Annotated in this window: 191 protein-coding genes, 1 rRNA gene, 2 pseudogenes and 2 riboswitches (1 of these 196 cut by a window edge); of the genes and pseudogenes, 152 read left to right on the top strand and 42 right to left on the bottom strand. The window is 47.8% G+C overall.

The features are described from left to right. Together FHS16_RS03675 and mqnE are read right to left on the bottom strand one after the other, a co-directional pair. Positions 1-554: the 5' portion of an NAD(P)/FAD-dependent oxidoreductase gene (locus FHS16_RS03675; protein ID WP_183558996.1), read on the bottom strand. Its footprint begins 514 nt before the window's first position; only the first 554 of its 1068 coding nucleotides appear in the window; its start codon is at positions 552-554; its stop codon lies beyond the left edge, outside the window. A gap of 62 nt (positions 555-616) precedes the next feature. After that, on the bottom strand, positions 617-1720 hold the full coding sequence (gene mqnE / locus FHS16_RS03670; protein ID WP_183558994.1) for an aminofutalosine synthase MqnE: 1104 nt from the start codon (positions 1718-1720) through the stop codon (positions 617-619). 333 nt (positions 1721-2053) lie between these two features. Here mqnE and FHS16_RS03665 point away from each other — a divergent pair, with 333 nt between their 5' ends. From FHS16_RS03665 to FHS16_RS03615, 11 genes are all read left to right on the top strand, one after another. After that, positions 2054-2770: a hypothetical protein gene (locus FHS16_RS03665; protein WP_183558991.1), complete on the top strand. Its 717-nt coding sequence runs from the start codon at positions 2054-2056 to the stop codon at positions 2768-2770. A gap of 45 nt (positions 2771-2815) precedes the next feature. Continuing rightward, on the top strand, positions 2816-4153 hold the full coding sequence (locus FHS16_RS03660) for a polysaccharide deacetylase family protein (RefSeq protein WP_183558989.1): 1338 nt from the start codon (positions 2816-2818) through the stop codon (positions 4151-4153). A gap of 145 nt (positions 4154-4298) precedes the next feature. Then, a complete protein-coding gene (locus FHS16_RS03655; protein ID WP_183558987.1) occupies positions 4299-4661 on the top strand; it encodes a HesB/IscA family protein in 363 nt (120 codons plus the stop codon). 125 nt (positions 4662-4786) lie between these two features. Beyond that, entirely contained in the window at positions 4787-5092 is a 306-nt protein-coding gene (locus FHS16_RS03650) for a hypothetical protein (RefSeq protein ID WP_183558985.1), read from the top strand. A 435-nt stretch (positions 5093-5527) separates the two neighbouring features. Next, positions 5528-5959, top strand: a complete 432-nt coding sequence (locus tag FHS16_RS03645; RefSeq protein WP_183558983.1) for a GAF domain-containing protein — start codon at positions 5528-5530, stop codon at positions 5957-5959. Between the two features lie 102 nt (positions 5960-6061). Beyond that, the gene (locus FHS16_RS03640; RefSeq protein ID WP_183558981.1) at positions 6062-6718 is read left to right on the top strand and encodes a response regulator transcription factor; all 657 of its coding nucleotides are present in this window, start codon (positions 6062-6064) and stop codon (positions 6716-6718) included. Then, a complete protein-coding gene (locus FHS16_RS03635; RefSeq protein WP_183558979.1) occupies positions 6711-7850 on the top strand; it encodes a PAS domain-containing sensor histidine kinase in 1140 nt (379 codons plus the stop codon). The genes FHS16_RS03640 and FHS16_RS03635 overlap by 8 nt, the downstream gene beginning before the upstream one ends. Positions 7851-7861: 11 nt before the next feature. Further along, on the top strand, positions 7862-8593 hold the full coding sequence (locus tag FHS16_RS03630) for a response regulator transcription factor (protein ID WP_183558977.1): 732 nt from the start codon (positions 7862-7864) through the stop codon (positions 8591-8593). Further along, positions 8590-9666, top strand: a complete 1077-nt coding sequence (locus tag FHS16_RS03625; protein ID WP_183558975.1) for a sensor histidine kinase — start codon at positions 8590-8592, stop codon at positions 9664-9666. The genes FHS16_RS03630 and FHS16_RS03625 overlap by 4 nt, the downstream gene beginning before the upstream one ends. A 145-nt stretch (positions 9667-9811) precedes the next feature. Continuing rightward, positions 9812-10588, top strand: coding sequence for an ABC transporter ATP-binding protein (locus FHS16_RS03620; RefSeq protein WP_183558973.1), 777 nt, complete (start codon positions 9812-9814; stop codon positions 10586-10588). After that, entirely contained in the window at positions 10563-12503 is a 1941-nt protein-coding gene (locus FHS16_RS03615; protein ID WP_183558971.1) for an ABC transporter permease, read from the top strand. Before FHS16_RS03620 ends, FHS16_RS03615 begins: the two co-directional genes overlap by 26 nt. Positions 12504-13542: 1039 nt before the next feature. On the opposite strand, the gene FHS16_RS03610 is transcribed toward FHS16_RS03615, so the two are convergent. Next, entirely contained in the window at positions 13543-13971 is a 429-nt protein-coding gene (locus tag FHS16_RS03610) for a collagen-like protein (RefSeq protein ID WP_183558969.1), read from the bottom strand. Between the two features lie 231 nt (positions 13972-14202). Here FHS16_RS03610 and FHS16_RS03605 point away from each other — a divergent pair, with 231 nt between their 5' ends. Genes FHS16_RS03605 through FHS16_RS03595 form a run of 3 tightly spaced genes read left to right on the top strand, consistent with a single transcriptional unit; the run spans position 14203 to position 17872 of the window. Then, complete coding sequence (locus FHS16_RS03605; RefSeq protein ID WP_183558967.1) at positions 14203-15660, top strand: spore germination protein; 1458 nt, start codon at positions 14203-14205, stop codon at positions 15658-15660. 17 nt (positions 15661-15677) lie between these two features. Beyond that, positions 15678-16754: a GerAB/ArcD/ProY family transporter gene (locus tag FHS16_RS03600; protein WP_183558965.1), complete on the top strand. Its 1077-nt coding sequence runs from the start codon at positions 15678-15680 to the stop codon at positions 16752-16754. A gap of 5 nt (positions 16755-16759) precedes the next feature. Continuing rightward, positions 16760-17872, top strand: a complete 1113-nt coding sequence (locus FHS16_RS03595) for a Ger(x)C family spore germination protein (RefSeq protein WP_246431606.1) — start codon at positions 16760-16762, stop codon at positions 17870-17872. 50 nt (positions 17873-17922) lie between these two features. Here FHS16_RS03595 and FHS16_RS03590 read toward each other — a convergent pair whose 3' ends face one another. The 4 genes from FHS16_RS03590 to FHS16_RS03575 are packed head-to-tail and all read right to left on the bottom strand — an operon-like array spanning position 17923 to position 22640. Continuing rightward, positions 17923-18600, bottom strand: coding sequence for a metallophosphoesterase (locus tag FHS16_RS03590; protein WP_183558961.1), 678 nt, complete (start codon positions 18598-18600; stop codon positions 17923-17925). Between the two features lie 3 nt (positions 18601-18603). Continuing rightward, positions 18604-19848: an ABC transporter ATP-binding protein gene (locus FHS16_RS03585; RefSeq protein WP_183558959.1), complete on the bottom strand. Its 1245-nt coding sequence runs from the start codon at positions 19846-19848 to the stop codon at positions 18604-18606. Further along, on the bottom strand, positions 19845-21527 hold the full coding sequence (locus FHS16_RS03580) for an ABC transporter permease (protein ID WP_246431577.1): 1683 nt from the start codon (positions 21525-21527) through the stop codon (positions 19845-19847). The genes FHS16_RS03585 and FHS16_RS03580 overlap by 4 nt, the downstream gene beginning before the upstream one ends. Positions 21528-21530: 3 nt before the next feature. Further along, on the bottom strand, positions 21531-22640 hold the full coding sequence (locus FHS16_RS03575; protein ID WP_183558957.1) for an extracellular solute-binding protein: 1110 nt from the start codon (positions 22638-22640) through the stop codon (positions 21531-21533). Positions 22641-22808: 168 nt separating this feature from the next. Here FHS16_RS03575 and FHS16_RS03570 point away from each other — a divergent pair, with 168 nt between their 5' ends. The 9 genes from FHS16_RS03570 to FHS16_RS03530 all read left to right on the top strand — a co-directional run bounded on the left by FHS16_RS03570 (position 22809) and on the right by FHS16_RS03530 (position 34195). Continuing rightward, positions 22809-23711 (top strand): LysR family transcriptional regulator, encoded by a 903-nt coding sequence (locus tag FHS16_RS03570; RefSeq protein WP_183558955.1) that lies wholly within the window; start codon positions 22809-22811, stop codon positions 23709-23711. A gap of 34 nt (positions 23712-23745) precedes the next feature. Next, the gene (locus tag FHS16_RS03565; RefSeq protein ID WP_183559658.1) at positions 23746-24588 is read left to right on the top strand and encodes an SDR family oxidoreductase; all 843 of its coding nucleotides are present in this window, start codon (positions 23746-23748) and stop codon (positions 24586-24588) included. Positions 24589-24652: 64 nt separating this feature from the next. Then, complete coding sequence (locus FHS16_RS03560) at positions 24653-25240, top strand: NAD(P)H-dependent oxidoreductase (RefSeq protein WP_183558953.1); 588 nt, start codon at positions 24653-24655, stop codon at positions 25238-25240. A 147-nt stretch (positions 25241-25387) separates the two neighbouring features. Beyond that, positions 25388-27169 (top strand): cache domain-containing sensor histidine kinase, encoded by a 1782-nt coding sequence (locus FHS16_RS03555; RefSeq protein WP_183558951.1) that lies wholly within the window; start codon positions 25388-25390, stop codon positions 27167-27169. Next, positions 27162-28790 carry a response regulator transcription factor gene (locus FHS16_RS03550; RefSeq protein ID WP_183558949.1) on the top strand — a complete coding sequence of 543 codons (1629 nt, stop codon included), beginning with the start codon at positions 27162-27164 and terminating at the stop codon, positions 28788-28790. Before FHS16_RS03555 ends, FHS16_RS03550 begins: the two co-directional genes overlap by 8 nt. Positions 28791-28912: 122 nt before the next feature. Beyond that, positions 28913-30262 carry an ABC transporter substrate-binding protein gene (locus tag FHS16_RS03545; protein WP_183558947.1) on the top strand — a complete coding sequence of 450 codons (1350 nt, stop codon included), beginning with the start codon at positions 28913-28915 and terminating at the stop codon, positions 30260-30262. Between the two features lie 110 nt (positions 30263-30372). Beyond that, positions 30373-31263 carry a carbohydrate ABC transporter permease gene (locus tag FHS16_RS03540; protein ID WP_183558945.1) on the top strand — a complete coding sequence of 297 codons (891 nt, stop codon included), beginning with the start codon at positions 30373-30375 and terminating at the stop codon, positions 31261-31263. Positions 31264-31281: 18 nt separating this feature from the next. Then, positions 31282-32088, top strand: coding sequence for a carbohydrate ABC transporter permease (locus tag FHS16_RS03535; RefSeq protein ID WP_183558943.1), 807 nt, complete (start codon positions 31282-31284; stop codon positions 32086-32088). Between the two features lie 25 nt (positions 32089-32113). Further along, a complete protein-coding gene (locus tag FHS16_RS03530) occupies positions 32114-34195 on the top strand; it encodes a glycoside hydrolase family 43 protein (RefSeq protein ID WP_183558940.1) in 2082 nt (693 codons plus the stop codon). 95 nt (positions 34196-34290) lie between these two features. Here the strand turns inward: FHS16_RS03530 and FHS16_RS03525 are convergent, their stop codons facing one another. Further along, a complete protein-coding gene (locus FHS16_RS03525) occupies positions 34291-34641 on the bottom strand; it encodes a hypothetical protein (RefSeq protein WP_183558938.1) in 351 nt (116 codons plus the stop codon). Between the two features lie 140 nt (positions 34642-34781). Here FHS16_RS03525 and FHS16_RS03520 point away from each other — a divergent pair, with 140 nt between their 5' ends. From FHS16_RS03520 to FHS16_RS03505, 4 genes are all read left to right on the top strand, one after another. Beyond that, on the top strand, positions 34782-35045 hold the full coding sequence (locus tag FHS16_RS03520) for a DUF7667 family protein (RefSeq protein WP_183558936.1): 264 nt from the start codon (positions 34782-34784) through the stop codon (positions 35043-35045). Positions 35046-35212: 167 nt separating this feature from the next. Next, a complete protein-coding gene (locus FHS16_RS03515) occupies positions 35213-35632 on the top strand; it encodes a VOC family protein (protein ID WP_183558934.1) in 420 nt (139 codons plus the stop codon). Between the two features lie 314 nt (positions 35633-35946). Beyond that, the gene (locus FHS16_RS03510) at positions 35947-37038 is read left to right on the top strand and encodes a hypothetical protein (RefSeq protein ID WP_183558932.1); all 1092 of its coding nucleotides are present in this window, start codon (positions 35947-35949) and stop codon (positions 37036-37038) included. Positions 37039-37173: 135 nt separating this feature from the next. Beyond that, positions 37174-37464 carry a low molecular weight protein tyrosine phosphatase family protein gene (locus FHS16_RS03505; RefSeq protein ID WP_246431576.1) on the top strand — a complete coding sequence of 97 codons (291 nt, stop codon included), beginning with the start codon at positions 37174-37176 and terminating at the stop codon, positions 37462-37464. Positions 37465-37606: 142 nt separating this feature from the next. Here FHS16_RS03505 and FHS16_RS03500 read toward each other — a convergent pair whose 3' ends face one another. Both FHS16_RS03500 and FHS16_RS03495 read right to left on the bottom strand, forming a co-directional pair. Continuing rightward, the gene (locus FHS16_RS03500; protein WP_183558930.1) at positions 37607-38644 is read right to left on the bottom strand and encodes a sensor histidine kinase; all 1038 of its coding nucleotides are present in this window, start codon (positions 38642-38644) and stop codon (positions 37607-37609) included. Beyond that, positions 38641-39312, bottom strand: coding sequence for a response regulator transcription factor (locus FHS16_RS03495; protein ID WP_183558928.1), 672 nt, complete (start codon positions 39310-39312; stop codon positions 38641-38643). Before FHS16_RS03495 ends, FHS16_RS03500 begins: the two co-directional genes overlap by 4 nt. Before the next feature lie 197 nt (positions 39313-39509). Between FHS16_RS03495 and FHS16_RS03490 the strand changes: the two genes are divergently transcribed. Further along, positions 39510-40277 (top strand): ABC transporter ATP-binding protein, encoded by a 768-nt coding sequence (locus tag FHS16_RS03490; RefSeq protein WP_183558926.1) that lies wholly within the window; start codon positions 39510-39512, stop codon positions 40275-40277. Beyond that, positions 40264-42201 carry an ABC transporter permease gene (locus tag FHS16_RS03485; protein WP_183558924.1) on the top strand — a complete coding sequence of 646 codons (1938 nt, stop codon included), beginning with the start codon at positions 40264-40266 and terminating at the stop codon, positions 42199-42201. The genes FHS16_RS03490 and FHS16_RS03485 overlap by 14 nt, the downstream gene beginning before the upstream one ends. An 11-nt stretch (positions 42202-42212) precedes the next feature. On the opposite strand, the gene FHS16_RS03480 is transcribed toward FHS16_RS03485, so the two are convergent. Then, a complete protein-coding gene (locus FHS16_RS03480) occupies positions 42213-43688 on the bottom strand; it encodes a helix-turn-helix domain-containing protein (RefSeq protein ID WP_183558922.1) in 1476 nt (491 codons plus the stop codon). Positions 43689-44067: 379 nt separating this feature from the next. Between FHS16_RS03480 and FHS16_RS03475 the strand changes: the two genes are divergently transcribed. From FHS16_RS03475 to FHS16_RS03455, 5 genes are all read left to right on the top strand, one after another. After that, positions 44068-44604: a hypothetical protein gene (locus tag FHS16_RS03475; protein WP_183558920.1), complete on the top strand. Its 537-nt coding sequence runs from the start codon at positions 44068-44070 to the stop codon at positions 44602-44604. A 23-nt stretch (positions 44605-44627) separates the two neighbouring features. Next, the gene (locus tag FHS16_RS03470) at positions 44628-45914 is read left to right on the top strand and encodes a stalk domain-containing protein (RefSeq protein ID WP_183558918.1); all 1287 of its coding nucleotides are present in this window, start codon (positions 44628-44630) and stop codon (positions 45912-45914) included. 197 nt (positions 45915-46111) lie between these two features. After that, positions 46112-47125 (top strand): FecCD family ABC transporter permease, encoded by a 1014-nt coding sequence (locus FHS16_RS03465; protein ID WP_183558916.1) that lies wholly within the window; start codon positions 46112-46114, stop codon positions 47123-47125. Beyond that, positions 47122-48156, top strand: coding sequence for a FecCD family ABC transporter permease (locus FHS16_RS03460; RefSeq protein WP_183558914.1), 1035 nt, complete (start codon positions 47122-47124; stop codon positions 48154-48156). Before FHS16_RS03465 ends, FHS16_RS03460 begins: the two co-directional genes overlap by 4 nt. Before the next feature lie 42 nt (positions 48157-48198). Next, entirely contained in the window at positions 48199-49059 is an 861-nt protein-coding gene (locus FHS16_RS03455; RefSeq protein ID WP_183558912.1) for a YhfM domain-containing protein, read from the top strand. 64 nt (positions 49060-49123) lie between these two features. Here FHS16_RS03455 and FHS16_RS03450 read toward each other — a convergent pair whose 3' ends face one another. Beyond that, positions 49124-50272 carry a metallophosphoesterase gene (locus FHS16_RS03450; protein WP_183558910.1) on the bottom strand — a complete coding sequence of 383 codons (1149 nt, stop codon included), beginning with the start codon at positions 50270-50272 and terminating at the stop codon, positions 49124-49126. A 234-nt stretch (positions 50273-50506) separates the two neighbouring features. On the opposite strand from FHS16_RS03450, the gene FHS16_RS03445 reads away from it, so the two are divergent. Both FHS16_RS03445 and FHS16_RS03440 read left to right on the top strand, forming a co-directional pair. Further along, on the top strand, positions 50507-52675 hold the full coding sequence (locus FHS16_RS03445) for a DNA topoisomerase III (RefSeq protein ID WP_183558908.1): 2169 nt from the start codon (positions 50507-50509) through the stop codon (positions 52673-52675). Positions 52676-52896: 221 nt separating this feature from the next. Then, positions 52897-53568, top strand: coding sequence for a YheC/YheD family protein (locus FHS16_RS03440; protein WP_183558906.1), 672 nt, complete (start codon positions 52897-52899; stop codon positions 53566-53568). Positions 53569-53805: 237 nt separating this feature from the next. On the opposite strand, the gene FHS16_RS03435 is transcribed toward FHS16_RS03440, so the two are convergent. Continuing rightward, a complete protein-coding gene (locus FHS16_RS03435) occupies positions 53806-54384 on the bottom strand; it encodes a GbsR/MarR family transcriptional regulator (protein WP_183558904.1) in 579 nt (192 codons plus the stop codon). 199 nt (positions 54385-54583) lie between these two features. Here FHS16_RS03435 and FHS16_RS03430 point away from each other — a divergent pair, with 199 nt between their 5' ends. From FHS16_RS03430 to FHS16_RS03400, 7 genes are all read left to right on the top strand, one after another. Continuing rightward, positions 54584-55453 carry a carbohydrate ABC transporter permease gene (locus FHS16_RS03430; RefSeq protein ID WP_221226262.1) on the top strand — a complete coding sequence of 290 codons (870 nt, stop codon included), beginning with the start codon at positions 54584-54586 and terminating at the stop codon, positions 55451-55453. A gap of 59 nt (positions 55454-55512) precedes the next feature. Next, positions 55513-56328, top strand: coding sequence for a carbohydrate ABC transporter permease (locus FHS16_RS03425; RefSeq protein ID WP_183559652.1), 816 nt, complete (start codon positions 55513-55515; stop codon positions 56326-56328). Between the two features lie 63 nt (positions 56329-56391). After that, the gene (locus tag FHS16_RS03420; RefSeq protein WP_183558902.1) at positions 56392-57738 is read left to right on the top strand and encodes an extracellular solute-binding protein; all 1347 of its coding nucleotides are present in this window, start codon (positions 56392-56394) and stop codon (positions 57736-57738) included. A gap of 14 nt (positions 57739-57752) precedes the next feature. After that, on the top strand, positions 57753-58547 hold the full coding sequence (locus FHS16_RS03415; protein ID WP_183558900.1) for an HAD family hydrolase: 795 nt from the start codon (positions 57753-57755) through the stop codon (positions 58545-58547). Next, on the top strand, positions 58537-58878 hold the full coding sequence (locus tag FHS16_RS03410; RefSeq protein WP_183558898.1) for a DMT family transporter: 342 nt from the start codon (positions 58537-58539) through the stop codon (positions 58876-58878). The genes FHS16_RS03415 and FHS16_RS03410 overlap by 11 nt, the downstream gene beginning before the upstream one ends. A 28-nt stretch (positions 58879-58906) precedes the next feature. Further along, positions 58907-59809, top strand: a complete 903-nt coding sequence (locus tag FHS16_RS03405; RefSeq protein WP_183558896.1) for a metallophosphoesterase family protein — start codon at positions 58907-58909, stop codon at positions 59807-59809. 302 nt (positions 59810-60111) lie between these two features. Continuing rightward, positions 60112-60255 (top strand): sporulation histidine kinase inhibitor Sda, encoded by a 144-nt coding sequence (locus tag FHS16_RS03400; RefSeq protein ID WP_183558894.1) that lies wholly within the window; start codon positions 60112-60114, stop codon positions 60253-60255. Between the two features lie 57 nt (positions 60256-60312). Here the strand turns inward: FHS16_RS03400 and FHS16_RS03395 are convergent, their stop codons facing one another. Further along, positions 60313-60552, bottom strand: coding sequence for a hypothetical protein (locus FHS16_RS03395; RefSeq protein WP_183558892.1), 240 nt, complete (start codon positions 60550-60552; stop codon positions 60313-60315). 119 nt (positions 60553-60671) lie between these two features. Further along, entirely contained in the window at positions 60672-61673 is a 1002-nt protein-coding gene (locus tag FHS16_RS03390) for an NAD(P)/FAD-dependent oxidoreductase (protein WP_246431575.1), read from the bottom strand. A 331-nt stretch (positions 61674-62004) separates the two neighbouring features. Here FHS16_RS03390 and FHS16_RS03385 point away from each other — a divergent pair, with 331 nt between their 5' ends. Together FHS16_RS03385 and FHS16_RS03380 are read left to right on the top strand one after the other, a co-directional pair. After that, positions 62005-63198, top strand: a complete 1194-nt coding sequence (locus FHS16_RS03385) for an NAD(P)/FAD-dependent oxidoreductase (RefSeq protein WP_183558888.1) — start codon at positions 62005-62007, stop codon at positions 63196-63198. After that, positions 63198-63464: a hypothetical protein gene (locus FHS16_RS03380; protein WP_183558886.1), complete on the top strand. Its 267-nt coding sequence runs from the start codon at positions 63198-63200 to the stop codon at positions 63462-63464. The genes FHS16_RS03385 and FHS16_RS03380 overlap by 1 nt, the downstream gene beginning before the upstream one ends. A 269-nt stretch (positions 63465-63733) precedes the next feature. Here the strand turns inward: FHS16_RS03380 and hemQ are convergent, their stop codons facing one another. After that, entirely contained in the window at positions 63734-64480 is a 747-nt protein-coding gene (gene hemQ, locus FHS16_RS03375) for a hydrogen peroxide-dependent heme synthase (protein ID WP_183558884.1), read from the bottom strand. Between the two features lie 163 nt (positions 64481-64643). Between hemQ and FHS16_RS03370 the strand changes: the two genes are divergently transcribed. The 8 genes from FHS16_RS03370 to FHS16_RS03335 all read left to right on the top strand — a co-directional run bounded on the left by FHS16_RS03370 (position 64644) and on the right by FHS16_RS03335 (position 73561). Further along, on the top strand, positions 64644-64934 hold the full coding sequence (locus tag FHS16_RS03370; protein WP_183558882.1) for a YuiB family protein: 291 nt from the start codon (positions 64644-64646) through the stop codon (positions 64932-64934). A gap of 105 nt (positions 64935-65039) precedes the next feature. Further along, complete coding sequence (locus tag FHS16_RS03365) at positions 65040-66572, top strand: replication initiation and membrane attachment family protein (protein ID WP_183558880.1); 1533 nt, start codon at positions 65040-65042, stop codon at positions 66570-66572. Positions 66573-66590: 18 nt separating this feature from the next. Next, positions 66591-67547, top strand: a complete 957-nt coding sequence (gene dnaI, locus FHS16_RS03360) for a primosomal protein DnaI (protein ID WP_183559650.1) — start codon at positions 66591-66593, stop codon at positions 67545-67547. Positions 67548-68206: 659 nt separating this feature from the next. Beyond that, positions 68207-69322 carry a sulfate ABC transporter substrate-binding protein gene (locus FHS16_RS03355; RefSeq protein ID WP_246431574.1) on the top strand — a complete coding sequence of 372 codons (1116 nt, stop codon included), beginning with the start codon at positions 68207-68209 and terminating at the stop codon, positions 69320-69322. 34 nt (positions 69323-69356) lie between these two features. Next, on the top strand, positions 69357-70190 hold the full coding sequence (gene cysT, locus FHS16_RS03350) for a sulfate ABC transporter permease subunit CysT (RefSeq protein ID WP_183558878.1): 834 nt from the start codon (positions 69357-69359) through the stop codon (positions 70188-70190). A 15-nt stretch (positions 70191-70205) separates the two neighbouring features. Next, positions 70206-71090: a sulfate ABC transporter permease subunit CysW gene (gene cysW, locus FHS16_RS03345; protein ID WP_183558876.1), complete on the top strand. Its 885-nt coding sequence runs from the start codon at positions 70206-70208 to the stop codon at positions 71088-71090. 124 nt (positions 71091-71214) lie between these two features. After that, positions 71215-71457, top strand: a complete 243-nt coding sequence (locus tag FHS16_RS03340) for a YezD family protein (RefSeq protein ID WP_183558875.1) — start codon at positions 71215-71217, stop codon at positions 71455-71457. A gap of 154 nt (positions 71458-71611) precedes the next feature. Then, positions 71612-73561: a dihydroorotate dehydrogenase gene (locus tag FHS16_RS03335; RefSeq protein WP_183558872.1), complete on the top strand. Its 1950-nt coding sequence runs from the start codon at positions 71612-71614 to the stop codon at positions 73559-73561. A gap of 38 nt (positions 73562-73599) precedes the next feature. Here the strand turns inward: FHS16_RS03335 and FHS16_RS03330 are convergent, their stop codons facing one another. Next, on the bottom strand, positions 73600-73746 hold the full coding sequence (locus FHS16_RS03330) for a YqzM family protein (RefSeq protein ID WP_183558871.1): 147 nt from the start codon (positions 73744-73746) through the stop codon (positions 73600-73602). A gap of 207 nt (positions 73747-73953) precedes the next feature. On the opposite strand from FHS16_RS03330, the gene uvrC reads away from it, so the two are divergent. Beyond that, positions 73954-75840, top strand: a complete 1887-nt coding sequence (uvrC, locus tag FHS16_RS03325) for an excinuclease ABC subunit UvrC (RefSeq protein ID WP_183558869.1) — start codon at positions 73954-73956, stop codon at positions 75838-75840. Here uvrC and FHS16_RS03320 read toward each other — a convergent pair. Further along, a complete protein-coding gene (locus FHS16_RS03320; RefSeq protein ID WP_183558867.1) occupies positions 75809-77437 on the bottom strand; it encodes a CPBP family intramembrane glutamic endopeptidase in 1629 nt (542 codons plus the stop codon). The genes uvrC and FHS16_RS03320 overlap by 32 nt on opposite strands. 245 nt (positions 77438-77682) lie before the next feature. After that, positions 77683-77887, top strand: a riboswitch (cyclic di-AMP (ydaO/yuaA leader). Between the two features lie 92 nt (positions 77888-77979). On the opposite strand from FHS16_RS03320, the gene FHS16_RS03315 reads away from it, so the two are divergent. Together FHS16_RS03315 and FHS16_RS03310 are read left to right on the top strand one after the other, a co-directional pair. After that, on the top strand, positions 77980-79320 hold the full coding sequence (locus FHS16_RS03315; protein WP_183558865.1) for a TrkH family potassium uptake protein: 1341 nt from the start codon (positions 77980-77982) through the stop codon (positions 79318-79320). 19 nt (positions 79321-79339) lie between these two features. After that, positions 79340-80002 carry a potassium channel family protein gene (locus FHS16_RS03310; protein WP_183559646.1) on the top strand — a complete coding sequence of 221 codons (663 nt, stop codon included), beginning with the start codon at positions 79340-79342 and terminating at the stop codon, positions 80000-80002. Positions 80003-80074: 72 nt separating this feature from the next. Here the strand turns inward: FHS16_RS03310 and FHS16_RS03305 are convergent, their stop codons facing one another. Continuing rightward, complete coding sequence (locus FHS16_RS03305; protein WP_183558864.1) at positions 80075-80983, bottom strand: LysR family transcriptional regulator; 909 nt, start codon at positions 80981-80983, stop codon at positions 80075-80077. 303 nt (positions 80984-81286) lie between these two features. Here FHS16_RS03305 and FHS16_RS03300 point away from each other — a divergent pair, with 303 nt between their 5' ends. The 3 genes from FHS16_RS03300 to sdhB are packed head-to-tail and all read left to right on the top strand — an operon-like array spanning position 81287 to position 84507. After that, the gene (locus FHS16_RS03300; protein WP_183558862.1) at positions 81287-81958 is read left to right on the top strand and encodes a succinate dehydrogenase cytochrome b558 subunit; all 672 of its coding nucleotides are present in this window, start codon (positions 81287-81289) and stop codon (positions 81956-81958) included. A 24-nt stretch (positions 81959-81982) separates the two neighbouring features. Continuing rightward, entirely contained in the window at positions 81983-83740 is a 1758-nt protein-coding gene (gene sdhA / locus FHS16_RS03295) for a succinate dehydrogenase flavoprotein subunit (protein ID WP_183558860.1), read from the top strand. Between the two features lie 2 nt (positions 83741-83742). Beyond that, a complete protein-coding gene (sdhB, locus tag FHS16_RS03290) occupies positions 83743-84507 on the top strand; it encodes a succinate dehydrogenase iron-sulfur subunit (protein ID WP_183558858.1) in 765 nt (254 codons plus the stop codon). 356 nt (positions 84508-84863) lie between these two features. On the opposite strand, the gene FHS16_RS03285 is transcribed toward sdhB, so the two are convergent. The 5 genes from FHS16_RS03285 to corA form a co-directional block, all read right to left on the bottom strand. Continuing rightward, a complete protein-coding gene (locus FHS16_RS03285) occupies positions 84864-85172 on the bottom strand; it encodes a winged helix-turn-helix transcriptional regulator (RefSeq protein ID WP_053371996.1) in 309 nt (102 codons plus the stop codon). A 139-nt stretch (positions 85173-85311) separates the two neighbouring features. Beyond that, a complete protein-coding gene (locus tag FHS16_RS03280; protein ID WP_183558856.1) occupies positions 85312-86157 on the bottom strand; it encodes an EamA family transporter in 846 nt (281 codons plus the stop codon). Positions 86158-86306: 149 nt separating this feature from the next. Continuing rightward, on the bottom strand, positions 86307-87119 hold the full coding sequence (locus FHS16_RS03275; protein WP_183558854.1) for a histidinol-phosphatase: 813 nt from the start codon (positions 87117-87119) through the stop codon (positions 86307-86309). A 46-nt stretch (positions 87120-87165) separates the two neighbouring features. Continuing rightward, entirely contained in the window at positions 87166-88068 is a 903-nt protein-coding gene (locus FHS16_RS03270; protein ID WP_183558852.1) for a LysR family transcriptional regulator, read from the bottom strand. 150 nt (positions 88069-88218) lie between these two features. Beyond that, positions 88219-89154, bottom strand: coding sequence for a magnesium/cobalt transporter CorA (corA, locus tag FHS16_RS03265; RefSeq protein ID WP_183558850.1), 936 nt, complete (start codon positions 89152-89154; stop codon positions 88219-88221). 407 nt (positions 89155-89561) lie between these two features. Further along, a riboswitch (SAM riboswitch) is annotated at positions 89562-89670 on the top strand. Positions 89671-89770: 100 nt separating this feature from the next. Between corA and metA the strand changes: the two genes are divergently transcribed. The 10 genes from metA to FHS16_RS03220 all read left to right on the top strand — a co-directional run bounded on the left by metA (position 89771) and on the right by FHS16_RS03220 (position 100666). Next, positions 89771-90688: a homoserine O-acetyltransferase MetA gene (gene metA, locus FHS16_RS03260; protein ID WP_183558848.1), complete on the top strand. Its 918-nt coding sequence runs from the start codon at positions 89771-89773 to the stop codon at positions 90686-90688. 29 nt (positions 90689-90717) lie between these two features. After that, positions 90718-91881 (top strand): aminotransferase class I/II-fold pyridoxal phosphate-dependent enzyme, encoded by a 1164-nt coding sequence (locus FHS16_RS03255; protein WP_183558846.1) that lies wholly within the window; start codon positions 90718-90720, stop codon positions 91879-91881. A 3-nt stretch (positions 91882-91884) separates the two neighbouring features. Beyond that, positions 91885-93057, top strand: coding sequence for a trans-sulfuration enzyme family protein (locus FHS16_RS03250; RefSeq protein WP_183558844.1), 1173 nt, complete (start codon positions 91885-91887; stop codon positions 93055-93057). A 166-nt stretch (positions 93058-93223) separates the two neighbouring features. After that, entirely contained in the window at positions 93224-94360 is a 1137-nt protein-coding gene (gene mqnC / locus FHS16_RS03245) for a cyclic dehypoxanthinyl futalosine synthase (RefSeq protein ID WP_183558842.1), read from the top strand. Positions 94361-94537: 177 nt separating this feature from the next. After that, positions 94538-95470: a putative sporulation protein YtxC gene (locus FHS16_RS03240; RefSeq protein WP_183558840.1), complete on the top strand. Its 933-nt coding sequence runs from the start codon at positions 94538-94540 to the stop codon at positions 95468-95470. A gap of 414 nt (positions 95471-95884) precedes the next feature. Then, positions 95885-97822 carry a threonine--tRNA ligase gene (gene thrS / locus FHS16_RS03235; RefSeq protein ID WP_183558838.1) on the top strand — a complete coding sequence of 646 codons (1938 nt, stop codon included), beginning with the start codon at positions 95885-95887 and terminating at the stop codon, positions 97820-97822. A 61-nt stretch (positions 97823-97883) separates the two neighbouring features. Further along, a complete protein-coding gene (locus FHS16_RS03230; protein WP_281378982.1) occupies positions 97884-98486 on the top strand; it encodes a 3D domain-containing protein in 603 nt (200 codons plus the stop codon). 61 nt (positions 98487-98547) lie between these two features. After that, complete coding sequence (locus FHS16_RS32205) at positions 98548-98676, top strand: hypothetical protein (RefSeq protein WP_269433050.1); 129 nt, start codon at positions 98548-98550, stop codon at positions 98674-98676. Positions 98677-98804: 128 nt separating this feature from the next. After that, positions 98805-100202: a methyl-accepting chemotaxis protein gene (locus FHS16_RS03225; protein WP_221226248.1), complete on the top strand. Its 1398-nt coding sequence runs from the start codon at positions 98805-98807 to the stop codon at positions 100200-100202. Positions 100203-100282: 80 nt separating this feature from the next. After that, positions 100283-100666 (top strand): hypothetical protein, encoded by a 384-nt coding sequence (locus FHS16_RS03220; RefSeq protein WP_183558835.1) that lies wholly within the window; start codon positions 100283-100285, stop codon positions 100664-100666. Positions 100667-100867: 201 nt separating this feature from the next. Here FHS16_RS03220 and FHS16_RS03215 read toward each other — a convergent pair whose 3' ends face one another. Continuing rightward, on the bottom strand, positions 100868-102163 hold the full coding sequence (locus FHS16_RS03215; RefSeq protein WP_183558833.1) for an ammonium transporter: 1296 nt from the start codon (positions 102161-102163) through the stop codon (positions 100868-100870). A 262-nt stretch (positions 102164-102425) separates the two neighbouring features. Here FHS16_RS03215 and liaF point away from each other — a divergent pair, with 262 nt between their 5' ends. The 11 genes from liaF to serC all read left to right on the top strand — a co-directional run bounded on the left by liaF (position 102426) and on the right by serC (position 115251). After that, complete coding sequence (gene liaF / locus FHS16_RS03210; protein WP_183558831.1) at positions 102426-103469, top strand: cell wall-active antibiotics response protein LiaF; 1044 nt, start codon at positions 102426-102428, stop codon at positions 103467-103469. 6 nt (positions 103470-103475) lie between these two features. Further along, positions 103476-104510 carry a sensor histidine kinase gene (locus FHS16_RS03205; protein WP_183558829.1) on the top strand — a complete coding sequence of 345 codons (1035 nt, stop codon included), beginning with the start codon at positions 103476-103478 and terminating at the stop codon, positions 104508-104510. A gap of 23 nt (positions 104511-104533) precedes the next feature. After that, complete coding sequence (locus FHS16_RS03200) at positions 104534-105172, top strand: response regulator (protein ID WP_183559641.1); 639 nt, start codon at positions 104534-104536, stop codon at positions 105170-105172. 74 nt (positions 105173-105246) lie between these two features. Continuing rightward, on the top strand, positions 105247-105660 hold the full coding sequence (locus tag FHS16_RS03195) for a YugN family protein (RefSeq protein ID WP_183558827.1): 414 nt from the start codon (positions 105247-105249) through the stop codon (positions 105658-105660). 188 nt (positions 105661-105848) lie between these two features. Further along, on the top strand, positions 105849-107513 hold the full coding sequence (locus FHS16_RS03190; RefSeq protein WP_183558825.1) for a S1C family serine protease: 1665 nt from the start codon (positions 105849-105851) through the stop codon (positions 107511-107513). An 82-nt stretch (positions 107514-107595) separates the two neighbouring features. After that, positions 107596-108288 carry a response regulator transcription factor gene (locus tag FHS16_RS03185; RefSeq protein WP_183558822.1) on the top strand — a complete coding sequence of 231 codons (693 nt, stop codon included), beginning with the start codon at positions 107596-107598 and terminating at the stop codon, positions 108286-108288. Between the two features lie 4 nt (positions 108289-108292). Then, on the top strand, positions 108293-109810 hold the full coding sequence (locus FHS16_RS03180) for a sensor histidine kinase (protein ID WP_183558820.1): 1518 nt from the start codon (positions 108293-108295) through the stop codon (positions 109808-109810). 40 nt (positions 109811-109850) lie between these two features. Then, positions 109851-110837: a 4-hydroxy-3-methylbut-2-enyl diphosphate reductase gene (locus FHS16_RS03175; protein WP_183558818.1), complete on the top strand. Its 987-nt coding sequence runs from the start codon at positions 109851-109853 to the stop codon at positions 110835-110837. A 290-nt stretch (positions 110838-111127) separates the two neighbouring features. Then, the gene (gene aroF / locus FHS16_RS03170) at positions 111128-112189 is read left to right on the top strand and encodes a 3-deoxy-7-phosphoheptulonate synthase (RefSeq protein ID WP_183558816.1); all 1062 of its coding nucleotides are present in this window, start codon (positions 111128-111130) and stop codon (positions 112187-112189) included. Between the two features lie 335 nt (positions 112190-112524). Further along, positions 112525-113949: a type I glutamate--ammonia ligase gene (gene glnA / locus FHS16_RS03165; protein ID WP_183558814.1), complete on the top strand. Its 1425-nt coding sequence runs from the start codon at positions 112525-112527 to the stop codon at positions 113947-113949. Between the two features lie 216 nt (positions 113950-114165). After that, positions 114166-115251 carry a 3-phosphoserine/phosphohydroxythreonine transaminase gene (serC, locus tag FHS16_RS03160; RefSeq protein WP_183558812.1) on the top strand — a complete coding sequence of 362 codons (1086 nt, stop codon included), beginning with the start codon at positions 114166-114168 and terminating at the stop codon, positions 115249-115251. Positions 115252-115351: 100 nt separating this feature from the next. Here the strand turns inward: serC and FHS16_RS03155 are convergent, their stop codons facing one another. Then, the gene (locus FHS16_RS03155) at positions 115352-116074 is read right to left on the bottom strand and encodes a response regulator (protein ID WP_183558810.1); all 723 of its coding nucleotides are present in this window, start codon (positions 116072-116074) and stop codon (positions 115352-115354) included. Between the two features lie 150 nt (positions 116075-116224). On the opposite strand from FHS16_RS03155, the gene trmL reads away from it, so the two are divergent. The 3 genes from trmL to FHS16_RS03140 all read left to right on the top strand — a co-directional run bounded on the left by trmL (position 116225) and on the right by FHS16_RS03140 (position 118704). Next, the gene (gene trmL / locus FHS16_RS03150; protein WP_183558808.1) at positions 116225-116689 is read left to right on the top strand and encodes a tRNA (uridine(34)/cytosine(34)/5-carboxymethylaminomethyluridine(34)-2'-O)-methyltransferase TrmL; all 465 of its coding nucleotides are present in this window, start codon (positions 116225-116227) and stop codon (positions 116687-116689) included. Between the two features lie 176 nt (positions 116690-116865). Continuing rightward, positions 116866-117114 (top strand): AbrB/MazE/SpoVT family DNA-binding domain-containing protein, encoded by a 249-nt coding sequence (locus FHS16_RS03145; protein WP_183558806.1) that lies wholly within the window; start codon positions 116866-116868, stop codon positions 117112-117114. A gap of 393 nt (positions 117115-117507) precedes the next feature. Beyond that, entirely contained in the window at positions 117508-118704 is a 1197-nt protein-coding gene (locus FHS16_RS03140) for an aminotransferase-like domain-containing protein (protein ID WP_183558804.1), read from the top strand. On the opposite strand, the gene FHS16_RS03135 is transcribed toward FHS16_RS03140, so the two are convergent. Beyond that, positions 118688-119413 carry a DUF2161 family putative PD-(D/E)XK-type phosphodiesterase gene (locus FHS16_RS03135; protein ID WP_183558800.1) on the bottom strand — a complete coding sequence of 242 codons (726 nt, stop codon included), beginning with the start codon at positions 119411-119413 and terminating at the stop codon, positions 118688-118690. The two genes, FHS16_RS03140 and FHS16_RS03135, sit on opposite strands and share 17 nt — an antisense overlap. Positions 119414-119654: 241 nt before the next feature. Here FHS16_RS03135 and FHS16_RS03130 point away from each other — a divergent pair, with 241 nt between their 5' ends. From FHS16_RS03130 to FHS16_RS02920, 43 genes are all read left to right on the top strand, one after another. Then, a complete protein-coding gene (locus tag FHS16_RS03130) occupies positions 119655-121550 on the top strand; it encodes an ATP-dependent protease PrkA (protein WP_183558797.1) in 1896 nt (631 codons plus the stop codon). 297 nt (positions 121551-121847) lie between these two features. Further along, complete coding sequence (locus tag FHS16_RS03125; protein ID WP_183558794.1) at positions 121848-122852, top strand: LacI family DNA-binding transcriptional regulator; 1005 nt, start codon at positions 121848-121850, stop codon at positions 122850-122852. An 18-nt stretch (positions 122853-122870) separates the two neighbouring features. Next, positions 122871-123743: a carbohydrate ABC transporter permease gene (locus tag FHS16_RS03120; RefSeq protein WP_183558791.1), complete on the top strand. Its 873-nt coding sequence runs from the start codon at positions 122871-122873 to the stop codon at positions 123741-123743. A gap of 15 nt (positions 123744-123758) precedes the next feature. Further along, positions 123759-124583 carry a carbohydrate ABC transporter permease gene (locus FHS16_RS03115; protein WP_183558788.1) on the top strand — a complete coding sequence of 275 codons (825 nt, stop codon included), beginning with the start codon at positions 123759-123761 and terminating at the stop codon, positions 124581-124583. Between the two features lie 125 nt (positions 124584-124708). Continuing rightward, on the top strand, positions 124709-126046 hold the full coding sequence (locus FHS16_RS03110) for an ABC transporter substrate-binding protein (protein WP_183558785.1): 1338 nt from the start codon (positions 124709-124711) through the stop codon (positions 126044-126046). Positions 126047-126116: 70 nt separating this feature from the next. Next, positions 126117-127403: an amidohydrolase family protein gene (locus FHS16_RS03105; protein ID WP_183558781.1), complete on the top strand. Its 1287-nt coding sequence runs from the start codon at positions 126117-126119 to the stop codon at positions 127401-127403. 134 nt (positions 127404-127537) lie between these two features. After that, a complete protein-coding gene (locus FHS16_RS03100; protein ID WP_183558778.1) occupies positions 127538-128938 on the top strand; it encodes a sedoheptulokinase in 1401 nt (466 codons plus the stop codon). Next, entirely contained in the window at positions 128931-129593 is a 663-nt protein-coding gene (locus FHS16_RS03095) for an aspartate/glutamate racemase family protein (RefSeq protein ID WP_183558775.1), read from the top strand. The genes FHS16_RS03100 and FHS16_RS03095 overlap by 8 nt, the downstream gene beginning before the upstream one ends. Before the next feature lie 54 nt (positions 129594-129647). Next, positions 129648-130568 carry a class II fructose-bisphosphate aldolase gene (locus FHS16_RS03090; protein WP_183558772.1) on the top strand — a complete coding sequence of 307 codons (921 nt, stop codon included), beginning with the start codon at positions 129648-129650 and terminating at the stop codon, positions 130566-130568. Between the two features lie 45 nt (positions 130569-130613). Then, positions 130614-133049 carry an alpha-mannosidase gene (locus tag FHS16_RS03085; protein WP_183558770.1) on the top strand — a complete coding sequence of 812 codons (2436 nt, stop codon included), beginning with the start codon at positions 130614-130616 and terminating at the stop codon, positions 133047-133049. A 1-nt stretch (position 133050) separates the two neighbouring features. Further along, positions 133051-133710, top strand: coding sequence for a class II aldolase/adducin family protein (locus tag FHS16_RS03080; RefSeq protein ID WP_183558767.1), 660 nt, complete (start codon positions 133051-133053; stop codon positions 133708-133710). Continuing rightward, the gene (locus tag FHS16_RS03075; protein ID WP_183558764.1) at positions 133707-135011 is read left to right on the top strand and encodes a four-carbon acid sugar kinase family protein; all 1305 of its coding nucleotides are present in this window, start codon (positions 133707-133709) and stop codon (positions 135009-135011) included. Before FHS16_RS03080 ends, FHS16_RS03075 begins: the two co-directional genes overlap by 4 nt. 19 nt (positions 135012-135030) lie before the next feature. Beyond that, a complete protein-coding gene (locus tag FHS16_RS03070) occupies positions 135031-137178 on the top strand; it encodes a Sip1-related alpha-galactosidase (protein WP_183558760.1) in 2148 nt (715 codons plus the stop codon). 102 nt (positions 137179-137280) lie between these two features. After that, complete coding sequence (locus FHS16_RS03065; RefSeq protein WP_183558756.1) at positions 137281-138810, top strand: FGGY-family carbohydrate kinase; 1530 nt, start codon at positions 137281-137283, stop codon at positions 138808-138810. A gap of 43 nt (positions 138811-138853) precedes the next feature. Next, positions 138854-139495 (top strand): D-sedoheptulose-7-phosphate isomerase, encoded by a 642-nt coding sequence (locus FHS16_RS03060; RefSeq protein ID WP_221226246.1) that lies wholly within the window; start codon positions 138854-138856, stop codon positions 139493-139495. Continuing rightward, positions 139492-140457 carry an ROK family protein gene (locus FHS16_RS03055; RefSeq protein WP_183558753.1) on the top strand — a complete coding sequence of 322 codons (966 nt, stop codon included), beginning with the start codon at positions 139492-139494 and terminating at the stop codon, positions 140455-140457. Before FHS16_RS03060 ends, FHS16_RS03055 begins: the two co-directional genes overlap by 4 nt. Positions 140458-140619: 162 nt before the next feature. Further along, a complete protein-coding gene (locus FHS16_RS03050; RefSeq protein WP_183558750.1) occupies positions 140620-141624 on the top strand; it encodes a globin-coupled sensor protein in 1005 nt (334 codons plus the stop codon). A 227-nt stretch (positions 141625-141851) separates the two neighbouring features. Beyond that, on the top strand, positions 141852-143309 hold the full coding sequence (locus FHS16_RS03045; protein ID WP_183558747.1) for a circularly permuted type 2 ATP-grasp protein: 1458 nt from the start codon (positions 141852-141854) through the stop codon (positions 143307-143309). Positions 143310-143328: 19 nt separating this feature from the next. Next, entirely contained in the window at positions 143329-144324 is a 996-nt protein-coding gene (locus tag FHS16_RS03040; RefSeq protein ID WP_183558744.1) for an alpha-E domain-containing protein, read from the top strand. Continuing rightward, the gene (locus FHS16_RS03035) at positions 144321-145211 is read left to right on the top strand and encodes a transglutaminase family protein (protein WP_183558741.1); all 891 of its coding nucleotides are present in this window, start codon (positions 144321-144323) and stop codon (positions 145209-145211) included. Before FHS16_RS03040 ends, FHS16_RS03035 begins: the two co-directional genes overlap by 4 nt. 129 nt (positions 145212-145340) lie before the next feature. Next, complete coding sequence (locus tag FHS16_RS03030) at positions 145341-145922, top strand: YhcN/YlaJ family sporulation lipoprotein (protein ID WP_183558738.1); 582 nt, start codon at positions 145341-145343, stop codon at positions 145920-145922. Positions 145923-146112: 190 nt separating this feature from the next. After that, a complete protein-coding gene (locus FHS16_RS03025; protein ID WP_183559638.1) occupies positions 146113-146811 on the top strand; it encodes a polysaccharide deacetylase family protein in 699 nt (232 codons plus the stop codon). Positions 146812-147032: 221 nt separating this feature from the next. After that, the gene (locus FHS16_RS32390) at positions 147033-148826 is read left to right on the top strand and encodes a sensor histidine kinase (RefSeq protein ID WP_183558735.1); all 1794 of its coding nucleotides are present in this window, start codon (positions 147033-147035) and stop codon (positions 148824-148826) included. Then, positions 148816-150240, top strand: a complete 1425-nt coding sequence (locus FHS16_RS03015) for a response regulator transcription factor (protein ID WP_183558732.1) — start codon at positions 148816-148818, stop codon at positions 150238-150240. The genes FHS16_RS32390 and FHS16_RS03015 overlap by 11 nt, the downstream gene beginning before the upstream one ends. Positions 150241-150430: 190 nt before the next feature. Beyond that, complete coding sequence (locus FHS16_RS03010; RefSeq protein ID WP_183558728.1) at positions 150431-151336, top strand: ABC transporter permease; 906 nt, start codon at positions 150431-150433, stop codon at positions 151334-151336. After that, positions 151336-152232, top strand: a complete 897-nt coding sequence (locus tag FHS16_RS03005; protein ID WP_183558725.1) for a carbohydrate ABC transporter permease — start codon at positions 151336-151338, stop codon at positions 152230-152232. Before FHS16_RS03010 ends, FHS16_RS03005 begins: the two co-directional genes overlap by 1 nt. A gap of 48 nt (positions 152233-152280) precedes the next feature. Then, positions 152281-153924, top strand: a complete 1644-nt coding sequence (locus FHS16_RS03000) for a type 2 periplasmic-binding domain-containing protein (protein ID WP_183558722.1) — start codon at positions 152281-152283, stop codon at positions 153922-153924. Positions 153925-154003: 79 nt separating this feature from the next. Then, positions 154004-155716, top strand: coding sequence for a right-handed parallel beta-helix repeat-containing protein (locus FHS16_RS02995; protein ID WP_183558719.1), 1713 nt, complete (start codon positions 154004-154006; stop codon positions 155714-155716). 123 nt (positions 155717-155839) lie between these two features. After that, positions 155840-158218: a glycoside hydrolase family 95 protein gene (locus FHS16_RS02990; RefSeq protein WP_183558716.1), complete on the top strand. Its 2379-nt coding sequence runs from the start codon at positions 155840-155842 to the stop codon at positions 158216-158218. Between the two features lie 539 nt (positions 158219-158757). Further along, positions 158758-159441, top strand: coding sequence for a biuret amidohydrolase (gene biuH, locus FHS16_RS02985; RefSeq protein ID WP_183558713.1), 684 nt, complete (start codon positions 158758-158760; stop codon positions 159439-159441). A 71-nt stretch (positions 159442-159512) separates the two neighbouring features. Continuing rightward, a complete protein-coding gene (locus tag FHS16_RS02980; protein WP_183558710.1) occupies positions 159513-160520 on the top strand; it encodes an ABC transporter substrate-binding protein in 1008 nt (335 codons plus the stop codon). An 11-nt stretch (positions 160521-160531) separates the two neighbouring features. Further along, the gene (locus tag FHS16_RS02975; protein WP_183558707.1) at positions 160532-161356 is read left to right on the top strand and encodes an ABC transporter ATP-binding protein; all 825 of its coding nucleotides are present in this window, start codon (positions 160532-160534) and stop codon (positions 161354-161356) included. Beyond that, a complete protein-coding gene (locus FHS16_RS02970; RefSeq protein WP_183558704.1) occupies positions 161353-162105 on the top strand; it encodes an ABC transporter permease in 753 nt (250 codons plus the stop codon). The genes FHS16_RS02975 and FHS16_RS02970 overlap by 4 nt, the downstream gene beginning before the upstream one ends. After that, positions 162102-163175, top strand: coding sequence for a cyanuric acid amidohydrolase (gene atzD / locus FHS16_RS02965; RefSeq protein WP_183558701.1), 1074 nt, complete (start codon positions 162102-162104; stop codon positions 163173-163175). Before FHS16_RS02970 ends, atzD begins: the two co-directional genes overlap by 4 nt. A 44-nt stretch (positions 163176-163219) precedes the next feature. Beyond that, the gene (locus tag FHS16_RS02960; protein WP_183558697.1) at positions 163220-163654 is read left to right on the top strand and encodes a cupin domain-containing protein; all 435 of its coding nucleotides are present in this window, start codon (positions 163220-163222) and stop codon (positions 163652-163654) included. Between the two features lie 15 nt (positions 163655-163669). Then, a complete protein-coding gene (locus FHS16_RS02955) occupies positions 163670-165277 on the top strand; it encodes a PucR family transcriptional regulator (protein ID WP_183558694.1) in 1608 nt (535 codons plus the stop codon). Positions 165278-165307: 30 nt separating this feature from the next. Further along, positions 165308-167056 carry an allophanate hydrolase gene (gene atzF / locus FHS16_RS02950; RefSeq protein ID WP_183558691.1) on the top strand — a complete coding sequence of 583 codons (1749 nt, stop codon included), beginning with the start codon at positions 165308-165310 and terminating at the stop codon, positions 167054-167056. 300 nt (positions 167057-167356) lie between these two features. Further along, positions 167357-167740 carry an SH3 domain-containing protein gene (locus FHS16_RS02945; protein WP_183558688.1) on the top strand — a complete coding sequence of 128 codons (384 nt, stop codon included), beginning with the start codon at positions 167357-167359 and terminating at the stop codon, positions 167738-167740. Between the two features lie 21 nt (positions 167741-167761). Further along, entirely contained in the window at positions 167762-168586 is an 825-nt protein-coding gene (gene spoIIP, locus FHS16_RS02940; protein WP_183558685.1) for a stage II sporulation protein P, read from the top strand. A gap of 274 nt (positions 168587-168860) precedes the next feature. After that, entirely contained in the window at positions 168861-169841 is a 981-nt protein-coding gene (locus FHS16_RS02935) for a hypothetical protein (protein WP_183558682.1), read from the top strand. A 312-nt stretch (positions 169842-170153) separates the two neighbouring features. Continuing rightward, positions 170154-170636 (top strand): DUF2975 domain-containing protein, encoded by a 483-nt coding sequence (locus FHS16_RS02930; protein WP_183558679.1) that lies wholly within the window; start codon positions 170154-170156, stop codon positions 170634-170636. A 10-nt stretch (positions 170637-170646) separates the two neighbouring features. Then, positions 170647-170871 carry a helix-turn-helix domain-containing protein gene (locus FHS16_RS02925; protein WP_183558676.1) on the top strand — a complete coding sequence of 75 codons (225 nt, stop codon included), beginning with the start codon at positions 170647-170649 and terminating at the stop codon, positions 170869-170871. 66 nt (positions 170872-170937) lie between these two features. Next, the gene (locus FHS16_RS02920; RefSeq protein WP_183558673.1) at positions 170938-172185 is read left to right on the top strand and encodes a DUF4153 domain-containing protein; all 1248 of its coding nucleotides are present in this window, start codon (positions 170938-170940) and stop codon (positions 172183-172185) included. 243 nt (positions 172186-172428) lie between these two features. On the opposite strand, the gene FHS16_RS02915 is transcribed toward FHS16_RS02920, so the two are convergent. Continuing rightward, positions 172429-177282, bottom strand: a complete 4854-nt coding sequence (locus FHS16_RS02915; RefSeq protein ID WP_183558670.1) for an S-layer homology domain-containing protein — start codon at positions 177280-177282, stop codon at positions 172429-172431. Between the two features lie 306 nt (positions 177283-177588). Between FHS16_RS02915 and FHS16_RS02910 the strand changes: the two genes are divergently transcribed. The 3 genes from FHS16_RS02910 (at position 177589) to FHS16_RS02900 (ending at position 186523) form a co-directional block, all read left to right on the top strand. Then, entirely contained in the window at positions 177589-178119 is a 531-nt protein-coding gene (locus FHS16_RS02910) for an acyltransferase (RefSeq protein ID WP_183558666.1), read from the top strand. 206 nt (positions 178120-178325) lie between these two features. After that, positions 178326-185615, top strand: a complete 7290-nt coding sequence (locus FHS16_RS02905) for an S-layer homology domain-containing protein (protein ID WP_183558663.1) — start codon at positions 178326-178328, stop codon at positions 185613-185615. Positions 185616-185926: 311 nt separating this feature from the next. After that, positions 185927-186523: a Uma2 family endonuclease gene (locus tag FHS16_RS02900; protein ID WP_183558661.1), complete on the top strand. Its 597-nt coding sequence runs from the start codon at positions 185927-185929 to the stop codon at positions 186521-186523. Between the two features lie 245 nt (positions 186524-186768). On the opposite strand, the gene FHS16_RS32200 is transcribed toward FHS16_RS02900, so the two are convergent. Both FHS16_RS32200 and FHS16_RS32195 read right to left on the bottom strand, forming a co-directional pair. Continuing rightward, positions 186769-186954 carry a hypothetical protein gene (locus FHS16_RS32200; RefSeq protein ID WP_281378980.1) on the bottom strand — a complete coding sequence of 62 codons (186 nt, stop codon included), beginning with the start codon at positions 186952-186954 and terminating at the stop codon, positions 186769-186771. A 121-nt stretch (positions 186955-187075) separates the two neighbouring features. Continuing rightward, positions 187076-187456, bottom strand: a pseudogene (locus FHS16_RS32195) (DUF4386 domain-containing protein); the annotation flags it as partial. A 39-nt stretch (positions 187457-187495) separates the two neighbouring features. Between FHS16_RS32195 and FHS16_RS32190 the strand changes: the two are divergent. Together FHS16_RS32190 and FHS16_RS31590 are read left to right on the top strand one after the other, a co-directional pair. Beyond that, positions 187496-187795: pseudogene (locus FHS16_RS32190) on the top strand (helix-turn-helix transcriptional regulator); the annotation flags it as partial. A 21-nt stretch (positions 187796-187816) separates the two neighbouring features. Further along, complete coding sequence (locus FHS16_RS31590) at positions 187817-188362, top strand: GyrI-like domain-containing protein (RefSeq protein WP_246431621.1); 546 nt, start codon at positions 187817-187819, stop codon at positions 188360-188362. A 405-nt stretch (positions 188363-188767) separates the two neighbouring features. On the opposite strand, the gene FHS16_RS02885 is transcribed toward FHS16_RS31590, so the two are convergent. Continuing rightward, positions 188768-189688 (bottom strand): AraC family transcriptional regulator, encoded by a 921-nt coding sequence (locus FHS16_RS02885; protein WP_183558656.1) that lies wholly within the window; start codon positions 189686-189688, stop codon positions 188768-188770. 167 nt (positions 189689-189855) lie between these two features. On the opposite strand from FHS16_RS02885, the gene FHS16_RS02880 reads away from it, so the two are divergent. The 4 genes from FHS16_RS02880 to FHS16_RS02865 all read left to right on the top strand — a co-directional run bounded on the left by FHS16_RS02880 (position 189856) and on the right by FHS16_RS02865 (position 194653). Continuing rightward, positions 189856-190713: a sugar phosphate isomerase/epimerase family protein gene (locus FHS16_RS02880; protein ID WP_183558653.1), complete on the top strand. Its 858-nt coding sequence runs from the start codon at positions 189856-189858 to the stop codon at positions 190711-190713. Further along, positions 190710-191714, top strand: coding sequence for a hydroxyacid dehydrogenase (locus tag FHS16_RS02875; RefSeq protein ID WP_183558650.1), 1005 nt, complete (start codon positions 190710-190712; stop codon positions 191712-191714). The genes FHS16_RS02880 and FHS16_RS02875 overlap by 4 nt, the downstream gene beginning before the upstream one ends. A 33-nt stretch (positions 191715-191747) precedes the next feature. Further along, positions 191748-193418 carry a DUF4091 domain-containing protein gene (locus tag FHS16_RS02870; RefSeq protein WP_183558648.1) on the top strand — a complete coding sequence of 557 codons (1671 nt, stop codon included), beginning with the start codon at positions 191748-191750 and terminating at the stop codon, positions 193416-193418. 221 nt (positions 193419-193639) lie between these two features. Beyond that, positions 193640-194653 carry a M14 family zinc carboxypeptidase gene (locus tag FHS16_RS02865; protein ID WP_183558646.1) on the top strand — a complete coding sequence of 338 codons (1014 nt, stop codon included), beginning with the start codon at positions 193640-193642 and terminating at the stop codon, positions 194651-194653. A 113-nt stretch (positions 194654-194766) separates the two neighbouring features. Here the strand turns inward: FHS16_RS02865 and FHS16_RS02860 are convergent, their stop codons facing one another. After that, positions 194767-197421: a family 78 glycoside hydrolase catalytic domain gene (locus FHS16_RS02860; RefSeq protein WP_183558644.1), complete on the bottom strand. Its 2655-nt coding sequence runs from the start codon at positions 197419-197421 to the stop codon at positions 194767-194769. A 151-nt stretch (positions 197422-197572) separates the two neighbouring features. Here FHS16_RS02860 and FHS16_RS02855 point away from each other — a divergent pair, with 151 nt between their 5' ends. From FHS16_RS02855 to FHS16_RS02845, 3 genes are all read left to right on the top strand, one after another. Next, the gene (locus FHS16_RS02855; protein WP_183558641.1) at positions 197573-198442 is read left to right on the top strand and encodes an AraC family transcriptional regulator; all 870 of its coding nucleotides are present in this window, start codon (positions 197573-197575) and stop codon (positions 198440-198442) included. Between the two features lie 342 nt (positions 198443-198784). Then, on the top strand, positions 198785-200998 hold the full coding sequence (locus tag FHS16_RS02850; protein ID WP_183558638.1) for a helix-turn-helix domain-containing protein: 2214 nt from the start codon (positions 198785-198787) through the stop codon (positions 200996-200998). Between the two features lie 195 nt (positions 200999-201193). Next, the gene (locus tag FHS16_RS02845) at positions 201194-202729 is read left to right on the top strand and encodes an extracellular solute-binding protein (RefSeq protein ID WP_183558635.1); all 1536 of its coding nucleotides are present in this window, start codon (positions 201194-201196) and stop codon (positions 202727-202729) included. 440 nt (positions 202730-203169) lie between these two features. Here FHS16_RS02845 and FHS16_RS02840 read toward each other — a convergent pair whose 3' ends face one another. The 4 genes from FHS16_RS02840 to FHS16_RS02825 all read right to left on the bottom strand — a co-directional run bounded on the left by FHS16_RS02840 (position 203170) and on the right by FHS16_RS02825 (position 207196). After that, positions 203170-203967 carry a DUF2935 domain-containing protein gene (locus FHS16_RS02840; RefSeq protein ID WP_183558632.1) on the bottom strand — a complete coding sequence of 266 codons (798 nt, stop codon included), beginning with the start codon at positions 203965-203967 and terminating at the stop codon, positions 203170-203172. A 222-nt stretch (positions 203968-204189) separates the two neighbouring features. After that, complete coding sequence (locus FHS16_RS02835; protein ID WP_183558628.1) at positions 204190-205869, bottom strand: ribonuclease J; 1680 nt, start codon at positions 205867-205869, stop codon at positions 204190-204192. Between the two features lie 105 nt (positions 205870-205974). Beyond that, positions 205975-206829 carry a manganese catalase family protein gene (locus tag FHS16_RS02830; protein ID WP_183558625.1) on the bottom strand — a complete coding sequence of 285 codons (855 nt, stop codon included), beginning with the start codon at positions 206827-206829 and terminating at the stop codon, positions 205975-205977. Between the two features lie 22 nt (positions 206830-206851). Next, a complete protein-coding gene (locus FHS16_RS02825; RefSeq protein ID WP_183558622.1) occupies positions 206852-207196 on the bottom strand; it encodes an AMP-dependent synthetase and ligase in 345 nt (114 codons plus the stop codon). 288 nt (positions 207197-207484) lie between these two features. Between FHS16_RS02825 and FHS16_RS02820 the strand changes: the two genes are divergently transcribed. Continuing rightward, a complete protein-coding gene (locus FHS16_RS02820) occupies positions 207485-208108 on the top strand; it encodes a LysE family translocator (RefSeq protein ID WP_183558619.1) in 624 nt (207 codons plus the stop codon). Here the strand turns inward: FHS16_RS02820 and FHS16_RS02815 are convergent. Further along, positions 208105-209442, bottom strand: coding sequence for an amino acid permease (locus FHS16_RS02815; RefSeq protein WP_183558616.1), 1338 nt, complete (start codon positions 209440-209442; stop codon positions 208105-208107). The genes FHS16_RS02820 and FHS16_RS02815 overlap by 4 nt on opposite strands. A 389-nt stretch (positions 209443-209831) precedes the next feature. On the opposite strand from FHS16_RS02815, the gene FHS16_RS02810 reads away from it, so the two are divergent. Next, positions 209832-209993: a hypothetical protein gene (locus FHS16_RS02810; protein ID WP_183558613.1), complete on the top strand. Its 162-nt coding sequence runs from the start codon at positions 209832-209834 to the stop codon at positions 209991-209993. A 112-nt stretch (positions 209994-210105) separates the two neighbouring features. Here the strand turns inward: FHS16_RS02810 and FHS16_RS02805 are convergent, their stop codons facing one another. Continuing rightward, complete coding sequence (locus tag FHS16_RS02805; protein ID WP_246431572.1) at positions 210106-210348, bottom strand: WGxxGxxG family protein; 243 nt, start codon at positions 210346-210348, stop codon at positions 210106-210108. Between the two features lie 164 nt (positions 210349-210512). Between FHS16_RS02805 and FHS16_RS02800 the strand changes: the two genes are divergently transcribed. From FHS16_RS02800 to ilvB, 4 genes are all read left to right on the top strand, one after another. Then, positions 210513-211652: a zinc-dependent alcohol dehydrogenase gene (locus tag FHS16_RS02800; RefSeq protein ID WP_183558611.1), complete on the top strand. Its 1140-nt coding sequence runs from the start codon at positions 210513-210515 to the stop codon at positions 211650-211652. A gap of 168 nt (positions 211653-211820) precedes the next feature. Further along, positions 211821-212432 (top strand): TetR/AcrR family transcriptional regulator, encoded by a 612-nt coding sequence (locus FHS16_RS02795; protein ID WP_183558608.1) that lies wholly within the window; start codon positions 211821-211823, stop codon positions 212430-212432. Between the two features lie 7 nt (positions 212433-212439). Then, complete coding sequence (locus FHS16_RS02790; RefSeq protein WP_183558605.1) at positions 212440-213042, top strand: GNAT family N-acetyltransferase; 603 nt, start codon at positions 212440-212442, stop codon at positions 213040-213042. Positions 213043-214166: 1124 nt separating this feature from the next. Next, entirely contained in the window at positions 214167-215903 is a 1737-nt protein-coding gene (ilvB, locus tag FHS16_RS02785) for a biosynthetic-type acetolactate synthase large subunit (protein WP_183558602.1), read from the top strand. Positions 215904-216086: 183 nt separating this feature from the next. Here ilvB and FHS16_RS02780 read toward each other — a convergent pair whose 3' ends face one another. Next, positions 216087-217484, bottom strand: coding sequence for an MFS transporter (locus FHS16_RS02780; protein WP_221226244.1), 1398 nt, complete (start codon positions 217482-217484; stop codon positions 216087-216089). 153 nt (positions 217485-217637) lie between these two features. Between FHS16_RS02780 and FHS16_RS02775 the strand changes: the two genes are divergently transcribed. After that, positions 217638-218306, top strand: coding sequence for a TetR/AcrR family transcriptional regulator (locus FHS16_RS02775; RefSeq protein ID WP_246431571.1), 669 nt, complete (start codon positions 217638-217640; stop codon positions 218304-218306). A 207-nt stretch (positions 218307-218513) separates the two neighbouring features. Here FHS16_RS02775 and FHS16_RS02770 read toward each other — a convergent pair whose 3' ends face one another. Then, on the bottom strand, positions 218514-219965 hold the full coding sequence (locus FHS16_RS02770) for a SpoVR family protein (protein ID WP_183558599.1): 1452 nt from the start codon (positions 219963-219965) through the stop codon (positions 218514-218516). A 223-nt stretch (positions 219966-220188) separates the two neighbouring features. Between FHS16_RS02770 and FHS16_RS02765 the strand changes: the two genes are divergently transcribed. Next, positions 220189-220923: a YceI family protein gene (locus FHS16_RS02765; RefSeq protein WP_183558596.1), complete on the top strand. Its 735-nt coding sequence runs from the start codon at positions 220189-220191 to the stop codon at positions 220921-220923. 58 nt (positions 220924-220981) lie between these two features. Here the strand turns inward: FHS16_RS02765 and FHS16_RS02760 are convergent, their stop codons facing one another. After that, positions 220982-221887: a sensor domain-containing diguanylate cyclase gene (locus FHS16_RS02760; protein ID WP_183558593.1), complete on the bottom strand. Its 906-nt coding sequence runs from the start codon at positions 221885-221887 to the stop codon at positions 220982-220984. A 319-nt stretch (positions 221888-222206) separates the two neighbouring features. Between FHS16_RS02760 and arfA the strand changes: the two genes are divergently transcribed. The 5 genes from arfA to FHS16_RS02735 all read left to right on the top strand — a co-directional run bounded on the left by arfA (position 222207) and on the right by FHS16_RS02735 (position 229070). Beyond that, complete coding sequence (gene arfA, locus FHS16_RS02755) at positions 222207-223718, top strand: arabinosylfuranosidase ArfA (protein ID WP_183558590.1); 1512 nt, start codon at positions 222207-222209, stop codon at positions 223716-223718. A gap of 86 nt (positions 223719-223804) precedes the next feature. After that, positions 223805-224725 carry an ArsR/SmtB family transcription factor gene (locus tag FHS16_RS02750; RefSeq protein ID WP_183558586.1) on the top strand — a complete coding sequence of 307 codons (921 nt, stop codon included), beginning with the start codon at positions 223805-223807 and terminating at the stop codon, positions 224723-224725. Positions 224726-224823: 98 nt separating this feature from the next. Next, complete coding sequence (locus FHS16_RS02745) at positions 224824-226554, top strand: ABC transporter ATP-binding protein (RefSeq protein WP_183558584.1); 1731 nt, start codon at positions 224824-224826, stop codon at positions 226552-226554. After that, positions 226547-228409 (top strand): ABC transporter ATP-binding protein, encoded by a 1863-nt coding sequence (locus FHS16_RS02740; RefSeq protein WP_376769647.1) that lies wholly within the window; start codon positions 226547-226549, stop codon positions 228407-228409. Before FHS16_RS02745 ends, FHS16_RS02740 begins: the two co-directional genes overlap by 8 nt. A 97-nt stretch (positions 228410-228506) precedes the next feature. Beyond that, positions 228507-229070, top strand: a complete 564-nt coding sequence (locus tag FHS16_RS02735; RefSeq protein WP_246431570.1) for a YkvA family protein — start codon at positions 228507-228509, stop codon at positions 229068-229070. Positions 229071-229146: 76 nt separating this feature from the next. On the opposite strand, the gene glsA is transcribed toward FHS16_RS02735, so the two are convergent. Further along, positions 229147-230088: a glutaminase A gene (glsA, locus tag FHS16_RS02730; protein ID WP_183558575.1), complete on the bottom strand. Its 942-nt coding sequence runs from the start codon at positions 230086-230088 to the stop codon at positions 229147-229149. Between the two features lie 413 nt (positions 230089-230501). On the opposite strand from glsA, the gene FHS16_RS02725 reads away from it, so the two are divergent. Next, positions 230502-230686 (top strand): 16S ribosomal RNA (locus FHS16_RS02725); the annotation flags it as partial.

Genomic DNA, 230686 nt, shown 5'->3' with positions numbered 1-230686 from the left:
TTGCTTGGGAAGGCAGACAGCACGCTCGGTCCCCGGTCCAAAATCCGTATATTAAGATCAGGCCGGCTTTCACGCAGCTCAGCTGCCACTTCAACACCGCTGAGTCCCCCGCCTACTATAGAGACTTGCCCATAAGGCTTCACATCATTCAGCTGCGCGTAGGTTTGTCTTGCAGCCGAGAACGTCTGAATGCTTGTCGAGAACAGCTCAGCCCCCTCAATCCCATGATACTTATCGGTGCAGCCGAGACCGATGACAAGCCAATCAAATACGAGTGATTCCTGGCCCTCGATGTGGACGAGCTTTTGCTCCATATCCACATCGGTCACCTCGCCGTATGCCAGCGAAATTCTTGGATCAACAGGAAATTTCACGCGCAGCTCGAGATCCGATACGGTTCCTGCAGCGAGCGCGTAATATTCGGTTTTCAAGCCTTGAAACGGCATCCGATCAATGAGTACGATAGAAACGTCCAAGGGAAGCTGTTTCTCCAGCAGCTCGTTAGCTATTGCTAGACCACCGTAGCCGCCTCCCAAAATAATAAGTTTTCTCATATAATTTCCAACTCCACGCCTCTTGATGATAATCTATTTTGTGCTTTCGCGTTGCCGATTACTCATTCGTAAATTTTAATTTCGTTGTAGAACGTGTCGCGTTCGACCGGGATACGGCCAGCGCCTTTAATGAGCCAAATCAGATCCTCGCGCGTAATGCCTTCCGGAGTCAGTGCGCCAGCTGCGTGGCTGATTTTCTCCTTGACGATTGTTCCATGTGCATCCGATGCGCCCATTGTTAGGGCAACTTGGGTCAGCTGTACGCCAATATTGATGAAATACGCTTTAATATGCTGGAAGTTATCAAGCATCAAACGGCTGATCGCAATCGTTTTTAAATCCTCGAATGCAGAGTTGCGGCGGCGAATGCCGGCACGCGGATTAATCGGCTGCATGGAGAGAGGAATGAAGACAAGGAAGCCATTCGTTTCGTCTTGAAGCTCGCGGATATGCATCAAATGACGAATCCGGTCTTCTTTGGTTTCAATGGAGCCGTAGAGCATCGTCGTGTGTGTGCGCAAGCCGAGCTGATGGGCAGTGCGATGTACTTCCAAGTACTGGGTAACGTCCGCTTTATCGACGCGCATTTTTTTACGGTAATGATCGGATAAAATCTCAGCACCGCCGCCGGTAAGGGATTGAAGGCCGGCTTTCATAAGCTCCTCCAGCACTTCTTTGTACGAAAGGCCGCTGATGCGTGAGAAAAAGTCGATCTCCGCTGCGGTGTATGCTTTTAACGTTACTTCTGGGAAACGCTCCTTCAATGCTTTAAGAGAATCCACATAATATTGGAACGGCACGTTCGTATTGTGTCCGCCTACGATATGGAATTCACGGACACCAGGGTGGAAATGCTTTTCGACGTATTCAATCATCTCCGGGCCGCTCAGCGTATACGCGCCCTCGTCGCCTTCATCTTTGCGGAAGTTGCAGAATGCGCAGTGCGCCTCACATACATTCGTAAAGTAAAGACTCATATTTTCAATAAAATAAACCTTTTTGCCGTTTTTTCGAATCGCAACTTCATTGGCAAGCTGCCCTATTGTGAGCAAATCATCGGATTCATATAAGTAAACGCCATCCTCTAATGATAAACGCTGTCCATGACGCACTTTTTCAATGATGTGCTGCATTTTTGAATCTTCTGTAGGTATAACGACGTTCATGGTGTAGCCACCTCAATTTCTTAAGATTGTGAAAAAAAGAACTTTCTATTCCGATTAAAGAAGCTGTAACTATTATAAACCTCCTACGTAGCAGGGGCAATATCCACGAAGTACAAATTTAAAGGTAATCCATCAAATGAATTGAAATTTAACCATTCCTCAATAATTTATGGATAAATGGTACTATTTTCTTTGGTTTTATTCCGAAAATAGGACTTATGATTTACTAGAAAATATAGATACAAAGTCTCGATTATGAAAATGGCAATTATTCTATAATAGATTTAACAGTGTTCGACAAAATTTGACATATATATGGAAGAGGTGTTGGAATTGGCTACTCCATTTTTTAAGAAGAAAGACCCAGCAGAAAAACACCGGGAGCAAGGTTCCGGGTTAGCTGTAGAAGTTAAGGCTCTAGACATGGACCTGGAGCAAGCGGTTGATAAAGAAGAGTTCGCTTCCATTATGAGTCCGGCAAGCAAAGCAAATATGGACAAGAAATCGCTTGATCTCGTATTTGCGGTGGAACAGATTATTCAATCGAGGCAACATACCGAGCTGAACATCAATGAGCTTCAAGATCGGCTTAATCACTCCAATAGTCACGTAGATCGTCTTAACCGGGATACGAGAAATTTAAACAAAGTAATCGAAGAGCGCGAAAAAAATATTCTTGAGCTTGAGAACAAGCTTGTGGAGAAAAATTTGAAGGTCGATCAAGTGATGGAGGACTTTCGGGAGCTCCAGACCGAGATGTCCAGTGAAACAGATGAACTCAAAAACGTTATTGAACTGGAACGGCAGAAATACAGTAGTTTACTGCAAAAACATAATGAAGCTAATGCAGATAAAAATTTGAAAATCAATGATTTGGAAGAAAAAATTGGCAGACTGGAAGTGGAAAACACGCATCTAAAGCAAAAATACGAAACGATGCGCCAAGAAAAAGCATATTTGGCAAACATGATCAGCGATTTTACCAGCCGAATGTCATTGCCTCTAGGTCAGAATCAATCAAAGCGGATAGACGGTTCGGATGAGCATTGAGCTGCTGTTCCGCCTGCTGCCGCTAAAGGAGATTTGAAGACAACTATGGAAAGCGACCCAGTCCAAATGATCGAGCTACTATCGCTTCAACAAAGTGCAAACGGCTATCAGATGGCGGTACGTATATCTCGAGAATCTGCCTGTACGGATTGCGTTGTTGAATTAGACGAGTATACATATAATCAAGTTCTTTCTATATTGCCGCAGAGTAGAGGCAGGTCTAGGCTGTCGCTATATACGAAGTGGGACCCTTACCGTAGGCTCCATTACAGCCACATTTCCTATAAAGAAGGCGACTTGCGCTCAACCTTGTATTTTGCTTGCAGCACAGCATATATCGCGAAGCTTCAGTTGTTGAAGGAAGGCATCGTCCCAGTCGACGAAGCTGAAAGGTTATCCCCGGTACACGAAGCATCGCAACTGAAGCCAATGCGTATAACCAAGCTCGGAACAAGCCAGCCTAAAAGACAGGTATTCTTTCGTTTGGCCGCATTTAGTCTGTTCATCATGATTGCGGTAATCAGTACGAGCGACAGACTATTCAATGAAGAGGATGATTCGCTTACACTGAGCGTGAATGCAGCAAGCTCGCTTTATGAGCAGCCTGCCCAGACTGATAATCGTGACAGGCTTCATGTAAATACGGCTGTATATTCGGTGAGCCAAAACGAGAAACCACGACCTGTTTCGTTCTCAACTGCACAAGAAGAGCTTAAAGAAGAAGAGCTTAAAGAAGAAGAGCTAAAAGAAGAACAGCTAAAAGAAGAACAGCTTAAAGATGAAGATAAGTTATATGAAAGCTATGTCCTTGAAGGCGACAAAGCCATATATGCCTTGCCAAAGGGATATGTAGCCCTAACGTTCGATGACGGACCATCGGCTTATACGGAAGAGATCGTTGACATACTTAAAGAGCAGAAGGTGGCTGCAACATTTTTGTTCATTGGGAAAAACACCCGAAAATATCCTGATGCTGTCGCTTATGCAAGCGATCAGAAGATGTCGGTCGGCAACCACTCCTGGGATCACGCCGATTTGGAGCATCTGAAGCGGGACGAGAAATTGGAAAATGTGGGTATGGCTGCTAAGGCAATTGAAAAGCTTACGAAACAAACGAATACCGTTTTCCGACCTCCTTACGGTTCGATATCAGATACGCTCATTGAAGATTTGCATAAAAATAAAATGAAGGTATTAATGTGGAACCGCGATCCCGAGGATTGGAAAGCAGACAGCTCTGACGCAATTATGAGCTATTTTCACAAAGTAGATCCTTCCGGCGGCATATACGTGCTGCATGAAAAAGAAAAGACCGTTAAGGCTTTGCCAGCCATTATAAAATATCTTAAAAATAAAAAATTAAAGTTCGTTATATTTGAATAACATCCTCATAATGGTTCCATTCTCAAGAAAAATGAGCGCTGCTTGGCAACTTGCCGATTGATACCGCATAAACATTCCGTTATACTGTAAATAAGTAAGTGAGTAGCATAAGAGATGAACTAGATGGATAACGGAGGGATGTAGCATGATCACGATCAGTGACACAGCATCTGACAAAATAAAAGAAATGCTCGCGGAAGAAGGCGGACCTGAGCTTTTCCTGCGTATCGGCGTCAAGGAAGGCGGCTGCAGCGGCTTTTCCTACGGCATGGGCTTTGATGACGAGGAGCAAGCAGGCGACAAAGCGCTTGACATGGAAGGGCTGAAGGTTGTCGTTGACGAGGACAGCATCAAATATTTGAACGGCCTTGTGATCGATTTCAAGGAATCGGCAATGGGTGGGGGCTTCACCATCGAGAATCCGAATGCCAGCGCAACATGCGGCTGCGGCTCCTCGTTCCGTACGGCCAGCGACGCAGGCAAGCCGGCTGCTGCTGGGGAATGCTAATCGGTCAGCCATTATGAATTGCATCTTCCGGAAAGCCTATCGAATCGATGGGCTTCCCGGAAGATTTTTTTGTTCGTTTCTTAGCATTACGTCTATCAATCAATCATCTTGGGGGATATCAGCGTATGAAATTTATTCATGATTATAGACATTTTATCGAAGTCGGGTGCTCGTCGTGCGGCAGAAAGCATACGATTCCGAAAGGAAGCTATAACCTAACGATGCAAGGCTATACCTTCCATTCTCCCTTAAGCTGCTCCTGCGGTCACACGGCAAGCACAGCTGGCAAGGAGAAACGAACATGGACAAGCAAGGCCGAGAATAGTGCAATACCTAAGCGAAATAAAGCAACGACAGTCAAAATGCTGTTAGTCATCGGGTTCGTTATCGTATTTTTCGCAACGGAAATGACCTATATGTTTCATTCGTAAGCCAATTGAAAAAAAATATATGGCATTTGAATAAAGGAAACAAAAAACGGACAAGATAGTGTTGACGGTGTGAAGAGAGGTGTGGTTCCGTTGGACCTTTTGGTGCTAGGACTGCAGGAGGAACTTATTTAATCACTAAGCTTTTTTGAAAGCGAGGGGATTGTGTCGCAGAGACAATCTGAACACACACGCCATAAGCAATCCCTTAAAACAGGATTGTGAAAAAGCGGTGCCCAAGTATTCTTAATATTGTGAAGTGTTAGATGCGAAGAGACTCATACGATCAAACACCGTCGGAGAAGGAGCCTATCAAAGGGCTCCTTTTTTCTATGCTTCCCTTGCAATAATTCAGGGAATTCCCTGACATACAAAGCATCGTTACCGATTTATAATGAAGCGATAGGATAGTCCGACATTCCTTAAGGAGGCGTGCCAATGAATACGGTTGAATCGGCTATCGCTGCCTGCATCGATCAGCTTCAAATAGATACAAACAGTGATTTCGCTATACTTGGCATGATGGATTCGAGCGGTCGCAGGCTGCGTTGGTCACGTTCGGCGGGCCGGACAAGCGAACGAACGAACCTCGTTGAGCAGAAGGCCACAGCAGGGCTGTCAGGCAAAGCAATCCGCTCAGGCAGACAGGCAGCGGCGAATACGGCAATGTCGGATCGAGAGCGATTCAAGCTTGGCGAGCCGATTTTATTGACGGAGCAGCTTAGAATTGCCGTCAGCGTTCCAATTGCGATTAATAATAAGATAAGCGGCGTTGTGCTGATAGGCAGGCGCTCAGATAGCAGCTACCTTGCAGATGAGCTCAATCAGGCTACTCATGCCGCTATAGAACTGGCGTCCTTGCTGGAATAAGGACGCCTTTTGTTTGTTATAGGCGCTTCATATGGCAATGTAAGGTATAATAGCGATAAAAGAACAGGCATGGAATAAGCTATTGGGCGAGGAGAATACATAATGATTAAGCTGCTGATTTGTGATGATCATGCGATGGTTAGATCCGGCTTGGCAATGCTGCTGCACGGCAAGCACGGCATTGAAGTTGTAGGGGAAGCATCGGAAGGCGATGAAGCAATAGTACTTGCAAAGCAATTGCTGCCGGATGTGGTGTTGATGGATCTTAGCATGCCGCACGGCAAGGATGGCATGGCAGCCACTACGGAATTGAAGCAGCTGCTGCCGGAAACGGCGGTTCTTATTCTAACGATGCATGACGATGATGAATATCTGTTCAGAGCGATTCATATCGGGGCCTCTGGGTATATTTTGAAAAACGCGCCGCATGATGAGCTGCTGTCCGCGATTCAATCGGTAGCCCAAGGGAACGCCTACCTGTACCCAACCGCTACGAAACGGCTAATGAGCGAATATTTGGTTAAGCTGCGCCAAGGCGGCGCGGATCAAGGGCCCTATGACACGTTATCGGAACGGGAGAAAGAGGTTCTCGGATGGATAGCCAAGGGCTACTCGAACAAAGAAATAGCGGAGAGCTTGATTATTAGCGTCAAAACGGTGGAAACGCATAAAAGCCATGTCATGGATAAGCTTGGGCTTAGAACGCGGCCGGAGCTGATCAAATTCGCGCTCAAGAAAGGACTGCTGAATTATGATTAAGCATAGCGGCAAGCACTACGCCCAAATTATCGGTTCGGATGTCGATTATTTGCTATCTGTCCTTGAGAACGAAATCGACGATAAATCGATGCTTGCGCAAGTGAATCAGTCACTTAAACAGTTGGCCGACGTAAAGTTTGCCCTGGATGAATCCTCCATTGTCGCGGTTACGGACCACAAGGGCAAGATTGAATACGTCAACGATAAATTTTGCGAAATATCCAAATATAATCGTGACGAGCTGCTAGGAAAGGATCACCGCATCATTAATTCCGGGCATCATGGGCGCGAATTTTTTCGAGAGCTGTGGGAAGTGATTACCGCAGGCGAGGTTTGGCGTGGGGAAGTCAAAAATCGCGCGAAGGACGGCAGTTTTTATTGGGTGAACACGACCATCGTGCCATTCCTTGATGAGGCAGGGAAGCCTTATCAGTATTTAGCGATCCGCAGCGAGGTGACGCAAAGAAAGCGGGCCGAGCAGGAGCTGAAGGAAATGATGGTTAAGGTCATCGAGATACAAGAGGATGAGCGCAAACGAATATCAAGGGAGCTGCATGACGGAATCGGGCAGGGCTTATTTTCGCTGCTCATAAGGCTGGACCGTTTAATAAGCGATCATAACGGGCTAACCGAGCTGACGGCGCTGCGCAGCGATGTATCCGGGATGATGGAGGATATTCGCGGCTTGGCGTGGGAGCTTCGTCCATCCGTCCTCGATGATCTGGGAGTGGTACCCGCTATTAGAACGTATACGGATAATTATTCACAGCATTTCGGCATTCGCGTCCAGCTGCATTGCAATCTTAAGAGCCGGCTGGGCATTATGAAGGAAACGGCGATTTACCGCGTTATACAAGAGGCGCTTACGAATATTGCCAAATATGCGGATGTCGCGGAGGCAGAGGTCATGATTGAGGAGCTGCCTAGGAAGGTGGTCATTCGCATTGTGGATGGCGGGCATGGGTTTATTGCTTCGGAAGCGCAGCGAGGCGTGGGCTTATTCAGCATGGAGGAACGCGCCAGGAGTATTGGCGGCCAGCTGGATATAACGTCTCAGCTTGGCAAGGGAACCGCGGTGCAGCTTGTTGTTCCTAAAGAAGCGAGCAAGTATCAGTCGAGTGACGCTACATAAGGAGGATTGACATGTACCGTATCCTGATTGTGGAGGACGATGAGAAAATTGCGTCCATCCTCAAAAATAATATGGTCAAGTATGAGTTTGAGGCTTCGGTCATTACGCAGTTTCGCGATATTATGCCTGCATTTATAGCCTATGATCCGCAGCTAGTGCTGCTCGATATTAATTTGCCATACTTTGACGGCTACTATTGGTGCAGGCAAATTCGGATGCGTTCAAGCATCCCCATTATTTTCATATCCGCAAGGGCGGGAGAAATGGATCAGGTCATGGCCATAGAGAACGGAGGCGATGACTATATTACGAAGCCGATTCACCTGGATTTGTTAATGGCGAAGGTGAAAAGCGTGTTAAGGCGCTCTTACGGGGAATATGCGGCGCCAAGCTCGTCGGCTTCGAGCGGAGTAGAGGGACAGTCTCTTGCGGAGCTAGCAGCAGGAGGCCTTCGTCTTTATTTGGCACGAAATGAGCTTGCGTGGAAAGGGCAGCGCGTTGAGCTTACGAAAAATGAGCAGCTGCTGGCTGAATGCTTCATGAAGCAGCCAGGCATCGTCGTATCACGCGAGCAATTGCTTGAGGCGTTATGGGATGACGTGCAATTCGTTGATGACAATACGTTAACGGTCAATGTGACTAGGCTCCGCAAGAAGCTGGAGGAGCTTGGTCTCCCTAAAGCGATAGAAACGGTGCGAGGACAAGGCTACAAATTGAATATGGCAGAGGAAACGCCGCGATGAGAGGGTTGTCGCTGGCGTTGTTTTTGCGTGATCGTCTGCTGTTTATATTTATGGCATTATTGCTGCTACTGTTGTCTGTCAGCATGCTGCTGCTTGAACGGGAGCGCTATCCGGGTCTCGTTGAGCTTGGAGCCGTGTATTATTTCATTGTGCTGGGCTTATTCTTTCTTGGCACTTGGCTGGCAGTCGACTATGCTCGCCAGCGTGCTTATTTTAAGCAACTCATTGAAGCTATTTCCCGTTCGGAGGAGCTTCAGGCTACGAGGATCATCAAATCAACCGTGACACAGGAGCAGAAGCTTGTCTCCAAAATGCTTCAGGAGCAGAACCGGGCTTACTTGAATGAGCTGGGCAAGTATCGCCGGCAGCAGGAGCTTCACAACCACTTTGTGCTCCAATGGGTCCATCATATGAAGACGCCTGTTTCTGTCGTTGATTTGCTGGCGCAGGAAGCGCTGCAAAAAACTGCGTCTACACAGGAGGAGCAGCGCTCGCTCGCCCTTAGCCTGCAGGAGGAGACCGACCGGATGTCGCGCGGCCTGGAGATGATGCTTTATACGGCGCGGCTCGAAAAGTTCGAAATCGATCTGCATGTGGAGCGCACTCCTCTGCACGAGCTGGCAAGGCAGGTCGTTAACGCGCATAAGAAGCTGTGCATACGTCATTCTATCTTTCCGCGTATAGAAGGCGTGGCATGGGTGGAGACCGATGAGAAGTGGATGGCGTTTGTCTTGAACCAGTTCGTTAGCAATGCTATTAAATACAGCAAAAGCAAGCCTGGCGCCAAGAAGCTCGTTTTCACTTTGGAGGATTTCAGCAATGGAGGCGGAAGGATGAAGGTGACGGACGATGGAATCGGTATCGCCCCTCATGAGCTGCCGCGTATTTTCGATCCGTTTTTCACGGGCGAGAACGGACGAACGACGGGAGAATCAACAGGGATGGGGCTTTATCTGGCCAAGCAGGTATGCACGCGGCTGGGCCATGAGATGAGTGCATCCTCGGTAATTGGCGAGAGTACGACGATGACGGTGACATTCCAGCCGCGAGGCATCCATATCCTGCAAGGCTAAGTGACGGCAAGCTGGATAAGTGACAACTTTGTAAGGTATCCAGCGCATAATTGAAAGGGAAATCGATGGGTTCAAAGCATCCCTCGCGTCTATACTAAGGGTATTGAAGGAAATGACTTGGATAGATTCGGGGAGGAAGAATGCAATGAGTGTACTTAAAGCACAAGGGTTAGGCAAAATATACAGCAGCAAAGGCAATGTAGCGTATAAAGCTCTTGAGGATATTGAGATGCAGGTGGAAGCAGGGGAATTCGTAGGGGTAATGGGTCCGTCAGGGAGCGGGAAGACGACGCTGCTTAACTTGCTGTCTACGATCGACCGTCCAACCTCAGGCGCGCTTGAGATTAACGGTATTAATCCAAGCAAATTGAGTGACCAGAAGCTTGCCTTGTTCCGCCGTCGCGAGCTGGGCTTCGTATTTCAGGACTTCAATCTCTTGGATACGCTATCGATCAAAGAAAATATTATATTGCCGCTCGTACTTGATGGGATAGCGCCAAAGCAAATTGAACTCAAACTGAATTCACTCGCCGAGCTGCTGCAAATAAAACCGATTTTGGACAAACGAACCTATGAAGTGTCGGGGGGCCAGAAGCAGCGAGCAGCGATTGCGCGCGCTATCATCCATCAGCCTTCGCTTGTGCTTGCGGATGAGCTTACGGGAAATTTGGATTCCAAGTCCGCCAAGGATGTCATGGATTCGCTTAAGGACTTGAATGAGCGTTTTAAGGCTACGGTGCTTATGGTTACGCATGACCCATTCTCTGCGAGCTATTGCCAGCGGATCGTGTTTATTAAGGATGGCAAATTTTTCTCGGAAATTCGCCGCGGCTCGAACCGACAGGCCTTTTTTCAACAAATTTTAGATGCGCTCAGCGTGCTGGGGGGTAATTTCGATGACGTTCCGTTCGCTCGCGCTTAGCAATATCCGGGGGAACTGGCGGTCATACAGCGCATTTTTTCTGAGCAGCGTGTTCTCCGTTATGATTTTCTATATTTATGCGGCGTTTCTCTATCATCCCGGCGTTGAAAGCGGCCATATTATGGCGGCCTCGAAGATTCGTATGGGGATGGTATTCTGTGAATACATTATCGTTATCTTTTCATTCCTATTCGTGCTGTATTCGAATTCGGCTTTTCTGAAAACGAGGCAGCAGGAGTTCGGCTTATTTTCCTTATTCGGCATGACAAAGACTCAATTGCGCAAGCTTGTTATTTATGAGAATGCTGCGATTGCAATCATGGCGATCGTCGTTGGAATTGGGCTTGGCATGCTGTTCAGCAAGCTGTTTTTTATGGCCTTGACGGTACTCCTGAATGTAGAAGAATCCATACCGTTCGCAGCGCCATTAAAAGCCATCGGACTGACGGCAGGCGGGTTTTTCGTCCTATTTATGGTTATCTCCGTAGGGACGGCATTGCGTATCGGCCGCACAGAAATCGTAGATCTGCTGAAAGCCGCGCGAAAGCCGAAAGGCCAGCTCGTGTTTTCGCGCTGGTTGGTTGCCGTCGCCGTTTTTTGTCTTCTAGCGGCTTACGGAATGGCATTCATCATGAATAGCGAGACGTTTCTCGTATTGACATTGCCTATATTGATTACAGTCATCATCGGAACGTATTTCCTGTTTACCCAGCTCAGCATTTTATTGCTGCGGTTCATCCAGAAGCGCTCCGCTCTATACTATAAGCGCACCAATATGATCGTTTTCGCGCAGCTAGGCTATAAAATCAGAGACAATGCGCGTATTTTGTTTATTGTTTCGATTCTGAGTGCGGTCATTATGACGGCGCTGGGAACGGTTTATATTTTGCAGGTTGGTTCGAAACAGAACTTGCTTTACGGATCTCCATATACCCTTGCATACAGTGAAAAGGGGCTGGGTACTCATGATGTGATTGACCCGGCTGAGCTGAAGCGCATTGTGGCCGAGGACGGTTTTACGATTGCGCATGAATCGATAACAGCAGGCGTACTTATTCATAATTATGCGATACAGTGGGGGAAAGAAGAGTCTTGGCAGTCAAAATCTGATGCATTAATTATTTCCGCCACGGACTACAATCGTCTTGCTGCATTCAACGACCAGCCAAGTCTTCATCCCGAGAATGGGAAGGTGACGCTCGTTACGCAGTTTATCGGAAAAGAGAAAAAGTCAGGTGTAGTGAGCGGAACTGTTAACGGCAAACAAACGGAGATTCAGGTTGGCGGCTTGTTGGAAGCGAATGTCATGAACTGGCTTGACAGCAATTCTTATACGCTCGTGATGGATGATTTTTCTTACATGGAGCTGCGCGCAAGCGTGCCGGAAGACCAATTGTTTACGATGTACGGCTACGAGCTGCGCAATTGGGAGGACTCGTCCGAAACGGCAGCAAAGCTAAGCAAGCTGGTTCCCGAAGAGCTTCAAGGTCAGACGGATTTTAGGCGCAGTGATCGATTGAAGGACATCAATGAGATGGTATCTTTGACGCTGTTCATCGGTATGTTCATTAGCTTGCTGTTCTTTATCGCTTCCGGCAGCATGATTTATTTCAAGCTGTTTACAGAGCTGCAGGATGATCAAGCCCAGTTTAGGGCGTTGACTCGAATTGGAATGACGAGGGGCGAGATTCGAAGAATCGTCGTCACGCAGGTTGGTATCGTGTTTTTTGTTCCCGTAGTGGTAGGCATAGCCCACGCGTTGTTCGCGATGAAGGCGCTCGATAATATGATGCAATCCTCCAATTGGATATATTCCTTTATCGTAATTGGCATTTATATTGCGATGCAGACCATCTATTTCCTCGTTGCATGCAGCAGCTATATGAAGAGCATGCTTCGCGGTGCAAGTGCATAACGATTTTTATTTGTAAAAGGGGCTATCCCATAAGTCAGCAATTTGATGATGGAATAACCCCTTTGTTATTAAGGCTAAACGGCAAACTGGACAGTTATTAAGGCTAAACGGCAAACTGCACATTTAAATATTCTTCCGATCGCCATTGCTCAGGGATTCCTTTGAATCAACGAGGAAAGGTCGGAATCCCCTCACAAAAACGACCGCTGACGCTTCTCCAGAATCATTTAAATGCTCCGTTTTAACGATGGAATATGCCTGTTGTTATTTAGGCTAAACGGCAAACTGAACAGTTATTAAGGCTAAACGGCAAACTGCACATTTAAATATTCTTCCGATCGCCATTGCTCAGGGATTCCTTTGAATCAACGAGGAAAGGTCGGAATCCCCTCACAAAAACGACCGCTGACGCTTCTCCAGAATCATTTAAATGCTCCGTTTTAACGATGGAATATGCCTGTTGTTATTTAGGCTAAACGGCAAACTGAACAGTTATTAAGGCTAAACAGCAAACTGCACATTTAAATATTTTTACGATCGCCATTGCTCGGGGTTTCCTTTGAATCAACGAGGAAAGGTCGGAATCCCTTCACAAAAGCGACCGCTAACGCTTCTCCAGAATCATTTAAATGCTCCGTTTTAACGATGGAATATGCCTGTTGTTATTAAGGCTAAACGGCAAACTGCGCAGTTATTAAGGCTAAACGGCAAACTGGACAGTTATTAAGGCTAAACAGAAAACTGTACATTTAAATATTCTTCCGATCGCCATTACTCGGGGATTCCTTTGAATCAACGAGGAAAGGTTGGAATCCCTTCACAAAAACGACCGCTAACGCTTCTCCAGAATCATTTAAATGCTCCGTTTACCATTATTTGCTGAAGAAAGGGGCAAGAGACCAATCAAAAAAGCGGTGCAGGGTTAGTCCTCTGCACCGCTTTTTCATGGGATATCCTTCTTATTTTTGATTGTGCGAGCTGTTTCTTCAGCGAGCGAACTCCTTTTGAGCCAGCCCCGCTATTCATAGCTGAGCCATTCTTACCTGCAAGTGAAAGTGGTTATCTGTCTCAAATCTATTCCCATATACATCCACGATCTTCCGAACCAGCGAAAGCCTGCCACAGAGTTACGACCAATGAATACAGGGAAAAACCAAAAGCCTTGGCCATTCCTTAGCCAAACATAGGTATTACGAAACAAGCATCCGGATATAGCGCCGGGATCAACAGCGAACAGCGTAGCGGAAGGCTGCTGGGGCGTAAATGAAGGGGGCGGGGAAGTCGGCATCATGCCCGGTTGTCCCTGCGGTCCCTGAGGTCCTTGCGATCCAGGTCCTTGCGATCCAGGTCCCTGCGATCCAGGTCCTTGTGGTCCCTGTGGTCCTTGCGGACCTTGCGGACCGAAAGGTCCAAACTGGCCAAACGGTCCAAGCGGACCCGGAGGGCCGGGAGGAGGCAAAAATGACATGCTTTATCACTCCTAATTAGTTGGGCTAGAGCATATTATGCAGCAGCAACGAACAAGGTTTGGGCGATAACCGCCTCTTCCACGATAATGGCTCGACCCTCTTCCGAACCTTCACTTTATTCAAGCAGCCAATCTTCCTTTGTTCATGCCGAAGTTTCACGATGGAGTATAAAACCGTTAATTATGACCACATTGTTTAGTAAAGATGTCGAAGAATAAGCGAGGCGCAGCATGACTAATACGGAGAAAAACATACCAAAAGAGGATGGGCCAGCGAAGAAAAAGGTAGCTCCATCACTTGCTCTTACGTTAAAAGAGTTTAAGGATTGCGCGGATCTCATCTACCGAAGCTTACCTGATCTTGCACTGGAAATGGTGTTTTTTGACCATTTAACAGGCAGCGAGGAATTTACGCGCGAAATTGCTATTCCATTCGGATCGGCAGAAGAGCAGGATGTCCCCCAATTGCTCGAGCGATCCCAATTTACCGAAATAACAGACTCTGACGCCCTTATCAAAAAAATCTTAAATGGCTCTGTCGCTCTCTTCTTCCATGAAAAATGTTATGCAATCCATGTGTATAAACCAGAATCCCGCACCATTCAAGAATCGGAATCAGAAGTCGTCATAACAGGTCCGCATGACTCGTTTGTTGAGACTGCTACTTTAAATTTGTCATTGATCAGGCGTCGCGTCAAAAGCTCGAGGTTGAAGGTTATCAAGTGCGAGGTCGGCGAGATAACGAAAACGGATGTATACATCCTATATATAGACGGGCTCGCCAATATGGAATATGTGCAGGAATTTATTAAGCGGGTTGAGCTGATTGAATTAGATGCGATCCATGACGCGAATATGTTGGTTCAGTGCATCGATGATGACCCCAATTCTATATTCCCGCAATTTCCGACAACGGAAAGAACGGATGCCGCTGTATCAAAGCTCGTTGCGGGCCGGATCGTCGCCATAGTGGATGGAAGCCCTTCGGTCATATCGGCTCCTGCTTCCTTCTTTGAATTTTTCTCGTCGCCGGACGACTATTATCAAAGATGGGCATTAGGTACGGCTACAAGACTGCTGAGGTTTGCTGCATTTATCGTTACGATTACGTTTACGGCTTTGTACGTCTCCGTTACTACGTTTCATTATGAAATGGTTCCGGAGGATTTATTGCTGACCTTAACGGAGTCTCGAAGCAGAGTGCCCTTTCCGCCTATATATGAGGCGCTGCTGCTTGAAGTTACAATCGAGCTGCTGAGAGAAGCGGGGGCAAGGCTGCCTACTAAAATCGGGCAAACGATCGGTATCGTTGGCGGTATCGTCATTGGTCAAGCAGCCGTGCAGGCGGGCTTGACCAGCAACATATTAATCATAGCGGTAGCATCGTCGGCGATTGCCTCCTTCGTTATACCAAGCTACATGATGAGCGCATCCATACGGCTTGCCAGATTTGGCCTGATTATTTTGGCAGGCTTATTAGGGAATTTCGGGTTGATGCTGGGTCTTGCGCTAATGGTTATCCATTTGTCGGGCTTGACGAGCCTCAAGAGCTCATATTTAACGCCAATTGCTCCAATTCATTTAAAAGATTGGAGGGATACGTTTATCAGAGCGCCATTCTGGATGCTTAAAGAGCGGCCCAGCCAGTCAAAAACGTCTAACAAAGTGAAAAATAAAATGAGGCAATAAAGGGAAGTGTCCAATCATTGAATGAGAAATTGCATCCGTTTCATATCATGATATTAATCTATATGAATCAAACCGGGGTAGTCATCATGAGTCTTCCCCACCTGCTCGCAGAGAATTTCGGTTATAACGGTTGGCTAGGCGTTATTCTCATCTCACTGGTTGTGAACTTGAATATCTTCATCATCTCGATCGTCTATCGACTAGGGAAGGGGAAATCTATCTTTCAGATTATGGAAAGTTCTCTTCCTCGTGTGATTACTTTTCCTATTTATATGATTCTCATTGGCGTATGGTCAATGACGGGTTGCATGGTGATTAAAAACTATGTGTATATATACCAAATTATGTCCTATAACACGACGCATGCAATGCTTCTGAAATTGCTGATTGATATTATTGCTTATCTGCTCATCATTAAGGGCATCTACACGATTTCAAAAGCAGCAACGAGTTTTTTTTGGATAACAAGCTGGATGCTTTTACTTCAGCTTTTTTTCATCAAAGATTTTGAATGGGCGAGGCTGACTCCTTTTTTATTTAAAGGGGATACCCATTTCTTGACTGGCGGTTTTATCGTTTTTACTGCTTTTCTTGGCTATGAGCTTTGCTTCATGCTGTTTCCCTATGCGGACAACCCAAAAAAATTTATTAAATCCGTATATAAAGGCAATTTGATTACAACGCTTACCTATTTGATTTTTTGTTTGATTTGCTTTGGTTTTTATAGCTTTGAGCAGATAAGGAACATGATGTACCCGTTGCTGGATTTATTGTCTTACATTCGCTTGCCTTTTATTGAACGTATTGAAAACTTATTGTTTGGGTTCTTCTTGTTTACTACGATTGTATCCGTCGTGCTGTATTCATGGTCAGCCCAAGAAACATTCGCTAGAATCGTTCCCAAAGCCAACAAGAAGGTGTTGGCTTTCATTATTTTAACATTTGGATACATCGTGGCATGGTTTCCGGACACGCTCTCGGAAGTCGGACAGTGGCTGCAATATTTGGGCTATGCAGAGCTAGGAGTAGCTTTCGGCTTGCCGCTTCTGCTGATTCTTATCCTTGTGATTCATAAAGGAGCGAAACCATCTTGAGGACAATGCCCAAAGCAGCAGCATTGCTGCTTGTAATCGTTATAATTGCAGGCTGTGGTGACCAGCGCATACTGGAAAAACAAGGGTTTATTCAATCGACGGGCTATGATTTAAATGGAACCAAGAACGATGAAAAGGATAATCGCTTGATGATCACCGTTGATATTCCCAAATCGGATCCGGAGCAGCGCATGCAAAGGGAAACATTGACAGCCATCGCTCATTCGAGCAAGGAAGCAAAAATATTATTTGCGGGCCAAACCGAGCTCTCATTGGTCAGCGGACAGCTTAGGAGCACTTTGTTCGGTGTGAGCCTGGCCAAAACGGGGATTTGGAAGCACATCGATACACTCGTTCGGGACCCGTCGATCTCACAACGTGTGAAAATAGTCGTCGTGAATGGGAGGGCGCATGATTTACTCGTTCGAGACTATCCACAGCATCCAAGGGCAGGCCAATATATTGACAGGATGCTGGAGAAGGAATCGGCCTTGATGAGCTTCCCTTTGGTAACGATCTATGATTTCTCTAGAGATTATTTCGATGACGGCATTGAACCGATTGCCCCGATTATTAGAGAAAATAAGAAAAACATTTCGTTCGACGGTATCGCTCTATTCAAAAAGGATCGATATATTACGAAAATCGAATCTAAACAATCACTTATTTTTTCCATGATGAAACAAAACTTTAAAAAAGGAGAAATCAGCATGAAGCTTGGCGACGGAAGCAAGAAGCAAGAATATCTTCTTTTCAGCTCCGTCATCAGTAACCGCAATGTCAAAGTTAAGCGCAGTACGAAGGGGAACTTCAATATTCAAATCAATATCGTTGTTAAAGGGTCCGTGCTGGAATATTCGGGTTCTCATGAACTTAGCAAAGATTATGATCGCAAAAAGATAGAAAAACGAATGGCTGAATATATTGAAAACGAAGCAGCAGCGCTCATGGCGACCATGCAGAAGCACAATGTCGATAGCCTTGGAATCGGGAGGAATGTCAGAAACAGCTTGAGTTACGAGGAATGGAACAAGTTGGACTGGAATAAAGAGTATCCGGATGCGGACATCCGCATTTCTGCTAGGATCGTCATTAAAGACTTTGGCAAATTCAAATAACAAGGGATCGCAGACGTTGTGCGATCCCTTGTTCACAATATATATCGCTTTTATTTGTCTAAAGATAGACGTTCCGCGCGCAGATCACTGCATCTTGCTCCAGGCGCGGTAGAACAGGAATAGCTCGCTTGGCTGCTAAGATCGAGAAGCGTGAGACGATAGCCGTGCTTGGCACCAGTATCGATTCCTATTTTGCTGTGTCCATGCCAGATGCGGCCTGGCATGGCTTTCAGCTTGAACGTAGGCGTATGTCCGAAAATAATGGTGTAAGGCTTGCAATCGTCATCCTCCGCCAGATTATTATGGATAAACGCATCACGGATTTCGGTTAGATCCTGCCTGCTCTGTCCAAGAAGAGGAACGCCGGGGCGTATCCCCGCATGGACAAATAAATAAGGAGCCTCCAGATGATAGAAAGGAAGCTCTTGCAGCCAATTCTTGATACTAGGCTCAAGCAGACGAGCATTCGAATCGGAGGCTAGCAGCCGCAGCTCTTGGTTGCCGGTCAATGCATGAGCCCCGCGCGCAACAAGCTGCCGGATTACGAGCAATGTGCTCCATGTCTCTCGGTCATCGGCATTGATATAATCGCCAAGCAAGATCAGCCTGTCTTTCGCAGGGTTGTAGGCTGCTTCCTTAAGCAAGAGCAGAAGCTCCTCCTGACAGCCGTGAATATCGGAAATGGCTAGAAGTCGATTGTCTGTGTGGGCTGGTGTATTCAATAGCATCGACTACCTTTCTTCTTCAATAGGGTATAAAAAAGCGGATTGCACGGGCAGCTTCACGCTTAGCATCTCGCCGGGCTCAAGCGGGGTTGCGTGAACGAGATAAAGCTTCTGATCGCAAGCTGTATGTGCGACTGCACGCCACCTGTTGCCTTCAAACGTACAATGGCTAACACGGAGAAGAATGATGCTGCTAGTAAGGTCTGATGCGGCTGTTGCAGCTGGTGTGGCATCGGAGCCTGTCTCAGCAGCTGCTGAATGCCGCTCGATAATGACGGCTTCCTCGGGACGAAACATGACAATAGCCTTCTCGTTATGGCCCAATTGAGGCTTGTCAGGAGGCTGCAAGCCATATATACGGGATGGACCAATCTGGACAGCGCAGCCGTTCTCATCTTGTATGATGGAACCGCGAAGGCCGTTGATAGCGCCCAGCAACGAGGCCGCCCATCGGCTTGCGGGCCTAGTAAAGCATTGCTGCGGCGTACCGATCTGGTCGATCTGCCCGTCGCGCAGAATGAGCAGCCGATCCGCCATCGCGAAGGCTTCCTCAGGATCATGCGTGACATGGAATACGCTCATGCCCAGCTGCCGGAACAAATAGGCCATTTCCGTACGCATTTCAACGCGCAGGCGCATGTCAAGGTTGGAGAGCGGCTCATCAAGCAGCATGAGACGAGGCCTTGTCGCAATAGCTCTGGCGATGGCCACGCGCTGCTGCTGTCCGCCCGAAAGCTGGGGCGGAAGTCTGCGCTCCAGACCTTCGAGGTGAAGCATGGCGAGCAGTTCCTGCACGCGCTGCTGAATGTCTGTTTTGGTCAGCTTGCTTCTCTTCAGTCCGTATGCAATGTTGTCGTGGACATTCATGTGCGGCCATAGCGCATAATCCTGAAAAACCATATTAACGCCGCGCTTCTCTGGCTGCATCATGACAGAGGATGATGCGATTACATTCCCGGATAAGAGCAGCTGTCCGCTGTCAGGCTGCGACAAGCCTGCGACCAGCTGGAGAAGGGTGGATTTGCCGCAGCCTGAAGGACCTAGCACGCTTATGATTTCTCCTTCTTTCATATCGAAGGAAATGCCTTTGAGCGCCTGAAAGGAACCGTAGCTTTTCGTTAATTCCCTTGCGGCGAGCAGCGCTGGAGCATATGGAGCAGCTGGAGCAGCTTCCTTCTCGTACGCAGGTGAATGCGAGTATGCTGGTAGCTCCAAAGGCTTCTGGTTGGGTTGCTGAACGGCGGATGTCATAGCTTTGTCTCCTTGCGGCGGAGCAGAAGCTCAATCGCCAATATGATGAGAATGACAACGGCAGATCCAAGCACGGTTGCCGCTGACGCATAGCCGAAATTCAAATCCTCGAATGCTTTATTAATGGAAACGGGCAGTGTAAGGAAATTAGGCGGGAACAGAATCGAGTTGACCGCGAGATCAAACACGCTGGAGCCGAACGCGGCAAGGCCCGCGGACAGCAAGGCGCCGCGCACTAACGGAATGAGAATAAGACGAATCCGGCTTATGAATGTATCGCCTTGCAGTTGAGCAGCGGTCAGCAGGCTATTCGGCACTTTGGCCATGGCGCCGACCATCAGCCTGGTGATGACGGGAATAGCGCCCGCGATAGCTGCGAGCACCAGAATCCAAGGGGTTCCATATAGAAGGAGCCCTATTTTGTCCAGCCATTTCTGATTCCAAACGAATATATAGCCGATGCCAAGCACAACACCTGGCACAGCCAGCGTGACAATCGAGAAAACCTCGATGGTACGCTTGAATTTAAACTGCGAGTATGTGAGCACGTAAGCTGCGCATAGGCCAAGCAGCAAGCCAAGAAGGGCGGCGCTTCCCGCAATCATCAAGGAATGGGAGAGGCCTTTCAGCAGCAGGCTCGAGCTGTGGAACAGCTCCCGGTAATGGTCCAAAGTCAGATTGTTTATCGCAATGCCGCCTGATTGCGTCTTGAAGACTGACATGAGCAGGTTTGCGCCAAGCGGTATGCCGATGACGACTGCTAGAAACAACAGATTTAATCCGGTAAGCAGCATGCCGTATTTACCGGCAGGCTTAGGTGTTGACCGTTCAGCGCGCGCCGACAGGAAATCGAAACGCGAGCGGCGCATCGCATAGAATTGAACGGACATGGCGATTCCGATGAGCAGGACGAGATAGAAGGAAAGAACGCCTGCCATATCAAAGCGGATTGGCGATGTGTAGATGGCCGAATAAATGGAATAGGGCAGCGTAGGGAAACGGTAGACAGCGGCAATCGATGCCGGCAATCCGAAATCGCCGATTGTATCCATGAATACGAGCGCGGCTCCTGCCCATACGGCTGGCAAAATGAGCGGCGCTTGAATCGTTCTCCATACGGTGAAAGCCGTTGCGCCCGACAGCCTTGCCGCATGGGAGAGCTGATCAACCTTCCACTCCAATGCGGCATATACGCTCAAATAAGCGAAAGGAAATTTGCTGAGCGTCATAATGAAGATGAGGCCGGCAGGCTGGAATACAGCGCCGGTTACCCAATCCCAGCCGAAGGCGCTTACTGCAATCCCTCCTCCGGCCGCAAATAAAACCCAGCCCTGCGCCAAAATGAAAGAAGGCGTGATGATGAGAAGCCACACTGCGCCATCAAGCAGCTTGGCTGTTCTAAACGACCAGTTGGCACGCACGGTAGCAAGCACCATGCCTAGCAAAGTTGCAAGCAAGGTCGTGCCTAGGCCGAGTACGATAGAATTCTCTAATGACTTCTGCCATAGCGGACGGCGGAAGATTTCAAGCAGCAGCGATAGGTTGCCAAGTTGCCAGTTGCCGAAGAAAACCCCGGGCAGCAGCACCTGAACGATGACGGCTGCCAAGGGATATAAGACAAGGATGAAAAGGAGGATACTGACGAACCAGCCCAATCGATCCTTCATGAGCATATGCATGGCTTACTTCACAGACTGGTCGGCGAACCATTGCTTAATGGCTGCTTCGTTCTCGGATGCCCACGAAGCGTCGGCTGCAACGAGCTTCGCATCGGCTGCGCGGTCGGCTTTTGCATTCACGCCGTTCACGGAAGGCTGGAAGTAGCTTTCATCGCCTTGGTCAATAAGCGCTTGCTGCGTTTTGGGATCAAGCAAAAATTCCACAAACGCTTTTGCCGCATTCGGATTCCCGGTATCCTTCTGAATCGCTGCTACCCTTATCGAAGCCGGAGCGCCCTCGGCTGGCCAGATGATCTCGATGGGCTCATTGGCATTTTTCATCGCATAAGCATTGCTTTCCTGAAGGGCGGCAATTGAGATTTCACCGGCTGCTAGCGCCTTGACCACGTTAGGGTTTTTAGGATAGACGCGCATGCCGTTGTCCATAAGCGAGCTGAAGAAGGCTTGGCCGCCGTCCATTGCTTTTTCCTTGAAAAACCAGGAAACGAACGGATAAGCAGGTGCCGCGATGGCGGGGTCGGCCATGCCGATCATATCCTTGTACTTCTCATTAGCGAAATCTGCCCAGCTCTGAGGAGCATCCGTTGCTTTCACCAAGTTTTTGTTGTATACAATCACGCCGGCTGCATGAGCGCCGGTTGGTACATACCATTGTTTCTCGGGCAAGAAGCCCTTTGCGAAATCGGTCAAGTTCGCGGCATTGCTAGGCGTCCAGTCTTCAAGCAGCTGTCCGCTTGCGCCAAGGCCGTGAATGGAAGGCATCGCATCTAGCCACAGCACATCCCAGTGCGGATTGCCTTTCTCTGCTTCTACGCGTGACATTATTTCTGCGCCGTTTCCGACGACGACTTCCATTTTATAACCAGTTGCTTCCTCGAACAAAGGAGCGATGATGCTGTCAAAATCATTCAAATAAACGGTTAGCGTTCCTTTATCCGCTGGCGGTGTTGTTGCTGCTGCGTCCGATTCAGGCGAAGGAGCGGTTGTTTGTACATTTTCCGCATTCCCTGCTGCGTCGTTAGCTGCGTTTCCCGTATTGCCGCATGCGGCAGTCAGCGCGGCCAATCCGGCAACCAATACCGTCCCTAACCAGCGTTTCCCATTTGTTTTCATTCTTTTTATTCCCTCCACTATCTGTTTTGCTTTCTATTTCACTCTACCAACCGTTTGTCAGATGATTGTTAACGCGATGTCTAGAAATTGTTAAATGTATTCGATATATATTGATCTATTTATAGATTTAATCTATATTATTTGAAAAATGCCGGAGAAGGTGCATACATGAATGTGCAGCAGCTGCATGTGTTTATGGAGGTCTGCTCAGGAAGAACGTTAGCTGATGCGGCAGTCAAGCTTGGCTTGAAGCAGCCGACGGTCAGCTTCCATCTGAGGAAGCTTGAGGAGGAGCTTGGGGTTACTTTATTCCGCAAGCAGTCTAGAAGTTTGCAGCCGACGGAGGCTGCTGCGGATTTATTGCCGTACGCGAGGAAAATCGTGTTCCTAGTGGAAGAAGCAAAGCTAACGATGCAGGAACGAAGGGAGCAGGGGGAAGGCCGCCTGCGTCTAGGGGCGAGCTATACGCCTGCTACGTATGTGCTGCCGCCGCATCTCGCCGCTTATCGACAGCTATACCCAGGCGTCAACCAGCAGCTTACCGTGAAGCAGGCTGGGTCGGTGCTGTTCATGCTGCGCAGCTATGAGATCGACGTAGGCATCGTCTCCCTTAGCGATTCGCCGCAAGAGGGGCTTGTCGTGCAGCCGCTTGTTGCCGATGAGCTTAAGCTGTTGCTCGCTCCGCAGCATGCGCTAGCTAATCAACGGCATGTCAGCTTAGACGAGATGAGGAAAGAAACGTTCCTGCTCCATGAGACGGGATCAACCTCAAGGACCTTGTCCGATGAGTGGGCAAACGCAGTTGGGCTGAAATGGGAGAGCGTCATGGAGCTCGGCGCGATCGAGACGATTAAGGAAACATTGAAGTGCAATATGGGAATCGGCATTTTGCCCCATCGCAGCGTGAGGCGCGAGATTGAAGCGGGTGAGCTGGTTATGCGCGATTTGCCGCAGTATGTCAATCGCAGACATATTTGTCTCGCGTACCGGGAGGGAGAGCAGCTATCGCCGCATGTACGCTCTTTTATCGCATTTATGAGGCGTACTTTCGTATCCAATGGTAAGCTATAGTTAACGATGGCAGGGAGGCGACGATATGGGAAAGATGACGGGTAAAACGGCAGCTGTTACAGGAGCGAATTCAGGCATGGGCTTGGTGACAGTCGTGGAATTGGCGAAGCTGGGAGCGCATGTCGTCATGATATGCAGAAGCAGGGAAAGGGGGGAGCAAGCACTAGAGCAAGCAAAGAAGCAGAGCGGAAGCTCGCGGATTGAGCTAATGCTTTGCGATTTGGGCTCCTTTGCAAGCATTAAGGCGTTTGCTGCCGCGTTCAAGCAGAAGCATGCTCGCTTGGATGTGCTTGTTAACAATGCGGGAGTCGTGTCGCTGAAGCGGCAATTGACGGCAGACGGCCATGAATCGCAGCTTGGCGTGAATCACTTGGGGCATTTTTTGCTGACGCATGAGCTGCTGGAGCCGATCAAGCAGGCACCGCAAGGCCGCATCGTCAACTTATCCTCAGGTGCCCACAAAGCGGGGAAAATCCATTTTGACGATCCCACCTTGTCTAAAGGCTATAACGTCGTAAAGGGGTATGCGCAATCGAAGCTTGCCAATATCTTGTTTACTAAGGAGCTGGCGAGGCGCCTCGCCGATACGCACATTTCCGTTAATTGCGTGCATCCCGGCGCCGTGGCGACCAATATCGGCGTAGATAGAAATACAGGCTTCGGAAAGGCGGTGCACCGGCTTCTCAAGCCGTTTTTCCGAACCCCGCTTGAAGGCGCGGCAACTGCCATTTATTTGGCAGCGAGCGACGAAGCCGCTGGTCTGACCGGACACTATTTGATCGACAACAAGATCGTCGCCACTTCCAGCAAAACAACAAATCCTGAGCTGGCGCATCGGTTTTGGACATGGAGCGAGAAGCAGGTCGGGCTTACATAATGCAAGGGAAAGTGGCAACACTAAGGCAGACCGGATCTCATATCTGCGGAGGTGTCGCTTTTTTATGAAGCATTTGATTATTTATTGCCATCCTAATCCAGACAGCTTTAACAATGCGATCGTCGATGCGTTTATCGGTTCGCTGAAGACGGAAGGCCATGAGGTCGTCGTAAGGGATTTGTATGCGATGCGCTTCGATCCCGTGCTGAAGGCGAGTGACTTCGAAGCATTGCGCGAGGGCAATACGCCAACGGACATCAAGACCGAGCAGGAGCATGTGAAATGGGCGGACGCATTCACGATGGTGTATCCGATATGGTGGACAGGACTTCCAGCGCTGATTAAGGGATATATCGATCGCGTTTTTTCTTACGGTTTCGCTTATGCCTACGGGGAGAACGGAGACATAAACAAGCTGCTTTCAGGCAAAAAGGGACTTATTATCAATACGCACGGCACGCCGTCTGAGATTTACAGCCGAACGGGCATGTATGACGGTCTCAAAATGACTTCGGATACCGGCATTTATGAGTTTTGCGGCATTAAGCCCGTAGGGCATATCTTTTTTGGCAGCGTTCCCCGAATCGATGACGATGCCCGCAAGCAAATGCTTGAGGAAGTTAAGGGCAAGGCGATTAGCTTATTTGAATAAAAAGATTGTGAAGAGCCGTTCGCGAAGCCGCGAGCGGCTCTTGCTGCACTTCATCCTCTCGTAAATTGCATGTGAAGCTTGTCCTGCCCGCGCAACAGGAGTATGATAAATGGCAAAAACGAGCAGAAAAAGAATGGGAGATTCAGCATGAGAACCGGCATACGCACCAAATTGTTCGCAAGCTTCTCGGTTGTGATCATCGCTTCCCTGTCGATCGTAAGCGTACTCTGGTACAACAAATATTACGACAGCCAGCGGGAATCGGCGGAGAGCTTTATGTCGCGCACGATACTGGACGCGAACAAGAGCTTCGAGCTCACACTGAAGGACATCGATTACATCAGCACGATTATTTCTCTGAATAAGCCTAATGTCATCGACATGCTGCTGCCCGATGCGACGGAAACGTTGATCGAACGGCTCGAAAAGGACCGAAAGATCGATAATTTCATTTCGAGCCTATACGGCTACAAATATTACATATCGAGCATCCTCGTCGCAAGCATCGGCGGGCGCAGCTATGCGCAGGGGTCCACGGTGCCTGCCGATGAATTCATGCGCTCCATTTGGTACGAGCAGCTTCTTAAGCAGCGCGGCAATAAAATATTTATTACGACGCATGCCAATACGAAGCTGAACAAGGTGTCCGCCTATTTGAACCAAAACGTCGTATCCATCTCGCGGGCGATCATGAACGGCAGCGAAGCAGTCGGATATGTAAATGTCGATTTTAACTACGAGGTGGTCGAGCGCATATTCAATACGCCGCTGCCGAATAAGAGCCAGCTCTTTCTGCTGGACGATAAAGGCGGCTTTGTGTATTCTCCCCGCGCGGAGGATATTAATAAGCCGATTGCCGGAACGGATTATGCGAGCGTGCTACCGCTGCTCACGGCCAGCTCAGGAAAGCTTAGCATGCGCATAAACGGCGAGGAGCATCTCGTTGTCTACCATACGTCGGATTATACGAACTGGACGACGGTCGGGCTTATTCCGCTGAGCGAGCTGCTTGCCGAGAGCCGGAAAGCAGCGAACAACATCATGCTGATTCCGGTGCTGACGCTCATCGCGGCATTGATCGTTGCAACGATTATCTCGAATCAAATTACGAAAAATATCGGACGCTTGCGGCATGCGATGAAAAAGGTAAGCGCCGGCAACCTGTCCGATCCGATCACGATTTCGTCCGGTGACGAGGTAGAGGAGCTGAGCCGTGGCTTTAATGCGATGGTTACTAATTTACGGGTATTGCTCGATGACGTGAAGAAGACAGAGGAGCAGAAGCGCGTGCTTGAATTCAAGGCGCTTCAAGCGCAGATCAATCCGCATTTCCTGTTTAATACGTTGAACCAAATCAAATGGCTTGCCGATGTCCAAAAGGCTGACAATATCAAGCAGCTGGTTACATCGCTCGTTACGCTGCTGCACAGCAGCATGGGCAAGGGCGGCGAATTCATTTCGGTGCGGGAGGAGCAGCAGTATTTGGAGCATTATTTGAATATCCAGCAGTTTCGCTATTATGATAAATTCGATGCGGTTTTCGATATTGAAGAAGGTATTTTAGAAGCGCGCATGCTGAAGTTTTTGCTGCAGCCGATCGTGGAGAACGCGCTGATCCATGGACTGGAGCCATTAAAGGGAAGAGGCCAGCTTATGGTGAAAGGGTATGGCGATGAAGGCCACATCGTGCTGCAGGTATCTGATAATGGCGTCGGGATCGAGCCGGAGCGGCTCGCGACCATATTCGATCAGGTGGCGGAGAAAAATCAGTCGCGGTTCAGCGGAATCGGGCTCGGCAATGTCCAGGAGCGGATCAGGCTTCATTACGGTGCCGGCTACGGGCTCCAGATTGAAAGCGTGCCGGGACTGTTTACAACGGTGACGATGAGGATTCCGATCGAAGCGGAAGGGGAGAACGAGGATGCTTAACGTGCTGCTGGTGGACGATGACTTGCCCATGCTGAGTAAGTTGAAAAACATGATGAACTGGGAAGCGCATGGTTTCCTCCTATGCGGCGAAGCAAACGGAGGGCAGGCAGCAGTCAAGCTCCTGCATGAACGCAATCCCGAAATTGTCATTACGGACATGAGCATGCCCGGCATGGACGGGCTCGCGCTTATTAATTATATCGCAGAGCAATTTCCCCATACGCAAGTAATTGCGATCAGCAGCTATAGCGATGTGCATTACGTAAAAAACAGTATGCGCAAGGGTGCCGTGGACTATATTCTGAAGCATGAGCTGGATGCGCGCATCCTGCAGGCAGCGCTGGCTGGCGCGAAGGAGCTGCTTGCCAAAGAGCAGGAGGCGCAGGAGAAGACGATACATATGCAGAAGCAGCTGCAGCAGAATCAGACGACGCTGCTTCGGGAATTCATAAGGGATCTTGTTCAGCACAGCTACGGCAGCGAAGAGGAGCTTCTGCTGAAGGCGGATAAGCTGGATGTCACGCTCAACCTGCGAATGCTTACAGTAGTCGTTGCGGAATGGGATAGCCGAAGGAAGCTCGAGGACCGATTCGATGCGAAGGAGCTTGCATTCATGAACGGCTCCTTTATGGATATTACGGATAACATTTTGGCGGATACGGGAAATGCATATATGACGCCCGTTGAAAACGGGAAATTCGCTTTCGTTTTTTCTTTTGATACGAACAGCAGGTTTATATGGCACACCATCATATCGGAGGCGCTGTCGCGCATTAGAGTGAGCGCGAAGCGCCAGCTGAATTTAGTCATAAGCTGCAGCGTAAGCGACATGTGCAGCAAGGTGGAAACGCTGCCGAGCTACTACAAAGACGCGGACAAGGCGCTGCAGGAGCGCTTCTATGAAGGCGGAGACGTTGTGATCTGGCCGGGGCTTCAGCGGAAGGAAGCCTCCAGCGTCAATTTCTCCGTAGATGTAAAGCTGGAGAAGCAGCTGCTGTCACTGCTTGCGACGCTCAATGAGGAGGAGCTTATTTTTCAAATCGAGGAGCTCTTTGCCCGGATGGGGAAGGCGCGAGCTCCGCACAAGACGACGCAAATGGTCGCGGTCGAGCTTATTCATCTCGTGAACCGCAAGTCGAAGGAAGCGGGCATAGCGGAGCAGGATTTATTCGAGAACGATCATAACCCTTATCAAGCGATTGGCAAGTTCGATACGCTGGCTGAGCTGAAGGAGTGGATCGTGGAGATTTACCGCAGGCTTGTTCAAGCGCTGCGCCCGTTCGTGCATGATACGCTGTACTCCGATAACACGAGGCGGACGATGGAATGGATACGCAGGCATTTCACAGAGCCCATAACCTTGCAGGAAGCTGCGGAGGTCATTGGGGTCAATGCCTCCTATTTGAGCCGAATGTTCAAGGAAGAGTGCGGGCAGGGGTTTGCCGATTATGTGAACCATGTGCGGGTGGAGCAGGCTAAGCTGCTCATCCGGACCGGTGACACAGACCTCAAGGATGTGGTAAAGCAGGTTGGATTTAACCACTACAATTATTTTTTTACCGTATTCAAAAAAATAACCGGAACGACTCCGCTTGAGTACGAAAAGCAGCAGAAGCGGTAGTTCTAGTATAAAAAGTAAAAAAGATAGAGTAAAAGTAAAAATAATGGAGTCCGCGAGCGGGCTCTTCTTTTTTATGATTAAGGAGCAAGAAGAGAAGCACACATCTAAGGGGAGATGGGAAAATGAAAAAAGGATCATTCAAATTTGCGCTTGTGCTGGCATTGTCGGTTTGCTTGCTGCTGACAGCCGCGGCATGCGGTAATAAGAACGCGGAATCAAACACAGGAAATAACGGAGGCGCCGCTTCAGGCGAGCAGGAAACGGTCACCTTCTGGTCATGGGTACCAACTGACGTACAAGCAGAGAAGGCCATCGCTGCTTTCGAGGCAGCTAACCCGAACATCAAAGTTGATTACTGGCGCGGCGAGCAAACGGATTTCCAAAAGAAGCTTCAGGTTGCGATGGCTGCCAATGAAGGTCCGGATCTGCTAGGCATGCAAGTCGGCGGGATGCTGAATCAATACGCGAATACGCTCGAGCCGATTGAAGCGCTTGCGGACAAGAACTGGGGAGCAGGCTGGCAGGACAATTTCGTGAAAGCGTCGATTGACCAAGTCAAAGCGACGGATGGCACGATGGTAGCTTTGCCGCTTAATCTTACGGGACAAGAGTTCGTACTCTATAACAAAACGATTTTTGATAAGCTTGGCATTACTAAGGTACCTGCAACCTATGAGGAATGGCTTAGCGTCAATGCTACCATTCGCGAAAAAGGCGACGGCATCGTACCGGTGGCATTCGGAGCAAAGGATATCTGGCATGATGTCGATATGTTCGTATCGCTCAGCAACCAATTCGCGCCAGGTAAAATTTACGAGGCCGAGCAAGGCAAGCTGGCATGGACAGATCAGGCTTTCGTAGACACGATGACGGCTTGGAGCAAGCTGTTCACAGACAAAGTGATGCAGGACGGAGCACTCGGCTTGTCGACTTATCCGGATGCGCGTGACCAATATTTCTATTCCGGCAAAGCAGCTATGTTCCTAACGGGCTCATGGCATGCAGGCTTCAGCCTGCCGGGCGGTGAGAAAGACGGCACCGCAATCGAAAATGACGAAACAGGCATTTTCCTGCTTCCGCAAATCGGACCGAATGAAGCAAGAGCGGTAGCGAGCGTAGATACGGCGCTGTCCATCAACAAAAGCTCGAAGCACAAGGAAGCGGCATGGAAGCTGCTTGAATTCATGACGCAAGGCGAAGGCCAGCAAATTATGGCGGACTTCATTCAAGGGTCTCCAGCTAAGGTTGGCGTACAAATCCAATCGCTTGATCAATTCAAATTCGAAGCTGAGCGCGAAGGCATCAAAACCGTAAATGACGCCATTGCCAATGCGATCGGCAAACGTCTGCTCGATTATCCTGAGCTTACGAATGCTATCGGCGTAGCGATGCAGGATGTCGCGGCAGGCAAAAGCATTGAAACAGCACTTAAGGATATTCAGAAGGTTTCGGACGGCATTGACCGCAATTAATCGGTAAATAAAACAAAGAGCATGGATATGCGAGTTGGTATTCATGCTCTTTTCTTGTTAGTAGAGAGACTTGCTAGACAGAGAATTGGCAATTGGAGGAGTGATGCACCATGACTGGCAACCGTTCAGTGCTTTCCGGCTGGAGAGCTTATCTTTATGTGCTACCGATACTTGTATTGTCGGGATTGTTTCTGTATTACTGCATTGGATTTACCGTATACACGAGCTTTCATTCCTGGAACGGCATCGACACGGACATGAAATATATCGGCTTTGATAACTATATCAAGCTGTTTGACGATAAGTCTTACCATATTGCTTTGCGCAACAATTTAATCTTCTTCGTTTGTACGGTCGGCGTGCAGGCAGCGCTTGGCTTAATGCTCGCGGTGCTGCTGCGCGCGAAGCTGAAAGGGCATGCGATTTTCCGTTCGGTTTATTTCATTCCGACGATTATGGCGCCGATTATAATCGCGGCGATCTTCCGGATAATTATGGATACGAATTTCGGCAGTTTGAACGAAGGGCTTCGCGCAATGGGGCTTGATTTTCTGGCCGTTTCCTGGCTAGGAGATCCCAAGTACGCGCTGATGTCAATTATTATCGTTAATATTTTTGAGTGGATGGGCTTTAGCATGACGCTTTATTACTCGGCGCTGCTGGCTATTCCCGATGAAATCTATGAATCGGCCAAAATCGACGGCTCCGGCTTCTGGCGCACGCTGTTCAAGATTACGGTTCCGCTCGTTGGAGGCACAACGTCTACGCTCGTCATTCTTGGCATCGTCGGATCGCTCAAAACATTCGATATCGTCTCGCTGCTGACCGGCGGCGGGCCTGGGCGCTCTACGGAGTTTCTGACAACCTACGTGTATAAAAAAGCGATTGAGGAATTTAACGGAGGCATGTCCGCGGCAGCAGGCGTTACGATTCTGATTATCGCGCTTGTGCTTGCGGTGCTGCAAATCCAATATACGAACCGCCAGCAGCGTGATCTATAACAGGAAGAGGTGAGTCCTATGTTTATTAATTTACGAAAAATAGATAAGTGGGCGATTCAGGCCGTGTTGGCTGTATTCGCGCTCATTTGGCTGTACCCGCTCGTGCAATCGGTCATTAAATCGCTTGGCATCAATGGCTTCGGCAATTATTTGGCGGTCATCCAGCATCCGAAGGTCAACTATTTCCTAGTTGTATTCAATAGCTTCTTCATCGCCGTGTGCACGACGATCGTTGTCGGGCTGCTCGCTACGCTTGCTGCCTATGCCTTCTCCAAAATGCAGTTCAAGCTTAAAGATGTTCTGTTCTATTCGCTCGTAGCCTGCTTGGCAATACCGGCAACTGCGGTCATGTCCCCGCTGTTCTTCACGGCGAAGACGCTGGGCATCATGAACAGCTACACAGGCGTTATTTTGCCGCTGGTAGCCTTCAATGCCCCATTCATGCTGCTTATTCTCAAAAACTATTTCGATTCCATTCCGAACGCGATCTTGGAGGCGGGCATGATTGACGGCGCCTCGTCGCTGCGCATGTACAGAACGATCATGATTCCGCTGGGCATTCCGGCCATTATCAACATCGCGGTGCTGACCTTTATTTACTCGTGGAACGATTATATTATCCCGCTGCTGCTTATTCGCGACGAGAAGATGTACACGGTAACGTTGGCTACACAGTTTTTCACGGGTACAACGAATCAAACGCCGGAAATGGTCGCCCAGCTGTATGCAGCGCTCATTCTTATGACCATTCCTTCTGTCATCGTCTATATGTTCGGCCAGAATGCGATGAAATCCGGATTGACTGCCGGGGCGGTAAAAAGCTAAATTAGAAAAAATGGAGGATGATCATATGGATAAAAGAACGCAAGCAGATGGAATGCCGCTGAATAGCGCCGATTCGTATCGCAATCCGCTTCCGATTAAGGCGGGAGAAGGCCAGGCAGAGCCGTTGACGCTCGTGCATCCCGATCCGTATGTGCTGAAGCATAATGGATGCTATTACACTTACGCGACAAGTGAAGCGGGAGTAATCGTACTGCGCTCGGATGATCTCCTGAGCTGGGAGCATCTTGGCATTGGCTTTCAAATGGGAGGACGCAAAAACTATTGGGCGCCTGCTGCCGTTTACGAGAACGGCCGATTCTATCTGTATGTTTCCTCTATGCCCGAGCATGCGGAGGACGTGCATGAGGAGCGCTTGATGGTTGCCGTATCCGAGACGCCGGAAGGACCGTTCGAGTATGTACGGACATTTTATGATACGTTCTCGCTGGATGCGCATGTCGTAAAAGATGAGCATGGCGATTATTATATGTTTTATTCCAACAACGAGTACTCCGGCGTAGATCGTGACCGCGCAGGCACGGTCATTCTGGTTGATCGGCTCCTCGATATGGTGACGCCGGCCGGAGAGCCGCGGATTGTCGTTGTGCCTACGATTGACGAGGAAATTTATGAGGAAAACCGTTTCGGCGACGGCCGTGACTGGCATACGATCGAGGGTGCTTTCTACTTGAAGCGCGGCTTGAAGCACTATATGATGTACAGCGGAAATGCTTATGTTCGGCCGAACTATTTCTTAGGCTACTCGGTGGCGGATGCCAGCAAGGATCAGTCGCTTCTTGAGCTGGATTGGCTCAAATATCCTTCCGATGATCAATATGAACCGCTGCTTCGCAAAAATGAGGGCGTAGAGGGAGTCGGACACAACTCTGTCATCCGCGGACCGAACAACATAGATCAATGGGTGTTCTACCACGGGCGCAATGCGGACGATGTGCTCGATATGAACCGCGAGCAGCGCACGATGCGTGCCGACCCGCTGCTTTGGAACGGAGACCGGCTATATATCGCTGGTCCTTCATACAAGGCGCAGCCGGCGCCTGCACGGCCAGCTTTGCGTGATTTGTTCGATGGCAGCGGCGAGAGTTTAGGCGGACACTGGCTGACGAATGCAGGCGATTGGTCGCAAGCAAATAGAGAGGCCTTTCAGGCGAACCGAGCTGTTGTCGCCGGGGCTGTAACCCGCGAACCCTATACGCACTATGTGCTTGAGGCAAGCATGAAGTGGCATCACGACCATACGGGAGGCTTGTACGGAATTTATGCTGCATATTTGGACGAGAGCAGCTACGTATCGGTATTGTTTGACGTAGGCCGGAGAGTATTGCGGGCACAGGCTGTCTACAAAGGCGTTCAGCATGAAGCGATCGAGCATGCGCTGCCGGAAACTTTTCATTATGGAGCATTTCATTTGCTGCGCGTGGAGAAAACGGGGAGGCACTATGTGATCAAGCTCGACGGCGTTGCGGTCATTCAGGCAAACTTCCCGATTGTTAGCGGCAGCGTAGGCATGCACACGCGTTACACATCGGCAGCTTTCGCTGGCTTCGAAGTCACGCGGCATGCTGCTATGTCTGCTGAGAATGGAAGTGCCTTTGCAGAGCTTCTTGAGCGTGTGGACGGCGATGGCATTTGCCGAGTGATCGGCGGCGAGCTGCACTGCCGCAGCCATCAGAATCGCCGCACCTCATGGAAAATGCAGCCATCCGGCACCGTTGAGGCAAGCAATGGCTTCCGCTTCGAAACGGATATTCTGATCAAGCGCGGGGCTGCGTTCGGCATGCTTGCATCGTACTCCGATGAACGCAACGGGGTAGAGGTCATCTTGAACCGGGCTGCTGAATCGATTACGGTCACGCAGTACTCGGAAGGTGCACCGAACGTCATTTTGACTGCATCGCTAGCTGCCGATTCCTTTGATTGGACTGGCTGGCATACGATATCCAGCACAGTGGCTGGCGGCAGCCTCACTATCCGCGTAGACGAGCATATATGGTTTGCTGATGCGATAGATGGGCTAGGCGGCGCACCGGGCTTTATCGGAACAGGAGAGGCGTCTTTCCGTGAAACCAGCTTTACGGCTTTGTAGGCGAGAAGTCTACCCTTCAACATAAGACAGGCACAGCAAAAGCTGCCCCATGAGGTCTTAACGACACTTGTGGGGCAGCTTTCGTTTGCTTTGTTTTATCGCTCATAGCCCGGATAGTTGTAGTCGGTATCCTGCAGCTTGGTCAAAATGTTCATTTGGCGGATATGGGCTCTAGTCTCGTCTGTGCCTAGCTCATATACCGTGTGATAGACCTTGATCAGATCTTCATTGAATTTATCGGTCGCTTGATCGTGATCTGCGGATTTATAAGGAATCGGTGCCCGGAATTGCGTAATTTCATCATCACGCTGGATTTGGTCAAGCTGCTGCTGGAGCTCGCTGATCTGTTCGGATGTGCCTACTACCGTCAGCTGATCGTTGATGGAAGGCTCGGGCTCGATCCGCTTTCCCGAGATGGATACGTAGTAAAATTTTTTCTGCGTCATAACCGTCACTCCCCTTTGTATGCGTTACTAAGTAATAAAACAAATGCAAGCGGAATGAAACAAGGGGCAGGAGGGCTAAATTTTCGTGAAAAAGGAGAGAATGGGAAAGAAGGACATTTCGACGGATAGGAATGATCGATATGATGAATATTCACTGGCGGCTTGCCGAGCTGTGGCTGCTCCAGCAAAGCCGGACACTTAATGAGCAGGAGCAGTCGGAAATGAACTCTTGTTTGAAGCTGAACGCCAAATACGCGCAGCGGCTTGCCGAGCAATACAATTTCGGATATATGGCGAATATGACCGGGGATGAGGCTTGGCTGCTGGACATATCGGGTGAGATCGACAAGATGGAACGTTTCTATGAAAGCAAGCGGCCTGCGTTTTTTGAGAGGCAGCAATAGCCATGCGCGAAATAGCTGTTTGTTTTTTTGACATGGCAATAAATCTCAAAAAATAGCAATCCATAAGAAATAATAGGCTGTAAAAAATGGTAGAATAACGATATAATCATATCGATTCGCTCTGAATCAAACCAATGCTAACTATTCTAATGATGAGGTGATGGGTAATGGCTTTTAAGTCCAGCAACATATTTGTCAATTTACCGGTTAAAGATTTGAATAAATCAGTTGAATTTTTCACGAAGATCGGCTTTGAATTCAACCCTCAATTTACCGATGAGAATGCAACCTGTATGATTATTGGCGACAATATTTTCGTGATGCTGCTCGTTGAAGACTTTTTCAAATCCTTTATTGATAAAGATATTGCCGATGCTGCAAAAACGACTGAAGTCATTGTCGCCATATCTGCAGAAAGCAGAGCGGAAGTGGATGAGATCGTCAAGCGGGCTTTGGCAGCGGACGCGAAGCCTTACCGTGACCCGGTTGACCACGGCTTTATGTACAGCTGGAGCTTCCAGGATCTTGATAATCATTTGTGGGAGCTTGCGTTTATGGAGCCGAGTGCAATCGAGCAGGGCGAATAAGTGGAATAAGAAGAGGCTGGAGCATATCAATATGCGCCAGCCTCTTTTTTTGCGGCAAAAGCTTGAAGGGGAGTATTTGCCTGAGTCGCGGCAGCAACCGATGCGTTAGCGCCTTATGATAATGACGCATGCTATTTCGAAAGCTTTGAATCAGCTGTGCTTGGCGACCAATTCCCATAATAGCTCTCGTCTGCTGTTCACGCCGTTTTTAGCTGGTCTCGCATCCAAAGCTAGCCACCTCCTCCGTCCATTTGGTATAATTAGGATTCGTTTTCCAGAGCTTGAAGATGAAATGGACAGGGAGGGAATGAAGCATGGATAGACCTGCTATAATAGCTTTCATCATGGAGGAATTGTCATATACGAACTTAGATAAACGCGAGCTTAACGCAAGCATGGAGCGGATATTCGGCAGCAAGGGAGAACTTACGGAGGAGAGCTTGCTGGGCTGGGCGGATGGAGAACTCGCCACGCTGTACAAGATTGCCTCCGGAATGAGGCTGACGCGTTTGCATGTGCCGAATGTAATAGAAGCGTACGCGAGCATGGATACAAGCAAACTTTCCTCGCGGGTTTTGTTCGGGCAAATCGACCCTGAGGAAACGGCTCATGAACAGCCTCGCATCCATCAACAATACGGAGACTACGCCGTTCCTCTTACGGTTAGTCGATTGTACGAGCTAGAGACTGAGTTCGGCGGTGCAATGGAAGCAGAGCTAGGACTCCTTATGCAGAAACATGACTTCCGTTATCCTTCTACCCCGCCTGACTTTATTCCGTTTGCGAGCTCGGGCGGAGATGGCATTCATTATTGCTTTGTCACCGATTTCGGCATGGCTGCGGATCTGGAGCAAGCTTTTATTGCGGCAGTATCACCGATGGATTCGGATTCCGGCATTTGGCTGGTCGCTAGAAACATTAATGATTTTTTGCGAATGATTTATACGGACCAATTTTTGCTGCACAATAATCCTGCAATGCTGGAAGCCCATCTGGCGAAAAAACCGCAGCTTGCTGACGAGGAAAGAACGCCAGCGATGGCGCGATTAGGCGAAATGTTTGGACTGCATACAATAACGGATTTATCCCATTACGCACAAACGCTGCGCGAACAAAGAAACAGGGCGATATGCATGGAAACAACGGATACGGTTGGTATCGTTCCGCTGTCTGCGGCAGCAGCTCGAATAGACGCAAAGCCGCTTTCGATCAACTGGGAGGATGGCAGAGCGCTTATTGCCATGCTTCGCGAAGCCGAGCCGGAAACAAAGCTTGCAATCATTCGCGATGCGCAGCATTTGAACCGGATACCGGCCGACAGGAGGCTGCTTACGCACTGCAAGCTGGCGCTGAAACAGCTCGGGCTTTACCATGAGGCATACAACTTAATGGAGCTGGATCGTTAAACGCAAACCAAATCAAGAGCTGCCCTAGAACGCTTTTCATGACGGACTGGGCAGCACTACGCAATATTGATCCTATTCGAAGGGGGGAAAGTTATCCATCTTTTGTTCGTCTGCAGCAGAAACAAGTGGCGAAGCTTGACGGCGGAGACGGTGTTCCAAGGCGTTAGCGGTCATGAGGTTAGATCCGCGGGGACAGAGGACAATGCCCGAATCAAGGTAAACGCAGGCCATATTGGCTGGGCTGATCTAATATTCGCGATGGAGAAGAAGCATCTACGGCGACTGCAAAGCAAGTTCAGCCATGAGCTTGCAGGCAAACAAGTAGTCTGCCTGCACATTCCGGATGAATTTGAATACATGAACGAGGATTTGATCGGATTGCTTCAGTCGTCCGTGTCCCCGTATGTAGAGCTGGACATCGAATGACGCGCTAAATGGCTATTCTGCAACGAGCTCGGCGGATTCTCAAGCGTTCTGCGGAAAGCGGCACGCCCATTCCTCGGGAACTTCCTGCGGCAGCGAGTTAACGGCCTGCTGGACGGCCTCCGTGGATAGCTTGAGCAGCCTATCATTTGGAACTGTACCATTCGCCGTAATTTCTTATTTTCGGGAAATGGATGATCATTCGCGTGAAACGCTCCTCTTCCGATTGCACGGACAAATCGTGACCGAGCTTAAGCGCCAATTGCTTTGCTAAGTAAAGCCCCATTCCGGTAGATTTGGTCTGAGCTCTGCCATTGGCCCCGGTAAAGCCTTTCTCAAAAACGCGCCCGATATCCTCGGCGGAGATTCCGATTCCGGTATCTACAATGAGCATTCGCTTCTCTTTGCTGTCCTCCTCGAAAGAAACGGCAATCTTCCCGCCTTCCTTCGTATATTTCAAGCTATTCGACGTCACTTGGTCGATGATAAAGGCCAGCCATTTGCCGTCGCTTTGCACCTCGAAGCCAGTCTGCTCCATTTCAAAACGGATATGCTTATTTATAAACAGCTTCGCATGTTTTTTTACGCAGTCCTTCATCATTTGGGCAAGATGAACCTCGGTGATGAAGTAATCCCGCGAGAAGGAGTCGATACGCGAATAATAAAGCGCCTGCTCGACGCAGCCATCGATTTTGCCAAGCTCGTCCTCGAACTTGTCTACAATATATTCAACGCTTTTGTCCCCGCTGTTGCTAATGAGAAGCCGGCTCGCCGCGATAGGCAGCTTGACTTCATGAATCCATGACATAATAAAGTCCTGATGATCGCGTTTTTCGTTCACCAGCTGCTGCATTTGCTCCGCATGCTCGCGCTGGAGCTTGCCAATGAGCTGGAGATACTGTGCTTGCTCTGCATTTTGCGGTAAAGGCAGAGCAGCGGCAATCGAATCGCCGCCTTGCTCGATGACGGCGGTGAGCTCCTTCAGAAACCATTTTCGGTAGTAGAAACCGATGACGATATACAATGCAGCGATCACGAAGCAGACGGCATTGACATAGACCACGTTGCTCAGCGCGGACCGTGAAGGAATGCTTATGGCTAGGATGACGGATACGAATAGCATAAGCGCTGCGTAAAGCATGACGAAGTAACGTTTATCCTTCAAATAATTGGGGAAGCTCATTGGACCATGTACCCTTGTCCTTTCTTCGTTGTAATGAAGCTGTCCTTGCCGAGCTCGGCGAGCTTTTTGCGCAGCCGCGTAATGTTGACGGTCAGCGTATTGTCGTCGACGAAGCTTTCGTCCTCCCATAAGCTGCGCATTATTTTTTGACGGGTAACGATCGCGCCCTTATGCTTCATGAGCATATGCAGAATAATAAATTCCGTCTTGGTGAGCTCAGCCTTCAGCTCACCGGATCTCACGTCGCCGTCCTTCAGGCTGAGTACGATGCCGTCATGCTCGATACTGCTGGCGCTGACCTCAACATAGGAATAGGTGCGCCGCAGCAAGGCGTTGATTTTGGCGAGCAGCACATCCATGAAAAAGGGTTTCTGAATGAAATCGTCGCCGCCCATATGCATGGCCATGATCATATCCAGCGGCGTATCCCGTGAGGATAGAAACAGAATGGGCACATTGGACACTTCTCTTATTTTGCGGCACCAATGAAAGCCATCGAAGGAAGGCAAATTAATGTCCATGAGCACAAGATGGGGATGCTCTTTTATAAAAAGCGGAAGGATATGGTCGAAATCATCGGCGATCACGGCTTCAAAGCCCCACTTGGCCAGTGATTCTCCGAGCATTTCGGCGATGACGAGGTCATCCTCCACTAGCAATATTTTCATAGTTAGCTCCTCCGGTTGTCAGCTGTTAACGGCTTCGTCTCTATACTACGGAAGCTTGACGAAGACGTAAACCTATTTCCGCGATCCTAACAAAATTGTAAGGTTGGCGCTATTGTTGTAAGCCACAGCACAGGATAGCTGAGCTACAATAGAGGCAGGCGAAAGCTACAAAACTTGAAAGTACGGAGGAAACATAGATGAGAACGATCGTTGAAGCACGGCAAGTGAAAAAATTATTCGGCTCAAAGGGAAGCGTATCGACCGCGCTGCAGGAGATTGACCTGACGGTGCTTGAAGGTGAGTTTGTAGGCATTATGGGGCCGTCGGGTTCGGGCAAATCGACGCTGCTGCATTTGATTGCGGCTATCGATGAGCCGACGGCTGGCTCCATCCATATCGATGGCAGCAATCTCCATACGATGAACGAGGAGCAAATATCGAAGTTCCGCCGCGACAAGCTGGGCTTCTTGTTTCAGGATTACAATTTGCTTGATACGTTGACGGTAAAGGAAAATATATTGCTGCCGCTTGCGCTCGCTAAGGTTCCTGTTGCGGAGCTGGAGCTGCGCGTTGAAGAAATCACCGACAAATTCGGAATAAAGCCGCTGCTTGCCAAATATCCATACCAGCTCTCGGGCGGTCAGAAGCAGCGAACAGCCGCTTCGCGCGCCATTATTGCAAGGCCCAGCCTCATTCTCGCCGACGAGCCGACCGGAGCGCTCGATTCCAAGTCGGCTACCGATCTGCTGGAAAGCTTGAAGGAATTGAACGAGCAGGATCAGGCTACGCTGCTGATGGTGACGCATGATGCCTTCGCCGCAAGCTATTGCAGCCGCGTGCTGTTTATTAAGGATGGAACTATTTTCACCGAATTAGTGAAAGGGCAAACACCGCGCAAAGCTTTTTTTCGGAAAATATTAGATGTGCTTTCGGTGCTTGGAGGTGGAGCAGGTGACGTTATTTAGCACGGCAGTCAAAAACATGAAGGGCAACTTTCGCAATTATCTGATCTATTTCGTGTCAATGATGTTCAGCGTCGTTATCTATCATACATTCGTATCGCTGCAGTACAGCACGGACGTTCAAGCGAGCATAGCGCTCTCCAAAAACGTAGAGGTTACCTTTAAGACCGCTTCGTTCGTCCTGATCTTGTTTGTCTTCATCTTCATCTGGTACTCGAACTCGTTTTTTACACGGAAACGGAAGAAGGAAGTGGCGCTTTACTCCCTGCTTGGCGTAAGGAAACGTTCGATCGGCAAAATGCTCTTCTACGAAAATCTGATCATCAGCACCATCGTGCTTGCTGCTGGCATTCTGATTGGCACGCTGCTCTCCAAAATGTTCGGAATGCTATTGCTCAAGCTGCTCGGAACAACGGCGGAGATCGGATTTCACGTATCGGGCAGCGCAATCTTGAATACGACACTGGTGTTCGCCGTCATTATTCTGATCACGTCTATTCAAGGCTACAGGCTTATTTACCGCTTCAAGCTCATCGATCTTTTTCAAGCGGACAAACAAGCCGAGTCTGTTCCGAAGGCATCTCCTTTACTGGCTCTGCTGGCCGCCATTCTGCTGGCAACCGGGTATGTATTTATTTCCTTATCCTTTGATTCCGAGTCCGATTTAATGCGCAATTATGGCGTGGCTTTCGTCGGGATTACTTTGGGCACGTATTTGCTGTTTCGCTGCTTAACCGTATTTCTGCTGCGTCTCGCGCAAAAGAATAAAGCTAGGTACTACCGGGGGCTTAACGTAGTTGGAACATCACAGCTGCTGTTTCGGATGCGCGGCAACGTTGGAACGCTGACGATTATTGCATTGCTCAGCGCGTTCACGCTGCTTGCAACCGATATCGCGTTCAGCCAATATTACACGAACACGAAGCATGCGGAGCAAACCTCGCCGTTCAGTTACATGCATCTATCGCAAGGGCAAGCGTTCGACGAGCAGGTCAATCGGATCATTGCAGCTGACAGCAAGCATGCGGTAACGGCAGCTATTGACATCCCGGTCATTAAATCAAGCGGCCGCACATCAAGCTCAGTCGTGTTTCCGGAGCGCTATTCCGAAGAGGAGGATAAGCCGGTCAAAATCATTTCAACAACTACTTATGGCGTAATAGCCAAGGCGCTTCATCTTGAACGAGCGGTCAATCCGGCAGCAGGCGAAGCCGTAGCCGTGAAGACGATGTACACCGACTACAGCCTGTCTGATTACAAGAAGGAGAAGCTGACGCTTGAGCTGCCTACGCGTAGCTGGGAGCTGTCATTCAGCGACCTGCTGGAGGATCGGATTTTAAGCTGGTCGTTCCCTGACTTCGTAATCGTCATATGCGACGATCTTTACGGTGACCTAAAAGATCTAAGTTCCGAGGTTCTCTACAAGGCATACAAGGTAGAGGGAGAGTCATCGACAGCTGAGACAGCCACGGAGCTGATGCTGCTGGATGGAGCGGAGAAAGCAGGTCTAACCTCCTATTACCATGAGTATAAAACGGGCTTGGAAGACACGGGAATCGGCACGTTCGTCGCCGTGTTCCTGGGCTTAGTCTTTTTGGCCGCAACCGGCAGCATTCTGTATTTCAAGCAGCTTACCGAAGCGCATTCAGATAAGGAGAGGTATACGATTCTGCGTAAAATAGGGGTGACAAGGAAAGAGATTCGCGCATCCATATTGAAGCAGTCCCTGTTCATATTCGGGCTTCCGCTGCTGCTCGGCATCACGCATAGCATTGTCGTCGTGAACGCCATGTCTAAGCTGTTCTCCAATTTGGTTGATGTGAACTTTACGGTACCCGTACTCTTCTCCACTGCCTTATACGTGATGATTTATTTGTTCTATTACATTCTGACAGTGACCTCTTTCAACAAAATCGTGAACGACTAAATCGTGAACGGCTAAACCATCGAGCGGCTCCTGTGCCATTCTGGCTGATCCATAACGCTGCTTGTCAATCCCGTCTTTGCAAAATAACGCGTCATCGCACGGATCATATATTCGCGACCAATGGGACCCCAAGGGTCCCATTCGCGCGAATCGGGATAATAGACGCGATTTTCCTTGACCGCACGAAGATTCTGCCATCGCTCGTTGCTCGCCAGCTCGTTCACTTCGGTCTCTTCGCTCCAAATGATCAAAATGTTCTCAGGGTCCAAGTCAAACAGCTGCTCAAGCGCATTGTCGATGTAGACCGAATGCGTAATTCGTTCATCATTTTTGAACTGCAGCCGCCGGTAGAACAGCTCTGTGAACGTGTGATCTTTAATTCCGTATAATCGGCAATTGTCCGGAAGCAGCCGAATAATAACCCATTTGCCGTGTTTGGTGGCGGAAGAGAGCTTTTTTCTTGTTTCCTGCTCGAGCAAGGTCATCTGCCGTATGATGCGCTCTGCTTCCCGTTCCTTCTGGACGCGTACCGCGATGCTTCGCAGATAATGCTCCCAGGTTGTGGAAGGATCAATAAAAATCGTATTTTTATTGGCGTTCCATAGTTGGTCATTCGGATTTTTTTGAAACTCCGTTTTGAGAATCATATCTGGAGATAACCGCATGACGTCGCTCGTCATAATGGTCCGCTCCGCGTTTAGCGGAATCGTTCCCGATAACCGATCATGCAAATAGGTCGGGAAACCGGAAGGCGTCGTGAAATATTTCGGATAGCTGGGTGCAGCAATTGGCAGTATGCCGAGGGCGAGCAAATGATCCTGCAGAAAATAACTGCTGACGACAGCGATTTTTCGGTCGCGCCGCTTGAGAAAGACGGAGGGGGAAATTCCTTCCGTCTTTTTGAATACACGGCTGAAATACAGCTCATCCTGGTAGCCGATTGACGTCGCGACGTCGCGCAGCGCGGCGCCTGGCTCGCTCATAAGCTCCTTCGCGCGCATCATGCGCAGTCTCGTTAAATAATGGCCGGGTGTCAGCCCTGTCATTTTTTTGAAAGCGCGGCAATAAGAGCTGGGTGTCATTCCCGCCATAACCGGGAGGTCGCTCATTTGAATCGCCTTCGCAAACTTTTCTTCCATATAGGCTATCGTTTGCTGCACGGATTCGTTAACCGTCAGCTTGTTTGTTTTTGGCGGGACATGCATGTGCAGCAGAAGCTCGCAGAAGAGCTGCTGTCTTTTGATGTGGCTCAGCATGCTTTGTTCCTTGAACGCCTGATGCAGCTGAATAACCAATGTTTCTGTGGCAGCAGCCGAAGCATAGCGGACGAGCTGCTCCTCGTCATATAACGGTGAGGGATGTGATACTGCCGTCACGCTATGCTCATCATTGGCTGCTAGCCGAACGAATCTGTAGTGGATGAGATGGATGCGAATCAAGTTATCCGAATCATTCATGATCTGGATTTTCATCGCGGGCTCAAGCAAGAAGATTGCTCCTGCTTTAAGCGGGTAAGGCTGTTCATTTATGAAGAGGCAGCCGCTGCCATTTTGGATACAGCAGATTGAGCTCCGCCTAGTTATAAACGGCTTGGAGCGAAAGCCAGGCTTGTATGTATGGTGTTTTATTGATAGCGGAGCAAAAGACAGCAATGGATGATCAGTATGCAATAGCGTACATCCCCTTAGCGACGAATGGTGGATTTTTGGATTTGAGAACCATTATCAATAACATCTTATCAAAAATGGAAAGACAAAAAAAGCGGTTTCTGATGCAAACGCATAAAAAATGATGTTTTTGTCCATATGAATCGGACAATATCGTGTATACAAATTGGAAATCCTGATCTGTAGAATAGTATTGAAAATGATTATCATTCACATGGCGGGAGGGAATGGAACCATTTCTTACATCATGCTTTGGAGTAAGGCGGGGACAGGGAAACGCAGCTATTTGCTGCTTGCATACGCATTATGCTTGATCGTCACACTCGCTGGCTGTGGAACAGCCGGCAGCGAAACGGAAGCCAATCCGAAGGAGCAAATGGCTGAAGCAGCTGGAAACAGCGATCCGTTCGCGGATGCCGATCCTGTTGCCATCCCGGATACGGAGTCGGGTATTTCGGATATGTCAGGCTTGATCAAATCGCTTAAACAAGCGGTGGAAGCCGATCAAACAGATGAGGCAAAGGCGTTCGCCCAGCAAATGGCAGGACTGTGGGTTGCGATGAAGCCAGACGTACAAGCAGCCGACTCTGCCAGGACTCAGAGGCTGCAGGAGGATTTGCGCCAACTTATTCAAGCCGTTCAAGCAAGCAAATGGGACAAAGAGCTGATTATTCAGCTTGATTACAAGCTCTACCAAAGCTTCCGCGATTTAAAGCTGGAGCAGCAGGACCAATAAAACACAGAATAGGTGGAATTTAAATGTCTTCGGTCAAAAAACGGTTCATGGGTCTATTATTAACACTCGCACTTGTGATTACAATCATACCCGTTACGGCGGCAACCGCAGCAGCGGCAGCAATCAACGTAACGGTTGACGGCAAAAAAGTATCTTTCGCTGTTGCTCCGCAAACGATTAACGGGCGTACGCTAGTTCCATACCGCACAATCGCGGAGACACTTGGCGGAGCTGTGAAATATGATGAGAAAGCCAAAAAAGCGACGATTACGAAAGGCAGCCAGAAGGTTGAACTAACGCTTGGCAGCAAAACGGCGAAGATCAATGGCGCTTCCGTAGCATTGGATGCGGCTCCTGCGAACGTAAAAGGCAGTGTGCTTGTACCCCTTCGGTTCGTAGGCGAGTCACTAGGCGTATGGGTCAACTGGAATGCGAAAACCTCAACTGCAGCCCTTGAGACGAAAAAGACGTTCAAGCATGCGCTTGGCACTACAACGTTGAACAGCGTTCCGAAGCGCGTCGTTATTTTATTCAACGGCGGCGTAGACATCTCCGTATTGCTTGGCGTGAAACCGGTAGGCGCAGTAGAGTCCTATGTGCAGCAGCCTTTCTATGAATATATCCGTTCGGGTCTAATTGGCACAAAAACGCTTGGCGACGAGACGCAGCCGAACGTCGAAGCGATCGTTGGCTTGAAGCCTGATCTGATTATTGCTACGAAAGACCGCCATGAGAAAATATACGACCAGCTCAAAGCGATCGCGCCAACGATCGTAACGAAGGATCTCACTGATTGGCAAGACAATCTGGACGTTGCTGCTTCTGTCTTGAACAAAGAAGAAATCGCTGCTAAGTTTATGGCAGATTGGAAAGTGAAAGTAGCGGATTTCAAAAGCAAGCTGGCAGCAAAGGATAAAGGCGCTGAAATTTCCATCATCCGCATCAATCCAAATGGAAGCGCACGTGCTTATAATACGGGTTTTGCCTATAAGATCTTCCAAGAGCTGGGCTTCGCAACGCCGAAAGCGCAGCTTGCAACGAAGCAAGAAATTATTAACGTAACGTCGAAGGAGCAGGTAAGCCTGCTGGACGGCGATTATATCTTTGACTTTACAACGGATTGGGACGGCGACGGTGCGATCTTCAAATACCAGAAAGAATGGACGGATAGTCCGCTTTGGAAAAATCTCGACGCCGTTAAGAACAAAAAATATTACAAGGTTAACGCGGTAAGTTGGAACCTATCCGGCGGCGCAATGGCTGCGAAGCTAATGCTTGATGATTTGTATTTCTACTTTGACCTGAACTAACCGTTAAGCAAGCAAACCAATAGCTGGGAGCCTACAAAGAATGAGCCATAGCGCTCATTCTTTTGTGCGACTATAAGGCTTATTAGGATATGGGGTTGCGGCTGATATATCGTTTCACGCTAGAGGCTTTCGCCATCCGTGGATGGCGGGAGCCGTCTGTGCTTTATTCATTAAACGTAATGGGAGCGTTCGACGGAATGAATAATGGAAGAAACAGCACCATAGGCAAGATCGCAGGATTAGTTGCAGGCTTCATTGTTATGTTAGGCTGCTTCATCGCCAGCGTCCGATTCGGATTTACGACAATCAAATGGAGCGATCTGATGGCAGTCATTACCGATTACGACGAAAGCTCGATGGAGCAGGTTGTCGTAATGACGACAAGGCTGCCCCGCGCATGCATGGCGGCAGCGATTGGAGCGAGCCTGGCGATGGCCGGGGCCATCATGCAAGCTATAACGAGAAATCCGCTTGCCTCTCCTAGCGTGATGGGCATTAACGCAGGCGCGAGCGTGGGAATTGTAGCGGCGATTACGGTTTTCAAAGTGACGCAAATGAGTGTGCTCGTATGGATTTCATTCGGCGGGGCAGCGGTGGCAGCTGCAGTCGTCTATGCACTAGGGTCGCTAGGCAGAGACGGGCTGTCCCCGCTCAAAATCATTATGGCGGGCTCCGCGATGACCGCTTTGTTCGTGTCTATGACGCAAGGAATGCTTGTCCATAACGAGAATGGCTTGCAGGATGTTATGTTTTGGCTGGCCGGTTCGATCGCAGGGCGGGACATCCAAACGTTGGAGGCTGTTATTCCTTATATGGGAGTCGGTTGGTTAGCCGCAGTCCTGCTGTCCAGGCAGTTGAATATCATCGGAATGGGCGAGGAGGCAGCGAGAGGACTTGGCCAGCGGACGGGGCTTATTAAGCTGGCTGCGGGCATTATCGTTGTGGTGCTGGCAGGCGGTGCCGTGTCGGTAGCCGGTCCGATCGGCTTAATCGGCATCGTAATACCGCATATAGCGCGTTACATTTGCGGCCAGGATTATCGCTGGCTGTTACCTTATTGTGCCTTGCTCGGAGCGGTTCTGCTGCTAGCCGCAGACGTGATCGCTCGCTTCATCATACTGCCGGAAGAGGTCCCCGTCGGCATTATGACAGCGGCGATTGGGGCGCCGTTCTTCATCTACATCGCCCGAAAGGAGCTGATGACAAGATGAAGCATTCCGTTGCAGGCACAGGACGCAGGGCGCGGCGTTTCCACTTGAAAACTGTTCGAGCAGCCTTGCTGCTCGGAGCGGCTGCAATTCTCGTGCTCATCGCGAGTTTAGCGTTTGGCGAGCAGTTGATTAAGCCGGCTGAGGTATGGGGCGCCTTGTTGGGCAAAGGAAACCCTGATCATGTTCTAATCGTGCAGTCGCTGCGCGCGCCAAGGGTCATCGTGGCTTTTCTCGTCGGCGCATCGCTTGCGGTTGCAGGAGCGATCCTGCAGAGCGTTATCCGTAATCCGCTGGCTGCACCTGACGTGGTTGGAATTACAGGCGGGGCATCCGTCGGAGCCGTAGCTTTTATTACTTATATGCCAAGCGCGGTGAGCATTCATTTTTTGCCGTTTGCTGCTGTACTTGGGGCGTTCGGAGCAGCCTTGCTTATTTATTTCATTGCGTGGAAAAACGGCGTTAATCCGTTCCGACTCGTGCTCGTTGGCATCGGAATTGCATCGCTGCTATCGGCGATAACGACCTTCATGCTCGTATTCAGCCCAGCTTATTCGGCAAGCTCCTCTTATATATGGCTCACCGGGACGGTATACGGTTCGACTTGGAGCTATGTGTGGAACCTTTTGCCATGGAGCATCGTCTTATTGGGTATCTTGTATTTCTACACGAGACAGTTGAATATGCAGCTCCTTGGCGATGAGCTGGCTATCGGTCTTGGAAGCCGGGTCCAGAGGCACCGATTTATACTCATTCTGATTAGCGTCGGTTTGGCAGGCTCTGCCGTTTCAATCGGCGGCGTTATCGGATTCGTCGGGCTGATCGCACCGCATGCGGCTCGGCGTATGGTCGGACCGATGGTCAGCAGGCTCATTCCCATATCGGCTCTTTTCGGCGGTATCATCGTTGCATTAGCCGACTTAATTGCTCGGACGGCTTTTTTGCCGCTTGACATACCGGTCGGCGTATTTACTTCCGGCATTGGCGCGCCATTCTTTATTTATTTGCTGTATCGTACCAGAAATAACAGGTAGCGCTGCTCTGCAGCGAGACTTGATCGGGGGAAGTGGGATTGTTTGAGGCGAAGACTTATCCTTGTATCATGCCTCTTGATTGCGGTTGCAGCCATAACCATGTTTTTGCTTCGGGTCATCGTGGATGAGGTTACCGTTCAGCGAATGATAACCTTTCAGGAAGCGGAGCCGAATTCCCAGGTCGTTTGGAAAGACGGTGAGACGATAAGAGCATTCGAATACGCATTTCGTTTCGGAAAGAAACAGCCGGGCATAGTTGACGTCGCTTTCCCTCCATATGCAGTCACACTCGGCAATCGCCAATATTTTCTATGGGTCTCGGACGAATACGAAGTCGGTACGTACATGAAGCAAGGAGATACGGGAACGTTGTATCACCTGCAGAAATCATCATCAGCGAAGCTGCAATCGATTCTTGCGCAAGCGTATTCGGTTAGCGGCAATGCTTCGGCAGCTGAGGGTGAGGCGGAGCGAAACATGGATTTGTCATTCTTAGAAGGCAGGGAGCTGCATGACCTGCCTAACGAGTCTCCTTCGCCGACAGGAGAGGGCTATGCACCAGCCTATTTAGACAGCCATTTATATACGGATGATGAGCGCCTGCTAGTCGAGCTCATTAATCTGCGGATTGGATTTATGCATGAGAGCAATAGGGATGAGCTTATGAATCTGTATACGGATTCGGCAAGAGAGGCGAGGCAGGGAGCTGGAAGCTTTAATGGATTCACGGTAACGAGCATAAGGGTTGATGGCGAAATTTCGATAAACGAACAGAAAGGTTTGTTCGAGGCGACTGTCCGTACGATACAAAGCCGCGATGGCGGCGATCCTTCGAGCACATTATATGTTTTTCATCGCGGCAAAGAGCAAGGGGCGGTATGGCGCATTGCCGATGTCGACTAAAAAAGCGGGAGCCGATGGCTGGTTAAGTCATCGGCTCCCGCTTTTTAATGCTGTCATTTTCCAATTAGCCCGTTACAAACTCTACCTCAATATGAACAACTTCGGAGCGGCTTCCGATTCTTATCGGCGGGCCCCATGAACCAAAGCCGGAGGATACGATAGCGTGTAGACTGCCCTTTTTCAGATAACCCCAGTCCAGCTCGAACAAGCGCTTCGTAATAAGATGGTTAGGCATCATTTGGCCGCGGTGCGTGTGGCCGGATACGGAAATGTCGATGCCATTCTCAGCAGCCTTCGCGATATCGGACGGCTGATGGTCAAGCATAATAAGCGGCTTTGATTGATCGAGCGGCGCGATGAGGTCGCCGATTGTCATTCTTCCATCAGCCCCGAAGCCTGCGGAGGCTTTGTCCTTGCGGCCGACGAGATAAAAGCTGTCTGCGATGAGCGCTGACTCATCCATGAGCACTCGGATGCCAATCGCATCCATGGCAGTGATGAATTCAGGCACTTTGCGGCCAATATATTCATGATTGCCAGTTACCGCGTATACGCCTAAAGGCGCCTTCAGCTTGCCGAGCACCGCCGACATGTTTTTACGAAGAAACGGTTCAATATCATCGTCGAGAATGTCGCCGGGCAGCAGAATGAGGTCAGGCTGGATCTGTTCGATGTGGCTAACCAGCCTCTCCAAATGCCGATTGCCGACGATATTGCCAAGATGAAGATCCGACGCCATGGCAATTCGCAGCTTCTTCAGCTCTCCTGCAGGCTTTTGCACCTGAACCTGGTAGGTTCGAATGATAGGGCTCCATGCGTTCCAGCTGCCACGGAGCAGTAGGATGGCCATCAGACCGAAGACGACGCTGCCTACACCAACGATATAAACAGCTGGATCTGCTCCTGTTGCTTTCAGAATAAGAGCAATAATATTTGCCGGCGGTAGAATGAGGACGGCATATTCCAGGATGGCGAACCAATAGGATCCAACGACCTTAAACGCTTCGGCGATCGGGCGCAGCGGCGTGCCATAAGCAGCGCGGCCGATGATATACGCATAAGCGATAAGACCGGCGGCCAGCGTGTACCAGCCTGCGGATTTCAAGTCGAACACGGTGGATAAGAACAGCCATCCATTCCAGCCGATATAGAAGGAAATACCGCTGTATACAAGCAATACGCAAAAAATAATAGCAATAAAACGCAGCTTCATCCCTCAACGCTCCCTAGCTTTTTATCTATTAGCTTCTAAGCTGAATTTACTATAGCATACAGGGACTTGGCACAGCAAAAAATGCGAGATTAGCAGAAGGCGATCATCCTATGCCTGCTATCTTGCACATAGAATCGTGCGCCGACTGCACAATCGTTGCGCAGGCTGCTAGCCTATGGTATCGTTTCGTCATAGAGAATAGCGCATATAAACGGAAACGGAGCGAATAATGAAATGAAATCGCTTGTATTGGCAGAAAAACCGAGTGTAGCGAAGGAGATCGCGCGTGTGCTTGGCTGTGGACAGAAACATAAGGGCTATATGGAAGGTCCGAAATACGTGGTGACTTGGGCACTCGGACATCTTGTGACATTGGCTGAGCCGGAGGATTACGATCCAAAATATAAAACATGGAATTTGGAAGATTTGCCGCTTCTTCCCCATAAAATGAATTTGAAGATCATGAAGGAAACTTCCCAGCAATACAGAGCAGTTGCCCAGCTATGCAAGCGGCAGGACATCGGCGAGCTCATTATCGCAACCGATGCAGGGCGCGAAGGCGAACTTGTTGCGCGCTGGATCATGGAGCTTGTTCATTGGAGAAAGCCGTTCAAGAGGCTGTGGATTTCCTCGCAGACGGATAAAGCGATCAAGGACGGCTTTAATCAATTGAAGCCGGGCAAGGATTATAACCATTTGTACGCTTCGGCGGTTTGCCGGGCAGAAGCGGATTGGCTGATCGGACTGAATGTGACGCGTGCATTGACGACCAAATATAATGCCCAACTTGCAGCGGGCCGCGTACAAACGCCGACGCTCGCTATGCTGATGGAGAGGGAACAGGAAATTCAATCGTTTCAATCTCAGCCCTATTGGAATGTGTTCGCTGATTTTGGCGACTTCTCTGCTATCTGGCGGGAACAGGACGCCCATGACGGGCGCATATGGAGCCGTGAGGAAGCTGATGCCATTTCTGCAAGAATCAAGCGCGGGCAAGCGAAGGTAAGCAGGCTCCGTACGGTGGAGAAATCTGAGCCGCATCCTCAGGCCTATGACTTGACGGAACTGCAGCGCGATGCGAATAAGAAGCTGGGCTTCTCGGCCAAACAGACTTCGAACGTGCTTCAGAAGCTGTATGAGCAGCATAAGCTCGTAACGTACCCGCGTACGGACTCCCGGTATTTGTCCAGCGACATGGTCCCGACCTTAAAAGGGAGGCTTGAGAGCATTGCCGTGGGACCTTACGCGCAGCTTGCGCGCAGGCTGGTGAGAATGCAGCTGCCGGTTACGAAGCGAATTGTCGATGATTCGAAGGTTACCGATCACCATGCCATTATTCCTACGGAACAATTCGTTAACATAGCCGCACTGAGCAATGACGAACGGAGACTGTATGATCTGATCGTCAGACGCTTCATTGCTCTATTCTATGGGCCTTACCGTTATGATGAGACTAGCGTCGTGTTAACTGTGGACAAGGATCAGTTCTATGCCAAAGGCAAGATCGAGAAGGAAAAAGGCTGGAAAGAAATTTATCAAACGAGTGTGAATGCTTCCAGCCAGGATGATGACGATGACGATGACGGAGCGGGCGATGCTGGAGAAAGCAAAGCCGACCGCCAGCCTTCCCAGCTTCTGCCGCCGCTCTCGAATGCGCAGACACTAACGGTTAAGCAAGAGAAAATACGGGAGCTGCGTACGCTGCCGCCGCCTCGGTACACGGAAGCTACGCTGCTCACCCGGATGGAGAAGCACAGTCTTGGAACACCAGCGACAAGAGCCGATATTATCGAGAAGCTGCTAGGAACGGATACCATTACACGGACGCAAAATAAGCTGATGCCTACTGGCAAAGGAAAGCAATTGATAGAGCTGGTGGTAAAGGAGCTTAGAAGCCCGGATCTGACGGCCAAGTGGGAGCAGGATTTGGAGCGGATCGCCAAGGGCAAGGGAGATCCTGCAGCTTTTATGAAAAACGTACGTCAGCAAGCAGCCAAATGGGTGTCGGAGGTCATTGCGGAGACGAAGGAATACAAGCCGCATAATCTGACGCATTCGCGATGTCCAGAATGCGAGAAGCCGCTGCTTGAGATAAACGGCAAGCGGGGCAAATCACTCGTATGCTCGGATCGCGAATGCGGGTACCGCCGTGCCGCGGAGCCGATGCTATCGAACAAGCGCTGCCCGAACTGCCATAAAAAAATGGAGATCAAGGACGGCAAAGCAGGGAAATTTGCGCAATGCAAGCCGTGCAATGTCATTGAGATGCTTGGCGACAAGCAGAATGGCAAAGTTAATCGGAAGCAGAACCAGAAGCTGATTGAGCAATACAGCGATAATACGTCTTTATCGAACAGCTTGGCTGATAAATTGAAAGCTGCGCTTGAGAAACAATCGGATTAATAACGATCGTATAAGTCGGCAAGCTCACCATCGTGAGAGCTTGCCGGCTTTTTATTTATTGATTCTAAAGGGCAGTAATGCAGGGCTGCCCTTAGCCTTAAACCTAGCAGATGCTGCTAGTCTTCCAAATAAAGGCTACTAACCTATGTCATTCATCCAAGAGATAGATAGTACTCCGTCATATGCTATGGATATGAAGATAGGAAAGGGGTTAGATTGGGATGGGTGAACATCAGGGCAGGCAGTTGGCCAGCAAATGGGCGAAAACGGCAATCTTGCTTTCACACTCGAGCATCGCGCCGCATATTCCTCCTACACGGAGATTTACGCCGAACAACCTTAGATCCATGCTGGATTCTCATCAAATGGTCGTCGTAAAACCAGTTGTTGGGGCTGGCGGGCATGGTGTGATTAAAGTAACGAGGGACAGTGGGGGCTACGCGTATACTTATTATTCGCAGACGAAACGGTTTGCTAGCTTCGGAGCGTTAATAGGTGCACTTAACAAACAACGCAAGGGCCGTTCCTATTTGATTCAAAAGGGCATTTATCTAGCAACAGTGGATGGCAAGCCAATTGACTACCGGGTGAAATACGTGAAGACAGATAATGGCTGGGTCTACCGTGCAATCGTCGGACGCATTGCCAAAAGGGGTTTGTTCGTTACGAATTTGTGCAGGGGCGGCACCATGGTAACCGCAGCTGAGGGCATAAGCAAATCGCTATCCTCTGCGCAGGTTTCGGAGAAAAAGAATAAAATGCGAGAGCTGACTGTACTCTCGACTGCTGTGCTTGAGGCTAAATATCCGGGAATCGGCCAGCTCGGCTTTGATTACGGAATTGATAAGCAAGGAAAGATATGGATTTTTGAAGTCAATACACGGCCGCAATAAGCTGAAGGGGCTGTCCCCAATAAAAGAGCAAGCCGTCCATAACGGGCGGCTGCTTCTTTTCAGATTCATTTCGAAAAATGAGAGCTCTTATTCGCTAAGTTGCAATAAAGGGTAAAAGGAATCTTCAGCCTACTAATCAAATGGTGCTGAAGGTTCTTTTGTGCGTTTTATGGAGCAGGCCTATTCGGAATGACCTTATCGGGACAAGCATATTTTCTCAGCAGGATGAATGTAAAGTTAAGAAGTTGCAACATCATCTGCATCTTCAATCGGTTTGTGGAAAAAAGATCCGCTCCGCAAGCCGTCTACGAACTGCTGAAGCCAGCTGTAGTAGTCGATGCCATGCCGCAGCTTATGCAGATCTTTCAGACAAAGCTGCCGCTCCTCCTCCTCGGTTTCTTTGGCCAATATGATTTCGGAGAGAGGGGGGATCACTTCGTTGATCGCCCCGAGCATCACGTCGATCTCGCGCTGCAGCTTCGCGGCGAAGAAGTTTTGAAACGCTTGAAAGAAGTCGGTTTCTGCGACATACAGGTCTTTGCGCTCCTGCTTTTCGTCAAGCTTCATTATCATCTTCGAATCCATCAGGGAACGGACGGCGTAGCTCATATTGCTTTTACTCATATTCATATGCTGCTTCATTTCCTCGAGCGTCATCGGCTTATCTTCAAAAAACATAACCCCGTACAGCTGACCGAAGGAATAGTTGGCTCCATATAAATCCATCGTTTGTGCAATAGCGTCAATAATTTTCCCTCTAATTTGCTCTTGCGTCGCCGGAGTGTCGCCTGTATCGGGACTGGATGCTCTCTTCATATTTTTCACCCGCATCATTCAAATTTTCGAATTTCTTTACAAGATCTTTAACGGAAGTTGACGTTCCGATAATGCAGTCGTCATACACTGAACGTACAATAATTCTTGAACGATAGAGGTGAATAACCATTTAATACGACTATTATAACAAATATTAAGGAAAAATTGAACGTAATTAAGGAGGGTGCTGAAACCCGCTATGGTTAAGGAATGGAAGGCTCTTTTATTCACGCTGCCGGCAATGATTCCATTGATCGTGTTCTGGATTATCCCGCTTGGCACGATATTTTACTTGAGCTTTACGGATTGGGATTTCATGAGTCCGGTTAAAACCTTCGTCGGCCTAGATAATTATTTGTATTTGTTCGACAATCCCGCCTTTTACCAGTCGCTTGGCGTCACGCTGCTTTTCTGCCTAGGGAGCGTATTGCCGGTCATGCTTGGAGGCCTCGGGCTTGCGCTGCTGCTGAATCGAACACTGAAGGGGGCAGCATGGTACCGCACGCTGATGTTCTCCCCGTGGGTGACTCCAACGGTTGCTGTATCGATCGTATGGTCTTGGATATTCGAACCAAAGGTGGGACTGGCCAATACGGTGCTGCGCTGGTTCGGCTTGGAGGGGGTTGGCTGGCTTCAGGATACAAGCTGGGCGCTGGCGGGTGTGCTGATCGTGACGATCTGGAAGCTGATCGGCTGGACGATGGTGTTCTACATCGTAGCACTGCAGAACGTGCCGCGCGAGCTGCTGCAAGCGGGCGAGCTTGACGGTGCGGGGAGCTGGAGCAAGCTGAGGCACATCACGCTGCCGCTCATTTCGCCGACTACTTTGTTTCTATTTATCGTCCAAACGATCTCGGCGCTTCAAGCCTATGACCAAATTAACGTGCTGACCCAAGGAGGCCCTGCTGGTTCAACGAGAACGCTGCTGTACATGTATTATCAATCGGCGTTCGAGTCCTTCGATATCGGCGAGGCCTCGTCGGTAGCCGTCGTGCTGGTGCTCGCTTGCATGCTTCTTTCGGTCATTTCGTTTGCGGTAAGTCGCAAAACCGTTCACTACAGCTCGTAATCACAAGGAATGACAGAAAGGAGAGCTTAACCTTGCCAGCCGTTCACCGTGTTCGAAGGATGCTCCATCATCTCATTCTTCTGCTATTCAGCGCCGCTATGGCTTTTCCATTCTATTGGATGGCGACCAGCGCGCTCAAAACAAACGATGAGATTTGGCAATTTCCCCCGACCTTCTGGCCTAACTCGCCCCAATGGGGCAATTACTTGGAAGCTTGGCTGGAGGCGCCATTTTGGCGGTATTTAACGAACAGCATCGTCGTAGCTGCCGTTATAGTCGTGTTACAGGCGATGAACTCCGCGATGATGGCATACGCCCTTACGCATATGCGCTTTCGATTGAAGAAAGCTTTTACCGCCGTCATTATGCTTGGCTATATGATACCTAGCACCGCGGTGTACTTGCCAAGCTATATGATTCTAGCGAAGCTGAACCTGCTAGACTCTTATGCGGGGCTTATTCTATCGAATTGCGTCAGCGTATTCTCGATTTTTTTGATCAGACAAGCTTTTCTCCAGGTATCGCATGAGCTGGTAGAAGCAGGACAGATCGACGGCGCGTCGCATATGCGAATCTTGGTCTCCATCTTAGTTCCAGTGGCGCGGTCATCCTTTGTCGTTCTCGCTCTTATCACCTTCATTGATCATTATAATAACTATTTCTGGCCGATGCTGATTACTAAAAATCCGGATTTGCAGCTTGTTTCAGCCGGCTTGAGAAGCTTCTTCGTGGAAGGAGGGGCTTACGGTTTAAAATGGCCGCTCATTATGGCAGCAAGCTCGTTTACGATAGCGCCGCTGCTTGTCCTGTTTCTTTTTGCGCAAAAAACGATTCTGAAAAGCTTTAATATGTCTGCCGGCGCTAGCAAGGGCTGATTGGAAATTGAAACGCTTAATACGTTGACCGATTCATACAAATAGAGTGGAGGAAACAATACGATGTTGAACAAGAAAAAAGGATTAGCTTTGATGATGGCAGTAAGCTTTACGGTGCTTTCCGCCTGCGGACAAGCCGAAAGCAGCACGAACGGCGCAGCGAGCGGCACGAATGCGCCAACAAATGCAGCAACGAACGAGGCAGCGCCTAAAGAGCCCGTTACGATTGAATTCTGGTACGGCCTAGGCGGCAAGCTGGGAGATACGATGAAGGAGAAAATTGAGCTGTTCAACAGCTCTCAGCAGGAAGTAGTCGTGAAAGGGATCGCGCAAGCGGACTATTCGGAAACGGAACAGAAGCTTCAAGCGGCCATTGCGGCGAAGCAAGCGCCAGCAGCCGTGCTTTCCTCGAATATGACTTGGGCGCAAAAGGGACTCTTCACGGACATGAGTGACATGATTGCTGCGGATTCAGCCTTTAATAAGGAGGACTTCGTGCAAACCTTCCTGGGTCAAGGACAATTGGATGGCAAGCAGTTTTTCCTCCCGATGTACGGCACGACCCAGGTCATGTATTACCGGAAGGATGCGCTAGAGAAAAACGGGTTAACGCCTGACAACTTCAAAACCTGGGAGGCACTAGCGGAATCAACGGCGAAGATGACGACAAAGACTGATGGGAAAACGAGCTTTTTCGGATGGGAACCGATGTGGGGCAAGGACAATATGATGGATGCTGTTTTCAGCAAGGGCGGATCGGTGCTTAGCGAGGACGGCAAAACAGTCATGATCGACTCGCCTGAATGGATCGAGACATGGGAGCTGTTCCGCAAATGGATTCACGAGGACCAAATTATGACGATTCACTCCGGCGGTCAAGGCTGGGAATATTGGTATAAGACAATCGATGATGTCATGAAGGGCCATGCGGCAGGCTACACGGGCTCAAGCGGAGACCAAGGCGATCTGGATTTCAATATTGTAGGTGCGATGGAGCAGCCAGGCTGGGAAGGCGCTGGAGAAGGCAAGCCTGCGGCATCAGCTATCATGGCAGGCATTCCATCTGGCGTGAGCGATGAGCAAAAGGCTGCAGCCTACAAATGGTTGACGTTCTTCTCGCAGCCACAGAATACGGCTTCATGGTCGATTAGCACAGGCTATATCGCTGTACGCTCATCGGCTTTGGAGGATGAGGCGTACAAAGCATTCAGCGTGCAAAACCCGCAAATCAAAGTGCCGCTTATGCAGGCAGCTCATGCATCGGCTCCTTTCCAAGACCCTACAGGGGGCAAAATAAACGATGCGCTTACCATCGCGGCAGACAAAGTTCAGATCGGCAACGTCTCAGCTGAACAAGCGTTAAAGGAAGCGAAGGCAACAGCACAGAAGGAACTGGATAGATTGAAATAGGGGTGATCGACATTATGCCTGACTTAATCATACACAATCGAGCATACAAGGTGACAGGCATCTTGTTCGATAAGGATGGAACGCTGCTCGACTTTATCGCCATGTGGGGCTGTTGGAGCGAATCCGTATTTGAGGCATTCGCGCAGCAGCTAAGGAAGCGAGGCCTTACCTTTTCATCCGATATCGTTCCGAGATTGTGGGGAACGATACATGGGAAAGACGGAAAAATTACCGATTACGACCGGAATGGTCCCCTTGCGATGGGTTCAATGCAAGATTTGTACGCGGTGCTGTCCTGGCAAAGCTACCAGGCAGGCCTGTCATGGGCGGAGTCGATGGAGCTTGTGCAGCAATGCAAGCAGCATGCGGATAGGGAGCTGGAACGGCTGCGGCCGGCCCAGCCCCTTCCGGGGCTGCTTGCCTTTCTGGCAAGCTGCAAGGAGCACGGCTTAAAGCTCGGCGTAGTTACGGCTGATGATACAGAGTCTGCAGAGCGGCATTTGGCATGGATGGGGATACGAAGCTATTTCGACGCCGTGGTTGGAAGCGATCTTGTTGAGCTAGGAAAGCCGTTTCCCGACATGATGCAGCAAGCCTGCGGGAAGCTGTCTCTTTCATGCTCGGATACGGCCATCTTTGGCGATACGAATGGCGATATGCGAATGGGCCTGGCAGCAGGCGCAGCTGTTTCCATCGGCATTCATGCAGCTGCGAATGCAGCAACTGCCGCGCAGTTGCTGCCCGATGCGAATGAATGGATAAGCGGATACTCGCAGCTCCGTATCGGGAGGCGATCCGATGAAGGCTGATACGGGGTGGGGCTGGACGTTTCTGCTGCTTGCGATTGTTTTGGAACTGACGGGAACCGTTTCGATGAAATATTCGGCGGGCTTCTCCCGTTTTTGGCCATCCGTGCTTATGTTCGTATTCTACGGGGCGAGCTTTACGATGCTCAATTTCGCATTAGCCTATATGAACGTTAGCGTAGCGTATGCAATATGGTCCGGCATTGGCATTATTTTGATCACCTTGGCCAGCTTTATCATGTTTCATGAGAAGCTTCCGGTTGCTTCATTGCTTTGGATCGGGTTAATCGTTGTGGGGGTAGTAGGATTGAATATGAGTGTTAAAGCCCACTGAACATGAATAGAAAAAGGAGGTCGTTCCGATGCTGAAACCATTGGCTGGCGATTCACGCGTGTTTCCGGCAGGAGAAGACGAGCGGACGCCCATTATAAGCTTTCAGGTTATAACGGATACGCATGTGACGACAGACCCCGAGCATCTTCATAATGAACATTGGATGCATGCGCTTCAGGATATTGCCGCAAATGCTGATAGCAGCATTGGTATCATGCATGTAGGAGATGTGACCGATCGAGGGCTTCGTGCCGAGTACGAGGAATTTGTCCGGATATGGGACATCTATAAAGCTGAATTGCCGCCGATTTGGCTTACGTACGGCAATCATGATATTTTTCTTAGCGAATGGGCGAGTCAATTGAGCCTCTATGAAAAATTTACGGGGATGAAGGGACCCTATCATGACGTTTGGCTTCAAAACTATCATTTTATTTTTTTGGGCTCGGAGCAAGGGTTGAAGGATTTTGCTTATTTGAGCGCGGACCAGCTTTCTTGGCTCGATCATAAGCTTAGCGAGAGAGCAGATGCTGCAAAACCGAAGTTCGTTTTCCTCCACCAGCCTCTGAAGGATACGGTAGCGGGGTCTTTGGAATCTCAAGGCTGGTTTGGCGTAACGCAGGATAAGGAGCTGAAGGAAGTGCTGGAGAAGTACCCAGAGGCGATTATGTTTAGCGGGCACACGCACTGGGAGCTGGAAGCGGGCTTAACGGCTTTCGACGGCAAGGGGGAGACGGCCGTATTATTCAATTGCTCGTCGGTTGCCTATCTATGGACGAATGAGGATGAGTACAAGGAAGGCAGCCAAGGCCTTTATGTAGACGTATATAAGGATAAAGTAATCGTGCGCGGCAGAGATTTCACTGCCTCCGCATGGGTAGCGTCAGCAGCCTACGAGGTGAGCGCTGGCAGAGGAGCAGAAAGCCCTTAGGGGCTTTTTTGCCGTCTGGAAGCTAGCAAATTGAAGGAAATATGTAATGCCGTTAATATATTCCATTAATAGATTCATAGATTTCGATTAAAGTTTTTTATAGCATAGCTTAGCAAAACGACCTGTGGATAACTGTATCCACATTATTCACATTGATTTTACTCATAGATATACGTATATGCACACGCTATGCACACCGTATCCACAACATCTTGTGTATAACTAGGGCTGTTGTCCTTCTATTAGTGCCATGCTACTATGAACAAGTAATAACCAAAGGATGGAAGAAAGGGTGTGTAGTGATGGAGCTACTGTCCGATGAAATGCTGGTAGACACCTATTATGCAGCTATCCAATTTAAATTGGAGCCCGATTTTATACGAATGCTGGCTATTGAAATGAAACGAAGACGACTTAATCCGGAAACGGTCAGAATTACTGCTTAATGAGGCTACGGTCAGAATTACTGCTTAATGCGGGAACGAGCTGCAGTCGCAACATGATTACCATTCCATAACCGATACTTCGGTTGCTTGGTTGCAAGTCGGGCAATATAGCATATGCATGCAGGCGCGAGCAGCTTGCTCAGCCGCCTCATTTCGGAGCGGATCGACATCGATTTGACCATAGGGAGCATATGGGCCTGTCAGATCGGATGAACGGCCGCAATCAACAATTGCGCTATCGCAAGAGGAGCAGCGTTCATGCAGAGATTGAATTCCGTTGCAAACCGGACAAAACATAAGGGTATCCTCCTTGGCACGCCTCGCATATGTATGCGATAGGTGAACGTTTGATTAAACGCCAAGGTTAGGATACCCTTATGTTTGAATTTTAACTAAACGTGCAATAGGTCATATGGTTATCTTTTCATATTGCTGCTATGACCAGGCGACAGCTTAGCGCTTGGGTCAACATAAACCTTCGCGTTGTTAATCGCAGTCGGAGCCTCGCCGAATCCTACTGCAATCAGCTTAAGCTTGCCAGGATAAGTCGTAATATCACCAGCCGCGAATATGCCCGGTATGTTCGTCTCCATCCGGGTATCCACAACAATCGAACCTCCCTGAATGTGAATGCCCCAATCCGCTATAGGACCAAGCGAAGAGATGAAACCGAAATTGACGATGACGGCATCAACATCCAGCTCGGTTGTTTCCATCGTTTTGACATCGGTCAGTGTCAGTTTCGTTATACGGTCCTCGCCGTGCAGCGCTGTAATTTCCTTTGGCGTGAGGACATTCACGCTGGATTGCTTCAACTGTTCGACACTATGCTCATGCGCTCGGAATTTATCTCTTCGGTGTATTAGCGTCACGCTTTCCGCTATCGGCTCGAGCATGAGTGACCAATCTACGGCTGAGTCGCCGCCGCCGCTTATCAGTACCTTCTGCCCTCTAAACCGCTGCAAGTCACCTACAAAATAATGAAGATTATTCTTTTCGAATTTGGAAGCCTCCGGCAGCTCAAGCCTTCTAGGCTCGAACGCGCCTACCCCAGCTGTAATAATAACGGCTTTGGCATAATGTGAACCTTTGTCAGTTATAATCTCAAAGAGGCGTTCGTCATGCTTAATGACGTTATTTACCTTTTCCTCCAAGCATATTTCTTGCTCGAAATGCGAAAGCTGCTCCACCAATCGGTCAACCAGCTCTTGTGCCGTTACTTTTGGAAATCCAGCAACGTCGTAAATATATTTTTCAGGATATAGCGCTGCAAGCTGACCGCCTAGTTGAGGCATGCTTTCAATAAGCTTAACGGATGCTTGGCGCATCCCGCCATAGAAAGCAGCGAACAAGCCTGCAGGCCCTCCTCCTATAATTAAAATATCGACTGGGCTTGCTGTTGTATCAGGGTTAGTCAATGTAGCCACCTCCATGTTATAAGCATTACGTTTTCAATTATAATCCTTCATAGAAGAAGAAGGAAATATTTAATTTGTATAGAGTTCTAAACAATTTCGTATATTTTGCCCTTGAACTTTTACTTAAAACTATGTAAAATTTCTGATGTATGTTATGCTCGGGACTGTTTGCAAAGAGTGGAGAAACCTCTTGTTTCCGAGTGAATGATACATTGATAAAACGGCTTCAATTAGAACACACTGAACTTATAATTATAGATATTCGGTTTAGCATGTGTAATTTTTCACAATGTAAAATGACAAAGATAAGAGGAATGGATGGGATCATACGATGAGCAACATACCTAAAATCGTCATTCTTGGCGCAGGGTACGGAGGCATACTAACAGCACTTCGCTTGCAAAAAGAATTAAACTACAATGAAGCTGACGTTACGCTAGTTAATAAACATGACTATCATTATATTACAACACATCTTCATATGCCTGCCGCTGGGACGGACAATCCAGAAAACGCACGTGTGAGCATTTCGAAATTGATCGATGAATTCAAAATCGATTTCGTGAAATCGACGGTCGTGCAAATTCGTCCGCAGGATAAAAAAGTTATTCTCGAAGACGGGACGCTCTCTTACGACTATTTGGTAATCGGACTTGGCGGCGAGCCTGAAACATTCGGCATTCCGGGCCTTGGCGAGCATGCCATGAATATCCGCAGCATCAACTCCGTTCGTTTAATTCGCGAACATATCGAGTATCAATTTGCTCGTTTCAAGCGCGAACCGCACCGTACGGATTATTTGACTTTCGTTGTAGGCGGCGCAGGCTTTACTGGAATTGAATTTGTTGGCGAGCTTTCCGACCGTATCCCAGAGCTTTGCAAGCAATTCGACGTAGATCCTGCGCTAGTGAAAATTTACAATATCGAGGCTGCGCCAACGGCACTTCCAGGCTTTGATCCTGAGCTTGTTGAATACGGCATGGACGTATTGACGAAGAAAGGTGTCACGTTCCGCATTGGAACGGCGATCAAAGAGTGTTCGCCTGAGGGTGTTGTAGTTGGAGAAGGTGAAGAAATCAAGTCTGCAACAGTCATCTGGACCGGCGGAATCCGCGGCAACCGCCTCATTGAAGAAGCTGGCTTCGAGACGATGCGCGGCCGCGTGAAGGTGGATGAGTTCCTTCGTTCGCCAGGCAATGAGAATATCTATATCGTAGGCGACAATTCACTTATGTTTAATCCGGAAGGCCGTCCGTATCCGCCAACTGCTCAAATTGCCATGCAGCAGGGCGTTGTATGCGCGCATAATCTGGTTGCTTCGATCCGCAACCAACCGCCAAAGGGCTTCACGTTCAGCAACAAAGGAACAGTTGCATCACTTGGCAAAGGAGAGGCAATCGGCATCGCGTTCGGCAAAAAGTATAAAGGGCGCGTAGCAGCTTGGCTGAAAAAAGCAATCGACCTGCGCTACCTGTTCATTATCGGCGGGATCTCGCTCGTTCTTCGCAAAGGCAAATTCCTATAATGAGACATTGCAGCGTACAGGTGCGCGGCTTGCTGACACGGGATGAGCTTGATCGTTACAATGCTTTGATGGAGGTTGGTTCCTTCCTAGAGTCGCAGACGCGCTACGATTTGGCCTATACGGTGCAAAAAGAAGTGGACCTGCTGATTCAGCCGGCTATTGAGCGCTTGAAGGACAAAGGCCGCGAACGCGACCGTGCTACCCAGGAATACTTGGAATCAAAGCGCCTTGGCCTGCAAGACGATGAGGATGAAGACGAGGAATAGTTTTATATAGGAAGGCTTTCGCTATGGAAGCGGCATTGATGCCGTTTCTTGCGAAGGCCTTTTTTCGTGGCGATTTGCAAGGACGCGGAATGGAACCATTCTGGCACATATGATTTTATTGAAAATTGCATCGACTAAATTGCTACATATTATAAAGTTGAAAAAGAACCTCCACCTCCACTTTATAGTGGGATGAAGGTTCAGCAGTCCATTCTTATGTGAATGGCCGAAAAGGGATTACCCTTTAGAGACAACCCCTAAATAATCGGCTATATCGCCAGAAGTTCTGCGAATTTCTCACCGTTCAGAAAGTTGCCTATATAGAAATCGCCGAAATCAGCGAAACGCGCGCTCACTTCGTCAAAGCGCATTTCATAGATGAGCTTTTTGAACTGCAAGGCGTCGTCCGCAAATAGTGTCACGCCCCATTCCCAGTTGTCGAAGCCGACAGAGCCGGTAATGATTTGTTTCACTTTGCCCGCGTAGGAGCGGCCGATCATGCCGTGGCTGCGCATCATCGTTTTGCGTTCGTCCATGCTCAGCATGTACCAGTTGTCTTGCCCGTCGCGGCGTTTGTTCATCGGATAGAAGCAAATGTGGCTTGCTTTCGGAAGCGTAGGCTTCAGCCTTGCGATAATATCCGGATTTTGCATCGGATCGGATCCAGGTGCCGCCATATAGTTGCTAAGCTCGACGATGCTCACATAAGAGTGCACCGGGTAGGTGAAGCTCGCGAAGGACGTTTTGTTGAATGCGGTCTCGATGGCATTCAAGTCCTCAAGTGTTTCACGCAGATGCATGAACATAAAGTCAGCCTTCTGACCGACGATGGAATAGACAGCAGTGCTGCCTTCCTTATTTTCTTCAACTGTTGACCATTGCTGCAAAAAGCTTTGCAGCTCGTCCAGCGCACGGCTGCGCTCGCTCTCATCGGCTAAGCGCCATGCGGTCCAGTCGATGCTGCGGAAATCATGCAGCGCGTACCAGCCTTCTAATGTTTGTGCTGCTTCACTCATTGAATAAATGCTCCCTTCAAGCTCCATAATGATGCTGCCATCATTGTATCGTACTCTGGGCAAGCGGAGCAAATGGCGGTCTTGTGACATTTGTCCTTTCGTAATTGACTTCCTTCGGGCCATTAATTAAACTAATAACGAGAGTCTGAAAGGGGAAGTTTCGATGCTTCAGTTAATTATCGCAACGGTGCTGTTTTTAGTTATGATGTTCGGTATCGGCTTTATTCTGAATATGCTTTTAAAAACAACATGGTTCCCGATATATTTATTTATTATAGCTTTGATTGTACTTGGCATATGGGCTCCATGGGATGCTTCGGCGGAGACGACGATTCAAAACTTTGCCCACTACACGATAATTGACTACATTCCGGTCATCGGAGCTTTGGTCGGCGCTTATGTAAGCGGTTGGGCCATACAGGCGCTCCGCAAGGGCGGCTATAAAATGTTCTAATCGAAAAATCCCTCATTCGGGGGATTTTTCTATTTTTCGACACGTCCTGAACAACGGTTTTTATGTTAAAATGATAGAATGAAAGCAAGGGATGGAGCTGGTGCAGTGCGCATCAATAATATATTGCAATACACGGAGCATCATAGATACTACATATTCCGTGACTTTTCTTTAAGCAGTCTGGACTACAAAATGCTTTCGCTAATCTATCAACCGATGGTTGGCGCTTTTGCTGTCGCATTTTATCAGCAGCTTTACCACGGAATCTCGGAGGGAACCTCCGGTTACTCAGCTATCGAGCCGCAGCGCAAGCTGTTTCTTGGACTCGGACTTGAAATGAATGAGCGAGGGCGCAAGCACTTGATTGAGCAGGCATCCAAGCTGGAGGCAGTTGGCTTGCTGCAAACCTCGCGACTAGGCGTACCCGATAATGCGGATGTTATATACGAATACGAGCTGTCGCAGCCATTGTCGCCAGCGGAATTTTTCCGCAATATGCATTTGACGATGCTGCTGCGCGATAAGGTTGGCAAATATGCGGTGATCTCGCTGCGCGAATCATTTGGGGCTAACGAACCGGATGAGCTGGCAGGCGCGCAATTGGCGAAAGAAAATATCTCGGTGCCATTTTACGAGCTGTTCAAGCTGAATATGCAGTCGGTGGATGACGAGCTTGAGCAAGCGCTCACGGAGGTTGCGCCATCTAGACAGGCTTCCGCTAGAGCTGCTCAGGCTACAGCAGGCATTCCGTATGGAGAGATTATATTGCGGTTTCCGCGCAACTCCGCCAATCGCCGCTTTGTGGAGCGCTTGCGTAGCGACGAAGAACAGCTTGCTCAGGTCAACTATGTGGCCTACAAATATAGTCTAGGCGTTGTAGATATATGCCGTTTGCTTGATGAAGACGGAATTTTTAGCGAGAGCGGTACGCTTAACGTTGATGAGCTGCAGCTGCGAGCTAATCAATTCTATAGGCAGGACAAGAAGCGGGAAGGGGAGCGGCAGCGAGCGCTTTCACGTACGCCGGTCGTATCAGGGGAAGAGCAGGCAGATCCTGATGAATTGACAGAGGAGTTCGAGGTTCAGGAACAGCATTATTTGCAGGTTCCGAATCAGCTCAGCGGCCGATGCGATGTCCAGCAGTACAATATGCTCATGAGAAACGAGCCGCATACCCGGTTTCTGCAGCGTTTTTTCCCTGGTGCTGTACCGGATTGGATCGAGCGTGTATTCGAGCGAATGGATCTGAATTATAAATTGGCTGGGCCCGTGATCAATGTACTTATCCATTATGTTATCGGAGCAAATGACGCGCAGCGTGTAACAAAAACGTTTTTGGATGCAGTAGCTTCCAATATGCTTGTGAAACAAATCGATACGTTTGAGAAAGCGGTTGTGTATGTTCGGGAGCAAGCGCAAGTCGAGCAGGATAAGGAGCGACGCAAAGAAGCGGCGCTCAGCTACGCCGGTGGTTACAACAATGCCAAGGGCGGTGCACGGGGGGGAAGCGGCAGCCGAGGAACTTCTCGCAAGCCGTCCATTCCGATTGTACAAGAGGACACAACTTCCACAGAGGTGTCGGCAGACGAGCTTGAGGAGCTTCGCAAGCTGGCGCGCAAATTAGAAGGCAAAGGATAAAGGCGGTGTGAGCAGATGATGGAATCGATGGGCGATTTGCTGAAGGCTTGGCCGTCAGGCAAAGCCATCACAGAGCAAGCGGAGCTTAAGCTGACCGAACTGCTTGCAGAACCGCTTGTAGAGAAGCTAAGACTGAAATATCCGGATTTGGACGATCAGACGATTCGTCTGAATCTGAACCGCGTATACCAATACGTCACAGAGTACCGGAATTGTACGAATTGCCCGGGGCTAGATAATTGTCCGAATGACTTTGAAGGACATTACACCTTGTTAAGCTCAGAATCGCTGAACGGCCTGACACAGCTGTATGACCGCAAGGTGGCGTGCAAGAAATTTAATGCCCGCCAAACGGAGGACCAGATTCGAAGCCGTGTACGGAGCTTTTATATCGATGAGAAAGCATTGCAGCGCGGCTATTCCTTAGATGAAATTTTGGAGAGCGATAGGGAACGGACGAAGGCTGTCGGTCAAATTCTCCGCTACATCGATCGGACGAAGGAGAATGGCTTGCAAGAAGAAGGCCTGTATTTGGCAGGACGTTTTGGAACCGGTAAAACCTATCTGATGTGCTACTTGCTGCATGAGCTTGCCAAAACCGGTTATTCAGGCGTAATCGTCTATATGCCGGATTTCGTAGAGGATTTGAAATCACTGATGCATGAGCCCGGCAAGCTGAAGGAAACGGTCGAAATGATGAAAGAAACCGATTTGCTCATTTTCGACGATATGGGCGCAGAGAATTTAAACCCTTGGGTTCGCGACCATGTGCTTGGTGCCATACTGAATTACCGGATGCAGCGCAAGCCGACCTTCTATACGTCTAATTACGAGCTCGATGCGTTGGAGCAGCATTTCAGCTTCACGAGCAAGGATGGCGATGAGCTGCATAAAGGTCAGCGGATAATGGACCGGATTCGTCCTTATGTAGAAGTGGTAATGGTAAAAGGCGAGAATAAGCGCGGAAGGAAATAAGTGAGGTCGATAATAAGTACGGATGGAAATAAGTGCGGTCGATAATAAGTACGGACGGAATAATTTGAAATAGCTTTGGCTGGCTGATCCTGTGGGGATTATGCTGCCAAAGCTATTTTTTTTGCATAAATGGTTGTTGGTAATGGATTGTCTGACGTAAAGCTGCGTGTTGTCCGGGAAGCAGGGGAGTGCGGGGAAATGGATGTAAGCGCATCGGCGTGCTTACAGCGCCAATAAGGTGAGTGTGTCGTGCGGGCGAGTGGCTGTAAGCGCATGTGGGTTCTTACAGCACGTGAGTAAGCTATGACGCCTCCTTTATACCGTTGCGGACAAAAGGGGGGCGAATGTGTAGGTCAAATCTATCAGAATAGAGATGAATTGCGAAAGTACAGCGGATATGCTTCCCATATAAAGCTTTCTGATCAAACTTATCATTTTTTTGAAATTAAGTATTGACAGTGTTAGGTGGTCGCTGGTAAGATTCTTCCATAACCAACTAAACGGGTAGGAATAATGGTTTTCGACCGGACCAACCGGAGTAAACACCTATTACAGTGAAACACTGTTCATGACCGTTCATGACCGTTCATGACCGTTCATGATCGTATTTATTCGTGTTTCTGCGAGCCTGTTAAATTAAAAAAGGGGTGTGTGTCAAGATGAAAAAGATTACTCACGTTCGGTCAGCAATTATTCTATTAGCATTAGTACTGGTTTTGGCAGCTTGCGGCCAAGGCGGCAACAACGCAGGAAACAAAGCGACGAATAAACCTGCTAACGAGTCTTCAACGACGAATGCGACAGCATCAGAAGAGCCAGCAAAAGAAGAGCCTAAGCCTCCTGTTGAGCTGTTGAACGTTTCGTACGATCCTACTCGTGAGCTTTATGTAGCGTTCAACGAAGCATTCTCCAAGCATTGGAAAGCTGAGACTGGCCAAGAAGTAACGATTAAGCAATCACATGGCGGTTCAGGCAAACAAGGGCGTGCCGTAATTGACGGTCTGAAAGCCGACGTTGTAACGCTTGCGCTCGGCTATGATATCGATGCGATCGTAGAACCCGGCTTGATCCAAGCGGATTGGCAATCTAAATTCGAACATAATAGCTCCCCATATACTTCTACAATCGTATTCCTTGTTCGCAAAGGAAATCCGAAAGGCATTAAAGACTGGAATGATCTTACCAAGGAAAAAGTTGAAGTGATTACGCCTAACCCGAAAACCTCAGGCGGTGCACGCTGGAACTATCTGGCGGCTTGGGGCTACGCATTGAAACAAAACGGCAATGACGAAGCGAAAGCGCAAGAATTTGTAGCTGAACTGTTCAAGCATGTTCCTGTTCTGGATTCCGGAGCGCGAGGATCAACGACAACCTTCGTGGAACGTGGAATCGGCGATGTGCTGCTCGCTTGGGAGAATGAAGCTTTCCTTTCGATTAACGAGCTTGGTCCTGACAAATTCGAAATCGTTTATCCATCCTTGAGCATATTGGCTGAGCCGCCGGTTGCTGTCGTAGACAAAGTGGTAGATGACCGCGGTACTCGTGAAGTAGCCGAGGCATACCTGAAATACCTGTACACCGAGGAAGGCCAAGAGATTGCGGCTAAAAACTACTACCGACCGATTTCTGAAACCGTTGCGGCTAAGTATACCGAGCAATTCAAATCACTTGAGCTGCTTACGATTGACAAAGACTTTGGCGGATGGAAAGAAGCCCAAACCAAACATTTTGCGGATGGCGGCATTTTCGATAAAATTTATACACCAGGCTCATAATGCAGCATTCAAAAAAGATTGGAGCTGACTTCACATGAAAGGTTCCAAGTCCCGTAACGTGCTTCCGGGTTTTGGTTTATCGCTTGGCTTTACGTTGTTTTACCTAAGCATTATCGTACTCATTCCGCTGGCTGCCGTTTTTTTCAAAACGGCAGAGCTCAGCTGGGCCGAGTTTTGGAGCACGGTTACGAATGCGCGTGTTGTTGCATCCTACCGTGTCAGCTTTCTAACCGCTTTTTTTGCAGGACTAGTGAATGCCGTGTTCGGACTATTGATTGCATGGGTGCTCGTTCGATATAAGTTTCCAGGCAAAAAAATAATAGACAGTTTAGTGGATTTGCCGTTCGCGCTGCCGACTGCCGTTGCGGGTATTGCTTTAACGGCGATTTATGCGCCTAACGGCTGGGTAGGTTCGCTGCTCGCGCCGCTTGGCGTAAAGGTGGCATACTCGCCAATCGGCATTACGATCGCGCTTATCTTCATAGGCCTTCCCTTTGTTGTTCGCACGGTGCAGCCTGTGCTGCAGGACATGGAGAAAGAGACGGAGGAAGCAGCAGTTATGCTTGGCGCTTACCGTTTGCGGACCTTTTGGAAGGTTATTCTGCCGGAGCTTATGCCAGCGCTGTTAACAGGGTTCGCGCTCGCATTTGCACGAGGAATCGGGGAGTATGGCTCGGTCGTGTTCATATCAGGCAACATGCCTTTAAAAACAGAGATTACGCCACTGCTGATCATGACAAAGCTGGAGCAATATGATTACGCTGGAGCTACCGCGATTGCGCTTGTCATGCTTGTTGTGTCTTTCCTCATGCTGCTAGTCATAAATTTGCTGCAGTGGCGGATGAACCGCCGCACAGTATCGGACTAAGAAGGAGGGCTGACCATGGCTGGAGCCATTACCGTTCATACGAATGAAGAAACGTCCAAAAGACCGCAGCATATTAATGAATCGGCACTTGTCCGCTTCGTGCTCATCGGAATCGCGATGCTGTTTCTCGGTTTAGTCGTGCTTTTGCCGCTTGCGTCTGTGTTTGTTGAAGCGTTCAAGAAGGGCGTAGGCGTGTACATAGACTCCATTACGGAGCCGGATGCGCTATCGGCGCTTAAGCTGACGCTGATCGTGGCATTGATCGCTGTACCAGTTAACACGATTTTCGGCGTCGCGGCTGCGTGGGCAATCAGCAAGTTTCGTTTCCGCGGCAAAAACATACTCATTACGTTAATTGATTTGCCGTTTGCCGTATCGCCGGTCATTTCAGGATTGATCTATGTGCTGCTGTTCGGAGCGCAAGGCTTTCTCGGGCCTTGGCTGGATGAACGCGGTATCCAAATTATATTCGCCGTGCCTGGGATAGTGCTTGCAACCGTATTCGTTACGGTGCCATTCGTAGCCCGTGAGCTGATCCCGCTCATGCAGGCTCAAGGCGTCCAAGAAGAGGAAGCGGCTGCAAGCTTAGGCGCCAAAGGCTGGCAAATCTTTTGGAAGGTAACCCTTCCCAATATCAAGTGGGGATTATTGTATGGCGTTATTCTGTGCAATGCGAGAGCGATGGGCGAGTTTGGCGCCGTATCCGTTGTTTCTGGCCATATCCGCGGCGAAACGAATACGCTGCCACTGCATATCGAAATTCTTTACAATGAGTATCAATTTTCGGCGTCGTTTGCGGTCGCGTCTTTGCTCGTTATGCTAGCCGTCGTTACACTCATCGTAAAGAGTATCGTGGAGTGGAAATCCGCACAGCAAAAACCGGCGGCAATAACAGAATAACCGTTGAATACAGATTATCCGGCAATTACAGAATAACGGGCAACTGCAGAGAAATCGGCAAATTCAGCGATTATAGAAAAATCGGCAATTACAGAGTAAACGAATAAAATTGGAGGGGTTTCGAATGGCAAAGCCTTTAGAAGTAGATGAGCAGTGGCTTGAGCGAATCGCGGACCAGGTGAGCGGACTGAGCTACGGGCATGTAACGATTACCGTTCATGATGGCAGAATCGTACAAATCGATCGGACGGAAAGAACGCGTTTTGATGCATCCTCTCAGAAGCAGCAGGCAGCGTCCGATTCCATACAGCAAGTCAAGCACCGCGAGGGCCAATCCACTGGCGAGTCGCTTCGCATCGTACAGTAATTTCATTTTCATGCGGACGCAAATGCAAGCGGCCGCCCGCAGGATCAACGATCCTGCGGGCGGCCTTTTTTCGTTGGAAGACAGACAGTTATTGTAAGAAGTCTAATTGTTTTCTACAATAGAAGGAAGAAAACGACGTACAGGGAGAATTGTCATGCCGGATTGGAGCTATCAAACCTTATTTCGACCTTTGTTGTTCAAGCTGCCCGCCCGTTTGAGCAGGGGTCTGACGCTGCAAGCAATCGGTACGCTAAGCAAGCTTCCAGGCGGCTCATTTGTAGTCAGGACGTTTGGCCATATGGAGCCGTCTCCTTTGTTAGAGCGTGAGCTATCAGGAATAGCCATAGATACTCCGATCGGACTGTCAGGCGGCGTTGATCCCGAGGGAATCGCACATCTGGCGTTTGCCCAATTCGGGATCGGCTTCATAGAGCATGGTCCCGTTACCTATCAGCGTATTCATTCAAATGAGCCAATTGTAAAGGATGACCGAAAGGAGTGGATTCAATACCCGCATTATTATGAGAACGTTGGCGTCGATCACATCGCACAGCTAATCGCTTCTTCCAAACATCGCCTGCCCCAATTCGTACGGATTGCTCCGATGCCAAACGCCGGACGGGAACAGGCGGTCCAGGAGCTTAAAGGCATGATGGATAAACTCTCTGAGGCGGGAGCGGATGGTTTTTATCTCGATGTGCTCCATGGGAACCGAAACGTAGAGGAAGCGATTGCTATTGGGATCGAGCTTGCTGATATTCTGCAAACCCGAACCTCTTCGAGCCTGCCTTTATTTTTGTATACTCCGCCTGATTATCCGAACGAAGCGTTGCTCGCGCTCATTCAATCGCTTCCGAAAGAAGCCTGGAGCGGAATCGTGGTCGGTGAAGCAGCTTTCAACAATTCTGAGGGAGATTCTTCTTACAAAGTAAGCAAAGAAGGAAAGGCAGACACCCTGTCCAAAATTGAGCTGCTGCGGAGAAACTGCTCGTCTGATTGGCTCATTAAAGCAGGTGCTGGCGTACATGAGCCTCAGGATGCTCTTGATCTGTTCAATGTGGGAGCGGACGCCATAATGCTGCATAGCGGTCTTGTATTTGCGGGGCCGGGACTGCCTAAACGGATTAACGAAGCCATAATTTACGAGCAGGTGAAGGAATGGCCAACTGCCGTAACGCCATCCTTTTGGAAGCATTGGGGCTGGATGTGCTTGCTCGGCCTCGGAATGATGATTGGCGGTTTATTATCTTGGATGATAGCGGCCACGACCGTGCTGTTGCCCTATGATTTGTCGTTTATTGGAATGACCTTGGAGGAGCTGCACCATATCAACCATCATTTGCTGCACTTCATGTCCCATGACCGGATAACGTTGGCAGGCACGATGATAACGATCGGCATCTTGTACTTTCAACTGGCCAGGCATGGATTGAGAGAGGGACTCCACTGGGCAAGAACGACGCTGCTCACTTCCGGCATAGTAGGATTTGCAAGCTTCTTCCTTTATGTAGGTTACGGCTATTTCGACCCGCTGCATGCGGTGGCTGCTGTCATATTGCTGCCGATGTTCCTGCTTGCGATGCGGCGTAATCCAGACAGGCCGTACCGTTTGCCTGTCAACGTAAGGAATGACCGGCTGTGGCGTCAAGCCATGTGGGGACAGCTTTGTTTTGTGGTTTTGGGGTTTGCGCTTTCGATAGGAGGTCTAACGATCTCGGCGGTGGGCATTACGGAAGTATTCGTACAGACGGATCTCGCCTATTTGGATACAACCTCCGCGCAGCTCAAGGAAATGAATGATAGGCTCATTCCGCTTATTGCTCATGACAGAGCGGGCTTTGGCGGTGCGCTGCTATGTGCGGCGCTGGCCATTCTCATTATGGCGTTATGGGGTATTCAGCAGGGCTCCCGCTGGTTGTGGTGGACGTTTCTGTTAGGGGGAGCGCCAGGCTTTTATGCGGGGTTAAGCGTACATCTGACCATCGGATATATCGACTTTTGGCATCTGTCGCCTGCCTTGTTTGCCCTGCTGCTGTATATTCTGGGTCTCATTCTTCTTTATCCTTATCTTATGGCTGCACCCGAAGCGTCAGCCGCCAAATGAAGACACAAAAAAAAGGAGCAGCACGCTGCTCCTTTTTTCTATGAAATGATGAATTTAACGATTACAGCAACGGCGAAAATGACGGTCATAAAACCGAGCATTCCGCCAAAGCCGAATACAACGTCCATCAAGTCATGGCGAGGCTCTTCGTTGAAATGCTCGCGCGGGTCTCTTACATTATCCATCGTTGACGTCCTCCTTGAAAAAGACCGATTGCTTCAATCACAACCTCGAACGGTCGTCTTTATGTAGTATCGGTTTATTCAACTTATATTAGTATACCCAAACTCCCGAACAGTTGTAAAGCAAATACAGGTGACAATTGTAAGACATAACTTGGCGCAATTATGCTAAAATGTGTACAGAATCAATCGGTAGTCGGAGGCGAGAGCATGGACGAGCAACAGATAACGCAGAAGCAGGCCGAGCAGACGCTTGCGGAAGCCAAAGAAACGATACGCAACAAACTAGCGCTGCTCCCCGATCAATCGGGCTGTTACCTGATGAAAAACGGAGAAGGCGTCATTATATATGTGGGCAAAGCGAAGGTGCTCAAAAATCGTGTGCGGTCCTATTTCAACGGAAGCCACAATGGGAAAACGCAGCGCCTCGTATCTGAAATCCGGGATTTTGAGTTTATCGTAACCTCCAGCAATATGGAAGCTCTTATTCTGGAGTGCAACTTAATCAAGCAATACCATCCTAGGTATAACGTGCTTCTGAAGGATGACAAAACCTTTCCATATATCAAGATTACGAATGAGAAGCATCCCAAGCTCGAAGTAACGAGGCGGATCATGAAGGACAAAGGAAAGTACTTCGGACCTTATCCGAATGCCTATGCGGCCCAGCAGACGAAGAAGCTGCTCGACCGCCTCTACCCGCTTAGAAAATGCAAGACGCTCCCGGACAAGGTTTGTTTGTATTACCATTTGGGCCAATGCATCGCCCCATGCGAATTTGACGTGGAGCAATCGGAATACGATCGCATGATTCAAGAAATATCACGGTTTTTGAATGGCGGTCAAGATGTCGTGAAGATCGAGCTTCAGCGCAAAATGGAGGAAGCGGCGGAGAAGCTGGAGTTCGAGCGGGCGAAAGAGCTTAGAGACCAGTTGATCGCCATTGATGCGGTCATGGAAAAGCAGAAGATTACGATGTCCGACGCATTGGACCGTGATATTTTTGGCTTTGCCGTGGATAAAGGCTGGATGTGCGTACAGATTCTATACATGCGCCAAGGCAAGCTGATCGAACGCCATGGATCGACCTTTCCTTATTATGGTGAAGAATATGATGATTTCATGACGTTTGTCACACAGTACTACAGTGATAATCCAGCGCTGCCGAAGCAGATCCTGCTGCCGCTGCCGCCTGAGGCGGAATTAGCGGAAGGGGCAGCTGCCGAGGAAGCAACCTCGCATGCGGATGACGTGATCGCGTCGCTTCATAGCTGGCTGAAGGTCAAAGTACTAATGCCGCAGCGCGGTCGGAAGAGCGAGGTTGTTACGATGGCGACGGACAATGCGAAGGTAATGCTGGACGAGAAATTCCGGCTTATCGAGCGGGATGAGGAGCGCAGCGTCAAAGCGTCCGAATCATTGGCGGGGTGGCTCGGACTTGATGAGGTTCGGCGCATCGAAGCGTTCGACAACTCGAACATTCAAGGGACGAATCCGGTTTCAGCAATGGTCGTATTCACGGACGGCAAGCCTGATCGCAAGGAATACCGGAAGTATAAAGTGAAGACGGTAGTCGGACCTGATGATTACGAAACGATGAGAGAGGTCATTCGCCGGCGTTATGAGCGAGTGCTGAAAGAGGAGATCGCACCTCCGGATCTGATCGTTGTCGATGGCGGCAAAGGGCAAATCTCAGCCGCGCTGGACGTGCTGGAGAATGAGCTTGGGCTGTACATTCCCGTCTGCGGGCTCGTGAAGGATGCGAAGCATAAGACAGCGCAGCTTATGACAGGCGATCCCGCGGAGATCGTTCCGCTGCCGCGCGACAGCCAAGAGTTTTATTTGCTCCAGCGCATCCAAGACGAAGTGCATCGGTTCGCGATTACGTTTCACCGCGAGCAGCGGGCCAAATCGATGGTGGAATCGAAGCTGGATTCAATCCCAGGCATCGGAGAGAAACGCCGGAAGCTGCTGCTTAAGCATTTCGGCTCCATCAAAAAAATAAAAGAGGCCTCAGTCGAAGACTTCCGGCCTCTGTCTATTGGGGATAAATTAGCTTCGCAAATTATAGCTGCTCTAGGGGAGGAGTCGTCGTAACAGACGGCTTCTTTTCTTTTTTGTGGCTGAAATATTTGAGAACAAACGCGATGATAACGGGCAGAACCGAGAAGAAGATAGCCGAAATGATATTCGGAGCGGTACCGATGGTAAGCAAGGACAAGCCAACTGCAACGCTGTTAAAAATAGCATGGGTAAACATGGACGTGATGAACCCGTATCTGACGAAAATAAAGCTGAACATCAACCCAATGATCATAAGCTCAATCAATCTGGTCGAAGACGGATAGAACGGATACATGACATGGCCGAGCGCCCAAAACAATGTCGGCAATAAAGCGGCTGCAAACGTATTTTTGAACCATTTGCGGAATAAACCGATACCGAAAAATCTGAAAACAGCTTCCTCGGATATGGCGGCAGCCCAAGCGAGCACTGGCATGAGCCAAAGTATTCCCATATTGTAAGGAGATTGCGTAGCGTCGGTCGTATCCCAAGTGCCGATCGTCAGCTTAAGCAAGATGAATATGACAGATTGCGTTGCAAAAAGGATAATGGCAAATAAATAAGCAAGTCCAACGCTTCGCCACACGTGGTTGCCGTAACCTTTCTGACCGAATCGAGGCCATAATGCACGCTCCTGCGCCTTCCAAAGGCCGTCCCCGGCAATCATAGAAATGTAAATGGACCCCGCCATCGGAATGGTCAGCAATACGGTGAAGATCGCGGTGAACATAACGGTTTGGCTTGCCAGCTCGGTTTCGCCCAATGACGCGCGTATGCCGTCAAGCACATTCAAGTTCATGATAATATAGGTAATAAAGTATACGATGGTCAAAATAATGCCGAATTTAAAGGAAGTGAACTTCCGGTAAAGGACGGCGTAGATGATGGCTAATACAAAGAGGACGAAGCTCATAAACATGTATCCGAAGCCTGTGAGGAAGCCGGCAAGCTTATCCTGTTTCTTCACGTATTGGATGTAATCGGCAGGTGCGATGAAGGCTGGCTTGTACTTGGTTATGACGTTCTGGCCATTGATATTTTGTCCCTTTATATGGATGCTCAGAAGAGCTTCTTCAATCGTGTATCCGGCTGGCGCTTCGCCATGCCATCCCCCGTTCCCAAGCAATTCCTGCTCCTTGAATGACTGCGCATCCAGGCTTTGGCCTGCCAGAAAAACAGGAACCTCCTTGTTTAGCTCAGCATCGGAAAATGATTGGCCTTCGAGGATAAAGTTCCAAGCTACGATTTTCTCGCTTTGCATATGTACATAGACGAAGCCTGTTCCGCCCTCGTCAAATTTCAGTTCGACTTGGTACGTGTCCGTCGGGAAGCTTTGATCGTATTTGTCGCTATAGTCTTTGATGAGCTCATGCTTGGATAAGTAGCCGTTAATGACTTTATCGGTTTGATGGACAGCCTTGGCGGACTTCACCTGGAGTCCGGATAGTTTCTCTGCGAACACGGAGGCCCGGTTTTCAGCTGTTTCCTTCGCAATGACCTTCGTATTTAAATCACCGTTGCTAATGGAAAAAATCAAGGGTCCGATTTCAACAGCCGCGAAAATAATGAAGCATGCGATCGCTGCCCACAGAAAACGTTTCCATTCATTTAATCTAATTGAATCAATCATCGGTTCACCTCTACTATCCTTTTTATGTGTTGCGTATTCCACTACCTTACCATATCAATCCCTGAATTATCCAATGAAAAAGCACGTTTGCTCTCAAGATCAAGCGAAATAACGATATCCGACAAGCCTGATGCATGCTGTAGCTTCTACTTGCCCTTTTTTGGACCAAAATCGGCTTGTTTGTCATTAATATAAGCTTTATATCGTGACTGCTTTGGGATTATAATCGTTAACGTCATACTAATCGAATAGCATAGCCGAATTTCCGAAGGAAATCGGGGGAACCATAAAGTTGTCGGAATCGCTCAGCCTGCTATAGCCAGCAGCGCTTTTGATCCGGCGGCATGGGGTGAATTTCTACGGTGAAGCTTAATCTTCATCGATCGAATAGGGCTGCCTGTCCAGGCCCGAATCCGTCAGCTAACCTCGAAGGCGTTAATGGAACAGAACTCATCGCACGAGCACTTGGGTTTCAGTGCTTTTTTTTATGCTTAAATATAGGTAGTGCTCCATAATGACACACGGCAGAAGAAGGACAATGGATGAAGGTAGACTTTAATGTATTGAAATGGTCACCCCCGCGCATATTGGTCAGCGGGTTTGCGCTTATTATATTGCTGGGAGCCCTGTTATTATCCATGCCCTTTGCATCTGCGTCTGGAGAGCGCTTGCCGTTTATGGACGCGTTGTTCACGGCAACCTCTGCAACTTGCGTGACGGGGCTTGTTGTTGTGGATACTGGCACCTATTTCTCCGTAGCGGGCCAGGTCATTCTAATGTGCCTTTTCCAGCTGGGCGGTTTGGGCTTTATGACGATGGCGACGCTAATCGCGCTCGTCCTTCGCAAGAAAATTTCGCTGCGCGAGCGCCTGCTGCTTCAGGAAGCGATGAACCAGTCGAGCATGGAGGGGATAGTCAAGCTTATTCGGCGGGTTATTATTTATTCATTATCGATTGAACTCATAGGAGCAGCGCTGTTTGCGTCTCGATTTGCACTCGATATGCCGCTTGGCAAAGCGATCTATTTTGGTGTTTTTCACGCCGTATCGCTTTTTAACAACGCAGGTTTTGATATATTTGGCGACTATCGCAGTCTTACCTTGTATGTCAACGATGCGGTCGTGAACTTAGCGGCGATGCTGTTAATTATAACCGGCGGCTTGGGATTCGTAGTCATGTCGGATTTGATGGAGTACCGCAAAAACAAACGGCTATCCTTGCATAGCAAGGTCGTTCTCGCGACAACCGGAACGCTTATTGCCGTCGGCACCATCGTGATATTCATATTTGAGTTTTCAAATGCCAAAACGCTTGGCTCATTGGATTGGGGCGGCAAAATATTAGCCTCCTTCTTCCAGTCGGTAACGCCAAGGACGGCAGGCGCGAATACGCTCGATTATACGCAGTTAAGGCAAGCGACCATGTTTTTCACGATCATCCTCATGTTTATTGGCACATCACCAGGGTCTACGGGCGGCGGTATAAAAACGACGACGTTCGCTACTTTGGTTGGCGCGGTTATAGCGATGATACGCGGGCGCGAGGATATCGTGCTGTTTCGTTACAGGCTCGGCAAGGACCGGATATTCAAAGCATTGACGATCACATTAATTTCATTGCTGCTGGTCATTGTCGTTACGATGATTCTCTCCATGACGGAGAAGCACGCTTTTATCAAGCTGCTGTTCGAAGCTACGTCCGCGTTCGGTACGGTCGGTTTATCGGTCGGCGTCACGCCTGACCTTAGCATAGTTGGGAAAATAGTTATTTCATTAACGATGTTTGCTGGACGGCTTGGCCCGCTAACGCTTGCTTATGCGCTTGGGCCTCGCACAGAAAAAGAATTGTACCGGCATCCTGAAGGCAAAATCACGATTGGATAGGAGAACTGCGCAAGTGGGAATGAAAAAGAAGCAATTCGTCATTATTGGTTTAGGCCGCTTTGGCTCTAGTTTAGGCCGAGAGCTCATTGAATTGGGCAATGAAGTGCTGGGTATCGACAAGGATGAGGAGGCTGTTCAGGAAATGAGCAGCGCCCTGACGTATGCCGTATCTGCTGATTGCACAGACGAGGAAACGCTGCGTTCGCTCGGCGTCCGAAATTTCGATTGCGGTGTCGTAGCCATTGGCGACGATATTCAAGCCAGCATACTGACGACGATATTGCTCAAGGATTTAGGCGTGAAACAGGTTGTCGCCAAAGCGATGAGCGAGCTTCACGGACGCGTTCTGGAGAAAATCGGCGTTGATCGCGTCGTATATCCGGAGCGCGATATGGGGATTAGGGTAGCGCATCAGCTTGTATCTCCGAATCTGCTCGATTATATCGAGCTCTCCAAGGAGTACACGATCGCAGAGCTCGCGGTGCCTCAGTGTTTGGATGGAAAGTCGCTGCATGACCTAAACCCCCGCGCCAGATTCGGCTGCAGCATCGTCGCGATCAATAAGCCGAGCGGCATCATCATTGCGCCGACGGCGACCGATGTGCTGGCCATGCGCGATGTCATGGTTATTATCGGAACGAATGAGCAAATCGAGGAGTTCGAAGCGACGGTTATACGTTAGCCGATAGGTTATGTTACAGATCGAAACGGATTTGGAAGCTTATAATTGGAAATGCTGAAGGACAGCGGCCTATTACAGGCTGATGTCCTTTTTGGTAGGGAAACGGGCTGCCAGCTCATTGATCCAAAGCCGGACGGATGGACTGAGCGCTGCGGAATCAGCATGGATAAGCGAGGTTGTCCGCTTCGTATCCTCAAGTTCACGAATGGGTACAACGACAAGGTCGTTGTCTTCGAGAAGCTGGCTTCTCATATAGGATTTTGGCAGCAGGGTGGCAGCGCGGCACGTATGAAGCAGGCGCAAGATCGCTTCGAACGAATCGATTTCCATTCGAACATCCGGCTGGAGATGATATTTGTCGAAGAGCTCGTCCGTAAGCAGACGGTACCAAGTGCCCTTGGAGAACAGAATCATCGGCATGCCGGTCAAATCCTGTATGCCAAGCACGCCTTTGTCAGTAATCACTTGATTGCGCGGCAGGACAAGCGATAGGTGGTCCTCGAACAAGGGGATGCATCTTAGTGTCGAATCCTCAATGCTTGAAGCTACGATGCCGATATCAGCCTTGTGGTCACGGACAAGCGATACGATTTCATGCGTCTTGCCCGTTATCGCTTTGATGTCGATTTCAGGATGGGTGGAGGTTAGACGCTGAATGAGATCGGGAAGCGTCGTCTGCAGGGTCGTTAAGCTTGCGCCGATCGTAAGCGTAGTGTGACCCGTTGAGGTGAATTCCGATACCGTCTGCAAATATTTGCGATGCAGCTGACGCAGCTCGAGAGCGTACTCATAGGTCATCTGACCAATACGGGTCAGCTCTAGACGTTTGCCGATGCGGCGGAACAAGGGAGAGCCGATCTCCTGCTCGAGCTTGGCGATTTTACGAGAGAGCGCAGGCTGTGAGAGATTGAGCAGCACAGAGGCTTTGTTCATGCTCGATTGCTCGACTATTACGGTAAAGACATGCATCTCTTCATTCATAGGTTGCGCTCCTTATGTCATTTTGTTATAAGAAATTATAAAAAATAAGCAATTCCATTATAAGCTGAAAAGGAGTAGGATGGGAAGTGTGGCTAATATGTGTCGACTTTTGTTGACGGGGGTACATGCTGGGGTTACAATGTAGAATGATTTGCCATGCGTAAAGGGCTGGCTTCTGCCGTGAGGCAGCGGGGCATTCCGTTTGCGCTGAAATATAAGCAATGTATAATGTGCTGTTCGATACATTCTTATATTTTAAAAAAGCATGCTAGCACTCACAGTTTTGAAAGGAGAAGGAATGACATGAAAGGAAACTCGTATTTCTCGCGCAAGCTTCACTCGCTTCTCGGGATCATTCCGCTCGGCGGTTTCATCGTCGTACATGGACTGACCAACTACCAGGCGTTTGAACGCGGACCGGAAGGCTTCGACAAAGGCGTACATCTGATTAACAGCTTGCCTATTTTGCCGCTGCTCGAGATTTTCGGCATTTACCTCCCGCTATTGTTTCATGGTATTTACGGCTTGTATGTCGCTTACCAATCGAATACGAATACGGGACGCTTCAAATACGGACGGAACTGGGCATTCACGGCTCAACGCGTTACGGGGGTCATTACTTTTGTATTCGTTTTCTGGCACGTATACCAGACGCGGATGCAAGTATACTTCGGCAACATCACGCATGAGGAGCTTGGCTCAACGATGAATCATATCGCGAGCAGCCCAACATATTTCGTGCTATACGTTATCGGCGTACTGGCTGCCGTATTCCATTTCAGCAACGGCCTTTGGGCATTCCTGATCAGTTGGGGCATTACGATCGGCCCGAAAGCACAGCGTATTTCTTCTTATATTTGCATGGGCGTATTTGTTATCGTAGCAGCGCTGTTTATCCTTTCGCTTGTCGCATTCAGAGGCGATGAATTCGCGGAAGCGGCAAGTGCGGCTTTGGCACTTACGAATATCGGTTAGTTTGTAGACAAGGAGCGAAGCGTAATGGCTAAAAATAAAATTATTATCATTGGCGGCGGACTAGCTGGCTTAATGGCTACCATTAAAGCGGCTGAAGCCGGGGTGCACGTTGATCTGTTCTCCATTGTGCCGGTCAAACGTTCCCACTCGGTATGCGCGCAAGGCGGCATCAACGGCGCCGTAAACACAAAAGGCGAAGGCGATTCTCCTTGGGAGCATTTCGATGATACGGTTTATGGCGGAGACTTTCTTGCGAACCAGCCTCCGGTTAAAGCAATGTGCGATGCAGCGCCTGGCATTATCCATCTGATGGACCGGATGGGCGTTATGTTCAGCCGTACTTCAGAGGGCCTGCTGGACTTCCGTCGCTTCGGCGGCACGAAGCATTCCCGTACGGCATTCGCTGGCGCAACGACTGGACAGCAGCTTCTATACGCACTGGATGAGCAAGTGCGCCGGTGGGAAGCAGCAGGGCTTGTGAATAAATACGAGCATTGGGAATTCCTTGGCGCAGTAGTAGATGACGACGGCGTATGCCGCGGCGTATCGGCGCAGGATTTGCGCTCAATGGAAGTACACACGGTTCGTGCGGATGCGGTTATTCTTGCATCAGGCGGCCCTGGCATTATTTTCGGAAAAACAACGAACTCGGTTATTAATACAGGTACTGCTGCGAGCGCTGTTTATCAACAAGGCGTTAACTACGCGAACGGCGAATTCATTCAAATTCACCCTACGGCTATTCCAGGCGACGACAAGCTGCGCTTGATGTCGGAATCGGCGCGCGGCGAAGGCGGACGGATCTGGACGTACAAAGACGGCAAGCCGTGGTACTTCCTTGAGGAGAAATATCCGGCTTACGGAAATCTCGTGCCTCGTGACATCGCGACGCGTGAAATATTCAGCGTCTGCGTCGATCAGAAGCTGGGCATCAACCAAGAGAACATGGTTTACCTCGATCTCTCCCATAAGGATCCGAAGGAGCTGGACGTTAAGCTCGGCGGGATCATTGAGATTTACGAGAAATTCATGGGTGATGATCCACGCAAAATCCCGATGAAGATCTTCCCTGCGGTCCACTATTCGATGGGCGGCATGTGGGTCGATTACAATCAAATGACGAACATTCCCGGCTTGTTCGCAGCAGGCGAATGCGAGTATCAATACCATGGCGCTAACCGTCTCGGCGCAAACTCGCTTCTTTCCGCGATTTACGGCGGTATGGTTGCAGGACCGAAGGCAGTGGAATACATCAAAGGCTTGAAGAAATCGGCTGAGGATGTTGCTTCCTCCGTGTTCGATCGTGAAAACAAACGCCAAACGGATAAATACAACAGCATTATTAATATGAACGGCAATGAGAATGCATATGTCATTCACAAAGAGCTTGGCGAATGGATGACGAACAATATGACGGTTGTTCGCTTTAACGATAAGCTGGAGCAAACGATTCACAAGATCAAAGAGCTGAAGCAGCGTTATGCCAAAATCAACATCAACGACACGGCGCAATGGAACAACGCAGGCGTGGCATTTACCCGCCAGCTGTGGAACATGCTTGAGCTGTCGGAAGCGATGACGCTTGGCGGATTGCTGCGCAACGAAAGCCGCGGAGCTCACTATAAGCCTGACTTCCCAGAACGTGACGACGATCATTTCATGAAATCGACGATTGCGAAGTGGACGAAGGAAGGTCCGCAAATCTCATACGAGGATATCGACGTAAGCTTGATCAAGCCTCGTAAACGCGATTACTCGAGCGACAAGAAGAAAGGAGAATAATGATGGCTGAAACGACTGTAGCTACAAAAACGGTTAAGTTTATCATCACGCGCCAAGATACTCCTGATTCCAAGCCCTACACGGAAGAGTTCGAAATTCCTTACCGCGCAAACATGAACGTCATTAGCGGCTTGATGGAAATTCAGCGTAACCCGAAAAAGTCCGATGGTGCGAGTACAGCCCCTGTATGTTGGGACTCCAACTGCTTGGAGGAAGTGTGCGGAGCATGCTCCATGGTTATCAATGGCAAGCCAAGACAAGCATGTAGTGCACTGATCGACCAATTGGAACAGCCGGTTCGGCTGGCTCCAATGAGCACCTTCCCGGTTGTTCGCGACCTCGTTATTAATCGTGAGCGCATGTTTGGCGCCTTGAAACGCGTTAAGGCATGGATTCCGATTGATGGCACCTATGATCTTGGTCCAGGGCCTCGGATGGCTGAAACGAAGCGTCAATGGGCGTACGAGCTGTCCAAGTGCATGACTTGCGGTGTTTGCCTTGAGGCTTGCCCGAACGTAAACGACCGGAATAGCTTTGTTGGTCCAGCAGCTATTTCGCAGGTGCGTTTATTCAACGCTCATCCAACGGGTGAGATGAATAAAGAGGAGCGTCTGGATGCGTTGATGTCCGATGGCGGCATTGAAGGCTGCGGCAACTCTCAGAACTGTGTTCGCGCATGTCCGAAGGGCATTCCGCTCACGACTTCCATCGCTGCAATCAACAAGGATACAACCAAACATCTATTCAAAAAATGGCTTGGCATGTAGGTCATTTGCTATAATGAAACCCTCGAATATCGGGGGTTTCTTTTTTTATTCATATGATATTGATTATTATTATCAATGATAATAGATCGAGATTCCTTTGTCAATTGAGTTATGCAAGGGAGAAGATAAAGTAAAAAAAACCGCCTCGGCGGTTTCTTAGACGTGTAGGAATGTATACGAGATTGCTCATGCTTTCTCAATACGTTTCGCTGAAACGATGGCGTATATAGGAAGGACGCCGTCAGGCGTTTCATCTTAAAATATAGGAAAGCATATCCTTGGGCTACACATTCTCTATATTTCTCGGAATGAAACGCGCCGCGCCGCCAAGGACGGCGATAGCCGTTTCACCTTGCTTACATCCATTGTTCTCCCCATTTTTGAATGGACTCAATGACGGGCTCAAGCTCACGGCCTTTGCCGGTAAGTTCGTACTCGATGCGTACGGGCATTTCAGGATAAACCTGACGTTTAATAATCGTGATTGTCTCAAGCTCTTTCATCCGGTCCGTTAGCATCTTGTCGCTCATTTCGGGAATTTGTTCTTTAATCTCTTTGAACCGTTTCGGTCCGCCAAGCAATACCCGAATAATTCTGCCTGTCCACTTCTTACCTAATATGTCGGCTGCGGCTTCATACTTTGGGCACATTGTCGAATAATCCAACCGTATCACCCCGCTTTTTGTAATACTATTGTAGCATATCAACAAACTAAAAGTAAGTTCATTTGGGTGGGAATAGGTGTTATTTCAAAAATATATATTTACTATATAAAAGTTAGACGATTGAAAGCAAAAAACTGCTTTAAAGCCGTATAACGATCAATCCGAGAATGGTAAAAGCAAAAGCGGCCCACTGCACGACCGTGAGCTTCTCTTTGTAGACGATTATTGCGCCCGCGGCTACGACTAGACTGTTGGTTGCGAAGATTGGCGCAGCGAGATTGGCTTGGCCGGTTGCAAGAGCTGCTGCATACAGCTGCAGGCCGCCGTATGAAAACAAACCGGCAATGGTGCCGAGCCATAGCCCTGTGCGATCGTCAGTACGGGAGGCTGTCTCTTTGGTCGGAATGAGAAACCAGCAAAGCGATAGCGCATAAGCTATGAATAACAGAGGCGCGCTCGGAAGCCCGAGCTCGTCCGTAACCTTAAGGCCGCCATTGCGAATGGCGAACATGAGGATAGCGGTTCCAACGAGTAGAAACCAGCGCCTCTCTTTGATCGTGAGCGGCTCTTTCCGTTTATGGGCGATAAATACAACCGCAAGCAGTAGCAATACAATTCCAACCGATTCTGTGGCGCTCAGCGGTTCTTGGTACCACCAGGTTGCGACTGCAATAACGATGATGATATTCATATTCGTAAGCGGCGACGTTAAGCTTGCGGGACCGTAATGCAGCGCCTTCATAAATAGCGCGTTGCCCCAAGCGGAGCCGGCTCCAATAATGACGCCGGCTATCCATACTTGCGGATTGGCAAGCCAGCCCCATGTTCCCTCAAGCGCCGCATGTACGCCAAAGCCGGCCGTCCCGGATGCATAAAGTCCGAGAAGCAGCGTCCTTGTGCTTCCGCCGCGCATTTGCGATACCTTCATCCACCAGCCTGCCAGTCCGAAGAGGAGTGCGCTGCTGATGGCCGTAATGAGCCACATGGATGTCCAACCCCTCAAATTTGTTACACAAATGAAATAGTTCTGTTATCGTCTCATTACATAAGTGGGCTATTATAATAAACAAGACCCCCTTTTTTAATATATCCTTTGGGACCTGCATCGTGCAGGTCCACTTTTTTTGTCTTTTACTAAGTGATCGGCACGATAATCGGCTGACGCTTGCGGTAATAAACCCACTGCTTAAAACCGATTTCTTTTAACCTCTGCAGCACAAGCTCCCATTCGTCGCCAACCCTGCTCGGAATGTGGGCGTCCGAACCGAAGGTAACGTTTACGCCGAAGTGGAGCGCCCGCTCAAGGATAGCATCCGAAGGATACCAGCCCCCAACGTATTTCGTACTGCCGGATGTGTTGATTTCGATAGATACTCCGCACTCCGCGATCGTCTTCAGTGTTTCATCGATTTCAGCAGTTGCCGGTATATCGGAGAACGATGGATAATACCCCTTCATCGCATCGATATGGCCCAGAATATCGAACATGCCGCTTCGCGCGGATTGCTTGATCAAATCGTAATAGCTTCTTTTCACAATGATATGCTGCTTCTCATCCAAGCCCTTCCAACGGTTTCTGTTGAAAATGCTGACATCGCCAACCTGGTGAACCGAGCCGATCAAATAATCGAAGGGCACGCCCTCGTAAGCTTTTTTGTAGCTCTCTATATGTTGAGGAAAGAAATCAGATTCCATACCCAGCAAAACCTCGATTTTACCAGCGTATTTCTCCTTTAAACGAAGCACCTCTTCAATATAGTTTGCGAAATCGCTTCTAGCCATCGCAATGCCGGGAGAAGGCTGGTCTTTCTCATGATAAAAGTAAGGGGAATGGTCAGAGATGCCGATAACCTGAAGCCCCGCATCAAGTCCGGCAACAATATAATCCTCAATATTCCCGTCTGCGTGCCCGCATCTTACATGGTGAGTATGTAAATCGAATTTCATGCTTTTCTCTCCTTTTTGAGCTTCTATTTAAGGTTAACTATCTTAACTATTCGCTGCTGATGAAATGATGCTCAGGCATCCCTTTCAAATCGCTGAGAAATTGCTGCATCGCCGTATTAATGTAGCGTCCCGACTTATAAACGACACCTACGGGATGACTCATATCGAGCTCGTTTAATTTAATCATCTTCAACGATCCCAGTCGCAACTCATTAGCAATAGACAGCTTGGATACGACTGCTGCGCCTAGATTGATTTCGACCATCCGCTTTACTTCTTCGCTGCTCGAAACCTCCATGACAACATTCGGCTGAACATTGTGTTTTCTAAAGATCTGATCGATGAATCTGCGTCCAAGCGTGTCAGGCGCAAGCATAATCATGGGAATGTCTTTAAGCGAATCAACGGTTGTATGAACAAGTCGGCTCATCGGATGTGCGGGTGAAACGACAAGTTCAAACGTATCATAGTATAAGACAGAGGAGGTCACGTTCGGATTTTTTTCGGTTAGGTATGTAATGCCGATATCAACGGAGCCGTTCTCGACGCTCGTCATCACTTGGGATGAGGGCATGGAATGTATGGTTGTTTTGATTTGAGGGAATTGATTCTGGAAATAAGATAAGACGCGCGGCAATATCTGAATCGCGATAGATGATGTCGTGCCGAGCAGAATATGTCCTTGCGGCGTAAGATTCAAATCGGATAGCTTTTGCTTCATCTCTTCTACGATCATTAGAACTTGTTCGGCATGCTCGAGAAAAACTTGTCCGTGATCTGTCAAAGTGACGGGCTGGTTACGATCGATAAGGACCGTTTTGAATTCATCTTCCAAGCTCTTTATTTGTGCCGAAACGGCAGGCTGTGTCAGATTAAGGAGTTCTCCTGCTTTCCGGAAGCTCATTGTCTTGGATATCGTTAGAAGAGTTTCAAGCTGGCTAATATTCACGTCAATCCCCCTTTCAAAGGTACGAAATAATGGGCTGTGTCTTTCGTTATTATAATGGAAAGAAGGATCAACAGCAAAAAACGGGATGCCCCGCCAGAGGCATCATAGCCTGAGCGGACGCATCCCTTTTGGGCATAGCGAATGAATTCCTTAGAGCCATTCCTTCTTGCGGAAGATGAAGAACATGCTGATTCCGAGCACCAGCATAATGCCGAGCAGAATGTATGAGCCAAGCCGGAGATGAAGTCCCGGTATAAAGTCGAAATTCATCCCATATATACCGGTTATGAAGGTAAGCGGCATGAATATCGTCGTAATTGCTGTAAACACGCGCATAATTTCATTGGCGCGGTTGGATACGCTGGACTGGTAGGCCTCACGTAAGTTGCCCATTAGATCTCGGTACGTATCAAAGGACTCGGCTATTTTTAGCGCATTCTCGTAGATGTCGCTGAAATATTTCTGCAGCTGGTCGTCGATCAGCTTTAAATCCTTCTTATTCAACGTAGCGATCACGTCGCGCTGCGGACCGAGCACCTTTTTCAGCCATAGAATCTCTCCGCGCAAGCCGATGATTTCGTTCAGATGCGACTTCTTGGTATGCATTAATATATCTTCTTCAAGCGCTTCGATCCGATTATCGATCCGATCGCCGACAAGGAAATAATTATCGACGACGATGTCGACGAGGTGATAGAGGAAATAATCTGGACGGCTTACCTCTTGCTCCCACAGCACGGGCTTCAGAGAGCGCAGCTCGTTAATTTTTTGTTTGGTAACGGTTATAATAAAATGGCGGCCTAGAAAAATATTCAGCGCCCTTAGGAAAATTTCTTCGTCATCGAACCTAATGCTGTTTATCACAATGAAGTAGTGGCTTTCGTAAATTTCGATCTTAGGGCGCTGCTCCTCCTCGCTGAGGCAATCCTCAACTGCGAGATCATGCATGCTGAACAGCGGCTGCAGGACAGCAAGATCCTCCACATCAGCATCAATCCAGTAAAAACCTTCCTTGGAGGGAATCAAAGTTTCATTAATATCATCGATGGTCGTAAAAATGCCATTGCTAACGAGACGTATTTTCATCCGGCGTTCTCCTTTCTTTCTTTAGAGGAAACTGCCGGCTGAAATGGACTTGGCCGGCAGTAACCGTATTCGTTCGATTTCGGGCTTAGGTCTGTCGCCTTCCATGTCCGTTTGCACCCCTTTATCAAATGGAATCATTACTCGTAACGGCTGTTGCTTGCCATCAGCAGCAGCAGCCCGTATTATCAAGAAACATAAGAACCGCATTAAGGTTTGGAAAACGCATAATTTCTTATATTCCGAAATAATTCTTGTCTAGTATACTCCTGCACCAGCTTTACATTCAAGCACAAAAAGAGCGGAATACAGCCAATTTGTTTCGATTCGCAAATGAGCTTCTTGACTCAAATGACGGAATGCATTAAAGTGATAGTGAAATGTAACCGCGGAAAATTGAATAGACTACTTTCTTATCAAGAGCAGGCGGAGGGACTAGCCCGATGAAGCCCGGCAACCGGCGTTAACACGCACGGTGCTAATTCTTGCGGAAGCATTTATGTTTCTGAGAGATGAGAGAGGCGGATGGCTTATTTACTGAGCATACGACCTTTTCTCACAGCAGAAAGGGTCTTTTTCATGTTCAAGCGGTCAAACTGCCTTTAGAGGAGTGAAACCTATGCCAATCAAAGTTCCAGACAACTTACCGGCCAAAGAAATTCTTAGCAACGAGAATATTTTCGTGATGGATGAGAGCATCGCCTATCAGCAGGACATCAGGCCGCTTCGCATTGCCATCCTTAATTTAATGCCGACAAAAGAAACAACTGAAACGCAGCTGCTAAGGCTCGTAGGCAATACGCCGCTGCAAGTAGAGATCGTGCTGCTGCATCCGAGAACGCATACCTCGAAGAATACGTCAGCCGAGCATTTGGAGTCTTTCTACAAAACGTTCGATGAGATTTCACATGAGTATTATGACGGACTTATTATTACGGGTGCTCCAGTGGAGCAGATGCCTTTCGAGGAAGTGAACTATTGGGAAGAGCTGCAAGAAATTATGGATTGGAGCGCAAGGCGCGTTACATCAACCTTCCATATTTGTTGGGGTGCACAAGCAGGTCTTTACCACCACTATAAAGTACCGAAATATAATCTTGACAACAAAATATTCGGCGTCTATCCGCATGTTGTGGAAAAACGAAATGTAAACCTGCTTCGCGGCTTTGACGAAATGTTTTTTGTGCCGCAGTCGCGCCATACGGAGTTTCGCCGTGAGGATATCGAGCATATTGAAGCATTGGACATTTTGTCAGGATCGTCCGATTCCGGTATTTATATTGTTGCATCAAAGGATGGCAAGCAGATTTTCGTAACCGGTCATTCCGAGTATGATCCAACCTCGCTCAAGTTTGAATATGACCGCGATAAAGCGAAGGGCTTGCACATAGATGTGCCGAAAAACTATTTCCCGGGCGATAATCCAGACAACATGCCTTTATCAACATGGCGTTCACATGCGAATTTGTTATTCTCTAATTGGCTTAATTACTATGTATATCAGCAAACACCGTTTGATTTGGGTGGAGGCATTTAATTATATAACTAAGGGAGAGCTGCATAACCATGAAGATCGAGAGTCATTTAGCCCAGATTGGATCCATTAAAGAACCCGTTACGGGAGCGATTAGTTTTCCCGTCTATCAAGCGACTGCATTCCGCCATCCAAAGCTCGGACAAAGCACCGGCTTCGATTATGCACGTACAAAGAGTCCGACAAGAGCGGTGCTTGAAGAAGCAGCAGCGCAATTAGAGGCAGGAGACGCAGCATTTGCCTGCAGCTCGGGAATGGCAGCCCTGCAAACGATATTTGCCTTATTCAGCCAAGGCGACCATCTGATCGTGTCTCTCGACCTTTATGGCGGAACCTATCGCCTGCTGGAGCGGATTATGTCCAGATTCGGAGTCACCGCTTCCTATGTGGATACGAATGATATTGATGCCATGGCAGCCTTGTGGACGCCAAGCACGAAAGCGGTACTTATTGAAACGCCTACTAATCCGCTGATGATGATTACGGATATTGAGCGGGTAGCCGCATGGGCGAAGGCGAAGGGTTTGCTGACGATCGTGGACAATACGCTCCTTACACCATTCTTTCAACGTCCGATCGAGCTGGGCGCCGACATTATCATTCATAGCGCAACTAAATATTTAGGCGGCCACAATGATGTTCTTGCCGGTCTAATCGTTACCAAAGGCAAAGAGCTGTCAGATGAGATGGCTTTCTTGCACAATTCAATCGGTGCCGTGCTGGGTCCCCAGGATTCATGGCTGCTAATGAGAGGCATGAAGACGTTGGCGCTGCGCATGGAACGCCATCAGCATAATGCGACTACCATTGCTAACTACTTGCTTGAGCACCCGGCTGTCGAGGATGTTTATTACCCGGCACTGCCCCATCATCCCGGCCACGATATTCAAAATAAGCAATCCTCGGGCAATACGGGAATTTTCTCGTTCCGTCTAAAGGATGCCAGATATATCGAGCCCATTCTACGCCATATCAAGCTTATCGCATTTGCTGAAAGCCTTGGCGGCGTAGAGTCATTAATGACTTATCCGGCTGTACAGACACATGCTGATATCCCGCTTGAAATTCGTCAAGCTATTGGCGTGGATGATCGTCTGCTTCGTTTCTCTGTCGGCATCGAGCATGCGGATGATTTGATTGCGGATCTTGCGCAAGCGCTGGCTGCCGCGAAAAATGAAATCGAGGAGGTTCAGTAGCAGATGAGCACTGACAATCATAAAAAAAACGCCCGCGAGCGGCGTTTTGCAACGAAGCTGATTCATTTCGGCGCCGAGATCGATGAGCAGACCGGTGCTTCGAGCGTGCCGATTTTTCAGGCATCAACGTTTCATCACCATGATATTTTCAATCCGCCGCAATATGACTACAGCCGCTCTGGCAATCCGACGCGGCAAGCGCTTGAAGATTACATCGCGCTGCTTGAAGGCGGGGCAAGGGGCTTCGCTTTCGCATCAGGCATGGCTGCGATTTCAACGACCTTTCTGCTGTTGTCTGCCGGTGAACACGTAATCGTAACGGAAGACGTATATGGGGGAACCTACCGTTTACTTACTTCGATACTAGATCGTCTGGGCATTGAATCGACCTTTGTGGATATGACAGACTTCGAAGCGGTTAAAGCTGCGCTCAAATCGAATACGAAAGCGGTATTCATGGAGACGCCTTCCAATCCGACGCTCAAAATTACAAATATCGCTCAAACGACGGCATGGGCAAAAGAGCATGGGCTGCTTACGATGCTTGACAATACCTTCATGACGCCTTATCACCAGCGCCCAATCGAGCTTGGTGTAGATATCGTGCTGCATAGCGCGACTAAGTTTCTAGGCGGTCATAGCGATGTGCTTGCTGGACTTGCGGTTACGGCCGATGAGGCGCTGGGCAAACGGCTCAAGCAGCTTCAAAACGGCATGGGCACGGTCCTAAGCGCGCAAGAGTCATGGCTCTTGATGCGCGGCATGAAGACGCTGCAGATGCGTATGGAAAGCAGCGAGCGCAGTGCACGCAGGCTGGCGGAATGGTTGTCTGAGCACAGCGAGGTAACCGCGGTTTATTATCCAGGCCTGCCAAACCACCCAGGCAGAGAAATTCATGAGAAGCAATCGCTTGGCTATGGCGCGGTTGTGTCATTCGATGTAGGCAGCGGGGAGCGGGCAAAAGCGCTGCTAAGCAAGGTTCAAATTCCGCTTGTAGCCGTCAGCCTCGGCGCGGTTGAGAGCATCCTGTCTTATCCCGCGATGATGTCGCATGCAGCAATGCCGAAAGAGGTTCGGCATGCACGCGGAATTACAGACGGCTTGGTACGCTATTCGGTTGGCCTTGAAGATATTGAGGATCTGATTGAGGATTTGGATAATGCGCTTCGCCCTTAAAAGGGACGAAATGAAAGAAAAGCACGGATGTTCTTGCGAACATGCCGTGTTTTTCCTTATTTCAAGCCGAGAGGGCATCATATGGAAAGTGACTTCGGACTATGCTTTATGTTAGGATTAAGTAATGGATTGTTTACCTAGAATGGGAATAAGGAGGTCTTGCGGAATGGGAACGTTAGACCATATTTTGGATAAAGCATTGCGCGGCGAGCGAATTTCGCTCGAAGAAGGCATGGAGCTGTTAGCATCAGATCAGATAGAAAAAATGGGGCATGTCGCGAATCAGATTATGCTGAAGCATCACCCCGAACCAATTACGACCTTTGTCGTTGGCCGAAACGTCAATTATACGAATGTTTGCGATGTTTATTGTCGCTTCTGCGCTTTTTACCGTGCACCAGGGTCAAAGGAAGGGTATGTCCTGCCTGACGAGACGATACTTAGCAAAATACAAGAAACCATTAACGTCGGCGGCACGGAAATATTGATGCAGGGCGGAACAAACCCTAACCTGCCATTTACTTATTACTTGGATCTGCTTCGCAAGATCAAGCAGCATTTTCCTCATATTACGATGCATTCCTTCTCGCCTGCGGAGATCCAGAAGATGAAAGTAGTGTCCGATGGCCTTTCTCTGGATGAAGTAATCAGACAGCTGCATGAAGCCGGTCTTGATTCCTTGCCGGGAGGCGGAGCGGAAATTTTGGATGACCGCACCCGTCGCAAGATCAGCCGGATGAAGGGCTCATGGACCGATTGGATGGACGTCATGAAGTCTGCCCATCGCCATGGCATGAACACGACTGCAACGATGGTATACGGGCTGGGCGAGACAGTTGAAGAGCGTGCGCTTCATATGCTCCGTATCCGTGACGCACAGGATGAATGCATAGCGAACAAATATGATTCAACCGGCTTCCTAGCCTTTATTTCATGGCCTTTCCAGCCGGATAATACGAACCTAAAGCTGGAGAAAGCGAAGCCGGAGGAGTATCTCCGAATCGTTGCGGCTAGCCGGATCATGCTCGACAACATTCCGAACTTCCAATCTTCATGGGTGACGATGGGGCCTGAGATGGGCAAGCTTTCTCTGTCATATGGCTGTAACGATTTCGGCAGCACGATGATTGAGGAAAATGTCGTTTCGGCTGCGGGAACGACTCATAAAGTAAACATCGAACTTATCCTTGAGCTCATTCGCGAGGTTGGCAAAATCCCTGCCCAGCGAGATACGAAATACAATATTTTGAAAATATACAATGAAGCCGACAAGGCTGACCTTGATTTCGTGATGCAAAACTAAGCTTGCTTTGAGCAAAGAATAGATACGGAATAGACGTTTGCGCAGCTTTCCACCGTCCAGCGGTAGGAATGCCGCGCGAGCGTCTTTTTGTATATACGCTTCTTTTATTCCAATGTCTTCATCGTATATCCCCGTGCGCGGCACCATATACTGATAAGGAAGGAAAGGGGTGAGCTTATGGAGCTATTCACGGTAACATTGCCTGCAAGTCTCCAAAAGTCAGTGAGCAAGCTGAAGGATTTATTGACGGAACAAGCGCTAGTCGATTTACATATCGATTCAAACCTGGAGCAGCCAGCGTTCATCGCGTATGAACAAACATCGGAGCTGACCATAAGCTGCGAGGCGCTGCTTCCGCATTTCCAGCTGAAAGCTCACGGTCAAGCCGTTTATCATGCGGCAGCTGCTGCAATTGCAGAATTTGTTGTCAGCGAAATGGAGCCTTCCATGCTGGCTGCTATTATACGAAAGAAATATCGCAACAATAGCGCTGCGGATACGGCAGCAATCGAGAAATATTGTCATGACCTGCTGCACGGCAAGGAATGGGATGGGCTAGGCACCAAGTTTCTGGATGCGGACCGGCTCAGGAGGAAAAACAAGGTAGCCGTGGAAGCGGAGCTGTTTTTGCAAGAGCATACACTGCTTAACGTAAATGGATTTACAACTTTCCGGTTAATCCCTTACCGCAAAGAATTGGCGGAAGTGGTGGAATATGCACTGGATGAATATGTATTAGACAAACAATATCAGGAGTTTATATCCCTGCTGAAATATTTTGTGTTCCTGCAGGATACGAAGCTTCCGATGGTTCATTTGCTGCACAAGGGCGGCCATGATTTCATGCTGTACGATGACGCTTTCCAGCCGCTTGACCCTAACCCGCCGTCGGATCGTATTGTAGCGGAAATGCTCGAAACGGAGATGAACATCGAGGATATGGTTATCAGCTCGCTCATAGCCGTATCGCCTAAGCATATTACGATCCATACCAGGCAGCCGGATATGCAGGTAATCCGTACAATTGAAACCATTTTTGACCAGCGCGTTACTGTCTGTGTTCAGTGCGTTTCGTGCAGCAGCAGCCTGGATGAGCTCGTTCAGCCTTGACAATAGCCTTGACCAATTAAACGAGCCGGGCTATAATAATCTTCATATGAGATCTAATCAGCAATGACAAAGACATGCTTCTGCTTACGATGTTAGGCCCAGAGAGAGGAAACTTGGCTGCAATTTCCTTCCATAATGTCCGCAGATGTACCCCTTTCAAGCTGTATGGCTGAACCTGTAGCAATCTTTGATGAAGATGCTGCGGCAGTATGCTGTACCGGATATCCCCGTTACCGGATATTACGAGGACTGCAGTGCGGCAAAGAGCAGCGCTTGCGCAGTCGAAGTAGGGTGGAACCACGAGCATACAAGCACTCGTCCCTTTTTAGGGATGTGTGCTTTTTTTGTGCTCTTTTTTGCTTGTGGATAATGAGGCATCGATTCGTTTGCTAACTAATTGGAGGATGAACAACTATGGCTATTCATATCACATTGCCAGACGGCGCAGTAAGAGAATACGCGGCCGGTACAACCATTGAGGAAGTGGCGGGCTCAATCAGCCCAGGGCTTCGTAAAAATGCAATTGCGGGGAAAATCGACGGCAAAGTGGTCGACGTTTACACGCCGATCGAAGCAGATGCTGCTATCGAAATCGTAACGGTCGATTCTGCTGACGGTCTCGAAGTATACCGCCATAGCACGGCGCACTTGCTCGCACAGGCGATTAAGCGCATATACGGCAACAAAAACGTTAAGCTCGGCATAGGACCAGTCATTGAGGATGGATTCTATTACGATATCGATATGGAGCAATCGCTCACGCCCGAGGATCTCGTGAAAATCGAGAAGGAAATGGACAAAATCATTCAGCAGAACCTAGATATTCGCCGCAGAGTCGTAAGCAGGGACGAGGCGCTTGCGATCTTTACGGAGCTGGACGACAACCTAAAGCTGGAGCTTATCCGCGATCTGCCCGTGGAATCGGTTATTACCATGTACGACCAAGGCGAGTTTTTCGATCTTTGCCGCGGACCTCATTTGCCATCTACAGGACGTATCAAAGCGTTCAAGCTGCTGAGCGTAGCAGGGGCGTATTGGCGCGGAGATTCCAAAAACAAAATGCTGCAGCGGATTTACGGAACGGCATTCCCGAAAAAAGCGCAGCTGGACGAGCATCTTCATTTCCTTGAGGAAGCAAAGAAGCGCGATCACCGAAAGCTGGGGCGCGAGCTCAAAATGTTCACCTTCTCTCGCGAGGTCGGCCAAGGCTTGCCGCTATGGCTACCAAATGGTGCAAAGCTTCGCAGAACAATGGAGCGCTATATCGTTGACCTTGAAGAAAGATTAGGCTACGAGCATGTGTACACGCCTGTGCTTGCGAACGTGGAGCTTTACAAAACATCGGGGCACTGGGAGCATTACAGCGAAGATATGTTCCCCAAAATGATTATGGATAACGAGGAGCTCGTTCTGCGTCCGATGAACTGTCCTCACCATATGATGGTGTTCAAAAGCGATATGCGCAGTTATCGCGACTTGCCCGTGAGGATTGCCGAGCTTGGAACGATGCATCGGTATGAGATGTCGGGTGCGCTGACAGGCTTGCACCGCGTACGTGCGATGACGCTTAATGATGCACATATTTTCTGTCGTCCGGATCAGATCAAAGAAGAATTCGCGCGCGTCGTCAACCTGATCCGCAAGGTATATGAGGATTTCGGCATCAAGGAATACCGATTCCGTCTATCTTATCGCGATCCAAAGGACACAGAGAAATATTTCCAAAACGATGAGATGTGGGAAATGTCTCAGCGCATGCTTCGCGAGGTTGTCGAGGAGCTGGAGCTTCCATTCTTCGAAGCAGAAGGAGAAGCTGCGTTCTATGGTCCTAAGCTTGACGTGCAAATTAAAACAGCGCTTGGAAAAGAAGAGACATTGTCGACAGCACAGCTGGACTTCCTGCTTCCAGAACGCTTCGAGCTTGAGTATACAGGCGAGGATGGCAAGAAGCACCGTCCTGTCGTTATTCACCGCGGCATCATCAGCACCATGGAGCGTATGACGGCTTTCTTGCTGGAGAACTTCGCTGGCGCGCTGCCGCTTTGGCTCTCTCCTGTTCAAGCTAAGGTTATTCCGGTATCTACAGCTTATGAAGGTTACGCTCGCAAAGTTGCGGAGCAGCTGCAAGAAAATGGCATTCGCGTCGAGAGCGATCTTCGCAATGAGAAGCTCGGCTACAAAATTCGCGAAGCTCAGCTGGAGAAAGCGCCATACATGCTGGTCGTAGGCGAGAATGAAATGCAAGCGGAGGCGGTATCCGTACGCAAACGAGGCGAAGGCGACCTGGGAGCAATCCCAGTCTCTGAGCTGATTGCACAGCTTCAGAAGGAAATAGCAGGCAAGGAACAATAAAGATGTACGCATAAAGCTTGGGCCACTGGGGCATTATTCTTCTGAGGAGGAAGCAACCCAGATGGCCACAAGCTTTTTTTATTTTAGAAGAGGTTTTACTTTGCTGCTGCTTATTACTGTTTTTGTGATCGGTATAAATACAATGAGGTGCTCAGCGCAAGCGGAGCATTCCCATCCGAAGAAAGGTGCCAGTACAGGTACTAGTGCTACTCAAGGCTCCAAAACGGGTAAGGCATCACCAGTGAACCCGGAGAAGCCCGCTAAGGTAGAGGTTGTCGCTACCGGCTATACAGCAGGCGTAGAATCGACCGGTAAACGCCCAGGGCATCCTCAATACGGAATCACGTATTCCGGTGTTAAGGTGCGCAGGGATCAGGTGTCTACAATTGCTGCCGATACGAGATTGTTCCCGATCGGAACCTTGCTCTATATTCCCGGCTACGGCTATGGCGTTGTGGCGGATACCGGCTCTGCGATAAAAGGGAAACGCATCGATTTGTATTTTGAAACGATCAAACAGGTGTACGAGCAATGGGGCAAGCGAACGGTGGATGTAGAGGTGCTTCGGATCGGAACGGGCAAGCTCTCTCAGGCTTGGCTTAATCAAATCAATCAGGCAATTGAAGCAGGAAAGCCTATCCCGCAAACGTATTTAGAATCGTAAATAGCCCGTATAATAAACGCCGATTCCGCCATACTATCTTTAGAACGGGGAGGTGATTATAATGGCTAAAAACAAAAACAACAAAGCCCAAAACAACCAATACAATGCGGAATTCGCAGAAGAATTGAACCAAAATAATGCTGCTGGCAAACAAGCAGCAAACACAGCGCAACAAAAAGCTGAGAAGTAGTATTTTTTGCCATGCAACAACGTGAGTGAAAAGAGGAACCCAAGCGGTTCCTCTTTTCTTTTGCCCTATGCTGATATATAATTTAGGGAAATTTTGTATCAGCATGCGAGAGGAGCAATAAACCTGACATGAGTCCCACGACCAGTTGGTATTCTCGGAATACGAAAGCCCGTTCAGCTGCCTCAGTAGAGGAGGCTGAATCTGTTAAGATGACACGCTTGTTGAATGAATCCGTTGTCATCTCCGACCAATTGAACGCTGCTGTAGACGAGGTGGATCAATCTGCCAGCCGCTTGACTGAAATTGCCGATGTCTCCTCAGAACATGAACAGAAGCTGCGGTCGAACAGTACGCTTGCGATGAGCCGAATTGAGGAAGCGTTCTCTGCGCTGCAAGAGGTTGCCTCGGCAGCCGAGCAGATCAGCGGGACATCATCGCATTTGAACACGAAGAGCAAAGAGACGAAGGAAGTGGTCCTCGACGTAGTCCATTCCTTGACTAGCACGGATGAAGTCATGCAGGATCTGAACCGCAATAACCAATCCGTGGAGGAGCATATTCGCCAGTTAATCGAGCAAACCTCCCATATTAATGAAATTAATCAATTTATACAAGAAATCGTTTCGCAAACCTCACTGCTGGCTTTGAACGCTTCAATCGAAGCGGCTCATGCCGGCGAATACGGACGGGGTTTTTCTGTCGTTGCCCAGCAAATCAAAAAACTCGCGGAGCAGAGCGGGGAAGCAGTCAAACGCTCTTCTTCCATTGTTGAGCAAATTGAAGGCAGAGTGAAGCAAGTTGTGGATGCGGTCGACAGAGAGAAGCACTCCGTTGAACGAGGGGTTGCGGAAATGACCGTAAATCGAGATCGAATGGATCTTATTTTCTCTAGAATCGTAGAAGTCGATGAGCTTGTCGAACAGACGAGCGCAGCGAGCAAGCAGCAAACCGACCATATGACCGAATCAACGCTTATGTTGAAGGATGTCGTCGATTCCGTTCATGACACGCTTCAAAGCGTCGATAGCACGCTTGAGATGACAAAGCTACAGCGTGAACAAATCGGACATATGAACCGAATCAGCCAAACCCTTAGACGATCGTCCACAGATCTGTCACTGGCGATTGAGCAAGTAGGCGATCGCCAAACGAACCGTGAGATCAAAGTGAATGTTGCATCCGTTCAGGAATGGCTGAGATTGGCAGCTGCGGATTTAAAGCTGGCCCAATTGAGCCAAAACGAGCATGAACCGAAGCTTACGGCATTACTGAAATCAAAAGCTGAGATTGAGGCGATTTGGTCTAATCGGGCTGACGGTTCCTTTATCTTTTCTTTGCCGGAAGCAGGGCTTATGAACGCCAAGGGAAGAGAATGGTGGAAACGGGCAATGGCGGGGCAGAATTTTCAGTCCGAGGTGTATGTTTCGGCTATAACCAAGCAGCTGTGCTTGACCGTCACGGTGCCGATTTACGGTGCGGATGGCAGCGTAGCAGGTGTTATTGGCGCAGATATTTCCATCGCGTAAAAAACAGTTTTCAACGATCCTGATTTGTTGTATGATTACATATGTAAGAAATAATAACATGACAAGACAGGTGAATTCTCATGACAGATCCGATCATTCATTCAGGCTTTGTAATTGCTGCCCATCATCGTAAAGCGGGCGAGGTTTTTCCTTTTATTGATGCCTACGTTGCTAAGAAAGAGCAGGAAATAGCCGAAATTGAACAGATGGTTGAGCGTTATGAGAAACGAAGGCTGATGGAAGACCGTGCTTATCAATCAATGTCTACATTAAGAAGAATGCTGACAGGGAAAAAGCCTGATCACCATTTGGCTGTTGAATATATCCATTTCGTAAGAAAGCCGATGGAAAAGGTTCGTGCGCTGCGCCTTGAAATCGAAAGTGCCCGTTCCATTAAAAATGTAGCTGCCCCTACGGATATTGTTACGGTTTCCTATGAACTTGCCAATGAAATGAACGAATAGCGAATGTGGCTTTGTGAAGAAGGAATAATGAATGCAGTTTTGTGAAGTAGGAATAATGAATGCAGTTACAGAATGAACGAAAAGCAATTGTGGTAATAGGGGAACAAGAACAATTGCAGTGACATGATAACGACTAATGAATCAGTAGCATATAGAAGAAAAGAACCGTCTCTGCCACCTAGCAGAGACGGTTCTTTGTGTTTATTTGCTATTTCTCAAGCGATCGTAATCGAGGAAATCATGCTCTTGGCTGTAAGCGGGTACGCCGTGTATGCCGACATCAAGCCCGATAAGCTCCTCGTCCTTGGATACGCGGACAGGCATCACTTTACGAATGAGCCATAGCGCACCCCATGTAAGAAGGAAGCCCCAAACGGAAACCGTTACGAGTCCGAGCGCTTGCACGCCTAGCAGATTGAAGCCTCCGCCGTAAAATAAACCGTAATATCCTTTTCCGACTCCCTCTGTTAATTCCGGGAGCGCGAACAGGCCAACTGCTAGAGTACCAATGCTGCCGCTTACGCCGTGAACGGCAAAGGCGCCAACAGGGTCGTCTACCTGCCTGCCCTCCAGCCATTCCGTCACTAGCACCATTGCAATACCGGATACAGCACCTATCCCGATGGCAGCAATGTCGGAAACGAATGCGCAGCCTGCTGTAATGCCGACTAGACCGGCAAGCGAACCATTAATGACCATAGGGGGATCCGCTTTCTTATAGCGGAACATGGTGAACAGGATACAAGTCGCGCCGCCTGCAGCAGCGGAGAGCATTGTTGTAATGGCGATATGGCCGATTGAGCCGTTTGTAGCGCTAAGCGTACTGCCTGCGTTGAAGCCGAACCATCCAAACCACAAGATAAACGCGCCAACGGAAGCAAGCGGCAGATTAGAAGGCGGTACAATGTTTACCTTGCCATCTGCACTGAATTTGCCGATTCGCGGTCCAATAAAGATTGCGGCTGCCAGCGCCGAGAAACCTCCCAAAGCATGAATAACGGCAGATCCTGCGAAGTCAATCATGCCCAGCTTTCCGAGAAAGCCGCTGCCCGACCAAACCCAGTGGCCGGCAAGCGGATAAATGAAGCCCGTCATTGCGATGGTTAAGAGAATATAAGCTCTGAAGTTGATCCGTTCCGCAACCGCTCCTGAAACGATGGAGATGACGGCGATTACGAACGCGCACTGGAATAGCCAATACGTTTCGTGAGTAATATTTAAGACAATGTGAGACAAGTCGCCATTAATGAGAAAGCCGGTTGTACCGATTAAACCGCCTGCATCTTGTCCATACATGAGAGCGAATCCAAAAAAGTAAAAAACGAGTGCGCCGAAAGCGATGTCGACAAACACCTTCATGATAATGCTGACGGCATTCTTCTGCCTGACAAATCCCGCCTCAAGCAAGGCGAAGCCGCCTTCCATAAGCAAGATCATGGCTGCTGTCAAAACGACCCATATCGTATCCAGTCCCTTTGACAGTTCGATAACGTCCATTGCTTCATCCCCTGTCCCATCATTTATGCATAGTTGTCTCTATTATCCTAATCCGTTCATCATTATAAATAGAAGGAGTGAGCAATGTCAACGTGCGAGGTGATGTTTCATGACGCATGTCAGGTATGAATTGGATAGAATCAACAAAAGCTCCGTCTAGAGACTGATTGCGATTTCAATCGGCCGTCCCTTTTTCTATTGATTCCCGTCCGTTATACTAGGATTATCAAACCAAGATGGAATCGTAAGGAGCTGGGGCCGCATGAACGGAAATTTCGCAAACCGGTTGTTCACCGGGTTAGTCATCATTACAATTGGCGTGTTGTTTTTGCTTAGGCAGACAGGTCATGTGACCTTTGATATTGGTTATGTGATTTCCACGTATTGGCCTGTTGCGCTTATTATTGTCGGAATACGCGGTTTATTGTCCTGCAGGTCAAACGGTTCGGGTTCGAGCTGGTGGGGAGCCGTCGTGATGCTGATCGGCTGTATATTCCTAGGCCGCAATTTAGATCTATTTTCGTGGTCGATTGGCGATATTGTTCCTTATATTTGGCCAGTTGTCGTTATTTTAGTCGGCATTAATTTAATCTGGAGACCTAAATCAAAGTTTCAGGCGCCTCCAACGGATGATTGGAAGTCTTATCAGCCTTATTCGGAAGCAGCAGCGGTTCCGCCGGCTCCTCCCCTGCATCCGGACCCTACTAAAGAGCCTCTTGAGGTTCCGAAGCAGGATACGAAGCAGGATACGAAGCTGGAAGGAGAGCCTCAGCCTCATAAAACCTATGACGCATTCCCAGCCGGCAAGAAGGAATTCAAAGAGTGGAAAAACCATCATAAGGCGGAGCTCAAAAAGAACGCGCATGATTGGAAAAGAAACCATAACCATAAAGAGCATGTGGAGTGGTGGAGCCACGGTGATTCAAGTGTCCAGACTCGTTCCGGATTCATCGGCGATATTCACATTGGCCATGATTATTGGGATTTAAAGCCGCTTAATATTTCACATTTCATCGGCGATACCGTGCTGGATTTGACGAAAGCGCAGGTTCACCCAGGCGAGACTAAAATTCATATCTCTTCTTTTATAGGCGACGTGAAGGTGTATGTACCGAATGATTACGAGGTCGGCGTGCAGGTCATATCGAGCGCTTTCATCGGTGACGTGAAAATATTGGGCCAAAAAGAAGGCGGATTGTTTACAAATATCAATATCCAGTCTCCTTCGTACCAAGAAACGGACAAAAAAATCAAACTGATTGTCAGCACGTTTATTGGTGATGTGCGTGTCACGAAGGTAGGGTGATCAGAAATGATGGTTCGTTTTCTGCGAAGCGGCAAGTGGGAACTGATCGGCATGTTCGTTATTGCCTCTGTTGTTTCGCTTGTGCTTGGCGCGGTTACCTGGCTTGGACTAATGAATGAAGCAGGAAAGACGGAAGTGCGCCTCGGGGCGGCCTCCGTCTTCCTGCTTGTGAGCGCGGCTTTCGGTTATTGGGCAGCTCAGCGAATTGGACGCCGGATTGATACGCTGCATTTGTCGTTAAAGCAGGCGGCTAATGGCAATTACGGCATTCGGATCACGGAGGGCGGGCATTATTCGTTTATTGAGGTTTATCGGGAATTCAATGAGCTTGCCGGGCAAATGGAAGAGAAAATGAAATGGCTGCAAATGCGCGGCGAGGAATATGTCATGACAGAATCTGCTTCTAATGAAGCAGCGGTCCTGGAGGAGCGTAAGCGGCTTGCAAGGGATTTGCATGATACGGTAAGCCAGCAGCTATTTGCGATTCATATGTGTGCCTCTTCACTCCCGAAGCTGCAGCAGGTTGACCGCGAGCGTGCCGATTCCGTATTGGAGCAGCTAGTAAATATGTCTAATCTGGCGCAGAAGCAAATGAGAAATTTTATCGCACAGCTGCGTCCCATGGAGCTCGAAGGAAGAACATTATATGAAGCGCTGGATAAATGGTTTCCTGATTATTGCCGGCAAAACAAGCTGCAGGGCGAATTGGAATGGCGTTTGAAGGAGCGCTTGTCCGAAGCGAAAGAGCATCAGCTGTTTCTAATCGCACAGGAAGCGATGGCTAACATTGTGAAGCATGCTGGCGCATCAGGATGCACGTTAACGCTTACGGACAATGAAAGACAGGTTGTAATGATTTTGCAGGATGACGGAATCGGATTCAAGCCCGATGAGGTCAAAAGAGGCTCCTACGGTCTTTCGACGATGCAGGAGAGGGCGCAAAAGCTTGGCGGAGCGGCAGAAATATGGAGCAAGCCCGGCGGCGGAACCAGAGTCAAAGTTACGATACCTAAGATGCTGAAGGGAGAACAAGAAGAGTGAGCGGAGCAGAGCAAATTAAAATTATGATTGTAGATGACCATGACATGGTCAGGACCGGCCTTCGGACGTATTTGATGCTGGAGCCCAAATTCCAAGTGATTGCGGAGGCAAGCAACGGACAGGCCGCTATCGATTTTTTGGATTCAAGCTCGGATGACAAACGCCCGCAAATTATTTTGATGGATCTAATGATGCCAGGCATGGACGGCATTGCTGCCACGAGAGCGATTATTGCCAAGCATCCGGATATGAAGATCGTGATGCTGACGAGCTTTCTGGAGGATGATAAGGTTTATGGCGCAATCGAAGCAGGTGCTGTCAGTTATGTGCTCAAAACGGTTTCAGCGGAGGAGCTTATCTATGCCATTAGCGGCGCTTTTAAAGGAATGCCTGTGATGACGGCGGATGTATCCCAAGCATTAACCAGAGGCCTTAGGCAGCGCACGGCGCAATCGGGAGATGAAGGCTTAACAGAGCGCGAGAAGGAAGTGCTGCTGCTTATTGCCGACGGCCAATCGAACAAAGAAATTGCGGAAGAGCTGCACATCAGCATCAAAACGGTGAAAACGCATGTGAGCAATCTATTAATGAAGTGCGAGCTGGATGATCGCACCCAGCTGGCTGTTCTCGCCCATCGCAAGGGCTGGGCAAATCGCACATAAAGGAAGAAATAGGCGGGCATACTACCTCTAGCCGAATGAAGCTGAGAAATATGCTAGGGGAAGGAGCACCTTTCATGATACCGATATCGTCCGTACTGGAGTCACGGGAGCAACATTTTTTACAAACGAAGGAGCTGCTGGAGTCCAGACAATTCACGCTCGGGGGCAACTGGGAATACGACGGAGGCTCCTTTGATCGATCGCTTGATGAATCGCATAAAGTATGGCTTCGCATACCTTTCGAGGTGGTAGCCGGTCATATTGATAGTGGAGAAGCCGATAACGAGGCGACGATCAAGATGGGTACGCCTTACGTGCTGAAGCATCTTTACCGGGAAGGAAATGATCCTGAAGCATCGGTGCGCGTCGTCGGCGCGCTGTTCGATCAATTTCAAGCGCCAACCGATCCTGACGCGCATATAGAGCCCAAATGGATTGATCAAGCTAAAGCGGCTCTTGATGAAGTTGAACGGCTTTTCCCGCATTGAATACAAAAACACACACATAAAAAACGCTTCCAAAATTACTTTTGGGCGTTTTTTTTATTTCTGTTTAAATTCCTTTTAAGTTTGTTTTAAGGTAGAATGTGCATGATAGAGCTATACCAAATAACAGGCTGCGTGCGAGAAGACCGCGCGGGAGCATGATGCAATAAGATTCAAGGAGGAGAACGGACATGGATGATCAAAACAACAAAAAAGGCTTTGATGATTTCTTTCGAAAAAATGATGAGGAGCAAGGGGCGCCTGAAAGCGTTGATAGCAGCGTAAAAGAAGAGCCGCAAGCGGTTTCGGATACTCAGGAGCAAGCAGCTAAGCCCTCTTATTATTATTCTTATGGCCCTTTTAAAGCGAATGCTCAAGAAGGCGCAAATGCTGCCAATCAGGGCCCAAGCCTAGAGAAGCCTAAGCTGATTCAAGACGAGCCCTACGGGGACATACAGCGAACGCAAGCGGATGCATCGCATTCTCAAGGCGCATTGCCGGATACGGAGAAGGCAAGCCCGCCTGCGCCGATCCAATCGCCAATTCGTTCGTTTAATCCATCTCCGCAGACTGCAAAGGGACCTTGGCAGGTACGAGAATCAAAACGCACTTCTTTTAAAGCGGTATTTGTATCTTTTCTTGCAGGCGTTATTCTTGTAGGGTCATTGATGTACACTGCCGATTTAAACAATTGGTTTACGAGCGAGCCGACTGCTGCAAATACTACGCAATCGAGCGGAGCGGGCTCTACGGCTTCGGCAGGAGCGGGAAGCTCAAGCGGAGCAGCTACAGTTGCCGCAAGACCTGACAACATCGCTCAATTATTTGAGACGGCAAGTCCTGCTGTCGTAAAGATTGAAACGTTCGTGAATACAGCTAAGCGAAGCACTAGCGGCAGCATGCTGGATGATTCCTTTTTCAGACAATTTTTCGGAGATGACTACCCAGGAACGACTGAGCCTGAAGCAGGGACCAATCAAGATGACAGCCAAATGCAGCAATCAGGAATAGGTACAGGTTTTTTCTTCGAATCGACTGGCTATATCCTTACGAATCAACACGTAGTTGGCGAGTCCGATCAAATCAAAGTTATTGTACAAGGCTATGATAAGCCGTTCACAGCTGAATTGCTTGGTTCGAGCTATGATCTGGATCTAGCTGTACTTAAAGTGACTGGCGAGAAAGCATTCCCGACGCTGCCGCTTGGCAACTCCGACAACATTAACATTGGCGATTGGGTTGTGGCGATTGGCAACCCGTACGGCTTTGATCACACGGTAACTGTAGGGGTGCTTAGCGCGAAGGAGCGACCTATCGATATTCAAGATGCTCAAGGCGAACGCAAATACGAGCATTTGCTGCAAACGGATGCTTCTATTAATCCCGGCAACTCAGGCGGTCCGCTACTGAACGTGAACGGAGAGGTAGTCGGTATCAATACAGCGGTAAGCTCGCAAGCGCAAGGTATCGGCTTTGCGATTCCGACGAGCACGATTCAGGAAGTGCTTGAGAATCTTAAAAACAACACTACGATTCCTAAGCCAGCTGTTCCTTATATCGGTGCAGAGCTGCAGGATGTAACGGCAGATATCGCGAAGCAGCTTGGTATGGATGCGGTAGAAGGTTCTATCGTTCGTAATGTATACTATAATTCTCCGGCGTATCTTGCCGAGCTACAGCAATTTGACGTTATTGTCGGAATCGACGGCAAGAAATATGGGAATACGCAGGAGCTCATTGCGGCGATACAAACGAAGAAAGTCGGCGATAAGGTCGAGTTGAATATCGTACGCAAAGGCAGCGCTATGAATTTGCAGGTTGAGATCGGCGATAAGAATTTATCGGGCGCTCAATAAGATTAAACGATTGACGTAAGGCAAAAAGCGCAGAGTGACAGATGGCTCTGTGCTTTTTGCTGCAAATAAAGGGGATACGCAGATGAGACAGCATATTGTGGTAGTAGATGACGATGACAAAATTATATCGTTGCTTAGAAGGAGCTTGGCATTCGAAGGGTACGAGGTGACAACGGCTTCAAACGGCATGGAAGGATTGAAGGTGCTGCTCAAAGCCGAGCCTGACTTGCTAATACTCGATGTTATGATGCCGCAGGTTGATGGCTGGGAGGTTTGCCGCCGTGTGCGCGAGAGCGGTAGCACCGTTCCCATCATGATGCTTACCGCAAAGGATGACGTCATTGACCGGGTAAAAGGGCTTGATCTCGGGGCAGACGACTATTTGGTGAAGCCATTCGCGCTTGAAGAGCTGCTCGCCCGCGCTCGCGCACTGCTGCGCCGCAAGTCGGACAAAATCGAACAATCCAGCAATCAGCTATTATACGAAGATTTAATATTGGATATGGATGCGAGGGAGGCAATTCGCTCCGGGCGCCGGATTGAGCTTACATCGAAGGAATATGACCTGCTTCTGCTGTTTATGCAGAACCCGCGCCGCGTGCTTACCCGCGATGCGATTATGGAGAAAATATGGGGCTATGATTTCAGCGGGGAATCGAATGTGCTTGAGGTATATATTGCGATGCTGCGCCAAAAGGTAGAGGACGGAGGCAAAAACCGGCTTATTCAGACGGTTCGCGGTACCGGCTATGTGCTTCGCGGAGAGGCGGGTTAGGCATATGTCTATTAGGCTGAGGCTTACATTATGGTATTCAGGTTTGCTTGCCGTAACCCTGCTTGTGTTCGGCATTACGATATATTTATTTATTAATTGGAATACGTATGCTGACTTAAAAGAGCAATTGAAAGATCAAGACCGCAACATTGTGGTAACAGGGGGAACAACCTTCTGGGATCAATACGATTTGAATGTAGATCGCCAGTCGCGTATCGAAGAAAAGGATATGTACATACAGATCGTTAACTATGTCGAGGGAGCAATCAAGCAATCGTCTAACTTGCGGCAATTAGGCGTCGTGATGCCTTATTCAGAAGCTTCCACTAATCCTGAAGTGGATATTGTGAAAATCCAAGTGGAAATCAATAAAAAGAAATATACGATGATGATCCATCAGCGCCCTTTGCTTCAGAATGGGACGTTAGTTGGCCTACTACAGGTTGGGGCAATCCCTTATAACGAAGAAAAGTTTTTGAACGGTGTTCGTACGACGCTTATTTTTTCGTCACTAATTGTTGTGCTAATTGCGTTCACTGTTGGTTTATTTATTGCAAGACAAGCGCTTCGACCGATAGAGAGGGTCATTCGCGCAACACAGCAAATTGAGAATGGTTCGGATCTAAGCGTACGTATTCCGGCAATGGGGCCGAAGGACGAGATCGGACGATTGGTAAGCACGCTGAACGTGATGCTCGAAAGGCTTGAGATGGCTTATAACGAGCTTGACGAAGCCTATAAGGCACAGCGAAGGTTCGTATCCGATGCTTCGCATGAGCTGCGGACGCCGTTAACGACGATTAGAGGCAATATTGAGCTTCTGGAGCGGATGTGGATGAAGGTAAAGGAAACGAACCAAAATGCGGATACCGGGGACTGGATGCCGCTTGATCTAGATCGCTGGGAAATGTCGAAGGAATCGATGAGCGATATTTCTGCCGAAGCGACCCGAATGAGTACGCTGGTGAATGACCTGCTCGCGCTGGCAAGGGCGGATGCAGGGTACACGATGGAAAAGACGCCACTTGAACTTATGCCGCTTACGGAGGAGGTTGTCCGCAGGGCACAGCTGCTTCCGCGAACGGCCAATTGGGAGGTCGGCGATCTTTCTGCGCTTGTAGGCGTCCGCGTGAATGCGAATCATAATTATTTGCAGCAGCTGCTGTTTATTTTTATTGAGAATGCGTTCAAGTATACACCTGAAGGTTCGATAGAGCTAAGTGCGGTTCGGAATGAGCAGCAAATCGGGTTCGTCATTCAAGATACAGGAATCGGCATGAATCCTGAGGAGATTCCGCATATATTCGACCGCTTCTACCGGGCAGATGTATCCAGAGGCGTTACCGTCGGAACAGGACTTGGCTTGTCGATTGCAAAGTGGATTATAGACGAGCATCAAGGGTCTGTAGAAGTGACGACACGGGAGGGCTTCGGTACGAAGTTTATTATTTGGCTTCCATTAAGCTTTTCTGACACGTCTCATTCGTCTATAATAGTAGCAACGGATGAAATAAAGGAATGATAAATGTTACGTATATCCGGTCAGAAAGCAGGTGCAAGGAATGGAAATCGTAAGAATATCACCACGCGGCTACTGCTATGGCGTCGTTGATGCAATGGTGCTGGCTTTGCAAACGGTCAAAAATTTAGAGCTGCCAAGGCCCATCTATATATTAGGCATGATCGTTCATAATGCGCATGTAACGGATGCATTCGAGCAGGAAGGCGTTATCACGCTCGATGGCGCGAACCGTCTCGATATTCTCGATCAGGTCGATAAGGGCACTGTTATATTTACAGCGCATGGCGTTTCCCCCGAGGTTCGCCAGCGCGCTCGCGAGAAAGGCTTGTCTGTCGTGGATGCTACCTGTCCCGATGTAACGAGAACGCATGATTTGATTCGCGACAAGTCAGCCGAAGGCTATCATATTATTTATATCGGCAAGAAGGGGCATCCCGAGCCGGAAGGCGCAATCGGCGTTGCGCCGGAGCAGGTCCATCTGATTGAGCGTGAAGAGGAGATTGCTTCCCTTAACGTGCCGGAGGGCCGTATTCTCATAACGAATCAAACGACGATGTCGCAATGGGATATCCGTCATATTATTAGCCGCCTGTTGGAGCAGTATCCGACGGCCGAGGTGCATAACGAGATTTGCATGGCAACCCAGGTCCGTCAGGAGGCCGTTGCCGAGCAAGCGGGCGAGGCCCAGCTTACGATCGTTGTAGGTGATCCGAGAAGCAACAACTCTAATCGGCTTGCGCAGGTTTCGGAAGAAATTGCGGGGGTGAAAGCCTATCGCGTTTCCGATGTGTCGGAAATCGAGCAGGAGTGGCTTAAAGGCGTTGACCGCGTAGCGGTTACCTCGGGGGCTTCTACGCCGACTCCGCTGACGAAAGAGGTGATCACCTACCTGGAGCAATATGACCATAACAATCCGGATACGTGGGAGATTCGCCGTACAGTGAATATGAATAAGCTATTGCCTAACGTTAGGGTGAAATCCGCAGCTACGCCGTCCGCAACGGCAACGGCAGAGAAGCCGGAATAAACCGCATGTCCTAATCGAATAAGGAAGCCAGGCTCATCGTGGAGAAATGACTCGCGGTGAGTTTGGCTTCCTTCTTTTTTACAACGCATGGGTTGACGATTAAAGCATTCTCGTGTATATTTACTTTAGTGATTAAAAGCGTAGAAGCTTAAAAGCTACGAAGCGTAAAAGTCGTAAAGCGATCGTGGCGCTGTTCATATTGTTTATTCCCTTGATGTGCGTACCAGCCAAACAATGCTCGCGAAGCGGGCCTTGCTTTACCCAACCACTAAAATACAGGAGTGATCCCTATGATCGTTATTACACATTCAAACATTGCAGAAGAGCGCATTTCCGAAATCGTCGCCCATATTGAAAAAGCGGGCGTACAGGCGCATGTGTCCAGAGGTACGGACCGTACCGTTATTGGCATCATCGGCCAGGCTGAGCCAACCCTTGCTGAGCACTTGCGTCAAATGAAAGGCGTAGAAAACGTCATCAAAATTTCGAAGTCCTACAAGCTGGCAAGCCGCGACTTCCATCCGGACGATACGGTGATCGATATTAAGGGCGTGAAAATCGGCGGAAGCAACCTCGTTATTATGGGAGGACCATGCGCCGTTGAAACACCTGAGCAAATTGATGAAATCGCTCGTCTGGTGAAAGCCGCTGGCGGGCAAGTATTGCGCGGAGGCGCGTTCAAACCGCGTACAGGGCCTTACAGCTTCCAAGGCGTAGGCGTAGAAGGTTTAGTCATGATGGCGGAAGCAGGGAAGAAGCATGGGCTTCTAACGATCACCGAGGTTATGACGCCTGAATACGTAGACGTGTGCGCGGAATACGCCGACATTCTGCAAGTGGGTACGCGCAACATGCAAAATTTCGATTTGCTGCGCAAGCTTGGAACGATTCAGACGCCAGTGCTTCTGAAGCGCGGATTCAGCTCCACGTACGATGAATTCCTCAACGCAGCGGAATACATTCTAGCGGGCGGGAATCCAAACGTCATGCTTTGCGAGCGCGGAATCCGAACGTTCGAAACGTACACGCGCAATACACTCGATCTGTCGGCTATTCCGGTACTGCAATCACTCAGCCATCTGCCGGTCATTTCGGATCCGAGCCATGGCACAGGACGCCGTGAATTGGTAGAGCCGATGTCCAAAGCATCAGTAGCTGCAGGAGCTAACGGCCTGATCGTGGAAATGCATACAGATCCAGACAATTCAATGACTGGAGACGGCGTGCAATCGCTATTCCCGGATCAATTCGCCAACCTTCTGAAGGATTTGGAGAAGCTTGCACCAATCGTTGGCAAGCAATTCGATACAGAGAAAGCACCGGCGGAAGCTTTTAAAGAATGGAAGATCTAATTCTTAGTTAAATCAAAAAGCTTTGCCGCCTTCGAGGAGGCAGCAAAGCTTTTTTTGTTTGCAGTTGGCAATTTCTGCCGTGTGAAAAAAACGCTGCTACTATCTCTCAGCCTTTGCTATTCAAGGGATGGGGCGAAATTCAAGATGCTTTAAGAATGAATTGTGAACAACTGTTCAAACTTGTAAGTATAGCTTACATAGCTTTAAAAAATACCTTACATAGCTATTGACGGAGATTGAGAGCTAGTTTTATAATAACGACATGGATTTGGAGCAATAATTGAACAATACCTGTTCAACACTACGCTAATGTTCGGAAATGGAGGAAATTATTAATGTCAGTTCAAAACGTTTTGGACAATATTAAAGAAAACAGCATTCAGTTTGTAGATTTCCGCTTCGTGGATCTTCTTGGTCATGCTCACCACATTACACTGCCAGCAGCTGAGGTAGACGCTGATACTTTCGTAAACGGGGTAGCATTTGACGGTTCGTCCATTCACGGTTTCCGTGGTATTGAGAATTCCGATATGGTTATGATCCCAGATACAGAATCCGTATTTATCGATCCTTTCACTGATCACCCTACACTAAACATTATGTGTAATATTCATACACCTGAAGGCGACCGCTATGACCGCGATCCGCGCAGCATCGCTCAAAAGGCTGAAGAGTATCTTCAAACAACTGGCATTGGTACGACAGCATTTTTCGCGCCAGAGCCTGAATTCTTCATCTTCGACGAAGTTCGCTACGAAAGCTCAATGAATTCTTCCTCTTATATGGTTGAATCCGAAGAAGCTGGCTGGAACACGAACCGCAAAGAAGAAGGCGGCAACCTAGGTTCCAAAATTCCAGTAAAAGGCGGCTACGTTCCTGTAGCGCCAGTTGATTCCCAACAAGATATCCGCAGCGAAATGGTTCGCCTATTGCAAGAGTCGGGTCTTCGCGTTGAGCGTCATCACCATGAAGTTGCTACAGCTGGTCAAGCGGAAATTAACTTCCGTTTCGATACCCTTACAAAAACAGCTGACAACCTGATGAAATTCAAATATATCATTCACAATACAGCTCGCCAATACGGCAAAACGGCTACTTTCATGCCGAAGCCGCTTTTCGGTGACAACGGTAGCGGTATGCACGTTCATACTTCTATCTTCAACGGCGACGAGCCAATGTTCTACGACAAAGGCGCGTATGCAAACCTTAGTGAGCTTGCTATGCACTACATCGGCGGCGTGCTTTACCACGCTCCAGCTTTGATCGCAATCACTAACCCAAGCACGAACTCGTTCAAACGCCTTGTACCTGGTTACGAAGCGCCAGTTAACCTTGTATTCTCGAAAGGCAACCGTTCCGCAGCAATCCGTATTCCGATTGCAGCTGTAACGCCAAAAGGCTGTCGTATCGAGTTCCGTACACCGGATAACACAGCTAACCCGTATCTTGCATTCGCAGCTATGCTGCTTGCAGGCCTTGACGGCATCAAGCGCAAGCTTGATCCAGTAGCTCTTGGCTACGGTCCATTCGACAAAAACATTTACGAATTGCCAGAAGAAGAGAAAAAAGAAATTCGCAGCGTTCCTGGAACGCTTGACGAAGCGCTTAGCGCTCTTGAAGCTGATTCTGATTTCTTGACAGAAAGCGGCGTGTTCACGAAAGAATTTATCGAGAACTATGTAGCAATCAAACGCCAAGAAGCAAAAGCTGTTGCAATCCGCATTCATCCGCATGAGTTCAGCCTTTACTACGATTGCTAATCCAATCGCTAAGAAATATAAGAAACGGGTCCTTCTGGGACCCGTTTTTTTATGGATTATGAGTGAAATGTAAATGAAAACCGAATGTTCATTGTCGGTAATTCGACATACGTTCGACTTTTAGTTATTTTTATATGCGGAATATACTTGATGAAGGCCTCCAAAATTGCTATCATAACCATATCATAAAGAAACTATAGAGGTGGGTATCCGAAGATGACACGAGCATTTAATTTCAATGCAGGACCAGCCGCAATTCCACTCGAGGTGCTGAAGCAGGCACAGGAACAATTTGTAGATTATCAAGGCGCGGGCATGTCCATAATGGAAATGTCTCACCGCAGTAAAATGTATGAAGCGGTAAACGATAAATCGCAGTCCTTGCTACGCGAATTGTTCGGAATACCTGAAAATTACGACGTACTGCTTCTGCAAGGCGGCGCAAGCACGCAATTTGCCTTGCTTCCTATGAATCTTCTGCAGCCTGGCAAGCCAGGCGCGTATGTCATGACGGGTGCTTGGGCAGATAAAGCGCTGAAGGAAGCGAAGCTTGTCGGAGAAACGGTTGTGTCCGCATCGACGGAAGCCGACAAATTCATGCGTATGCCGACATTGTCTGAGATTGAGATTCCAGGAAATGCATCTTATTTGCATCTTACTTCGAATGAAACGATTGGCGGGACCCAGTTCAAGGAGTTTCCAGAAACGGGTGATGTGCCGCTAATTGCGGATATGTCGAGTGATATTCTAAGCAAACCAGTTGATGTAAGCAAATTCGGCGTTATCTATGCTGGCGCTCAGAAAAATTTGGGGCCATCGGGCGTTACGCTTGTTATTATCCGTAAGGACCTTGTTGAGAATGGTTCGAAATCTATTCCTGCAATGTTCAGATACAGCACGCATGCGAAGAGCGGCTCGCTCTATAATACGCCGCCGTCTTTCTCCGTGTACATGATGAATCTCGTGCTTGAGTGGATCAAGAATAAGGGCGGAGTTGCCCAGCTGGACCAGATTAACCAGAGCAAAACAAAGCTTATCTACGATACGATTGATCAAAGCGGAGGCTTCTATATCGGGTGTGCGCAGCCGCAAAGCCGTTCGCTTATGAATATTACGTTCCGGATCCAGAACGAGGAGCTTGAAGGCTTGTTCGTGAAGGAATCGGAGAAGGAAGGTTTTGTAGGCTTGAAGGGACATCGCGATGTCGGCGGTTTGAGGGCTTCGACCTATAACGCTGTACCGCTTGAAAGCTGCCAGGCCCTACAGCAATTTATGGTTGATTTCCAAAAACGCAACGGCTAACTGCCGAAACCCCTGCGCGTATGAATCAGCAGGGTACAAACAAGCCGCCCTCTCCTTGCAAGAAGCAGGAGAGGGCGGCTTTCATTTGCTTAACTGATGTTTATGCCTGAAGAGCAGAGTTCTCGGCAACCTGAGGGCCGCCCATCTTATAGCCGACATTGCGAACGGTCATAATGTACTCTGGCGTACGGGCATTTTTCTCGATTTTGTCACGAAGATGGCTAATATGAACGTCAACGATGCGAGTATCGCCAAGGAAGTGGTAATCCCACACGCCGTGCAGCAGCTGCTGGCGGCTGAGTACTTTGCCCTTGTGCCGGCAAAGAAACAGGAGCAGCTCGAACTCTTTTGGCGTAAGCTCAACTGGCTTGCCATCGATGAATACTTCACGCTGCTCAACTAGAACCTTCAGCCTGCCAATCGTAAAGGTGGTTTCATCCGACGTGCCAGGCAAGGACTGGACTCTGCGGAATATGGCTTGAATGCGTGAAACAAGCTCTTGCGGACTGAATGGCTTAGTCATATAATCATCGGCGCCGTTATCGAGACCTGCAATTTTATCGGTAACGTCCTGAAGCGCAGTTAGCATAACGATCGGTACGGCATTGCTTTGCTTGCGAAGCTCGCGACAAACTTGAATTCCGTCCATTTTGGGAAGCATGAGGTCTAGCACGATTAAATCCGGGCGAAATGGTTTCAGCATATCAAAGACTGCTTCACCGTCGCCTACACAGCGTACATCAAAGCCTGCCAGCTTTAAATTAAATTCAATCAGCATCGAAATGGATGGCTCGTCATCCACGACCAGTATCTTTTTTCGCATGATTCAGCTCTCCTTCATGTGTTTCCGCCTATTCTATTTCTTATTATGAGGGTGGAAATTATGCTTGAGATTAACGGTACGTAAAGTGGGTGTAAAAATATTTAGCATTTTCGTGTATAATAGGCAAAATGAGAGGTGAGATAGAAAGCCATGCCATTTCATATTGTTTTGGTAGAACCGGAAATTCCGGCAAATACAGGGAATATATCGCGTACCTGTGCCGCAACCGGTACAATACTGCATTTGGTTAGACCGCTGGGCTTCGATACGGATGACCGTACGTTGAAGAGGGCGGGACTCGATTATTGGCATTCTGTACAAATCGAGTACCATGATTCCTTTGAAGAGGTGCTGTCTGCGAATCCGCAGGGGCGTTTTTTCTATGCAAGCACGAAGGCAAGCAAGCCATATTCACAATTCGATTATCAGGATGGCGATTTTTTTGTTTTCGGCAAGGAAACAAAAGGTTTGCCTCAGGAGCTCATAGATGCGAATATGGAAACTTGTATCCGAATGCCGATGACAGATAAGGTTCGATCGCTTAATTTATCGAATTCAGCAGCAATTATCGTGTATGAGGCCCTTAGGCAAATTGATTTTCCTGGACTTGACTAATAAAGTTACTTTATTTATCATTTTTTGGGATTTATTAGCCTGGAGAAAAGTTTTTATTGCAGGATATTAAGAAATTATGAAAATGGGAAGGAAAAGCCGAGGAGCCATCGAAAGACTATAACGCAGGGGTTTCTCAAAGATGACTTGCGAAACCAGACACAGAAGAGGTGAAAGTGATGAAACCAGCAGGTGTAGTAAGGAAAGTGGACCAACTCGGACGTATTGTACTTCCAAAATCATTACGTAAACGTTATTTGATGAACGAGGGCGATCCCGTTGAAATTTTCGTCCAAGGTGACCATATCATTTTGGAGCGTTATCGCCCCAAATGCGTATTTTGCGGATCGATGGTTGAAGTTCGTGATTTCAAGGATCGATATGTATGCGGAGTATGCATGGAGGAAATGGCAGTTATACAGCGTTAATTAACGCTGCGAGCTGCTGCCTGAACGAAATGAAGCTTCCCGTATGAGCAAAAGGCTCGTGCGGGAAGCTTCATTTGTTGTGAAGGGCGTTTCCTTCATAAGGAAGCGCAGGCACGCGATACGGAGCCGAACGCTTGCTATATGCCGATTTCAAACCGGATTATAGTCCTTTTGTTTTGTCTTCGTTGTAGGAGCTGGTAAGCATCGCCGTAATGAACAATGCAAACACAGTCATGACGATAATAAAGTTCATCTGTGGGACACCTCCAAGTATGTTGTCTTTATTATAACCAACGTCGGCTAAAAAGAAAACTTTAAAAGTTGTGAACACATTGTTAACATAGAGAGTATAAGCGCAGTTATTGTTTCAGCATATGAGGAGGAGCATTTGTTATGAACTATCGATTTTCATCTCGAGTATCACAGCTTAAATCATCAGCGGTTAGAGATATTTTGAAGCTGACGCAAGGCAAGGACATGATTTCGTTCGCAGGCGGTTTGCCTGCTGAAGAATTATTTCCGGTACAAGCCATTCGCGAAGCGGCAGACCGTGCTTTTACGGCAGGTACAGGCGCGTTGCAGTATGGCTTGACTGAAGGCTATATGCCGCTGCGTGAGCAGCTATGTACGCGAATGGCCGTAAAGAACATGCATGTGAATCCGGAGCAGATGATACTGACCACAGGCTCGCAGCAGGCGATTGACTTGCTTGTTGGCGTACTAACTGAGCCTGGCGATACGGTCTTGGTAGAGAAGCCAACCTATCTGGCCAGCCTGCAAGTATTCGCGCTGCATGGGCTTAACGTTATTGCGGCCGAAAGCGATGAGGATGGCATCATTCCCGAGGATGCGGAACGGCTGATCAAGGAACACCGTCCTAAGCTGCTATATGCGGTGCCGACCTTCGGCAATCCGACGGGCAGGGTATGGAGCCTGGAGCGCAGGAAGAAGCTGCTTGCGCTCTGCAAACAAAATGAGATGCCGATCATTGAAGATGATCCTTATGGAGATATTAAATTTGATGACAGCGAACAATTCCCAACAATGTTCTCGCTTGAAGGCCAAGCAGAACGAGGAGCTGTTTTTTATACGAGCACATTCTCCAAGACGGTTGCGCCTGCTTTGCGTTCGGGCTGGGCTATGGGCGACAGCAGCGTGATCGGGATGGTAGCCAAAGCGAAGCAGGCTGCGGACCTTCATTCGAGCGCAATCGACCAGCAAATATTAAGCCAGCTGCTCAGTGGATTTGATCTTGATGCCCATATCCGACTGATCTCGGATTCCTACGGCGCGCGGATGCTGGAGATGCACGAGCTCTTGATGCGCCAGAACCTGAAGGATATTTCGTGGGTTAAGCCAAAGGGCGGGATGTTCTTGTGGCTCGAGCTGCCGGATGGCCTTGATGCAGAAGCGCTTCTTCGCTGCGCGGTGCAGAAAGGGGTTGCTTTTGTGCCAGGCAGCTCGTTCTATGGAAACAATCCGCAGCGCAATACCGCTAGATTGAATTATACGTATAATTCAGGCGCGCGCACGGAGCTTGGCGTTGATCGTTTTGTAGATGCAATTAGTGAATTTACGGCGCGGAGCTGACCTGTGCAGCCCATTCGGCTATAACTTCGCCATATTCGGTTAATGCAGCCGCACCCTCCGGGCGCAGGCTGTATTTGCCTCGGCCGACACGGTCAAACCAGCCGTAATAATTGTTCCGCAGTGTTTGCCCGCTTTGGCTATACCCTGTTATGGCGGCAACCTGGCGCGGAGCAAGAGGTCCCGCTTGCTGGAGGGCGTAAGCACACCTTAGCGCCTTCTCTCGGTAAGCAGTCACAAGCTTGCGGCCCGTGCTTCCGCCTACGTTATAATCGCCGCTGCGTTCTTTAAACTCCGTCAGAAGCTGAGCTTGCTTCCTGCGCCTGATGCCTCGCTGAGGCGCGTCTCCCGGCTGGCAGAGCAGCTCGATGACTGGCGGCTTCGTTTTATAGAAAGTTACTGTCATTAATCCAAGGCCAAGCATTCGGCAAAGCTCAGTCAAATCGCCGAAGCGCTGATTATGGGCACCGCTTTTTTTTCTGTTCCGTTCAATGGCGAGCACGACATGGCTATTCAAGCGAAGACGTTCAATCCCTTGCAGCAGCAAGGCGAGATTGAACGTTTTTTTCATTTCGACAATTATCGTTTCATCCAGCTCGGGATGGATTGCGACCAAATCGCAGTGCAGCACCTCGCTTTTTACGATAAAGCCAAGCTGCTCATAGTGCTTTTTTATAGGGGTGTACAGCTCTTCCTCGCGTGCAACAGCCACTTTCACTTTCTCCTCTCTAGTTGTTTCGATCCTTTCATCTGTCTTCATTATAACAAAGGAAGCAGCCAGCTTGTCGGTTTTTGATGGATGATGGACAAAAATAGTGTGCAATTATCCAGCCGAATAAGCATAGGATTGTTATATCTCAATAAAAGTTGGCACCACGGAATAGAGCGTCTAGAGACAAATCCCGGGCGTAGAATGATAAGTGGAATGCGGAAGCGATGGGAGGAGGCACGGTATGGACATTTTTAAGCGAATATCGGAGTATCAGGCTGAGAGCGAGAAGCTTGCATGGACAGGAACATTCAAGGAGTATATTGAATTGTTGAGGAAGGACCCGTCCCCAGCCATGACTGCACATTCACGCGTTTATGAAATGATTGAATCCCATGGGGTGGAAGATGTCGGGGGGAATAAGCAGTATAAGTTTTTCGATCAGGAAATTTTTGGGCTGGATCGTGCGATTGAGAAGCTGGTTGAGGAATATTTCCACTCATCGGCTCGCAGGCTTGAGGTGCGCAAACGGATACTGCTTCTAATGGGTCCCGTCAGCGGCGGCAAGTCAACGATTGTTACCATGCTCAAAAAAGGTCTTGAGCGCTTCTCCAGAACAGAACGCGGAGCTGTGTATGCCATTAAAGGCTGCCCGATGCATGAGGATCCGCTGCATCTCATTCCACATGAGCTTCGCTTAGATATCGAGAAGGAGCTTGGCGTACGAATCGAAGGCAATCTATGCCCGTCCTGCCAAATGAGGCTTCAGACGGAGTATAGCGGCGATATCGAGAACGTGTTTGTTGAGCGCGTGTTCATCTCGGAGGATAACCGCGTCGGAATCGGCACGTTCAGTCCGTCCGATCCTAAGTCGCAAGATATAGCCGATCTTACGGGAAGCATCGATTTCTCAACGATTACGGAGTTCGGCTCCGAATCCGATCCGCGCGCCTACCGTTTCGACGGGGAGCTTAACAAAGCCAATCGCGGCTTAATGGAATTTCAAGAGATGCTTAAATGCGACGAAAAGTTTCTATGGAACTTGCTTTCCTTGACGCAGGAGGGCAACTTCAAGGCTGGTCGTTTCGCGCTGATTAGCGCCGACGAACTGATCATTGCGCATACGAATGAATCCGAGTACAAATCGTTTATCAGCAACAAGAAAAACGAGGCGCTCCACTCCAGAATGATCGTCATGCCGGTTCCTTACAACCTAAAAGTATCGGACGAAGAGAAAATTTACAAAAAGCTGATCGCCCAAAGCGATATGCGCCATATCCATATTGCACCGCATGCGCTCCGTTCAGCCGCGATCTTCTCCATCCTGACGAGGCTTAAGGAAACGAAGAAGCAAGGCATGGATTTGGTCAAAAAAATGCGGATGTACGACGGCGAGGAAGTCGAAGGCTTCAAGGAAGCCGATTTGAAGGAAATGCAAAACGAGTATTTGGAAGAAGGCATGACCGGCATCGATCCGCGTTACGTCATCAACCGGATATCCAGCGCGCTGATCAAGCAAGATACACAATGCATAAATGCGCTTGACGTATTGCGTGCTCTCAAGGAAGGGCTGGACAGTCATCCTTCTATCACGAAGGAGGAACGCGAGCGGTACTTAAATTTCATCTCGGTTGCGCGCAAGGAATATGATCTTCTTGCGAAGAAGGAAATTCAGAAAGCTTTCGTCTACTCCTATGAGGAGTCGGCCCGCACCTTGTTCGAGAATTACCTCGACAACATAGAGTCGTATTGCAATTGGGCCAAAATCAAGGACCCGCTCACCGGTGAGGAAATGGATCCAGACGAGCGGCTGATGCGTTCAATAGAAGAACAGATCGGTGTTTCGGAGAATGCAAAAAAGGCGTTCCGTGAAGAAATATTGATTCGGATCTCCTCCTACTCGCGGAAAGGCAAAAAATTCGATTTCACTAGCCATGAGCGTCTTCGCGAAGCGGTAGAAAAGAAACTGTTCGCCGATCTGAAGGACATCGTCAAAATTACAACATCCACAAAAACGCCGGATGAGAGCCAACTGAAACGGATAAATGAAGTGACGAAACGGTTGATGGATGAGCATGGCTACTGCCCGGTATGCTCGAATGAATTGCTGCGTTACGTGGGAAGCTTACTTAACCGGTAAAGGCAATGGAAAAGGGCGAATGCAGCAAGCTGCATTCGCCTTTTCTACCTGACAGGAGCAATAAAAATGTTGACAGAGGAAGTGAAAGCGCTTATATTAATAAATATGTTGCATTTACATTTTTTTAAAACGAAATGGGAACGTTCCCAAAAATGAAAACGAGAACCAGTGTTCAAACGTGTAACCATCCATTAGTAATCAAAAATATATTTTTTATTATAAAATGGGAACGTTCCCAAAAAATAATGGGATGGAAAATGTAGGCTAGGAAAATGCTACTCGGAAAGAGGGATGAATGTGGGGTCGACAATTCATGATGTTGCAAGAGTTGCAAATACATCGAAGAGCACCGTGTCTAGGTATTTGAACGGGCTTAAGGTGAAGAAGAATACGGAAGAAGCAATCGAAAAAGCGATTATCGAGCTTAATTATCACCGCAATGTAAATGCGCGCCGACTCGTTCTTAATAAAACGAATGTGATCGCAGTTGTTGTTGATAACATTACGAATATTTTCTATTCCGGCATTATTCGCGGGATAGAAAAGGTAGCGAAAGATAAAGGGTATAATTGCATTTTCTTAAGCTGGACATCTAACTTTGAGGATGAAATTTCATTTTTGGAGCTGCTGTACGAGGGGCAGGTAGACGGCGTAATCTTGGTGAGCTTCCAAAAGCGAGAGGAAAGCGACCTTATTAAAATTAGAGAGTCCACGTACCCCATCTCGCTAGTTGGCGATCATGGAGAGCTCGAAGGTCTATTCTCCGTAGATGTCGACAATGCCGCGGGTATTGTGGATATTATTCAGTATTTGAACGGATTGGGGCACCGCGATATCGCATATATTGCCGGACCCGACAACGCAGCGGCGAATAAGTATCGTTATAAAGGCTATGTGCAAGCGATGGAAGCGCTTGGTCTTGTATATCGGCCGGAGTGGATTGTGAAGTCCGACTGGAGCAATCAAGGCGGTTATGAAGCAATGAAACAATTACTCCAAGCAAAGGGATTCACCGCCGTAGTGGCATCGAATGATGAAACGGCGATTGGGGCATTGCGAGCTGTACAAGAGCAAGGCTATAGCGTTCCCAAGCAGATATCCATTGTAGGCTACGATGATATTTCCATTTCCGAGTGGGCATACCCGTCGTTAACGACCGTCCGCCAGCCTTTTCTGGATATTGGCATTAAAGCGGCAGCGGGGCTTTTTCAAAAAATTGACGGTGATGAGGACGAAGACTTGTATCGTCATCATTTGTTGAGACCGAAACTAATTGTTCGCGATTCCTGCACTAATGTTTAACCAGAAGGAGGAATACAGATGAACGCAAAGCTAAACAAATCTCATTACGGCTATCTATTTATAGCGCCGTTTTTTATAAGCTTCGGGATTTTCGGTCTAATCCCGATTTTATATACGCTTTATTTAAGCTTTATGAAATGGGACGGATTCTCGGACCCCGTATACGTCGGATTTGCGAATTACAGCCGGCTGCTGCATGACAGCTTCTTCTACCAGACCATAGGCAATACGCTAATCATTTGGATCATGTCAATTATCCCGCAGCTGGTGCTTGCACTCGTGCTGGCGCTTATTCTCAATGAAAAATTTATTCGCGGGAAGCATTTTTTTCGGGCGATTTACTTTTTCCCTCATATTGTCACGCCGGTTACGTTGGCTGTTTTATTTTTCCTGATGTTCGATTGGCAAACGGGAACGGTTAATAAAATATTGATGAGCATCGGCATGGTCGAGGATCCGATAAATTGGTTCAACAGCCCGATGTGGTCACGGATCATCGTCGCTACCGTTATATGCTGGCAGTATTTCGGCTTTAATATGATCGTGTTTATCGCCGGCCTTCAGTCAGTACCGAATGAGGTGTTTGAAGCGGCGGAGGTGGACGGAGCTACCAAGTGGCAGACCATTACGCGCATTACGCTTCCCATGCTGCGTCCAGTGTTTCTATTTACTTTCATCACATCGGTTATCGGCGGCCTTCAATTATTCGATTCGGCGCTGATGCTGGGTGACGGACCAGGCAATACAACGAGAACAATGGTCATGTATCTGTATCAAACGGCATTCAAAACATTCGATTACAGCTACGGCGCCGCAGTCGCTTACGGCATATTCATTGTCGTCATGATATTTACAGCGTTTACCGCACGATTGACGATGAAGAAAGAATAGGAGGCGAGCACTTACATGCATAAGCAAAATTTCTCGAAAATAATCATCTACTGCTTTTTAATCGTCGTAGCGCTCATGTGTCTCGTCCCTTTCTATAGCATGTTTATTACGTCGACTCATACCAATTCCGATATTGCGAGAAAGTTGCTGCTTCTGCCCGGTGATCAATTTTTTGAAAATTACAATCGATTGATTGGAACCGTTAACATTTGGCGGGGGTTTATCAACACGACTTTTATTACCGTAACCGCTACAGTACTTAATGTTTATTTTGCGGCATTAGCGGGCTATGGATTCTCGAAATATCACTTCCGTTTCAAAAATGTACTGTTTTTGTTCGTGCTTGGCACGATGATGATTCCGGGACAACTCGGTATTATTGGCTTCTACAGGCTGATGGAAACCTTTCACATGCTGGATACGTATTGGCCGCTTATCCTTCCAGCCATCAGCAATGCCTTCGGTATTTTCCTGATGCGGCAGTTTGCGGATTCCTCGGTGCCTATGGAGGTTATCGAGTCTGCTCGAATGGATGGCTATGGCGAAATTCAACTGTTTAACCGGATCGTGCTGCCGATGATGAGCCCGGCTATCGCTACGCTTGGTATTTTTGCTTTTATTGGGAAATGGAATGATTTCCTGACACCGCTGATTGTACTGTTCGATAATGACAAGCAGACTTTGCCTGTTATGATCGCCAGCGTAAAATCACAGTTTTCCTCCGACTTCGGCGCGCAGTACGTTGGAATCGTCATTTCAGTCGTACCGATTCTCATATTTTTCTCTTTTATGTCCAAGCGCATCATCAGTGGTGTAGCTGCAGGAGCGGTAAAAGGGTAATTGCTACGTATGGAGAGGGGGAATGCCAACTAAAGCAGCAGAATGAACAGTATGGTTATATCGTCCAAGTTCATGAGGATCATACACACAGCCATTCATAAACGATTTATAAGGGGAGAATCACGATGAAAACAAAGAAATGGTTTACCTTGGTTTTGTCAGTCATCATGCTGTCCGCACTTCTTGCTGCCTGTGGAGGGAATAACAAAACCAATAACGCGAATAGCGGGAATAACGGCACGACTGGGAATACGGCGAATGAAACGGAAACGGGCAGTACAGCCGAACCCGCTGAGCTAGCGGGAGAACTCGTCATATGGACGTTCTTCGATCAAGTAAATGATATGGCTGCGCAATTTAGCGCGAAGCATCCCGGCGTTAAAATCGATGTAAAGATGTTCCCAGGAGACCAGTACCAGACAAAGCTGATGTCTGCGCTGCAATCGGGCAAAGACGTTCCGGATATTTTTGATTTGGAGAGAGGCTATATCGGGAAGTTTATGGATTCTAAATTTTTGGCCGATTTGTCCGCAATGGGTGGCGATGAGCTAGTTAAGGACTACATTCCTTACGTGCAAGAGCTGGGCCGCGCATCAGATGATACGCTCCGGGCAGTGTCAGACCATTCCTCGCCAGGGGGGTTCTGGTACTTGAAAGAGAATGCTAAGAAATATCTCGGCACGGATGATCCAGAGGAAATCAGCTTAATGGTTGATTCATGGGACAAAGTGATCGAGGTAGGCACAAAGGTTGAGGCAGAAAGCGGCGGTAAGGTTCATTTAATTGCAAATGCAGGCGATCTGTTCGATATCGAAAGTTACAATACTGCACCATGGGTCAACGACGGAAAGCTAAACATCGATACGAAATGGCAAGAAGTGTTTGAGACACAAAAGAAAATAAGAACGAGCAACGTTGACGCAAAGCTCCCATTCATGTCAGCAGGCTGGGGCAATGCGTTAAATGACGGCAGCGTGGTCCTCACTTCGATGCCGGCTTGGGCAGGTTTTATGATCGACAATAAGGACGGCAAGGCAGAGGGGAAATACGGGGTTGCGCGTACACCCGAAGGCTTTTACGTAGGCGGTACTTATCGTGGTATTTATGAGAAATCCGATAAAAAAGAACTTGCGTATGAATTCATAAAATTCATTGCCGGCGAAGAGTGGCAGCAGCATAACTTGGAGAAAACGGGGAATATGCCTGGTAACGGTAAAGTATATGAGACTAATCTGGATCGTTTTAAATCCACAATATTTGGAGATCAAAATATTCTGAAGCCCTACTACGAGACTGTGAAACAAATTCCGGCGAACAAAGCGGATAAATACGGTGAAGAAATTTTAAGCAAGTGGAGAAAAGCGGCAGGCGACGGCATTACGAATAATAAAAGCTTTGAAGATGTTGCCGCTGACTTTAAAAAGGATGTAAAAAATACGTTTCCTGAAATAGACGTGGAATAAGACAACAAAGAGCGGCGGTTGCTTGTAATGGATAAGCAGCCGCCCGCTTTTGGAAGGAGCATACAGAGCCATGGACAGCATACACGACTATATCGATCAGCTTCGAATTATTGACGGACATGAACATCTTGCCACTCCACAAATACGTAAACGTGAAAATCATGATTTTTTTGCACTCATGCATTATTTGGATTCCGATCTGAGCTCTGCTGGCATGCAGCAAGGTATATTGGGCAGGAGCAGCATGCTTCAAAATGAAGAGAAGGCCGCACAATTTCTAACCTATTGGGAACGAACGAAAAATACGACTTATGCCCGCATGTTTCGGACGGCAATGGAGGATTTGTATAGTTTTCGCGATTGGTCGGTAAACGGAATTATGAATGTGAACGAAAAGGTCATTGCCGCCTCGCAAAATCCGAATTGGTATAAGGAAGTATTAGTTGATAAATCGAAGATTGATCTTGCATTCACGTTAATTCAGACGACTAAGCTGGATTATGATTTGTTCCGTCCGATTATGTTTATGGATTTCGCTTTTAAACTGCGAAATTTACAAAGCATACAGGATGTGGAGAGACAAGCGAAAACTACAGTTCATACGCTGCAGGAATACCTTGGCGCTGTGGACTGCTTATTGAATAGATATTTACTCGAGGGCATGGTAGCAACGAAGCTGGGACATGCTTATTGGCGGACGCTTGCTAGCGAGAAGCCAACGCTGCGCGATGCGGAGCTCGTGTTCAATCGTTTATTGGCTTGTACCCTAGATGAGGGCATTTCGCAGAAAGAATCGCAGCCGCTGCAGGATTATTTGATTCATTTCATTATTCAACGATCGATTGCTTATAATTTACCGATCCAAATTCATACCGGACATCATGAGCCCAGCGTTTCTGCTAACGGCAATATGATTACAAATTCGAATGTTACGCTGCTGCTTCCGCTGCTTGCGGAGTACCGGGATGCGAAGTTTGTGCTGCTGCATTGCGGCTTCCCTTACCACGATTCTTATCTATCAATAGTAAAAAATTATCCGAATGTTTACAGTGATTTTACTTGGGTATACATCATGTCGCCTTCGGCAGGCAAAAGAATTCTCCATCAAATGATCGAGATGGTGCCGATGTCCAAAATAACGGCTTTCGGCGGCGATTACAATTATATTGAAGGAACCTATGCTCATCTCAAGCTGGCAAAACGAATCGTGTCCGACGTATTGAAGGAAAAAGTGGAGGCAAAGGAGCTTGACGAGGATGAAGCCCTCCTTTTTGCAGACCGTGTGTTTCGTGATAACCTCATTGATCTATATCAATTGGACCTTGATCAAAATTCACCCGAAGCAAACAGGAAATAGAGGTGATGATGAATAATTCAACGCGATTGCCGAAGTATGGCGCTTAGCACAAGGAGCAATCGGCACAGAGCCTATTCAAGCTGTTTAGGGGTTTAAAAAACTCGATTAATTTAAATGAAAAGGAAGTACGTGAAATGAGTGACTCTGCGACCGTGAAGCTGGCAGCTGGAATTGATATCGGTACGACATCGATCAGTATCATTCTTTCATCGATCGAAACGGGTGAGACGGTTAAATTGGTCACTACAATGAATACCACTGTTATCTCATCGAAGAGGAATTGGGAAAAACAGCAGAATCCAGATCAAATCGCAGCGATGGTCGTGAATCTTATTCAGGATTGCAGCGAGGTATGGCAGCAGGTCGCTGCAATTGGCATCTCCAATCAGATGCATGGAGTGCTCTATATCGATCGTAGTGGAAATGCAGTCAGCCCGCTCTATACATGGCAGGATGGAAGAGGCGATCTGCCTATGACGGCTAGCGTCACTTACGCCGAGTCGCTTGGCGAGTTTTGGGGTCAGCCGATAGCTACGGGATACGGTCTCGTGACGCATTACTTTAATGTTTTGAACGACGGGCTGTCGGCGGATTGTTATAAACTGTGCACAATCGGCGATTATGTGGCAATGAAGCTATGCGGATTGAATGAGCCGATAATGGATGCCACTCATGCGGCAGCCATTGGATTCTTCTCCGCAGAGACGCATTCATTTGAATTTGATAGGCTCGAAAGTGCGGCATTGGACGCGACTATATTGCCTGAGCTGGCCGGAAAAGACGGTTTAGTAGGTTATACGCCGGATGGGAAGCCAGTAATCTGCGCGATCGGCGACAATCAAGCGAGTTTTCTTGGCTCTGTACCGCGCCTTTCAGATTCAGTCCTGTTGAATATCGGGACAGGAGCACAAATTTCTGCTTATTCAGATCGTTGGTTAAAGGCGGACGGCTTGGAGACTAGGCCATTTCCGGGAGGCGGATATCTGTTAGTAGGCGCTTCGTTAAGCGGAGGAAAGTCTTATGCGCTGCTGAAATCCTTCTTCCAAGAGACCGTACGAGCCTTTGGTACGTTGGCCGAAGATGAACTGTACAGTGAAATGAATCGTCTTGCAGAAGCTGCGCTTGACAGCGGGGTTCCGCCGCTCCGTTTCGACACAAGGTTTTATGGAACCAGAATTGATCCGGCTGCAGCAGGAGGCATTAACGGACTTTTAGCTTCTAATTTTACGCCGGGCCATTTCGCCGCAGGGATATTAAACGGAGTTGCAGACGAATTGATGGACTTCATTCAATTGGCTCCTCCTCAGCTTAGTAGCGTATGGACGAATGCTGTCGGCTCCGGCAACGGCATTAGGAAAAATGGAGTGATGCAGCGGCTCTTGCGAGAAAGGCTTTCTCTACCGCTTCGATTGTCTGGTGCTGCAGAGGAAGCGGCATTCGGCGCAGCGATTTACTCTGCTGCCCGCGCGAATCTATTTACGGATCTAGATGCGGCTATCGCCGTCATGCATAGAGGAGAATGCCAGGATGTCTAAGAATAAACTAGTCATCATTCATACTACATCGATCACGGTAGAACCATTGAAGAGGCTGGCTATAGAGACCATACCGGATGTTCAGATCATAAATCTTGTTGATGATTCCATATTGCCGCAACTTGCTGCGAACGGCGGACGCATAGAGGGAATTCAGGACCGTTGGCGGGAGTACGCTCTAATTGCAGAGAAGCAGGATGCTGCTTGCATCCTTAACGCCTGTTCCTCCATCGGTGAGCTTTGCGCGCTTGTCCAGCCGGATATTAACGTGCCGATCGTTCGAATAGACGATGCTATGGCAAGTTATGCCATTCGAGCCGCGGATGTAATCGGAGTAGCAGCAACGCTTGCAACGACTATGAATCCGACGCTGCGCATGCTGCGCGGCAAAGCGAAGGAGCTTGGGAAATCTGTTGAACTCGTAACCGAAGTTGCTTCATCCGCCTATCAAAAATTGATAGACGGAGACAAGGAAGGTCATGACGAGGAACTTGCAGCTGTGCTGCGCGGGCTTGCAAAACGGTCGGAGATTGTCGTGCTGGCTCAGGCTTCAATGGCCAGTGTGCTTACCCGGTTTACACCGGATGAGCGTGAAAGGTTTTTGACTAGTCCTGCGCTTGCAATGGCCAACGTCAAAAGTATCATGACAAGATAACGGTGAAGGAACATTGACAAATACAATTAAATGATGAATCAAGGGAGAAAACTCATGCAAATAAGAAAAATACCAAATAATGTGATTACGTTGAAGCAAGCGCTGGAAGCGGCTGAGGCTGGTCAATATGCGATCGGCTCCTTTTCCCCGCGCTATACCCCGATGATTGAGGCCGTTCTTCTGGCTGGTCAGGAAACAAATTCGCCAATTATTATTCAAATTTCGCATAAGGAGCTGATCCGATACGGTATCACAGCTGCGGAATTCGGAGAAACATTCTACAGTCAAATTGAAGATCTCCAAATCACCGTACCCGTTGTCCTGCATCTTGATCATACAAAAGAATTGAATACGATTGTTGAAGCAATCGATGCTGGCTTTACATCCGTCATGATCGACGCATCGGAGAAGCCGTTCGCAGAAAATGTGGCAGCGAGCAAAGAGGTTGCGGAATATGCGCATGCCAAGGGCGTATCCGTTGAAGCGGAGCTCGGCATGATTGGAACGACAGACTTCGTCGAAACGGATACGGATGAAGAGCTCTACACTGATCCCGAGGAAGCGTCGGAGTTTGTACGATTGACGCAAGTTGATGCGCTTGCCGTATCATGCGGAACCGCACATGGCGTATACGAGGTCAGACAACCAAAGATCGACTATGACAGATTGTCAGCTATTCGGAAATTGACTCCGGTTCATCTTGTGCTGCATGGAGGTTCTGGCGTTCCTTACGAAATGATGAACCTAGCATTCAACCTTCCCGGAGGCGGAGTAAGTAAAGTGAATATCGCAACTGACCTGGAGCTTTCGTTGTTAAAGGCTCTAGGCCGTGAGACTAGAATGACAAATGAAGAATGCAAATCGCTGAATGCCGAACAATTGGCAGCAGGTAGGGAAGCGGTGAAGCGGACCGTAATCGAGAAAATCAATCGTTTCGTATGCAGTGCGAATCAAGCTGGAAGCATGACATTCTAACAGCCTTATTCTATAAATACACCAAAACAACTGGAGATGACCTGGATGAAAGACAAGAAACTGTATATGATCGGAAATGCCCATTTGGATCCGGTATGGTTATGGCAGTGGCAGGAAGGGTTTCAGGAAGCGAAGGCGACTTTCCGGTCTGCACTGGATCGCATGAAGGAGTCGGAGGAATTTATCTTTACTTCTAGTTCGGCGGCGATGTACGAATGGATCGAGAATAATGATCCTAATATGTTCGAGGAAATTCGTCAACGTGTGAAGGAAAACCGCTGGAACATCGTAGGAGGTTGGTGGATCCAGCCTGATTGCAACATTCCAAGCGGAGAGTCCTTTGTACGTCAAGGCCTATACGGCCAACGTTATTTCAAAGAAAAATTCGGCGTGATCGCCAAGGTCGGCTATAACGTGGACAGCTTCGGACATAATGGCATGCTGCCACAGATTCTAAAGAAAAGCGGAATGGACTATTACATTATGATGAGGCCGATGTCGAACGAAAAGGGCCTGCCGGGTCGCCTATTCAGATGGGAATCCGATGATGGTTCGCAGGTGCTTGCATTTCGAATTATGTTCGAATATTTATCTTGGGGCAAGGATTTGGAGATGCATGTTCGCCGAACGCTCGGCGAATTCAAGGAACCGATTAATGATCTGATGCTGTTCTACGGCGTAGGCAATCACGGTGGAGGCCCGACCAAAGAAAATATTTCCAGCATTCGACGCTTGAATGACCTGCCGGATCTGCCGAAACTAGAGTTCGCGACGCCAGATAAATACTTCCAAGATATGGAGAACTCCGGACTTACTTTCCCAGTCGTGCATGATGATCTGCAGCATCATGCAAGCGGCTGTTATGCAGCGCATTCGGGGATCAAGCAGTGGAACCGACAAGCAGAAAACAAGTTGATCGCAGCGGAGAAATACTCCGCGCTAGCCTCTTGGATTACGGGCCAGCCCTATCCGCTTAAGGAATTTGACCGCGCTTGGAAGAACGTATTGTTTAACCAGTTTCATGACATTCTAGCAGGAACAAGCCTCGAACCTGCGTATCAGGATGCGCAATATTTATTCGGGGAAGCGATGGCAATCGCTGACCGCTCCTTGAATTATGCCGTTCAGTCGTTATCCTGGAATATCGGCATTGAGCAGGATGAGTCGATGAGACCGATCGTCGTGTTCAATCCGCATGCGTGGGAGAGCAGCGTCAATGTTGAGCTGGAGATTGACAAGATTAGAGAAAAGACAGTACTGCTGGACGAGAAGGGGAATGCTGTGCCTTTCCAAATCGTTAAATCGCAGGCTGCCGCACGCGGACGCTTCCGATTAAGCTTCATGGCGAATCTTCCTTCGATGGGTTACAGCGTCTATAAACTCGTTGAGGAGTTACAGTCGGCCATAAGAATCGGAGAGTCGATCACCGCGAGTGACCTTGTCATGGAAAATCGTCATTTGAGACTGGAATTTGACCGAGAAACCGGTTTTATTAAAAGTCTAAAGGACAAGCGATTTAATCATGAGGTGTTCAAAGGGGAGGCTGCAAAGCCCGTTGTCATTTCGGATACCTCGGATACATGGAGCCATGACGTGCTTCATTTTAATGAAATACTCGATCATTTCAAAGCTACAAAGGTGCTCAGAATTGAGCATGGCCCAATAAAATCAGTGATCCGTGTCGTTAGTGAGTACGGCAGCTCCAAGCTGATTCAGGAGTTCGCTATGTATCCAGATCGAGATCAAATCGATGTTAAGGTTACGGTCGACTGGCGCGAGAAGTTCAAAATGCTCAAGCTAGTATTCCCAATAAATGTCGTCTTCAGCACGCAAACGTATGAAATCCCATATGGCACGATTGAGCGTGAGCATAATGGCGAGGAAGAGCCAGGACAAAGCTGGGTCGATTATTCCGGTCTAGTGCAGGAGAGCAACCAAATCTATGGTGTATCCCTCATGAATGACGCGAAATACAGCTACAGCATCCATAACAAGGAGCTAGCTTTGACCGTGCTGCGCAGTCCGATTTATGCGCATCATGTTCCATATATGCCTGATCCCGACGGTGAGTATACGTTCATCGACCAAGGCATTCAGCAGTTTTCATATTCTCTTCTGCCGCATGAAGGAACTTGGGCGCAAGCGGGTACGGCGCGCCGGGCTGCGGAGCTGAATTGCAAGCCAATCGCTGTCATTGAGACCTTCCACGAGGGCGAACTTCCGCAACGTGCTTCGTATGCAGATGTAGATCGGGAGAATGTGATTATCAGTGTGATTAAGCAAGCCGAGGACAACGAGGATTTGATCGTCCGCTGCTATGAGACGGCTAAAAGGGCTACGGCTGCAGAAATCAGGCTGCCTAAGTGGAACCGCGTGATAAAGGCCGATTTCAAGCCTTCGGAAATTAAGACCTTTCGCATACCGAAGAAGCAATCGGAGCCAGTAACCGAGACCAGCATGCTAGAATGGGACCTCGAATAGCATGAGCGGCCAATTATGGAATGAGCTGAGGCAAGCTGGAAGATATATGACGGACAACGGCTTGTCATGGGGAAATGCAGGCAATATCAGCGCTCGGATTGACGATGACCGTTATTTAATTACGGCAAGCGGCACTTATTTGGGAGAGCTCGGCGAGGATGATTTCGCTATGTGTACCCTATCGAGTGGAGAGCTGCCGCTTAAGCCGGGACGGAAGCCCTCGAAGGAGGTTCCGATGCACCGGGCCGTCTATGAGACGAGGCCAGAAATCAAGGCAGTGCTGCACGGCTCGCCTTTTTACAGTACACTCATTGCCTGTTCTGGGGAAACCATTCCATCGAACTGGTTCGTGGAGTCCATGTATTATTTGGAGCGGGTGGAGCGCGTTGCTTATTATCATCCGGGTTCGAGAGAATTGGGAGAAGCGGTGCGGGAGAAAGCGCAAACGGCAAATGTGCTGCTGCTTGAGAATCATGGCGTACTCATACTCGATACCAGTGTCAAAGAGGCGAGAATGGCGATGCACACTCTCGAAATGGCATGTATGATGTTTGTTGAAGCGAAAGGCGCTGGCATCCAAATAAAAGGCTTATCAGACAAAATAGAGCATGATTTTCTCCATCATGCCGGCTACCGTGCGAGAAGGGAGTGGCAAGCATGATCGGCATTGTCGCGGACGATATAACAGGCGCGAACGACATTGGCATAATGTATGCGAAAGCAGGCTTCAGAACCTATGTGTACCCAATTGACGCTACACCGTTGGTAGGAGGCAATATGCCTCTGCCTGATGTTCTGGTGATGAATACGAATTCTCGGTTGGACAGCAGAGCAGAGGCTTACTGCAAGGTATTTCGTATGACGACGGCTTTGTATTCGCTTGGCTGCAACCGTTTTTTTAATAAAACCTGCTCCGTGTTTCGGGGGAATGTTGGTGCTGAATGCGATGCGATGCTGGATGCGCTTGGCGAAGACTTCGGGGTTATTATACTCGGCTTTCCCAAGAACGGAAGAACGACGCTTGACGGGGTTCATTACGTTCATGGGAAAAGGCTGGAGGATTCGGAATTCCGTAACGATCCCGCCAATCCGATGCTCGAATCAGACTTAGTATCTATCCTGCAGGCGCAAACGAAACGGAAGGTCGATCTTGTCTCTATCGATATTGTAGAGCAAGGAGCAGATGCACTGAGAGCGGAAATTAACCGCAAGCGTGAACGATGCTCGTATCTGATTCTCGATGTCCGCGACGATCGTTCTTTGCACATTATTGCGGAAGCCGTTAAGAATGAGCGAGTGCTCTGTGGAAGTTCTGCATTGTCCGAGCATATGTCGCTGCTTCCGGAGCTTTCGAAAGGCATTAACTTCAGCTTGAAGGCAGAACGGCCCGTACCCGGAACTAATGTGCTATGCGCAGCGGGCAGCCTTATGCCGCAAACCGCAGCGCAGATCGCTTACGCAAAGCAGCAAGGCATGATTTCATATGAGCTGGATTCTATAAAATTATTGGATGAGAGAGAGAAACTGCGTCATCTTGCAGATGTGACGGCTGCGGTCGGCGGCTCTCTGAAGGAAGGGCATGATGTTCTCATCCATACGAGCGGAGATCGCGATAAGGTAGAAGAAACGAAGCGGCAAGGATCGTTGCTGGGACTGAGCAATACTGAAGTTTCGCGGCTAATATCAAACGCGCTTGCTTGGGCTGTCAAAGAGATCGTAGATCGAACGAACAATCGAAAGCTGCTAATAGCCGGAGGCGAAACGTCTGCGGCTGTTTGCGATAAGCTTGGAATCGAGGGTATACAGGTTTTGCGTGAAATCGAACCGGGACTCCCATCCTGCCGTTCGCTTGGCAGTGTTCCTATAGATCTGGTATTGAAATCAGGCAGCTTCGGCAGCGAGGCTTTTTTCCTTAAGGCGGTACGGCACTTGAAACAGCTTCATGAACATCAAACCTTATAGGAGTAGGAGGCATGCGACTATGTTCAAGTATAGAGATAATGGCTTTTTTCAATTCATAAATAATCAAGAGACGCATGTGACGGAAGCATTCAGCGTTGCTGTTCGATTAAACGCCGCTCAGTCGCAGATTATGCTCGCTCAAGATGGATATGAGCAATCCGAAGGCTCCGACCGAACAGGGGCCTATCAAGCGACTACATGCTTTTTCAAAGACGAAACAGACTGCATCCATGTACGCTTGGTATTTCGTCAATACAGCGATGTACTGCTGGCAGCGGTAGAAGCAGAAACGGTTAACAGCAATGATTTTGGCACACAGCTCACTTTTGCCTCGGAGAATGGCATAGAGCTTACATTTCGTCCGGCTGCACCTATTCTTGGCGTATTGGCCAATTACCAACATAAAGACTGGTGGACGCGTCCGTACTTCGGGACGGATCCTTCGTCTCTTCCTGCGCGCACACAGTCGCTGCTATGGAAAACCGAATCCAACTATTATCATTTGCTGCCGGTAGTAAGCTCTAAATTCCGCGTGGATGCGGCAGGTTCGCCGGATGGCTATGTTCTGCGCATTTCCTCCTTTCAAGGCGGGCATAGAAGCTGCGAGACATTGGTTTTCGCCTTCGCTGGGGGCGGCGCTCCGCATAATCTTATCAAAAGGAATGCCGCTTCAGCGTTAAAGGCATTAGAGTATCCTACTCTGCCTCGTGAGAGCAAGGTTTACCCAGCTATATTGGACAAGCTTGGCTGGTGCAGTTGGGATGCCTTCTATCATAAAGTCGATGAAGAGGGATTGTTTACGAAAGCAGAGGAGCTTAAACAGCTTGGCCTGCCAGTAGGCTGGGTTATGATTGACGATGGTTGGTCTGCTATCGAGGACAGCAAGCTGATGGACTTTGAAGCGGATTCGAAAAAATTTCCACAGGGACTAGCTCATACCATCAGTATTTTAAAGGAGAGCTATGGTATTAAGCATGTGGGAGTATGGCATACGATTGTTGGCTATTGGGGCGGTGTTCATCCGAATAGCAATATAGCAAGGGAGCTGCATGATTCTTTGCTGTTGGTTCCACGAGGCAATCTTATTCCTTATCCTGATGCAGGGAGAGGTTTTGGGTTCTGGCATGCTTGGCACTCTTATTTAAAGCGTCAGGGCGTTGATTTCGTGAAGGTCGACAGCCAAAGCGCGATTTTAAACTATTTGAAGGAACAGCGTTCCATCGGGGAAGCGTCGGCAGCTGCGCATCAAGCGCTTGAGGCTTCAGTTGCCTTGCATTTCGACAATGCTATCATCAACTGTATGGGCATGGCATCGGAAAACATATGGCATCGACCGAAATCCGCCGTATCCCGGAACAGCGACGATTTCGTACCGCAGGAAAAACGTGGTTTCCCGGAGCATGCGTTGCAGAATGCATATAACTCGATTTATCACGGCGCATTCTATTGGGGCGATTGGGATATGTACTGGACGAAAAACCATGACGATGTGCAAAACGCAGTCCTTCGCTCGATCAGCGGCGGTCCGGTTTATTTCAGCGATGCGCCAGGCAATACAGATCCTGCGAAAATTTGGCCGCTCATCTATAAGGATGGCACAATCATACGCTGTGATGGAACGCCAAGCCCTACGGAGGATAGCTTGCTGAGCGATCCGACTGAGCAAGCGTTGCCGCTCAAGCTATGGAATACGGCTGGCGGCGCAGGTGTTGTAGCCGCCTTCCATATTCACAAGGATTCCGCAGCCGTAACAGGCAGCATCGGTCCAGCGGATGTTCCTGGGTTAGAAGGAAAAAGCTTCGCTGTATACGAGCATTTCTCACGTCAAACTGCGCTAATCGGCGCGGATGATCGGCTTCCGATTCAATTAGCAGAAGGTGGATATGCGCTTTATACGCTTGTGCCGATGTCAGGCAGTGCTGCACCAATCGGCTTAACGGATAAATATATATCCTCGCATGCGGTTCATAGCATGAGAGATGAGAGCAATCACACCGTTATTACGCTTCGGGAAGGCGGTGCGTTCGTTTTTGCCGCCAAGGCTGCGCCTGTCCATGTACTTTGCAATGGCAAACTAGTAAAGGTCAGCATGCTTGGTGAATCATTCTATGAAGTGGATGCCCAGACGGCAGAAGGGGAAGCGACAATCGTGATCAACTGGGGTTAGCTTGCAGCATGTGTAAGCATTCGAGCCTTAGATGCAGCTATCGCTCTTCCTGAGGGTTCTAATTCAGGAGCCAATCATTCGTGTTCGAAGAGGTGGAAGTTCATGCTGCTAGCGATAGATATCGGGACAACAAATATCAAAGTCGGATTAGTTGGTGAGTATGGAAACGTAATCGCTCGCAGGGAGCGGGTTAATCGCAAGCTTCGGCACAAACAGGGTTATGTCTATTATGATCCTGAGCAGCTTTGGCAGATGACGGCATCGCTTATAAAGGAAACTACCGAATCTGCAGGCGTGCCTGAAATAAGAGCGATTGGCATTACGAGCATGGCAGAAAGCGGCGTCCTAATCGGCCGGAAAAATGGTGAGCCCAAATCTCACCTTATTCCTTGGTTTGATACGTTGTCTATTCCGCAGGCAGAAACAATTGAGCAGGAAATAAACGTTCGTGAGAGATTCATTCAGACAGGTATGGTTCCATCATTCAAACAGGGTCTAGCCAAGCTCCTTTGGCTGAGAGAGCTGAATCCTGAATCGTTGGAAGGAAGCGTGTGGTTGTCGGCTTCTGCTTTTATTGCATTTCGTTTGACGGGCTGCTTTGCAGAGGAATATACATTAGCGGCTAGGACATTTGCCTTTCGTATTGACGAAAGGAAATGGGATGAAGCACTAATCCGGCATTTCGGACTTAACATCGAGCTATTCCCGCCTGCTATACCGACAGGCGCATCTGTCGGCACCGTTATGGGGCAAGCAGCAGAAGATCTCGGCTTGCAGGGGGACACACTCGTTTGCTTAGCTGGACATGACCATATATGCGCCTCGCTTATCGCTCAAGATAAAGACTTAGGAGGCGTCTATAATTCCATGGGGACGGCGGAGACGTTGGTTGGCATATTCGAGGACCGACCGCTCCGCAACGATGATTACTGCTCTGGCTTATCCTTTGGCCTGCATCCGCTGAAAGACCGAATGTATTGGATTGGCGGTCATTCCTCTTCTGGCGGTTCGGTTGAGTGGTTGAGAGAACTGATTAGCGATGGTGAACTAACTTATGAGCAGCTAATAACACTGCTGGAGCAAATTCCTTCTGATTCAGGGCCCACCGGCATATTGTATTTTCCATATCTATCGGGAAGCGGTGCACCACATACCAACCATTACGCTAGGGCAGCATTCGTTGGACTATCAGCTCTGCATAGTAAAGCGGAAATTCTGAAGGCCTTGCTGGAAGGAAACGCCTACCAGTTAGAGATGCTTCGAAGGCAAGCTGAGAAAATAAGCGGTCAGCCAATAAAGCAGATGACCGTTGTTGGCGGCGGTGCAAAAAATCCAATTTGGTTGCAGATAAAAGCAGACGTTTCCGATGTGACGCTTAGAGTCCCAAGCATGGCGGATGCAACCATACTCGCTGCGGCAGTGATTGCTGGCGTCGGCGCAAAAGTTTATACGACATATGAAGAGGCAATGACTGAGATAGAAAGACCAGCATCGAGGCTTATTCACTCTCATCCGGAGCGGCATGGACAATATAAACAAGTTTACGAGCAAGGCTTCGCCGCATTATCTGGCCCCATTCTCCGTTATGACGAATGGCAGCATAAGCGGGGCATGGAGTCATATATCAAATAACGAGGTTAGGGATGTCGTATCCAAAAAACGGAGGATTGATGAAATGAATCATTCTGTTATGGAAAGGCTTTACAGCAGATACCCGGAGCTGGAGGCTGCATGTTCAGATGATATTAAAGAAGTTTTTGAATTAATTAAAGTCTGCTATCAAAATGGCGGCAAGCTTCTAATCTGCGGGAATGGTGGAAGCGCGGCTGACTGCGAGCACATCGTAGGTGAACTGATGAAAGGCTTTTTGCTTAAAAGGCTAATTCCGAATGAGTTTCGTGGAGAACTTCTAGCCATTGACAGGGAGCATGCGGATTATATTGCTGATCGTTTGCAGGGTGCTTTACCGGCAATTTCCCTTGTCAGCCATTCCGCATTGTCGACTGCTTTCGCGAATGACCAAGCATCGGATCTAATCTTCGCTCAGCAGGTATACGGCTACGGCAAGCGGGGAGATGTTCTCTTAGCCATCAGCACATCAGGTCATTCCGCTAATGTTATGCATGCGGTTCGGGTTGCAAAAGCAATGGGCGTGCACACGGTTGGCTTAACCGGACAATCGGGGGGAGACATGAAGGGACTTTGCGATGCGACGATTTCGGTGCCTTATGAATATACACCAGATATCCAAGAACGCCATTTGCCCATTTATCATGCTCTTTGCATTCTGATCGAAGAAGAGTTTTTTGCCTCATGAGCATCATTGCCGGCTTGGATATCGGGGGAACGAAAATCGCGGTCACGATTGGAAAATTGAATGGAGCTGGCGTAGAACTGTTGGGAAAGAGGATGTTTCCCACGCCATCAACTCCAGAAGAGTCAATGGAACGTATGATGGAAGAGCTGGAACAATTGATCAACGAAGGTGAAGGTGAGCCGCTTGCGGCTGTCGGGATTAGCTGCGGCGGGCCTTTAAACAGCAGAACTGGGGTAGTTATGTCACCGCCGAATTTGCCAGGATGGGATAAATTCGATTGCGTTACGCCGATAAAGGAACGTTTTCAGGTTCCCGTCTGTTTGCAAAATGACGCGAATGCTTGCGCTTTGGCGGAATGGATGTGGGGTGCGGGCAAAGGCTGCAGCAACATGATTTTTCTCACGTTCGGTACGGGGATGGGCGCAGGCTTGATTCTTGATGGTCGTCTCTATTCCGGTACGAACGATATGGCCGGTGAGGTAGGGCATGTCCGCCTTGCAGATCAAGGCCCCATTGGTTATGGGAAAGCGGGCTCATTTGAAGGCTTTTGCAGTGGTGGGGGGATAGCAAAACTGGCTCGATTACGTGCAGAACATGAGATAAGGAAAGGAAATAAGGTTGTATATTGCGCCACTTTAGAGGATTTAACCTCAATTACGACACAAAAAGTGGGCGATGCGGCACAAATGGGAGATCCGCTTGCGTTAGAAATATTTACAATTGTTGGTCAGCGATTGGGACAAGGCTTAGCGATGTTAATCGATATTCTGAACCCGGAACGTATCGTAATCGGCAGCATTTATGCAAGGCAGCATGCCATTCTCGGTCCAATCGTAACGAAGTTTCTAGAAGATGAAGCCATTCCATACAGCTTGAACGTATGTGAGATTCTGCCGGCGGGCTTAGGTGAATCTGTCGGTGATTATGCCAGCCTATCCGTTGCCTCATCGTTACTGAAATAAAGCAGCTGTTTCAGCTGTGATCGGCCGGTAGATATAGATCTATCGGCTTTTTGTTTTGTGTAATGGGTTTAAAAAGAATTTAATAGGTTCATACTAATTCTTGTATGTTTTCCGATATAATAGGTGATAGTGCAGGACTATACACCGAAGGAGTCGGGATATTTGATTAAATTATCGGCAGAGCGCAAGAGACAGCTTGACTACACGGGCATTACGGAACAGGATTTGAAGACTCTGGCAGTGAATAAGCCTATTTTCCAAAAGATTGTGGACGAAGTCGTTGATCGTTTTTACGACAGTGTTGGCCAGCAGCCGAATTTAGTCTCGATAATTGCTAAATATAGTACAATCGATCGCCTGAAGGAAACGCAGCGCTGGTATTATATGTCGCTTACCGATGGCGTCATCGATCAAGCTTATATTGATAATCGCATAACGATAGGTGCCGTTCATTCACGGATCGGTTTGACGACCGATTGGTATTTGGGCGCCTATATGACATATCTGGATATCTCCACCAATGTGCTGCAACAAGTTCTTCCGGGCAACTGGCAGGAAGTCGTGCATGCGTTGACGAAATTGTTTAATCTGGATTCGCAATTCGTATTGGAAGCCTATAACCAGCATGAGCAGCATAAAATTCAAGAGCTCGCCGACAATCGATCGGTCATGCTGACTACCGTGACAAGCGCGGTGCAGGAACTCGCCTCGCTCATGTTCGAATTGGACGAGGGTGCGCAATCTATTGCGGCAACTGCAATTTCGACCTCGCAATCGCAGGATAAGACGCATACATTATTAGGGGAGCTTCGTGAGGAGTTGGACGGCATTACTGAAATGGGCACGTTAATTCGCGGCTTGTCGGACCAGACGCATCTGCTCGGACTCAACGCGGCGATCGAAGCGGCTAGAGCGGGGGAGAATGGGCGAGGATTCGAGGTTGTAGCGAATGAAGTGCGTAAGCTGGCAGCTTCATCGCGCAATGCGCTTGAAGGGATACAGTCAAAACTTGAAGAGATTGACAAAAAGCTCTCCGCCGTACGTCATGAATCCGAGCTAACTTCGGTTGAAGCGCGCAACCAAGCAGCAAGGTCGCAGGAGCTCGCCTCGTTCGTCCATATGGTCGATAAGGTTACGAAGGACCTGCAGCAATTAAACCAATCCTAGAATACGACGCAGCTTAGAAAAAGCAGGAATTCTCTCCACCGAGGGTTCCTGCTTTCGCGTTATATAAGTTGACACAATTTTCAGATTTTAGTATGATTATCCTAACATTAAGATGCGATTCGGTTATAAATGTTAAGATTTATAACGCAAATATAACATAATTGATCGGATGTTTATCCAGCTCGTACCAAATTGGTGCAGCGCCCATCATGGAGGAGGCGGTTGTCATGTCGACGGCCAAACAGTCGCAGTCGCAATATTACGATGCTCAAACCTTTTACGATGAAATGTTCGAGAAGGACTTTTCGGTCCGTGCCCACTATGACGCGGTCCACCGATTGTTCGGCAGAATGAAGCCGTCCGAGCTTGCAACCAGGCAGAAAGCGATCAATCAACGAATGCTGGAAGAGGGCATTACGTTTACGCTGTACAGCGGGACACAGAATGAACCGCTCGAGCGCACGATACCGTTTGACTATATCCCGCGCGTTATTCCGAAGCATGAATGGGATGTTGTCGATCGAGGCGTCAAACAACGGATTAGAGCCTTGAATGGATTCCTGCATGACGTGTATCATGGTCAAAGAATCGTATCGGACGGTATTATACCTCGGCGCATGATTGTATCGAATACGTATTTCCGGCCGGAAATGGCTGGTCTACATGTACCGGGCGGTGTATATATTACAGCATCGGGCATTGATTTAATTCGTGATGAAAAGGGCCGTTATTATGTGCTGGAGGATAATTTGCGGTCGCCATCAGGGTTCTCCTATCTCTTCAAAGGCAGAACGCTAATGAATGAACTGTTCCATGATCTGTATCTATCGAGCTCCGTGCAAAGCATTGACCGCAGCTTGAACTGCTTCTTAAGCTCACTTCGCGCATTATCTCCAAATGGCAAAAGGGATCCTTTAATCGTATTGCTCACGCCTGGCGCCTACAATTCCGCTTATTACGAGCATACCTTTCTTGCGCAGCAGATGGGCATCCATCTAGTTGAAGGAAGAGACCTCGTCTACAAAGACCATAAAATCTATTTGCGTGATTTGCGCGGACTTCGTCAGGTTGACGTCATTTACCGCCGGATCGACGATGATTTTCTGGATCCGCTTGCCTTCCAGCCTGACTCCTTCCTTGGTGTGCCGGGTCTTATGAACGCGTATCGTGCAGGCAATGTCGCCATTGCCAATGCACCAGGAACGGGAGTGGCGGATGACAAGGCGGTATACGCCTACGTGCCGGATATGATCCGTTACTATTTAGGTGAGGAGCCTATTCTGCAAAATGTGCCGACGTATATTCTCTCTCGCAAGGAAGAGCGTGAATATGTGCTTGAGCATCTTGAGCAGCTTGTCGTGAAAGAGACTTCGCTATCTGGCGGTTATGGCATGCTAATCGGTCCAAGCGCTTCGCCCAAGGAAATTCAAGCATTTGCGGAGGCGATTAGACGCGAGCCAGAGCGATATATTGCGCAGACCACGATGAAGCTATCCCGCGCGCCGGTCATGGTGGATGGCGGCATGACGCCGCGGCATATCGACTTGCGTGCATTTGCATTAATAGGTGAGGAAACGCACGTTATCCCTGGAGGCTTAACGCGTGTCGCGATGACGGAGGGCTCTCTCGTTGTCAATTCATCGCAAGGCGGCGGCGTCAAGGATACTTGGGTTCTTAATCGATAATGAATTGGGAGGGAATGCCATGCTGAATCGGAATGCAGAAGCATTATTTTGGATTGGCCGTTACATGGAACGGGCTGAGAACCATGCGAGGCTAATCGATGTGCATTATCATCTCCAAGGAGAGGATAGCCCAGAGGAGGCGGAAGGCAAACAATCCGGAGAGACAGCTGAGCCTTATTTGAAATGGGCAAGAATCGTCGATGCCTTAGGCAGCAGAGAAACTTACGAGCAGCAATACAGCAGCTATAATGAACGCGATGTATTGTTTTATACGACGCTTGACCGCGATAATGCCAATTCCCTCGTTTCCTGCGTCAGCCATGCAAGAGGCAATCTGCGTACACTGCGCGAGAAGGTGCCGAGCGAAATGTGGGATGCGACGAATGCCTTCTATTTATGGCTCCGCGAGAAACAGCCCGACGATCTGCTTCAGGAATCCCCGCATCTGTTCTTCGGTAAAATCAAAGAATGGACCGCTTTGTTTCAAGGGGTAAGCCAATCCGTCATGCCGCGCGAGAATGAATGGCATTTCATCGAATGCGGGCGTTATTTGGAACGCTCGGAGAATACGCTTCGCATCATCAAAGCGGTTGGCAATGCAGCCAGCGGTGAAGGATGGAACAGCGCAAGCGCGTATCCTTATCTGCAGGCGGTCCTCCGCTCAGTAAGCGGCTATCAGGCATTTAGACGATATTACGCGGACGGCATTTCCGTTGAGACGATCGTCGAATTCGTTGTGCTGAATGCTGCATTTCCGCGTTCGCTGCATTTTGCGCTGCACACGCTTGATGATCATATGCGCCATATCGAGCTGCAGGACAAACAGCTGCGCATTGCTCATGAACGAGTGATTCGCCAAGTAGGCAAGGTGAAAGCGGATCTCGCATGCTTGGAGCGTGAGGATATGGTTCTCGATCGGAGCGGCGCGATTGTCGCCCATCTGCTGGATGCCAGTCAACAGCTCGGCATGATGTTCGCCAAAACCTTTTTTCGTATGGGGGAGGCAAGCGCATGAAGCTGAGTATTTCACATGTGACGCAATACGAGTATGCAGAAGCGGTAACGGACAGTGTCAATGAAATCAGGCTTACGCCCAGCACGAACGAGAGGCAATCCTGCTACCAGCAAGCGATTTCCGTAGAGCCGAACGCCTCCCTGTTTACCTACGAAGACTATTTCGGCAATCGGGTACATGCTTTTTCGGTGAACGGACCACATAAAAAGCTAACGATTCGAACGAATATGACGGTTGTCACGAAGCAGGCGCCAACCTCCGAGGAGAGAGCCCAATACTTAAGAAAACGCTCGCCGGAACAAGCTTGGAGCTGGCTGCAGACAGAGGATGCGGCCAATCGATTTACGGAATTTCTGCTTACAACGGAATATACAGCGGTCACAAGCGAGGTCGAGATATTTGCCGGCGAAATTTCGGATACCGAAGAAAATGGCAAAGTCAGCGTGCTGGATTGGCTCAATGCGTTATCGACCAAAATAAGAACGGAATTCGTGTATGATCCTGAAGCGACGGACGTCAAAACAAAGGCGTCGGACATGTTTCTGAGTAAAAGGGGTGTGTGCCAGGACTTTGCGCATTTGATGATCGCTAGCTGCCGTGCTTTTTTGATTCCATCTCGGTATGTGAGCGGCTATCACTTTGTAGGTGATTTACAGGGCGGCAGTGCGGATTTTGAGCAAGCATCCCATGCTTGGGTTGAAGCTTTCGTGCCTGGACTAGGCTGGTGCAGCTTTGATCCAACGAACGTCGATCCTGTTGGCGAACGCTACGTGAAGCTAGGTCATGGACGGGATTACAAGGATATTGTACCGGTCAAGGGCGTTTACCGGGGCACGGGCGAGCAATTGCTGCATGTTTCGGTTGACGTTAGAAATGTAGAGGATTGATGGATGGAACAGGAGCCATAGAAAGAACAGTTAGCCGCTGATTCGTACCGCGGTCAACTGTTCTTTTTTGCATGTATGATTTAACGCCAATAGCAAATCTTATAAGCAATAAGCAGGAGGTGCATTGGCGTGTTTGTAGGAATTAAGACGGCGGCTGTTGCCGTAATTGTGCTCGCAATAGGCAGTTCGTTAGCGGGATGCGGACAAAGCGGCAGCGTGAATCAAGCCGAATACAGGGAAAAAAACGAAATGATGCAAAGCGAAGCGAAGTCTTTGCCGAACCGGGACATGATGATGGAGAAAAACAATTCGCATTATCATCAGAAGCTCAGTATGGGTTCGTCAGAGGAAACAGGCATGTCAACGGGTATGGAGGGTATGGAGCATAGTGCCAAGCAGTTGGAGCACCGAGCCGATCAGGTTACGGGAGTGGGGAAAGCAAACGTCGTGCTGCTGAAAAAGGACGCTTTCGTAGCCCTTGTTCTTGACGAGAATGGCAAAAAAACGATTATCGAGAAGCAGGTGTATGCTGCTTTGAAAGGGCAATATCCCGCATACGATATTCATGTAACGGCAGACGAGGGCTTGCGAGAACGAATAAACGAGTTGAACGCGCTTATCGGCAAAGGAGCTTCCATACAGAGCCTGTCAAAGCATGCAGCTTTGGTCGTTCGTGATATTAATGCACAATTATCACCTGCTGTTCGATAAGATGTGAATTTGTTTTTGATCAACTCCTAATCGAATAGCAGGATATGAACGCGTATGAAAGGATAGGAAAAATATTCAAGCGCTTGCAGAGCTGCCGTTAGCAAGCAGCTCTTTTTTGCAGGTGAAGCTTGTTGAATGGCTAGGAGGTAATTTATTGTTAGTGCTGATACGTGTTTTGCTATTGCTTCCCATGGTTTCATTGCTAGCAGGGTTCGGCATGCCTGCAGGAAAAGACCGCGCTTTCTATGAGCAGAGGGGAGAGATTGTTTGGGAGGTTCCGACAAAGGATAAAAAAATAGCGTTAACCTTCGACGATGGCCCTTATCCGGCTACAACGGAAAGGATATTGGATTTGTTGAAAAAATACAATGCCAAGGCGACTTTTTTTGTGCTAGGCAACAAGGTGGAGCGTTATCCGGAAACCATCAAACGGGAAATCGCAGAAGGTCATGAGGTAGCAAACCACACGTTTAATCATGTTTATTTCGAGCGTTCGGTTAGTCAGGCGACCATGAAGGAAGAAATTTTGAAAACTGAAAATGCTTTGGTATCGTTGACCGGGAAAAAATCTCAGCTCTTTCGACCGCCTGGAGGCTTCTATAATGAGCGTTCGATTGATATAGCCAAATCCCTAGGATATACGACGATCATGTGGTCCTGGCATCAAGATACGAACGACTGGCAAAGTCCCGGCGTGAACAAAATTGTAAACAAGGTGATTAATCATGCGAGAAATGGGGATATCGTGCTATTGCATGATTATATACCCGGTTCGACGCAGACCGTTATGGCGCTAGACAAAATACTGGATGAGCTTACGAAGCGAGGATATGCTCTCGTCACGGTAACAGAGCTTATGAATACGATGATCGAGGTTCCGGCTTATTAATTGAACAGATACATATCGCGGTTTATAAGCGGAATAAAGCAGGGAGCTCATTGGCGCGAGCTCTCTTTTGGCTATTCATATAGACGATTTTTAGCAATGTTATGGACGATTTATAGGCTTTTTAATATTTTTGTTAACGGGCTTGACCTCGTTCTGGCCTAACGTTAATAATTAGCGGTATGATCGACAATGGCTACTATGAAATGATGGAGATGAGCCCTGTGGCCTTTCTAAGAAAACTATCCATTCGCTCTCAGCTGTTAATATTGGCGGCGTCATCCATTATCGTTATCCTGATTATTATTTTGCATACGTATTCGATGATGTCAGGGATGATTACGAAAAACCACGAGGAATATGTGAGACAGACCGTCACGGAAATTCAGAAAAACGTAATTTCCAATAAAGACGTTGTCTATAGGCTTATGCAAAATATCTCTTACAATGAAGAGGTGCAAAGCTTTCTTGTTGAGAAAAACGCGTTGCGTCGCTATGAGATGTTCAAAAAGCTCAGTCAGCTGATCACGAATCAGAAGGAACTGAAGGATGGCGTGCTCGACATCGTCATCTCCGGCAATAACGGCGGCTGGGTCGATATCAATGGCGGCAACCGTTATGTTGCTCCGATGGTCAGCAAGCTGCCCAAAACGAAATTTAATGCTTATTATGTAGGGATGCAAACCTTTGGCAGCTCCTATGGGTCAGCGGAGGGTCTCATATTTGCGACGTCCATTACGTATATGCAGCCCGGAGAGCTATTTAATTCGAATGTCGGAACGCTCTTTTTCATCATTAGTCCGAAAGCGCTTGCAGGCGATGAGGAATATGCGATGAAAAAAACCAGTACGCAAATCTATTTGTTGGACCGCAACCAGAGGATTATAACGAGCAACTCGGAGCATGAGGTTGGCACGGTGCTGCCGGAGGGTCTCTTTACTCGAGGTAGCAGCGGCGGTCAGCACACCGTGCAATGGAAAAACAAGCCGTACGTGATTCAGACCGAGCCGCTGCCGGATATCGATGGGGTTATTCTAAGCATAGCGCCTAAGGATGAGCTGCTGCGCGACCTGCGGTCGATCCGTGAGGTAGAGCTTGCGATATTGGGCGTTTGTCTTCTTGTCCTAGCCATACCGTTCACATTCATTATCAACAATATTTTGCGGCCGCTCAAAAAAATGATGTTGTTCATGACAAACGTCAAGCGCGGAACCTTGTTTGAATTCCAAAAGAGAATTGCGCTGCACGGCTATATGGAAATAAATGTTCTCGCGACGCAATTCAATCATATGCTCGATGAGATTGAACAGTTGACCCAGCGCTTGCTGGAGACGAACAGCCGCTTGTACGGCAGTGAGCTGGAGAAGAAAAAGGCGGAGCTTGCTTTTCTCAAAAGCCAGATCAACCCCCATTTTTTGTACAATACGCTAGAGGTCATTACGGGTATCGCCGTAGTCGAGAAGCAGACGAGAATTAAGCACATGACTAGATCCTTATCGGCAATATTTCGGTACAGCATCAAAGGAGCGGAAGTCGTTCAACTGCGTGAGGAGGTCAAGATGGTTGAATCTTTTATTCAAATTCAGCAAATCAGGTTTGCGGATCGATTCACTGTCCGCTATGATTTTTCGGAGGAAGCATTGTCTTACCGCATTCCCAAAATGATTCTGCAGCCGCTTGTAGAGAACGCAATCTATCATGGGCTCGAACCGACGCTAAAGGCCGGAGAGCTTTGGCTGAAAGGGGATGTGGACATAGAAAATGCACTCCATATTCTTATTTCGGATAATGGTGTCGGCATGTCGGATGAACGATTGGGCCAAATTCGCGATATGCTGGCTGAGAGTTCCTCTGCGCAGGCAGCTGACGAAAACGTTAAAAGCATCGGACTTGGCAATGTGAATAATCGGATCAAGCTTATTTACGGAGATGAGTACGGCATCCAAATCGAGAGTGAAGAGGGCAAAGGGACACAGGTGCGGCTTATGATGGCAGAGAGGAAGAAGCATGATGCATAAGGTATTTCTAGTCGATGATGAAAGCTGGGTTGTGGAAAGCTTGAAGGATTTAGTGGATTGGGGCAGCTACGGTTTTGAGGTGGTGGGACAAGCTTATAACGGAATGGCTGCCTTGGAGGCGATCGCTGAAGTTAAGCCGGATGTTGTTTTTACCGATATACGGATGCCGGAGATGAATGGGCTGGAGCTGATCCAAAGAGGCAGAGCGTTTCCTTTTCCTGTTCAATTTGTCATTGTAAGCGGCTATGCGGAGTTTGCTTACGCACAAAAAGCGATCAGCCAGGGAGCGGTCGCTTATTGCTTGAAGCCTTTTGACGAGGTCGAAATATCGAGTGTATTGGCTAGATTGAACAAACAATTGCGTGCTGCCAAGCCAGTTTTCGAGCCGTCGCTCATTCATCTCATTGACGAGCCTAGCTTGGAAAACGAATGGTTAATTCGTGATAGATTAGAGAGGGATGGCGTGCTGGAGCAAGGCGGGGACTCGCTGCTTGCTGTTATTTCCGTAGGTCCGGAAGAGCTGCCGATGTTGGCGCATGGGATGACTCGAATGAAAATTGGTACCGCCAAAACCGCTTATTTGGTCCAAGCACGTCTTGCAGCAGCGGTGAGGAATGAATGGGAACGGAACAGGCCGGAATCGATATTGGGTATCGGGATGAGCGATTCGTTCGATGATTTGAAAGAGATTAAGCGAGCTATCGAAAATGCGGATGTTCTTGCCCATCAATATTTTGTAAGCGGCGAGGTTGTTGCTGTGAACAGCGGTGTGCAGCCTGAGAGCGGCGCTGAGCTTAATGAATGGCTCTTGCAGGTGAGCCATGCGATTCAAGAAAGAAATCTGGAATCGGCGATGTTTGCGATGGACAGGATCGGCGGCTTGTTCACAGACAACTCGTTAACGGTGAAACACGCGCTCAAAGTTTATCATATGACCGTATCCTTTTTGTTTGGCCTTGGAGAGACGGAGAGCATGCTGTACAGCTATGAGCAGCTTGTTAAGTCGTTTGATCATCTCTCTAGCATGCTCGGCGAATTGAAAATGCTGTTGACCAAATATTTGACCAGTACGGGAGCATCGCCTGTTGAAACGAAAAATCCGACGGTTAACTCCATTTTGCACTACGTTGCTTTAAATTTCCGCAGGGACATTTCGCTGCAAGACTTGTCGGAGCAATTTTTCATGAACCCGAGCTATATAAGCCAATTATTCAAGAAAGAGGTAGGCGAAACGTTAACGGCACATATGGCGAAGCTGAGAATCGCTTATGCTTGCGAGCTGCTGGATAGCGAAGCTGGCTCCATTCAAGACATTGCCGAGAAGATCGGCTACCATGATTATTTTTATTTCACGCGCATATTCAAAAAAATGACAGGCAAAACACCTACGCAGTACCGTGAGAAGCAATCATGATAGGTGAGTTGGACGATTTTTATGATCGGTATGGATGATTTCAAGAAAACTTTCGATGAAGGTTTTCTTTTTTTATGCCATAGGTTGAAAATGCAGATGGAATGAATAGAATGCGTCCATGTACGCTTCTTCCTTGTCAGGCGATAATAAAGCAAGAAAGTGACAACGCTTACAAGGAGGTTTGACTAACATGAATGTATTAGGGAAGGAAATGTACAAACATCGTTTTTTGTATATTTTGCTCCTCCCTACGTTGCTCTTTTATGTGTTGTTTCAGTACGTCCCGATGTATGGAGTGCTGCTCGCATTCAAGGAGTATCACATCAGGGAAGGAATAATGAGCAGTCCGTGGGTAGGATTGGCGAACTTTCGGGAGCTTGTGAACCAAAGCGATTTCTGGCAAGCGTTTACGAATACGATCATCATCAGCTGCGGCCGAATCCTATTCGAATTTCCTACGGCCATCATATTGGCGCTGCTGATCAACGAGGTAACGAAGGAGAGGTTCAAAAAGTTTTACCAGACCGTATATACGTTCCCGCATTTCATTTCGTGGGTTATCATAAGCGGCATCATGTTCAACTTTTTAAGCGAATCCGGGGTGTTGAACCAAATAATCGCGTCATTCGGCTTCGATAAGCAGACGTTTATGACCGATCCGGGATTGTTCCGGCCCATTCTGTTCTTGTCGAGCATGTGGAAGGAAATCGGCTGGAGCGCAATCATTTATTTGGCCGCAATCGCTGGCATTAATCCGGAGCTGTACGAAGCGGCTCGCATTGACGGTGCCAACCGCTTTCAGCAGCTGATGGCGGTGACGTGGCCATCGATTAGGGGAACGGCTGCGATACTGTTGATTCTAGCCGTAGGCAATGCGATGAACGGCGGGTTCGAGCAGGTGTTCAACCTCTACAATCCAGGCGTGTATGAAACGGGCGATATTATTGATACGTATTTGTACCGCTCCGCCTTTGGCGATGGATTAAGCTTTGGCGTTACGACCGCTGTCGGTTTGTTTAAAGCGGTTCTAAACTTTGTCTTGCTGTACTCCGCTAACTTTATGGTGAAGCGGCTAGGCGGGGAGGGGTTGGTATAATGGCGGCGCAAAGCGTAAAACGACGCAAAAAGATTAGCATGCCGGATGTGATCATCCATACGATCTTGATCCTGCTTACGATCTGTACCATCTTTCCTTTCTATAATGTGGTGCTGATGTCCTTTAGCGACTCGGTGGCCATATCGAAGCAGATCGTCTATTTGATTCCGACGGCTTTTGATTTCTCGGCATACAGCTATATTTTTCATGAGCCGCGCTTTCTGGATGCGTTCCTCGTGACCATCTTTGTTACGGTAGTAGGAACGTTCATTAACATGCTGGTCACGCTCACCGGTGCATACGTACTGTCCAAAAGTGGATTTCCCGGCCGGAAAGCGGTGATGTCGGCCATCTTATTCACGATGTTTTTCAATGGCGGACTCATTCCGTTCTATCTGACGATGAAGAGCTATGGCTTGATCAATAATCTATTCGTTATGATTCTTCCAGTGGCCGTAAATACTTTCTATATGATGATTTGCATCGCCTTTTTCCGAACGTTGCCGGCCGCGCTGGAGGAATCGGCGAAGATCGACGGCGCGAATGAGATTCAAATTTTGTACAAGGTCATATTGCCGATATCGAAGCCGATGATCGCGACCATCGCTTTGTTTTATGCGGTGGATCGCTGGAATGAATGGTGGTTTGGCGTATTGTTCATGACGGACGTCAATTTGCTGCCGCTGCAGGCGCTGCTAAGGGAGCTGCTGACCAACTATCAACAGCTGCTGACCAGCATCAGCGTAAGCTCCGTCGTCTCGTCCAGCTCGGCTTTACAGCCGGAAATGCTCAAAATGGCGGTGCTGGTCGTTAGCGCTTTGCCGATTGTGTGCTTGTATCCCTTCCTGCAAAAATATTTCACGAAGGGCGTAATGATCGGTTCGATCAAAGGGTAGTAGAAGCTTCGCGCTTTTATTATATAATTGTACAGGGGGAACGAAAAAATGAAGAAAACAAGCAAAGCTGCCTCATTCACGTTATTGACCGCATTATTCATTTCGGTTTTATCGGGCTGCGGATCGGCCAATAATGTGCCTGAAGCGAGCAATAACGCACAAGCGCCAACAAATGCGGAGTCTGATAACCCGTATAAGGACCATATGGACATTTCCGTATCCTGGTGGGGAATTGGCGTCGGCTTTCAGCAAAAGGATGATATTTTGCAGCATGTGGAGAATACGTTCAATGTCACCTTCAAGCCGATGGACATCGGCTGGGACAACTACAAGCAGAAAGCGCAAGTATGGGCGGCTGCTGGTCAGCTTCCGGATATTATTACGAACAGCATTACCAATGACAGCCCTGCTACTTATAATGAATGGGTAAATCAAGATCTAATTCATGCGCTTCCCGATGATTTGAGTGCGTATCCGCATGTGGAGCAGGTTGCCAAAGCGAAAGGCGTCGATGGCATTCGCCGGGACGGCAAGCTGTATGCGATTCCTCGCATGACGTTCCCGCTGGAGCAAGCGGAAGCGGTATGGGCTGTTGACCGTGCGATCTTTGTCCGGAAAGACTGGATGGAGAAGCTGGGTATCGCGGATCCGAAAAGCTTCGAAGAATTTAATGCGATGCTGAAAGCGTTTGTAGAAAAGGACCCTGACGGCAATAACAAAAATGATACGACCGGCATCGTAATGAACACGCTGGGTTATTTCAAATCAGTCTTCGTTCCTACCTTCCCGCAAATGGGGAATCAGGGCTGGGTGGAGGAGGATGGCAAGTGGATTCCGTTCTATGCTTCGCAGAAAATGGATGAAGTGGTCGTTCAGGCTCGCCAAATGTATAAGGATCATACGCTGGACCCTGATTTTGCGGTAGCGAAAGCGGGAGAGGGCAACCAGAAGTTCTACCAGAACAAAGCGGGTGCGTTCGCGTTCAAAACGGATGGCATTCTAGGCGCGACAGGTATCCAATCGGAATGGGAGAAAAACAATCCCGGCCTTAGTTTTTTTGACCATGTAAAAATATTGCATCTGTGGCCTGGCGCAGACGGCACGGTCTATCGCCAAGTGAACAGCCCGTGGTGGTCGGAGACGATGATTAACGTGGATGTGGATGATAAGAAGCTTGACCGCATTCTGCGCATCTATGATTGGCTGTTGTCTGCGGAAGGCAAAGAGCTGTTCGACTATGGCATTGAAGGCAAGGATTACACCAAGGATGGCGACAAATATGTCATTACTCGGGCGAAAGAAGAGAATGGCCAATATATCGATTTGAAAAAAGCGTATCCGTCGATGGATATCATCTCACAGATGGCTGCTTGGAGAAATGCGAGCGCAATTGAGGACAGCGAGTCCAATCGAGCGGCGCATGGTGATGCAGCGATCCAGTTCATTCAAGATGAAATAAAGTGGCAAATGGATAACGCCAAGCCGATGCCAACCGCCTTCGAATTTTTCACGATGACCACGCCTGCAAAAGACAAGCTGTCGGCAATCAACTTCGACGATGATTTCACGAAGATGATATTAGGCAAGGACGATCCGGTCCAAACCTGGAGAGAAATCGTCAAAGGCTATGACAGCAAAGGGCTGCAGCAAGCGATCACGGAAGTGACGGCGGAAATGGCCAAGCAAAAATAAACGAAATAACAAAGGGAATGTTCTGTCCTTAGCGGCAGGGCATTTCCTTCGTTCATGAGGCATGAGGAGGCTGAAAAGGATGACGAAAGAGCAGGGCGCAAAGGGGAAGCGGCAGACGGTTTTACAGCTCGCCGATTTTGGAGGCATGCCGGACTCGGGCGAGGATGCGATGTCCGCCATGCAGCTTGCCATCCATGCCGCTTCGCGGGTAGATGGTCCCGTCGTGTTGGAATGCGCGCCAGGCAGGTATGATTTCTTCGCGAGCGGGGCGACGAGAAAGCCCTATTATATTTCAAATACAACGAGTGAAGTAGAAAATCCGGACGTTACGAAAACGATTGGCGTTTTTTTGAAGGGAATGCGCGAGTTTACGCTAGAGGGGAATGGTTCATTGTTTGTCTTTCACGGCAAGCAGACGATGTTTCTCGTTGATGCATGCGAGCATATCGTTTTTCAAAATATCAATGTCGACTATGAGCAGCCAACCGTCGTGGAAATGACCGTGTTAGAGACGGGTGCGCGTCATCTTATCCTTGAGGTTCATCCCGCCTACCGATACGAGATTGAAGAGGGAAAGCTGGCATGGGTAGCGGATGGTTGGCGTTTCCTAGCAGGTCCGATGCAGGAGCTGGACCTCGAAGAAAACCGTACATGGCGCACGGATAATCTATTCGAGCATGCCGTCAAAGTCGAGGAAATATACAGAGGGAAGCTGAAGGTGCATGTGAATGATCGCCCCGTTCAGACGAATGGGAACATTTTGCAGGTGCGCGACGGCATTCGTGATCAGGTTGGCGCGTTCATTCATAGAAGCAGCGGCGTTCGATTCACGAACGTGGGCATGCATTTCATGCATGGCCTCGGGATTGTTTGCCAGTTCAGCGAAAATATGACGTTCGAGCGCATGGATATGAGGCCGAGGAAGGAAACGGGCCGTACGGTGAGCGCCTTTGCTGATTTTATCCATTTCTCTGGCTGCCGAGGACTCATTCAGGTGAATGATAGCAGATTCAGCGGAGGACATGACGATCCGATCAACGTGCATGGCACGCATCTTCGCATTGTTGGGCAGCCGGCGCAGAATCAAGTGAAGGTGAGATTTATGCATCATCAGACCTACGGCTTTGAAGCTTTTTTTGCTGGGGATGAGGTGGAATTTGTTAGAGGCAAGTCATTGAATGCTTATCATGGCAACAAAGTAGCCAGCGCCGTATTGTTGAATCCGCGGGAAATGCTGCTTACGCTGGAACGGGCCGTGCCGGAGGCTATCGAGCCGGAGGATGTCGTTGAGAACGTGACATGGACACCTGAAGTGAGCATCATCGGCAATGAATTTGAAAGAGTGCCGACACGCGGCATATTGGCTACGACGAGACGCAAAGTCGTGATCGCCCGCAACCGATTTGAGAAAATGACGATGAGCGCCGTTTTTATTGCAGATGATGCGGAAAGCTGGTATGAATCAGGCCGCGTTCAGCAGGTCTCCATTCGAGATAACCATTTTATTGCTTGCGGAAACGAGCGGCATCCCGTTCTGTTCGTAGCTCCCGAAAATACGCTGATTCAAGCGGAGCAGCCTGTTCATAGCAACATTCATATCGAAAATAATAGATTCGAAACGACTGACGCATTAGTCCTTTCCGCCAAGAGTACGCATAATATTGGATTTTTGAACAATGAGATTATCGTAAAGGGCAACCAAAGCGCCTTTAACACCCTTCAGGATGCCATTCGTTTTGAAGCGTGCACAGCTATTGTGCTCGAAGGCAATTCCTTGAATAGAGAAGGCTGACTAAATGATGATCAGTAATCTATTGCAGCGGTTTGCTCGGTAGATTTTTCTTGCTAGATTAAGCGCTTCACTTCATAATAGGATTCAAACCAGATTGTGTGATAAACAAAGAGAGGTGCTAGCATGAAGCTGCAATACAAGAAACCGGCTTCCGCTTGGACGGAAGCGCTTCCTATCGGCAATGGGCGCTTAGGGGCAATGATTTTTGACGGCGTGGAGAAAGAGCGAATTGGACTTAATGAGGATACGTTATGGTCAGGCTATCCGAAGGATTGGAACAATGCGGAAGCCAAAGAAGCACTGCCTCGCGTGCGCAAGCTGATCAAGGAAGGGCGGTATGCGGAAGCGGATCTGGAAACCAAGCAGATGATGGGGCCATATACGCAGTCATATCTCCCGTTCGGCGATATGCATATCACTTTCGAGCACGGCAATAAATATGAAAACTACCAACGGACGCTGGATTTGGAAAACGGCTTGTCTACTGTCGAATACGAGATTGGCGGGATTGCCTACAAAAGGGAGTTGTTCGCTTCCAATCCAGATCAGCTTATTTTGTTGAAGCTTGAGGCTAGCGAGCCGGGCGTTCTAAATGTCCATGTGAAAATGGACAGTCCGCTCCGTTACCGCACGGAAGCGGACGGGCAGCGCTACCTTCTGAAAGGATTGGCGCCGGAGCATGTCGCTCCCAGCTATTTCAAAGATAACCATCCTATCGTATACGGTTCAGGCGATGAGTCGGAAGCTATGCGTTTCGAGGGCGTGCTCGCCGCCACGTCGAAGGACGGAACCGTTATAACGGATGGTGACGGGCTTCATGTGTATGGTGGCACCGAGGTGGTCATCTATTTCAGTGGAGCAACCAGCTTTAACGGATACGACCAGCTTCCGGGAAGCCAAGGCAAAGATGCGTCAGCTGCAGCTGCCTCTGCGCTCGATAATGGGTTTAAGAAATCGTATGAGGAGCTGAAAGCTTCGCATCTTTCGGATTATCATTTTCTGTTCAATCGGGTCGAGTTCCGAATCGGTGACGCTTTGGCGCCGACAGATATGCCGACAGACCAACGAATTAGGGAATTTGGCGCGAAGGATCCGGGTTTAGTTGAGCTGCTATTTCATTATGGGCGTTACTTGATGATATCGAGCTCGCGCGGAGGGACGAAGCCCGCGAATCTGCAGGGAATATGGAATGAGTCGACAAGACCGCCATGGAGCAGCAATTGGACGTTGAATATTAATGCGGAAATGAATTATTGGCCGGCGGAAACTTGCAATTTGGCCGAATGCCATCAGCCGCTGCTTGCTTTTATCGAGGAGCTTTCGGTGAACGGTGCCGTTACAGCGAGCACGAATTATGGAGCAAGGGGCTGGGCGGCGCATCATAATGCGGACATATGGGCGCAAACCGCGCCGGTTGGCAACTATGGGGACGGCGATCCCGTTTGGGCCTATTGGCCAATGGGCGGCATATGGCTAGCTCAGCATTTATGGGAGCATTTCTCATTCGGCAGGGACGAAGAATATTTGCGCAGCCATGCCTATCCGATTATGAAAGAAGCGGCTTTATTTTGCCTCGATTGGCTGATCGATGACGGGCAGGGACGCTTGATTACGTCGCCTTCCACCTCGCCGGAGCATAAGTTTAGAATCGGGGATAAGCTATTCGGAGTAAGTGAAGCAGCCACGATGGATTTGTCGTTAATCTGGGATTTGTTTACGAACTGCATAGAAGCCTCGGAGAGCCTAGTCACGGACGAGGCGTTCAGAGAGGAGCTGAAGGCTGCGAGAGCTAGCTTGCTTCCGCTGCAAATCGGCAGCTATGGTCAGCTGCAGGAGTGGTCGCAGGACTTTGCGGATGAGGACAAGCATCATCGCCATGTCTCGCATTTGTTCGGTATTTATCCCGGCAGACAGCTTACGCAGGATGAAACGCCAGAGCTGTATGCAGCAGCCAAACAATCGCTGCTCCGTCGCGGCGACGACGGGACGGGCTGGAGCTTGGGCTGGAAAGTGGGGTTGTGGGCAAGGTTCCGCGACGGGGATCATGCTTTGCGCCTGTTGGATCAGTCGCTGCGGCTCGTAAAGGAGAACGAGGCGGAGCTCTATGATCATGGCGGCGTGTACGGCAATTTATTCGGCGCGCATCCTCCTTTCCAAATTGACGGAAATTTCGCTGCGACGGCGGGCATTGCCGAGATGCTTCTGCAATCCCATCAATCTTACTTGGAGCTGCTTCCGGCTCTTCCGGCAGCCTGGCATTCAGGAGTGATCAAGGGGCTGCGGGCGCGCGGCGGATTCGAAGTGAGCATTCGCTGGGAAAATGGGCGTTTAGCGGAAGCTGAGCTCTTATCGCTGAGCGGCGAGGACTGCTCATTATGGACGGAGGCATCCTGGACAATTGAATCGTCGGACGGAGCTGTTATTAACGGCAGGCGTTCCGATGAGGCGGTTATTCGATTCCGTACAAAGTCTGGTCAAGCCTTCCGGATCATCGCAAATTAAGATGGGATATGGAAATAGAATAAAGAAATAGAATATTGAAATAGAATGTAGAAATAGAATGTAGAAATAGAATGTAGAAATAGAATATTGAAATAGAATATAGATTATAGAAGTAGATAGCCATGATTAAGGTCCTAGCAGACCGACGATCATGGCTTTTTTTTGTATGCTGCAGATCCTGAATTCAGATTTTGAAGTGTTGAACGATAAATTATGGAAAAAAAGCAATGGAATGGCTGGATTTATAACATAGACTTTTCGGGCGTTCATGTGAGAACGGATACAGAGAACAATCACCGATGAAATGCTTCCATTTGTGAAGTTTATAACCTTTGTGTTAAATAACATGACATACATAATCGCTTTTTGTGTAAATAACGAAATTAGTTCATACTTTTTTGTGAAAAACACAAAGACATCGTGATTTATTTGTAATATAATATGACACAAGAAGAAAAACGAAAAATATTAAGTAAGGTAATGTGACACAAAAATTTTGCTAAGTCATATGCCGATGAGCTTTGAAGGGAGAATGGAGCATGCAAATTACAGCAACACCTTACAGCTGGCCTTATGACGGGGCAATCGATCCTTCGAAAACCGCATTAGTCATTATTGATATGCAGATCGATTTCTGCGGCAAAGGCGGGTATGTGGAGCAGATGGGGTATGACTTGTCATTGACGGCGAAACCGATCAAGCCCATTCGGGCGCTCCTGCAGCGCATTCGGGAAATTGAAGGCTTTCATGTCATTCATACGAGAGAGGGACATAAGCCTGACTTATCCGATTTGCCTGCAAACAAACGGTGGCGCAGCAAACAGATCGGCGCAGAAATAGGTTCGCTTGGACCAGCTGGACGTATTTTGGTCAGAGGCGAGCCAGGATGGCAGATCATTGAGGAGCTTGCTCCGATCGAAGGCGAATCGATTATAGATAAACCAGGCAAGGGCAGCTTTTATGCAACAGATTTGGATTTGATTCTCAAAAACAAAGGGATTACCCACTTAATTTTGACTGGCATTACAACGGATGTTTGTGTGCATACGACGATGCGCGAAGCGAATGACCGAGGATATGAGTGTTTGATTCTTGAGGATTGCACGGGAGCTACGGACCCGAAGAATCATCATGCGGCGCTTAATATGGTGAAAATGCAGGGCGGCGTGTTCGGAAGCGTAAGCAGCTCGGCGGAAGTATTAAAAGGACTTATTAATTGCTAATTTTGCAGCTGCAATAGAAATGAAATAGAAGAAGTAGAAATAGACAAACCAACAACATCGGAGGAAACCATATGTGGAAATTATCTAAAAAGTCGTTAATGATCGTGATGTCGGCGTGTTTACTCGTGTTATCCGCTTGCGGATCGAATAATCAACCGAGCTCGAATGCTGCAAATGGAGAAACAGGGGAACTGAAAAAAGTCGTTTTGCGTTTGAAATGGATTCACCAAGCACAGTTTGCCGGGTTCTACACGGCGGTTGAGAAAGGCTTCTATAAAGAAGCAGGCTTGGATGTTGAAATTAGACCTGGCGGCGCAGATTTCCCATCCGTCCAAATGATCGCATCAGGCACGGAGCAATTCGGGGTGACGGGCGCCGATCAAGTCTTGATGGCGAGAGAAAAAGGAGTTCCGGTGAAGGCACTTTCAACCATTTACAGAAAAACGCCTTTCGTATTGTTCAGCCTGAAGGAATCCGGCATTACGAAAATGGAGGAACTAGTCGGCCAAAAGATCGGTGTCAAGCTAGGCGGGAACGAGGAGCTTACTTACCGCGCTATGGTGAAAAATGCAGGCATAGATGGATCGAAGGTGGAAGAGATGCCTGCGAAATATGACCTGAGCCCGCTGCTCAGCGGTCAAGTGAAGGCATGGCCAGGTTATGTAATCAATGAGGTGCTTGCTGTGCAGGAGCAGGGCCATGAAGTCAACATCATAGAGCCTGGTGATTATGATATTAATTTTTATGCGGATACCTTGTTCACAACAGAAGCGATTATCAAGCGCGATCCGGAAATGGTGAAAAGCTTCGTTCAAGCTTCCATGAAAGGATGGAGCTATGCGATTGAGAACCCGGATGAAGCGGCGGAATTTGGCCTGAAATATGGAGATAAACTGACTCTTGACCACGAGGTCAGCATGATGAACGCGAGCATTCCATTGCTTGAGCCTGAGAATCTTCCTCTCGGCAAGATGCAAACTGACGCATGGGATGTTTTGCAAAAAAATCTAATCGATCTTGGTTTCTTGAAAAAGGAACAAAACCTTGACGACGTATTTACAAACGAATTTATTGAATAGGGTGTGATTGTATGCTAACAACGGCCAGTGATTTGGGGAAAGATTCTTCAAGGCTGCAGAAACAACCTACGACCATTTCTTCCAAGAGCGAAATCGCGGTTACTTTAAAAAATTGCTCCCTTTCGTTTGGCGATGTACAGGTATTGAATAACGTGTCGCTTGATATTTACAAAAACGAATTTGTCTCGATCCTTGGGCCGAGCGGCTGCGGCAAATCGACGCTGCTCCGCCTGATGCTTGATTTGCTTCAGCCGAATGCCGGAGGAGAGATCGTCTACCCGTCAAAGGACCTAACGCTTGGCATGGTATTCCAAAAGCCCGTTTTGATGCCGTGGCTGACCGCGATCCAAAATATTGCCCTGCCGCTTACAATCGGGGAGAAGAAGTTTACGAAAAAGGAAGCGAAAGAGAAGGCGGAAGGCGCGCTGCGGTTAGTGGGGCTGCAGGATTTCGTGAATCATTTCCCGCATCAGCTAAGCGGGGGCATGCAGCAAAGAATCGCGATCGCACGGGCGCTTGCTGCTGATCCGACTGTATTGCTAATGGATGAGCCGTTTGGAGCATTGGATGAATTCACGAGAGAGAAGCTTAACTTCGAGCTGCTGCGCTTATGGGAAAGTCCAGAAACGAGCCTTAGCACGGTTGTTATGGTAACCCACTCGATTCAGGAATCCGTGCTGATGTCTAACCGCGTCATAATGATGTCGCCAAGACCTGCTGGCGTGGAGGATATTATTCCAGTTCCGCTGCCGTCGCCAAGAGAAGTGGGCATGGAGGAGCTTCCGGCTTTCCATCAGACGGTTAAGGAATTAAGAAAGCGGGTCAAACATCTATGAGAACGAAAATAAAAGACGCCATGTATCCTGTAGCATTCGCCATTGGTTTTCTAGTGATATGGGAGCTTGCGGTGCGCCTGTTCGATATACCGATCTACTTGCTGCCCTCTCCGACCGATATCGCAGCCGTCATAGACAGCTCGCTATGGTCGCATATGTTCGTCACGCTGATGGAAGCTTTGACCGGTTTTGTGCTTGCTAACATTCTTGGATTAATTACCGCCGTCATTTTTGTACATTCCAAGCCGATTGAGAAGGGGATATTTCCGCTTGCGATTGCACTCAAAACAACGCCGCTTGTCGCGCTTGCTCCGCTCCTAGTCGTATGGATGGGAACGGGCTACTCCTCCAAAGTTGTAGCCTCGATGCTTATCTGCTTCTTCCCGATTCTCGTCAACAGCGTGAAGGGCTTGAAAGCGATCGAGCATGAAGCGTGGGAGTTGTTCTCGACCTATAAAGGCACCAAAGCAGAGATATTCTGGAAGCTGCGATTGCCGACGAGCTTGCCTTACGTGTTCTCCGCGCTGAAGATATCAACGTCGCTTGCGATCGTCGGCGCCATTGTTGGCGAATTCGTCGGTGCGAACAAGGGTCTCGGCTATGTCGTATTGGTGTCATCGTATCATATGGATACGCCAGTCATGTTCTCTGCCATTATTGCTTCAGCTTTATGCGGATTGGTCCTCTTCTGGGCAATCAGCCTACTAGAGAAGAAAGTTATTTTCTGGCAAAGGACGGATGACTTATGATGAAATGCACGGTGGTTCGCGTTCCGAGCCGCTCTCCGAACGATGTAACGGCACTTGATAAATCTATTAAAGCGGGCTTGATTGAACCACAGGATATCGTTGCCGTTTTAGGCAAAACCGAGGGCAACGGCTGCGTGAACGATTTTACCCGCGGCTATGCCGTGCTCGCGTTAAAAAGTTTTTTTGCCGAATATCGAACTGAAAATGCTTCCTCGATATCGTATGTTATGTCGGGCGGAACCGAAGGCATATTGAGTCCTCACTTTACGGTAATTAGCCGCAAGGGAACCTATAGTCAGGCTGCGGCGAAACAGGATCGTAAATCGTTAGCGATCGGTGTTGCAAAAACAGCAGATTTTCTTCCGGAAGAGATCGGCCGGCTTGCTCAAGTAGATGAGGTCGCTGCTGCCGTCAGACGCGCGATTGCGGAAGCGGGAATCGAATCTGCGTCGGATGTACATTTTGTGCAAATCAAATGCCCGCTGCTAACGGCTGATCAGGTTCATGATGCGCGTAACAGAGCTGCTAGCACAGTAACGGAAGATACGTACAAATCGATGGGCTATTCGCGGGGCGCATCAGCACTCGGTGCGGCGATTGCTCTTGGAGAGGTTGACCGCGAGAAGCTGGAGGACGAGGATATTTGCAGCTCGTGGCAGCTGTTCAGCCGTGTAGCTTCAACCTCCGCGGGCAGCGAGCTCTCGTATTGCGAGATTATCGTATTCGGTAACTCCGCATATGCGGATGGCCCTTATTTCATCGCTCATGATGTGATGAAGGATGCTATCGATGCGTCTTCGCTCACACGTTTGCTGGACGAGCATCAGGAGTCGGAAATGGTGCAGGTGCTGGCGAAGGCAGAGGCTGATCCAAGCGGTTACATCCGAGGCCATCGCCATACGATGCTGGATGATTCGGATATTAACCATACGAGACATGCCCGCGCAGTTGTCGGCGGTGTACTCGCTTCGGTATGCGGCGATCCGATGATTTACGTATCCGGCGGCGCAGAGCATCAAGGTCCGCCGGGAGGCGGGCCGGTAGCGGTCGTTTTTAAACGCAGAGAATAAACGCAAGTAATCAATCACATCGCGAATATTGGAGGAATATCATTATGATCACAGCAAAGAAAACAGAGGTAATCATTGGAGAACAAATGCCATGGGGGCTTATGCCGGACCATATTGAGCTATATCATCGCGAGATTGTATCAGCGGCACAGGCCGATCAAATGGGGTTCCGTACCAGCTCCGTTCTATGGGAGAAAATCGGCGTTGGCGGTCAGGTGCTGCCTCATTATCATGACGTAGCGGAAATTATTTATATTACAGTAGGCAAAGTAAAGCTGCTGTGCAACAGAGAATGGCATAGCTACAAGGCGGGCGACACGTTCCATGTGCCGGCAGGCGTTGTGCATTCCGTAGCGAATGACGATGATCAACCGACGGAGCAGATCAGCATCTTTTTGCCGGTAGGAGAAGATACCCCGGCCAACTCGTTTTTCAATACGACGCTTGTGGAAGATGTATATTCCACGCAGCTGAAATAACAGGCGGGATATGCGATGGCGGATAACAAGAAGGCAGGCTTCACGTGCAGCGACGTTTTGCTCATCCCCGACTTTAAGGAAGCTGTCGTCTTGGCAGGCGCTAACGGCATGCAGCGAATCATTAACCGCGTGAACGTGATGGAAGTGCCGGATGTTATCGATTGGGTGCGGCCCGGGGAGTTTCTCATAACGAGCGGCTTTCCATTCCGCGACCAGCCGGATGCCATTTCGGATATGATTCCGCAGTTAGTGGAGAAGGGCGTATCAGCTCTTGGGATTAAGACCAAACGATTTATCGATAAAATTCCAGCCCGTGCGCTGGAACTGGCGGATCAACTTGACTTCCCGATCCTCGAGCTGCCGTCGTCGACCGTATTCTCGGATGTGGTGCGGGATATTATGGAGCGCGTATTGGTTCAGGAGGCAAGGGAATTGTCGCTGCTGCAAAGCCGCTTCCAGAAGCTTTCGCAGCAGCTATTGTACGGAAAAGGGCTGGAAGAATTTTTACAAACGCTGGATGGCATATTGAACAACCCGATTATTTTGCTCGATGATTCCAATCATTTGTTTCTCTCACCTCTGGCGGAGCAGCTTGAAGAGGCTGACAATGCGAGACTCTGGGCCAGCTTGCGCGAGGAAAGCAATCTAGGCGTCAGCTTCGTTACGCTTGGCGAGCGCCGCATCCGCGTCTACGTATCGGCAGTCAATGACAAACAGTATGAGAAATGTCTGCTTATTCTGCTGGAATGGAATCAGGAGCATTCCGTTGTCGATCGCCTGACGATTGACCGCGTTGGCGTTCTGGTGGGATTAGAGATGATCAATGCCAATGCCAGGCGGGAAGTCGAGCTGAAATACGTAGATCAATTTTTGCAAGATTGGATTACGGGCAGGATCGTCACCATGGAGGATTTGAAGCTGAGAGCGGAGGCGTGTGGCTGCCCTCTGGAAGAGGAACGGCCGCGTTATGTTGCGCTGGTGCGCTTTCTGAATGCCAAACCAAGCATCAAGCATATGCAGCAGGCAATCAAACGGCTTAGGACCAAATCCATTTGCGAAGACCTTCAAGCGACAATACTCGAAGGCGAGTTGATCATTCTTTTTCCTGAGGCAAATCAGGGGATGAGGAATTTGGCGATTGAGGCGATTACGGCGGATTTGAAGGCGCACTTCCCTACAGAGAGCTATTCGCTTTGTATCGGGAATCGGACCAAAAGCGCAGACAGAGTGTATGAAAGCTATAACGATGCCAAAAAAATACATCATATCAGCTCGATTTGTGATTATCGTGAGCCTTATGTGGACTATATGAAGCTTGGTGTCTTTCAATTGCTGTATCATCTTCCGGATACGGAGGAGGTCAAAGACTACCGCAATCAATTCATTATGCCGCTGCTTGCCTATGATGCGAAGCATCACTCGCAGCTGTTTGAGACGCTTAAGGTTTATTTCAAGCATAATCGGAATGTGAAAAAGACGTCGGCGGAGCTGTTTACCCATTACAATACGGTATCCTACCGGGTGGAGCGGGTATGCGAATTGCTTGGCATCAGCTTGGATAATGGCGACGATATTTTGCAGCTGCATTTGGCTGTTAAACTGAACGAGATGAGACCGGCATAGCGTAAAACGGTATTGAAGGAGGGGAGCCGGATGAGCAGGCTGAATATTCCGCTTGAGCTTACTGTAGATTGGCTGCGCGAGCAATATGCGAGCGGGAATCTAACACCGGAGCAGGTAATAGAAGAGGTTATCCGTCGCGCCTGTGAGGATGAAGGGATGAATATATGGATTGTGCCGCCTGAGAGGGAAATGATTCAACCTTACTTGGAGAGGCTGGGGACGATGGACCAATTCTTGCCGCTGTGGGGCGTGCCATTCGCAATTAAAGACAACATGGATTTGGCCGGTACACCTACGACGGCAGGCTGCCCTGAATTTGCCTATATGCCTGACCGGCATGCGGCAGTCGTGGAACGATTGATAGCTGCAGGAGCGATTCCTGTCGGCAAAACGAATCTGGATCAATTTGCTACTGGGCTTGTGGGCACCAGAGGTCCTTATGGCGAGACGCATAACGCGCTGCAAGGCGATTGGATTAGCGGAGGCTCCAGCTCAGGATCTGCCGTTGCGGTTGCGCGGGGACATGCCGCATTTGCACTGGGCACCGATACCGCGGGATCAGGTAGAGTACCGGCGGCGCTTAACCGTTTGGTCGGCTATAAACCAAGTCTTGGAGCATGGCCGACTAAAGGTGTCGTACCGGCCTGTGCCAGTCTGGATTGTGTCACTGTATTTGCGCATACTTTGCAGGATGCGAAAGACGTCGATCAGCAAGCACGCGGGTTCGACCAAACAGACCCATGGTCGAAGCGCGTCCCGCGCTTGCAGGCAAAGCAGCCGGATAAGCTTTTTCTGCCGAGCAAGCCGCTGGATTTCTATGGTCCGCTTGCTGAGGCTTATCGCAAGGCATGGGACGATGCAGTGGAGAAAATTAGAGCGCTGCCTATTGCCATTGAATATATCGATTATGAATGGCTCGCGCAGGCAGCTGCTCTTCTGTACGAGGGTCCTTGGGTTGCTGAGCGGTGGGCTAGCATTGGCGGCTTTGTGGAAGCGCGGCCGGGTGTTGCTTTCCCTGTAACGGAGCAGGTATTGCGTTCGGGGTCACCCGGAAAACATGACGCGGCTTCCGTATTTAAGGCGATGCATCAGCTGCAGGAGCTGCGTATGAGAAGCAATGAGCTACTGCAGGGCGCCGTTCTAGTTATGCCTACTTGTGGAGGAACATGGACGAGAGCGCAGGTAGCTGCCGAGCCGATTGCTTCTAATTCGGCTATGGGCCTATACACGAACCATTGCAATCTGCTCGATTTGTGTGCGGTTGCCGTACCAGCAGGTGATGCCGCGCCGGAAATGCCCTTTGGCATTACATTATTTGCGCTTTCCGCCAATGAGCATTTGGTGGAAGCAGCCGCTGCTTCGTTTCTTGGGGAGGAATTGTCGCTGCCTGCGGCAGAGATGGCTGGCAATATTTCGGTCGCCGTCTGCGGCTTGCATATGAGAGGTTATCCGCTGGAGAAACAGATGCTGTCGTTTGGCAGCCGTTTCGTGCGAGAAGCACATACAGCGGCCAAGTATCAACTGGTGAAGCTCCCAACAGTGCCTGCTAAGCCTGGGCTGCTGAAGAAAAGCGATGGCGGACATACCATCGAGGTTGAGGTGTGGGAAATGCCTGTCTCATCCTTCGGTGCATTTGCGGCTTTAATTCCTGCGCCGCTTGGGATCGGCAAAGTCGAGCTGGCGGACGGGACAGAGGTATCCGGCTTTATATGCGAGGGCTACGCGGAAGCGGGAGCTGAGGACATTACAGCTTTTGGCGGGTGGAAACATATCAAGTAGCAATAAGCAGTCCTTATCAGAAGTACCAGAGCGATCCAATCCCGTAAAGGGCAAATAGAACCTTTAACACCATTCGAAAATGGTGCTGAAGGTTCTTTTTAAGCTGATATTTGATACTAGGCGGGTACTGGATTTACAAAAGTGACTCTGGTTCAGTGCCTTCTGTTATTCATCCGGCAGGAAGAACCATAGAGTGAGGCTTTACGCTCATTTTCGCATTGCCATGCTTGAATAAGCAGGATTTTCCTCCACTATTGTCGAAATTCGTAGAACAGAATTTTGAAATGGAGGAAAGCCAGCTTGAGACTTCGAAATCAATTATTGGGCGGAACAGCCATTATCGCTTTATTATTTGGGGGATCTGATGCCGCCAATGCTTCCATTCAGAGCCTATCTGGAGGGAACGCGTCCAGCACCAGTCCTCGACTATTCGCACAAGCTAAAGTTGTATCCAATAAAGCAACAGTAGCAAAAATAACAGACATCACTAATTTGCGAAAAGGGCCAGGCACTCATTACGAGATAGTAGCGAGGGCAGTTGCAGGCGATTCGTACCCGATCGTTGGATCGGAAGGGGATTGGTATCAGATCAAGCTATCAAGCGGCAATAAGGCTTACGTAGCGAATTGGGTCGTGGACACGGCTGCCGCTTCGAACAGCGGGACTTCTTCGAATGCGGGGTAAAAGCCTGATAAGGAAGCGATTGTGAAAATAGTAGATACGACCAATTTGCGAGAAGGACCTGGGCTTGATTATGAGGTTGTAACGAAGGCAAGAGCAGGCGAATCGTTCCCGATCATTACGCTAACTGGGGACTGGTATCAAGTTTCATTGCCCAGCGGAGGCAGTGCATACGTTGCGAAATGGGTCGTTAACACAGGCGAAGTCAGTCAAAAAGATAGCAAAGTATACATCTATCATACCCACAATCGTGAGTCGTGGAAAAATGTGTCAACCAGCACAAAAGGCACCTCGTATGATGATTCTAAAGTAAACATTACGCTCGTAGGCAAACAACTCGCGCAAAGCTTGGAGAGAAAGGGAATCGCTTCTTTGTTAGAGGAGACTGATTTTGCAGCCAAGCTGAATGAGCAGAAATTAAGCTATACGAAGGCTTATGCTGAATCACGCAAAGCAGTAAATCATGCGATTCAGTCCCATGCTTCCTTGACTTATTTCTTCGATATCCACCGTGACGCAGACGTGCCGCGCAGCAAAACGACAGTTACGATTAATGGCAAATCGTATGCACGCATCATGTTCGTAATTGGTGAAGTGAATCCTACGTATAAAGAGAACAAGAAATTCGCAGATAAATTGCATGCACTGCTGAATAAGAGATACCCCGGCATCTCACGAGGCGTTCTGACCAAAAGCGCGCATCAAGGGAATGCCGAGTACAACCAATCTGTTTCCAACGGAAGCCTGCTGCTGGAATTCGGAGGCGTAAACAATACCCTGCAAGAAAACTTGCAGACGGCAGATGCTTTCGCAGATGTGTTCGCGGAATATTACAAATCGATCAAGTAAAAGTGAAGTTCATATCGATCAATGATAAATAATGAATAGAAAAAGCGAGGGCAGGTTTCCCTTGCTTTTTTTGTGTGCGAGCAGCATTCGCAACATCTTATAAGAATATTTTTCTTATGCTGGTTTGCCAGCTCTTCTGTTTCAATGAATTGGGATGCTATTTTTTACGCAATTAATCGCTTTGTTGAAGTTGATCCTTTACTGGTTCCAATCCTTTCGATTTCAGGTATAATTTGAAATAAACGTATCTTGCTTTGGAACAGGAGAAATATAGATGAGTCATTCTGCTAGCCAACAGGTGGAGCGCCAAGTGAACGCGCAAGCGACTAATGCCAAAGCGACGGAAGCCGCAAAATCCTCCGAACTACAAGGATATGAAACAAACGTCTCGCCTTCGATTCAGCAGTTGATGATGCTTCAGCGAAAAGTTGGGAACCAGGCCGTTATGCAAATGGTCCAACAACAAAATTCTAAGCATCCGGCTCAAGGCCCAGTCATGCAAAGGGCTTTAAAAGATGCAGCTAAAGTAGTATGGAATAACGATAAGCTTTCTGCGTTATGGGTGAAAATGAAGGATCGAAGCGAAGGAAAGGACGGTATCCCGGGGTATGCAGAAGTAAAAGCAAGCTTAGCTGCTTATATCGGTCAATCCCATACGGAAAGGGAGCTTGCGGAGATTATTATCAGTACCGCTCCATTCAAGGCGATGTTTCAGGCGCCGCGGCAGCATCAAGAGGATGATGTATTTGTTAATCCCGGCGGCTCTATCGATGATTCAATAAAAGCCATTCTAAGAGCAACGATCTTCTATCATGTTACTTATACCAAGCATGTTGATGCGATTTATGCAGGCGGCATTAAAGCGAGCAAAGGCGGGAAAGGCGAAGGCATCAGTACACATGGCAGAGAGGATGCTGACGCTAACGCAACCTACAATAAGTGGAGCAGGGGCCATACCTTTATTTCGAAGAGCAAATCTGAGGCAGATGGATATTTTGCCAAAATGAATACGGCTGAAAACCCGGCTAAGATCATACACGTCTTCTCTATGCCCTATTTTATAAAGAGTGAAATGAAAGTAGATATCGATAGTAAAGCGGGACTGAAATACGAAGGCGATTTGAACATGATCGGGGATGGCTCCAAGCTGAACGCCCATGCTATGCGCGTCATTCGGCAGGGCTTAACACTAATGAAAGTGGAAGCCTCAGATGCTGAAATCTTGGGGGTTTATACGGCTCTTTATGGTGGTTAACAGCTGCTAATAGGTCAGGTCGTTCCCCAATTTAATTGCTTAGCTAGAGCAAACAATTGCCACACACTGAAAAGTGGGCAATAAATACATGACCAAATTAGAAATGCAACGGACAAACAGCTTTGTTTGAGAAGTTATAAATTGAATATCTAGACCAAAGAGCATTTCCTTGTAAGGAGGAGTGCTTTTTTCTTTGCAAGCTCATTTTCAATATAACAACAACAATATGTTCTATAACATTAATTTTTTATTGCAAAACGATAAATGATGTGTTAAAGTCAACTTAAATTTACGAATAAGTGAGGGTTTTTTATGAAACGAGGATCAACATTCTTTTTGAAGGCAGCCGTTATTCTTATTGGAATTCCTGTTCTTGCTTTGTGTATATTTTTGGTGCCTGAGATCGCGAATTTTGCGGTAGAGCTGTATCCAGATCATCCTTATTTGAAATATCTCGTTTATATGGATCTGTATGCGGCTGCGATACCTTTTTACTTTGCTCTGTATCAAGCTTTTAAGCTTCTAAGCTATATCGATAAGAACATCGCTTTCTCGGAAATATCTGTACGGGCTTTAAATAGCATAAAATACTGCGCCATTATAATCAGCAGCTTGTATGTGTTAGGACTGCCGCTCTTCTATCTTATAGCGGAGAGAGACGACGCCCCAGGGTTCATACTCATCGGATTGGTCATGATTTTTACTTCCTTGGTGATTGCCGTTTTTGCTGCTGTTCTCCAAAGGCTTCTACAAGAGGCTATTGCTATAAAATCTGAAAACGATTTGACGGTCTGAGGTGAATAATATGGCGATAATTATTAATATTGATGTAATGTTGGCGAAAAGAAAAATGAGCGTAACGGAGCTTTCGGAGCGGGTCGGTATCACAATGGCTAACCTTTCTATATTAAAGAATGGAAAGGCAAAAGCGATCAGGCTTTCAACTTTAGAGGCCATTTGCAAGGCATTAGACTGCCAGCCTGGAGACATTTTAGAATATAAAAGTGACCAAGACAGCCATGGACAGTAACCGCTCGTTTAGCAACATTGAAAAGGGAATAGGGCTTGCTAAGACATTAATTAGGGGAGGTGTAACGTGGGCAATAACAATCTGATTATTGAAAATATGGCTGACCCGCAGGCGCTGGAGCGATTGTATAGAAAAGAACCCGAAATCTTTAAAAAGGCATTCTCTTATGCTTGGGAACATAACCCGGATTCGCAGGTTCTTGCTGCTTGGCATGAAAGATTGTATTTCAAGGAGACTGAACATACAGAAAAAACCTCCTTGCCTCTGAAAAATTTCCTGTTCATGGGCATATTAGCCATTCTTGCGGGTATAAGCTCCAGAATCATTTTCCATTATGTCGAACAGGAGGCCATTGCTCCTATTAACCTTATTTTTGGCGTGCTTCCCTTTATCGCTGCTTATTTTGTATATAATAGTAAACCTCGAAAAAACGTTATTTACACCATTGCTTTGTTATTTTTAGTTTCAGGGTTCTATCTCAATATACTGCCGCTAGAGCTTAAAGACAGTACTATCCTGGCTTATCTTCACCTTCCCGTATTTTTATGGGTGCTGCTTGGGCTTGCATTTACGGGAAATGAACATGGTATAGGTCAAACAAGATTAGCTTATCTTAAATTTAATGGAGAGTTTTGCATACTCTACGCCAGTATGGCAATCAGCGGCATGCTGCTGACAGCATTAACCATGCAATTATTTAGTTTTGTCGGAATGGACATCTCTCAATTTTATTTTAAGAATGTCGTATTATTTGGTGCTGCCGCTCTCGCTATTGTGGCTGCATACCTGGTTTCGGGCAATCTTAAGCTTTCTAAAAATATTGCACCGTATATCGCTAAAATTTTTAGTCCGCTTGTACTTGTTACATTGATTGTTTATCTTATAACGGTTATATGGGTCGGGAAAAATCCATTTTTGGACCGCAACTTCCTTCTATCCTTCAACGGAATACTTCTGAGTGTATTGGCTGTCACTATATTTTCTATTACCGAAAGCGGCAAGGACGAGAAAAAGAATATATCTGATTTTATAAATTTTGCCTTAATCGTTCTTGCTCTTATCATTGACAGTGTGGCTTTCTCAGCTATAGTGTTCAGGCTTTCTTCATATGGTATAACACCCAACAGGCTTGCTGTTTTAGGGGTAAACATATTGATTTGGGCCAACTTAATATGGATTATGATCACTTATATGCATTTTCTGAAAAACAAAACCGGGCCTTTAGCCATTCAAAATGCCGTTACGAAGTATTTGCCGGTCTATGGGCTTTGGGCAGCATTCGTTACATTTGCTTTTCCGTTGATTTTTAAGTAGATGGTTCTCTCAAGATTCCCCTTACGCCACTTCTATTGCTATCCGAAGTCGAGAGGGTCGACGTTGTACTTTGGTAAAAAAATGCGAAAAATGAATCGTGTTTGACACCACAAGCAAAGTTCCCTGTTTGCATAGCGAGAAAAAAAGCCAAGAAATATGCCGGTTGGTAACCCGGTATTTTCTTGGCTTTTTTCATGTAAGAACGGTTGAACTTTGATTCATTTCAATAGCACCAAGATGGTGCTATTGCTTATCTAACAGCTCTTTACCATCTGGAAGATACGTGTAATAGTGATCCTGCGAAGCTTCTTCGATGTGTTCGAATGCCCAGTGAGCAGAAGGCGCATCCGGCCATGTCGGTGTTGGCACGCCTGTAAGCGGCCCTCTTCCGAGCAGACGATTCATAATAGTAACAGCCTGCGCTCGTGTTACATATTCCTTCAGGCCGAACGAGCCGTCTTCAAAACCAATCATAACTCCTGCTTTGTTGACAGCGGTGATGGCGGATGCAGCCCAATGCTGATCGGATACGTCGGCAAATGTACTTGTGAATTGTCCGTCAAGATCGGCCTTTAACCATTTGGCCGCAATCATTGCCATTTCGGCTCTCGTAATACGGTCGTTTGGCCGGAAGTTGCCCTGCTTATCACCGATCATTAATCCGATAGCTTGCAGCTGCTCGATGTTAGCTGCTGCCCAGAAGCCTTTCGAAACATCCGGGTACAACTTTTGGTATTCGTAATGATTAGATAGATTTTTGTTGCGGGCTAGTATAGCCGACATCTCCGCTCTCGTAACGGTGTTATTCGGGCGGAATGTGCCGTCAGGGAAGCCTTTAATATAAGCGATATGATGGCCTGGGTTTGCAATTGTCAGGTCGGCGAATGGCTGCAGCGTACCTGTCCAACCGCTGCCTGGCGTATAGGATACGGTTGCTGCATAGCCTGCCGGGATAGGGTTTTTCAGCTGAATAATAACTTGGTTGCCATCCATTCTAACGTCTTGTATATCCGCGGCCTTACCGCTGATTTTAACAATAAAACCTGATTTGTCCACCTTGCCGCTGCCATCAACTAGATCAAGGTGAATGGTTCCCTCTTTTGAGTCAACGATTGCCTTCTTAATCTGTTCTGTTGGCTTAACTGGCGAAACAACGACTCCGCCTGTCGCTCGTTCTTTGAATTGGATAACCGAGAAAACGCTAAACTTGTCAATTTCAATCTCTAGCCCAATTGGAGTGACACCGTTATATACAACGGTTGGGTTCATCACAATCTTTTCTCCATCGCTATGCTCTACAAACACCCGGAGCGAATTCAGGAAGCTGTCTACATTGCTTACTGGCAGCGTAATTCCGTTCTTTGCGAACGGTAAAAACAGTGTTGTTGTGTAATCACGATAGTTCGTTTCAATTTCCAGCGAGGAGCCTAATACTTCAACGTCCTTGTCTCCAGCAGCTGTTCTAACTGCTGTTTCCTTCACAATGCTGGTATTTAATTCAGTTTGCTGACCAGCATCTTTGACCGGAATTAAGCGGAAAAACAAGTCAAGATAACGATCTGCCATTTGGTCAATGACTTGTGCCGCAATGGATAAGGTCGCATATTCTGTGCGTATATCCAATGTGTTTTGGTTGTTGTTTAACAGTCTTACAGATTGTCCAGGAATTTCAACCGCAATTTCTCCGGGCTCATCTCCTATAACCTCATTCACATATATCGTTGAAATCCCGTTTTTTGTTCTTAGATCATTGACAAACCTTGTTGCTGCTGCCGAATCAAAAATAGCTTTGTCTATTTTGACTCCGTTCGATAACGTAATACGATTAATGCCAACCTGCTCATTCACCTCGTCGTCTGAGCCGCCAACTATTTGTACTTGTCGATAATTCTCGATCGTTGTCTTCGTTAGGTTCTCAGCCTTGACAATTAACAGGAATGTGCGGGTTTTTGTTACGCCGTTTTTAGAGACAGAAGCGGTGAGTATAACACTCTCATCCTTTGGTTGACGATGAACAAGTGTCTCGACCGTTCCATTTGCAGGCAATGAAATTTCAATCGCCTTTGGCTTGTTTGAGGCCCACTCCACCGTTGTATCATTTGCTCCCGTTGATATAACGAGTACAGGAAGTGTAACGCTCTCCCAAGTATCGTTCGCTTGGTAGCCGATTTGCAAGGACCGCAGCGCATCATCAATCGCTTCGTCTGTCGAGAACGCGACATTTATAAGCAAGGGCTTGCTTTCATATCTGTCTTTTTCCGTTATTGTCACTTGAATTTTGGTTCCAAGCTCGAGGTCAAGCCCTTCGATAACAACGGTTTCCGACTCCGTTCCGTTATTTACTTCTCGTTTCAATTCCGTACCATTCTCGTCGTAGACGATAATGGTCGCACCAGCAGGCACCTCTACTACCTTGACGCTGTCATTTGACACACTTGCTTCAACATTTGAACTAACGAGTGAATCACTTTCCGATTTCGCTAGGCTTGAAATCGGTAAGCTTTCCAGCTTCCCAGATTCTGTAATGGAAACCTTGATCAAGTCACCTTCACTAAGCACATGCGGGGCTCCAATGGCAACTACAACGGTCGCAATGGACGTATCTGTGTTGGTGACTGTACCGATAACCTCGCCGTTCTTGTCATATACGTTAATGGCTGCGCCTGGCGGCACGTCTTTAATCGTCACTGTGTTTTTTGTCGCGTTTGTATTCACGTTGTCGGTCTCAAGCAGCGAGCTTTCCATTTTCGCTTCGCTTACTACCGGTTTACTTTCCAAATGACCGTTTTCTGTGACCGTAACTTTTACAATATCGCCTTCAGCAAGGGCTGGTGTAGATTCAATATTGACTACAACGGTTGTTTTCGATGAGCCTGTATTGGTAGCCGTACCGATGACATCGCCGTTCTCGCCGTAAACTAGAATGGTTGCACCCGGCGGCACATCTTTGACTGTTACGGTATGGTTTGTTGCGTTCGTCTTAACGTTATTTGAGTCAAGCACGCTGTCCAGCTTCGCTTCGCTAGACACCGGCTCACTTTCCAGCTTGCCTGTCTCTGTAACTGTAATTTTAATGATGTCGCCTGCCTCAAGCAAATGCGGTGTTTTAATTTCAACTACGATTTCTGCATCTGAGCCAGTGTTAGTAGCTGTTCCAATAACGTCGCCGTTCTTGTCGTATACGTTGATGGTCGCTCCTGGAGGTACGTCTTTAATTGTTACCGTATTGTCGGTGGCGTTTGTTTTAATACTTTCCCCATCAAGCGGGTCGCTCTCCAGCGTTGCTTTGCTTGAAACTCGTTCACTTTCTGTCTTGCCGCCTTCTTCGGTAATCGTAACCTTAATGACATCGCCTTCTTGAAGCTCAGTTGGCGAGTCAATAGTGACCACAAGGACTGCTTCGTCATCGCCGTCGTTAGTAGCCGTACCGATGAGCTCGTCATCGTCACCATACACTTTAACAGTCGAGCCTGGCGGGACGTCTTTAACGGTTACTGTGTTTTTTGGTACATTCGTGACAATTGTCTCTTTTTCTGGCGCGCTGCTGCGCACAATTGGGATTATAGCTGTTTTATTGCTGATCACTTCGCCATTCTTGGCATATGAAATATCAATCTGGCTGACATCAGCTAGGATATCTTTGCCGGCGTCTGTCAATTGCAAGCGAACTGTTCCGTTCGTTACGATTGGAGAAGCCGCAATGACTTCATGATTGTCGTCGTATAGTGTTACGGCAACTCCACTCGGAACCCCATCAATGGTCAATATGCCTTTTGTCGTATAGGCTAATACGATATCGTTCGCCACAGGCGTCGTCGTCTTAACCGCCGAAGTATTCGCGGAGGTGCCTCCGTTACGGGTGACTACAGTAATGGTGTTGCTGCCGACCTGCAAATGACTTGATTCATTGAAGGTATATACGAGTTCACCTTCACTATTTGTACGGTATTCGCCATCTACTAGTTGGTTATTAACGTAGATATCAACCAGTTCATTAGGCAGATTATCACTGCTGCTCATTCCTTTTACCTTGATATCAATACCCGTTTGCGCTCCGCCATCGGTGGAGAATACATTATTGATTGTAACTGCACTTGGTCCTTGTTTATAATTTCCGCTAGGGTTTAGCCCTCCCTCAACGTAGGAATTTTTGAAATACCACGACAAAATATCGTGATGGGAGTTGGCTCCACCTGTACTCGCTCCAAAGCCTACATATACCTCTTTGTTCATAAGGGACTTGCCTACGTTACGTTCCAGTGATCTGTTATTGGCATGGGTTCGAATATTACTTAGACCATAAGTTGTGGTAAGAAGGCCATCTTCATTGTAATCAACCCAAACATGAACGTAGGCATTGCTTACACCGTAATCGTACAAACGAAATTTGGCGCCTTGCAAATTATCAATTACGTCGCCGCTGCCCTGTTGGTGATGGTTGTCGCCATTCATAACAATAGCGACATGATCAGCAGTAGGAGCGTTTGGATTAGTTGCCGGATGATATTGATTCAAGCGATTAAAAGGGGTGTTCGGGTCATTGTATTGAATCCCCTTATGAGGTCCGAGGTTTTTCCACGTATCGAACTCTACACCTACGGAATTTGGAATACCGGCATAGCCCACCCCTTCGCCTACCCCGCCTAGAACAGGTGTAGGGTTATCCTGAATAATAAAGGTTAGACCATCAGCGGGTCCGGGAAAACCAGTATTATTCAGAGAAGTGCTTCCATTCAAATGCATGACAAAATAAGTACTAAAGCCTCCGTCAAGCTTAATCTTATTTGTTCGAACGACAATGCCGCTTGAATCATTTGTTACCGGCACTACTCTTAATCGTCCGCCAGCTGTTGTGGCTGCGTTATTTCGGCCCGGGATAGCCGGAAAGTTCAGTACTCTGGTCGTATCATTAGATACATTGGCAGTAGCGCCGGTATGCGCAAATTGTTGCCAGCCCACATAGATTGGCAGCGAGTCCGGCTCTGAATCCGCCATTATAGGCGTAATCGGGGCAGCTGTGAGTACTAAAATAAAGGAAATCACAACCAATAAAAACTTTTTGAAAAATGAATCTTTACGTGAATGTGCACTGTGCATGATTCTTCCTCCTGATTGTTATCAACAATTTGTAAAAATAAATGCTATTTTAGACAATCCTAATTCTAACAAATGGTATTAAACAAATTCTAAACAAAAAAAAGCATATTTTAAAATTCAGTTATTTCCAGCTAGAATGGTTGCAGCAGTATGCTGTGGCATCGTCGAATAGAAATGAGAGCATAGGTTGAGTATCCGCATTTATTTCATTATAAATTATTCATTTCGAATAACTATTACGTAAATTAATAATTATTTCTGATATAATATTCGAAAAGCGAACTTTTGTGGAATGGGAGGATTTAAATGAGGTTTAATACTGTACTGTACAAGCTCAAAGGATTCTACAAATTCGGAAGAACAGTTCCAAAGCTGCGCGGCAAAGTGTTTGTTAATCGAACAGGTGTGATCGAGGTTGGTAGAGGCCTCTCCATCGTAGGGCATCCATGGGCCGTTCAAATAACGAGCACCAAGGGCGCGAACCTAACGATTGGGGATCATGTCTATATTAATGCAGGCGTTGGAATTGCAGCTAATAAGGAAATTACTATAGGCGATCATGTTAAAATAGGCCCAAGAACAAGTATTTTCGATAGCAACTACCATCGCATGGATAGCGCCGATAAAGGCGAGCTTAGCAAGAAAATAACAATAGGCAACAATGTCTGGATTGGAGCCGACTGCACCATTCTTCCTGGCGTCACAATCGGCGATAACTCGGTTATCGCAGCCAAAAGCACCGTTAACAAAAACGTACCCAGCAACGTGCTCGCAGGGGGAAGCCCTGCTAAGGTGATCCGCGAGCTGGAGATTGAAGAGGGCTGGGTTCGGGAATAACGGTTTTATACATACAAGCCAATGACCACAATGACGAGATGTTACGAGGCATGACCAATAAAAATAGACAAAAACCGCGAAGCCTTCTGCTGCGCGGTTTTTGTCTATTTATGACCGGATTTTTCATTATTCTTTTATTAGGCTGTAGTAGACTTGACTTAGTTTGCGGCAAGGGACGTACAGAGTTAAGAGGAGTGAAGGTAGATATGTTCAAGAGGGCGTTATTAAAAAGATATACGGTTCGTTTATTACTGGGTTTGATGATCGTTTCATCGACGCCATTTTCATCTTTATTCACGTTACCTGTGCTAGCCAACGGACCAGACGGTACCGATGGTTGGACGGAATGTGCAGCAGAGCGAACAGCTTGTACATTTTCAGGGACCAAAGAAGTGCGATTCTGGGGGATCGGCACGCCGGCAATACCCGCTAATTATGGCTTTACTTCTCAATTGTTGACTGGAGGGACACTCTGCACATCCGCTGCTTTCGGCAATATTGATCCTACTCCTGGAACGAGTAAAAAGTGCTACTACCGTGATGTGCAGCTTGATAGCAAAGTGACGTCCATGGCTAGTGGAGGCGATAGAAAAGTGACCTTTTCATTCCATGTTTATGCCATACAGGCTGGCACTTTAGAAGATTTGAAGAGTAAGATTACAGTGAAAAGAACGGGTGAAGCAGCCTATTCAGCTCTAGGCACCCAAGATACTGTTGCGAACCCAACATCTACCGCGACGTCGAGTACGCTTGAAATCAACTTTGAAGACGCATTAGTCGGTTCGGACAACGAGATACGGATAGCTCCTGGAGCGTTCAAGAATAGCAACGGCGATCCGATAGAAGTATCGGTGACGTCTTCCGTAACAGGCGAAGCGCCAGACGGCAGCCTTGGCTGGACGAATTGTACTCCGTTATACGGCTTCTGTAACTTTAACGGGACGAAGGAAGTACGATTATGGGGAACCGGTGCTCCGGCTGTACCCGCTGATTATGATTATGTATCTAAAATTAGTACGTACAGTACGTATTGTGCCGTTTCTGAATTCGGCGGCATCGATCCTGCTTTTGGGACGGATAAACGGTGTTACTACCGTGACGTTCAACTGGATAGCGCAGTGACGACGACCATGAGCGGCCCTAATAATAAAGCGATATTGACCTTTCATACGTATGCCAAACAAACGGGCACGCTGGATGATTTAAAGGGTAAGATTTCTGTGAAAAAAACAGGTGAGGCTGCCTTCACGGCTCTAGGCGCTGAAGATACGGTTGCAAATCCAACCTCTACGGCTGCGTCGAGTACGCTTGTCATCAAATTTAAGGATACGTTAGTCGGTCCGGGGAATACCATCCAAATAGCGCCTGGGGCTTTCAAGGACAGCAATGGCCAACCGATTCATTTGCCGGTCACTGTTTCAATAGCGACTTTACCAACTGGACCAGACGGTAGCCCGGGTTGGACGGATTGTGGTGATGAAGGCGGGAATTGTTCTTTTCGAGGGACAAAAGAAGTGCGATTCTGGGGGATAGGTCCTAATTATGGTTATCTCACTCATATATTTAGAGATGTTACGGATAGTCCGAGATGCCAGACGTACTTTATTGGCAATTATGATCCTGCACCAGGTTCTCCGAAAAGATGTTACTTCCGTGATGTCCAGCTGGATAGTGAAATGAAAACAGTCGTTAGCGGACTCAATAACAAGGTAACATTCACATTTAATATATACGCCATACAGGCCGGCACAAACGAAGACTTGAAGCGTAAAATTATGATTAAACGAACAGGTGACTCTGCCTATAAAGCGCTAGATAGCGAGGATACAGTTGCCAATCTGACCTCGACGACTGCTTCTAGTACCCTCGAAATTAACTTTAAGGATCCGCTAGTTGGATCTGGGAACGCCATTCAGATCGCTCCTGAGGCATTCAAGGATAATAAGGGCGAGCTAATAGATATATCGATTACTTCTGCACTCAAGGAGACTCTTGCCATAGGCGATGCACCAGACGGCAGCCTGGGTTGGACATTCTGTGCCGTAGAGAGTGGCATTTGCAGCTTCACAGGAAGGAAAGAAGTACGCTTCTGGGCAACTGACCAACCTGATAAGTTTCAATCAATCGTAAGCACAAGTAATACGGCATGTACGCCAGCTTCTTTCGCTAATCGTGATCCGGCATCGGATTCCGCCAAAAGGTGTTATTATCGTGACGTTCAGCTTGATAATAACGTGACGACGGCCGTCAGCGGAAGCAATACGAAAGTGAAGGTCACGTTCAACACCTACGCCGTTCAAGCTGGAACCTTAGAAGATTTGAAAAAGAAAATAACGATTAAAAAAACAGGTGATTCGGCCTACACAGCGCTGGATACCGAAGATACACTTGCAAATGTAACCTCTTCGGATACTTTGAGTACATTCGAAATAAATATGAAGAACCCGTTAGTTGGGACGGAGAACACTATACGGATAGCTTCCAACGCATTCAAAGATAGTAATGGCGATTTCATCGACATAGCGGTGAATGCCATCGTAGCAGGCGTTATTCCAGACGGCAGTCCTGGTTGGACGTATTGTGCTGCGGATGGCGGGAATTGCAGCTTTGAAGGGCCGAAAGAAGTGAGATACTGGGGAATTGGCACGCCAGAGCCTAATTATGGCTTTCGTTCCAAAGTCGTATCGGGAGGTACGGCGTGTACAATGGCTGCCTTCGGCAATAGTGATCCTGCCTATGGAACAGCAAAAGCGTGTTATTACCGGGATGTCCAGTTGGATTATAACGTGTCTACCGCCGTTGGCGGGCGCAATAATAAAGTGACATTCACCTTTAATACGTATGCGATACAAGCTGGTACCTTAGAAGATTTGAAAAATCATATTACTGTTAAAAAGACAGGTGAAGCTGTCTTTGCAGCGCTGAGTCCAGAGGATGCAGTAGCCAATAGAATATCTTCGCCTACGTCGAGTACGATTGAAATCACCTTCAAGGACACGCTAGTTGGTTCAGACAACGCTATACGGATTCTCCCTGGAGCATTCAAGGATCTTAATGGCGACTCTATCGACATAGCGATTACGTCTACTTTAACGTTGTTAGGTCTCGGACCAGACGGTAGCGGAGGGTGGACGAATTGTGCTGCGGATGGCGGGAGATGCAGTTTTGTGGGGATGAAAGAAGTGAGATTCTGGGGAATAGGTATGCCTGCTGTTCCCGCTAATTATGGTTTTAGCTCTCAAATCAATACAAGTTTAGCGACATGCTCCATGGCAGCCTTCGGCGGTATCGATCCTGCACCTGGAACGTCTAAAAATTGTTACTACCGTGATGTCCAGCTAGATAGTGCGGTAAAAACAGCCGTAAGCGGGCCCAATAATAAAGTGAAAATGACATTTTATACGTATGCGATTCAGGCTGGCACTTTAGAAGAATTGAAGAATAAGATTACGGTTAAACGAGCAGGAGAGAACGTTTATAAAGCGTTAGGTGCAGCAGATATAGTTGTAAACCCAACATCTTCGGCTGTAAGTACGCTGGAAATTTATTTTAAGGAACCGTTAACGGGTTCAGACAATGCGATACAAATCGCTTCGGGAGCCTTCAAAGACAGCAATGGCAAGACCATTGACATTTCGGTGACATCTCCTTTACCGCTGTTACCCGCGGCGCCAGACGGCAGCTTGGGTTGGACGTATTGTGCGGAAGAAAACCAATTTTGCGGCTTTGCCGGCAAGAAAGAAGTGAGATATTGGGGAATTGGTACGCCTGCTGTACCCGCTAACTACGGCTTTAGATCCCAAATTGCTACTGATGTTAAAGCTTGCTCAAAGGCTGCTTTCGGTAATGTTGATCCTGCATATGGCACGACGAAAAGATGTTACTATCGTGATATACAGCTTGATAATAACGTAAAGACAGTGGTCAGCGGGCTCAACACGAAAGTTACTTTTACATTTAATACGTATGCCATTCAGGCTGGATCTTTAGCGGATTTGAAGAGTAAAATTACCGTTAAAAAAAATGGCTCTTCAACCTACACAGCGCTAGATGCAGAAGACATGGTTGCGAATCCAACATCGTCAGCTGACTTGAGCACGCTTGAGATCAACTTCAAAGACATGTTAGTTGGTTCGGGAAATTCGATACAAGTAGCTCCTGGAGCGTTCGAGGATAGCAATGGCTTGACGATCAACATAACCATTACATCCTCTTTAACATTGTTGCCAACTGCACCAGATGGCACCTTTGATTGGACAGATTGTGCCGCGGAGAATGGAAATTGTAGTTTTTCAGGGACGAAAGAGGTGAGATACTGGGGAATAGGCGCACCTACTGTACCGGCTAATTATGGCTATTTATCTAAAGTCGTTACGAATGGTATCGGATGTAACCGGGTTGCGTTCGGAGGTATGGATCCTGCGCCAGATACCTATAAAAAGTGCTACTACCGCGCAGTTCAGCTGGATAGCTCAGTGAATTCACTCGTAAGTGAACGCCATAATAAAGTGACGGTTACCTTTCATACGTTTGCCGTCGAGGCTGGCACTTTAGATGCGTTTAAGAGTAAGATTACGGTTAAAAGAGCAGGCCAGACAACCTATTCAGCGCTAGGCTCAGAGGATACAGTTGAGATCCTATCATCTACAGCTGACGCGAGCATGCTTGAAATCAACTTTAAGGATGCATTGATTGGATCGGGTAACCATTTACTGATCGATGCAGGAGCATTCAAGGACAGCAATGGCCAGCCCATTGACATATCGGTATCATCCGCTTTAACAATGCCATTGGAGGTAAATGCGGTGACTACTGCCGATACTGCCATTACAGGTACAGCGGAAGCTGGCTCAACGGTAACGGTAAGCGCGGATGCACACATATTGGGAACAGCAGTCGTAACGGATGGTATGTTCGCCATACCAATTGCCACTCAAACCGCAGGTAAGACGCTTGTGATAATCGCCAAGCATGCAGTAAACAATGTAAGCTTAACATCGACTGTAACGGTAACAGCCGATATCACATCACCAACAGCACCTTTAGTGAACGAAGTAAATATTGAAGATGCATTCGTAACAGGCTCAGCGGAGGCGGGTTCTACGGTAAAGGTGAAAGCAGGGGCAAGCTTACTTGGAACTGCCTTAGCAGCACTAGATGGAGCCTACTTCGTACCGGTTGCAGCTCAAACAGCAGGTACGCAGCTTACGGTTACGGCAACGGATGCAGGGCTAAACGAAAGTTTACCAACCCATGTAATCGTAGAGCAGACGGATACACAAGCGGTATCCGCAGCGATCAAGGCGCTGGCAATTACTTATGGCGGCAGCGATGTAGCAGCGAGTGTAACGCATGATGTAGGCTTGCCAGCAACAGGAATAAACGAAACGACAGTTATGTGGGCATCCAACCATATCGCAATTAACGCCACGACTGGTGTGGTAACACGTCCTTCACATTCAACGGGCAATACGACGGTAACGTTAACTGCGAAGGTCAGCAAAGGCGAAGCAAGCGAGACTAGAGCATTCACGCTGATTGTGGCTGCGGAAGCAGCAGGCAATAACGCAGATTTGAGAGGATTGCATGTAAGCAGCGGAGCATGGATCGAAAGGTTAGACGCGGCAGTAACGAGCTATACGCTGAGCGTTCCGAACAGCATCGCGAGTCTAACGGTTACGCCAACGGCGGCAGATGAGACGGCGAATGTGAAAGTAAACGGAGCGATTGTTGCAAGCGGAGAGCTGAGCGCAGCGATTCCTTTGGATGTAGGGACGAATACCATTATCGTAGGCGTAACCGCACAGGATGGCACGACTACGAAAACCTACAGGATCCAAGTCACAAGGGTCAGCGACGAAGCCTTGCTGTCGGGTCTGACTATTGATCAAGGCACATTAACGTTTGAGCCGTCTAAACTTGCTTATCGAGTAGATGTTGCGAGCACGGTTACGAGTCTTCTTTGGACCGTTACCAAAGCCAATCCAAACCAAACTCTGACGGTTACAGGGTTGACTTCCCATTCTACTTCTATAAGTGGCAATGTATACGCTTATACCGTACCTAGCTTAAATGAGGGAGCTAATTTGATCAACATTCAGGTAACAGCGGAAGATGGTATAGAGATGAATACGTATCAATTGATCGTGAACCGAGCTCCGGTTGTACCGGTAGCCAGCAGCAATGCTGACCTTAGCGCTATCTTGTTATCGAGCGGAGTGCTTAGTCCAATCTTCGCTTCTGGTACAACAACCTACACATCTAGTGTGGGGAATGACATATCGCGTATAACGGTAACGGGAAGCGTATATGAAAGTAAAGCGACGATGGCCGTAAACGGTATTTCCACAGCAAGTGGATTAGCGAGCGGAGCGATTAGCTTGCGTGTTGGTCCCAATCCCATCTTTCTTGTTGTTACTGCGCAAGATGGGACTGTCAAGACGTATACCGTGATAGTGACACGAGGTGACAGCACACCAGTCGTTGTCCCTGATGACAGCCATACATCGCCGCCAATTCATACGACTGTTACCTCTACAAATGGGAATTTGACGTTGTTGATTGGTCAAACGGGCGAAGTTAGTTTGAACCAAGAGGTTATAGTCTCGATCCCACCGGATGCTTCAGCCAAAGAACTCAAGATTACGATAGAAAAAGTATTACATACACAACAGCTAGTCACGGATAAAGAAATTCTAGCGAGCCCGGTCTTCGAAATTCTGAAAAACTACACGGAAAATTTCAGTAAGCCGATAACGCTGACCTTCGCTTTCAACAAAGCTAGTTTGCAAAGCGGTCAAACAGCAGCAGTGTTTTATTATGACGAAGTCCACAAGGTGTGGGTGGAAGTTCCAGGCGGTACGATCAATAGGAATCAAATCAGCGTAACGGTGAACCATTTTACAAAATACGCCGTATTTGCAGTGGGGAAAGCAGTTGTTGCAGCAGCGAATTTTAGTGATATAGCTGGACACTGGGGAGAGGCAATGATTAAGCAAGCGGTGGAGAATGGCATCGTCTCGGGTTATCCGAATGACACGTTCAAGCCAAATCGTAATGTGACGCGTGCGGAATTTGCAGTCATGCTGATGAATACCCTGAAGCCGCAAGGGGAAGGCGCGAAGCTGAATTTCACAGATGGCGCGGATATCGGGGCTTGGGCACAGGCAGCGATTTCGCTCGCAGTGCGAGAAGGCTGGATGAACGGCTATGACGATGGCAGTTTCCGTCCGAGCGCTGAGATTACGCGTGCAGAGATGGCCGTTGTGATCGCAGGCGCTCTAGATATGACAGTCGATGCGAATGCAGCAACTCATTTTGCAGATGATACAGACATTCCATTATGGGCAAAAAGCAGCGTTACTGCCGTACGGCAAGCGGGTATCATGCAAGGCAAGGACGCTGGGCAATTCGCGCCGCAAGATCGGGCAACAAGAGCCGAGGCCGTGACGGTTTTGCTAAAGCTTAAGTCACAGAGGAGCAACGGAAGTCAATAAATGTTGGATAAGAGGCTGTTATCGTAGAGAATTTTAGGCTTTCAAAAAAAGATTCTTTGTACATTGATCGTACTGAGAAAAAATCTGTATATAAAGGGAGACGAGAGCCCTCGCCTCCCTGGCAAAAATAGTTTCTCCGTGATCTCATCGATGGCATATTCCAATGCTTTCATATCCGATGTTGTCATTATTGCATCTCCTATGAGAATTTCTAGGTTAGATGAAACACTGTTAATAATCGGGTAATACTGATGGTAATAAAGGAGTGAAAATAGCAACGATCCGCTTGATCATGTTACAATTACATTAATATGATACGTAAAATCAGGAGGAGGTCGAACATTGTGTCAAATCCAGATGAGAAGAAAATCCATACCTATCAAGATTGGCTGACATGGGAAGGAACGTGGGAGTTAATTAACGGCAAAGCCTATAATATGTCTCCATCTCCGACTTCGTTGCATCAATTTATTGTTGGAGAGCTTCATTTCGCCCTACGGACGTACTTTCAGAATCGGAGTTGCTATGTGTTCGTGGCTCCGTTTGATGTGTTTTTCAGTGAAAGTGAAGAGCACCAATCACCTGACCATGTCACTCAGCCTGATCTCTCGGTTGTTTGTTCTAAGGACCAAATATCCAAGAACGGCTGTCACGGTGCGCCGACTATAATCATTGAAGTGTTGTCACCGTCCACTGCATTGAAGGACTTTAATGAAAAATTCAACTTATATCAAAAGCATGGGGTGCAGGAATATTGGATTGTCGATCCTGGGAATCGAACGGTTCATGTGTATGCGCTGGAGGATGGCAGTTACCAGATACGTGATTTATATACGGAGCAGGAAACGATCCAATCCATCGTCTTTCAAGACTTACAGGTTCCAATGAACACGTTATTTAGTCTATAATAACAAACACAATCAGCCGGCGAGATACACACTCGACCGGTTATTTTTTATTCCAAGAACTCTATTGGCGATACGAAGCCTCATAATTTAAGATAGTAAGAATATCACGCTGCCAATCTAGTAGCGTAGGGAAGTAATCCACATTAACCGTAATGGTGTTTATGATCTTTTTAGAATAAAGAGGTCCATCCATATGGACGGACCCTCTTTCGATACAGGGTAGCATTAAACCTGAATAAGTTTAACTATATTTTCGTTCTTAGTTTATTGAGGTTTTCCTTATGAAATCCCTTTACAATCAACCAGGTCGCCAGACTCAACTCATAAATGCCCACGGGTAGAGCAATAATTCCTTTTACGGCAGATAGAGGCTCTACCATACCGAACATTTCTAATAGACCGGCTATAAATACGAGTACAGCCGTAATCATACCAAACAACGATAACGGTCTTGGTACTAAACCGGTTCGATAAAGCAAAATAGCTATACATTGCCGTATTGACACCCAACATGAAATTTGGACCTAGCATTGAAGTCCAACGATGGAAAGCTTGGAGCATGTAACCGATCTCGTAAAGATTTTCTTCAGTGGTTAAGCTGTTTGCTTCATAATGAATACTAAGTTGCAATAAACCTAGTATACTCACCACGCCGATTGCAATTAGAACGGCTTCCATAAATCGAAAGCATAGATGTCCTAGTGCTAGATGTTCATTCCAGCGACGAAGGTAAGGAAACAGCATAACCGCTGTTCCTACTGCTGACAGAACGAGCAAGAGATCGTTAATGACACCGAGTAAAACCTTTGTTTTAAATCCATTGGCCACAGACATATACCATTGTTCAGACAACAGCGGCTCATAAGAAATGACAGCGATGACTGAAGCGACTGCAGCAACAAAATAAAAAACACCGATGATGATCCCATTCATTCTATCTTGCGTCATAAATTTTACCTCCTGGGGGCTATTATGGAACAATATATAGTCATAGAGAGTGCTCTAATCCATATAGAGAACAATTTAGACCAGCCTTTATCACTAGAGTCTGTGGCTAGTACATTCAACATGTCCAAATTCTACTTTCACAGACTTTTTTCTGCCATGATGAGTTGTACGTTAAACAATTACATATTGTCTAGACGATTGAACGCATCGTTACCATGCATTCAACTCGAGAATATGCCACTTACAGATATTGCTTACCAGTTAAACTTTGGTACGCAATCCTCCTTCACCCGCGCATTCAAACGCCAATTCGGTATAGCTCCAAGCTCTCTAAGAGTAAAAGATATGAACATTACTCAAACACCAATACCTTCAGTGGTTAAAAGACCCATTAAAAACATCAATGGTGATATTGTTACTGATTTCACTCTAACGGAGTTTGATTCAATCCGAGTGAGCGGCATAGCCTTTGAGGTTGACCTGGCGACTGATGATTACAAGACGAAGATTCGGTCTCAATCGCTTAAACTATTAAACGAAATTGATGAAACGGTTAATGGTTCATGTTTCGTCATTTATTCTAATTGCGAACCCAATTCAACCCGTTTCAAGGTACTGTTCGGAATTCCATTTGATATTCAGATAAATAGACCATTCTATTTTACCCTTGATGTACCACGGCTCTTTTGTGCCAAGTTCATGTATTCTGGTGACCTCCTAGATATAGGTGACGTTCTCAAAACTGATTATGCAAGGTTTTTAAAGATTTCCAGGCAGGAAGCGGACGATTCACATATCGAACTTATTCAGTTTTTTGATGACATTCACAATCTGGATTCGGACTACCACATTTATGCTCCTATCAAAAGGCTGCCTATCGATTCAGTTTAATCTTGATGGTCTATCGTAATCGCAATTGCTTCTAACCCTCCAGACTGTTTTATTTTATTAGATGAACAAAAGATAACATAATGGCTGAGCATACACTTTCCAAATCTTGCTGTAACGAAAAATACATTTCGAGACTCTCACCTGTCAAATATACAAAGCGACAAAGAAGGTCTTCATTTTGTCTACTTTATTAAGGCAAAGTGAACTCATTATTTTTAAAAAAATGCCAACCAAAAAAACCGGATCCTGGGATCCGGTTAAATGCATGGAATACAGCTGGCTGACATTGGTGCAGCTAGACGAATGCTGCAGCTTCGACAGTTAGCTGTATTTCTATTCCTACTCTTAAGAACAAATATGCAGCTCCTCGAGATATTGCCTGGAGCGCCAAGCCATTCACGAAATTCAAGGCAACAGCTCACCTGAGCCTGATCTGCGGTAATCGCCCGGAGTAACGCCTGTATGCTTCTTGAAGGTGCGGTTGAAGTGACTGATATGGTTATAGCCCACTCGCGTAGCGATCTCGGATATGCTTAGACCGGTTTCGTTCAGCAGCCCCATGGAAGCCTGCATGCGAATAGAGGAAAGCAGCTCGATATAGGATTTGCCCTGAATCAGCTTCAGCATGTAGCTGAAATAGGAAGGGGCCATAAGCGCTTTTGCCGCTACCTCCTCAAGGTGAAGATCCTCATTGTAATGAGTCTGCATATAAGTTATTGCCTCGTAAAAGGCTTCCCGGTGCTGAGCTACTTTCTGGCGCTCCTGCTGGCCTTGGGTTTGAACATAACGTTTATACTGCCGGCCTATAATGACAAGGAGCCTTAACAGCTCGGCTTTAATGGCCAGGCGGTAGCCTTCCTCGCGTTCCTCCCATTCGCGCAAGAGCACGTCAAGCAGGCTTTCCACGATCGATTGGGTTGCGGGTGGCAAGGTGATTTTGGGCATTAGATCCGATTCCGAGATTAGAGGTCGAATATAGGCGAAGTCAACGAATGTTTGCATCTGCGTCATATCGCGCAGATTCTCATTGACGGCATGCGGCATGAAGTCGACTTGAATCATGACAAAATCCATGTCATCTCTGGGATCCAGCCGATGCTCCTGGTAAGGCGGAATCGAGAAAAGATCGCCTTTGGTCAGCACATAATGCCGGCCCGCCGCGAAGTGCAGACAGCTGCCCGACAGCATATAACATAGCTGGAGATGCTCATGCGCATGCAGAATCGTATTCATCGTTGAACGGCTGCGGCTCTCGATTTTGAATGGAAATTGTTCATCCAGCATTTCTTTGTAGGCATAAATCGGGTAATCAGAGTTTTCCGGCATCGTATCCTCCGCGGTTGGAATCCATCCAGTATTTCTCTCTCATCCTTAAGATACACGGAATCACGTAAATGTTCAAAGAATACGCGGAAAAAGGAAAGCGCTCTCTAAAACCGGCTGTCATAATGAATGTAAGCATTCGAACGTAGGAGCACTGGAGGGGGAGCAGTATGCAGCGTCTGGCATTCAGTACGATTCCTTGTGAGGGCTGGACCCTAGAGGAAATCGTGGCTGCGGCAAAGGAAGTCGGATTTCAAGGTCTGGAGCTTAGGGAAGGCGAGGCATGGGCCATCCATACCGGTCTGACCTCAGGTGAGCGGATGAAGGCTCTTGCAACAATGAAGGAAGCGGGTTTGACCATCACGGATATCGCCTCCGGCGTATGTTTTACAGGCAGCGAAGGAGATGCGGAGCAATTTCGTCATTTTCAGAAGGTCGCAGCCTTGGCCCATGATTTGGAAGCTCGGGGAGTACGCGTATTTCTTGGGTATTTCACTTATCGCAGAGACCAGCAGGTCCCGGATATTCCCTATGAAATTCTGGTGAATCAGCTTCAGCAGGCATGCGATTATTCAGCTGCTCACGGTGTGCAGGTATGGATTGAAACGCATAATGAATTCTCTACCGGCCGCGTCTTGCGAAAGCTGCTTGATGACGTGAACAGGCATAATTGTTTGGTTATCTATGATGTCATCCATCCTCTGGAGGAGGGAGAAGCGCCAGCGGATACGATTGCGCTTCTGGGATCGCAGTGTGTTCATGTTCATGTCAAAGACGGTATTCCCGTTGAAGATCCAATGGTGACGAATTGGCAGTATACGAAAATTGGAGAGGGACAAATCCCTATTGCGTCTATAATAGAGCTTCTGGAGAAATCAGGATACACCGGCTATTATTCGCTTGAATGGGAGACAAAATGGCGGAGTGAGCTGCAAGTGCCGGGCATGGAGCCCGATATCATTTTTCCGCATTATACAGACTATATGATTAATCTACTCCAAAATGATAAGAATCGAGGTACTGTATGATGAAAACATTAGTGACAATCGCGGACGCCGGTCTGCGTGAGATGTTTTGGCAAGATCAGGTGCTGAGCAAGCTGAACATTGTTTCTGAAGTTGATTTTGTTCCGATGGATGTGCGATTCACAAGTGAGCAGTTGGCTGAACAAATTGGTGAATATGACGCGTGCATCACGTCTTGGGGCTCGCCATTCTTCACGCCGGAAGTGCTTGCACGGGCAGGCAAGCTTAAATTCATTGGTCATGGAGCTGGAAGCGTCGCCTCCATTGTTAGCGATGATGTTTTCGCGACTCCTATAGCGGTAACGTCGGCGAATAAAGTGTTGGCGAATTCCACAGCGGAGTGCGCGGTTTCGCTAATGTTCGCTGGAGCGTGGAACCATGCGGGATACAGCTCTGGAATGAAGCAAGGTCAGTGGAGCATCAATAATAGAGAAACCGTGCTAGGCGTTACCCGGCGGGTTATAGGTTTAGTCGGTTATGGTGAAATAACCAAACAAGTCATTCGGATGCTGCAGCCTTTCGCTACGACAATTTTACTGTACTCGAGCTATTGCCAGCCCTCGGAAGCGGAAGCGCTGGGTGTAGAGCTATGCGGGTTGAACGAGCTGTTCGAACGCAGCGACATCGTCTCGCTGCATAATACCTGGACGCCGCGGACGCAGGGTATGATTGGCACGGAGCAGCTGCGGCGGCTGCGGGACGGCGGACTCTTCGTCAATACAGCACGCGGCCCGATCGTGAACGAGGAAGCTCTTGCCGCTGAGCTGCGGACAGGCCGAATTTCGGCTGCAATCGATGTGTATGACCAGGAACCGCTCCCAGCGAGCCATGAGTTTCTGTCTTTGCCTAATGTGCTATGTTTGCCGCATATCGGCGGATATCATGGGCTGCTTAAACGAGAACTTTGCGATTTCATCGTCGATGAGCTGGGAAGGTTCGCAGCAGGCGAGCCGCTGCAGGGCCAGATCTCGCTTGAGCATTTCCTCAGGTTGACGCCAAGATGAAATTCAACATGATGAGACAGGAGTTGAGCTGCAATGAAGCTGACGGCTAAGAAGCTGTCCTCTCTGGACAAAGTGTTCCTAGATCGGGACCCTGCTCCAACATGCGAACCAATCGGTACGGCGCTGCGCAATGAACCGTTCTCCTTCCAGATCGCTTGGTATGCGGAGTCAGAGGAAGATGGCTTTAACGCACAGACGATAGGCGTGGCTGCTGTAGATAACTATGGCGGCACCGTCCGCCTCTATGAGATCGGACTTGTGCCATCCGAGCTGCCCGCTTATCCCCAGTCGGATGATGATTTCATCACCAAGCAGCCGGGCTTGTTTCCCGATCCGCTATATGAGGTGAGCCACGGTGCGCTCAGGCTGGTTGCTTGCCAATGGCGCAGCTTATGGGTGGAATTCGACCCTCGCGGCGGTCTTCCTGCCGGCAAGTATTCAATTCGAGTCGAGTTCCGTGACCCCGACGGCAGGGAGCTTGCATCCGTGGAGCATACCGTGGAGCTGTTGAATGCAGAACTGCCCAAGCAGGAGCTGATCCACACCGAATGGTTCCATTACGACGGCATAGCGGCTTGGTATCGGATCGAGGCGTTCGGAGAGCGGTATTGGGAGCTGTTGGAAAGTTATATCGTGACAGCCGTAGAGCACGGCATGAATATGCTGCTTACGCCTCTCTTCACGCCGCCGCTCGATACGAAAGTGGGAGGCGAGCGGTTAACGACACAGCTCATAAAGGTAACGGATGCAGCGGATGGCTATACATTCGATTTCTCTTCTTTGAAGCGGTTCATTGATATGTCCCGCCATGCAGGCATCGAATATTTCGAGATGTCCCATCTCTTCACGCAATGGGGCGCTAAAGCTGCACCTAAGATTATGGCGGAGACGAAAGCCGGGCAGCGTCAAATTTTCGGTTGGGATACGGAGGCCACAGGTCCGGAATACATGTCATTCCTGGAAAGCTTCCTCCCGCAGCTTGTACGGAATCTGAGGGAATGGGGAATTGCGGAGAAATGCTGGTTCCATATCTCGGACGAGCCGAATATGAGTCAGTTGGATACCTACGGGGCAGCGCTGAAAATTGTGCAGCCGCATCTACTGGGCTTTCGCATGCTTGACGCATTGTCGGAGTATGCCTTCTACGAGGAAGGCTTGGTCCAGACGCCTGTGCCGGCATCCAATCACATCGAACCGTTTCTGGAAGGACAGGTTTCACGTCTTTGGACCTATTACTGCTGCGCCCAATATAAGGATGTCAGCAACCGGTTTATGGCGATGCCCAGCAGGAGGAACCGTATCATTGCAGGCCAATTGTACAAATACCGAATGGAAGGATTTCTACATTGGGGCTTTAACTTCTGGAACTCCCAATTCTCGATCAAGCCGATTAATCCCTACGCAGTTACCGATGCAGGCTGCGCCTTCCCTTCAGGCGATGCGTTTCTCGTATACCCGGGAGAGAACGGCAGACCCGTGATGTCCATCCGATTGAAGGTGATGCGGGAAGCGCTGAATGATTTGAGGGCCATGCAGCTGCTGGAGAGAATCGCGTCCCGTGAGCTTGTCCTCGATATTCTGGAGGATGGCGGGCGATGCCCGCTAACCTTCAGCGAATATCCGCGCGATGAAAATGTGCTTATTCATATTCGCAGCCGGATTAATGCGGAGATTGCTGCACGGATTGACTTGATCGCCACTTGAAGAGGAAGCAGTTCAGTTTTATAGGAGGACTGCTTCTCCAATAGTTGATGTTATGACGGCTTCATTCATATAGGCGTTTTTATGGATATTGGTCTTTTTTTCGAGATTCGCAAAAATAGTTGTGGGAGTTTGGATTGCGATCATATCCGTTTAAAGTGAATAGGGGTATTATAGCCATGAAAAGATGAAACTTGGCAGGTGTGAAGGAGGAGGAGTTGCAGGTGGTTGCACCGTTCTGGAAAAGCAAACTGCAAGAAATTGGGGAAGGCATGGCGAATGTCTCGAAAGGCACTGTCCGCACACTGGCAACTTCGGCAGGCGGAAGAGCAATACCTATTGCCGAATACGGACTGAAGGAAGATTTCAAACGCCAAGCGAATTACAGCTCCGCATGCGGTGCCGGAAACCCGGCGTTCTACGCGCAGAAAGAGGCGAACGCGAAACCCGTGCTGCTTATTGTAGGCGGCGTACATGGCGGCGAGCTGGAGGGGATCGCTGCGGTTATGAACCTCATGCATGTACTCGAAACCGGGTCAGACTATCGGGGCAAACGATATGATTATATTACGGAGAATGCCCATCAATTCCGCCTGCTCCTCGTTCCCTGCATGAATCCCGACGGACGGGCGAGACTGCCGATTGATACGTTAATCGATGTCCCGTACGAGAAATTTGTCTATTACATGCAGGGGTCGTGGAAGGACGGTACGTTATGCAAGTGGCCGGAATGCAAGGCGGTTCATCCCATTAAAGAGGCTTCGGAGTTTCTGGGCTCCTATTTCAACGATGATGGCGTGAATATTATGCATGACAATTTTTTTGCCCCGATGGCGAAGGAGACAAGCGCTTTGCTTGCCCTCGCGGATGAGGAGGCTGTCGATTTTTCCGTTCTGCTGCATGGCGGTGCGAATAGCGAGGTTCATTTTACGACCATTCCTTATTTGCCATTGTATATTGCGAACAAACATCAGGATTTTAATGGGATGATGGCAAAGGCCTATGCGGAGAAGGGAATTCCGTTCGCGGAACGAAATTTGGTCTATACGGATGAAGGGAGCTATCCGTTTGCTTCGTTCAATATGACAACCGCGATTCATCATGTCTGCGGGGGAATGAGCATGACCTTCGAGTCGAATATGGGGCTCGATGGTCCTGGAGTGAAGCTGACGCCTGATGAAATCCTAGACAGCCATTTTGTCCTATTTGAGGAAATGCTACGGTTCAGCTTGAAATAACGGAGAAGACTGCATAGCCGGGGCTAAGTTGCTTTAACGCAACGGATAAGATGGCCGAGTCTGGACAAATAACTAGCCAAATGGAGCCATGCGATGTGCATGGCTCCATTTGGCTAGAAAGTAAACCGATATTTCCCTGACCCCGCGATGAGACAAACGCCTTGCTCCGACTGCCGAACGTCCCGTATCCCAGTAGATTGCTCCAACGGTTCTCCATTCTCAAGCACCTTCGCATATTTCGCTCCCGGCAGCAGTAACGAAGCAGTCGTATTCGGGGGAATGACGACCGTCATGCGCATACCGGATTCATCCGACCTCTGCCACTTGGCATGGATGGCTCCATACATGGATTCAAGCGAAGCTTCTGCCCAGGTTAAGGTTTCATGAGGCTGCGGGCGGATATGGAAATGCTTATATCCCGGCGCATCCTCATCTAGATCAATTCCGGCTACATAACGATACAACCATTCACCTATAGCGCCGTAAGCATAGTGATTGAATGAATTCATGTGTATGCTCCAAAAGCTTCCGTCCTGCTTGATTCCGTCCCAATGCTCCCATATGGTGGTCGCGCCTTTCGTCACCTGATACAGCCACGAAGGATAGTCGGTCTGGTGCAGCAGCTTGTACGCCGCATTTGAGTGGCCGTTCTCGCTGAGGACGAGATTCAGATAAGGAGTGCCGACGAAGCCGGTTGTGAGGTGAAAATCTGTTTCTTGCAGCAGCTCCACCAGCTTCCCCGCCGTCCGTTCCTTGTCGGCTTTCTCCACCAGATTAAACATAAGCGCGAGGACGTGAGCAGTTTGTGTCGGCACGGCCAGTCTGCCATTTGGCGTGACGTATTCTTGCTGGAATGCGACACGGATGCGATTCCGCAGCGCTTCATATTGTTCCGAATCTTCGGTTTTTCCAAGGATGTGCGCGGTTTTGGCAAGCAGCGAAGTCGAATGTGCATAGAAGGCAGTAGCGATTAACTCGCGATCGGTAGCGCCGACGTACGAATCAGACTTGGAATCAAGACCGAGCCAGTCGCCAAAGTGGAAGCCGGTATTCCAGAGGTATTCGTTTTCCCCTTGTCGACGAATATACTCCACCCACGCCTTCATGCTTTCATATTGATGCTCGAGAATTCGCTTATCCCCATAACATTGATAAAGTACCCAAGGACAGATGACTGCGGCGTCTCCCCAAGCGGCGGAGGAGTGGCTCGTTTCCTTCAACACATGCGGAATAACGAATGGGACCCCGCCGTCTTCACGCTGCTCGGCGGCCAAGTCACGCAGCCACTTTGTGAAGAACGGGGCTACATTCATCAAATGAGCGGCAGTACGAATAAACATCTGGGCATCTCCCGTCCATCCGAGCCGCTCGTCCCGCTGCGGACAATCGGTAGGCACATCGAGAAAGTTTCCCTTCTGTCCCCATAGGATATTGTGCTGCAGCTGGTTGACCAGCGGATCCGAGCAGCGAAAATCGCCCGTTCGCTCCATATCGGAATGGAGCACGACCCCGGTGAAGTCCTCCAGCCGAATGGGCTCGCCGAACCCGATCAGCTTCACGAACCGGAAGCCTTGGAAGGTAAAGTGGGGCTCGAATGTTTCGGCTTCCCCGCCCCTCAGCGTATAGTGGATGGTTTGTTTCGCATTCCGCAGATTATCCGTATAGAAATTCCCCTCACGGTCCAGCACTTCGGCATGCTGCAGCATCACTTCCTGGCCAGGTTGTCCCTTCATGGTAAATCGGACCCAACCGACCATATTTTGCCCCATATCCAGTACCGTTTCCCCGCCCGGAGTCGAGAGGAGCTTAATCGGTAATATTTCATCGGTGATCCGAACCGGCTCGTTTAGTTGCGCGGTAAGGATATTTTTGGGATGAGATGGCGTTTCTACCGCGAACCAGCTCTCATCATCGTATCGGCCATTGCACCAATCTGCGATCTCAAGCCGTGCGTCATACGTCTCTCCATCATATATGCTGGACATTCGAATGGCGCTTTCGCGAGCTTTCCACGACGTGTCCGTTGCAAGGATGACTTCTTCATCGTTCGATTCATAACGGATATGCAATTGCATAAGAAAAGCGGATCGGTCTCCATATACATTCCTTTTGTGGCTGCCAGTCAAGGCTCCCTTATACCAACCATTTCCCAGAATGGCGCCAATCGCGTTGGAACCGCTCGCCAATAGATCCGTCACGTCGTAAGTCTGATATTGGAGTTGATGATTGTAGCTGGTCCAGCCGGGAGTGAAATAACAATCGCCTGCTCTGCATCCATTCACATACAGCTCATAGAGTCCAAGTCCAGTTGCATAGATGCGGGCGCTTTTCACCTTTCTATCCACCTGAAAAGCACGCCGAATCAGAGGACAAACCTCGGATTCGGGAGGAAACGTTTCGAGTGGCGGACTAATCCAATCCGCAAGCCATTCGCCTGCTTCCAGTAGTCCCATTTCCCAGTAGGCCGTCTCGGACCAGTCCGTTTCCTCGCCTTGTTCGCTCCATACACGGACGCGGTAATCGTAACGCAGACGGCTTGCGAGCACGATGCCGCCTATTTCAACGTGGACGGATTGGCTGGAGTTTATTCTGCCGGAATCCATGATCGGATTCTCCCAATCCGAATCTATTGAAATCTGCAGCTGATAAGCCGCTTGCAGCCACGCCCGCGACTCGGAGTGAATGTGCCAGCTTATTCTCGGCTTTTGAACATCAATTCCGATTGGGTTTTCTTTGTATTCGCATCGGAGCTTCGTCACGCTGGACATGCGGATCACATCCGTTTCTTGTAAAGGATTGATTTACCCATTCGACAGGTATTCGACTATAATTATAAGAGAGTTTCTAATGGAAACATCACATCAAAACGGACATTTCATCTAGGTAAACACGACATGAATAGGAGCAGGTGACCTTGCTGTGAACAAATCGAAGCGTACGCTTTCGGCGGACCGATTTTTGCCGGATGATGCGATGCTGTCTATCAATCGGATGACCGAAACCTTTCAACTGTCCCAGCATACACATGAATTTATCGAGCTGGCATATGTAGGAGAGGGGAGAGGCTTTCATTATATAGAGAATGAGGTTCACCCGGTGTCTAAAGGTCAGCTTTTCGTCATCCCTGTCGGGGTGTCGCATGTGTTCCGGCCAGCCTCATCGGATGTGGTCACGGAGCCTTTAGTCGTGTATAACTGTATTTTTCGACCCCGATTAATCGATAGTTTGCTATCCTTTGTGATTGACGATCCCATCGCAGTCTATATGAAGGAGCTGCAGCGAGAAGAGTTTCCCTGCGAGCTCATCACAGATGTTCAAGCCGACATTGAAAGCTTGTTTCTATTGATGTACCGGGAATACGAGCTGCCGCAGAGCGGCTCCTCCACGTATTTGCGCAGCCTCTTGCTTCAAGTAATCCTTACCATATACAGGATGAAGCATCGCGAAAGTTCAGGCATGCCGAGCAAACCGGATCGATTCGTTCAAGTGCTTGGGTACATCGAGCGGCATTATGCGGAGGAGCTTACCCTCTCTCATTTAACTGAATCGTTTCAATGGAGTCAGCGTCAGCTTCAGCGGTTGTTCAAGCAGCATACCTCACAAACCTTTCAACACTATCTGCAAGGCGTTCGCATCCGGATGAGCTGCGAGCAGCTTAGAAACACTGACCGGACGGTTGCCGCGATCGCGGACTCGGTCGGGTACCGAGATGTCAATTCCTTTATTGCCCTATTCAAGAGGGTAGTGGGACAAACTCCCGGCAGTTACCGTAAGCAAATATTGACGTAAAGAATATTCCTGGAAGTTACACGCGCGCACAGTTCACGGCGCTGCTGGTGCGTGTGTGATTCCCCCAAAAACACTGGGTTTTTGTGCATGCCGACTGGTCTCTTTTGTGGAAACTAATACTTTTTTGATCAGATATCAAAAAAAATGAGCTTGGAATCGTTTTATGCATATACAGTGCAAACCCTTGCGGCTATCATGAGTATTAAGAAGTAAAATATATTGTAAGCGGATACATAAATTCAGGAGGATAAAGTCGACTAGTCTTTCATAAGCATCTCGAGATTGGTTAAGAGCAGAGAGAAAAATATTAGGCGGAAATTCCATATAAAATGTGGGGGTAGCATGAAACCATTACAATCGCTTCTATTCTTTCGACGAAAATCCAATTCCTTGTTCCTTCGGCTCATCGCGGGATTTCTATGCATCATTCTGCTGCTAGGCTCTTTCACCCTGTATACGCTCGCGGAGTCCAAGAAGAACGTGAGACAGGGCATTGTCCAATACAACACACTAATGATCGAGAACACAATGAACAGTTACGAAAAGCATTTGGATTTGGTGAGAAAGCAAATGTCTCAATTTTTCTTGAGCGAGGACGTTCAGCGGCTGCAAAGCAATCCGAAATTCACCAGCATCCCGCAGATTATCCGTGAAATCTCCACCTTTTCAAGCAATCCGTATCTCTTTATCGATAACATCGTGCTTTATTTGAAGAAGGATGATCTGGTGATCGAAAAAGGGACCAGCACGGACGCCGCTACGATGTTCAACGTGTTCTATACCAGCAAAGAGTATCCTCTCGAGTTCTGGAGAAAACAATTTGACAACACGTATTCGACTCGGTTATTGCCGTCCGCTCATATGATCAACAATATGTACCGCGATTCACCGCGTCAGATTGGAAACCGCATCCCCCATTTGTTCAAGAACGAATGGCATAATAACCTGTATATGATCGTTTTTCTGGACGCCGACCGGATGTATAACGCATTCCAGCAAAGCATCCACGATGATTTTATCGTTTACGGGGACGGAGGAGAAACATTATACCAGACCGAGGGGAGGGAGCCTTTTCTTTCCTATGATGATCTCAAGGCTGACGGACGCAGCGAATTCGTGAAGGACGGCAAATATTATTTCAGCAAGACGGGGAAAACAACGGGGTATCAGTATGTATACCGCGTGCCCGCCGAACAGATCGCCTACCAAACTCGGCTTAATGTGACGCTGGTAGCGATGATGGTAACAGTCATTGTTCTCAGCCTATTGATTGCTATCGTATTCGCCGTAAGGATCAACAATCCGCTGCGTAAGGTTATTGAATCCATCCGAACCTTGAACGAGAAACAGCCTTTCCGGTCGAGTATCAGCGAATTTAATATTATTAGCGATGAAATTCTCGGTATACAGCTTGTGCGGAAGCAACTCGGATTCATTAATCGACTCAAAGCGATCCGCAGCCACGAGGTAGACGGCACAAGTCTCGAATTCGTGAACAAGCCGTTTGTATTCCTGTTGTTTCAAGTGCAGTACCACCAAGGGAAGTTGAACAATCAAATATCGGTCGAAAAGTGGCTCTACTATATAAGAACCTATATCGATAGTCAATTAACACCGGCACAGCCGGACTCCCTCACCTTCCAGATTGAACGGAATCAAATTTTGAGCCTGGTTTTTGCCGAACGTACGCCAGAACTTTTCCGATTGCTCGGCAAAATGAAGGCGGTATTCGATCATGACAAGGAATACGGGATCATCACCATCGCGGTCACCTCTATTTATTCGGACTCGGAACAGCTCACTGTCGCGTACGAAGAAGCGCAAGGTCTCATCGGGGAGCGTCGACTGGTAAAGGAAACGCAAATTATTGCGGAACGTGTCTCGGTTCCGGCTTCGATCGGGTTCTCTTCCGATCAGGATAAAGAGTTTGAAGTGAATCTGAGAGAAGGCAATTTGCCGCAGCTTACCGCTCTACTGGAGCGGCAGTTCGCAAAGTGGCAGGGGAAGGATATGACTGCTTCCGCCATCTACCGGTTCGCGGAGTCTATGAAGGTGAAAATTCAAAGTACGCTAATCTCTGTCGGACTGGAAACCAACAAGCTGGTAGCCATTCTCATCAAGGCGGAGGAAAAAATCGAGAACTGCGTAACCGTAAGCGAACTGGAGCAGCTGCTTCTGGGCTGGGTCACGAAGGCTGCGGAAACGGTCAAGGAGAAAAAGGAGGAGAAGCACCAGGTTACCTCCTTCGTGATCGATTATATCAACGAACATTTGTCGGAGGAGATATATCTTGATGTGCTGGCCGAGAAGCTGAAGATGAGCAGCGGTTATCTGTCTTCCTATTTTAAAGGAAAAACCGGTAAAAACATCGTGGACTATCTAAACGAAACCCGAATTGCGAAGGCAACCAGCCTGCTTGCCGACAACAACATCAAAATTCACAATGCCGCCAAAGAAGTAGGCTATCAGAACATTACGTCGTTCAACCGCATGTTTAAGAAATACACGGGCATGACGCCAAGCGAATACCGGAAGCAGATAAATTCGACCTCTTGATAAAGTTCCGATAAGGAACTTTTTTTTCTAGAAATATAGGAAAGTATATCATTTCGCCAACTTTCTCTATATTTCTACGCGAAACGTAAGCTTAACTGCCAGAGGACGGCTTCAGCCGTTTACGCTTGTTAAAAGCGAATCTATCGGACTTGCGAGGATCAAGGAAATGATTTGAAAAAGGACGGTGCATTCAAAGTGAATAGAAACAAAATGATTAGAGCGGCCGGAGCCATTCTTATCGCTTCCATGATTGCGGGTTGCTCAGGCGATGGCGGTACGGGAGGCAACGCGACTGATGCTTCATCACGTACGCTAAGCGCGGAGGAGAGCGCGGCACCTAGCACTGCGCCGGAAGTTACACTGCGGCTGCTGACCGATCTAAAAGAGATTTCACCGCCAAAGCCGGATTGGGCGGTCTGGAAATGGGTGAAGGAAGAAACCAATATCAACATTGAACAAGAGACGTGGACAGGGCCAGAATCGCTGGCGCTCGCGATCGCCTCAGGGGACATGCCCGATCTATTCACCGTGTTCCCTGGTGACGCACAGAAATACGGTCCGCAAGGGGCTTTCATTGATTTATCCAAACATCTGGATCAAATGCCTAATGTCAAGAGCTACCTGGAATCGAAGCCGGAAGTCGCGCAGCGCATGACATCGCCCGGCGGAGAAATGTACCATGTACTTAACGACGGAACGGGCGCGGGTAATCTTATGGTCTGGTTCTACAGGGACGACGTCTTCGCGAAGCATAACCTTCAGCCTCCAACCACATGGGATGAACTATACGAAACGTCCAAGCAGTTGAAAGAGTTGTATCCGAATAGCTATCCGTTTACGTTCCGGCACGGAATGGGCACCTTGCGAGCATTCGGTCCCGCATTCGGCGTCTATCCGTATATGTACGAAGCCCCGGATACTGGGAAAATCAAGTACGGCGTGACTGACCCCGGCTTTAAGGTCATGATCGAACAATTGAACAAGTTCTATCAGGAGAAGCTGATTCCGCAAGACTTCTTGTCCATGGATTATAAGTCTTGGACGCAGCAGGTAGCCACCGATAAAACATTTATGACGATTCAATATATCGGTCAGATCGAAATTATGAACAGCCAGCTTCAAAACGGCGCCCATCTGAAATTTATGGCTCCTCCGCTTGGATATGGAGACAAAGCGTACATTCAGAAGGCGGATTACGAAGATTATGGCATTGCCGTATCCTCTAAGACCAATAATCTGGATGGCACATTACGTTATCTCGATTTCATTTATTCCGAGAAAGGCAAGGATATTCTCAGCTGGGGTAAAGAAGGGGAGACGTACACGATGGAAGACGGCAATCGTAAATTCCTGCCGCAATTCAAGGAGCCGAGCGATCTGCGGAAAGAGCTGGGCATCTTTACTTCGGCTGCATACGGACATGCCGACTTCGAGGCTTCGCTGTCTTTAAGCAATGAAAACGAGCAATATTCGTTTATGGAGTCGTTGAAATATCAATTCCCGACGATGAATGTGACGCCGCTGCTGACGGACGAAGAGAAAAATGCTATTTCGGCAATCGAAGAACAGCTTAACAAATATTACGAGTCATCCGTAGCAGAATTCATAATCGGTGAAACGGCGATGTCGCAATGGGATGCGTTTGTTGAAGAGCTGGGCAAAATCGGTTCGCAGAAGGTAATGGACACGTACCAAGTTGCGTTAGATCGTTTGAAGAATAACATCAAGTAACCTGAGTTCGGGCAAGGGCTGGAGGAGACGGATGAAGTTCAGGACCAGCCCTGTCTTTTTTCTCAACGAAAGGGGCAGATGAACTCCTGACTTTTCATTACAATGTTAGTACTTTCCAAAAAGACGAATTTTTATCAAAAATGCTCTAGGCGAACACTATTGGCTGGAACTGTTCATACTATCGGCCTTACATCTGATGGCATACGGTGATGGCTGTGGATTAGAAGAGTTAATGATAACGATTTTGTCTTATTAACGCGGTGTTGTATTAAATTATTTGAGCATAAAAATGACTGTCGAGCTTTCTCGACAGCCTGAAGCTGACTGTCTAATTAAATAGTAGACAGCTTTATATAATAGAATGGGCTAATCGCCAAATCATTCATACGAAATAATAGAAAGAATATCAACTAATAACTCGCGATAGTAATCAGCCAAGCTTAATTAATAACGATTCTAGGTGCATCCGGATTACAATTAGGTGCTGGAATAGCACCACATTCTGAAAGTTTTAACAAGTAGTAACATTCTTCTCGATACATATGGTCTGGCATAAGCGGATTCAAGCGGCTAAGGAGTTCACTGCTCAATTCAAGCTCTTCAATTTCCTTTAAAAAAGACATAAATATACTCATCTCCATATTGACATCCAAATGGAATTTGGAGAGTGCGGGATAGACATCACGCATCGTTCTCATGTACCCTGTTAGTTCAATTGCTTTCAAATAAAAGGAATTAAAGTGTTCCTCGAATTGTACACTCTTATGGATCAATCTCTTTTCCACACTGTCAAGATCCATTGCAATTGAAACAGCATGACCTGCTGCATCAGGCAACCACAATAAATCATGATGTAAGGACGAGAAATGCGGAACAGGATTTCCTGCTAATAAGGCGTTAAGTATTTTTGAATATTCTTCCAGTTCATTAACCATATGGTTAATAAATGTAGGGGTCATTCCGATTTGAACCTGGCCAAGTAACAATCGATCCAAAAGTGATAATTTAAACTCCCGTAAATCAGAAGTTGCTTCATATGCTTGTTTGTTTAGTTGAGATAAATGGATGGAGGCGTCGGTTTGTCTTGAGAACTCAAGCAATTTATCGAATCGGTGAATATAGGCCTGAGCCATATGAACATCAATTTCTTTTGGCGACAGAGCATTAAAGATAAATCGAGAATGGTCACCTAAAATTTGCAGCCAGAAGCGATGCTCAAATAACGCTTGTTCTTCCATAGGCTAACTCCTCTCACTTTATATGAAAGCCATAAGTGTATTTATATGACAGTAAACACTGGGATATGAAAAAACCTGCACTGTTTAGCAATAAAAATATCCCCACCAAGGATCACTCTACCTTCATGTAACAACATGAGGTTTTTTTGAGTGATTACTTAAAGGGGATAATACCATTCCTCAGAATGAAGCAATGGGGTTTGAATTTTCGAGAATACATTACTACACTTCAATGATAATTGGTAAAACCATGGGCCGTCTTTTTGTTTTTGCATAAAGCAGCTTGCTTGTAGATTCCTTAATACGATGTTTTAAAATAGACCATTTGCCGTCGTTTCCACTTTCCTGTAAATCAGCAATGGTTTTCAGCACAAGTCGACCTACTTCGCCTAATAAAGCTTCGGATTCTCTAACATATACAAAACCTCGGCTAATAATATCAGGTCCGGATAGAATGGTGCCTTCTAGACGACTTAGTGTGACAACAACAACCAGGATGCCATCCTCGGCAAGATGTTTTCGATCGCGTAATACAATGTTCCCGATGTCGCCAATGCCCAAACCATCGACAAGAGTATTGCCGGCGGTAACTTTACGCGTTTGTTGTACATGATTTCCAGATAGGTCAAGGACGTCTCCGTTATTCATAATATATATATTATCCTTCTCTACCCCAACAGACTCCGCAAGTAAGCGATGCTGGAATAACATGCGATATTCTCCGTGGATAGGGATGAAATAAGTTGGTTTCATTAGCGTAAGCATGAGTTTAAGCTCTTCTTGGCTGCCGTGACCGGACACATGCATGCCTGTCGCTACGCCTGATCCATGAATGACATGAGCCCCTAGCATATAGAGATGGTCTAGCATGCTTGCAACGTTCTTTTCATTCCCTGGAATGGGTGATGACGCGAGAATGACGGTATCGCCAGAAGAAATTTCTGTATGTGGATAGGTGGAGCTGGCGAGACGTGAGAGTGCAGCCATCGGTTCACCCTGACTTCCCGTACATAATACCGCAACTTTTTCCCTCGGGAGCTGATTGGCCTCTTTGGATTCAACGAGCATGCCATCGGGAATGTGGATGTAACCAAGCTCCTGAGCAATCGTTACCACGTTGATCATGCTGCGACCAAGCAGCAGGAGCTTGCGGTTTGTTAGAATGGCAGCATCTACAACCTGCTGCAAGCGATTGATATTGGAAGCAAAGGTGGATAGAAATATTTTATTTGTTGCTTTCTGGAAAGCATCTGTAATTTTTTCGCCTACCAATCGTTCAGAAGGAGTGAAGCCTGGCCGCTCAGCGTTCGTGCTCTCGGATAACAAAACAAGTACTCCGGCTTCACCTATTTTCGCCATCCTATGAATGTCCGGGAATTGTTTATTTGAAGGGGATAAATCAAATTTAAAGTCTCCCGTATGAACAACCGTACCTTCTGGCGTCTGCAATGCGATACCAACACAGTCTGGAATGCTATGGTTTGTGCGGAAAAAAGAAAGCTGAAAGCTTCTTCCAAGCTCAATAAATGAGTCTGTTTTAATTTCATGAAATACAGTTCCTTTGAGACGATGTTCTTTTAGCTTTCCTTTGACTAAGCCGAGTGTAAGGCGAGTTCCATATACGGGAATATTCAGCTGTTTCAATATATAAGGAATTCCGCCTATATGGTCTTCATGTCCGTGAGTGATCACTAATGCGCGTACTTTTTCTTGATTCTCTATCAAATATGATATGTCAGGGACGATTAGATCTATGCCGGGCAGACTCTCATCCGGAAATTTAGAGCCGCAGTCAATGACAATGATGTCGTCAGCGTATTGGATGACATACATATTCTTGCCGATTTCGTATACGCCGCCAAGGGCAAAAATGGATAGCTTATTCAGCTCTATATTATTCATCTACGACAAACCTCCGCATCATTAATGGATGGCTATAAGGAAAAGGAAAAAACCCTGCTTTTCAACAGGGTTTTTCCTATCTGGAAGCAGCTTTCATTCTAGAATCTAAGCATTTAAATCGTAAAGACCTGGACTATGTTCACTCGGAAGATCTGGAAGATAAGGTAGAGGGAAACCATCTGGTGGTGGAATCACCTTTAACTCTCCTTCATTCCTGCTTGGCGTTTGACCACTAAATATTTCGCCTATCCTTGTTGAATCCATACGGAAGTTGAATTGAGCGTTATGATAGCCCAACTCTACATACTTCCGACATTCTGGATATTTATCAATGTCATAATTTGGGATTGGAAACAGGTTGCCCCAATCAACGCCAAGCGTCTCTAATGCTTTAGCAAATGCATTTTGATGTGAGTTATCTCGTACCATGAGAAACGCTAACGTCTCACGGAACGTTTGATTGGAGCTCATTTCATAAATACGAGATTTTTGAAGAACTCCGGTAGATTCAAGCACGACATTGTCTAGTAAGTCACTGATTAAATTGCCGTGGTTATACACGTAATTGCCAAGCCATGGATTACCAGCAGCATCTACTGGTAGTGAGCTTTGTGCACCTACTATGTAATGATGTGGATTGGCATGCTTTACTGCTTCATCGAGAGGGGCAGCATCCGCTCCTGCATTACCAGGCTGCTCCACGCCTGAGCCGTTCAGTAACTGGTTAATCGTATGCTGAACGAGTTCAACGTGACTAATTTCTTCAAGAAACACACCGCGGATTAAATCCCGATACTGTGTTGCTTTTCCGCGGAAATTGCTGCTCTGGAAGAAATATTGCATCATGGTGCGCATTTCGCCAAACTGACCGCCGAGCGTTTCCTGAAGTACTTTTGCAGCGGCCGGATCCGGTTTGTCTACAACAATTTGATTAATTAAATCCTCTTTATAGAAATACAAGCTATTCCCTCATTCCTAGTCATTAATGCGAATAGTTGTTAAATCCTTGAGGTTGTTGATTGTTCATCGTTGAAAACGCTGGGATTTGTGAATGGGAGGACTGGGACACTTGGTTACAGATGTTTGCAATTTGTTGTAATTGCTGTAGAGCTGTTTGATGGCCTTGCAGTGCTGTTTGTATGATTTGAGCGGCTTGCTGTTCACGCTGCGCAATTTGTTCAAGCGCTTTGGCATTATTAAGTTCTTGGGTTAGCAATTGTTGGTATTGACCTGATGCCTGCTGGGTTTGATTCACCAATTGCTGGATAAGCTGTTCAGCATGAGCAAGTTGTTGCGAAATCTGATTGTTGGACTGAAACTGGTTCAATTGAATGCCTCCTGTTGAATATGTTGGATTTTTTTGACCTGATTAGATTGTCTTAATGGAAGATAGAATATTCATTTTTATTGAGCAAATTTTTATAGCCCATCCAGATTACCCCGCAAGCAACCTTTAAATAGGCTTGGCTGACTAATTTTAAAAGTAATTTTTATTTTATAATGATTACTCCTAAATATTATAAGTTTACTTTAGGTTCAGAATGTTCTAGTGCAGACAAGTTCCCCATAGGATGTACAAGTATCCTATATCCACTTTAAGGGGTGTCCGCCGTTAATGAACATTTTTATAAGTTATATTTTACTCGGAATATCATTGGCAGCTCCTATTGGTCCGGTCAATGCGGCGCAGCTTGAAAAAGGTATTAAACATGGTTTTTTTCATGCTTGGCTGATCGGTTTAGGAGCAATGGCTGCTGACGCCATATTCATGCTTCTTATTTATTTCGGTCTTGCTCATTTCTTGGACACGCCGTTCGCTAAAACTTTTCTATGGCTGTTTGGCGGCTTTATACTTATTTATACAGGGGTGGAGAGTTTTAAAAAAAAGAAGTTGTCCATTTCGGAGAAACGCTCCTTGGAGTCGCACGCCAAATCCTTTTATTCAGGCTTTTTCATGACTTTCTCAAATCCAATCAGCATATTATTCTGGCTTGGCATATACGGGTCTATTCTTGCCAAAACAGCTGAACAATATGGTACATTGGAGCTGCTGCTGTATAGTTCTGGGATATTCATCGGACTAATGATATGGGATGTTGCCTTAGCTTCGCTCTCCAGCATCTTTCAAAAGTTTTTGCATGAAGGCATTCTTATGTTGATCTCTCGCTTAGCGGGCATATGCTTAATTTTATTTGGCATTTACTTTGAATGGCAGGCGATTAAAGAATTATTTTTTTAATTCCATCGCTTCCGCAAGAAGAAGGTTACAGTACCGATGATTGTCACGAACCCAAGACTGATGAAGAAGCCAGGTCTGGTTATTTGATCGAACAACGTACCTACAACTGCAGCAAACAGAAGCCCAATTGCAATATAGGTTTGTCCCCGTCCCCACGCACTCAGCTTCAACAACTTATGCGATGCGCATAAAATATACAGCCATGTATATAAGAGCATGAGTCCGCCTGCAGTCGTGATATATTCGTATACTTTATTGGGCAGCAGCAACGCAATGGTGATCGAAATGATCATTCCCGTTATCGTTAATCCAAGGGAACCATAAGGGAAATGGCGTTTCTTTGTTTTTTTGCCAAACAGTTTCGGCGCATCTCCCTCATCTGCGATCATCGACATGACGAGTGTAACGGAATAAAGGGACGCAACCAGTCCTGAGAACCCCGCTATTATCAGTACGCCATTAAATATATGGACCAAAATGTGATAGTTTAAATCCTTTAATGCAGATACGAACGGACTCTCCTGAGTCGTAATTTGCTCGATTGGTGTAACTAACATGACTAGACCTATCGAGACAATAAAAAGCAATGTTATCGTAATAACCATGAATCGACCGGATTTAGGGGCGTCTTGAGGGTTCTTCAGTTCTGCTGCCATTATCCCCATGACTTCAATACCGGAAAAACAAAAAAAGACATAGATTAAACTTGTCCATAGCCCCATCGCACCGCCCTTGAAAACATCTTGAAAGTTTTTAGGCGTATGCATATGCGCATTATCAGAACCAAGTACACCTGGTATAACGAGGCAGGCTAAGATGATAAACATAATAATAGCTGCCAACTTGACGATGGCCAGCATATTAACGGTTTTCTCAAACCAAGCGGAACCAAGTAAGACGACCCCAACGCCAAGAGCTGCGTAACCACTTGTTAAAATCCACAATGGTATATCTGGAAACCAAAACTTCGTGAATAAACCGATTGCTGTCAATTGGCTGCCGAGGATGAGCATTTCGGAGGACCAATAAACCCATCCATGGCTGAAACCTGCCCAATGACCAAAAGCTTGTTTGGAATAAGTTCGGAATGAACCCTTCTCCGAGTGCTCTGCGAACATTTTCGCCAACGCTTGAAAAACTAAAAAAGTTCCAGCAGCAGCAAGGATGAAATTGATAATAACCGAAAATCCGCTTTTTTCGATAGCTAAACTAGATCCCAGCAAAAATCCAGTTCCGGTTGTTGTTCCTAACCCGAATAAGGTTAGCTGCCACCATGACATGTTGCCTTTCTTCTTTTCTGTTTCTTTTGGCTGTTCTGCCGCTGAATCATTCATGCTTTGTGACCCCTTGTTTATATGTAATGGGAATATCGTCATTCAATCGAATGACGTTTTTTGCTGCGGTTAGTTATTCTTCAATTGACCCTGTTTTTCTACCGGTATTTTCTGTTTCAATAGTTTTTCATAAACTTCAGCGTTGAATGCAAATGTGATAAGCATCTGCAATGCATCTACTTTAACTAATTAGGTATGGAATCATACATCTGTAAATCGAGTAAATAGTGGAAGAATATTAAACTTAGCGCATAAACATAAATTTGTTCTAATGATATGGATAGCAAATAGGATATCAACCTCAATATGAAACAAATCCATGAATTGTATAATTCTTTTCGAAATACACAATCTAGATGTAACGTTTTACGGAAAGGAGGCATTGAAAAATGGAAAATAAAAACAACAAGCATGATCGTACCGATAATAATGGACAGCGCCAGAATAAAGTGAATGGCGGCGAATTTCGCAATGGGCGTTTAAGCCAGATTAAGAATAATAATCCCAATGGTGATGCTGTGCAAAACGAGTTTCTAAGTGAAAAAGAATAATAGTCAGCAGAAGTTTGTTCCTGTTGCTCGACAAAAACAGCAGCCGAAAGATAATCGGCTGCTGTTTTTTCGTTGAACCATTCATTAATCCACCACTTTGATAGGCCAAGCGTTATGCACGTTCGCGGTCACGATCATGAGCACGGTTTCTGGCGCCAGCTAAGCCCAGAAGACCTAAAAGACCGAGCCAACCCCAATCGAAACCATCATCATCTGCAGTTGCATTGGTTCTGTAGTTGTTTGCGTTCATCGTTGTTCCGTTGTTGGATCGATCCATTTTATCAGCAGATGCCGGTACAGCAGAGCACATCATCAAACAGCCGATGAATCCAATTACTATTATTAATTTCCTCATGTACATGCTCCAATCATTTTTAGAGTGTTAAACAACTTTATTTTTTGTTGCCATTCGAAAATTTATACGCAAATGTTAGTGCCATTTTCAAGCGTATAACAAGAGTAACTTTTTTTACTAATGGGTAAAGTATGTCCATTACGTTCTAAGTAGGAGGGTGATTTATGAAGGCAGTTACATTTCAGGGTATAAAAGATATCCAGGTGAAGGAGGTTGAAGACCCGTCAATCAAGAAGAAAGATGATATTATAGTCCGGATCACTTCCACTGCGATATGTGGGTCTGATCTTCATATCTATCAAGGTGCATTGCCCACTCACAAAGATTATGTCATCGGTCATGAGCCTATGGGTATCGTAGAAGAAGTTGGCCCGGAAGTGACCAAAGTTAAAAAGGGTGACCGCGTCGTCCTGCCATTTAATATTTCATGTGGGTCTTGCCACTATTGCAAGCATGATCAAGAAAGCCAGTGTGACAACTCAAATTTAAATCCTGCCATAGATACCGGCGGCTATTTTGGTTTTACGGAACGATACGGGAATTATCCGGGTGGACAAGCAGAATTTCTGCATGTGCCTTATGGGAATTTCATGCCCTTTGTAATTCCAAAGTCCTGTGAGCTAGAAGATGAAGCTTTGCTCTTCATGTCAGATGTTCTGCCAACTGCTTATTGGAGTGTAGAAAATTCCGGTGTAAAGAGTGGCGATACCGTTGTTGTTCTCGGTTGCGGACCGATCGGTTTAATGACGCAGAAATTTGCATGGATGAAGGGTGCGAAAAGAGTTATTGCGATAGATAACCTTACATATCGATTGAATCGCGCCAAACAGATGAACCATGTTGAAACGTATAACTTTGAAGAGCATGATGATATGGGTGAATATATCAAAGAAATTACGCAAGGTGGAGCGGAAGTAGTCATTGATGCTGTTGGTATGGATGGCAAAAAGTCTGTTATTGAAGCCATTGAACAGAAGTTAAAGCTGCAAGGCGGCACCCTCAGCGCGATTCAAATTGCTCTCAAGGCAGTCAGGAAGTTCGGTACAATCCAACTTACCGGGGTCTATGGTTCTTTGTATAACATGTTTCCCCTCGGTAATATTTTTGAAAGAAACATTACCTTGAAGATGGGGCAAGCTCCGGTCATCCATTATATGCCGTTGCTTTTTGAAAAGATTACCGCAGGAGAATTTGACCCCACGGAAATCATTACGCATCGCATTCCGTTAGATAGGGCAAGCGATGCCTATCAAATATTCAATGACCATGAGGATGAATGTATCAAGGTAGTCCTAAAACCATGATTGTAGGAGAAACCCGACCTCGTGAGGTCGGGTTTTGATTGTTTATTCATATTAAGAATTTAATTGAACGATAGGGGCAGATTTCACTAGCTGGAGTTGAATATTGTAATTCCACACTTCATATTATATAATGAGTGAAAATTCATTCATTAAAAAGGGGCGAATGGTTTGCCGCGCAGCAAGGAACAGTTTGAGGAAATGCGCAATGCCACTAGGAAAAAAATCCATTCAGCTGCAATGCAGTTATTTGCTCATCAAGGTTTCGGCTTGACGAATGTTCAAGATATCGCGGATACGGCTGGCGTTAGCATTGGGCTGCTTTATCGTCATTACAAAACGAAGGATCAGTTATTTAATGAATTGGTTGCCTACGCGGTCGAAGGATTGAAACGCAATATTACTTTCTTTGAATCCGATCAGTCCCCCCGAATGTTATTGGCACAGTTTGTCGACGAAGTCTACACGGACATGATCAACGGGGAGGAACTAGCTCATTTACTGATCCTTATTAATCAATCACTATTAGCTGGAGCTGCCACAGCCTCAGAACATTATGAAGAGATCCTCCAGGTAAATGCCAAGCTGCTTGATTCTACGGCAGAACTCATTCGCAAGGGGCAGCAGCTTGGAGAGTTTTACTCGGGTGATGCGCAGGAAATGGCTTCCCTTTTTTATGCATCGATTCAGGGTTTAGCTCAGATGAAAGTATTACTGAAGAGCAACTTTACCATGCCCTCTCCATCTCTCCTCACCGCATTTCTGTTGAAGGAAAGGAAGTGAGCCTGTCATGATAAACGTGGTTAGAGCCGATCAAGCTGAATGTGATGTGAGGCAAGGAATATCCGAAATATTCGCAGAGGGATTCACACAGTGGCTGGGTTATTTCTCTAAGGATCCGAAAAGAATTGCAGCAGCGTTCGCCCATATGTTCGTTTTGGACCAATTTTATGTAGCGTTATACGAGGGGCAAGTGGTTGGAATGGCTGCTTGTACGGATGGTACTTCACTTTCGGTTAAACTGGATAAAAAGGAACTTCGCACACATTTAGGCTTGTATAGAGGTACGATGGCTGGTGTTTTCTTGAAAAAAGAATTTGAAACGATCGTTGTTCATCCTTCTCCTAATGTAGGCTCCATTGAATTTGTAGGGACGGCCGCCGAATTCAGGGGACAAGGCGTTGCTTCGCAAATGATTCGTCATATCCTTGAGCATACACCCTATGATACTTATGTGATTGAAGAAGTCGCCGATACCAATATTCCAGCCATAAAGCTCTATTATAAATTAGGTTTTGAAGAATACAAACGCAAGCAAATACCAATTAAACGGGCAAAGAAAATCGGGATCAATTACCTTGTAGCATTGAGATATTCGAAACATGCGGATTAGAAAAGCGATTACGTTAGACCAGATGCTAGACTTCTAAAATGAAGGATTCTCATTAGGCTAACGGACAGATTACTGCAATAAATCATTTGAAAAAGAGCAGGCATTGTGCTAATGTATTATCCATCATAATCTGCGTTGAAGAGAAAAAAATATAAAGGCTCTTATGTCCAGAGAGCAAAGGAAACGCTGAAACCTTTGCCATAATCCCTTTGTATGATGTCGTCTCGGAGCTTTTGATCGAAAGTTGAATCGAGAATTGGTTCGATGAGTAGGCTCAAACGGAATGGCACACGTTATCGTGCTGCAGGTAAGGGAAACCTTACCTCAAGAGGCTGGAACCGTAAGGTTCTTGGCAAATCAGGGTGGTACCACGAAAATCTTTCCCCTTTCGTCCCTTCAGTTACGACTGCTGTTTTCTGTCGACTGAGGATGAGAGGGGTTATTTATTTTAAATATATAAAAGCGATGAAGAGAAAAAAATAGGAAGGCTCTTATGCCCAGAGAGCAAAGGAAACGCTGAAACCTTTGCCATAATCCCTTTGTATGATGTCGTCTCGGAGCTGTTGATCGAAAGTTGAATTGGGATTTGATTCGATGAGTAGGCTCAAACGGAATGGCACACGTTATCGTGCTGCAGGTAAGGGAAACCTTACCTCATGAGGCTGGAACCGTAAGGTTCTTGGCAAATCAGGGTGGTACCACGAAAATCTTCCCCTTTCGTCCCTTCAGTTACGACAGCTGTTTTCTGTCGACTGAGGATGAGAGGGGTTATTTATTTTAAACATATAAAAGCGATGAAGAGAAAAAAATAGGAAGGCTCTTATGCCCAGAGAGCAAAGGAAACGCTGAAACCTTTGCCATAATCCCTTTGTATGATGTCGTCTCGGAGCTTTTGATCGAAAGTTGAATTGAAACTTGATTCGATGAGTAGGCTCAAACGGAATGGCACACGTTATCGTGCTGCAGGTAAGGGAAACCTTACCTCATGAGGCTGGAACCGTAAGGTTCTTGGCAAATCAGGGTGGTACCACGAAAATCTTTCCCCTTTCGTCCCTTTAGTTACGACAGTTATTTTCTGTCGACTGAGGATGAGAGGGGTTATTTATATTTAAGGAGGAATTCAAATGGAAGAAGTATCTATGTTCACGAACAAGACAGATCAAAGTTCTCAGGATTTAATAACAGGATCGGAGGTCCTTTTACGCTGCTTGCTAATGGAAGGTACGGAATGCGTATTTGGGTACCCAGGAGGAAATGTCCTTTACATCTATGATGCAATGGTAAATAATCCGGATTTCAAACACATTTTGACTCGCCACGAACAAGGTGCTATCCATGCGGCGGACGGATATGCTCGATCAACAGGAAAGACAGGAGTATGCATCGCCACCTCCGGACCAGGAGCGACTAACTTAGTTACTGGAATTGCAACGGCTTATATGGATTCTGTACCGCTTGTGATTATTACAGGTAACGTTCCAACAACAGTTATTGGTACGGATGCATTTCAGGAAGCAGACATTATTAGTATTACAATGCCAATAACCAAACACAGCTACTCAGTACGTGACGTTCATGACCTGCCGCGCATCATCCATGAAGCATTTTATATTGCAAGCACTGGAAGGAAAGGTCCGGTATTAATCGACATTCCTAAAGACGTGTCAAATCATAAAATGTATTATGATCCATCAAACAAACTAAATTTACAGTTACAGGGTTACAGTGCAACTCCAAATCCTGACCCAACGGAGATAGATAAGTTGATTCAGGCTATTGCAGAATCAGAAAAGCCGGTCATTATAGCTGGTGGTGGGGTGGTATATTCTAATGCATCAGATGAGCTGCTGAAATTCGTGAATAAAACAAAAATTCCGGTGACGACCACATTGCTCGGTTTAGGCGGCTTCCCAAGTGCTCATGATTTGTGGTTAGGCATGTTAGGTCATCATGGCACGTATACGGCGAATATGGCAATTCAAAACGCTGATCTTATCATTTCAATTGGATCACGATTTGATGACCGGGTCACAATGAAAGTCGATGGCTTCGCTCCAAATGCCAAATGGATTGCCCACATCGATATTGATCCAGCAGAAATTGGCAAGATCATCAAAACAGATATTGCATGTGTAGGAGATATAAAAGCTGTACTAGGATATGCAAATACGAAAGCTAAGCCTTCCAAATCAAATCATTGGATCAGTAATATTCAAGAAAACAAGTCCATGTATCCATTACGGTATAAAGACTCCGAAACGGAGCTTAAACCGCAATATGTTCTGGAAATGATCAATTCGACAACACGAGGGAATGCGATTATAACCACTGATGTAGGTCAGCATCAAATGTGGGTTGCACAATTTTATAAATTTAATCATTCACGTTCACTGGTAACTTCCGGTGGTTCCGGAACAATGGGATTCGGATTCCCCTCTGCTATAGGTGCCCAGGTAGGAAATCCAAACCGTCTCGTTATTTCTATAAACGGTGACGGAGGTATGCAGATGTGCGCTCAAGAGATGGCGATTTGCGCTATTAACAATATTCCTGTCAAAATTGTCGTAATTAACAATCAAGTGTTAGGCATGGTTAGACAGCAGCAGGAAATCATTTACGAAAGTCGTTATAGTCAAATCGATCTTGCTGGCAGTCCCGATTTCGTAAAACTAGCTGAAGCCTACGGAGTTAAGGGATTAAGAGCAAGCACTAAAGCAGAGGCGCACCATATATGGCAAGAGGCTTTGGAGACACCTGGACCTGTGCTTGTTGAGTTTGTTGTGCCAAGAGAAGAAAATGTATATCCCATGGTTCTCGGCGGGACGACATTGGATCAGTTGATAATGGGGGATTTCGAATGATGAAGAAACGGTTGACACTTTCCGTTCTTCGGTCATTGATATAGGACCAAATAACTTTAGCACTCCTATTATGAAGGCGCAACTTTCCATTTGGAAAAATAAAATTAAAGACGATTTTCCATTCAGGAAACGAATGGAAAATCGTCTTTTTTGCAATAATCTATATCAAGCAGCTCTCTGGGCTTATTCTTTGACCGCGCCACGTTTTGGGAGAAAACAGAATAGCACGACTACGAGGGAAGCGGCAATAAAGGCTGTTGAACCCACTATGACCACAGAACTAGCGTGAGCAAAATCTTGCTTGGAAGGCAATACTGTTGACAGTCTAGCTGCTTCAAAGACAGTGATAAGAATGGCTATACCCAATGAGCTTCCTGTTTGATGAGCAACATTGATAAGACCGGAAGCAGCGCCTGAATCACGTGAATCTACACCAGATAGTCCAATCGTTGTTAATGGAAGAAAGACCGTTCCAGCGCCGATACCCATGACCATCAAAGGTAGAAAAATTTGCGGAAAAAATTGAGAATCTGTTGAGATTTGGCTTAGCCAGCTTGTACCCATAATCGCAATTATCAGGCCGACGACCAGCACCTTTAAATTTCCAAAACGCGCGATTAGCGATGGCATAAGATACATCATCCCAAATTGAACAGCTGTGAAAGGCAGAAATGCCAGCCCGGATTCAAACGAAGTGAAACCAAGCACGTTCTGCAAAAACTGTGGCAGGAAAAAAAATACAGAAAAATTACCGCTAACAAATAAAAACCTTCCGAGATAGGCACCCGATCGCCTGCGGCTCGCAAACAAACGCAGCGGTGTAATCGGTTGTTTCGCACGAGCCTCGATAAACACGAATGCGACTAACAATACAACCCCAATGCTAAGTGAAAGCACGGTCTGCAATTGTGCCCATCCATTTGCTGCTGCCTGAACAAAACCATACACCAGTGCGGTTATTCCAAAAACGGAAGTCATTGCTCCCATTAAATCAAAATGCCCTGTATTTTTTTCCGTTTCCGGCAAAAAGCGCGGAACCATGAAGAGCAAAGCAATTCCAATAGGGACGTTGAGAAACATGCCTACCCGCCAAGAAATGAGATCGGTCAGGATTCCTCCAAGAATAAGGCCGATACTGCCGCCTGCTCCTGCTACAGCACTGTATAACGCGATTGCTTTGGTGCGTTCCTTCGGTTCTATAAAGGTCACCGATAATAATGCGAGTGTGGAGGGGGTTGCAATCGCTGCGGCAATGCCTTGCAACGCACGGGTAATGAACAAAAATTCAGCTGATTGAGCGATGCCAACTAAAATAGAAGCCAATGTAAACAAAGCAATCCCAACGCTGAACATTCTCCTTCGCCCCCAAATATCCCCCGCCCGTGCACCAAGCAGCATGAGTCCGCCAAAAGCTAAAATATACGCATTTTGCACCCAGCTTAAATGGGCTGTAGTGAGATGAAGGGTGCGGCCAATCTCAGGCAAGGCCGTTACCATGATGGAAGCGTCGAGTACAATCATAAGCTGGCATGCAATGATAATGGCTAACATGATTTGTTTAGACTTATTGATAATAATCATCCTTTCAACTGAAGTTCAAGTTGTCGAGAAGGATCATATCATACAATATATTTAAAGTAAACTAAATATATCTTTTTTGTCTATTTAGTTCTTATTGTGTTTTTGTTGAAAAACTACGTATAATGAGAAGAAGCGTTTGCAGGAGGTTATCCAATGAATATGATTCTTGAGAGCCAGCAGGATAAAGCAAGAAGTAAGTTACTGAAAAAGTTAATCTCATCTGTCATGAAGGATGGTTTTCAGCATCTGCGGATGGATGACATTGCCAAGCACATGTTCGTAAGTAGAGCTACCATGTACAAGTACTTTTCTTCAAAAGAAGAGGTGATTGAAGGAGTTGTACGTATCTTTATAGATTATTTGGAAAAGATGGAAGACCGGACGAAGGAAGACGATGAAAAATGGTTCGGAATCTGGTTTCAGAAATTATTCGAACAGTCAGTTAATCTAGTTGGCAAGATTACAGATGTTTTTTTAAAGGATCTACAATCGGTGTATCCCGATTTATACGATAATTTGAAAAGTGTTTTGAATAAACGCGAAAAAATGACCTTGGAGTTCTACCAGGAGGGAAAAGAGAAAGGCATTTTTAATATGATAAATGAAAAATTCATTTTGCTTCAGGACGATATGTTGCTCAGAGAAATTATTGATGCGAAGTATTTGCTCTTTAACCAAATGTCTATTGAACAAGTTCTCAGTGATTACTATCAGTTGAAAAAAATTCAGCTATTCAAAGCGGAAAAGCTGTCGACTGTTGACGATTCAAATATGAAACCGATCATTGAACATCTTGTGGAGAAATTCAACCGAACGCTTTAATCCAAATCGAATAAAGTAGAATAAGAGAAGGTAAATGAAGCAACTATTTGCACTTGCTGCATTGCTTAGGGAGATTTCAGAATCAATCGGATGAAAAAGTGAGTTTTAGGACTTGCGGGGCGTGTAGATCAACTTATAATCTTAAGCGAACGTATACAAAAACACCGGATCCTAGGATCCGGTGTTTGATTTGCGACAATATGAACGTTAAACAAACTTCCGGCTCGTCTTCTTCCCATCACAGCTAAACACAATCTTCTTATCCTCAACGAATGTTTCCAAATGCACGTTTTTCCCCCATAGCTGAACGACATGGGGAAGTGTACGCTCTACGTATTTCAGGTCAAGCTCCATACCTTCATATTCATGTATGAGATACAACTCACCCACACGATTAAAGTCGCCGTCTTTCACCATGAGACTAGGAAAACCTCCGTTGACCTTGGAGTAGACGAGCTGATCCCGAATATTCTCCCACGACTTATCTGTTATTTTCCACTCCGGTCCTTTTTTCTCGAAAATGTAAAGATCCAAATCGTTAACCAAATCCTTAGTCAGGTAGTTGCGCAGGAAGGAAATATCAGAGTCGAGTTCACGAACCTCGAACATCTTTTCTCTACCTTTGCCGGGAACACGGCCGAAGCGGCGCTGCTCCTCAGCGGTCGGATTATCGAAGCGGCGCTCGATGTCTTCAAAGATTTTCAATCCTAAATAGTATGGATTCAGGCTATGTCGTGATGGTTGCACAACCGATGAGTTTAGCTTAGCAAATTCAATTGTTTCCTCGCTCGTCAGATCGAGCTCTCTTATGATACGTTGGTGCCAGTAGGAAGCCCAGCCTTCGTTCATGATTTTAGTCTCGATTTGTGGCCAGAAGTAAAGCATTTCATCGCGAAGCATAGATAGAATATCACGCTGCCAATCTTGAAGCGTAGGGGAGTATTCCTCAATGAACCATATTACATCTTTTTCGGGTCTTGGTGGGAAGCGTTTAGCATCTAATGCTTGGGATTGAGCTGCTGATTCAGCAGCAGCTGTCCGATCAGGATCTAGATTCCATAAATCATCATACTGCGAGGCAGGGATGTTCCATTCTGAGCGTTGACTGTCCTTTTGCACCATTTCGATATACCGTTTCTTATCGAGCTGGTATGGTTTTATTAGTGTTGGGTCAACGTGTTCTTGTATAGCTAGAATGGCATCAATGAACTTCTCTACAGCCTCAGTGCCATGATCCATTTCATATTGATGAATACGATCGGCAGTCGCTGACATGCTTTCGACCATATTCCGATTCGTCACGCCAAAACGAGCATTATTCTTGAAGAAATCACAGTGAGCCAGAACGTGAGCCACAATAAGCTTGTTTTGAATTAAAGAATTACCATCTAGAAGAAAAGCATAACAAGGGTTAGAATTAATGACGAGTTCATAAATTTTGCTCAAACCGAAATCATACTGCAATTTCATTTTATTAAAACTTTTTCCAAAACTCCAGTGACTAAACCTCGTAGGCATGCCATATGCACCGAACGTATAAATGATTTCTGCTGGGCAAATCTCATATCGCATTTGGTAAAAGTCCAACCCAAACCCTTGTGCGATTTCTGTTATTTCATCTATTGCTCGCTCCAGCGCGCGAATCTCATCCTGTTTCATTCGTCATCCCTCCGCACTCGAAAATACGATTCATACCATATGTATGAAGAGATGGCCAAGGTTATGACGTCGAGAAGCTTAATTCACAATACGGAAAATATTTTCAGTTTTATTTAAGCTTTGTTTCAGATTGTTCTCAGATTGTTACATTACACTTTGTAGTGTGGTGGAGAAACGGGAGTAACTACAGACACCTTCCACAAAAAATATAGGAGGGAAAGAGATGAAAAATAAAAAGATACTCATACTGGCAGCAGCAATTATTATCGTTGCAGGTGGTGCTCTCTACTATGTGTATGACGGTCTAACCGGGAATCACGTGGAAATTGAAAGCGTGATTGCTGAGGCACCGGCTACAGATAACAGCGGTACCTTAGAAGGAACGTCGGGCAATGCGGAGCAAGAAGAAACGGAAGCGGCAGAAACGTCCGAGAACGCTGCGGATATAGATGGAACTTGGGCAATCAATGCGGATTCAAAAGTGTACTTCTCCGTGACAACATCGCGTGATACAGTGAATTACGAAATTGGTAAGGTAACTGGCTCGTGGCAGTTGAATACGGCTGATCCGGCACAGACGAGTGCAGTCGGTACAGTTGATGTAACAAGCATGGATTCGGGAAATTCACAACGGGACAAGCATATCTCGGAAGCAGAGTATTTAGATACAGCCCAATTTCCGAATGCTGAGTTTAAAGCCATATCCTTTGAGGGTCTCCCTTCGGAATGGAAGTCAGGAGAAGTTTATGATGTGAGCATTAAAGGTGAATTAACCGTAAAAGGGATTACGAAGGAGGTTGCTTTTGCAGGGAAAACTTCATATGATGGAGGCTCGTTGAAGCTCGAAGCAAATACGGTAGTTACATTCGGTGATTTCGGCATGAAGAATCCACATACCGTTGTGATGGAAACCGAAAACAATTTAACGATTGAACTGAGGCTGCTCCTCAGCAAATAACCAAACAACCTTTGAAGCGAAACTGCAGGGCTTATAAGCTCTTTGCTCAGCTACGCTTTCAAAGGTTTTTTTCGATCTGTTTGATGCCATACATTGCCTGATCGGCATCGCTGATCAGATTTTTCAGACTATTGCTTGTGCCATGGGTAGAGCTGATGCCAATACTGGCGGATATGCGAATCGCATGCCCGTCAATCGTGAAAGGTTCGTTGAAGGATTCTTTAATCTTATTGGCTACGAAATCAATATCTTGGTTACCAACGAGATGCTGAAAGCAGATGACGAATTCATCCCCGCCGTACCTAACGAGTACATCGGATTTACGGACGTTTTGCTTAAGCCTAGCTGCTATATGAAGCAGAAGCACATCTCCGAAGTCATGGCCAAAGGAGTCATTTACTTCTTTAAAATCATCAATATCGATGAACATAACGCTATATTGCTTGTCTGATCCGTTGAAGTAGAGATGAGACAAATAACGCCGGTTATATAGGCCGGTCAAGCTATCGGTAACGCTTGCATTCTCAAGTTCAACAACGTAACCGAAAAAGGACGCCAATGACTCCACAAACGCGAGTTGGCTCTCATCCAAATGGATAGGTTCAGCGTGTAAAGCGCAGATGGTTCCAACAACCTGCTTATCGGATTTAATGGGAACACCGATTAAAGAGCGAGCTCCGAGCTGCTTTGTAATTGCCAACGATGCTGTCCGTTGATCATGAAGGAGGTTAGGGATGCGTAATGAGGGTTCGGTATGCATTGCGATGAGGTTACTGTAGCTGTGCAGCAACGAAAGCGGCATGTTGCTCTGCATCCAATTCTCATGACGGTTGAATGCCCGAATGATTCTACTGCCTTGTCCATCACATGCAGTGATGAAAAGGGTATCAACCTGTAGAAAGTGCTTCAAGGTGTTAAGGATCTGGTCGGCTGCATCTTCTAGCGAGCGTGTATGACTGCTCATGCTCTCAACTCCTGCCGTAGTGTAGAACAAAGGACTTGCCTTATGGTTCTATAGTAGTCTAAAACAAACGCTAACTCAAGGAATAAATGATAATAATTAGGAAAATTGAACTACTTTTCGAATCAAACTCAATCTTAAGGCTTATACCGTCGTTCATATCATATAGTGTCAAATTAAAATAATAAATATATTAATTCATACTAGTTGAAATTAATGCTTGAATTAATCTGTTGGCTATAGTTAAATATGAGATAGTGATAGTTTACAAGGCTTAACTGAACAATTAATGAACATACACTTTTAAGTGAGGCGGATGATCATGACAGACAAGGCAACGATGATCGTAGATAAGGATTTTCAAATTGGCGAAGTAGACAAACGTATTTATGGTTCATTCATTGAGCATCTAGGTCGGGCTGTGTATGGCGGTATATATGAGGCAGATCATCCGCAGGCCGATGAGCAGGGGTTCCGCTCGGATGTGCTGGAGCTAGTAAAAGGACTTGATGTACCGATCGTTCGTTATCCCGGAGGCAATTTTGTATCCGGTTACAATTGGGAGGATGGCGTAGGACCGGTTGACCAGCGCCCGAAGAGGCTTGAGCTGGCTTGGCGAACAATTGAGCCAAACTGGATTGGCTTCAACGAGTTTATGGATTGGTGCAAAAAGGCGAACACGGACGCTATGATGGCTGTTAACTTAGGAACTCGCGGCATTGATGACGCCCGCAACCTGATTGAATATTCAAACCACAAATCAGGCTCCTATTGGAGCGATCTGCGCATCCAGCATGGTTATAAGGACCCGCATAACGTAAAAACATGGTGTTTGGGCAACGAAATGGATGGCCCTTGGCAAATCGGACATAAAACCTCCGTAGAATATGGACGTCTTGCGAACGAAACGGGCAAAGCGATGCGCTGGGTTGATCCAACAATTGAATTAGTGGCAAGCGGAAGCTCATTCATTGGTATGCCAACCTTTCCGGAATGGGAAGCTACCGTACTAGATCTGGCATATGATACGGTCGATTATGTTTCAATCCATCAGTATTACGGCAACTCACAAAACGATACGTCTAACTTTCTAGCTCAATCGATAAGTATGGATTCCTATATTAACACGGTCATATCGACCTGTGATTATGTGCAAGCGAAGAAACGCGGCAAGAAGAAAATTAATTTATCGTTTGACGAATGGAATGTCTGGTACCACTCCAACGCGCAGGATAAAAAGCTGGATCCTTGGCAAATTGCTCCTCCGCAGCTGGAAGACGTGTATAATCATGAAGATGCGCTGGTTGTTGGTTGCATGCTCATCAGCATGCTGAAGCGTGCTGACCGCGTGAAGATGGCTTGCATCGCACAGCTCGTTAACGTTATCGCTCCAATTATGACGCAAAACGGCGGACCTGCTTGGAAGCAAACGATCTATTATCCGTATATGCACGCGAGCATCTTCGGACGCGGAACGGTATTGGTGCCGCTTGTGAAATCGCCGAAGCATGATACGAAAGATTTTACGGACGTGCCTTACCTAGAGACCGTAGCCGTGCATAATGAAGAGAAAGAGGAAGTGACGATCTTCGCGGTGAACCGGAATATCGAGGAAGCCCTCCCATTTGAAATCGATCTTCGCAGTTTTGGCGCTTTCACAGTATCGGAGCACATTGTACTCGAGCATGAGGATCTGAAAATGACAAACACAGCTGAAGCGCCTAACCGCGTGACGCCGCATACTTCAGGCAATGCAGCTCTTGCCGATGGCGGGAAAATTCAAGCAACGCTCAGTAAAGCTTCTTGGAACGTGATTCGGATCAAACTGACATAGTAGTGAAATGGGGGTGTCCGGAAGCCGCAATTACGGCTTTTGGGATGCCCCTCTCTTGTTATACAATAGAGGAAGGAGGCGAAAAAATGATACAAGCCAATACGGACGAACAATGGCTGCCTTTATATGAAGCGTTAGCGAGCCCGGTAAGGTTATCCATAATAAACCTGCTGGCTGCAGATATGATGAACGTAAAGGAGCTGGCTGAGGCTATCGGACTCAGCAGTGCGATTGTCACGATGCATGTCAGAAAGCTGGAGAAAGCAGGCATTGTACATACCAAAATGGTACGCAAGCAGGGCGGAACCCATAAAATTTGTTCACTTGCAGAGCACTCCATTTCGATCGAGCTTCCTAATCCTGCACTGGATTTGAGGAAGGTGCATGACGTAAGCGTGCCAGTCGGCCATTTTACTGAATTTGAGGTGTTTCCGACTTGCGGCATTGCCACGGTTGACAAGATGATCGGACAGTTTGACGATCCGCGCTTCTTTCTGGAGCCGGAGCGGATGAACGCGGGGATATTGTGGTTTGGCAAAGGCTTTGTCGAGTATAAGGTGCCGAATTACTTGGTAGCGGGCCAGCGTCCTCTAGCGCTGGAGATTACATTGGAGCTGGGGTCTGAAGCGCCAGGCGTCAACGAGAATTGGCCATCGGATATCGAATTCTCGCTCAATGGCAAGGATATCGGAATGTGGACGAGCCCAGGCGATTACGGAGATGTTAGAGGAAGGTTTTCACCGGCATGGTGGGGAGACCGCGTCAATCAGTACGGACTGTTGAAGGTAATCAGGATCCAAGAGAACGGGACGCTCATTGACGGACAGCATATGTCAGCAGTCAGCATTGGCGAAATCGGTCTGGAACGCAACTTTTGGACATTCCGGATCGAGGTAAAAGAGGATGCGGTTCATGTCGGAGGCTTGACCTTATATGGAAAGGGATTCGGCAACTATAACCATGATATTATGTTTCGTGTCTTCTATGAGGATATTCGCGGCGTTTAAAGCAGCCAAGGCTGCTTCGAACCCGCGCTTTTCCTTTTTAAAGCGGTTATAATGAGTGAACTAGCTCGTTTAAGCCATTATTACTCGGAGGATTAAAGATGCTGAATATGTTTGCTTATCTCAAAAAGTATCGATTTGCGGCTTATGTTGCTTTATTGCTTATGATAGTCGAGCTCATGGTAGAGCTGCTGCAGCCGTTTATTATTTCCAAAATTATTGATGATGGCATTGGCAGCGACAATTTAACCGTTGTACTGAAATGGGGCGGCTTTCTGATAGTCTGCTCTATTATTGCTTTTGCAGCAGGCATTCTCAGCTCGTTTTACGCTTCTCACGTCAGTCAAAGCTTTGGCTTTGATCTGAGGGAGAGGCTCTATGAAAAAGTGCAATCGTTCTCATTCGCCAATTTTAACCGCTTTCCTGAATCATCGCTAATCACTAGGCTGACCAATGACGTCACGCAGCTGCAGAATACGGTCTTTATGGGCTTGCGGATAATGCTTCGCGCTCCGCTTCTCGTTATCGGGAGCATTGTAATGGCATTTGTCGTTCAGCCGAAGCTGGCGTTCTGGCTTGCTGCCGTAATTCCTTTTTTAGGCATATTCTTGCTATGGGTGCTCAAAAAGGGTGAAAAGCTGTTCCGTTCCGTACAGCAGCAGCTGGATGCTGTGAACGGCGTGATGCAGCAAAACTTAATCGGAATGAGAATTATCCGCGTATTCGTGCGAATGAAGCATGAGTCCGCCAGATTTTCGCGGTCTAGCGAGCAATTGATGAGCCGTACCGTTGCAGCGCTTCGCTTAACCGAGATTACGATGCCTATCGTATTGCTTTTTATGAACGCAAGCGTAATGGCCGTACTATGGTTCGGAAGAATCGAGCTGGATACGAACGGCGCTACAGTAGGTGAGGTTATTGCCATTGTCAATTATGCAACGAGGACAACCGCGGCATTGTCTATTATGTCGATGATTGTAGTCAACTTCTCAAGGGCTCGCGCGTCGGCGCAACGGATGGAAGAAGTTATGGTTACGGAGCTTGACTTGACGGATTCGCAGCATAGCGATGAAAGCTTGGAGCTGCGAGCTGGGCATGTTTCCTTTGACAACGTGTCGTTTCATTATCCGGAAGCTGACGAATACGTGCTGCGCAGCATTTCTTTCACGGTCAAACCAGGCGAGACGATTGCCATTATGGGTGCCACGGGCTCAGGGAAATCCTCGCTTCTACAACTGATTCCCAGGCTGTACGATGTGCAGTCCGGCAAGATCAGCGTTGATGGCAGCGATAATCGGATGATGAAGCTGGGGCAGCTGCGCAGGCAGATCGGATATGTGCCTCAGGAGATTATGCTCTTTACGGGCTCTGTGGAAGAAAATATTCGTTGGGGCAAGGAAAACGCCACGCGTGATGAAATTATTGAAGCGGCGAAGCTCGCTCAAATTCATGAGACCATCATGAAGCTGCCGGAGCAATACGATACGATTGTTGGCCAGAAGGGCGTTAATTTATCGGGCGGCCAGAAGCAGCGGCTTACAATTGCCAGAGCTTTGGTCAGAAAACCGGTTGTCCTGCTGCTAGACGACAGTACGAGTGCGTTGGACGTGAAGACAGAAGCTGCGCTTCTGCAAGCGCTTAAGCTAGTGAAATGCACTACTTTTCTGATTACACAAAAAATAAGCTCAACGGTGCTCGCTGATTCGATCTTGCTGCTGGACGAAGGCCAACTCCTCGCACAAGGCAAGCATGAGCAGCTTATTGAGCAATCAAGCCTATATCAAAAAATTTATGAATCACAGTTCGGGAAGGAAGGTGTATCCCGTGCTTAAAGCATTGAAAGAACCTTTCCAATATGAGAGGAACATGGAAGGCAAAGCGGCAGAGGTAGCTAATCCGAAGTCAGAAACGCCGAACAAGAAGAGCAAGCCGCGCGCGAGAAACACATCAGCTACGCTGAAACAGATGTGGGGATATTTGATCCTGTACAAAGGACGGCTGGCCGCTGTCATGGTTATGGTCGTATTGAGCTCTGCCTTGTCCTTGCTCGGCCCATACCTGGCAGGTACGGCAATTGATCATTTTTTGATTGCCCGCGACAACGGGTTTGTTGTGTTTCTCGTGGGAATGGGTGTCGTCTACGTGCTGCATTCGATCACCATGTGGCTGCAAAGCATTTGGATGATTGGCATCTCACAGAAAACGGTTTATCGGATGCGCCTGCAATTGTTTGAGCATTTGCATAGACTTCCAATCCCGTATTTCAGTAAGCGTCAGCATGGCGAATTGATGAGCCGGGTTACGAACGATATTGAGAATGTAAGCTCGTCCTTGAACAGCTCCGCCATTCAGGTGTTCTCGAGCATGCTGCTGCTAATTGGAACGGTTGCTGTCATGCTGTCACTCAGCCCGCTATTGACTTTGCTGACCTTTCTTGTCGTGCCTTTAATGCTGATCGGCATGAAGTGGATAACGAAACAGACAGGGCGGCTATTCAAAGCCCAGCAGCGCAATCTGGGCGATTTGAATGGCTATATTGAAGAAACATTGTCCGGCCAACGCATCGTTAAGGCATTCTCGCAGGAGCATACGGTCATCGCTGCCTTTAAGGAGCGCAACGAGCGAATCCGCTTATCCGGCTTCTGGGCGCAGGCAATCTCCGGATTTATTCCGAAGCTGATGAATGCGCTCAACAATTTAAGCTTTGCCATTATTGCTGGCGTAGGCGCTATTTTTGTGCTGAATGATCAAATAACGGTCGGCACGATTATTATATTCGCTGAATATTCGAGACAGTTTACGCGGCCGCTCAATGACTTGGCGAACCAATGGAATACACTGCTCTCCGCAGTGGCAGGAGCGGAACGGGTGTTCGACGTGCTGGGTGAAGAGGAGGAGCGCGTTGACGAGGGGGCTGCGAGAGAGCTGGCAGAGGTGAAAGGGAATGTCGTGTTCAGCCATGTGACCTTTGCATACGAAGGTCGCGCTTCCACCATCAGTGATGTCAGCTTTGAGCTGAAGCCGGGCGATACCATTGCGTTAGTAGGTCCGACGGGAGCCGGCAAAACGACATTGATTCAACTGTTATGCCGATTCTATGATCCCAGCTCTGGCAGTATTAAGATTGATGGTACGGATACCCGTATGATCAAACGTGAAAATCTGCGCTCGCATATGGCTTTTGTGCTTCAGGATCCTTTCTTGTTTGAAGGAACGATCCGTGAGAATATTCGCTATGGGAAGCTCGATGCGACAGACGAAGAGATTGAGCAGGCGGCGAAGCTTGCTAATGCCCATACTTTTATCATGCGTTTGAAATCAGGCTACCAATTTAGGCTTAAACAGGATGGCAGCGGAATCAGTCAAGGACAAAAACAGCTGCTCGCCATTGCCAGAGCCATTCTTGCGAATCCTTCTATACTCGTGCTGGACGAAGCGACTAGCAGCATCGATACGGTTACGGAAATCAAAATCCAAGAAGCGCTGCAGCGGCTTATGCAAGGCCGAACCAGCTTTGTTATCGCCCATCGCTTAAATACGATTCAGCAAGCCGATCAAATCGTCGTGCTGCAGGATGGCCATATTATTGAGAAAGGCTCACACTCGGAGTTGGTCGATCAGAATGGCTATTACAGTTCCATGGTCAGCGGTCAATTGAAGAATGGGATGCTGAATGAGTCAAGCTAGCGTTTTAGCGGTTAATATTTAATACGAAGCCTTATCAATATTGCAACTAATGCCGGGGCTATCGAGTATTAGTAGATATAACGTGGAGGTGGGATGCATGACAATAGCCCAGTGCGCGAATTGCGGACATAACAACGATGTGGATTCAACCAGCATAATGACTGCGCAATGCTCCGTTTGCGGCGCTAAGCTGGTGGAAGAAGCCGTTCCTTTCGAGGTTGCCGAGGAGGATGTGAACTCTTCCTTGACCTTGGATAAAGATAAACCGTTAGAAGAAGTCGATATCAACAAATGGATTGGCAAAATCGGCGATCAAGACAAGCAAGCGAAATACGTGGAAGAAGGCTTTTGGGCAAAAGTGAAACGGCATGCGGCCAAAGTACCTTTTGCCAAGGAGGTCGTGACGCTTTATTATTGCTCGGCTGACCCGAATACGCCGCTAAGCGCCAAAGCTACTGCGATCGGCGCGCTTGCGTATTGGATTCTGCCTCTTGATCTCATCCCAGATTTCTTGCCGGTGGCAGGCTTTGTAGATGATGCGACAGCTGTATTCATCGCTTACAAAGCGCTCAGCGGCCAAATCAAGGATGAGCACCGCGATAAAGCGGAGCAGTTTTTTATTTTGAACAAAAATGTGAAGCTCATTAATCAACAGCCATAATTAGACGGTTAACAAAAAGGATGACCCGGCGAATTCGCTTCGGTGTCATCCTTTTCCCGTTATGGGTCCTGGTGGCCTAAAACAAGCTCCAATCAAATTGCTGCGACAATGATTGCAGAAGGTCGACTCCGGCTATGCTGTTTCCTTTGCGATTCAAGGAGGGACCAACCAATCCTATGCCATATCTGCCGGGTACGATGGTTAAAATACCGCCGGACACGCCGCTTTTGGCCGGAAGCCCGACTTGGATGGCAAACTCGCCAGACGCATTGTACATACCACAGGTTGTCATGAAGGTTTTGGCAATCTGAACATAACGGCGCGGAATAAGCACATCTCCAGTTAGCGGATTTAAACCGTTATGTGCGAGTATAAGTGCCATTTGAGCGATATCTGCACAGGTCACGCTTACCGAGCAGTGACGAAAATAAACGTCGAGAACATGCTCAACCTCACCTTTGAGCACACCGTTGTCTTTCAGAAAATAAGCCATGGAACGGTTTAAATTAGCCGTTGCCGATTCAGAACGATATACGTCAAGGTCCCAGTTCAAGGAGCTGTTATTAGAAAGAAGGCGCAAGAAAGACAGTACGCGCTCAGATTTCTCCAAAGCGTCCTTGCCCGCAATCATGGAGGAAATCGCAATCGCACCGGCATTAATGAGAGGATTGAAAGGGATGCCAGGCTGTACGAGCTCCAGCTTTAGCATCGAGTTGAAGTTGTCACCCGTAGGTTCCATACCGACCTTATCAAAGACAGCTTCTTCTCCGTTATCCATCAAGGCCAGAATGAGCGTGAAGACCTTGGATATGCTCTGCATGGTAAAAGAGAGCCCGGCATCTCCTTCAGAAATGGAGTGGCCATTTGAATCGACGATATGAATGCCTAACGCGTCAATTGGCGATTTGGACAGCTCAGGGATATAAGAGGCTACCTTTCCATTGCTGCAATGACGTTTGCTTGATTCTAGCCATAGAGGCAGCATTTTTTTGATTTGGTTCATTTCCGGTGCCAACATAAGTAGTGCTCCTCTGCTTTGGTGAGATTAGGAATATCAGAACGAGTAGATGTCTTTTTATTCTATATGATTTGATGTGTCGTAATAAAGTTGAATCTTTCGGTGCCGTAACGAAATGGGTATCGTTTTTACTGGTTTTCCGAAATAAATGAAACATCAAAAGTTTTTTTGAATAAAAGCTTGACCAATTAGGCGGATGCATGATATATTCTAATTCCGGCCGAGAGAAACACGCGGACGACAAGCAAAACAAGCGTAACAAACGAAAGAAAAGATTGCTCTTTGAAAACTGAACAACGAGTAACAACTGCCTCGCAAATCCTTCGGGATAAGCGAAAAAGCGATAACAAGTAATGAGCATTTCAAACACCTGAAGCTTTTCGATTCGACATCGCGTCGAAGCGAAAACTTCTAATATGGAGAGTTTGATCCTGGCTCAGGACGAACGCTGGCGGCGTGCCTAATACATGCAAGTCGAGCGGATCTTGTCCTTCGGGACAAGGTTAGCGGCGGACGGGTGAGTAACACGTGGGTAACCTGCCTATAAGACTGGGATAACATTCGGAAACGAATGCTAATACCGGATACGCGATATGGT

Origin of the sequence: Paenibacillus endophyticus (genome assembly GCF_014192395.1) — a bacterium.
Taxonomy (GTDB): Bacteria; Bacillota; Bacilli; order Paenibacillales; family Paenibacillaceae; genus Pristimantibacillus; species Pristimantibacillus endophyticus.
Note: the sequence above shows the minus strand (reverse complement) of the source record. Positions and strands in the feature narration are given on the sequence as shown.

Bases quoted from the DNA above. Each gene is read 5' to 3' on its own strand.
- FHS16_RS03595 (WP_246431606.1), top strand. From the start codon at position 16,760: ATGCCCAAAGCAGCAGCATTGCTGCTTGTAATCGTTATAATTGCAGGC.
- liaF (WP_183558831.1), top strand. From the start codon at position 102,426: ATGAACGGAAATTTCGCAAACCGGTTGTTCACCGGGTTAGTCATCATT.
- FHS16_RS03495 (WP_183558928.1), bottom strand. From the start codon at position 39,312: ATGAAAATATTGCTAGTGGAGGATGACCTCGTCATCGCCGAAATGCTC.
- FHS16_RS03205 (WP_183558829.1), top strand. From the start codon at position 103,476: ATGATGGTTCGTTTTCTGCGAAGCGGCAAGTGGGAACTGATCGGCATG.
- FHS16_RS03110 (WP_183558785.1), top strand. From the start codon at position 124,709: ATGAAAACAAAGAAATGGTTTACCTTGGTTTTGTCAGTCATCATGCTG.
- FHS16_RS03330 (WP_183558871.1), bottom strand. From the start codon at position 73,746: ATGGATAATGTAAGAGACCCGCGCGAGCATTTCAACGAAGAGCCTCGC.
- FHS16_RS03405 (WP_183558896.1), top strand. From the start codon at position 58,907: ATGCTGAAACCATTGGCTGGCGATTCACGCGTGTTTCCGGCAGGAGAA.
- FHS16_RS03055 (WP_183558753.1), top strand. From the start codon at position 139,492: ATGAGCATCATTGCCGGCTTGGATATCGGGGGAACGAAAATCGCGGTC.
- FHS16_RS03090 (WP_183558772.1), top strand. From the start codon at position 129,648: ATGCAAATAAGAAAAATACCAAATAATGTGATTACGTTGAAGCAAGCG.
- FHS16_RS02835 (WP_183558628.1), bottom strand. From the start codon at position 205,869: ATGAATAATATAGAGCTGAATAAGCTATCCATTTTTGCCCTTGGCGGC.
- FHS16_RS03115 (WP_183558788.1), top strand. From the start codon at position 123,759: ATGCATAAGCAAAATTTCTCGAAAATAATCATCTACTGCTTTTTAATC.
- FHS16_RS02960 (WP_183558697.1), top strand. From the start codon at position 163,220: ATGATCACAGCAAAGAAAACAGAGGTAATCATTGGAGAACAAATGCCA.
- FHS16_RS03420 (WP_183558902.1), top strand. From the start codon at position 56,392: ATGTTGAACAAGAAAAAAGGATTAGCTTTGATGATGGCAGTAAGCTTT.
- FHS16_RS02745 (WP_183558584.1), top strand. From the start codon at position 224,824: ATGCTGAATATGTTTGCTTATCTCAAAAAGTATCGATTTGCGGCTTAT.
- FHS16_RS03510 (WP_183558932.1), top strand. From the start codon at position 35,947: ATGGATAGACCTGCTATAATAGCTTTCATCATGGAGGAATTGTCATAT.
- FHS16_RS03415 (WP_183558900.1), top strand. From the start codon at position 57,753: ATGCCTGACTTAATCATACACAATCGAGCATACAAGGTGACAGGCATC.
- FHS16_RS03035 (WP_183558741.1), top strand. From the start codon at position 144,321: ATGAAGCTGAGTATTTCACATGTGACGCAATACGAGTATGCAGAAGCG.
- FHS16_RS03180 (WP_183558820.1), top strand. From the start codon at position 108,293: ATGTCTATTAGGCTGAGGCTTACATTATGGTATTCAGGTTTGCTTGCC.
- FHS16_RS03620 (WP_183558973.1), top strand. From the start codon at position 9,812: ATGAGTGTACTTAAAGCACAAGGGTTAGGCAAAATATACAGCAGCAAA.
- FHS16_RS02880 (WP_183558653.1), top strand. From the start codon at position 189,856: ATGCAGCGTCTGGCATTCAGTACGATTCCTTGTGAGGGCTGGACCCTA.
- FHS16_RS02765 (WP_183558596.1), top strand. From the start codon at position 220,189: ATGAAAAATAAAAAGATACTCATACTGGCAGCAGCAATTATTATCGTT.
- FHS16_RS03615 (WP_183558971.1), top strand. From the start codon at position 10,563: ATGACGTTCCGTTCGCTCGCGCTTAGCAATATCCGGGGGAACTGGCGG.
- FHS16_RS03370 (WP_183558882.1), top strand. From the start codon at position 64,644: ATGCTTCAGTTAATTATCGCAACGGTGCTGTTTTTAGTTATGATGTTC.
- FHS16_RS03400 (WP_183558894.1), top strand. From the start codon at position 60,112: ATGGAGCTACTGTCCGATGAAATGCTGGTAGACACCTATTATGCAGCT.
- FHS16_RS03580 (WP_246431577.1), bottom strand. From the start codon at position 21,527: ATGCATATGCTCATGAAGGATCGATTGGGCTGGTTCGTCAGTATCCTC.
- FHS16_RS03635 (WP_183558979.1), top strand. From the start codon at position 6,711: ATGATTAAGCATAGCGGCAAGCACTACGCCCAAATTATCGGTTCGGAT.
- FHS16_RS02885 (WP_183558656.1), bottom strand. From the start codon at position 189,688: ATGCCGGAAAACTCTGATTACCCGATTTATGCCTACAAAGAAATGCTG.
- FHS16_RS02805 (WP_246431572.1), bottom strand. From the start codon at position 210,348: ATGAGGAAATTAATAATAGTAATTGGATTCATCGGCTGTTTGATGATG.
- FHS16_RS03145 (WP_183558806.1), top strand. From the start codon at position 116,866: ATGAAACCAGCAGGTGTAGTAAGGAAAGTGGACCAACTCGGACGTATT.
- biuH (WP_183558713.1), top strand. From the start codon at position 158,758: ATGCAAATTACAGCAACACCTTACAGCTGGCCTTATGACGGGGCAATC.
- FHS16_RS03200 (WP_183559641.1), top strand. From the start codon at position 104,534: ATGATTGTAGATGACCATGACATGGTCAGGACCGGCCTTCGGACGTAT.
- FHS16_RS03500 (WP_183558930.1), bottom strand. From the start codon at position 38,644: ATGAGCTTCCCCAATTATTTGAAGGATAAACGTTACTTCGTCATGCTT.
- FHS16_RS02975 (WP_183558707.1), top strand. From the start codon at position 160,532: ATGCTAACAACGGCCAGTGATTTGGGGAAAGATTCTTCAAGGCTGCAG.
- glsA (WP_183558575.1), bottom strand. From the start codon at position 230,088: ATGTTGGCACCGGAAATGAACCAAATCAAAAAAATGCTGCCTCTATGG.
- FHS16_RS32200 (WP_281378980.1), bottom strand. From the start codon at position 186,954: ATGATTACGGCTGTACTCGTATTTATAGCCGGTCTATTAGAAATGTTC.
- trmL (WP_183558808.1), top strand. From the start codon at position 116,225: ATGCCATTTCATATTGTTTTGGTAGAACCGGAAATTCCGGCAAATACA.
- FHS16_RS02780 (WP_221226244.1), bottom strand. From the start codon at position 217,484: ATGATTATTATCAATAAGTCTAAACAAATCATGTTAGCCATTATCATT.
- ilvB (WP_183558602.1), top strand. From the start codon at position 214,167: ATGGAAGAAGTATCTATGTTCACGAACAAGACAGATCAAAGTTCTCAG.
- FHS16_RS03340 (WP_183558875.1), top strand. From the start codon at position 71,215: ATGGCAAAGCCTTTAGAAGTAGATGAGCAGTGGCTTGAGCGAATCGCG.
- FHS16_RS03060 (WP_221226246.1), top strand. From the start codon at position 138,854: ATGAATCATTCTGTTATGGAAAGGCTTTACAGCAGATACCCGGAGCTG.
- metA (WP_183558848.1), top strand. From the start codon at position 89,771: ATGCCAATCAAAGTTCCAGACAACTTACCGGCCAAAGAAATTCTTAGC.
- FHS16_RS03300 (WP_183558862.1), top strand. From the start codon at position 81,287: ATGAAAGGAAACTCGTATTTCTCGCGCAAGCTTCACTCGCTTCTCGGG.
- FHS16_RS03515 (WP_183558934.1), top strand. From the start codon at position 35,213: ATGGCTTTTAAGTCCAGCAACATATTTGTCAATTTACCGGTTAAAGAT.
- FHS16_RS03570 (WP_183558955.1), top strand. From the start codon at position 22,809: ATGAATGTGCAGCAGCTGCATGTGTTTATGGAGGTCTGCTCAGGAAGA.
- FHS16_RS03310 (WP_183559646.1), top strand. From the start codon at position 79,340: ATGAAAAAGAAGCAATTCGTCATTATTGGTTTAGGCCGCTTTGGCTCT.
- FHS16_RS03280 (WP_183558856.1), bottom strand. From the start codon at position 86,157: ATGTGGCTCATTACGGCCATCAGCAGCGCACTCCTCTTCGGACTGGCA.
- FHS16_RS03430 (WP_221226262.1), top strand. From the start codon at position 54,584: ATGGTTAAGGAATGGAAGGCTCTTTTATTCACGCTGCCGGCAATGATT.
- FHS16_RS03650 (WP_183558985.1), top strand. From the start codon at position 4,787: ATGAAATTTATTCATGATTATAGACATTTTATCGAAGTCGGGTGCTCG.
- FHS16_RS03460 (WP_183558914.1), top strand. From the start codon at position 47,122: ATGAAGCATTCCGTTGCAGGCACAGGACGCAGGGCGCGGCGTTTCCAC.
- FHS16_RS03625 (WP_183558975.1), top strand. From the start codon at position 8,590: ATGAGAGGGTTGTCGCTGGCGTTGTTTTTGCGTGATCGTCTGCTGTTT.
- cysW (WP_183558876.1), top strand. From the start codon at position 70,206: ATGGCTGGAGCCATTACCGTTCATACGAATGAAGAAACGTCCAAAAGA.
- FHS16_RS03000 (WP_183558722.1), top strand. From the start codon at position 152,281: ATGAAGAAAACAAGCAAAGCTGCCTCATTCACGTTATTGACCGCATTA.
- FHS16_RS02810 (WP_183558613.1), top strand. From the start codon at position 209,832: ATGGAAAATAAAAACAACAAGCATGATCGTACCGATAATAATGGACAG.
- FHS16_RS03305 (WP_183558864.1), bottom strand. From the start codon at position 80,983: ATGAATGAAGAGATGCATGTCTTTACCGTAATAGTCGAGCAATCGAGC.
- FHS16_RS03355 (WP_246431574.1), top strand. From the start codon at position 68,207: ATGAAAAAGATTACTCACGTTCGGTCAGCAATTATTCTATTAGCATTA.
- FHS16_RS02860 (WP_183558644.1), bottom strand. From the start codon at position 197,421: ATGTCCAGCGTGACGAAGCTCCGATGCGAATACAAAGAAAACCCAATC.
- glnA (WP_183558814.1), top strand. From the start codon at position 112,525: ATGTCAGTTCAAAACGTTTTGGACAATATTAAAGAAAACAGCATTCAG.
- FHS16_RS03645 (WP_183558983.1), top strand. From the start codon at position 5,528: ATGAATACGGTTGAATCGGCTATCGCTGCCTGCATCGATCAGCTTCAA.
- atzF (WP_183558691.1), top strand. From the start codon at position 165,308: ATGAGCAGGCTGAATATTCCGCTTGAGCTTACTGTAGATTGGCTGCGC.
- cysT (WP_183558878.1), top strand. From the start codon at position 69,357: ATGAAAGGTTCCAAGTCCCGTAACGTGCTTCCGGGTTTTGGTTTATCG.
- FHS16_RS03490 (WP_183558926.1), top strand. From the start codon at position 39,510: ATGAGAACGATCGTTGAAGCACGGCAAGTGAAAAAATTATTCGGCTCA.
- dnaI (WP_183559650.1), top strand. From the start codon at position 66,591: ATGGAATCGATGGGCGATTTGCTGAAGGCTTGGCCGTCAGGCAAAGCC.
- FHS16_RS03395 (WP_183558892.1), bottom strand. From the start codon at position 60,552: ATGTTTTGTCCGGTTTGCAACGGAATTCAATCTCTGCATGAACGCTGC.
- FHS16_RS03605 (WP_183558967.1), top strand. From the start codon at position 14,203: ATGACTAATACGGAGAAAAACATACCAAAAGAGGATGGGCCAGCGAAG.
- FHS16_RS02900 (WP_183558661.1), top strand. From the start codon at position 185,927: ATGATACGTAAAATCAGGAGGAGGTCGAACATTGTGTCAAATCCAGAT.
- FHS16_RS03610 (WP_183558969.1), bottom strand. From the start codon at position 13,971: ATGTCATTTTTGCCTCCTCCCGGCCCTCCGGGTCCGCTTGGACCGTTT.
- FHS16_RS03175 (WP_183558818.1), top strand. From the start codon at position 109,851: ATGGAAATCGTAAGAATATCACCACGCGGCTACTGCTATGGCGTCGTT.
- FHS16_RS03465 (WP_183558916.1), top strand. From the start codon at position 46,112: ATGAATAATGGAAGAAACAGCACCATAGGCAAGATCGCAGGATTAGTT.
- FHS16_RS03565 (WP_183559658.1), top strand. From the start codon at position 23,746: ATGACGGGTAAAACGGCAGCTGTTACAGGAGCGAATTCAGGCATGGGC.
- FHS16_RS02760 (WP_183558593.1), bottom strand. From the start codon at position 221,887: ATGAGCAGTCATACACGCTCGCTAGAAGATGCAGCCGACCAGATCCTT.
- FHS16_RS03575 (WP_183558957.1), bottom strand. From the start codon at position 22,640: ATGAAAACAAATGGGAAACGCTGGTTAGGGACGGTATTGGTTGCCGGA.
- FHS16_RS03040 (WP_183558744.1), top strand. From the start codon at position 143,329: ATGCTGAATCGGAATGCAGAAGCATTATTTTGGATTGGCCGTTACATG.
- FHS16_RS02815 (WP_183558616.1), bottom strand. From the start codon at position 209,442: ATGAATGATTCAGCGGCAGAACAGCCAAAAGAAACAGAAAAGAAGAAA.
- FHS16_RS03250 (WP_183558844.1), top strand. From the start codon at position 91,885: ATGAGCACTGACAATCATAAAAAAAACGCCCGCGAGCGGCGTTTTGCA.
- FHS16_RS03085 (WP_183558770.1), top strand. From the start codon at position 130,614: ATGAAAGACAAGAAACTGTATATGATCGGAAATGCCCATTTGGATCCG.
- FHS16_RS03065 (WP_183558756.1), top strand. From the start codon at position 137,281: ATGCTGCTAGCGATAGATATCGGGACAACAAATATCAAAGTCGGATTA.
- FHS16_RS03075 (WP_183558764.1), top strand. From the start codon at position 133,707: ATGATCGGCATTGTCGCGGACGATATAACAGGCGCGAACGACATTGGC.
- FHS16_RS02775 (WP_246431571.1), top strand. From the start codon at position 217,638: ATGAATATGATTCTTGAGAGCCAGCAGGATAAAGCAAGAAGTAAGTTA.
- FHS16_RS03140 (WP_183558804.1), top strand. From the start codon at position 117,508: ATGAACTATCGATTTTCATCTCGAGTATCACAGCTTAAATCATCAGCG.
- FHS16_RS03335 (WP_183558872.1), top strand. From the start codon at position 71,612: ATGCCGGATTGGAGCTATCAAACCTTATTTCGACCTTTGTTGTTCAAG.
- corA (WP_183558850.1), bottom strand. From the start codon at position 89,154: ATGAAAATACGTCTCGTTAGCAATGGCATTTTTACGACCATCGATGAT.
- FHS16_RS03100 (WP_183558778.1), top strand. From the start codon at position 127,538: ATGAGTGACTCTGCGACCGTGAAGCTGGCAGCTGGAATTGATATCGGT.
- FHS16_RS03525 (WP_183558938.1), bottom strand. From the start codon at position 34,641: ATGACGCAGAAAAAATTTTACTACGTATCCATCTCGGGAAAGCGGATC.
- FHS16_RS03080 (WP_183558767.1), top strand. From the start codon at position 133,051: ATGAGCGGCCAATTATGGAATGAGCTGAGGCAAGCTGGAAGATATATG.
- FHS16_RS31590 (WP_246431621.1), top strand. From the start codon at position 187,817: ATGAACATTACTCAAACACCAATACCTTCAGTGGTTAAAAGACCCATT.
- hemQ (WP_183558884.1), bottom strand. From the start codon at position 64,480: ATGAGTGAAGCAGCACAAACATTAGAAGGCTGGTACGCGCTGCATGAT.
- FHS16_RS03530 (WP_183558940.1), top strand. From the start codon at position 32,114: ATGGATAAAAGAACGCAAGCAGATGGAATGCCGCTGAATAGCGCCGAT.
- FHS16_RS03450 (WP_183558910.1), bottom strand. From the start codon at position 50,272: ATGAAGCTGCGTTTTATTGCTATTATTTTTTGCGTATTGCTTGTATAC.
- FHS16_RS02735 (WP_246431570.1), top strand. From the start codon at position 228,507: ATGACAATAGCCCAGTGCGCGAATTGCGGACATAACAACGATGTGGAT.
- arfA (WP_183558590.1), top strand. From the start codon at position 222,207: ATGACAGACAAGGCAACGATGATCGTAGATAAGGATTTTCAAATTGGC.
- FHS16_RS03130 (WP_183558797.1), top strand. From the start codon at position 119,655: ATGGACATTTTTAAGCGAATATCGGAGTATCAGGCTGAGAGCGAGAAG.
- FHS16_RS03380 (WP_183558886.1), top strand. From the start codon at position 63,198: ATGAGACATTGCAGCGTACAGGTGCGCGGCTTGCTGACACGGGATGAG.
- FHS16_RS03215 (WP_183558833.1), bottom strand. From the start codon at position 102,163: ATGGACGTTATCGAACTGTCAAAGGGACTGGATACGATATGGGTCGTT.
- FHS16_RS03225 (WP_221226248.1), top strand. From the start codon at position 98,805: ATGAGTCCCACGACCAGTTGGTATTCTCGGAATACGAAAGCCCGTTCA.
- sdhB (WP_183558858.1), top strand. From the start codon at position 83,743: ATGGCTGAAACGACTGTAGCTACAAAAACGGTTAAGTTTATCATCACG.
- FHS16_RS03025 (WP_183559638.1), top strand. From the start codon at position 146,113: ATGGTTTCATTGCTAGCAGGGTTCGGCATGCCTGCAGGAAAAGACCGC.
- thrS (WP_183558838.1), top strand. From the start codon at position 95,885: ATGGCTATTCATATCACATTGCCAGACGGCGCAGTAAGAGAATACGCG.
- FHS16_RS02770 (WP_183558599.1), bottom strand. From the start codon at position 219,965: ATGAAACAGGATGAGATTCGCGCGCTGGAGCGAGCAATAGATGAAATA.
- FHS16_RS02935 (WP_183558682.1), top strand. From the start codon at position 168,861: ATGAGTCATTCTGCTAGCCAACAGGTGGAGCGCCAAGTGAACGCGCAA.
- FHS16_RS03095 (WP_183558775.1), top strand. From the start codon at position 128,931: ATGTCTAAGAATAAACTAGTCATCATTCATACTACATCGATCACGGTA.
- FHS16_RS03185 (WP_183558822.1), top strand. From the start codon at position 107,596: ATGAGACAGCATATTGTGGTAGTAGATGACGATGACAAAATTATATCG.
- FHS16_RS03640 (WP_183558981.1), top strand. From the start codon at position 6,062: ATGATTAAGCTGCTGATTTGTGATGATCATGCGATGGTTAGATCCGGC.
- FHS16_RS02930 (WP_183558679.1), top strand. From the start codon at position 170,154: ATGAAACGAGGATCAACATTCTTTTTGAAGGCAGCCGTTATTCTTATT.
- uvrC (WP_183558869.1), top strand. From the start codon at position 73,954: ATGGACGAGCAACAGATAACGCAGAAGCAGGCCGAGCAGACGCTTGCG.
- FHS16_RS02790 (WP_183558605.1), top strand. From the start codon at position 212,440: ATGATAAACGTGGTTAGAGCCGATCAAGCTGAATGTGATGTGAGGCAA.
- FHS16_RS03555 (WP_183558951.1), top strand. From the start codon at position 25,388: ATGAGAACCGGCATACGCACCAAATTGTTCGCAAGCTTCTCGGTTGTG.
- FHS16_RS03155 (WP_183558810.1), bottom strand. From the start codon at position 116,074: ATGCGAAAAAAGATACTGGTCGTGGATGACGAGCCATCCATTTCGATG.
- FHS16_RS03005 (WP_183558725.1), top strand. From the start codon at position 151,336: ATGGCGGCGCAAAGCGTAAAACGACGCAAAAAGATTAGCATGCCGGAT.
- FHS16_RS03410 (WP_183558898.1), top strand. From the start codon at position 58,537: ATGAAGGCTGATACGGGGTGGGGCTGGACGTTTCTGCTGCTTGCGATT.
- FHS16_RS03425 (WP_183559652.1), top strand. From the start codon at position 55,513: ATGCTCCATCATCTCATTCTTCTGCTATTCAGCGCCGCTATGGCTTTT.
- FHS16_RS03220 (WP_183558835.1), top strand. From the start codon at position 100,283: ATGACAGATCCGATCATTCATTCAGGCTTTGTAATTGCTGCCCATCAT.
- FHS16_RS03545 (WP_183558947.1), top strand. From the start codon at position 28,913: ATGAAAAAAGGATCATTCAAATTTGCGCTTGTGCTGGCATTGTCGGTT.
- FHS16_RS03590 (WP_183558961.1), bottom strand. From the start codon at position 18,600: ATGCTATTGAATACACCAGCCCACACAGACAATCGACTTCTAGCCATT.
- sdhA (WP_183558860.1), top strand. From the start codon at position 81,983: ATGGCTAAAAATAAAATTATTATCATTGGCGGCGGACTAGCTGGCTTA.
- FHS16_RS03010 (WP_183558728.1), top strand. From the start codon at position 150,431: ATGAATGTATTAGGGAAGGAAATGTACAAACATCGTTTTTTGTATATT.
- FHS16_RS03255 (WP_183558846.1), top strand. From the start codon at position 90,718: ATGAAGATCGAGAGTCATTTAGCCCAGATTGGATCCATTAAAGAACCC.
- FHS16_RS03470 (WP_183558918.1), top strand. From the start codon at position 44,628: ATGTCTTCGGTCAAAAAACGGTTCATGGGTCTATTATTAACACTCGCA.
- FHS16_RS02955 (WP_183558694.1), top strand. From the start codon at position 163,670: ATGGCGGATAACAAGAAGGCAGGCTTCACGTGCAGCGACGTTTTGCTC.
- FHS16_RS03385 (WP_183558888.1), top strand. From the start codon at position 62,005: ATGAGCAACATACCTAAAATCGTCATTCTTGGCGCAGGGTACGGAGGC.
- FHS16_RS02870 (WP_183558648.1), top strand. From the start codon at position 191,748: ATGAAGCTGACGGCTAAGAAGCTGTCCTCTCTGGACAAAGTGTTCCTA.
- FHS16_RS03475 (WP_183558920.1), top strand. From the start codon at position 44,068: ATGATTATCATTCACATGGCGGGAGGGAATGGAACCATTTCTTACATC.
- FHS16_RS03520 (WP_183558936.1), top strand. From the start codon at position 34,782: ATGATGAATATTCACTGGCGGCTTGCCGAGCTGTGGCTGCTCCAGCAA.
- FHS16_RS03630 (WP_183558977.1), top strand. From the start codon at position 7,862: ATGTACCGTATCCTGATTGTGGAGGACGATGAGAAAATTGCGTCCATC.
- FHS16_RS03440 (WP_183558906.1), top strand. From the start codon at position 52,897: ATGGGTGAACATCAGGGCAGGCAGTTGGCCAGCAAATGGGCGAAAACG.
- FHS16_RS03445 (WP_183558908.1), top strand. From the start codon at position 50,507: ATGAAATCGCTTGTATTGGCAGAAAAACCGAGTGTAGCGAAGGAGATC.
- FHS16_RS02800 (WP_183558611.1), top strand. From the start codon at position 210,513: ATGAAGGCAGTTACATTTCAGGGTATAAAAGATATCCAGGTGAAGGAG.
- FHS16_RS02970 (WP_183558704.1), top strand. From the start codon at position 161,353: ATGAGAACGAAAATAAAAGACGCCATGTATCCTGTAGCATTCGCCATT.
- FHS16_RS03240 (WP_183558840.1), top strand. From the start codon at position 94,538: ATGGAGCTATTCACGGTAACATTGCCTGCAAGTCTCCAAAAGTCAGTG.
- FHS16_RS02995 (WP_183558719.1), top strand. From the start codon at position 154,004: ATGACGAAAGAGCAGGGCGCAAAGGGGAAGCGGCAGACGGTTTTACAG.
- FHS16_RS03585 (WP_183558959.1), bottom strand. From the start codon at position 19,848: ATGACATCCGCCGTTCAGCAACCCAACCAGAAGCCTTTGGAGCTACCA.
- FHS16_RS03535 (WP_183558943.1), top strand. From the start codon at position 31,282: ATGTTTATTAATTTACGAAAAATAGATAAGTGGGCGATTCAGGCCGTG.
- FHS16_RS02925 (WP_183558676.1), top strand. From the start codon at position 170,647: ATGGCGATAATTATTAATATTGATGTAATGTTGGCGAAAAGAAAAATG.
- FHS16_RS02820 (WP_183558619.1), top strand. From the start codon at position 207,485: ATGAACATTTTTATAAGTTATATTTTACTCGGAATATCATTGGCAGCT.
- FHS16_RS03195 (WP_183558827.1), top strand. From the start codon at position 105,247: ATGATACCGATATCGTCCGTACTGGAGTCACGGGAGCAACATTTTTTA.
- FHS16_RS03540 (WP_183558945.1), top strand. From the start codon at position 30,373: ATGACTGGCAACCGTTCAGTGCTTTCCGGCTGGAGAGCTTATCTTTAT.
- FHS16_RS03655 (WP_183558987.1), top strand. From the start codon at position 4,299: ATGATCACGATCAGTGACACAGCATCTGACAAAATAAAAGAAATGCTC.
- aroF (WP_183558816.1), top strand. From the start codon at position 111,128: ATGATCGTTATTACACATTCAAACATTGCAGAAGAGCGCATTTCCGAA.
- FHS16_RS03105 (WP_183558781.1), top strand. From the start codon at position 126,117: ATGGACAGCATACACGACTATATCGATCAGCTTCGAATTATTGACGGA.
- FHS16_RS02905 (WP_183558663.1), top strand. From the start codon at position 178,326: ATGTTCAAGAGGGCGTTATTAAAAAGATATACGGTTCGTTTATTACTG.
- FHS16_RS03320 (WP_183558867.1), bottom strand. From the start codon at position 77,437: ATGATTGATTCAATTAGATTAAATGAATGGAAACGTTTTCTGTGGGCA.
- FHS16_RS03315 (WP_183558865.1), top strand. From the start codon at position 77,980: ATGAAGGTAGACTTTAATGTATTGAAATGGTCACCCCCGCGCATATTG.
- FHS16_RS02840 (WP_183558632.1), bottom strand. From the start codon at position 203,967: ATGGAAGAACAAGCGTTATTTGAGCATCGCTTCTGGCTGCAAATTTTA.
- FHS16_RS03275 (WP_183558854.1), bottom strand. From the start codon at position 87,119: ATGAAATTCGATTTACATACTCACCATGTAAGATGCGGGCACGCAGAC.
- FHS16_RS32205 (WP_269433050.1), top strand. From the start codon at position 98,548: ATGGCTAAAAACAAAAACAACAAAGCCCAAAACAACCAATACAATGCG.
- FHS16_RS03070 (WP_183558760.1), top strand. From the start codon at position 135,031: ATGTTCAAGTATAGAGATAATGGCTTTTTTCAATTCATAAATAATCAA.
- FHS16_RS03550 (WP_183558949.1), top strand. From the start codon at position 27,162: ATGCTTAACGTGCTGCTGGTGGACGATGACTTGCCCATGCTGAGTAAG.
- serC (WP_183558812.1), top strand. From the start codon at position 114,166: ATGACACGAGCATTTAATTTCAATGCAGGACCAGCCGCAATTCCACTC.
- FHS16_RS02750 (WP_183558586.1), top strand. From the start codon at position 223,805: ATGATACAAGCCAATACGGACGAACAATGGCTGCCTTTATATGAAGCG.
- atzD (WP_183558701.1), top strand. From the start codon at position 162,102: ATGATGAAATGCACGGTGGTTCGCGTTCCGAGCCGCTCTCCGAACGAT.
- FHS16_RS02875 (WP_183558650.1), top strand. From the start codon at position 190,710: ATGATGAAAACATTAGTGACAATCGCGGACGCCGGTCTGCGTGAGATG.
- FHS16_RS03560 (WP_183558953.1), top strand. From the start codon at position 24,653: ATGAAGCATTTGATTATTTATTGCCATCCTAATCCAGACAGCTTTAAC.
- FHS16_RS02990 (WP_183558716.1), top strand. From the start codon at position 155,840: ATGAAGCTGCAATACAAGAAACCGGCTTCCGCTTGGACGGAAGCGCTT.
- FHS16_RS02980 (WP_183558710.1), top strand. From the start codon at position 159,513: ATGTGGAAATTATCTAAAAAGTCGTTAATGATCGTGATGTCGGCGTGT.
- FHS16_RS03045 (WP_183558747.1), top strand. From the start codon at position 141,852: ATGTCGACGGCCAAACAGTCGCAGTCGCAATATTACGATGCTCAAACC.
- FHS16_RS02915 (WP_183558670.1), bottom strand. From the start codon at position 177,282: ATGCACAGTGCACATTCACGTAAAGATTCATTTTTCAAAAAGTTTTTA.
- mqnE (WP_183558994.1), bottom strand. From the start codon at position 1,720: ATGAACGTCGTTATACCTACAGAAGATTCAAAAATGCAGCACATCATT.
- FHS16_RS03230 (WP_281378982.1), top strand. From the start codon at position 97,884: ATGGCCACAAGCTTTTTTTATTTTAGAAGAGGTTTTACTTTGCTGCTG.
- FHS16_RS03660 (WP_183558989.1), top strand. From the start codon at position 2,816: ATGGAAAGCGACCCAGTCCAAATGATCGAGCTACTATCGCTTCAACAA.
- FHS16_RS03015 (WP_183558732.1), top strand. From the start codon at position 148,816: ATGATGCATAAGGTATTTCTAGTCGATGATGAAAGCTGGGTTGTGGAA.
- FHS16_RS03190 (WP_183558825.1), top strand. From the start codon at position 105,849: ATGGATGATCAAAACAACAAAAAAGGCTTTGATGATTTCTTTCGAAAA.
- FHS16_RS02850 (WP_183558638.1), top strand. From the start codon at position 198,785: ATGAAACCATTACAATCGCTTCTATTCTTTCGACGAAAATCCAATTCC.
- mqnC (WP_183558842.1), top strand. From the start codon at position 93,224: ATGGGAACGTTAGACCATATTTTGGATAAAGCATTGCGCGGCGAGCGA.
- FHS16_RS02910 (WP_183558666.1), top strand. From the start codon at position 177,589: ATGAGGTTTAATACTGTACTGTACAAGCTCAAAGGATTCTACAAATTC.
- FHS16_RS03120 (WP_183558791.1), top strand. From the start codon at position 122,871: ATGAACGCAAAGCTAAACAAATCTCATTACGGCTATCTATTTATAGCG.
- FHS16_RS03435 (WP_183558904.1), bottom strand. From the start codon at position 54,384: ATGAAGAGAGCATCCAGTCCCGATACAGGCGACACTCCGGCGACGCAA.